Source organism: Klebsiella sp. K5-306, from assembly GCF_051835185.1.
GTDB classification, from domain to species: domain Bacteria; phylum Pseudomonadota; class Gammaproteobacteria; order Enterobacterales; family Enterobacteriaceae; genus Klebsiella; species Klebsiella oxytoca.
The window spans coordinates 171,963-351,243 of the sequence record NZ_JAIFJY010000004.1; the positions used below are offsets into that span (position 1 = coordinate 171,963).

The following is a 179,281-nucleotide window of genomic DNA, read 5'->3' on the forward strand; positions in this document are numbered from 1 at the left end:
GCATTCAGACCCTGGCGAAGGCCTTACGGGAATTCGCTGAGGTTCAGATAGTTGCACCCGATCGTAACCGCAGCGGGGCGTCGAATTCCCTGACGCTGGAGTCTTCGCTACGCACTTTCACTTTCGACAACGGCGATATCGCCGTGCAAATGGGCACGCCGACGGACTGTGTCTACCTCGGCGTCAACGCCCTGATGCGGCCGCGTCCGGATATTGTGGTCTCCGGCATTAACGCCGGGCCCAACCTTGGCGACGACGTCATCTATTCCGGCACCGTTGCCGCCGCCATGGAAGGCCGTCATCTGGGCTTTCCGGCGCTGGCCGTTTCGCTAAACGGCTACCAACACTATGAGACCGCCGCTGCGGTCACCAGCTCGATTCTCCGGGCATTAAGCCGCGAACCGCTGCGTACCGGGCGCATTCTCAATATCAACGTGCCGGATCTTCCGCTTGATCAGATAAAAGGTATTCGCGTTACCCGCTGCGGCAGCCGCCATCCTTCCGATCAGGTCATTCCGCAGAAAGATCCGCGCGGCAATACGCTGTACTGGATCGGTCCTCCGGGGGAAAAGTACGACGCCGGTCCGGATACCGACTTTGCCGCGGTGGATGAAGGCTATGTCTCGGTCACGCCGCTCCATGTCGATTTAACCGCCCACAGCGCGCATGAGGTGGTTAGCGGCTGGCTCGATCGCGTTGGGGTTGATACACAATGGTAAGCAAACGTGTTGAAAGTCTTCTCAATCAGCTTCGCACTCAGGGCATTGTCGACGAGCGCGTGCTGGACGCTATCGCGCAGGTGCCGCGAGAAAAGTTTGTTGATGAAGCCTTTGAACATAAGGCGTGGGAAAACACGGCATTGCCGATTGGCCAGGGGCAAACTATTTCGCAGCCCTATATGGTGGCGAGGATGACCGAGCTTCTGACGCTTACGCCGGAGTCAAGGGTGCTGGAAATCGGCACCGGCTCTGGTTATCAGACGGCAATTCTGGCGCACCTCGTGCACCACGTTTGCTCGGTCGAGCGTATTAAGAGCCTGCAGTGGCACGCGCGCCGTCGTCTGAAACAACTTGATTTACATAATGTTTCAACCCGTCACGGTGATGGATGGCAGGGTTGGCAGGCACGCGCGCCGTTTGACGCGATTATTGTGACCGCAGCGCCGCCGGAAATCCCGGCCGCACTGCTGGCGCAATTAGACGATGGCGGCGTGCTGGTGCTGCCGGTAGGCGAAGAGCACCAGTTTTTAAAGCGCATCCGTCGACGCGGCAATGAGTTTGTCATTGACACCGTCGAGGCCGTGCGCTTTGTTCCCCTCGTTAAAGGGGAGCTGGCCTGAACCGGATTATTCCAGGTTTTTTTGCCTGCATTTAGGCATAGGGTGGACGCATTTTTCGTGTCCTGGCCGGGCACCGTCCGGTGAGCAAGATATTGGTAGTTAACATATTCCTGGGGGATAAATGAGCGCGGGAAGCCCAAAATTTACCTTAAGCCGCATTGCGGCTTTGTCACTGGTGTCACTCTGGCTGGCAGGCTGCAGCAGTTCCAACAATCCGCCTGCGCCGGTCAGCACGGCTGGCGGGGCTTCGTCTTCGGGCACCAATTCCGGGATGCTGATCACGCCTCCGACCAATACCGCGCCGCAGGCTCGTCCGGTACAAACTCAGCCGGTACAGACGCAGCCTGTGCAGATCCAGCCGATGGCTCAGGAGCCTGTGCAAACGGTAAACGGCAAAATCGTCTACAACCGTAAGTATGGGGATATTCCGAAAGGTAGCTATACCGGCGGCAGCACCTATACTGTTAAACGCGGCGACACGCTATTCTACATTGCGTGGGTTACCGGGAACGATTTCCGCGACCTGGCGCAGCGCAATAATATCCCGGCACCGTACGCTTTGAACGTCGGTCAGACGTTACAGGTTGGCAATGCATCCGGCCAGCCGATTACCGGTGATAATCCTGTTGCCCAGGCGAGCGTGAAGGCCAGTAATGGTGGAATGTTGAGCGCAAATTCTGCACAAAAATCCACCGCGGTAGTTGCGTCACAACCAACTATTACGTATTCTGAATCTTCAGGTGAACAGAGTGCTAATAAGATGTTGCCGAACAACAAGCCCGCGACGACGACAACCGTCGCGCCAGTTACGGCTCCAGCTGTCAGCACCACCCAATCGACTGCAAGCAGTACGTCTACCAGTTCGCCGATCTCTTCATGGCGCTGGCCGACTGATGGCAAGGTTATCGAGAACTTTAGTGGGGCCGAAGGTGGCAATAAAGGTATTGATATTGCAGGCAGTAAAGGACAGGCTATTGTCGCGACCGCAGATGGGCGCGTCGTCTATGCCGGTAACGCACTGCGCGGTTACGGTAATCTTATTATCATCAAACATAACGATGATTACCTGAGCGCCTACGCCCATAACGATACGATGCTCGTAAAAGAGCAACAAGATATCAAGGCGGGGCAGAAGATCGCTACCATGGGTAGCACAGGTACTAGTTCGACACGATTGCATTTTGAAATTCGTTACAAGGGGAAATCCGTCAACCCGCTGCAGTATTTACCGCAGCGATAATTTGGCAAAGTACGGATAGCTCAGTATTGCTAAGAAAGGCGCCAGGGCGGCAACGATGTCTTCTTTAACGGGGCATAAAGGTTATCGTCCGGGCGTCCTTCGAGTGATATTTAGCCAAAGTGCTTTGCTCAGGGATCACGGGTAGGAGCCATCTTTATGAGTCAGAATACGCTGAAAGTTCATGATTTAAATGAAGACGCGGAATTTGATGAGAACGGAGTCGAGGTTTTTGACGAGAAAGCCTTAGTTGAAGAGGAACCCAGTGATAGCGATCTGGCTGAGGAAGAGCTTCTTTCGCAGGGAGCAACCCAACGGGTGCTTGATGCGACGCAGCTTTATCTCGGAGAGATTGGTTATTCCCCACTGCTGACTGCCGAAGAAGAGGTTTATTTTGCCCGTCGCGCGCTGCGTGGTGACGTTGCATCACGCCGCAGGATGATCGAAAGTAACCTGCGTCTGGTTGTCAAGATTGCCCGCCGTTACGGCAATCGTGGTCTGGCTCTGCTGGACCTGATTGAAGAAGGTAACCTGGGGCTGATTCGCGCAGTTGAGAAGTTTGACCCGGAACGTGGGTTCCGTTTTTCAACTTACGCGACCTGGTGGATTCGCCAAACGATTGAACGGGCAATTATGAACCAAACCCGTACCATTCGTTTACCTATCCACATCGTCAAAGAGCTGAACGTCTATCTGCGTACCGCGCGCGAGTTGTCCCACAAGCTGGACCACGAGCCGAGCGCCGAAGAGATAGCCGAACAGCTGGATAAGCCAGTTGATGACGTAAGCCGCATGCTGCGTCTGAACGAGCGCATTACCTCAGTGGATACTCCGCTGGGTGGCGACTCGGAAAAAGCGCTGCTGGACATCCTGGCCGATGAAAAAGACAACGGCCCGGAAGACACCACGCAGGACGATGATATGAAACAAAGCATCGTCAAATGGCTGTTCGAACTGAACGCCAAGCAGCGTGAAGTGCTGGCTCGTCGCTTTGGCCTGCTGGGCTATGAAGCCGCGACGCTTGAGGATGTTGGCCGTGAAATTGGCCTGACCCGCGAACGCGTGCGTCAGATCCAGGTTGAAGGTCTCCGCCGTCTGCGGGAGATTCTGCAAAGCCAGGGGCTGAACATCGAAGCGCTGTTCCGCGAGTAAGACACCTTTCGTTAAAAAGGCTCAATCGTTTTTCGATTGGGCCTTTTTCTTTTTCAGCGTCTGCTCTCTATATCCGGGCCGTTTCGTGGAGATGCAGCCAGCTTATCTCCCCCTCCTGCTGGCGGAAAAGCGCCGTTGACCAGCGCGCCGTATCCGCTTTGCCGGGTAAAACGTGCGTTTCCCGATATATCACCGCGGCCCCATCGTGCCATTCGGCAAGCATCGCGGCGCTATCAATGACGATTTTTAAGCCGGGGCGGCTGGCGCGAGCCCCTTGAAAAAAAGCGCTGACCGCCTGCTGGTCCATGCGTGTCCCGTTAATCGGGATCATGGTAAATTCCGCGCTGAAGCGCTGCATTAACCCTTCGATGCTGCCAGTTCCCTGATTCAGCCAGGCTTCAATGGCCACATGGGCGGCAATGACTTCTTCAATATAGCGACTCATTTGTTCTCCGTTTTACCGTGCAGGCGCATGATTATCGCCCGGTTATCAAATCTAAGGCAGCGCAGCAGCGGCAGCAGCGTAAAAATAGCGGCGGCGATAAACACGCCACGCCAGGCCTGCGGTGCTGGCCAGTAAAGCAAAAATGCGCTCAATAACCCCGCCAGCAGCGCAGCGCCAATCAGGAAACTCAGCTGACGATTGAGGTTCCACAGCGCGCTGGCGTCCGGCATATCGCAGTTAGCCACATTAAGAAACGCGCTGCTTTGGGCCGTACTGCTGCACAGACTGCCGCCTGCGCCCATTAAGACAAATGCCGCGATCAGCGTGCTGCTGGCGGTTGGTGAATTAACGCTGGCCAGCGCGACGATCCCGGCGGCCTGAAGCAGGCAGCCGGCCGCAATCAGAGGGCGGGGGCCGAGACGATTAAAATAGCGACCGGTCGTGACGATCGCCACGAAAGAGGCCAGTGACCAGGGCAGCATCAGGGCGCCGATAGCGGAGGGTGACAACCCCGTTACGCTTTGCAAATAAAACATCCCGACGACGTTAATTCCGATAAACGTCCCCGGCACGCAGAGATACACCAGCATAGAAAAACGCAGCAGCGGGTCACGCAGTAAAGCGAGCGGTAATAAACCTCCCGCACGCACAACGCTTCTCTCTTCTTTTAGCCACAACGCTGCCAGCGCTAACGTCAGAAGGGCTATCGGCAGGCTGGCAAGGAAGACCCAGCGCCAGCTAAGTGATTGCACCAGAAGACCTCCCAGCGCCGGGGAGCACGCCGGCGCCAGTAGCCCGACCAGCATCACCGCGGCAGAGAGCTTTGCCCGCTCGTGAGTCTTAAACTGCTGCCAGGTTAATGCCTGACCTATTGGAATCAACAGTCCACCGCCCATTCCCTGCAGGACGCGCCACAGAACCAGATTTAGCAATGAGTCGGCCATCCCTGTTGCCAGCGCGCCGATGCTAAACAGGCTGAGCGAAAGCAGAAACACCCGTCGGGCGCCAAACCGCTGGCTGAGCCTGGCGCTAAACGGCAGCACCAGGGTGAGTCCTGCAATATAGCCATTGCTGACCCACGCCAGTTCGCCTGGCGACGCGTGCAGCGTCCGGCTCATCGCCGGAAAAGCGACGCTGGCGATAAACATATTGATTAAGTCGAGAAAGAAACCCAGCAGAAAAAGGGTTGCGACCTTGTTGCGATACGTCATTGATTACTCTCCCCATGAAGGCCGCTACTGTAAACCTCAGCATCAGGGCGAATAAACGCGACATTCGGATATATACTGTCTGAAATTTTTTGACAATGAGCGATATGATGCTGAACCTGCAGCGGATGACCATGTTTGTGGCGGTGGTGGAGAGCGGCAGTTTTACCGCGGCGGCGGCGGCCCTCGGGCAAACCAAGGCCGTGGTCAGTTTTAACGTCAGGCAGCTGGAGAGCGAGCTGGGCGTTACGCTGCTGTTGCGATCGACCCGACGGCTTACGCTGACTGAAGCCGGGTCGCTGTTTTATCAGCGTGGCCTCGCGCTGCTGAAGGCAGCGGAAAATCTGCAGGACGACGTCCGGGGCAGCCATGTGGGATTGAGCGGCGAATTGCGGGTTGCGACCACGGCAGAATATGGTGCTCAGGTGATTGTTCCGGCGCTGGCGGCGTTCAGCCTGCGGCATCCAGCGCTCCGCGTGCGGCACGTTTCTTCTTCTCACCACGCAGATTTAATCTCAGATCGTGTTGATGTGGCGATTCGTCTCGGGACGCTGGCGGATTCACGTTACCGCGCGGCGCTGATCTCGCGCTTTGCTATCGTACCAGTCGCCTCTCCGGCGTGGCTGGCGCAGCATCCGGTGAAGACGCTAGAGGATCTGGCCCATTCCGCGTGGATTATTCATGAACGTTTGACGACGCCGCTGCGCTGGCAGCTCAGCGGGCCGCAGGAACGGTGTATCCCGTTTGAAATTAAAAAGGCGCCAAGGATATCGGCGGATAGCGCCAGCGCGCTGATGGCTTTTGCGTTGGCGGGGAGCGGCGTCGCGCTGCTCCCCGAATGGCTGGCGGCCGCTGCGCTGGCGGATAACGCCCTCGTGCGGATTATGCCAGAATTCCGCTTCCCGTCTCAGGGAGTGTATGCGGTTTATCCGGACGCGCAGCATGTTCCCGCCAGGGTTCGGGCGTTTATTGATTTTCTCCGCGAGCGTTTGGGTTAGCGCTCTTGCGCCATCAGCTTATGGATGAGTTGCGAAAACTGGCGGCGCTCTTCATCACTGAGACGGCCTAAAAACTCTTCATCAACGGCGTTACCCAACGGCATAGAGCTTGCCAGCAGCGCTTCGCCTTCGGCGGTTAAATAGACAAACCGCCGGCGTTTGTCCGCCGGATCGTGTTCGCGACGAACCAACCCCCGGCTTTCCATACGGCTCAGCATTTCCGCCAGCGTCGCTTTGGTGCTGACCGCCGCTTCCGTTAACGTCACCTGTTCGATGCCGGGATGCTCGGCAATTGAACGCATTACCGCATACTGCGGTTTGGTCAGGTCCGGCAGTTCGTGCTGCCAGCGAGCGGTGTGCTGCTGAAAAAGCTGGCGCAACAGGTGGAACGCCTCGTTTCTTAACTCCATGACAACTCCGTAATCAAACCGTCGATTCTATGATAGCCGTTCGCACGGGGATTTAGCATTTTTCCTTTTTTGATTAAAAATGCGGCCGTATACGAACGAACTTGCATGGATAGCCCTACAAGAGTAGCTTTAATAAAAACGTTCGTATACGAACAAAGTGTGAGGCGATGATGAAGCTAATTGTTGGGATGACCGGAGCGACAGGCGCTCCGTTGGGGGTTGCGCTGCTTAAAGCGCTGCGTGAGATGCCGGAAGTGGAAACGCATCTGGTGATGTCAAAGTGGGCCAAAACGACCATTGAGCTGGAAACGCCTTACAGCGCCCGTGAAGTCGCCGCACTGGCCGATTTCTCCCATAGCCCGGCGGATCAGGCCGCCGTCATCTCATCAGGTTCATTTCGCACCGACGGCATGATTGTTATTCCCTGCAGTATGAAAACGCTGGCGGGTATTCGTGCCGGTTATGCCGAGGGGCTGGTTGGCCGGGCCGCGGACGTGGTGCTGAAAGAGGGGCGTAAGCTGGTACTGGTACCGCGCGAAATGCCGTTAAGCACCATCCATCTGGAAAACATGCTGGCCCTGTCACGCATGGGGGTGGCAATGGTGCCGCCCATGCCCGCTTATTACAACCATCCTAAAACCATTGAGGACGTCACGGACCACGTTGTCACGCGAGTGCTGGATCAGTTCGGTCTGGAGTATCACAAAGCGCGCCGCTGGAGCGGGTTACGGGCGGTAGAGAATGTTTCACAGGAGAATGAATAATGGCTTTTGATGATTTGCGCAGCTTTTTGCAGGCGCTGGACGACCAGGGGCAACTGCTGAAAATTAGCGAAGAGGTTAACGCGGAACCGGATCTGGCCGCCGCGGCGAACGCCACCGGACGCATCGGCGATGGCGCGCCGGCGCTTTGGTTCGATAATATTCGCGGATTTACCGATGCTCGCGTAGCAATGAATACTATCGGTTCCTGGCAGAACCACGCTATCTCGCTGGGCTTGCCGCCGAATACGCCGGTGAAAAAGCAGATCGACGAGTTTATTCGCCGTTGGGATAAGTTTCCGGTAACGCCGGAGCGGCGGGCAAATCCGGCGTGGGCGGAAAATAGCGTCGACGGTGAAGACATTAATCTGTTTGATATTCTGCCCTTGTTCCGTCTTAACGACGGCGACGGTGGTTTTTATCTCGATAAAGCCTGCGTGGTTTCGCGCGATCCCCTCGACCCGGATAATTTTGGCAAGCAAAACGTCGGCATTTACCGTATGGAGGTGAAGGGTAAACGTAAGCTCGGCCTCCAGCCGGTGCCCATGCATGATATCGCCTTACATCTGCACAAAGCGGAAGAGCGCGGTGAAGATCTGCCGATCGCCATTACCCTGGGCAACGATCCGATTATTACTCTGATGGGCGCTACGCCATTGAAATACGATCAGTCGGAATATGAGATGGCGGGCGCGCTGCGGGAAAGCCCGTACCCTATCGCCACCGCGCCGCTGACCGGCTTTGACGTGCCGTGGGGCTCAGAGGTCATCCTCGAAGGGGTGATTGAGAGCCGCAAGCGTGAAATCGAAGGTCCGTTCGGTGAATTTACCGGCCACTATTCTGGCGGCCGTAATATGACGGTGGTGCGTATCGATAAGGTTTCATACCGTAGCAAGCCGATTTTCGAGTCTCTCTATCTTGGTATGCCGTGGACCGAAATTGACTACCTGATGGGCCCGGCCACCTGCGTGCCGCTGTATCAGCAACTGAAGGCCGAATTCCCCGAAGTGCAGGCGGTCAACGCAATGTACACCCACGGCCTGCTGGCGATTATCTCCACCAAAAAACGCTACGGCGGCTTTGCCCGCGCGGTTGGCCTGCGCGCGATGACCACCCCGCACGGCCTGGGCTACGTGAAGATGGTGATTATGGTTGATGAAGATGTGGATCCGTTCAACCTGCCGCAGGTGATGTGGGCGCTCTCTTCAAAGGTCAACCCGGCGGGGGACCTGGTGCAGTTGCCGAATATGTCGGTACTTGAGCTTGATCCCGGCTCCAGCCCGGCGGGAATTACCGACAAATTAATTATCGACGCCACCACGCCGGTTGCGCCGGATCTCCGCGGCCACTACAGCCAGCCGGTACAGGATCTTCCTGAAACCAAAGCCTGGGCTGAAAAACTGACCGCCATGCTGGCCAACCGTAAATAAGGAGGAAAAGATGATTTGTCCACGTTGCGCCGATGAACATATTGAAGTGCTGGCAAAATCGCCGGTAAAAGATGTCTGGACGGTATTTCAGTGCCAGCACTGTTTCTATACCTGGCGCGATACTGAACCGCTACGCCGCACCAGCCGCGAACATTATCCGGAAGCGTTTCGCATGACGCAGAAGGATATTGATGAATCGCCGATGGTGCCGAGTATTCCGCCGCTGCTGGCGGAAGATAAACGATAAAATAAACGGGCCCGCTCAGTCGGGCCTTTTTTATTTGTTTGGTTAATCAATGCAAAATATTTATTAATTAATCTTTCAAATGTCAAAATGGTTGATAGAGCAGATACGTTTGCGAGCCTTCTTCCAGTTTATAATAAAATCAACGGGTTTGATAAATTACCGATAAGTTTTGCGGCCGGGGAAATATAGAATAGCGGCGGGTGCTTGAGGCTATCTGGCTTTGAGCATTGACAAGGATTCAGATAGACGAAAGCCCCAGGAGATATTTCTATCAACTGAGGCTGACGGATGAACCTGAACAATTCAGATGTTAGTCTCTTCTTTGCAGGGAGGCAAGACATGCTGACAAAATATGCCCTTGTGGCAATCGTCGTACTGTGTATTACGGTACTGGGATTTACGCTTTTGGTGCGCAGCTCGCTGTGCGAACTCAGTATTAAAGAGCGTAGTATGGAGTTTAAAGCTGTTCTCGCTTACGAATCGAAGAAATAGCATCAGCGCGGGGGCAACCCCGCGTATTGGTTGTCAGGATGCATCCTCTCGCACCCAGTTTGCATTTGTTAAAACGGCAGCACCGCAAAGTGCTGCCGTTTTTTCACTTTAAAAGGAACTACACCAGGCTTTTCAGACGATAGAGCCACTCCAGCGCCTGGCGCGGAGTCAGCGAGTCCGGGTCAAGATTCTCCAGCGCTTCAACCGCGGGCGAGGTCTCTTCCGGAGCAGAAAGCAGCGACATCTGGGTACCGTCCACCTGCGTGGCGGCAGCGCTCGGCGCGATGCTCTCCAGTTCGCGCAGCTTCTGCCGCGCGCGTTTAATCACCTCTTTCGGCACACCGGCCAGCGCGGCAACCGCCAGGCCATAGCTCTTACTCGCCGCACCATCCTGCACGCTGTGCATAAAGGCAATGGTATCGCCGTGCTCCAGCGCATCAAGATGGACGTTGGCCACGCCTTCCATTTTCTCCGGCAGCTGGGTTAGCTCGAAGTAGTGGGTGGCAAACAGGGTCAAGGCCTTGATCTTATTCGCCAGATTTTCCGCGCAGGCCCACGCCAGCGACAGGCCATCGTAGGTCGAGGTGCCACGACCGATTTCATCCATCAGCACCAGACTATGCTCGGTGGCGTTATGCAGAATATTGGCGGTTTCGGTCATCTCTACCATAAAGGTTGAGCGGCCGCTGGCCAGGTCATCCGCCGCACCGACACGGGTGAAAATACGATCGATAGGGCCGATTTCGACTTTATCCGCCGGAACGTAGCTGCCGATATACGCCAGCAGGGCGATCAGCGCGGTCTGACGCATATAGGTACTTTTACCGCCCATATTCGGGCCGGTGATAATCAACATTCTCCGCTGCGGAGCGAGGTGCAGAGGGTTAGCGATAAAAGGCTCTTTCAGTACCTGCTCAACCACCGGATGGCGGCCTTCGCTAATACGAATGCCCGGTTTATCGCTGAAGGTCGGGCAGCAGTAGTTGAGGGTCTCGGCGCGCTCGGCAAGGTTCACCAGCACATCGAGCTCCGCCAGCGCGCTGGCGCTCTGCTGCAGGTCGCCAAGATGCGGTAGCAGTAAATCGAAAAGCTCATCGTACAGCTGCTTTTCCAGCGCCAGCGCTTTCCCTTTGGAGGTCAGAACCTTATCTTCATACTCCTTCAGCTCAGGAATAATATAGCGCTCGGCGTTCTTAAGGGTCTGGCGACGGACGTAATGGATCGGTGCATGCTGGCTCTGACCGCGGCTAATCTGGATGTAGTAGCCGTGAACGGCGTTGTAGCCGACCTTCAGCGTATCCAGCCCCAGACGCTCGCGCTCGCGAATTTCCAGCTTGTCGAGGTAATCGGTCGCGCCATCGGCCAGACCACGCCACTCATCCAGCTCCGCGTTGTAGCCGGGGGCGATAACGCCGCCGTCGCGAACCAGCACCGGCGGCGCATCGATAATCGCCCGTTCAAGCAGGTCGCGTAGTTCGTTAAACTCGCCCATTTTCTCGCGAAGCCGCTGTACCGGCGCGCAGTCGACGTCTGCCAGCATCGCACGCAGCGCAGGCAGCTGCTGGAATGCGTGACGCATACGGGCTAAATCTCGTGGACGAGCTGTGCGCAGCGCCAGGCGAGCCAGTATACGTTCAAGGTCGCCAACCTGACGGAGTATCGGCTGCAGTTCAGTGTAATGCTCCTGCAGCGCGCCAATGGTCTGCTGGCGCTCTACCAGTACTGCGGTGTCGCGCGCCGGCATATGCAGCCAGCGCTTAAGCATACGGCTGCCCATCGGAGTGACGGTGCAGTCGAGTACCGAAGCCAGAGTATTATCAAAGCCGCCGGCCAGGTTCTGGGTTATCTCCAGGTTGCGGCGAGTAGCGGCATCCATAATGATGCTGTCCTGCTGGCGTTCCATGGTGATGGAACGGATGTGCGGCAATGACGTACGCTGGGTGTCTTTGACGTATTGCAGCAGGCAGCCGGCGGCACACAGGCCGCGCGGGGCGTTTTCAACGCCGAATCCGACCAGATCGCGCGTACCGAACTGGAGATTGAGCTGCTGGCGCGCGGTGTCGATTTCGAATTCCCACAGCGGACGACGGCGCAAGCCTCGGCGCCCCTCAATCAACGAGGATTCGGCAAAGTCTTCCGCGTACAGCAGTTCGGCGGGATTGGTGCGCTGGAGCTCCGCCGCCATCGTCTCGCGGTCAGCGGGTTCGCTCAGGCGAAAACGTCCGGAGCTAATATCGAGGGTGGCGTAGCCAAAACCTTTACTATCCTGCCAGATGGCGGCCAGCAGATTATCCTGACGTTCCTGCAGCAGCGCTTCATCGCTGATAGTTCCGGGGGTCACAATGCGAACGACTTTGCGTTCAACCGGCCCTTTAGTGGTCGCCGGATCGCCAATCTGTTCGCAAATGGCCACCGACTCCCCCTGATTAACCAGCTTGGCGAGATAGTTCTCCACCGCATGATGCGGGATCCCGGCCATCGGAATCGGTTCGCCTGCGGAAGCGCCGCGTTTGGTCAGCGAGATATCAAGCAGCTGCGATGCGCGTTTCGCATCGTCATAGAAGAGTTCGTAAAAATCACCCATCCGGTAAAACAGCAGGATCTCCGGATGCTGGGCTTTCAGCTTGAGATACTGCTGCATCATCGGTGTGTGGCTAGAGAAGTCCTTATCAATGTCTTCATTCATATTGATTTTACTCATTTTTTAATTCTTTCAAGTGCTCATATGGCCCCAGGTAAAACCCCTTTAAACCCACATAAACCCATAAATTTGTAGCTCACTTGTAGCCCAAGGCGTGATAGATTGGTTGTACTCCTTCTTTGGGCTACAAATGGTGGTGATACTTTGAAAACAACTCTCAACCAGGCTTTTATTATCAACAAGTTAAGTATTAATGTTAAGCCTGAACTCAGTAGCTCTGGAAAAGTCGTTTTCGAAGCCAACCCTGACCAAAAGCCTTACATAGTTTTTGACGATCATCGAGATTCACCTGTTGGCTTCGGTGTGAAGGTCAGTTTGACGAAAAAAACCTATGTAATCCAGCGAAGAGTAGCCTCGTCAGATCGTAATGTCAGCGAGGGTAAGAAGCCAAGCTCTGTCTTGAAAGTAAAGGTTGGAAATGTGTCTGATTTTCCGAGTATCGATCAAGCCCGTGAGGTAGCTCGACAGTTGGTTCAGACCATGATCGCAACAAAGAGAAATCCCAACAAGATTAAGAGGGAACTCGATCTTGCTGAATTGACCGTGAGTGAAGCTTTTGCCCAATACAGGAGCCACTTACTTGGCAGAACCAAACCCGCTAAACCAAACACTCTCAATGTGTTAGACAAAGCTGAGAATCGGTTGAAAGAATGGCAAAACCTTCGGATAAAAGATCTTACGGGTACTGAAATCCTTAGTAAGTTTGATGAAATTGCTTCAAGAGCAAGAACGGCTGCTGAACAAACTTTCCGATGGGCTAATGTTGCAGTTAAACATGCGATTGAAATTGAAGCTGGCAATGCCCAGACACAACAACGACAACCTTCGCTGTCCTATAATCCTTTTTCAATTTTAAAGGTACAGAAGAAGTTCAGAACGCGATCTGAACTGGAGGATAGCTATCGTGCCAAGGGAGTACGAAACCCATTGTCTCCCAAAGATACCCTGGGACGTTTTCTAACTGCATTACACAATAAGCGAGGTTTTAATCGGTTGGGTTGTGATTATCTGTTGCTAACCGTTCTGATTGGAGCCCGGAAAGAAGAAACCGCTGCACTGTGCTGGCGAGAGACTCTGACAGAAGAGGAAGCCAGAACGACAAGCTACGTCGATCTTGAAAACCGAATGATTCGATTCTACGACACCAAAAACCGTAATGACCATGAGTTGCCAATCTGCGATGCTACAAAGCGAATTCTGGAAGATCGAAGAGATATCGTCAACGATAACGAAAAGCGAGCAGATAAACGCAAATGGGTTTTTCCGGCTCGTTCATCACGAAGTAAGGTTGGACACTATTCCGACAGTAAAAGCCTACGTGAGTATATCTGTCAGGAAGCAGGCATAACGAAGTTGGGTATGCATGATCTGCGCAGAACCTTTGGCCGTGTTGCAGAAGAGCTAACTTCATATGCAGTTGTGAAAAAGTTGCTTAACCACCGCAATACCACCGATCCTACGGAAAGGTATGCTGTGCCAGATAATCAGCGAGTTTTTGAGGCACTTCAAAGGATTGAGTTGCATATGCTAATGACTGCACCTAAATTGTATAATGCACTTTTAGCATCTGCGAAGTATCCGCCATTACCAGAAAGGAAAGAGGGATGAGTGTTGTTGAGACGTTAAGAGAGTTTTCAGAAGTATGGAAGCTTTTTAGTGAGATTCCTGATGACGCGACACTTAATGTTGAGTTGGCATCTCTGTATCTTGGTATTAGTGTAAAATCACTTGCTCGATATAGGCAAAATGGCGGGGGACCAGCATATATCCAGTACCAAGTAGAAAATAGCAAAGCGAGAAACCAGCGAGTAAATTACTTGCTAAAAGATCTTCGAGCGTGGCGTGATAATCATAAGGTCCAAAATACTATGCACGCAGCTCAAATCCGTGGATTAACATTTACGTCATTAACCGATTTATGTGAGCCACATCCATTTTGGCTGTCTAATTTTTCAGGACAAAAAATAATATCTCATGCTTTGACAACCTCTGATGATCTTTTTAGAAAGTTATTGACAGAGCCTAATGTTGATATAGTCTGGATTTCTGTTGAGCAGGCTATTTTCAAAGAGTGGGAAAATAAAAATGAACGAATTATTTGGCACAATATTTTCATAACAATTCTAAATAATTTGAGCTATGCTTCAGAAGCAGCGCAAGAAAGATATACAATGAATGATGTCTTGGGAAGTTAAATATAAAGACCCTTTTCTGGTTGAGTTAAAATATCAGTATGCAATATTGATTTATTTTCTGTGTGTGATAAGAATCTATAATAGAAGCAATAATTTCTTAGAGATTTAAAAAATAAAAAAATAAGTAAATACTAAATTAGCAAGAAAAAAATCACGGTCTTTACTTTTCTATTTTCTCTCATTTTATTCTGGATTGAAATTATTTATAGAGTTTTCTTTTTGTTATTTTAATATATCCATGGCTATTAAATGTTCTCTATTAATTCCTTTTGACACATTAAATTCCAACCAGAAACCATATAATATCTGATATGGTTAAAATAGACACTTGACAATGTTTTATATTGTATTATTTATAGAGTGTAAATAATTTAATATATAACACTCCTTTTTTAATTAGCGGTATTTAATGATATTCGGAGGGGTAATATGAGAGGGGGATGATAATGAGAAAAGAAATATATAATGAGGATAAATACAAGAGCCAAATACAAAAATATGCTCTATGCTGTGATGATTTTAATGATGGTGTATACAGGAAACCGAGAGAGAAAGCTACCTTAAAGAAATATATAGGATATAACAATAAATATTTTATAAATGGTTTTGTTTTTGATGTGGATCATGAATATGGGGCAATTGCGTGGGATATGGCTGGACTGCCTAAACCAAATGCGATCATACAAAATACAATAAATGGTCATGCTCATTTACTTTATGCTCTAAAAATACCAGTATTAAAAACAAACTCTGCAAAAATAAAACCACTAAGATTAGCTTCTGTTGTGCAGTGTGGATTTACAGAAAGATTAAAAGCAGATAAATCTTACGCTGATATTCTAATGAAGAACCCTCTTAACATCTTTGAATGGAGAACCACGTGGACAGATATTAAAGCGTATGATCTATACTATTTAGCTGATTTTGTTCCTGATGTAATTAGAAAGAATGATAGCAACAAAAGAAATATATATGGATTAGGGCGCAATGTTAATTTATTCGAAGATCTAAGAGTAATTGCATATAAAAATATACTAAAATATCAAGAGAGTAAAAATGAGCATGAATTTTATAATTATTTGTATTTAACGGCTGATATAATTAACAAACAGAGCAACTCTAACAACCCATTATCACATAATGAAATTAGGCAAATTTGCCAAAGCGTTTGTAAGTGGACGTGGAAAAATTTCTCAAAAAAACAGTTTTCAATTATTCAATCTAAACGAGGGATGAATAATGTTGGGAAAATAAAAAGTACTGATACCAAAGAAAAATTAGAAAAAGCATTGAGGATATTATTATGATTATAAACGGTAAAAAAATAAAAGCGAAAGATTTAGCGAAATTAGCAGAAGCATCACGTTCAACTGTTATTAAATACTATGGTATTTCTCGTGAGGATTACTTGAAAGAGGCATCTAAAAAAAGAAGTCTTTCATTTCAGTTGAGATCGTCCGGTTTGAAATGGAAAGAGGTGGCTCAAAAGATGAATACTACACAGCACAGTGCGATTGGGTATTATAGAAGATATTTAGCATCACATAAAACCGAATAATTCTTCTCTCATTAAATAAATAACTTTAGTGTTATGTGCAGCAGATAAAATCTCACTGTGTAATATTGTACGGATGATTAGTGTCTATTGACACTTGTAAAAAATGTGATAATTATATTAATAATTCAAGGTTTTTATCATAATAGGAAAGGTTAATATGAAAAATACAAAGCTTGATCTTATGGAGAGGTATTTAATTATTCTCGATAAGTTTGTGAGTAAAATATCAGAATCTGGAGTGCCGCAACAAAAAGTCATCGAACAATCATATCTATTTTGTTCTGGCTTTTATATTAAATATAAGCAAGAAATTGAAAAGATAAAATTCTCTAATAGTGATGTTGTTTTGACGTTTCTACTCTATTCATACTATAAATTTATTAATAAGATAGATGATGATTTAATTGATAAGAGACGTATAAGGAAAATATGCTCTTTGCTTATTAATTTTATTGTCGATAATGGTAGTCAATCAGAGAAGGTCTATGTTCAGGAAAAAAAGAAGTATGATGCTTTCCAGTTACAAAGAGATTTATCAATGAAAAATAAGAGAAAAAAATATGGGTTGTAATGATAGTAAAAGCCTGTAGATTTGATACAGGCTTTTGCTCTATTAGAAGTCTTATCTTTTAGTAGTTTCGTCTTCACACTGTCTTGCGTCTTATTTTTAAGGACTGATTTTCAACCGAGGAGCAGCCAACCAGAGCCAGAAATGTGAATGAGGAGATAATTATTCTTTCTTATATAAATCGACTATCCTTATGATGATGTTTTATTTTTAACTAACTTATAAATAATATTTCTGATTTCGTTATCAAACCTTGAACTTTTTCTTTTCATCCATTGGATGCAGATAAAAGTTGCTGAGCGAGATAGGATATATGTTAACCACTCATATTTGTGTTCATTGAAAACATACCCATCTTTATATCCTGCAAGTAAAATACAGAAGGCAATGAAAGAAGCTAAGCAAAGCAAAGTGAAAAGGATATAAAAAAGTTTGGGAACAGGCATCACTTTGTAGTGTGATGCCATTGATACATTATTTAATAACATTGTCATGAATGCAGGTATGACAATGAGTTTTCTGCTTAAATTTACTTTATACTCACCTGTATTCTCATTTACGATCAGAGCATCGTAATTTACACTACACCGCTTATATCCACTATATTGGCGCAACTCATATTTATGAATGCGGTGTGAATTCCTGAATGTAATACCGTAGTCAGAAATTTTTGTTTCCTCACCTGAATCATTCCTTACTAAGATCTGTTCATTAAATGATTCGATGACTTCGCCTGAAAAAGTTTCAACAAACTCGTAGGTTTCCCCTAAGAAAACGAATTTAGGAGCAACAGTTTCTGCTTGTTTACTGTTGCTCTTCATAGAGTAAATGCTCATACCGATTCCTTTTAAGTAAATGACGTTCATATTCGATGTATGAAGCAATTCAAGCTTTTGAATGTGCTGAAACTGGACATAAAAAATCTACTTTTCTCGGTTGTAAATAAATAGCCTAGATAAATCAGTCTGTTATGTCAGTTATTACAAATTTTCATTTTGACTGATTTTGAAAAGAAGGCAAATCACTTGTACCGATCGATTGAGCAATAATGATAGTTATAGACTATCGTGATTGATTTATTGATCGGTATAAACGATCGATTGTGATGCGCGTTCTATCCATCCAAAGACCGAAAAAGAAAAGTTATGCCTACAATGATGGTGATCGTTTGCGGTGTACCGAGACAGGCTCATCTGTTGTGGCGAGGCATAAAGGGGCTATCTTCGCAATCCTTATGTTGCTGATAATACTAGGGTTTTTTGGGCGTTTAAGTGTTAGTATTTTGATGTTTTTTAGTAGACTAATAACTGCATCAATATAGGGAATTGTTTCTAGCCATCTAAACTTAGGTATTTCTAAGCTTAATTTTGGAGCATCAGTTAACAGCCCTTCGCTATTACTAGGAATTGTCGAGATACATTCTTTGGTATAATCGGTATCGTATCTATCGTCATGAGAAGTTTTACAAAGTGCAAGCATTTCTATCGTGGGATTAACCTCTTCTATTACAATCCCAGAAGGAGGTATCATATCAAGAGTTTCACTGCAAGATGCTTTTAAATTGAAAAGAAAACCGTTGTCGCGATCTGGAATATAATTGATCCTGTTCTGTAGAGCAGACCATGAGTAGGTTTTTCCTAATTGCGATGCTTTGAAAGCCATATTTCCATATTTAAACGAGAAGCCATTCATACGACCAGTAGATGAGATGTTTGGAACAGCTACAATGTTCTTTTCTTTGAGTTGATGTACAAATTCTATAGTCGAAAGATTTTTGACAAGCAAGGTTTCAATGGCTTCCTGGATTATGACTTTAGAACATGGCTTACCAGTTCTTTTTTCCAACATATCCTCACTACGACTTTTTTTATTTTTCGACTTAGATGATTGCGCTCCAATAGCTGATGGCCCTCTAGTTCGGGTTAATTTATAATCTTCTTCCAGTTCTTGGATAATACGTGTACTGATGAGATTTTCATTTTTACCTAAGTAGACTCTGCCATCAATGAGATCAATACGACAGGCGATAATGTGGATATGTTGACCGCTAATATCATCATGTAGAACATAGCATTTTAGATGTGTTTCCGAGAAACCCATACGTGCCATGTAATCATCAGCGATATTAGACCACTGATAATCTGTAAGCGTATCATCTTTTGGTAATCGAAGTGAATTGTGCCACACCGGTTTTACTATATCTTCACGAAGCTTTTTGGCTGTATTAAATTCATCGATTAACTCAGTAGTAGAGCTTCCCAGCATGTTTCCACCGATTACTCTTGGTACAGTTTTATGATGAGATACTGATTTCAAAGCATAGTGAATAATTCCTGAGAAACATTTTCCTCTTTTAATCTTCTGCATTCCCTTCATCAGATATCCTCCAAAGATCAATATTTATGAGATGCAAACGAAGCTCAGAGATTTGACGTCTAACGGCAAAAAGTTCTGTATTTGTCAAACAGCTTCCATCACTCTTGTTGTCAAGATGGATATTGAGCTTATTTAGGTTTTGCGATATCTTCCCTAATTCTTTCCAGGCATCGAGATTGATTGGAGGAATGAGGGTGGGGGTTGTGTTCAGAAAGCTCTTTCGAAGCCATTCACCTTTTCTTATGTTTCCTCGTTTTTCATTTAAAAATTGTAATTCCTCTTTATTAAGTCTAACACTAACACAGTGTTGCCTTAGTTTATCTCTATATAAATTAGCGTTATTGGATTTTAAATCAATGTTTTTATTTTTGTAATTGTAGACGCCAGTATTATTTTCAAACATACAAACTCCTTTTTTATTTTTATAAATTTATTATTCTGTATTTGCTGTAATGTCAAGTGGTGTTTATTGATATATGTTTATTTATCAGCATTACTCTTGACATTTTATAATGATCAGATAACTTGTGGGAAATATAATAACAAAGCGGAGGGAATATGGAAAAATATATTTCAGCATTCAATGAGATTGATTTGCTTATGGAAGGATTATTCGAGAGATTAAATATAGGGATAGGCGAAATTAATGCATATCCAAGTGAAGATATGTTTAGAATTATCGTAAATAAGACAGAAGTTGAGAGTTTGAAATCAATAAATGAGATGTTTGCAAAGAATTATTTTTCGGAAGCTCATAGGCTTATGAGCCAGAATGTGTATATATTTGTGAATTGGTGGTGCGATAATTTAGATTTTATGTCGGTAGATATACCTTCGCTAATTGCTTCAAAAGAAAAAGAATTAATCATTTCAAATGCTGGAAAATTACGTTCTGGAAATTTTGATAAAAAAAGACTATGACCTGCATCTTTCAGTGTAATTTAATAAATGGTTATTTATAGTCTCTTTAAGAAGTGTGTGCGTATTTTTTCGACTGAAAGGAGAAAAAACAAGGGAAACTTTAATAAGCGTAGCTTCTTAAAGTTAGCCCTTGCTTATCTTACAAACAATTTGTTGATGGAGATCTTCACGGTTTTTAGCTATAATTGTCTTCCAATGATATGGCATATCACGAAAAGGTGATTTAATGAGTGAAACTAAAAATTTAAAAGAATCGAATAAAACTACTATATATGCAGTTATAACTGTACTCTGCGTTGTTATATTTTTAATTCAGTTAGGCATCGAAGGATATGTTAATATCAAGAATATTTATGCGGGGCTCGGTATCTCTGGAGGGGTATCCGTCATATCGTTGTTATTAGTTAATATCATTCCTCAAAACTTCAAACATATTCTGGTCTTTTGGCGGGTTAAACGAGTATTGCCAGGAAATAGAGTTATTGAACTTTGTCGTAAAGATGAACGTCTGAACATGAATGATTTACAAAACAAATGGCCTGAGCTTTTTCTGCATGATATGCCAGAGCAAGATAGGAATCCCTTTTGGTATAAAAATATTTATAAGAAAACTGATTCAAGTGCTCAGGTGATTGATGCTCATAAAAATTTTCTTTTATTTAGAGATTTATGTAGCGCAACCTTAGTTATGTTTTTATGTGCTGGTTTATTGAAATTTATTTCAATTGATGGCTTGCATATAAAATGGATTGTGCTTGCCTTTCTTTTCATAATGACCTTTATTTTCTCAGTTATTTCAAGACATTATGGTAATAGGATGGTTACAAGTGCAGTGGCTGTCGGTGCTGATAGTTAGTATTTAGTTCTTAGTAATAAGAGTATAGTTTGAAATTATACTCTTATTTTTTAAAAATAGAGATTAATATTGCATCTTGAATGTGAATCTATAACGTATATTCTTTTTCTACTGTAAGTGAGCCGATGTAGTACCCGAGAGATGCGTCATATACTTGTTCATCAATCAAAGAGTCTTTTTCATAGGCTGCATTCGATACGTAAAAATGAACTTTATCATCGATGCATTTCATTGTAATATCACCGGCTCTGTTTTGGGTTATTTTTTGGTATCCGGTATAGTAATTTAAATGTCGAGATGGGGCTTCTCCGATAATAATATATTGAGGATCTAACTTTTTCAGCCATGAATCTGGTATTTTTCCTGACTTTCTACCATGATGTGCTGCAAAAACAATTGTGGTTTTTTCTAAGTGTATGTCATTAGCAATATTTTCCATAAATTCAGTTTCAAGGTCTCCTAACCACATTATGCTGGCACCATTATTGAGGCTATATCTAATTACTGCTGAGGCATTGTTATAACTTTCACCTGTTTCGCAGGCACTTAACGCCTCAATAAAGAAAGGGTTATTTAGTTCAGGCCATAGAACACTTATTCCTGAGCTTGAACGGTTTTCATCACTTTTATTCATCCATTTACGTGTGCATCCCTTAGAAATATAAAAAGCTTTATCACAATCATCACGTAAGGAACAGTATCTCTCAAATGAAACTGTAATATCTTTTTTTATCGCTTTATTTTTTATTACATAAAAGTTATGGATTTTTATTTCATCATCAAGCAGATGAATACCCCCGAAATGATCTTCATCAGGATGAGTTGAAATAAATCGCATTATACTCTTTTGAGCTGATTGCTCTTTTATTTCTTCTATAATGCCTTTGGCATTTCCAGTATTAATGTTACAATCAATGATTGTGAAATTATCACTATTATGCTTTATATAACACATATCACCATTTCCTACTGAAAAACTTTTAATTATAGACACTTTGCTCTCCTTAATTTATAGTCTTTTCTAAATCGTTGTTGTTTGATTTTGATATTTAAATTGGTATATCTTTTTTCCATCTGCCGCTGCCAAATAACAATTAGATATTAGATTTTGATTAGGGATTATTAAAATTATAAAAAATGGTCTGTTATGTTTAGATTTGGTAAATAACTCATGAATGCTATTAATATCAGTAGGTGATGGGTTTGCAATAGTCTCGTTGTGTGTATGCCAGTCGCCTAAATAATGGAAACCATTTTCAAATTGTATTAGTACTTCTTGTTTCGCTTTTTTCTCATCTAATTTGAAATAGTTTCTTTTCCTTATATCAGATGAGCAAGGTATTGAGATTTTATTTATTTCTATTTCTGTGTTGTCAAGTTTATTTGTAAATAACATTCCTCCAGACTCTTTACTTAGGAAATTTTTCTGTCTATAAGAAAATAACTCTTCCATAATATCTTCACTGATGCATATATAAAAATTTAAATCATAACTATAAAATTTATGCATCGTTATTCATCCAGCTTGAGTTTTCATAAATCAAAGAAATGATTCGATCGCCTTTATTTGGATTGCCAAATTTATTTATCCAACAATTATTCCATTGACCACCAAGTTCTACCAGTTCTTCTTGTCTACCAAGATAGCTATATGCAAAGGAACTGTCAGGAAATCTATTCAATATTAAGTCAATTATTGTTCTTGCAGCAAGTGAATGTAAGTTTGCTAAAGGTATCGCTCCATAAGGCTGAAATTCTCCAGCACAAGCAGCAATTCTTTTTTTTGTATTTTCTTTCCAATATGTAGCAGGATATCTCAATGCACCTATTTTTTCACCTTGTGTGTAATGCCAGGCATTAAAGGCACCAGAATCTATTTGATTTACTATTACATGTCCAGCCATTGCATGGGCTTCAACAAAAGCAAAAACAAGAACTCCCAAATTACACTGAGATTGTTTACTTAACAGTTGTTGCTCGGTATTCCAATCGGCAGTGCAGCTTAGGATAAGGTCAGCCTCAGTAATTCTTGTACTTGATTCAGCGTTTTCGGACCATTCTTCATTAAAATACTCTATATTGGTGTTTGGAAATTCTAAACGAAGTTTGGATGCGAGAGCAGATGCTTTATTTTTGTTAACAGAATCGAACCCCAGGAGATGTCGTGAAGAATTTTCTGATTTCATAGAGTCTTCATCCCAGAGCATTATATTTGTAATGCCAGATTGTATTAACAGCCTCGATATAGATGAACCGACTGAGCCACATCCGATTATAGCTACTGTATGCTCAGATATTTTTTTATAAGTAGGATTATGATCTCTACCCATTATCCATGAGTTATCGTTACGTTCAACTAAGATGTTTTGTGCTTTTAACTCACCAATTCTATTCTTTAAAATGCGGCCATTGATATAATCTCTATGACCATCTAATAATGAATTAATGTGGAATCGACCGTTAGCGATAGCTCTTGTATCATATCTATCTGTATGACGATCACCTACATTCTCAGAAATTCGAATTCCTATAATATTCATTCCTGAGGGCGTAGGAAATGCTATTAAAACAGTTGGGTTGCGATTATATATATTTGCTATTGATTTTAAAATAAACTCATCAACTATATCTGGCTCATTATGATATTCATTGATTAAATTGAATAAATCTCTTATTGTTCTTGGATATTGTTCTGGATACCATGCATTTTCAAAAAATATTAATGGAATAGATATTATTCTGGAAAGTTGTCTTTGACGTAGGTGTTTATCTCTTGCATTAGAGTTATCTGAATTGGAAGATAGTAGTTTCTGATTATCTAACCAATTAATTAATTTTTGTTCACCATCAGAATATATCCATCCTAATGTTTTTGGTTTGTAGCCGTATACTAATCTTGTGTTCTTTATGTTCAAATCACATAGGCTAATAACACGTTCTATTTTATTGCAATGATAAATCCAGTAATTCTGAAACTCGTCAATAAAATCATCTCTAAGATCTCCTTTGATGCCTTTTTTCAACATCGAATAGGCATCACTTAATAATTCAAGAACATATGAATTATCACTCAAATCAATAATGTATGTATTTGGCCAAACACATAGTTTACCATTTTTTTCTATATGAGGTAATTGACATACATTTATTACTGGAGATGATACAAATACTTCTGGGATATCATGCTGTGTTAAACTTTTATACCTTATTTGTAATACAATTGAGTCGTCATTGAATACTAAATCTGTAGGTAATTCCCAGACACATGTATATTTTTCATCAAGAATAGATAATTCAGTATTGGACAGCTTCCTTGCACCATAAGGTGCAAGGATTTTATTTAACTGATCTATCTTGTTTTTAAGACAATCAGGCATAACCACCACCACCTTGTCTATTTACGACAGTATTAGATGATTCTGCCATACCTAATGTAGATGCCGCTATCTTCTTAATACCATTACTGGAAATTTCAATTTCCAAAGGAACATTTTTTCCATTTTTTTTATGATCAGATACGCACAGAAATTGACCGTTTTTATCATCTGTTATTTTTTCATACTCTTCTTTTGCTCGGTAAGCTGGAGGATCTTTTTCATCGTCTTCAATTGTTTTCGAACTTGATATAATGAAAGCATTTTGTTTTGCACGGTTAAATACCTCCATTGCTTTTTCAGAGGTTTTTGCATCATCGCCTTTTTGGCTTAGACTATCATGAGATATACTGTGCCAAGAACAATGATGTGGTGTTTGTAAGATATCATAATCTAACCATGACATTTCATTCTTGTCTGACAGACGATCTTTCACACCTTCCCAGCACACAACCTCAGCATCACCTCCACTTAAAAAATAAGCAGTTTTGTTATCACCTTTTAATTCAAAGTTTATGATAACACTCGAATGATTTTTACCTAATTTATCTTCTAACTCGTCGAGATCTTTCTTGGGTGATGGACCTAATAACCGGGCTTGAAAAACTGATGAAGATTCTCCGTTAATATAACTGGTTGTATTATCTAATTCTAAAAGAATATATGGTATATCATCAGTTTTACCATTCTCGTCTTTTCCTAAAACCAAGACTTGGTTTCCGACACCATCCAAATAGCCCTTCTCTTTGTAAAGATTAACTCTTCTCTTCACTTCTGTATTTAACGCTATTGCATCATCACATAATGGATGATTTTGAGCATGATGGCGTCTAAATACAATTGGGCTTGACCAAATTTCATTGATAAAAATTTTATCGCTCTTTTCACTCCAATTTTCAGGTTTCCCCAAGTGAAAGTGATCAGATACTCCATCACAATGATCTGAATCAGGATGCGTCCAAATAAAAAGATTGACGAAAAGACGCCCTTCGCTATCTCGAGAGAGTTTTTCTCTAAGTTGTGAGCGGACATCAGGATGTTCTTCTCCATCCCTAATACGGCAATCGATTAATATATTTTTTCCATCTTCAGTTTGAATAAGTGTCATATCCCCATTACCTACGGGGAAGAAACATAGTTTTGCAGCCATATTATTTCCTTTTTAACTGTTTCTTGATGGTACTATGTTGTCATTGCTGTGTAGGATTTTAAAATCCCAAAAAAGTAGTCATAACTACATCAACAATTTTGCCAACAGGCTTGTTTACATTCAACCCTCAAAAAATGGCAAATCATATGCTCATAGTTTCTACTACCGCATTTTTGTGATGGATTTAACATTTTGAAACTAGTTAAGAAATAGAGAAACCAAGAAAACACATACTTAACCCATAGCCCTCGACAGATACCATACGTGCCAACTACCATCCAAACAGTTTTTGACGTATTACCTAGAAACGCCATACGCAGCGGAGATGGCATCGGATTTCCTAAGACACAACAGTAAACCTGCTGTGAATTATGTTTTTGCCGATGAGTTTTTAGAGGAAAACTTACCTTTTAGAAATCCAGCTTATACAAGAGCAGCCAGATTGATTTCACTATTTGTAGCCTATAGGTAGCTTGTTGTGTTTGTTTTTATTTAAATATTCATACATATCAATTTACTATAATCTTATTTTCTATACTGCTGCATCATGGGCGTATGGGCGTCAAGATTCTCTAGTGTACTCATCAGTTTTGATGTCCATTTACTTAAGTTTTAATGAGTTAGCGGATTTTATTGTTTTCATGACGTCACGCTGCGGCTCATTGGTTCCCGTGAAATTGTGCTTTTCTTTTCATTGACTCATGAGCCGCATGATAACGGAGTCTTCTGGCCAGGAAAACAAGAAGCGGCAACGGCGTGGTGCGGAAAGATTCTCCGGTTGTGTCTACGTATGACCCGCAGAAAGAGCTGATAACTTCTTTGTTAAAAAATTGTGATCTATGTTAAAATTATTTTACGGTGAATTCATGGCATCTATAATTTATTAATTACCTGGCGTAATTTGTTTTTAGGATATATCTCAGTGTTCTGCGAGTTAAATTTCTGACGCGGGATTGTTCGCGAGGTTAAATCTTTTTTTAATTCCCTGCTAAATGTATTTCTTTTTACCCCAAAAATGATTTGTTAGTATTTTTGCCGACCAGGGGATCTGGATTTAATTAAATTATTAATATTAATTAATAGTCTAATTATTGAAACGGATTTTTCGGTGATGCGGAGGGCTGCAGATTGTTGTGAGAATATACCGCAGCAATTTTATAGCTCCTTACTCTTTAGGATAAAAATTTATAACGCAGGAATTTTCTATGAAACTGAATAAAGTTGCTATGGCTGTGGCATTAACTGCTGCTCTCGGCTCTATGTCTGCTCTGGCTGCTGATACAACCAACGGGGTTATCGAGCTTCAGGGTGAACTGGTGAACACTGCTTGTGGTTTGGCCCCGTCGTCCAGCCCGGTAACCGTTGATTTTGGTCAGGTTCCAGTTTCCCTGCTGCAGGGCGGTGGTCAGGCAACTGAAGCTAAAAGCATCGAACTGCAGTACTGCGACACCACCATCGCTAGCAGCGCCGTTGTTTCCTACACCCCGACTTCGGTTAACCCGAACGATCCTACTCTGGCTGCATTCACTTCTGGTACCGCATCCGGCGCGGGTATCGGCCTGAAAGACAGCGCTAGCCAGACTGTGACCTGGGGCGCGCAGACGACTCCGGTCACTCTGGTTGATGGCACCAACACCATTCCTTTCGTGGCCTTCCTGAAAGCGGAAGCTGCTGCGAGCGGTTCTACCACTACCGTTACCGCGGGTGCATTCCAGTCAACGATCAACTTCACTATCGATTATCAATAATCGATTTTGAATTATCGCTCGCGGGGAGACTTCTCCCCGCGATATTGGAATGGGTGCCAGATAATATGGAATTCTGAGTATGGTTAAGGATACAGAGAAAAAGAGACTGATGGCGTTATTCGTATCGGTATTACTCTTCTCCGGACATGCTTTGAGTACTAATTTTACGCCCGGACAGTTGGCGCTTTCGGGGGAGCTGGTTGCTGCCGCCTGCGATATCGATCCCAACTCGCGCGAACTGTGGGTGGATTTCGGTAATATCTCGGCTCGCGATATTAATATGGACCAGGAAGGTAAGCTGATCCGACCTTTTCTGGTGCGCTTAGTCGGCTGCGCCTCTTTCGGTAGCGAAAATCCATCAACGCCCGGTGCCTATGCCACCATCACCTTTACCGGAAATGCTTCGTCGCAAGACCCGACGGTATTAATTCCGGATGGCGAGGGAAAAGGCTTTGGGATACAGATTCGCGATCGCCACGGGGAGATTTTAACTTTTGGAGAACCCTCTTCCGGGTATCTTCTGAGTGATGAGAATAATACGCTGAAATTTACCGCTTCGTTGGTTCCGGTTCAGCAACATATTAAGGCTGGAGATTTTTACGCCGTCACTCGTTTCTTTATGGATTACAACTAGAAATAAGCCAGCTATTGCTGTTGTAGCTTGTTTGTCGCGCACGATATTTTACTGAATGATTCGGGATGAATAGTCATGTCAGCAGAACTAAAAATAAAAATAATCCTCTCTCAGATCCTTTTTTTCTGCTGTGCTTCTGTGGCTTGCGCCTCCACTGATGTGGAATTCAACACCGACGTCTTGGATGCCGCCGACCGCGACAATATCGATTTAACGCGTTTCGCCACCGACAACTATGTGCCACCGGGCGAGTACTTATTAGACATTAAAATAAATGGTCAGGCTGTAGGGCAGCAAAAGGTTCGCTATCTGTCTTCCAAAGACGAGAAGCATACTCAGGCCTGCATTAACGGCGAAATTCTTGCAAGATTGGCATTAAAAGAAGAAGCCCAGCAGAAGGTCGCGCAGCCGTTTGCCGATTGTTATGACCTCCTCAGCCTTCCGGGCGCCACGCTCAGTAACTACGCCGGGGTGCTGGATATCACCATTCCGCAAGCGTGGATGAAATATAACGATCCAAACTGGACGCCGCCTGAGCGCTGGGACCAGGGGATCGGCGGATTTTTGCTCGACTATAGCCTCACCGGCCAATATACCCGCCAGCTTGATATGCACAAGGATTACAGCACCCTGAGCGGATATGGCCAGACAGGCTTCAACCTCGGCGGCTGGCGCGTACGCGGCGAATATCAGACCAGCTACTACAGCGCGACGCATCAATTTGATTTCGATATGAATCAGTTCTACGCCTATCGTCCGCTGCCGATGATGGCGGCAAAACTGACGGCAGGGGAGATCTATCTTGATTCGCAGGTTTTCGACACCGTTCGTTTTACCGGGCTGAATCTCGCCAGCGATGAGCGTCAACTGCCGCCAAACCTGCAGGGCTACGCGCCGGAAATCCGCGGTCTGGCAAAGACCAACGCTAAGGTGACGGTGAAGCAGAGCGGACGCATCATTTATGAAACGACGGTGCCTGCCGGGCCGTTTAATATTCAGGATTTACGGAGCTCGGTGCGCGGTACGCTGGATGTTCAGGTGGAAGAGCAGGACGGCTCCATCTCCACATTCCAGGTTAACACTGCCAATATTCCTTATCTTACGCGTCCAGGCTACGTGCGCTACAACGTCGCTATCGGTGCGCCGTCCCGCTATAGCCATAAAATTCAGGGGCCAGGTTTCGCTTCCGGTGATTTCTCCTGGGGGATCACCAATGCCTGGTCGCTCTACGGCGGGTTGCAGAGCGCAGGGGCCGAATATACCGCGGTTTCCGCCGGTATCGGTCGCGATCTCAGCGTCTTCGGCGCGCTCTCGCTGGATGCCACGGAATCTTACAGTCAGCAGTCGAACCAAAAGCGACTGAAAGGAACCTCGTTTAAGCTGAGCTATGCGAAAACCTTCGACGAATATAACAGTTCAATTACCTTCGCCGGGTATCGCTTCTCGCAGGAGGACTTCCGTTCTTTCTCGCAGTATCTCAACGAGCGTTATGAGGGGTACGACAGTCTTGGCCGTGAAAAAGAAGTTTATACCATCACCGGTAATAAAACTTTCTGGGCCGATGAGCCAGGTAAGGCGACAACCGTCTTTCTGACCTATACCCACCAGAATTACTGGAACAGAAGCAGCCAGGATCGCTACGGCATCTCGTTAGGACGCTCGTTTAACGTCGGTAATATTCGCGGGATCACCACCAATATTTCGGCCTATCGTTCTGATTATGAAGGTCGGAAGGACGACTCTATTGCTCTCTCACTTTCTATTCCGGTTGGCGATAGTAAATGGAGCGGCCTGGATGTGCAGACCAATAACGGTAAAACCAGCCCGATGCTCTCGTATACCGATAGCAGCGACTATAACAACCTGTGGCGGCTGCGTGCGGGAGCGAGCCAGAGCGGTTATGCCAACGTCGACGGCTATTATCAGCGCCGCTCGCAGTATGCCGAAATCAACAGTAACGCCAGCTATCAGCAGGATAACTATCTCTCCCTGAGCAGCACGCTGCGCGGCGGATTCACCGCCACACGGCACGGCGCGGCGCTCCACAACAGCGGTGCGACGCTCAATACGGCCCGCGTTATGGTGAATACCAACGGTATCGGCGACGTTCCGCTTAATGACGGTAAATCAAGAACCAATAATTTCGGCATCGCCGTTATTCCGGACATCGTGAGCTACAACAGCTTTGACACCCGAGTCGACGTGGATGCGATGTCGGAATCCATCGAACCAGCAAAAGCTATCAGCACCGCCACGCTGACCGAAGGCGCCATTGGCTATCAGACCTTTGGCATGGCGAAGGGCGAAAAAATGATGGGCATTATTCGGCTGGCTGATGGCACCTATCCGCCGTTCGGCGCTGAGGTGATTAACGACGATGGCGTAAGCGTATCCATGATTATGGAAGGCGGGCAGGGATGGCTGGCAGGGGTTAATCCTCAGGAGCTGCTAAGCGTCGTTTGGGGCGGGAAGAAGCAGTGTCAGATCGCTATCCCGCCCACCATAGAGCGTCGTGCGACAGCCGCGCTATTGCCGTGTAAATGACAGTGACAGTAATAAAAGGTCAAAAATGAGCATAACAAGCAACAAACTCTGCTGGATGGGCGCTCTGATGCTGGCGGCGGTAAGCGGTACCGCTCAGGCAGGCGTTTCGCTGGACCGCACTCGCCTGATTATCACCGGTAAAGACAGCTCGGCGAGCGCCAATTTAACCAACACCAGTCCGGATATTCCGTTTCTGGCGCAATCCTGGGTCGAGGACAGCAAGGGCAATAAGATTACCTCTCCGCTGGTGGTGCTACCGCCTTTACAGCGTATCAACGGCGGACAAAAAGGGGTGGCGCGGGTCACCAAAACGGATGGCATTAACCAATTACCGCAGGATCGCGAAAGCCTGTTTTATTTAAGCGTGCGCGAAATTCCGCCCAAGCCGGATAAAGCTAATGTCCTGCAGTTAGCCATGCAGTCGCGGATTAAATTATTTTTCCGCCCGACCGCCATTATTCCCAAAAGCAAAAGCGAGATATGGCAGGACCAGGTCGTCTTCCAAAAGAGCGGAAATAAGATGACCGCGCAAAATCCGACGCCCTATTACATCACCATCATTGGCTTATCCCGCGTGAAGGGTGAAAAAATCACCAAATTCCCGGGGATCATGGTTGCGCCGAAGTCCAGCCTGGAATTCAGCGTCACCGATGGCGGCGTGCGAGAGTTTGCCATGATGTATGTGAATGACTATGGCGGCCATCCCGAGCTGAAATATCGCTGTGAAGGAAATACCTGTAAAGCTCTGCCGCCATCGCAGCAAGGGTAATTAAAGAGGAACCTGATGATGAAAACGCGTTTATCGCTTTTAGCACTGTTTGTATTCGGTATCAGTATGCCCGCGTTGGCCGAGGCTGATATTCCGCTACAGCCGCAGCACTATAACCGGGATCATCAGGGGGAAGATGGCGGTAACGTCATATTCAACGGCTCCGTCTATGCCTCACCTTGCGTGCTGGCGCCGCAGAGCCGTCTGCAGATAATTGAGATGGGTGAAATTAGCGCCCGTCGTTTTCATCAGGCAGGCGACCGCAGCCAGCCGGTGCTGGTTCGCGTCGAGCTCAGGGATTGTCTGAAGGGCGCATCGCAGGCGCGGGACAGCATCGCATCAAGAACGACGGGCAATAGCAAGCACCTCTACACCACCGGCGAGCAGGCGGTACAGCTGACCTTTATCGGCGAGTCCGATGAGCACAATCGCCAGCTGCTGCGCCTGACCGGCAGTATTTCTGGCGCCGGTATTCGCCTGCTGGATATCAAAGAGCGGGCGCTGGATATTAACCAAACGCAGCCGCCGTTTATTGTGAAAACCGGCGACAGCAGCCTGACGTTTATTGCCGTGCTGGAGTCGACCGCGCGTAACGTGACTGCGGGTAATTTTAGCGGACTGCTGCGTTTAAAAATGGAGTATCTGTGATGGCGACAATGCTTATCGGGCGGAAATCTTGCGTCACTATTTTACTCTGCGGCGGTTTATATTCCCTGAACGTCGGTGCGGCGGTTGAAGGGGAAATTACCCCGGTCGGCGGGCCTAAAATGTATAATATTGACGTGGCCAATCAGGATATTACCAATAATAGCCCCGGAGCAACCATTCCTTATGTCTTTTCCCTGGGGGGACAATATTCTGGGGTTGCCAGCTGTACGATTCCGATGGAAAATCAGGCTATATATTACTCGGCTACCGCATCAATACTGCAGCAGGGAAGTACACCAGGGTATTTAAAACTCAATGATTATATGGATGTAAAAATAGAGATTTATATCCGCGGTGAACGGATGGATTATTTTGCCGTTCCTTTTAATAATGAAACGAACGGAGCGTATCAGAACAAATGCGTTCCGCCAACCACCCAGTTTAATAACTTTGAGTCCGGCGCCCAGGGGCGGGTAACGTTTATGATTACCAAGCCGATTGTCAACGGCGTGAACCTGCTGGGTACAGAAATCGCAAAGCTTTATGGGCGTCTGGGGAATTACAGCGCAGGGATGGGCACTACGCCGATGTCGATTATCTCAATTAATTCCGGGGTGATTACCGTCCCGGATAAATGTGTTGTCAATTCGGGTTCACCGATCACCGTTGATTTCAATACTATCCCCAGCGCGGGTTCCCTGCTTAATGGCAACAACTACAGCCAGTCTGTGCCAATCCAGGTGAAATGCGAAGGAGGAAGCTTTGCAACCGGTAATCTGAATATTCGCCTGGGGATCCAGCAGGCCAATACCGCCAGCTTTAATAGCGATTATTTAGGCACGACTGGCGCCGTCGATCGCTCAAATCTTGGCATTATCCTCAAGGATTCGGGCGGCAATTTAGTTGCGGCGAATAGGTTTTATGACGTCCCGGGTTTTACCAATAACCAGGGAACCTGGAATCTGACGGCCGCGCCGATTGCGAATGCCGGGACCAACGTTCTCGAAGGGGATTTCCAGGCATCGGCCACCGTGGTCGCTGAGTTTCAGTAAGGGGACAGCATGCGTCAATTTATCGCATCAATGGTACTCATAGGTTCGCTATCGGCGGCCACCCCGGCACAGGCTATCGGGGAGCTGATCGGCGGCGATTTAAACTTCAAGGGAACCGTCGTTGCCCATGGTTGCAGTATCGTTCCCTCGTCAAAAAATATCGCCGTAGATTTTGGCGAAATTTCCACTCGTACGCTCTATGCGGAGAGAAAATCCCAACCTAAAGCTTTTGTGATTGAGCTTAAGGATTGCAGTACTGATGTGTTTAATTCCGTTACCGTAACCTTTAGCGGAACGGAAAATGCCAATATGAGCGACCGTCTGGCGATAACGCCGATAGCGCCTAACTCCGCCAGCGGTATTGGCATTGGTTTTGAAGAGAATGATGGTACGGCGATTTCACTAAATACGCCAACGACCGCGGTTGCCATTTCCAATGCCACCATGCAGTTAAATTTTAAAGCTTTTGTGGAAGGGGAACCGGATGCCTTGAGTAACAAAACTTTGCAAACCGGGGCCTTCCAGGCAACTGCGAATTACACCATAAATTACCAGTAGATTAGATCAAGGATGATTAACTATGAGCCGTCATTTCTTTCTCTACGATAAAAACATCTTTTTCGCGGAAGGCGTGCGTTCGGTGGTGGCCGATCTGGCCGCGCATGAAGACGACTGCGCTTTCTCAAGGCTTGACCAATTCTCACAATTGATCAACACCCTGCGTCAGCCAAAGCAAAAAGATGAACTGCGCTGGATCCTCTGCGATGTCGACAGTTTGCCGGATGAGCGTTTTAATGCGCTCTACACCATTAAAGAGTATTACTGCCGGGAAAATCAGCAGCTGGTAATTTTATTGGGAGAAAATAATATCTCTCTGTTTTTTGCGTTGCATTCTTTGCTGCCGGAAGCGAGTTGGCTATTAAAGAATGAATCGCTGGATAATTTTTTTAAATTTATCGAAAGCGCTGATGCCATGGTGGCGAAGAAAATTTTCTTCAGTCGATCCTTAATTAATTATACTCGACAGAAATGGCTCGCCAGGGATTTTAACAACAGCATCTCCAGCGATGACTGGTGGTTAATGGAAGAAATATTCAAAGGGAAAACGCTGTCACAAATTTCCTCTGAGCAAAAAATTGATGTTCGTCGATTGAGCCGCTGTAAACGCGGGCTGATGAAAAAATTAAACGTAAAAAATAACGTGGAACTGTTTAATATTTTCAAATGCATCGTGGCTACCCCCTGCGTTTAATAACGTACCAGCGATGACATCGCAAGAATTACTGGCAGGTATTTAAGCCAGTAGGTAAGTGTAAGAAAATACATTTCAATATAAATAGTTAAGGATCTAACAAATGAAAAAATTAAGCATGATTGAAGCATCAACAATCATTGGCGGGACCTGCAAGGAAACTTGCACCAGCTCTTACGAGACGGTGGTTGTTGGCGGTATCTCTACCTGTAAACAAGTGACTACCTGTACGGATAAGCACGGTAACTCAACCGTGACCTCCAAAGATGCGCCTGACGGTATGTGTGTTGTACCGAATAGCATCCGTCAGTAATTTCTGATGCGGTACATGGAGGGGGAACCCTCCATGTATTTCTCTGCCGTATTCGCGAGCCTGGTATCAAATGAAGATAAAACCTATTACCGCTGTTGGCTATACATTTCTGGTGGCGTTAATTTCGTCGCTAATTACCGTGCTGTGCTATCACATTTTTGTTTTTAATACGTTTTCGCTGGATAGCAGTCAGCCTTCGGCTCTGCGGGAAATTGACAGCGCCACCGTTGCCAGTAGCCCAATCAAGAATGAGAAAAGCATCATTGAAGTGATGTCCTACGGCTGTCACTACTGCGCGTCGAACGAAGAAGAGATTGAAAAATTCGCCGCCACGTTACCGGCGGATAGCGCCTTTGACGTTATCCATATTACGGCCGAAAGAAACGGCCTGGCCATTTATGCGCCGGTTTTCGCCACGCTGGAGGTGATGGGCCTTGAGCGCCAGATGCGCGATCGGGCTTTTAACGCCGTGCTGACCCGCGGTATTAATTTAGCGGATGATGACGCGCTTAATGGCTGGCTGAAAAAAAATGATATCGATGTCGAGAAATACCATCAGATACGCCAAAGTCAGGCCGTTGCCGAGCGCCTGGAATATATGGCGAAAATTACCGAACTCTACGACATTAACGCGACGCCGTTGTTTATTGTTAATAAAAAATACGTGGTTGCGAAGGATCGCCAGTTCCCTGAATTTGCCGACTATATGCGCCAGCTGTTAACGCAGGACAAGGAGTAAGCGTGACGCGTTTTCTCATCGTCTGGAGCGTTTTCAGCGTAAGAAAATGGTTCGCGCAGCTGAGCTGGCGCTACCGGCCTTTTACCGGCTATGGCCAAAAGGCGGTGCGCAGGATCATGCGTTTCACCCCCATGCCGCTGCTGTTGATAGCGGTTCGCGCGCTATGTCGGCTACGGTTATTGGGCCGACACTACCGCGGCCGTACCGCCGTGGCGACGCAAAACTACCGCTGCCTGACGGGCGCCGACGGGCGAATCGATGCCGCATGGATAGCCATGCGCCGTCAGTTGCTTGAAATGGGCGCGACCTGGGGACAGCATCCGGCTACGCTGGCCCAGATGCAGGCGTGCACGCGAGAGCTTGATGCCGTTGTCGCGCCTCTGGTGGCGCAAAAGACGCCGGTCGTCCTCGCGCCGCTGCACTGCGTTTCCGATATTTTAGCGGCGATGGTCGGGGCCGGCGTGACGCCGGGAAAAGCCAGCGTGGTGGTCTCCTCCAGCGCGGAAAGCTACACCGTCGCCAGCCGAAAAATGGGCGGCGTCGCGCTCTCTTACTGCTCAATCCACCAGGATAATACGTCGCTGGCCAGCGAGCTTATGGCGTTAATGACCAATGTATCGGAAGGGCGGGAAAATATGATTATTTTCCCCGACATTCCTGCCGATTACACCGTGCAGACCCATGAAGCGCAGTCCGGGAAAATAAGCTGCCGACTCTTTGGCCGCCCGGCGAAATTACATAGCGGCGTACAGCGATTTTCTCGCATCGTATCGGCGCAGGTGGTTTTTTATCACCTCTATTATCAGCAGGGGATAAAAATAAAGATCTATTCTCCGCTGAGACCAAAAGAGGTCGCGGCACAGCTACCGACGATGATTGAAAACACCCTGCGTGACTATCCGCAGGACTGGCTTTTGTGGCACAGCCATTCGCTCTATTTTATTAATCACTGATGCATCATCATGAAAAAGATTATCCCTGATATGGTTTTCCAGGAAGAGACCAATGAATGCGGCCTCTCCTGTATTGCGATGCTGGCGCAGACCCAGAATATTCCGTGTTCTCTCCCGGCATTGCGGGAAATTTTCCCCGCATCCGATCATGGGACATCGTTGAGCGATCTATCCGTTATCCTGCAACAGGTCGGCATTGCCACCGCGCCGGTGTTGTTTGACCACGATGAACTCCATGCGCTGCCGTTCCCGTCCATTCTGCACTATGGCGCCAGCCACTATGTCCTGCTGGCCTGGCGCAAAGGGGATTACGTTTGCGTGATGAATCCGGCGATTGGTCAGCAGTGGCTGCCTTTCTCGGCATTAAAAAAAGAGATTAGCGGCTATGCGCTGATCCTCGAAGAATCTCCCGGCGCGATCGCCAGTCCGGATCCGGTTATTGCCGGGGCGCAGCAGGAGATGCCGCGCGCGATGAGCCTGAAGGAGACTGCGGCGGTACCGGGTATTTATAAACTGATGCTATTAACCTTCCTGGTATCGCTAACGCTGTTTTTAATGCCGACGATGGTCAGTCGGGCGATAAACCAGGCCTTCTCAGACGTTCAGAATACGCAGTTTCCTTATTTATGGTTCATCCTCGCTTTTGTCATATCCACGCTGTTAGCGCTGGGGGTGAGGGTGATTAGCGAGCGCTTTATCCGCCGCTTTGTCCTCCTCAAGAGCGATATCGGTTTTTCCCGCTTGCTGAATAATCCGCTGCGTTTTTTTGAAAAACGCGCGCCGGGGGATGTTTTCAGCCGCTTTATTGCCTGGCAGGGAGGGATGCTGCAAAAAATCGAGCTGGATAACGGACTCCGCTCGGACTGGATAATCTGCGTTATCGCTATCGGCATTATGTTCTGGATCTCACCGGTGCTGGCGCTCATTTCCGCTGCGGGCATTGTCGTGATGGGGCTGATCAGCGTCTGGGCGATATTCCGCGACCGCTGGTATACGCAGCAGCTGCAGTTGAAAAGCGCGACGCTGAATGACTTTTTCATGGAAACCCTTCAGGGGGTGTTAACCATTAAAACTGCCGGGCTGGAAACGCAGCGCAAAGCGCAGTTTGCCCGTTTGTCACACGACCTTTTCACCTGCCTTCAGCGGCAGAAAGTTTACCAGCAGGTAAAAGAAGGTCTGTATCAGCTCACCGGCAGCCTCGAGATGGTGGTCTTTATGCTGGTGGTGCTGCCACTGGTGAGCGCAAAGCTTATCTCGCTGGGCGACTTTTTTGCCTATAGCTTTTTACGGCAGATTTTTACCTCTTACGTCACGCGGATATTCTATGCCGTGATCCGTAAATCGCAGCTACACGTGATTGATACCCGCGCGCAGGGCCTGTTTACCCGTGAGGAACCTGCAACTCCTCAGTTATCTCCGCTGCGTGGGGAGGCGGTTCCGCAGCTGGCGTTTGAGGCGGTGAGCTTTCATTACGCTCCGCAAAGCCCGGTGCTGAATGCCGTTGATCTCCGGCTGGAACCCGGCGATCGGGTGGCGATTGTCGGCGATTCCGGCGCCGGAAAAAGTACCCTGCTACGGCTGATGGCCGGGCTTTTTTCCGCACAGCATGGGCGCATTCTGCTGGACGGTGAAGAGGCGACCGCCCGCCAGCTGGCCTCGCAGGTATGGCTGCAGAGCCAGGAAGATATTTTGTTTAACGCCTCGGTGCTGCAAAACATCACCCTGTTTGACCCGTGGTACAGCGACAGCGATCGCGGGCGAGTGGAGGCGCTGGTCGATAAAATGGCGCTGGGGCCGGTCGTTCAGGCGCTGCCGGGAGGCATGGAGGCGCTGATCCGCGAGAGCCATTCGGCGCTCTCTTTAGGCCAGCGTCAGCGGCTGATGCTGGCGCGGGCGCTCTACAGCGCCCGGCCTATTTTGCTCTGCGATGAACCGACCGCCAATCTTGATGACGAAACCGCGGAAACGGTGATCGCCGCGCTGTGCCAGCACTGTCGTGAACAGGGCAAAACGCTGATCGTGGTAACCCACAGTGCGCCCATCCTGCATCACTTCACGCGGGTATATCGTCTGGATGAAGGCGAGCTGCGCGATATCGCACAGGGAGCGCCGGGCCAATGAGGCGACAATTTTTACGCCGCCGTAAAGCGTGGCTACTTGCGCTGGTCGCGATCCTGGCCATTATCGCCGCCGTTTTTTATCAGCGCTCGCTTCCGGCCCAGGCCGAGTCGCTCTACACCGTTGCGCTCGATCGCGGGGATATCGAAAAAGTAGTGCTGGCGAGCGGGACTATTAAACCTGCCGTCCAGGTGAGCGTCGGCGCGCAGGTCAGCGGCCAGCTACGTAAGCTGTACGTGCGCCAGGGCGAGCGGGTACGTAAGGGGCAGCTGTTAGCCGAAATTGACCCGACGCTGCAGCTTTCCGATTTACGCAACGCCACCGCGCAGCTGGCCAGCGCCAGGGCGCAAAAGCTGGCTTCCGAGGCCACGCTGGTACAGTACCGCAAAGCGCTGGCGCGCGAGCAGGCGATGCAGCGCGATGGCTCGGGAGTGAGTAGCGATCTTGAGCAGGCGCAGGCGCAGTATAGCGCGCAGGTCCAGCAGATTGCGGTTAACGAAGCGCAGATCGTACAGGCGGAAATGAGCGTGCAGACCGCCAACGCCAACCTCGGCTACACCCGCATCCTTGCTCCTGTGGATGGTGAAGTGCTGGGCATCGTCACCCGTGAGGGGCAAACCATCGTCTCCTCACAAATCGCGCCGACGATTCTGGTGCTTGCCGACCTCGATAAAATGCAGGTGCAAACGCGCATTTCCGAAGCCGATATTCAGAAAATCCATCCCGGTCAGCCGCTGTGGTTTTACGTCATCGCCGATCCGCAGACGCGCTATGAAGGGGAGCTGGGCTACGTCCAGCCCGCGCCGCAGGAGGCGCTGGAGGAACAAAACGGCGGAGCTTCTGCCGGTAATCAGCAGAGCAGCGCCATTTACTATAACGGTACCTTCGAAGTCGATAACCACCAGCGCTTGCTGAAAACCTCAATGACCGCCCAGGTGTTTATCCGCATCGCGCAGGTAAAAGACGCGCTGCGCGTGCCGGTCGCCGCGCTGGGGCGTTCGCTCGGTGATGAGCGTTACATTGTGATGGTGCAAACGGCGAACGGTAGCGAGGAGCGCACCGTCCGTATCGGGATTAACGATCGTCAGTACGCGCAGGTGCTGGAAGGATTACGGCCCGATGAGCGGGTGGTGATCCCGCAGGACGCGGGGTCTGTGTGATGGCTGAGCCGCTGATCGTGCTGAACAATGTCACGCGTCATTTTACCGCCGGGACGCAGATTATTCCGGTACTAAAATCCGTCTCTCTGACCATTATGCCCGGCGAAATGGTGGCGATTATGGGCGCTTCCGGCTCGGGTAAATCGACGTTGATGAACATTATTGGTTGCCTGGATAAGCCCAGCAGCGGCGAGGTTTATATCAACGGGATCGCCACTCACCGGGCGGATAGCGCGGCGCTGGCCGAGCTGCGCAGCCGCTGGCTGGGGTTTATTTTTCAGCGCTACCACCTGATGCCTTATCTGACGGCGGAAGAGAATATCGCCATCCCGGCGCTCTATACCGCGATGCCCGCCGCAGAACGCCAGGCGCGCATTGCGCTACTGGCTGAAAAGCTGGGCATTGATGCGCGGTTACAGCACAAACCCGCTCAGCTTTCCGGCGGCCAGCAGCAGCGGGTCAGCGTCTGCCGGGCGTTAATCAACGGCGCGCAGATTATTCTCGCCGATGAGCCCACCGGGGCGTTGGATAGCGTCAGCGGTCGGGCGCTGATGGATGTTCTGCACCAGCTGAACGCCGACGGGCACACGGTCATCATCGTGACTCACGATCGCGAGGTGGCGCGGCAGGCGCAGCGGATCGTCGAGATCAGCGACGGACAGGTGGTTGCCGACAGTACCCACAGCGCTCGAGATAATCGCGGCATTCAGCGCCTTCCCGCAGTACAGGATAATGGTCGGGCCTCGCTGTCGCGCAGTATCGGAGAGTCGGTGCGGATGGCCTGGCGTTCCTTACTGGGACATCGGATGCGCGCCTTTCTGTCGATGCTGGGGATAATCATCGGCATTTCGTCCGTGGTCTCCTCCATGGCGGTGGGGGAAGGCGCCCGGCAGAACATCATGAACGAGATTGGTAAGCTCGGAAATACCACGCTTGAAATCCGCCCGGGTACCGGCTGGGGCAGCAAGCGTCCGGATATGGAGCGGGCGCTGTCGCTGGATGATATCGCCAGCCTCGGCAGGCAGCCCTGGGTTCTGGGGGTATCGCCGATTGTTTCCAGCATGACCACCGCGGTGCGTCAGGGCTTTGATTCTTCGATAATTCTCTCCGGCGTTTCCGCAGACTACTTTTCGCTGCAGGGGATTCGTTTTATTCAGGGCAACGGTTTTACCCGCCGCGATGTCGAGGATCGCGAACCGGTGCTGGTACTGGATGAAACCAGCAGGGAGACGCTGTTTCCCGGCAATGAAGATCCGCTGGGTAAAATTGTGCAGATTGCCGGCGCGCCGTGGCGGGTAATCGGCATTGCCAGCAAGCCCGGGCCAAAGGTGGTCAGCGGGTTTATGTCGGCGTGGATCCCCTATAGTTCGCTATTGCAGCGGATTTCCGGCGATAAGCCGCTGGAGGCGCTGACGCTGCGCTTCCAGGAAACGCTGTCGCCGCAGGAAGCAGCGCGGCGCGCGGAAAGGCACCTTATCCGCGAGCACGGCAAAAAAGATTTCTTTGTCCAGACCGATGAGCAGCTCGCCAAAGCGCTGCAAAAAACCTCCGACTCCATGTCGCTGCTGATCACCGCTATTGCCGCCATCTCGCTGCTGGTCGGCGGCGTGGGGGTGATGAATATCATGCTGGTTTCCGTTACCGAACGCACTCATGAGATTGGCATTCGGCTATCGGTCGGCGCCCGCCCTACCGATATCATGCATCAGTTCTTAATTGAGGCGGTGATGATCTGCGCGCTCGGCGGCTTAACGGGAGTGCTGGGCTCATGGGCCGCCGGTAACCTGTTTGCCCTGCTGACGCAGGAGTTTTCCATGGTCTTTACCTGGCTGCCGGTGGCGATGGCCTGCGGCTTTTCCGCCCTGATAGGCCTGACGTTCGGCTATTTCCCGGCGCGTCGTGCGGCGCGGCTAAACCCGACGGAGGCGCTGGCCCGCGAATGAGATCGCTGACTTTATTATCGTTAATTGTATTGCTGACGGGCTGTGGAAATTTGACCCGCAGCGATTATCAGCGGCCGCTGCTGTCGGTGCCGGAGAACTGGCAGCGAACGGAAGGGCAAAGCGCCGCGCTTGCGTCGGAGAAAGCGGGTCGCTGGTGGGACCGTTTCGGCGATGAACGTCTGTCGCGGGTGATGGGGCAGGTTCTGGAAAGCAATAACGATCTGGCCGCTGCCGCCTTAACCCTTCGGCAGGCGCGCATTTCCGCCGGGCTGGCCCGAACCAATATCTCTCCCGACGCGACGCTTAACGGCGCCGGCAGTAACTCAAAGCCGCTCAATAGCGGAGGTTCGCAGGAGAGCTACAGCGCCTCGTTATCCCTGAGCTATGAGCTGGATCTGTGGGGCAAGCTGGCGCGGGTTCGTGAACAGAGCGAGTGGGAGGCGATTGCCAGCGAACAGGACTATCGGGCGACGATCTTGTCGACGATTGATACTACCGCGCAGCTCTACTGGAATATCGCGCTGCTGAATCAACAAATGGCTTATCAGGCCACCAGCCTGGATATCGCCAGGCAGACGCTGGCGCAGATTGAGTCCTGGCAGCGGGCGGGGAAAGTAGGGCTGCTTGACGTTCTGCAGTCCCGGCAGACGGTCATCAGTCGCCAGAATCAGTTGCTAAGCCTGAAACAGCAGCGGGCGATCTCCCGCAACGCGCTGGCGCTGCTGCTCAACAGGCCCCCCGCGCAGCATAGCGATGAAGCACCGGCGCTTGACGTCCATCAGCGTGTCGCCATTGCCAGCGCCACGCCGCTGGCCGCGCTCGCCAGCCGGCCCGATCTGCAGGCGGCGGAGTCGCGGCTGCGCGCGGCGCTGGCGGGTTCCGATGCGGCGCGGCTGAGCTTTTATCCCACGCTCTCGCTGCAGGGGACGCTGAGCGCCGGCAGCCAGATCTTTCACCAGTGGTTTAACGACCCGCTGCGTACCGTCGGAAGCAGCGTCGGCGCGCCCTTTATCCAGTGGAACACGGTACAGCTTACCGTGGAGCAGGCCAGCGTAAAGGTACAGCAGGAGGCGGTGAACTTCCGCCGTACGGCCTACACCGCGCTGTCGGAGGTGGACGATGCGATGGAGAAGCGGCTTAACGCCGACGAGCAGCGCGAGCGCCTGCTGCAATCGCTGCAGCTGGGCCAGCGGCGCCTGACGCTCACCGAAAGCCGCTATCGGGCGGGCGCGGTGGACTACCAGACCCTGCTGAACGCACAGGACGCGTTGCTCGACGTACAGAACAGCCTGGCGCAGAACCAGTACGACTATCTTTATGCCACTTTGCAGCTTTGGCTGGCGCAGGGAGGCAATAACCCGCAACAGAGGATTTCCCAGAATGAGTCACAGTAAACCCCCTTATCGCGTGGTGATAACCGGCTATGGCGCGGTGACTCCCCTTGGCGATAGCGCTGCCGAAAGCTGGCAGGCGATCATGGATTATCGACGCGGTTACCGCTATGTGGATCTCTCCGCTAACGGCATCCACACCCATTTTATCGGTCAGGTAGAGAATGAACCCAGCCTCAAGGGGGTTCCCGCCGCTATTCGTCGGCGTCTGCCGCGTCACGCTCGCCTGGCGCTGGCCGCCGCGCGGGAGGCGGTGGCGATGGCCTTTGCTGGCAAACCACCCACCGATGCTTATGACCCGCTGAGGTGTGGCGCCATTATCGGCTCCGGCTGGGCAGGGCTGGATGAAAGCTATCTGGCGGTACCGGAGTTTGAGAAAACGGGCGTCTCTTCGCCCTTCAGCTGCTTCTTTTCGATGCCGAACGTGACCACCGCGGCCTGTAGTCAGCTGTGGAATCTGCGCGGTTATCAAAATACTCCGGTCGCCGCCTGCGCCACCGGCACTATCGCCATTGGCGAGGCCTATGATGCGATTCGCTTTGGCCGGGCCAGCATGATGCTCGCCGGGGCCGGGGAGTCGTTAAACAGCGTTTGCGCTATCTGGAATATCGATGTGCTTGGCGCGTTGAGCCGGGAAGCGTCATCGCCGGAGCGGGCCAGCTGCCCGTTCAGCCTGCAGCGCAGCGGGTTTGTCCTTTCTGAAGGCGGCGCGGTGCTGTGCCTGGAAGAGCGCGAAAGCGCCCTGGCGCGGGGCGCGACAATCCTCGCGGAGGTCACCGGTTATGCCAATTTCTCCGATGCGGTGGATTTTACCTCACCGGCCGAAGACTGCGTGGCCCGTGAACAGACTATCCGCTGGGCGCTGCGCGACGCGGGCCTGCAGCCTGCCGATCTCGATTATATCAACGCTCACGGCACCTCCACGCCGCTCAACGATATGAATGAAACGCAGTCACTGAAAAAAGCGCTCGGCGACGAGGCGTACCGGATCCCGGTCTCCAGTACCAAAGCCTACTCCGGACATCTGATCGCCGCCGCGGGGAGCTTCGAGACCATTGTCTGCCTGCAGGCGATGGCGGCGGGGATCATGCCGGCGACAGCGCATCTGACGCAGCCCGATCCGCAGTGCGATCTCGACTATATCGCCGAAGGGCATCGTCAGGGAGAGATCCGTCGGGCGCTGAATCTGAGCTTTGGTTTCGGCGGCGCGAACGCCGCGCTGGTACTGGAGAAACACGCGTGACGCTGCTGCGCTACACCCTTGCCGATGCGCAGCAGTGGGCGGCGTTTTCCGGCGATGAAAACCCCATTCACTTCGACTACGCGGCAGCGCGCGCGATGGGGGCGGGGCAGCTGAGCGTCCACGGAATGCGCGCGCTTCTGGACGTGAAGCGCGATGTCCAGTCGCGGCTGTGCCGCCCGGAGGGATACGTAAAATGCCAGGTCCGCCTGCGCAGGCCGCTATGGTGCGATACCGACTGGCTGTTAACGCCCGGGACGGCGAAACAGCGGATTCTCTCCGCTGTATCGGTTAGCCACCCGCAGAATGGCGAAATCTGTTTGTCATGCCAGATGAGCCTGGCGGCTGAGCCGGAGTCGCTGGAGGGTAAGCAGCCCAGCAAACTGGCGTCCACGACGCTGCTCGCGCTGCAATCCCATTTCAATCGCGCCTGGCCCGACCTGGCGCAGTGGCAGTTCCTTGATGCGCTGCTGTTCCGTCAGCTGATTTGCGATGAGGCGCTGCTGCGCCAGGAGAATATTGCAGCCCTGCTCGGACCGGGGGAAACCTCGCTGCAGCAAATTTTTTCCCGCTACCCGGTGCTGCAAACCCATCAGGAAGTGGTTTTTGATGCTCATCTGGCAGGCAAAGGGACGCCGGTCCAACCCGGCTCGCTGTCGCTCTGGCTGTTGCCTTCATTGGTGGTCGGCCAGGCTGAGCAGGGCGCGCTGGTGCGTATTGCAGCGGCGGCGCAGCTGGATAATCAGGTCATAACGAATGTGGTTACGCTAAAAGTTGGACCAATTACTAATTGATAATTAAGGATAATTTATGATTCCCTATGATGAAGTTCTGCAAAAAGTGTGTGAAATGATTTGTGACGCCAAGGACCTGGAGCCGGATGAGGTGGATGAGAATACGCCGCTGGTTCGCTTAAAGTTAGATAGTCTGGACTACGTCGAGCTGATGGTGCTGGCAAAACGTGAATTCAATATTACCCTGGAAGCGGACTGGTTTATTCAAAATCCGGGGATCACGCTGGGTGAACTGTGTCAGCATATCAGCAAAGAGTCAGGCAGCTGATATGGCGCAAAAATGGGTGCTGATTACCGGCGGCAGCCGGGGGATAGGCCGGGCGCTGGTCGCCGGCCTGGCGCAAAACGGGAACGTGGTGTTTACCGGGCGCAATGAAGCGGCGATTAACGCCACTCTGGCGGAGTGTGAAAATTCATCGTATCAGGTGCAAGGATACGCCTGCGACGGCAACGACGAGTCGCGGGTTGAAGAACTTGCTCAGGCGCTGCTGGCCGAGCGGGGCGCACCGGAGGCAATTATTCACAATGCCGGAATGGCTCGCGATGGCCTGCATATTCACCAGAACGCCGCGCTATGGCGCGAGGTGCTGGACACCAATGTTATCTCAATGATGAACTGGAACCGGGTTCTGCTGCCGGCGATGTTGATGCAGCGGCGCGGCTCCATCGTGATGATGTCGTCGGTCAGCGCCTTCAAGGGTAACGTCGGGCAGACGGCGTATGCGGCGAGTAAAGCGGCGATGAGCGGCATTGCGCGTTCGCTGGCGCTGGAGATCGGGCGCTTCGGCATTCGGGTAAACTGCCTGGCGCCGGGCCTGATCCGCACGGAGATGCTGGAAGAGATACCCGCGCAAAAATTGAAAGAGATGCGCCAGTCGATACCTCTGCGCAGATTGGGCGAAACGGATGATGTACTGAAGGCCGTGGCGTTTTTAATCGGCGAGGGGAGTGAATATATGACCGGACAAACTCTGATTCTGGACGGCGGATTAAGCGCCTGAGGACGTTCAGGCGGGGTGGCTCTTTACGCGGAGCTGGTGAGTTGCTCAACGCGATTCACCAGCTCTTTTATTTCTCCCGCAGTTGCGCGATAGATCTGAATAATTTGTGAAGCGTGCTGCGCGATAGGCGACAGCATAAACGAGGGAATTTCATTTCCCGGGTTATTTTTAATTAACTGGGCCAGCGATTTTTCTTCTCCCTTCGGCCCGCTCAGGGCATGGACCAGCAGTCGACTAACCGTAATGAGCAGGGCTTCCGTTTGTAGCGATTCAGCGTGCCATTTAGAGGACGCATTACGATTTTGCATGGCTATCCATTCAGTAATATCATCAATTCCTTCAATACTATAGAGAGAGGCTTCTGCTCTGCCTGGCGAAGCGGATCGCGCTGGCGGCGGGCTATGATCCAGGCAGGAGATATTATGCAGCAATCCGCCAATCTCAACTTTTAGCGTTTGCGTCGCGCTCATTTCCATGGTGGTCGCCAGATAGCCGGCAATATGGCCGACGGCCGCGGAGTGCCACGGCGTCTGCTGGCTGAACTGATCGACAATAAAAGAGACCAGTTCAGCAATATCGCGGAGGTTATGTAAAGAGATGGTATCGTTATGCACGCCTGGAATCGCTTTGATGTAATCGCGATAGTCGGTGGAGGCCATGACTGACCAGAAATGTTCATCGGCGGAAAGCGTTCTGAACGCCTGGACGTACTCTTGTTTATAGAGAATATTCGCCCCGGCGGTGACGATGTCGACCAGCTTTTTGCTTAAAAATGCGATATGACCGGTACGGTGCTGGCAATAAAGTACATCCAGCCGGTCGGCGAAGAACAGCAGGTGACTCTCTTCGGGGACCAGTTCTCCTTCAATATAATGTCCAAGACCGTTGCGCCAGTGGGTGTGATGATAGCGAACAATCCTGTTAAGAGGACGAAACAACGGGATGCGGCTGAGCAATTCGCTGCCGATAAGCGCGTGGTTGTTATGCTCGTTATCGATGTAATTTAGCGGCTCAAGACGTGATTTTTCATTTAACCCACCGACATCGTGAATTAACGCCGCCAGAATGGTTTTACGCCGCTGGGCCGGAGAGAACGCCACTAAATTAGCCAGATGTGATGCGATAAACGCCGTTCTGACATGATGCAGGTTCAGCCGGGGGTTAATCATATCAATGATATTGGCGATGCTGGCTAATGTCGGAAGTAAATGTATCGTCATGATATCGTTTTAATTAAAATTAATGAGATGAATCTCAATCAATGATGGTTTGCTGACGGCGACAACCATATTGTGGAAACTTTTGGGTGCCTAACAAAATAGTATCATCATTGACGTGATTTATATAGATGATTTTATCATTAGTTTGGCTTCCAAAGAGATTTTTTTGCGCAATATCTTCTGGCGTATTATCAGCGTGGTGGCGAATGACTTGCGAGTCTTTTATATAAAAAAGATGGCTGGGAACGATGTTTCTTTTTAATGTGATGGCGATAGTGCGTGAGACGATATATTTATCGCCATTGCTGGTGAGTAAACCCTCCAGATTGATTAAAAGATGGTTTTTGAAAAGTTCTGCGGATAGCAACCCTTGGGAGCGAAGAATGTTCTCATTTATATTCTCCGTCAAATCGTAGCGTGATTCACAGGAAAATGAGTCCTCAGAACTGAGATAAAGGTACAGGGTTGAAAATAATACCAGCGCGAACGAACAGGCGGAAAATATCAAGGCATATTTACGCATTTTTTATTTCCTTATAGTAATAACTATGGCATTGCTGGTCTTTAATGTCGCACTCAAGCATGAAGATATCCATGTAAATACCTAATCCCTGCTCCTGATTCATTTGTCGGTTAAAGAAGTAGATTTTCTTTGGCGTGGAACAGTCCAGCCCCGAGGTAAAGAGCTTTTTATTCCTGAGTATTTCTGTCACCGGGATAGCTTCGGAACCATAAATAGTGCATTTATCTTGGGTGAACATGATCTTAGCTGTTTGTTTTTTATAGATAAAAAAATAAGAGAGCAGCATCGCGACTGCTGCGAACGCGATCAGTAACATCGCCGCTTTGCAATGTTGTTGCAGCAAGTTACGCTCAGGCAGCTGTGGAGAAAGGGTTGGCAGTGTGATAGAGGAAGAGTAATCATTGTCGGTAGTGATAATGACATCCTCAGAAATTTTAAAGCCAATTCGCGGTACCGTAATAATCACATTCTTTTCAATACCCAGATCCGCAAGGCTGCGACGCAGCGTTGAGATGTACTGATTAAGATTACTATTAGATGGCCTCGCACCATATTTTTCAAACACCGTCTGGAAAATATCAACCCGCGAAATAATATCCCCCCGGTATTGCAACAGACTAGTAAGAAGGCGAGTCGAAGTGGCGGAGAGTTCAATACAATCGCCGGTCAAGAGATTGACCAGAGAGGCCTCCTCAGTATCAAATGTAATAAATCCCTCTATATCGAACCGCATTTTTATCTCCACACGGAATTAAAAATTCACTCTTTATATCAGGTTTTTTATCATAAAAAAAAGTGAATTTCAGATAAATGTACTGTTTAAGTTGAAATTTAAAGTTAATGTTGCCGTTTTTATGGGGTCATCCCATACTCCCAAGCACTGAATGACAGAAGGAGCTGACTCATGAAGATTGCAATTTCACCCAGTACGCCAGATTCACATCATGGTTCGCTAACCGCAGTTGAGAGTTTAAGAACATTGATGACCACAATGGGCATCAATAAATTCTCCGGGGTGAACGTACCAGAGCAGGAGTATATTCTTTATGTATTGAAAGAACATGAGCCTGAGGGGTTACTTACTCGTGAGTTAGCGGACAGGTGCGAAATGTCAATATATAAGGTCAGACATTTACTACTGCCGTTAGAGAAGTATGGTCAGGTGATCAGAATAAAGGTTAACAAACATCATAAGTGGTATTTTTATAATAAACATATTGACTAAAGGTCATACTAACAAGAGGCTGTGATGTTTGCAATAAATATAGAAATCTTAGGCGTTTTTTGTTTTTTTTAAGGTTTTTTGAGAATCGATATCTCGCAAATAATAGAGAAAGTTCTTAATGCTGATATCTTTTTCTTACTCGTAACAAGTCATTTCGCTATTCAGAGGGTGATAAATTTTTATCAGCGATGATAGATAATTCTTAGAGGGTCATTTGAGCGAAGGACGATGATCGCAGGAGGGCTTTTTTTGTTGATGAAATGACACGCTTGTTTCTGATATGTTAAATTGGCGGCCGGGTTGTCAGATGAGCATAACGACAGAGCGCAATGAGCTAAGGATGCCGGTAGCAAAGGTAGAAAAATGAAAATCCCGATCCTGGCTCTTCTTTATGTACTTCGGTTGAGTGGCGTCCTCATTCCTGTTTTGGCACTTGCTGATAAAATATCTATTTTCCCGGGAAGCGATGTTGATCATAGAAAACAAAATAATGTGATCCAGTTCAATAATATTTATCTGAGAATAGTGGTTGGTTGCTGCTTATATTGAGGGGCGAAGCTTATCACTCGATTAAGCGCAGGGAGTCGCTGATGTCCAATATACTGGACTCACTTTGTTGTATATGACCGATACGTGAATTTACTGCGCCAACGTGCAGAGCAATTAGGGTGTTATTTGATATGAAATAATAAAATGGCTGCGTCAGTCACGTTACTGTAGGGCTAAATATTATGGTTATCAAACACTCGAATTGAGGGAGCACAAATGGCTTACAGAATGATTTTAAACGAAACCTCTTATTTTGGCCCAGGTTCGATTCGTTGTATCGTAGATGAAGTTAAAAAACGCGGCTTCAAAAAAGCGCTGGTGGTCACGGATAAGGATCTGATTCGTTTTGATGTAGCAACCAGGGTGTTCGCTATCCTCGACGGCGCCGGATTGCCCTACAGCGTCTTTGATGAAGTGGTCCCGAATCCCACGATTGAGGTTGTGCAGCAGGGCGTAGAGGCGTTTAAACAGTCAGGCGCCGACTACCTGATCGCGATCGGCGGCGGCTCGCCGCAGGATACCTGTAAGGCAATAGGCATTATCATTAATAACCCCGAATTTGCCGACGTTCGCAGTCTCGAAGGCGGGGCGGATACGAAAAACGCCGCCGTACCGATGATTGCCATCCCAACGACCGCCGGTACCGCGGCGGAAGTCACCATCAACTACGTAATAACCGACGTACAGAATCGCCGTAAGTTTGTTTGCTACGACCCGCATGATATCCCGGTGGTAGCGATCATCGACGCCGAAATGATGAGCAGCATGCCTGCCAGCCTGAAGGCGGCCACCGGCGTAGATGCCCTGACCCACGCCATTGAAGGCTATATCACTAAAGGCGCATGGGAATTAACCGACATGCTGCATCTGAAGGCCATCGAGGTGATTGGCCGCTCGCTGCGCGCTTCCGTACAGGGCGACGCGCAGGGCGCGGAAGGGATGGCGCTGGGGCAATATATTGCCGGGATGGGTTTCTCCAACGTCGGTCTGGGGCTGGTTCATGGTATGGCTCATCCGCTGGGCGCTTTTTACGGCACGCCGCACGGTGTGGCTAATGCGGTGCTGCTGCCGCATATTATGGCTTATAACGCCGAATTTACCGGCGAGAAGTATCGCGACATCGCGGTTGCGCTTGGTAACAAGTCGGCGGCAACCCTGCCGATTGCCGAAGCGCGTGCCGCGGCAATTGAGGCGGTGGCGCAGCTGAATCGCGACGTCAATATTCCGGCGCGCCTGCGCGACGTGGGAATGAAAGAAGAAGATATTGATGCTCTGGCCGCCGCGGCCCTGGCGGACGTGTGTACCGGCGGCAACCCGCGCGATACCAATCTGGAAGAGATTAAAGCGCTCTATCGGCAGATCTTCTAATTTGCCAATCACAACGAAGCCGGTAAAGGTATCGGCTTCGTTGTTTATCAAGGAACGTTTTCACAGGACGGGCAGAGCGTTAGCCTACGCCCGGCACAATCATTTCCTCAGCTCACGGCGCCAGATACACCTGCGGAACGGCCGCATCGGGATGTTTGCCCGTGCTGACCTCCGCGCCGTACCAGCGGCTGATAATCGGCTGCTGGATCACCTCCTGCGGCGTGCCCTGAGCCACCAGTTTCCCCTGATGCAGCAGCAGAATCCGATCGGCCCATAGCGCTGCGAGGTTCAGATCGTGCAGTACCACGCAGACGTGCAGGCGGCGGCTGCGGGTCAGGCGTTTGAGCAGGCGCAGCAGGTGCTGCTGGTAATAGAGATCCAGCGCCGAAGTGGGTTCATCAAGGAACAGCCAGCCCTCGGGGGCGCCCTCGCACCAAAGCTGCGCCAGGCAGCGGGCCAGCTGCACCCGCTGCTGCTCGCCGCCGGAGAGGGTAGGGTAGCGTCTTCCGGCCAGATGATCGCACCCGGTCTCTTTCATTACCTGGCAGATCATCTCCTGGTTTATCGCGCCGCCCCACGGCGAGCGCCCCATAGCGATAATCGTTTCTATCGGCCAGTCTGCGTGCAACTGGGTGCGTTGCAGCATCACCGCCCGGCGGCGCGAAAGCGTTTCTGCCGACCAGCTCTCCAGCGGTCGGCCTTCCACCACCCGTTGGCCCTCGTCGGGCGTTAAATAACCGGTCAACAGGCGCAGCAGGGTCGATTTACCGGCGCCGTTGGGGCCAATCAATGCCGTCATCTCGCCGCCGCAAAGCTGGAGCGAAACATCATGAATAATCTGCCGGTTACTCAGACGCAGCGAAAGCGAACGCGCGCTATAGCGGTTATCCATGAGCCCCTTTCTCCCGACGAAAAATCAGCCACAGAAACCACGGCGCGCCGAGTACGCTGGTCAACAGCCCGACCGGCATCTCGGCGGGAGCGGCAACGGTGCGCGCCAGCGTGTCGGCCAGCAGCAGCAACATTGCGCCGCACAGTAGCGAACCGGGGACCAGGCCGCGGTGGTCCGGCCCCAGCCACATCCGCATCAAATGCGGCACCACCAGTCCGATAAACCCGATAATGCCGCTGATGGCCACCGCTGACGCCACCAGCAATGCGCTGCACAGCAGCAGCAGCCGCTGCAGGGCGCGAACGTTGACGCCGAGATAGTGCGCCTCTTCATCGCCCAGCTGCAGCAGGTTGAGCCGCGAAGCCATCGCCCACACCACCAGCGAGGCCGGGATCATCAGCGTGGCGGCCACCAGCAGCGTCGACCATTCCGCTTGCCCGAGGCTGCCCATCCCCCAGAGGGAAAGCTGGCGCAGCTGGGTATCATTGCTGATCCACGAAAGTACCCCGACCAGCGCGCCGCACAGGGCATTAATGGCGATGCCGACCAGCAGCAGGCGCGAAAGCGAGGCGTCGCCCGCCCGGCTGAGAATAAAAATTACCACCATCACCGCCATGCTGCCGATAAACGCCGCCAGCATCGGGGCGTACAGCGCCACGAGCGCCGGCACCGACAGGGGCAGTACCAGCCAGCAGGCGACCGCCAGCGCCGCGCCGCTACTAATGCCTAGCAGCCCGGGGTCGGCGAGAGGGTTGCGAAACAACCCCTGCATCACGCAGCCGGAAAGCGCCAGCGCGGCGCCGACCAGCAGCGCCAGCAGCACTCGCGGCAAACGAATGGTCAGCCAGATACTCCTCAGGATTTCATCGCCGGAGGGCAACAGGCTGGCTAATGGCAGGCGCATTGCGCCCAGGGTCGTGGCGAGCAGCGTCAGGACAATCAGCAGCAGCGTCATTAACCACAGATGACGGGCAGGGTGGGTGCGCATCAGGGCAGATGCTCCGCTTTTTGCCGTAACGCGAGCACCGCCTGCGGGGTACGCGGGCCAAAGCCGAGCAGGGCCATATCATCTATCACCAGCACCTGCTTATTGCGCCCCGCTGGCGTCTGCGCCAGTCCCGGCAGTTTCCAGAGCCCGGCTTCGCCGCCCATGCCTTTCAGCCCATCGGCGGAGATCACCACCAGGTCCGGTTTACTGGCAATAACGCCCTCCTGCGACATGCTGCGATAATGGTCGAAGCTTTGCATGGCATTCTCTAACCCGGCCGCCCTGATTGCCCCATCCGCTGCGGTTTGTTTCCCGGCCACCATGGTATTCATGCCGCCGTGGCTGAGGATAAACAGCACCCGCTTGTTTACAGGCTGGGAAGGAATTTGCGCGATCTGCTGAAGAAGCTTGTGGCGCAGAGCTTTTCCTTCGCTCTGCTTACCGAGGGCGTCGGCAATCACGTCAATTTTTGCTTCGATTGCCGGAAGGTCGTAGCCGCCCGGCACGTTGACGACCTTAACCTTATTCTCTGCCACCTTTTTCAGCACCAGCGAGGGCTGCGCCTGGGCGCTGGCCAGCACCAGCGTCGGGCGCAGGGAGAGGATCCCCTCGGCATTCAGCTGGCGGATATAACCCACATCCGGCAGGCTCTGCGCGGCGGCAGGCCAGGTGCTGGTGCTGTCTTTCGCCACCAGCTGCCGCTGGGCGTTGAGGGCGTAAACCACCTCCGTGACGTCGCCGCCGAGTGACACAATGCGCTCGGCGGCGGCGCTGGCCAACAGCGGGAGCGCCGCAAGCAATATCAGCCAGCGCTTCATGCGATGAGTCCTTCGGTAGTCAAACGATCGACCTGCGCACGCCACTGCGTCTGCTCCGGATGGCCTTCGCTGCGTTGACCGAACAGCTGTGCGATCTGCGTGCCGTCTTTGGCGAACAGCTCGACGCTGGTGACGTGGCCGTCAGAGGTCGGTTTGCGGGTCACCCAGATTTCATCCACGCTCTCCTCGCGCAGATGCAGGGTAAAAGCGGTGTTGAAGATATTCAGCCAGCCGCGCATCGGAGCGACTTTTTCCAGCGCGCCGGTGAAGATCTGCACGCAGCCGCGGTTGCCGACAAAAATCATGATCTCGTTGCCGTCCTGGCGGATGGTTTCCAGCAGGCCCGGCAGCGTCTGGTTGTCAATGCGGCAGGCGAGGTCGTCGCTGACCAGGCGGAAAGCCTGCTGGCGCGACAGGTTATATTTTCTCAGCAGGCCGAAGAACTGGTGGACGTCGGTCATGGCGCGCCATTCGTTTTCCAGCGCCTCGCCGTCGGCGGAGTCGGCAAATTTCAGCGGATCGGCCGGGCGAATCGCCAGCGGGGCAGGCGATTGCTGCGTCTGCGCGACAATCAGCGCATCCCAGGCCGCCATGTCGGTATTTTCAGTGGTGTAAACCTTGAGCAGCGCGTCGCCGTGCGGATCAAAGAACTGGATGCTCTGGCGGCCGTTGTCGTTCAGGCGAAAAGCGCTGGCCCACTGGCTCAGAAACAGGCGCAGGTCGAGGGCGCGCGGATTTAGCACCAGTCCGGCGTGGCCGCTTAAATGCTGATGGGTAAATTCGCCGACCTGTTCATGCACCGCGTATTCGTTGCGACAGATGCATTTGGTTTCCCCCACGGCTTCCAGTGCCGTCAGGATGGCGCGGGCGTCGTTCTGCAGACGTACGGCGTCGTAGCCCAGGCGGGCTTCGGTTAGCTCCGCTTCGCTAATCCCCATTTCGGCGGCGATATCGCGGGCGTATTTCGCGGAAGATTGCGCTTTCGTGGTCAGGTAGCGTTGCCACAGCGGGGCATGTTGCGGTTGGGTGTTTTGCATAATTCACATCCTTCTCTACGATGAGTTTCCCCGGCGCGCGGCCGGGGAGCAGGTTTCTTATTATTGGCCGGTCAGAAATCGACGTTCACGCCCAACTGCCAGGTACGGCCAGGCATCACCGCCAGCGCTCTGTCGTTGGCGTCCTGATTCGTCGCCGTTTCGATATTGCGGCTGCTCAGATAATCCCAGTATTTACGATCGGTAATGTTGTAAACGCCGCCGTTCAGGCGCACGTTCTTCGCGACCTGCCAGTACGCGGTCCAGTCCAGCATGCCGTAGCCCGGAACGCGCATATATTCGTTGGTCGAATCGGTAATGGCGGAACCGGTGTTGGTATAGCTTTCACGGTTGGTGGCGGTGGCGCGCTTGCCCTTAACAAAGGTGGCGGTCAGCGCGGTGCCGTACACTTTTGCCGGATCGTCCCACGCCACGCCGACGATAGCCTTCATTGGCGCGACGCTATCGAGGTCAACGTACTTGTCGCCGCTGTAGCTGGATTTCGATTGCCCCTCGCTATAACCGTAAGCGAGGGTGGCGCTCAGGCCGTTAACCTCTTCAAACCAGGTGCCAAAGTTGAATTTAGCGCTGATTTCGCCGCCGTAGATATAGGCTTTATCGCGGTTTTCCGCCTGGTAAATGGTGTAGATGTTCGACGGAACGCTGGCGAACTGCAGCGGATTATTGGCGCGGGTGTAGCGGGTATAGGCGATAAAGTTCTTATAGGTGTTGTAGAACAGCGCGGTGCGCATGGTGATGCCTTCCGTCACTTCGCCTTTCATCCCCCACTCAACGTTATCGCTGGTTTCGGTTTTCAAATCGGTGTTGCCGATCAGCGCATACTGGGCGCGTCCGGCGTAGCTGGAGCCGAGGTTCCAGGAACCGTACAGCTGGCTGGCGTTAGGGAACTGCGCGCCGCGCTGATACTGCAGATAAGTCATCAGGCGCGGAGTGATATCGTACTGCAAGACCAGCGACGGCAGCGCCTGGGTATCAGCGTTCTTACCGTACAGATTTGACACGTCGGAACCGGTCAGTACGCTGCTGTTGTTGGCCAAATCGGAGACGTTTTCCGGTTTGGTCGACTGATGCATCACACGAATGCCCGGGATCACCGCGAAGTTATGGCCGTCGAGATCGAAGTTAATTTTGTCCTGCAGGAAGCCCGCAACGATATAGCCGCGGCTATCGGCGTCCGGCTGCATAATCTGGCTATAAGCGCTTGGGGTTGGCGACTGGGTTAACGGCCGCTGGGTTTTCGTCGTGCTGGCGTTAAAACCGGCGCTCAGATCGTGGCGGCCTATCGATTTCGCCAGCGCGCTCTGAATACCCCAGGTGTCGGTGTCATAGTCGGAGCTCACCGTTTGCATCGCGCGGGTGATGCTGTCGGGCATATAGGTCCAGTCGTGGGCCTCGGTATGCTGGTAGTAGACTTTAGTCGATACGCTGTCGATATAATCATTCATCGGCGTCCAGTCATCTTTCAGGCTCAGGCCCCAGCGACGGGTCTGACTGGTCTGGTTTGACGTGCCGATAACGCTGTTGCCGCTGGAGTCCCAGGCGTCGTAATGGGTGTGGTTCGTTTTATGGTAATAATCGAAGGTGCTGGTGAACTTATGCTCGTCATTGGGCTGCCAGATCCCGGAGGCCATAAAGGCGTCCGAGTGCCAGTTTGCCGGATAGGAATCAACGGTCCCGCTGTTATTTTCCGTCTCCTGACCGTCGCGACGGCTGTAGACGAAGATCCCGCGCAGGGTCTCGTCGCCGCCGGCAACGGTGACGCCGTTGTGCCAGCTGCGATCGGATGAGTCGTAGCCGCTGCGGTAGCCGAAGGCGCTGGTTTTGCCCGGATGCAGATAGTCATCCGCAGATTTCGGACGGAAAGAGACGTTGCCGCCGATGGCGCTGTTGGCGGTTTCTGTTGATGTCGCCCCGGACTGAATATCAATGCTGCCGTACATATAGGGGTCAATATAGTCGCGACCCATACCGAAGGTATTGAGGCCCGCGCGGCTGGCGTAGCTGCGTCCGGTGGCGTTCGGCTGGGCGATGCCGTCGACGTCGATCCCGACGCGGTTGCTCTCCATGCCGCGAATATTGTAGCCGGTATAGCCGCCGCGATCGAAGCCGCTTTTGCCGTTTCCGGAACCGCCGCTGGCGCCGGTGGCGCTAATCAGCGGCTCGTAGCGCATGATCGAGCCAAAGTCGTTGGCCCCTTTATCCTGCAGCTCCTGAGCGCTGATCGAATGTTCGCTGCCCGCTTTTAGCAACGGCGCCGGCGCGGTAACGGTCATCCGTTCCGAGCTTTCATCAGTCGATGCGCTGCTGGTGGTTTTCGCGGTGGTATCAGCCGCACCGGCGGAAGTCTGATAAATTGCTGTAAGCAAAGAAGTCACCAGCAGGCTTTTCTTGAACCATGCTGTTGATTGAGTGGAGTTATACATAGTAGCCACGCCTTAATCATTATTAGTATTGGCTCACGCGTTACTTCCAGAGTGCAGGTGTGTCCCGTTATTCCGTTACTGGACGTTTTTTCTCCATGCTTGTTGATTGCGAATGGTAATGATAGGTATTATCGTTTGCAACAAAATAATCATGTATTCTTCAATTAATCTGCAAGTTGTTTACAATTTGCCCTTTTACTGACAGCGAGAAGCCGATGAGCCACAAAGCCGCGATTACCATCACCTACTGTTCGCAGTGCAACTGGATGCTGCGCGCCAGCTGGATGGCCCAGGAGCTGCTGCACAGCTTTAGCACCGACATCGCTTCGGTCACGCTGGTGCCGGGGACCGGCGGGATCTTCGTGGTCGCCGTTGATGATGTGCAAATCTGGGAGCGCAAGCAGGACGGAGGTTTCCCCGATGCGGCGGAGCTCAAGCGCCGGGTACGCGATGTATGCTTCCCGGAAAAACCGCTGGGGCACCTGGACAAGCCGGCATAATCCTCAGGGAGTATGGGGCTGCATCGCCCTCTCTGAATGTGTATTATGAATACATCTTTTTCGGGAGGAACAGGCGATGGCGGGCAAACGTATTGCGCGGGAAAAAAAGACCATTAGCAGCATGATCGCGCTCTACCAGCGCCGCTGCCCGGAGGCCCGTGACGATACCGAACACTATCAGGCGCTCAACGCCTATGCCGACAAGCGGCTGGATAGGTGCGTATTTGGCGAAGAAAAGCCGGCCTGCAAGCAGTGCCCGGTGCACTGCTATCAGCCCGCGAAACGCGAAGAGATGAAGCAGATTATGCGCTGGGCGGGGCCGAGGATGCTCTGGCGGCATCCGATCCTGACGATTCGCCACCTGATCGATGATAAACGCCCGGTGCCGGAGTTACCGGAAAAGTATCGACCCAAAAAGCCGCAATAAACTCCCCGGCTTGCGCTGCGCTTAGCCGGGCTACAATTCGTGCGGTCTGTAGCCCGGATAAGGCGTCAGCCGCGACCCGAGGCCTCGCCGGAACGGGCTGTGGTCTGACTATCGCGAACCGACGTCCAGACAAACGCGATAACGAACAGGACGGTAAACAGCACCACAATGGTCGGCGCCGGGGCGCTGTCGAGATAAAACGACAGCCACACGCCGCCCAGCGAACAGCTTAACGCTATCGCCACCGCCAGCAGCAGGGCGCTGACAAAACGTCGCGTCAGCAGCAGAGCGATCGCCCCCGGCGCTATCAGCAGCGAAATCGACAAAATGATCCCCACCGCTTTCAGCGTCGCCACGATGGTCAGCGCAATCATGCACAGTAGCCCATAATGCAGCAGCCCGCAGTGCAATCCGCTGGCCTTCGCTTGCTGCGGGTCAAAGGCGTGCAGCAGAAAGTCACGCCACTTAAACCCGATAATCAGTGCTATTCCCAGTGCGATCAGCGACGTTTGCGCAATATCGCCGGCGGAAATTCCCAGCATATCGCCAAACAGAATATGATCGAGATGCACCTCCGACTGAATCGACACGTACAGCACCAGGCCCGCGCCAAACATCCCGGAAAACACGATGCCCATGATCGTATCGCGTTTAATGCGGCTGTTATCGTCGAGATAGCCGGTGGCGATGGCGCAGAATAACCCGGCGATAAACGCGCCGATGGCGAAGGGGATACCGAGGATATACGCTACCACTACCCCCGGAAAAATCGCGTGGCTCATGGCATCGCCCATCAGCGCCCAGCCTTTGAGCACCAAAAAGACCGACAGCAGCGCGCAGGGAACGGCAACGATCGTCGACACCAGCATGGCGTTGACCATAAAGGAGAACTGAAAAGGTTCAAGCAGCGCGCTCAGCATGAGGCCTCCCTGGCGCGGCGACGGCTGGCGAGCAGGCCGTGCTTCGGCGCGAAAACAAAAGCGGCTAAAAACAGCAGCGTCTGGGCGACGACGATAATCCCGCCGGTCGCCCCGTCCAGATAGTAGCTCAGCCAGGCGCCGAAAAAGCTGGTCAGGCTGCCAATCGCAACGGCAATCGCCAGCAAGCGCGGGAAGCGATCGGTCAACAGCCAGGCGGTGGCACCGGGCGTCACTACCAGACAAATCACCAGAAACGCGCCGACGGTTTGCAGCGCCGCCACGGTACAGGCCGCCAGCAGGGTAAAGAACAGCAGCTTTAACCCGCTGGTGTTGAGGCCAATCGAACGAGCGTGGCTTTCATCGAAAAAGGTCACCATCAGGTCTTTCCACTTCAGCAGCAGAATCGCCATCGAAATAAAGCCAATCGCCGCCAGCTGAATAATATCCTCCGGGGCAATTGCCAGAATATTGCCGAGAATAATGGTCTGGATATTCACCGAGGTCGGATTCAGCGACACCATAAACAGGCCAATACCGAAAAAAGAGGAGAAGATCAGGCCGATAATCGCGTCTTCCTTCAGCTTCGAGCGCTGGTTAAGAAACAGCATGCTGCCCGCGGCCAGCCCGCCGGAAAGAAACGCCCCCAGCGCAAAGGGCAGACCGAGCATATAAGCGCCCGCCACGCCGGGGACAATGGAGTGGGAGAGGGCGTCGCCAATCAGCGACCAGCCTTTGAGCATCAAGTAGCAAGAGAGAAATGCGCACACCCCGCCTACCAGGGCCGAAACCCACATCGCATTCAGCATATAGTGATAACTAAACGGCTCCAGCAGCCAGCTCATCTTTCGCCCCCCGCCGCCCGGCGGCTGATAAATGGCCGCTCATCGTCGGTAATAATCCGCTCTTCCGCGCCGCTCAGCACCACGTGGCGCAGCACGCCGCTAAATGCCAGCTCGAGGTTTTCAGCGGTAAAGGTGCTTTCCGTCGGGCCGCTGGCCAGCACGGTACCTTTGACCATCACCGTGTAGTCGCAGAATTCGCTTACCGAACCGAGGTTGTGAGTGGAAACCAGCATGGTGCAGCCTTCGTCGCGCAGTTCCCGCAGCAGCTCGATGATGCGCGCTTCGGTCTGCACGTCGACGCCGGTGAAGGGTTCGTCCAGCAGGATGACTTTTCCCTGCTGAGCGATAGCGCGGGCCAGAAAGACGCGTTTTTTCTGGCCGCCGGAGAGTTCGCCGATCTGACGATGGCGGTACTCGCTCATGCCGACCCGCGCCAGGGCGGCGTCGACAATCTCATGGTCACGCGGTTTGGCCCGCCGTAGCCAGCCCATATGGCCGTAGCGCCCCATCATTACCACATCCTCCACCAGTACCGGGAAGGACCAGTCCACCTCTTCCGCCTGCGGAACGTAGGCGACGAGATTCTGCCGCAGAGCGCGATTAACCGGCTGACCGAGAATCGCAATATCGCCCTTTCCGACGCGCACAAAGCCCATCAGCGCTTTAAACAGCGTCGATTTTCCCGAGCCGTTCACGCCGACCAGCGCGGCGATAGAGCTGCGCGGGACGCAGAACGAGGCATCGCGCAGCGCGGTGTGGCCGTTGCGGTAGGTGACGCTGACGTTGTTGACCGCGAGGCCCGGCTGCTCATGGCTCATGCCTGTTTCCTTAGTCCGTCGTTGATGCCCTGGACGATGGTTTGGGTCGTAACGCGCAGCAGGTCGAGGTAGGTCGGCACCGGGCCATCGGCGGTACTCAGGGAGTCGACGTACAGGACGCCGCCATAGTGGGCGTCGGCTTCCCGGGCCACCTGACGCGCCGGTTTATCGGAAATGGTGCTTTCGCTAAAAATGGTCGGGATGCGCTCTTTCTTCATGGTGTCGATGGTTTTGCGCACCTGCTGCGGGGTACCCTGCTGGTCGGCGTTGATCGGCCACAGATAGAGCTCCTGCAGGCCGTTATCGCGGGCCAGGTAAGAAAACGCGCCCTCGCTGGTCACCAGCCAGCGCTTATCCTGCGGCAGCTTCGCCAGTTCCGCCTTCAGCGGCGCCATGGTCTGACGGATCTTCTCTTTGTAGGCTTCGGCGTTGTGGCGATAGGCGTTGGCGTTTGCAGGATCGTATTTCACCAGCGCGTCGCGAATATTATCGACATAGATCAGCGCGTTGTCCGCCGACATCCACGCGTGCGGGTTGGGTTTGCCGTTATACGGCCCTTCGCTGATGCCCATCGGCTGAATGCCGTTACTGACCACCACTTCCGGTACGCCGTTTAAGTGCTGATAAAAGCGCGCAAACCACAGTTCAAGATTCAGGCCGTTGGCGAGGATGAGCTGCGCGCCCTGCGCGCGTTTGATATCCCCGGGCGTCGGCTGATATTCGTGGATTTCAGCCCCCGGTTTAGTAATGGAGCTGACGTCGGCGGCGTCGCCCGCGACGTTTTGCGCCATGTCGGCGATCACCGTGAAGGTGGTAATCACTTTAAATTTCTCTTTGGCCTGGACGGGGGCGACGGCCAGCAGCGCCAGAGTCGCGGCAAACATCAGATGCTTCAAAGGTGGCAGGTGCAGCATAAGGTCCCTCACAACGTTGCGGTTAATTAATCAGCATTTATAGCCATTGCTATGTTATATAGCATAAGCTATTTATAAATGAAAATAATTCTTATTTAGATGTGAGGCGAATGATTAGCGTGGAAACCAGCGGTGCGTGCGGAAAAGGCCCGGCCAAAGGGAGGTCGGGCGCTAAAATCAGGAGAGATCGGCCACCGACTGGCGGGGGATCAGGCGGCCCGCCAGCGTGCGCCCTTCGGGAGAGAAGGCGGGGCGCTCGTCAATCAGGTTGCGGATACGCTGCAGGCAGTTCTCCATCAGCTGCTCCAGCGGCCAGGAGATACAGGTCAGCGGCGGATTCAGCAGCGAGGCGAGGGGAGAATCCTCCAGGCTCAGCAGCGAAACCTCCTGCGGTACGGCGATGTTGAATTCGCGCAGCAGGCGCATCGCTTCGGCGGCGTAGCGGTCGCGTTTCACGATAATCACCGAGTATTTGCTGAAGCTGTTGATCAGCGTCAGCAGCGCCTGTTCAACGTTGTCGTTGGCCGCCAGCATCAGCTGCCGGTTAAAAGGGATGGAGTAGTTTTGCAGGACGTTGCGATAGCCTTCGAGCATCTGGCGGCTGGCGTCATCGCTGTCGCTATCAATAAGCAGAGCGATATTGCGATGGCCTTTGCCGATCACGTAGCGGCAGGCGCTTTCGGTAGCAAAAGCGTAGTCATAGCCCTGATTATTGACCCCGGCAATGCTGAAACGGTCAAAAGAGATCACGTTGCGCGGCGCATCCGCCGGGACGGCGCCGAGTACCACTACCGCCACGCACTGACGCTGTAGATCATCGACGACCGCCGCCTGTTCCGCCGCATCCGTGACGTACTGAACAATCAGGTTCTTATTCAGCCCCTTCAGCGCTAATGAAAGCATCGGCAGCAGGCGCGCGCCGCTGCTTTCATCGTTTGCCGGGATCACCAGCCCCACGTGATTGGATGTTTGACTGGCGAGGTTTTGCGCGGCAAAGCTCGGGCGGTAGTTAAGTTCTTCTACCGCGCGCAGCACCGCTTCCCGGCTCTCTTCGCGCACGCCCCGGGTGCCGGTCAGCACGCGGGATACCGTCGCTCGGGAGACATTCGCTAATCTTGAAACATCATCAATGGTTGGCATGGCTTTTTCTGTGTGAATATTTTCGCCTAGCTTAGCATACCTGCTGAAAAAAGTGTCTACCGGCGGGGGCCTTCAGCAGCGGCCAGAACCGGCAGCCAGGCCGCGCCGCGCACGCCGCTGGCGTCGCCAAAGCACGCCTTTTTGATCTGCGTTCGGCAGCTGTCGGAAAAGAGATACGGGACGATGGCCGACGGCAGCTGCTCGTAGATTTGCCCGACGTTGGAGAGCCCGCCGCCCAGCACAATCACCTGTGGATCGAGGATATTGATTACCGAGGCCAGGCTACGGGCGAAGGCGTCAATAAAATGCCGCCAGTGGGCCTGCGCCTGGGGATCGCCGTTTTGCGCGGCGGCGATAATCGCTTCCGCAGGCGCCTGTTCGCCGTAGCGGCGGGCAAAGCCGGTACCGGAGATAAAGCTTTCGATGCAGTTCTCTTTGCCACAGTAGCAGGGCTGCGCCGGACCGTCGCGCTCGGGGCAATAGCCCGGCAGAGGATTGTGTCCCCACTCGCCAACGATGGCGTTAGGCCCGCTGAGTAGCCGTTGGTTCACCGCGATGCCGCCGCCGCAGCCGGTACCGATAATAACGCCGAATACGGTCGTTGCCCCCGCGCCCGCGCCGTCCACCGCTTCAGAGAGGGTGAAGCAGTCGGCATCGTTCGCCATCCATACCGGTTGACCAAGTTCCCGCATCAGGTCATGACGCAGGTCGTGGCCGTTGAGCACCAGACAGTTACAGTTTTTAATCAGGCCGCTTTGCGGGTCGATAGCCCCCGGCAGGCCGATGCCGATAGTAAACGGCCGTTCGCTCCAGTCGCTGACGGTCGCAATCAGCCCGAGCAGTTGCTGCATAAACGCCTGATAGCTCTCTTTATGCGTCGGACGGCGCTGGCGATAGACGCATTCGCCCGCCGCGTTGAGCAGGACGGCTTCCATTTTGGTGCCGCCAATGTCTAAACCCAGATGTAGCATAGTTATCCTTAATCGTGGTCGACGGTTTCCCGGGCCGCGACGTTATCCGCGATGCCAGCCGGTTTTCTCCGGGAGGGCGCTACGCGTGCAGTCCGGGTAACCCGGCTAAGCGCAGCGCGAGCCGGGAAGTCAGCCAGGTGACATGAGCATTTACCGTTTTCCCGGGTTGCGGCGTCAACGCCTTACCCGGGCTACGTCATCCGCGATGCAGGCCGGTTTTCTTCTCTCCCCTGGAGAGGGGAGCCCTACGCGTGCAGCGGCCGCGAGCGGTAAATGGCGATCAGTTCGCCGATCAGCTCTTTCGCCAGAATCGAGGTCATCAGATGATCCTGAGCGTGAACCATCACCAGGGTCATTTTGGTTTTACCCTCGCCTTCGTCGGCTTCAATCAGCTGGGTCTGTACCCGATGCGCTTCGCGGGCAAAATGCGCCGCTTCTTTCATTTTTTCATCGGCGGCGGCGAAGTCTCCCGCTTTAGCGCAGCTCAGCGCTTCGTAGCACAGGCTGCGCGACTGCCCGGCGTTGATGATAATACCCATCACCTGTTCTTCTAATTCCATGACAAACCTCTGAATAGTATGAATTATGCGGACTGCGGCGCGCCTTCAGCCTGGGCGGCGGCGTTAGCGTGCTCCTGCTCCAGCAGCTGTTTTTCGTAGGCTTTGAGGAAGGGCAGATACATCACCATCGCCGTCGCCATACAAATCAGGCACATGATCACCGGGCTAAAGCTCCAGTTTGCCGCCCAGGAGGCGCCGATAGGGGCCGGCGTCGTCCACGGCGTCATCGACACCACGCGGCTGACCAGGTCCAGCTTCAGCGCAAAGTAGGCCAGGGTCGCGTTGACCATCGGCACCAGCACGAACGGCAGGAAGAACAGCGGGTTCATGATGATCGGCGCGCCGAACAGAATCGGTTCGTTGATGTTAAATACGCCCGGCACCACGCCCATCCGGCCAATCGTCCGCAGATGCACGGCCTTGCTGCGCAGCAGCATCAGCGCCAGCGGCAGGGTGGAGCCGACGCCGCCGATCAGCAGATAGTGATCCCAGAAGCCCTGGACATAGATATGTGGAATCGCGGTGCCTGCGGCCATCGCCGCCTGGTTGATCGACAGATTCGCCATCCAGAACGGATTCATAATCCCGGTGACGATCAGCGCCCCGTGAATGCCGGCAAACCACAGCACCTGGCACACCAGTACCGACAGCAGGATCGCCGGTAGGGTATCGGACGCCGCCACCAGCGGTTTCACCAGCGACATGATCGCTTCCGGGATGATCATGCCCAGCTGCGCTTCGATAAACAGGTTCAGCGGATGCAGCGTCAGCACGATCGCCAGCACCGGGATCAGGATCTCGAACGAGCGCGCCACGCCCGCCGGAACTTCAGGCGGTAGACGGATCGTAATGTTGTGGCGTTTGAGAAAGGCGTACAGCTCGGTAGAGTAAATCGCCACCAGAATTGCGGTAAAGATCCCCTGGCCGGAGAAGTAGGCGGTAGAGATCTGGCCATCTTTCAGCGGCGCGGCCACCAGCAGAAACGACATCAGCGACAGCATCCCGGCGGTCAGCGAGTCCAGGTTATGGTGCTTCGCCAGGCTGGCGGCGATCCCGACGGCGATAAACAGCGTCATCACCCCCATGCTGAAGTTAAACGGCAGCATCAGCGCATCGCGATGATCGAGCGAAAATTGCAGCCAGGCGCGGGCAAAGCCCCACGTCGTATCCGGGGAGAACGGCGGGAAGATAAACACCAGCAAAAACGAGCCAACGATCATAAAGGGCAGGGCGGTAATGAAACCGTCGCGGATGGAGGTGACGTATTTTTGCTGGCCGATCGCCCCCGCCATAGGCGTGATCTTCTGTTCAATCACGGCGATCAGCTTCGCGTACAGAGAGCTCATGATCTTTCCTTAGTTTTTGTTATCGATAAGGGAAAGCGCGAAATCCAGCACGGCGCCGCCTTTCTGCATGCCGTAATCCATCATGTTGATGGGTTCCACGCGGATCCCGTATTTATCAGCCTGTTTTTGCAGATCTTTCTGCATGTATTTCACCTGCGGCCCCAGCAGGACCACCTGGTAATGGCCGACCTGTTGATCGAACTCCGCGACGCCAAAGGCGTTGATCTCTACGGGCAACCCGCGCTGCTCGGCCTCGGCGATCATTTTTTTCACCAGCAGGCTGGTGGACATGCCCGCGGAACAGCACAACATTATCTTTTTCATATATCGCTCCTGATGAGTGGGATGCGCCGACTATAGTCACAACGGATATAAAACGGAAAGCGCTTTCCGTTTGTGGATTTATTTATTGTGACCACGATCACCTATGACGGGCTTTTACTTTACACAGGAGTGCGCGATCATCCTGGCGACTACTCTCTTCTGAAAGGCAGGATTATGAACATTCAGTTAATGAATGTTGCCGTCGATATCATCGAGCAGCGGCTGGCGCCGCTGGCCAACGTTCTGACGCGCAATAACCACATTACGGCGATGCGCGACAGCTTTGCGCTGGCGATGCCGTTTGTGATCGTCGGAAGTTTGCTGGTGCCGATTTTGTTTCCGCCCGTTTCCATCGACGGCGCATCGGCCTTTGGCCAGTTCTATTTCCAGCTGCGGCCTATTCTGCTGCCGACTTTTGAACTGACTATCGGGCTGGTAGCGCTGATTGTGGCCTTCGGCGCCAGCGCCAGTCTTGCCAAGCAGTACCGGCTACCGGAGCGGCTCTGCGGGCTGACCGGCTGCCTGGCGTTTTTGCTGTTTATCGGCTTTCGCGACAACGGCGCGACCAATATTTTTCTTGGCGGAATGGGGATTTTTACCGCGCTGATATCGAGTACTTACGCCATTGAAATTGTACGCTTTTTCTATAAGAAAGGCTGGTGCATCCGCCTGCCGGAAGAGGTACCGGTGATGACCCGTAACGGCTTTCAGCTACTGATTCCGCTGCTGGTGGTGATGCTCTCTATTAGCGTCATTAACGCGCTGCTGTTGCAAAGCACCGGGCGCATTTTACCGGAGCTGATTAGCGAAGCGGTACGGCCGCTGGTGGTGGCCTCCGATACCCTAACCGCGGTTTTAATATCGTTATTTATCTGCAACCTGCTTTGGTTTGTCGGTATTCACGGCGCGCTAATTATCACCGGGATTATGAACCCGTTCTGGATGACCTATCTGTTTGAAAACCAACAGGCGCTGGCCGCCGGTTCCGCCACGTTACCGCATATTTACCTGCAGGGATTCTGGGATTTCTACCTGCTAATCGGCGGTATCGGCTCGACGCTGCCGCTGGTTTTTATGGCGATGCGCAGCCGTTCCCGGCAGTTGAAAAGCGTCGGGAAAATTGGCCTGCTTCCCTCGCTGTTTAACATTAATGAGCCGATATTGTTCGGCTTTCCGATTATCATGAACCCGGTTTTTCTGCTGCCGTTTATTTTTGTGCCGCTGATAAATGCCTGTATCGCCTGGTATTTAACCCATTTGGGGATTCTCGACCGGGCGGTGGCGATGCTGCCGTGGTCGATGCCGGCGCCGCTCGGCGCGGCGTGGTCAGCCAACGGTAGCTGGAAAAACTTATGCATGTGCCTGTTCGCTATTTTTAACGCCTGGATGCTCTATCGCCCGTTCTTTAAGGTCTACGAACGCCAGCTTGCCGACGCTGAACGCTAAGCTTTTCGCCTGTCTGCCCCAGCCCGCCCTGCGCGGGCTTTTTTATTTCTGCCAGAATATGTGAACTCCATCACGAATATTTGCCCGCTATCGTTAAATTTGTGAACTCATCCGGCAATTACGGAAAGCGCTTTCCGTTTGTGGATGTACATTTCCTTTTTTGATCCGTAAATTTCCTCCCGTTCTCAGGCAGTGTTAATAAAAAAATAACCAAGGATAAAAAATGATCAGGCTAAATCATTCAATACCTCTGTCTTTACTTGCCCTTGCGGTGATGAGCGACTGCGCCAGCGCCGATCCGAAGTACGATTTTATGCTGCATGGCTATATCCGTTCAGGGATCCTTGCCAACGCCGACGGCAATCGCGCTGACTCCGTTGGCCTGATGCCGGACGGCAAGTGGCGTCTGGGCAACGAAGAAGATACCAAGATCGAACTGATCCCAACGGTGACGTTAACCTCGGACAGCGGCGTGGTGGCAAAAGTCCAGGCCAACATCACCCATCAGTCAAAATGTACCTCTGACTGGAACTGTCAGGACGACGACGGGCATGATGTGCAGTTCCGCGAAGGTTTTGCCGAACTGTCCAACCTCGACTTTGCCCCGGAGATGACCTTCTGGGCCGGTAAGCGCTACAGCAGCTCCAACACCTCCAGCCATCAGTTTGACTGGGAGTACATTCAGTACAACGGCACCGGCGGCGGCTTCGACAATATGGATCTTGGCTTCGCGCGCTTCGATGCCGGGGTTTACGCCTTCTCGCCGACGGACGAAACCAAAGCCTACCCGGTCGACAAAGGCGATCAGGGCTATCCGGATGACTACTCGCTCAACCTGTGGCTGAAAAAGATCGGCGGCACCGGCTTCGATCTTGAGCTGATTGGCCACCACATGAACCGCAACGAGAAGCACCCGACCTCGGCGGAAAAAGGCTACGGCGTGACCGGCGTTTACAACTTTGACGGCTTCTACGGCCTGACCGGCGGCTACTCTCGCGTGGTCTTCCAGTACGGACGCGGCCTGGCGGCGGGAGACTCGCTGGGTAAAAACGGCTGGGGCTGGGCAAACCTCGACGATACCCAATCCTGGCGCGTGGTGCTGGATAACATGGCCTCGCTCGGCGACTGGGAAATCTCCACGTTTGCCTACTATCAGAAAGACAAAAACTACCGCTGGTGGACGGAAGACGCCGAAGGCTGGGGACGCACCAGCTGGGTGGCGGGGATCCGCCCGTATCAGCAGATCACCAAAAACTTCGCCATGCAGTACGAGCTGGGCTACGAATATCTCGACGATAAAAACTACAAAGGCGTGGACGGCAAGGGCAAAGGCGGCCTGACTAAAGTGACCATCGCGCCGACCCTGACCTTTGATTCCGGCTTCTGGACGCGCCCGCAGTTGCGCTTCTTCGTCACTTACGCGAAGTGGGATAAGGGGGTGTCCGACGCGCTGGACGGCAACTACGACTGGAGCACCAATACCCTTTCCGCCGGTAGCTACTCGCGCAGCGGCGATACCGACACGCTGAACTTCGGCGTGCAGGCCGAAGTCTGGTTCTGAGGAGAGATAACGATGATTAAGCCGGTGAAAAAACTGATGCTCGTCGCGCTGCTTTCGGCGCTGGGAAGCGCAGGCGCGATGGCCGCGGAGCAGTCGCACTTTGAACACTTTATTACCCGCGACGGCGCGACGTTAAAAGATGGCGACAAGGTGTTCCGCTTTGCGGGCATTCATGCGCCGGAGCTGCATCGTATTGAAGACGACGCGCGCGGCACCTGTAAAGCCGACTCGCGCGGCTGGGGGCAATACTTCCGCTGGCCGACGGCGGAGGAACAGGAAAACTGGATTAAAGCGCTGGTGCAAACCGGCGCCAGGGCGCAGCGGGTATACGTGCTCTCGGTGCAGCAGACGTTTGACGAGGCCTGCGGTCGCGAAACCCATATTCTGGCTCCGGAAACCGCCGACGGCATGCCGCGCCTGAACGAAAAGGCGATGCGGGTGTACGACAACATGATCGCCGAGGCGGACAAACAGGGGCTGCGCCTGATTCTACCGTTTATCGATCACTGGTGGTGGTGGGGCGGTCGCGAGCAGCTGGCGGCGTTCTACCACGAAAAGCCGGAGGATTTTTACCGTACCGATAGTAAAACCTTCAAGGCCTATCTGGACGTGATTCGTCAGGTTATCACCCGTACCAACAGCGTGACCGGGCGCCCTTACTATGACGAAAAAGCGATTATGGCCTGGGAGACCGGCAACGAGCTGGAAGACACCAACGCGGCGTTCCTTCAGCAGACCGCCGCATGGATCAAAAAGTGGGCGCCGCATCAGCTGGTGGTGGATGGCACCTATAAGAAAATTAATGCGTTTGCGCTTAACGATCCCCATGTCGATATCGTCAGCAACCACTACTACACCAATGCCGATAACAACCATCCCGATCAGGTGAAAAAAGACCTGACGGCGGCCGCGGGTAAGAAAGTCTACATGGTGGGCGAATTTGGCCTGCTGGATGCGCAGCAGCTTAACGCCATTATGCAGTCGATCGTCCATAGCGAAGTCAACGGCGCGCAGGCGGCGGGCGGTTTAATCTGGGGCTTCCGCGGTCATCGTCACGATGGCGGTTTCTACTGGCATAAAGAGTCCACCGGCCACTACAGCTACCATTTGCCGGGCTTTCCGGTCGACGGTAAAGCCAATCAGGAGATGGAGGTGGTCGATCTGGTGCGGACCGCCGCGGCGCAGATGAACGGGCAGGAGAAAGCGCCGCCGCTGCCGAAGCCGGATGCGCCGACGCTGCGGGCGACGGACTCACCGTTTGCGATCAACTGGCTGGGGGCGGCGGTAGGGCGCGCTTATGATGTCGAGCGCGCCGATTCGGCATCCGGACCGTGGAAGGTCGTGGGGCGCGATATTTCGGACGGAGTTAACGAGTGGAACCCGCAGACGATGGATCTGTTCCGCGATGACTATCGCAGTCTGCAACTGGGGAATACGTACTATTACCGCGTCATTGCTAAAAACGAGAGCGGCAATTCATCGCCTTCGAACGTGATTAGCGTGAAGCACACCCAGGCGAATCAGACGCCGGAAGTCACGCTGGTGGAAACGCTCACCACCAGCCAGGACCAGGGCGTGCAGCTCAGCGCGAGCTGGCGCGATGACGGGCTGCCGGATCGCAACGTTAAGGTGAGCTGGAGCAACGGCGGCAACGCGCAGGCCCATATCTGCGCGACGGATAAAGCCGAAACTCGCGCCTGGTTTAGCGCCCCCGGTGAATACGCGCTGACCTTTAGCGCCGATGATGGTCTGCTCAAAAGCAGTAAAACCGTAAAGGTCACGGTGACGGAAGCCGTCGGGAAAGCGCCCGCTGATTACTGCCGTTTTAGCGGCGGGGTTGTGAACGTGACCGATGGCAAGATCGAGGCGGCGAAAAGCGAGAAAGACGCGCTGACGATTGACGAAGACGGTTTCCTCGGGCCGTTCGCCAACGATGGCGATAAGGTGAGCTGGCAGGTTGCCGCGCCGTGGGCCGGCAAGTATCAGCTGCAGGTGACGTTCAGCGGCAAATGGGGCGGCAAGAAAAACTCGTTTATCGTCAACGGCGGCGCGCCAATCGCGGTTGAATTCCCGCAAACCGATGAACAGGGCCAGCAGCTGCGGGTGCCGGTGGAGCTGAAGGCCGGCGATAACCGCATCGACTTCGGTAAATTTGCCGGCGACTGGGGCTACATGTTTATCAAATCGATTGAAGTGGTTGCAGAGTAGTGCTTATTGGCTGCGCCCGTTGGGCGCGGCCTTTTTTTAACTTACAGGAGGCGTTATGACCCGGTATCAGTTTCCGGAAGGTTTTTTTTGGGGCGCGGCGGCATCCGGTCCGCAAACGGAAGGGATAAGCAACAAGCCGCATCGTTCTATTTGGGATAGCTGGTTTGCCGAACAGCCGGAACGTTTTTATCAGCAGATTGGGCCGCAAACGGTTTGCGACACTTACCATCAGTATCCCCAGGACGTGGCGTTGATGAAGCGGACCGGGTTCAACTCTTTTCGCACCTCGATACAGTGGTCGCGGCTGATTGACGACTTCGAAACCGGCGCGCCCAATGCGGACGCGGTACGTTTTTATCATGCCTACCTGGATGAGATGATTGAAAACGGCATCGAGCCGATGATCAACCTCTATCACTTTGACATGCCGGAAGCGCTGCAAAAGCAGTACGGCGGCTTTGAGTCGGCGCACGTGACCGATCTTTTCGCGCGTTTTGCCCGTACCGCTTTTGAGCTGTTTGGGCACAAAGTGAAATACTGGATCACCTTCAACGAGCCGATTGTGCCGGTTGAGGGCGGCTATCTGTATGACTTCCACTATCCCTGCAAGAAAGACGGCAGTCTGGCGGCGCAGGTGGCGTTTAACATTATGCTGGCCCACGCCAAAGCGGTGCGCGAGTTTCGCGCGCTGGCGCTGGAAAGCGAGATTGGCGTGGTGCTGAATCTGACGCCGTCCTATACCCGCAACGACAGCGCGGAAGACCAAAAAGCGGCGTGGTATGCGGATCTGTTCTTCAACCGCAGCTTCCTCGACCCGCTGGTGAAACATCAGTTCCCGAAAGCGCTGTGCGAAATTCTGGCCGCGCACGACTGTTTGCCGGAGGTGACAAAAGCCGACGTTGAGCTGATTACCGGATCGCGCGTCGATTTTCTCGGCGTTAACTATTACGTTCCGCGGCGGGTGAAAGCGCGCGAAAGCGACTATACGCTGGACTATTTCACCCCGGAGTTCTATTTCGAAAACTATGTGAATCCGCAAGGGCGTTTTAATCCTTATCGCGATAATAATGAGATTCTGCCGCAGGCGATTTATGACATTGCCGCCAATATTCGCGATAACTACGGCAATATAAAGTGGTTCCTCGCGGAAATTGGTATTGCGATGGATATCGAGTCGGAAGGCGAGCCGGGCGAGGATGGGGTGATTGACGATTCGTTCCGAATCGGCCTGATGGAAGAGCATCTGGTGCAGCTGCATCGCGCCATTGCCGACGGCGCGAACTGCTTTGGCGTGCATCAGTGGACCTTTATCGATAACTGGTCGTGGATTAACTCGTTCAAGCGCCGCTACGGCTTCTGGCGGCTCGACTTGCAAACCGGAGAGCGGCTGATAAAGCGCAACGCGCTGTGGTTTGCCGAACTGGCGACCAGCAACGGCTTCAGTTCTGATAAATAGCCCGGCAAAATCCCCCCGGAGGCGGCGCTTGACGCGCCTGTCCGGGCTACCAAACCGCACGAACTTGTAGCCCGGACAGATGCGCAGCATCGCCTCCACGAAGTCATCCCCACCGGGGATTATTGGCGCGATTTGTTCATTTCCGCCAGCGAAGCTATCCAGTTCATCGCCAGCTGCGGCCATTCGGCGGCGGGCAGGCCCCGGGTCCCGCGAATACCAAATCCGTGTTTCCCCTCGGCGAACAGATGCAGCTCGGTCGGCACCTGCTGCGCGCGCAGGGCGTTAAACATCACCAGCGCGTTATCCACCGGCACGGAAGGATCGTCTACCGCGTGGAAAATAAAGGTTGGCGGCGTCTGCGGCGTGACGTGCTGCTCCGGTGAATAGCGATGCTGCCGCTCCGCCGTCGGCGTTTCGCCAATCAATGCCTTGCGCGATCCGGGATGGGCAATCGCCGGATCCATCGAAATCACCGGATAGCCGAGCACCGCGAAGTCCGGCCGTGCGCTCTGCCGATCAACCGCGTCCACGGCGGCGTAAGCCGGTTCGCTATACCGGGTCTCCAGGCTGGCCGCCACGTGCCCCCCGGCGGAAAAGCCCATAATGCCGATTTTATGCGGGTCGATATGCCACTCGGCGGCCCGCGCCCGCAGGGTACGCAGCGCGCGCTGCGCATCGGCCAACGGCGCCTCGCTGCTTTCCGCGTGACCGTCCGCCGGCATTCGGTAGGTCATGACAAACAGGGTATAGCCACGGGCGTTAAATACCGGGGCGAGATCGCTGCCCTCTTTATCCAATACCACTCGCTGGTAAGAGCCGCCCGGCGTCACCAGCAGCGCAATACCGTTGGGCTTCTCCGGTGCGTAAACGGTAATTGTCGGAGCACGAATCCCGGTGACCGCGCGATCGGGCAGCGAGGGATCTTTGCTGCGCTCTACCAGCGATTCGCTCGCCGGACTGTTTTTCGCGCCGGGGGCTTCACCGCCGGGCCAGACAGAAAAGGTGGGGAGAGAGGAAAATGCCGCCGGAGAAGCCAAAAGCAAAGCGATGGCGGCGGCCAGAGGTAAACGCGTCATAAGCATCTCCATTAAGGAAAAAGCTTATTTATCATTCATCAGGAACGGGTAAAGCGAGTTGTCTCACAGAACGCTGTTTCATTAAAAATAAAATGAAACAGCGTTTTAAGGTTATGCCTACTGCAGCTGGTCTTTATTAATGCCCAACCGTTTCATGCGCGAAAGCAGCGTCGTGCGCTTTAATCCCAGACGCTGGGCCGCGCCCTTCGGTCCGGCGACCACCCCGTTACTCTCTTTCAGCACCCGGACAATGAGCTGGTATTCGTCTTCGCCCTCTTCCGGCAGCACTTCTGCCGGCAGCGGCTCAGTCTCGAGGCTCATTTCCGGCAGTGAAAGCTGCAGCACGCTGCCGCGGGTCAGCAGCACCGCGCGTTCAATGACGTTCTCCAGTTCGCGCACGTTACCCGGCCACTCCATGCGGCTAAGCAGGCGCAGCGTCTCCGCCGGAATGCTGTCGATATTGCGTCCGAGGCGGCGGGCGATTTTAAAGGTGAAGGCTTTCACCAGCAGAGGAATATCCTCCGGTCGTTCGCGCAGGGGCGGCAGATGGATCGGGAAGACGTTCAGCCGGTAGTAGAGATCGCTGCGAAACTCGCGATCGGCGACCATCTGTTTAAGATCGCGGTTGGTGGCGGCGATCAGGCGCACGTCGGTGTGAATCAGCTTATTGCTGCCGAGACGCTCGAACTCCTGCTCCTGCAACACGCGCAGCAGTTTCGGCTGTAGTTCAATCGGCATATCGCCCACTTCATCGAGAAACAGCGAGCTTTTGTCCGCCAGTTCGAAACGGCCGATACGCTGGGCGCTGGCGCCGGTGAAAGCGCCGCGCTCGTGGCCAAACAGGTCGCTTTCCAGCAGCCCGGCTGGCATCGCCGCGCAGTTCATTTTGACCATCCTGCGGCTATTGCGGCCGCTCAGGTTATGAATAGCGCGGGCAATCAGCTCCTTACCGGTGCCGGTTTCGCCTAGGATCAGCACCGTACTGTCGCTCTGCGCCACCATCTCCACCTGCTTGAGCACGCTGTTCATGGCCTCGCTGCGGCCAATGATTTCGCCAAACTCGCTCTCAACGTTGTTGAGCTGTTCGGTCAGGGCGAGGTTCTCATCGACCAGCCGCTCTTTCAGCCGCTGAATCTCGCGGTAGGCGAGGGCGTTGTCGATGGCGATCGAGACGCGCTCGGCGATTTGCCGCAGCAGCTTGAGGTTGGTGGTGGTGAAGACTTTTTCATCGCACTGCGCCAGCTTCAGCACCCCAAGCAGAGTATTACCGGACATCAACGGCAGCAGGCACAGGGTCTGGATTTTGTTATCCCACATCTCGAAAAGCATTTTTTCGTACGGCGCCAGCGGGTCGTGCTCGTGGAGATTGAGCAGCAGCATCTCTTTGCTTTTGAATACCCGCTCGGTCAGGGTACCGGCTTCGTCCACTTCGCTCTGGTCATGTACCGGATGGCTGGCGTCGAGGTAGTGGGTGGAGTAGATATTGAGCTTACCTTTGCGGTTGCTGCGCAGTACCACGCTGATGGCGTCGATGCGGAAGTAGCGGTGGATCTCTTTGGCCACTTCGCTGACCAGCTCATCGATATCCAGCCGCGAGAGCACCGCGTTGGTGATCGCCACCAGGATGCGGAAGTTATCGCGTTCCCGGCACAGCAGGTCGTAATCGACGTTGTTGCTGACCCGGCTTTGGATCTGTTCGGTGACCACGGCAACGATTTGCGTAAAGGTGTGCAGCCGCTGGTACTCTTTTTCAGTCCACGGCCGGTTGTCGTCGCGAATAAATTCGCAGCCGCCGAAGATACGCCCTTCCGCCGCCAGCGGCAGCAGGCAGTAATAGCCAAAGTTGGGGTAGAGTCCGCTTACGGCGAGCTGCGGCCAGGTTTCGGCAAAGGTGGCGCTATCGCAATGCAGTGCATCCGGACGCGATAGCAGGCGTCGAACCGGGCCGTTGGCGAGGACGGTTTCATCTTCGTAGCTCACCGGCTGCCCCGCGTCGTCGCAGGCGTGCCGAATAGCGCGATGATTGCCGGAATGCCACAGAATAATCGCCGCCCGGTCGGCGAGCGCGGACTGCTGCACCAGGCCGGTCAGCGTCTCGCTCAGCGCGGCCAGGTCCGGCTGCTGTAATAAAATGCGGGTGATATCAAACAGACCCTGCTGCCCAAGATCGCCCATCGGTGTATACGACATTGCTTAAGTCCAAAAGCGCCGCAAAGCGGCGCAGAAGAAAGTGATGACACAAATAATAGTCTGTTAATAAAGCGGTTGTGACCGCCATTAACCCATCCGTGGGTGCCCGCTGGTTTGGGCTGGATAATCATGCTGGCTTTTCCCGGCTCGCGCTGCGCTTAGCCGGGCTACAGGTGTGCGCAGTTTTGTAGCCCGGATAAGGCGTTAGCCGCAATCCGGGGGCCCGCACCGTTAACAAATTCTCGGCAGCGGCTCGGCGTGAGGAAGATCCAGCGTGCGTTTGACGCCGTACAGACCGACAGAGCGCACGCCCGCGCGCGGCACAACGTCGCCGATTATCGCCGCATCGCGGCCTAATGGATGAGACCGTAAATGCGCAAGTACGCTTTCCGCCGCCTCGCGGGCAACGGCGATCAACAGCTTACCCTCGTTGGCGAAATTAAGCGCGTCCAGCCCCAGCAGCTCGCACACGCCGCGTACGGTATCGTTAACCGGCAGCTTTTGTTCATGCAGCTCTATTCCGCAGCCGCTGGCGGCGGCGAATTCATGGGCCACCGCGTTAACGCCGCCGCGGGTGGCATCGCGCAGGGCTTTCACGCCAGCTACGTCGCGCAGCGTCTGAATCAAGGGCGTCAGCACCGCGCAGTCGCTGGACAGCGCGCCGTCCAGCCCCATCTGTTCGCGCAGGTTGAGGATCGTTGCCCCGTGATCGCCAAGCGTGCCGCTGACCAGCAGCACGTCTCCCGCGCTAATCTGCTGCGCTCCCCAGCGAATACCGGTGGGGATGACGCCGATCCCGGCGGTATTGATAAACAGCTTATCCGCCGCTCCGCGCGGCACCACTTTGGTATCGCCGGTCACAATGGCGATACCGGCTTCCCGCGCGGTCTGCGCCATGCTGCTCACCACCGCTTCGAGGGTGGCCATCTCCAGCCCCTCTTCGAGAATAAACCCGCAGGAGAGATAGCGCGGCAGCGCGCCGCTCACCGCCACATCGTTCGCCGTGCCGCAGACCGCCAGCTTGCCGATATTACCGCCGGGGAAAAACAGCGGATCGATAACGTAGCTGTCGGTGGAGAAGGCGAGCCTGTCGCCCTGCGCGCTAAGCTGAGCGAGATCGAGACGCGCCTGATCTTCCTGCTCCGCCAGCCAGGGGTTGGCGAAAGCCTGCATAAACAGGTCGCCGATCAGCTGCTGCATCGCCTGACCGCCGCTACCATGGGCTAACTGAACGCTTTTCATGCTTCGATTTCCTGACTGCGATATTGATACCAGGCGGCGCAGGCGCCTTCCGATGAGACCATCAGCGCGCCGAATGCGCTCTGCGGGTTGCAGGTATTGCCGAATAGCGGGCACTGGTGCGGTTTACAGCGGCCGGTCAGCACCTCGCCGCAGCGGGCGCGCGGGTCGTCGCAGACCCGCTGCGGCGCCGGGCGGAAATGCGCTTCTGCGTCGAAACGCTGATACGCGGCCGTCAGGTGCACGCCGGAGTCGTTAATCACCCCCAGACCGCGCCACTCGCTATCGCCGCTGAGGCAAAACACGTCGGCGATGGCCGACTGCGCCAGCGGGTTGCCCTCATCGGGCACCACCCGGCGATACTGGTTCTCCACTTCGCTGTGCTGCGCTATTGTCTGCTCAACCAGCATCATCGCGCCTTGCAGTAGATCAAGCGGTTCGAATCCGGCCACCACTAATGGACGGTGATAGTCGCTGGCGATAAACCCGTAAGCATCGGTGCCAATCACCATGCTGACGTGACCGGGGGCGAGAAAAGCGTCGATACCGTTATCCGGCTGGTCGAGCAGGCTGCGCAGGGTCGGCAGCAGGGTGATGTGCTGGCAGAAAAAGTAAAAGTTCCCGACGCCGCGCTCGCGGGCCTGACGCAGGGTCAGGGCGGTGGCGGGCATCGTCGTTTCAAAGCCGAGACCGAAGAATACCACTTCTCGCTCGGGGTGCTGCTGCGCCAGCTTCAGGGCGTCCATCGGCGAATAGACGATGCGGACGTCGGCGCCGCGCGATTTTGCCTGCAGCAGCGAGCCGTTTTTTCCCGGTACGCGCATGGCGTCGCCAAAGGTGCAGAAAATCACCCCCGGACGGCTGGCGATATCGATACAGGCGTCGATACGCCCCATCGGCAGCACGCACACCGGGCAGCCGGGGCCGTGGATAAATTCAATATTTTCCGGCAACAGCTGATCGAGGCCAAATTTAAAAATAGCGTGGGTATGGCCGCCGCACACTTCCATTATGCGCAGCGGACGTTCGGCGGTATGCGGCAGCAGGCGCGCGCGCAGCCGGAGATGTTCCACCAGCTGCATCACCTGTTCCGGAGCGCGGTATTCATCAACAAAACGCATTTATCGCTCCTCGCCGTACAGCAGCGCGCCGACGTCAGGCTCGACTTCAAACATATTTTGCAGCGCCTCGAGGGTGTCGCGGGCTTCGGCTTCGTTAATCACGCTCATGGCAAAACCCACGTGGACCAGCACCCACTGGCCGAGACGCGGCTGACCGCGATCGTCAACCGCGCCCACCAGGGTCAGGTCGACTTCGCGTTGAATGCCGCACACTTCGACCTTCGCCAGATTGCCGTCAATAGCGCAGATTTGTCCGGGTATGCCTATGCACATTGCTGCGCCTCCAGCCAGCGAAGCCACTGGTCCATGCCTTCGCCGCTGGTGGCGGAAAGCAGAATAATGTCAATATCCGGGTTCACCTCGCGGGCGCAGGCCAGGCACTTCTCTACGTCAAAGTTGAGATACGGCAGCAGGTCAACCTTGTTAAGCAGCATCAGGCTGGCGGCGGCGAACATATGCGGATACTTCAGCGGTTTGTCTTCGCCTTCGGTTACCGACAGCACCGCCACTTTATGACGTTCGCCGAGGTCGAAACTTGCCGGACACACCAGGTTGCCGACGTTTTCGATAAACAGAATGCCGTGGTCCGCCAGCGGCAGGCGCGGCGCGGCGTCGGCTATCATCTGCGCGTCGAGATGGCAGCCTTTGCCGGTGTTGACCTGAATCGCCGGAGTGCCGGTGGCGCGGATGCGCGCGGCGTCGTTCACCGTTTGCTGATCGCCTTCAATGACCGCGCAGGCGGTTTTCTCTTTCAGCCGCAGCAGGGTTTCCGTCAGCAGGGTGGTTTTGCCGGAGCCGGGGCTGGAGACCAGGTTCAGCACCAGCTGGCTCCTGGCGGCGAAACGCGCGCGGTTGCGGGCGGCCAGACGGTTGTTTTTATCCAGGACGTCGATTTCCACTTCCAGCATCCGCCGCTGGCTCTGGCCCGGCGCATGGGTACCCGCTTCGCCATGACCGTAGTGCAGGTCGCCAGTCTCCGAGCGGGTGGGGGAAAAGTTATCGGTTTTCACGCCGGTAATGGTCATCATCTGGCGCGGGGCGGGCGCGAAGGGGGCGCTGCGAAACGCCGAATGCGGGTTATGCTCGTCGCCTTCTATATAAAGGTTGCCTTCACCGCAGCCGCAGGTTGTACACATAATCTTATTACTCCACTTCTAGTCGCTGAATCTGTAAGCCGTCATCCGCCACAATTTGCAGCCGGTCGCTCTGACACTGCGGGCAGCGGCGCACGTGCTGTGAGATGAGATGCACGTACTGCTGGCAGGATTCACACCAGCATTCAGCCTGTTGTTCGGCGATATGCAGCTCACAGCCTTCCGCCAGCGTGCCGCGGCACACCAGCTCAAAGCAGAAGGTCAGCGCGCTGGCTTCCACGCAGGAAAATGCCCCCACTTTCAGCCACACGCCGGTGACCCGACGCGCGCCGGCCTGCAGCGCCTGCTGTTCGATAATTTCCAGCGCCCGCTGGCTAAGGGTGATTTCGTGCATGGTGCCTCCGTATCGCGATGGCCCATTAATGCAATAACGATGCCAGGTCATAAGTAATGTCATAAAAATGTCGATGACACCGCTCAGACATCGTCATCGACATGTCTTTCTTATAGGGTGAATTTATTAAAATCGTTAAAAATCAATTAATTAATTTTTGGCATGAAAAATGCTTAACCGGTGCATCTCATACAACGGGGGATCCGGGATGACTATTTGGGAATTAAGTGAAAAGGCGGACTACATCGCCGATCGTCACCGCCAGCATCAGGAGCAGTGGCATACCTACTGCAACTCGCTGGTACAGGGGATAACCCTGTCGAAAGCGCGTTTGCATCATGCGATGAGCTGCGCGCCGGATAAAGAGCTGTGCTTCGTATTGTTTGGCCATTTTCAGGTTTACGTGGCGCTGGCGGAGGGCTTTAACAGCCACACCATCGAGTATTACGTAGAGAGTAAAGACGGCGGCGACAGACGGCTGATTGCCCAGGCCACGCTGGGCTCAGACGGCACCATTGATGGCCGGATCAGCAACCGCGATCGCGAGCAGGTTCTGGAGCACTATCTGGCGACTATCGCCAGCGTTTATGACCGTCTCTACGAGGCTATCGAACAAGACCAGCCGGTGGATTTAAACCACCTGACGCTGGCCCGTTAATCGTCAGGTGTCGACAAGTGTCGAAGCTGACACCTGCGCAACCTGTTTTCGTCAAAAATGACTTTCACCTGAGGATGACCCGGTGAACCGTTTTGTAATTGCTGACTCCACCGTCTGTATCGGCTGTCGCACCTGCGAAGCCGCCTGCGCTGAGACTCACCGCCAGCAGGGCCTGCAAGCCATGCCCCGGCTACGGCTGATGCGCAATGAAAAAGAATCCGCGCCGCAGATGTGCCACCACTGTGAAGATGCGCCCTGCGCCGCCGTCTGCCCGGTTAACGCCATTAATCGCGTCGATGGCGCGGTGCAGCTCAATGAGAGCCTGTGCGTAAGCTGCAAGCTGTGCGGCATCGCCTGTCCGTTCGGCGCCATTGAGTTTTCCGGCAGCCGCCCGCTGGATATTCCGGCTAACGCCAATACGCCGATGGCGCCCGCCGCGCCGCCGGCCCCGGCGCGCGTCAGCTCGCTGCTCGACTGGGTGCCGGGCGTACGCGCTATCGCCGTCAAATGCGACCTGTGCCACTTCGATGAGGAAGGCCCGGCGTGCGTGCGCACCTGCCCGACCAAAGCGCTGCTGCTGGTGGATATCCGCGATATCGCCCAGGCCAGCAAGCGTAAGCGGCAGCTGACTTTTAATACCGACCTCGGCGATCTGTCGCTGTTCCAGGCGCAACAAGGGGACGTGAAATGAGTGTGATTTCCTTAGTGAATCAGGCGGTGGCCTGGTACGCCGCCAGCGCGGTGCTGGCGTTTTTGTTCGCTCTGCGCAAACCGCTGAGCGGGGCGATCGCCGGGATTGGCGGCGCGATCGCCAGCGCGATGCTGGTGCTGGCGGGCGGAACGGCGCTGCTGATGCCGGATCGCGTCAGCGCCGGCATGCTGCAAATGGTGCACCTGCCCCTGCGCGTTGGCGGCGTCAATGCGCTGTGGCTGCTGGCAATCGGCCTGTCGGCGCTGCCGATTTCGCTGTTCAATATCGCCTGGCATCGTCATCCGCAGGTTAAAGCCAACGGTCTGCTGGTGAATCTCCTGCTGGCCGCCGCCGTCTGCGCCGTGATGGTGACGAACTTCGGCGCGCTGGTGGTGATGGCGGAGATTATGGCCCTTTGCGCCGCGTTTCTTACCGGCTGCGCGCAGTCCGGCAAGCTGTGGTTTGCGCTGGGACGCCTCGGTACGCTGCTGATGGCGTGGAGCTGCTGGCTGGTGTGGTCGACCTACGGCACCCTTGAGCTAGGGCAGATTACCCAGCTGGCGGTGGCGGCGCCGCAAAACGCGCTATTGTGGCTGCCGGGCCTGATCGGCTTTGCGCTGCTGGCCGGGGTCATTCCGCTGCACGGCTGGGCGCCGCAGGCCCACGCTGGCGCCAGCGCTCCGGCTGCCGCGCTGTTTTCTACGGTAGTGATGAAGGTCGGTCTGTACGGCATCCTGACGGTCTCGCTGGCCGGCAGCGTTCCGCCGCTGTGGTGGGGCGTGATGCTGCTGGTGCTGGGGATGATCACCGCCTTCGTCGGCGGGCTGTACGCCCTGATGGAGCACAATATTCAGCGCCTGCTGGCGTACCACACCCTGGAAAACATCGGCATTATCCTGCTCGGCCTCGGGGCATTCGTCACTGGCGTGGCGACCCATAACCCAACCCTGATGGTGCTGGGCTTTATCGGCGGCATGTATCACCTGATCAACCATAGCCTGTTTAAAACTACCCTGTTCCTCGGCGCGGGAGCGGTGTGGTTCCGCACCGGCCATCGCGATATCGAAAAGCTTGGCGGGATCGGCAAGAAAATGCCGCTGATTTCCCTTTCGATGCTGGTGGGTCTGATGGCGATGGCCGCGCTGCCGCCGCTGAACGGCTTCGCCGGAGAGTGGGTTATCTATCAGTCCTTCTTTAAGTTGAGCACCGGCGACGCGTTTGTTGGCCGCCTGCTTGGGCCGCTGCTGGCGGTGGGCCTGGCGATCACCGGCGCGCTGGCGGTGATGTGTATGGCGAAAGTCTATGGCGTCACCTTCCTCGGCGCGCCGCGAAGCAAAGAGGCGGAAAACGCCACCTGCGCGCCGGGGCTGATGACCTTTAGCGTGGTGCTGGCCGCTGTCTGCTGCGTGATTGGCGGGGTTGCCGCGCCGTGGCTGCTGCCGCTGGTGAGCGGGGCGTTTCCGGTGCAGGCGGAGGTCTCCAGCGTGGTGTCTCAGCCGCTGATCGCCATTCTGCTGATTGCCTGCCCGCTGCTGCCGCTGCTGCTGATGATCTTCTTTAAGGGCGATCGCCTGCCGGCGCGCTCGCGCGGCGCGGCCTGGGTCTGCGGCTATGACCATGAAAAATCCATGGTGGTGACCGCCCACGGTTTCGCCATGCCGGTGAAAGAGGCTTTTGCGCCAATTCTCAAGCTGCGCCACTGGCTGAACCCGGTGCGCCTGGTGCCCGGCTGGCAGAACGCTTCTGCGCCCGCGCTGTTTCGCGGCGTGGCGCTGGTGGAGCTGGCGGTACTGGTGGTGATTGTGATTTCCCGAGGAGCCTGAGAATGAGCGTATTAATTGCATTGTTGCAGGCGCTGGTGCTGTTCGCCGTCGCGCCGCTGTTGTCCGGGGTGACCCGCGTCGCCCGCGCGCGTCTGCATAATCGCCGCGGTCCGGGTGTACTGCAGGAGTACCGGGATATCCTGAAACTGCTGGGGCGCCAGAGCGTTGGCCCGGATGCCTCCGGCTGGGTCTTCCGCCTGACGCCGTACGTGATGGTCGGCGTGATGCTGACCATCGCTACCGCGCTGCCGGTGGTGACCGTTGATTCGCCGATGGCGGGGCTGGGCGACCTGATTACCCTGATCTACCTGTTCGCCATCGCCCGTTTCTTCTTCGCTATCTCCGGCCTCGATACCGGCAGCCCGTTTACCGCTATCGGGGCGAGCCGCGAAGCGATGCTCGGCGTGCTGGTGGAGCCTATCCTGCTGCTCGGCCTGTGGGTCGCGGCTCAGGTCGCCGGGTCCACCCATATCAGCAGTATCACCGACACCATTTATCACTGGCCTGTCGCCCGCACTCTTCCGCTGATTCTGGCGCTGTGCGCTTGCGCCTTCGCCACCTTTATCGAAATGGGCAAGCTGCCGTTCGACCTGGCGGAAGCGGAGCAGGAGCTTCAGGAAGGCCCGCTCTCGGAATACAGCGGTAGCGGCTTCGGCGTGCTGAAGTGGGGCATCAGCCTCAAGCAGCTGGTGGTCCTGCAAATGTTCGTCGGCGTATTTATCCCGTGGGGACAGATGACCAGCTTTAGCGTCGGCGGTCTGCTGCTGGCGCTGGTAGTTGCCGTCGTCAAGCTGGTGCTTGGCGTGCTGGTGATTGCGCTGTTCGAAAACAGCATGGCGCGTCTGCGCTTTTGCGCCACCTCCCGCGTCACCTGGGCCGGGTTTGGTTTTGCCTTTTTAGCCTTCGTCTCCTTGCTGGTGGCGTGATTTAAGAGAGTTTGAGCATGTCTGAAGAAAAAATCGGTCAACACTATCTCGCCGCGCTGCATCAGGCCTTTCCGGGCGTGGTGCTGGATGAAGCCTGGCAGACCAAAGACCAGTTGACGGTCACGGTAAAGGTCAACTATCTGCCGGAAGTGGTCGAGTTCCTGTACTACAAGCAGGGCGGCTGGCTGTCTGTGCTGTTTGGCAACGACGAACGCAAGCTCAACGGCCACTACGCCGTCTACTACGTGCTGTCGATGGAGCAGGGCACGAAATGCTGGATCACCGTGCGCGTGGAAGTGGACGCCAATAAACCGGAATATCCGTCGGTGACGCCGCGCGTGCCGGCGGCTGTGTGGGGCGAGCGCGAAGTGCGCGATATGTACGGCCTGGTGCCGGTGGGGCTGCCGGACGAGCGCCGGCTGGTGCTGCCGGACGACTGGCCGGATGAACTCTATCCGCTGCGAAAAGACAGCATGGACTACCGTCAACGCCCGGCGCCGACCACCGATGCCGAAACCTACGAGTTTATCAACGAGCTGGGCAGCAAGAAAAACAACGTGGTGCCGATTGGCCCGCTGCACGTCACCTCCGACGAACCGGGCCACTTCCGCCTGTTCGTTGACGGCGAGAATATTATCGACGCCGACTACCGCCTGTTCTACGTCCATCGCGGGATGGAAAAGCTGGCGGAAACCCGGATGGGCTACAACGAAGTGACCTTCCTGTCGGACCGCGTGTGCGGTATCTGTGGTTTCGCCCACAGCACCGCCTACACCACTTCGGTAGAGAACGCGATGGGCATCGTAGTGCCGGAGCGCGCGCAGATGATCCGCGCCATTCTGCTGGAGGTGGAGCGCCTGCACTCGCACCTGCTGAACCTCGGCCTCGCCTGCCACTTTACCGGCTTCGACTCCGGGTTTATGCAGTTCTTCCGCGTGCGCGAAACCTCGATGAAGATGGCGGAAATTCTTACCGGGGCGCGTAAAACCTACGGTCTGAACCTGATTGGCGGCATTCGTCGCGATCTGCTGAAAGAGGACATGATCCAGACCCGCCAGCTGGCGCAGCAGATGCGTCGCGACGTGCAGGAGCTGGTGGATATGCTGCTCAGCACGCCGAATATGGAGCAGCGTACCGTGGGCATTGGTCGTCTCGACCCGCAAATCGCCCGCGACTTCAGCAACGTTGGCCCGATGGTGCGCGCCAGCGGGCACGCCCGCGATACCCGCGCCGATCACCCGTTTGTCGGCTACGGCCTGCTGCCGATGGAAGTGCACAGCGAACAGGGCTGCGACGTCATCTCGCGCCTGAAGGTGCGCATCAACGAGGTCTACACCGCGCTGAACATGATCGACTTCGGCCTCGATAACCTGCCGGGCGGCCCGCTGATGGTCGAAGGGTTCACCTATATTCCGCACCGCTTCGCGCTGGGCTTCTCGGAAGCGCCGCGCGGGGACGATATCCACTGGAGCATGACCGGCGACAACCAGAAGCTGTACCGCTGGCGCTGCCGGGCGGCGACCTACGCCAACTGGCCGACTCTGCGCTATATGCTGCGCGGCAATACCGTCTCCGACGCGCCGCTGATCATCGGCAGCCTTGACCCGTGCTACTCCTGTACCGACCGCATGACGGTGGTCGACGTGCGCAAGAAGAAGAGCAAAGTGGTGCCGTACAAAGAGCTGGAGCGCTACAGCATCGAGCGTAAGAACTCGCCGCTGAAATAAGGAATCGCCATGTTTACCTTTATTAAAAAAGTCATCAAAACCGGCACCGCGACGCACTCATACCCGCTGGAGCCGATGCCGGTGGATAAAAATTTCCGCGGCAAACCGGAGCATAATCCGCAGCAGTGTATCGGCTGCGCCGCCTGCGTTAACGCCTGTCCGTCGAACGCCCTGACGGTAGAAACCGATCTCGCCACCAACCAGCTGGCGTGGCAGTTCAACCTCGGGCGCTGCATTTTCTGCGGACGCTGCGAAGAGGTCTGCCCGACGGCGGCGATTAAGCTCTCTCAGGAGTACGAGCTGGCGGTATGGAAGAAAGAGGATTTTCTCCAGCAATCGCGTTTTGCCATTTGCCACTGCCGGGTGTGTGAACGCCCATTCGCCGTACAGAAAGAGATCGACTATGCCATCGCGCTGCTCAAACACAACGGCGATAGCCGCGCCGAGCTGCATCGCGAAAGCTTCGAGACCTGCCCGGAGTGCAAACGCCAGAAGTGCCTGGTGCCGTCCGACCGTATTGAACTGACTCGCCATATGAGAGAGGCCAGCTGATGAGCAACTTATTAGGCCCGCGCGATGACAACGGCATTCCGGTGCCGATGACGGTGGATGAGTCCATCGCCAGCATGAAGGCATCGCTGCTGAAGAAAATTAAGCGTTCCGCCTACGTTTATAGAGTGGACTGCGGCGGCTGCAACGGCTGCGAGATCGAGATTTTCGCCACCCTGTCGCCGCTGTTCGACGCCGAGCGCTTTGGGATCAAAGTGGTGCCGTCGCCGCGTCACGCCGATATTCTGCTGTTTACCGGGGCGGTGACCCGGGCGATGCGTTCTCCCGCGCTGCGCGCGTGGCAGTCCGCGCCGGATCCGAAAATCTGCATCTCCTATGGCGCCTGCGGCAACAGCGGCGGCATCTTCCACGACCTTTATTGCGTGTGGGGCGGAACCGATAAAATCGTGCCGGTGGATGTCTATATTCCCGGCTGCCCGCCCACCCCGGCCGCGACGCTGTACGGATTCGCGATGGCGCTGGGCCTGCTGGAACAGAAAATCCACGCCCGCGTGCCGGGCGAGCAGGACGAGCAGCCGACCGAACTCCTGCACCCGGATATGGTACAGCCGCTGCGGGTGCGCATCGATCGCGAAGCGCGCCGGCTGGCGGGCTATCGCTACGGCCGGCAGATTGCCGATGACTATATGCGCCTGCTGGGGCAGGGCGATAGCCAGGTGATGCGCTGGCTGGAGGCGGAAAAAGATCCGCGTCTGACCGAGATCGTCACCCATCTGAACCAGGTCGTAGAAGGAGCGCGTATCCGATGAGCGAGACGGTGGTGTTCAGTCAGCTGAGCCGTAAATTTATTGATGAGAACGACGCGACGCCTGACCAGGCGCAGCAGGTGGTCTATTACAGCCTGGCGATTGGCCACCACCTCGGCGTCATCGACTGCCTCGAGGCGGCGCTGAGCTGCCCGTGGCAGGCGTATCTGGCGTGGATTGCGACCCTCGAAGAGGGCAGCACCGCGCGGCGTAAAATGGAAGGCGTGCCGAAGTACGGCGAGATTGTTATCGACAGCAATCATGTGACGATGCTGGCTAACGCTTTTGATAAAGCGCTGGCGCGACAGACGCCCGAGCAGCAGGCGTGGAGCAAAACTATGCTCAGTATGCTGCATGATATTCACCAGGAAAGCGCCATCTATCTGATGGTGAGGAGACTCCGTGACTGACGTTTTACTCTGTGTCGGCAATAGCATGATGGGCGACGACGGCGCAGGCCCGCTGCTGGCGGAGATGTGCGCGGCTAATCCCGTCGGCGAGTGGGTGGTGATTGACGGCGGCAGCGCGCCGGAAAACGATATCGTCGCCATTCGCGAGCTGCGCCCCGAGCGCCTGCTGATCGTCGATGCCACCGATATGGGCATGAACCCCGGCGAGATCCGCATCGTCGATCCGGACGATATCGCCGAGATGTTTATGATGACTACCCACAATATGCCGCTCAACTATCTGATCGATCAGCTAAAAGAGGATATCGGCGAGGTGATTTTCTTGGGTATTCAGCCGGATATCGTCGGCTTTTATTACCCGATGACCCAGCCGATTAAGGACGCGGTCGAAGCGGTGTACGCGCGGCTTGATGGGTGGCAGGGGCAGGGGGGGTTTGCGGCACTTGAAGCCGCAGAGGAGCCGGCGTTCCCCGGCTAAGCGCAGCGCAAGCCTGGAGTTCGATCAGGGGGAGCAGGTTTACTTTTTTCCCGGGGCGCGGCGTAAACGCCTTACCCGGGCTACGACGACTTTTGTCACCCTGGCGTTTGCCATTCCCGGAGGCGATGCTGCGCATCTGTCCGGGCTACGACGACTTTTGTCACCCTGGCGTTTGCCAGTCCCGGAGGCGATGCTGCGCATCTCTCCGGGCTACCGGTCCGCGGGCGTTGATGAACCTGTAGCCCGGCTAAGCGCAGCGCGAGCCGGGAAAATTTCCTTGTTGCAGGTGTTTGTCAGGCTGAGTATCCCTCAGCCTGCGGGGCGCACTACGCCAAATCTTCCCCGTTGCTGGCAATCACCTTCTTATACCACCAGAACGACTTTTTGCGCTTTCGCGCCAGCGTGCCGCGGCCGGCATCGTCGCGGTCAACGTAGACAAAGCCGTAGCGCTTGCTCATCTCACCGGTGGAGGCGGATACCAGGTCGATACAGCCCCAGCTGGTGTAGCCCATCAGCGGAATGCCGTCCTCGATAGCGTCACCCATCGCTTTAATATGCTCGCGCAGATAGCTGATGCGATAGTCGTCGTTAATCTCGCCGTTAGCCTCCACCTCATCGCGCGCGCCGAGACCGTTCTCCACCAGAAATAGCGGTTTCTGGTAGCGGTCATACATCATATTCATGGTGATGCGCAGGCCGAGCGGGTCGATGCCCCAGCCCCATTCGCTGGCCTTGATGTGCGGGTTCTTCAGCGACTTAACGATATTGGCGGCGCTGGTGTTGCCGGCATTCATCTCCGCCGATGCGCAGCGCGAAGCGTAGTAGCTGAAGGAGACGAAATCGATGGTATGGCGCAGGATCTCATCATCGCCGGACTCTTTGGCGATAGTCACGCCTTTCTCGCGGAATACCCGCGCCGCCCACACCGGATACGCGCCGCGCGCCTGGACATCGATAAAGAACAGGTTCTCGCGATCTTTTTCCAGCGCCATCCACACGTCTTCCGGTTTACAGGAGTAAGGGTAGAAATTGCCGCCCGCCAGCATACAGCCGATCTGATTTTGCGGATTCACCTCGTGGGCGATTTTGGTCGCTAAGGCGCTGGCGACCAGTTCATGATGGGCGGCCTGGTATTTCACCTGCTCCTGATTTTCCCCCTCTTCAAACACCAGACCGGCGCCGGAGAACGGGCTATGCAGCATAATGTTGATTTCATTGAAGGTAAGCCAGTATTTCACCAAACCATCAAAAGCTTCAAAACAGGTACGGGCGTAGCGGGTGAAGAACTCCACCATTTTTCGATTGCGCCAGGAGCCGTATTCGGTAACCAGGTGCATCGGCACGTCGAAATGGCACAGCGTCACCAGCGGCTCGATGCGGTGCTTTTTGCACTCCTCGAACAGCGAGCGATAAAAGGCGATCCCTTCCGGGTTCGGTTCCAGCTCATCGCCCTCAGGAAAGAGGCGGCTCCAGGCGATAGAGGTGCGGAAGACGCTAAAGCCCATCTCGGCCATCAGGGCGATATCTTCTTTATAACGATGATAAAAATCGATCGCCTCGTGGCTCGGGTAGAACTCATCTTCGCGTAGCGCGAAGCGTTTCTCCTGCCCCAGCTTGACCGCGAGGCGGTGAGCCCCGTGAGGAATCATATCGACGGTAGTCAGCCCTTTGCCGCCCTCCAGATATGCCCCTTCGGACTGGTTGGCGGCCAGCGCGCCGCCCCATAAAAATCCCTGTGGAAAAGTCGCCATGCGTTACCTCGTTAACAAAATGGTGTTCAGGCGTGAGAAGCCTGGGTGCCGGCCTGACGCTGTCTGGCGTCGGCGGCGGCTTCTTCTTGCGGAATATCTTCAAAGCCGAGCATCAGCGTCAGGACAAACGACAGCACCACCGCCAGCGCCATGACGCCAAACACCCAGACGATGGTCATCGGATTGGCCGGGTCGAAAAACTGGACGCTGGTGAACAGGCCCGGCGCCGCCATCGAGTGGCTGGCGAGCCCGGCAATGCCGGCCACCGCGCCGCAGATAAAGCCGCTAATCAGGCTGGCGATCAGCGGTCGCTTCAGCCGCACCGCCACGCCGTACAGCGCCGGTTCGGAAATCCCCGCCAGAATCGCAGAAGCCGCGGCCGCCAGCGCCGTCTGGCGCAGCTCCGGGTTTTTGGTTTTCCACGCCACCGCCAGCGACGAGCCGCCCAGCGACAGATTAGCGCCGATTTCCGACGGCATCACCATGCCCTCTTTGCCGGTTTCGGCGATGGTCTGAATGATCGTTGGGGTAAAGACCCGGTGCATCCCGGTCATTACCAGCAGCGGCCACAGGGCGCCCATGATCGCCACCGACAGCCAGCCGAGATAGCTGTGGATCGTATAGACCAGCGCGGAAATGGCGCTACCGATCCAGATGCCGAGCGGGCCGATCAGCAGAATCGACAGCGGAGCGGCGATCAGTACGATCAGCATCGGTTTAAGGAAGTTTTTTGTCACCGCCGGGGTGATACGGTCGACCCAGCGTTCGATATAAGAGAGGCACCAGGTCATCACCAGCGCCGGGATCACGGTATAGGTGTATTTCACCGCCGTCACCGGAATAAAGGCAAACTCCACGTGCTCGCCCTGGGCGGCTTTGGCCATCAGTTCGATAAAGCTCGGGTGCACCAGCACCCCGGCAATGGCAATCGCCAGCGACATATTGGTTTTGAACTTCACCGCTGCGGAAGCGGCGACCATCAGCGGCAGGAAGAAGAACGCGCCGTCGCCGATCACCGTCAGAATAGTCAGCGTTGGCGCGCCTTTGGGCAGCGCGCCGGTCATCTCGAGGATCATTGCCAGCAGCTTAACCATCGATCCACCGATAATCGCCGGGATCAGCGGCGACATGGTGCCGATCAGCGCGTCGAGGATCCCGGCGCCGATGCGTTTCAGGGTAATAGGCGGTTTCCCCTGCGGTTCGGCCGGGCGCAGATCCCCCGGCAGCAGCGCGACCACTTCGCGATACGCCTGGGAGACGGTATTGCCCACGATCACCTGGCACTGGTTATCGCTACGCACCACGCCGAGCACGCCTTTCAGCCCTTTGAGGGTGGCGCTGTCGACCCGCTCGTTGTCTTTGACCACGAAACGCAGGCGGGTCATGCAGTGGGTGACGGCGGCAACGTTATCTGCGCCACCGATTGCCGCGATAATCTGCTGCGCCAGAGCTGCATAATTTTTAGACATCGGATTTTATCCTGTTTATCAATGGGGTACTGGCTTATCACCGCGCCGGAAAGCGGTGCGGCATCATGCATACATAGGAAACCGGTTCCACAAAATCATGATTAGTTTCATGAATGCATACAAGAAATAAAAAAATAAGATCTCGATTTTGTGATTTTGATCGCTGTGTGCGCATCCGCGCGGGCGACGCGCAAATGCTGAAAAAGCGCAGCGTGTGCAGTACACTGCGGGCAACATTGGCAACAGGAATAACCACATGGCAACGATGCTGGAGGTAGCGAAGCGCGCGGGGGTGTCAAAGGCCACCGTTTCGCGGGTGCTGTCGGGGAACGGCTATGTCAGCCAGGAGACCAAAGATCGCGTCTTCCAGGCGGTGGCCGAAAGCGGCTACCGGCCGAATCTGCTGGCGCGCAACCTGGCGACGAAAAAGACGCAGACCCTCGGGCTGGTGGTGACCAACACCCTTTATCACGGCGTCTATTTCAGCGAACTGCTCTACCACGTCGCGCGGATGACCGAAGACAAAGGGCGGCAGCTGATCCTCGCCGACGGCAAGCACAGCGCGGAGGAGGAGCGCGAGGCGATTGAGTATCTGCTCGATCTGCGCTGCGATGCGATAATTATCTATCCGCGCTTTCTCAGCGTTGATGAGATGGATGAGATTATCGAAAATCATGAGCGGCCCATCATGGTGCTCAACCGCCGCCTGCGCCGCAACGCCAGCCACTGCGTCTGGTCCGATCAAAAAGCTTCGGCGATGATGGCGGTGGAAAAGCTTATCGCGCTGGGCCATCGGGAAATCGCGTTTATTACCGGTTCGCTGGATTCGCCAACCGGCGTTGAGCGTCTCTCGGGCTATAAAGACGCGCTGGCCCGCCACGGGATTGCCCTGAATAACGATCTGATCGTCGAAGGCCGCTGGACGCCGGAAACCGGCGCGGCGGGGGTTGAAACGCTGCGCCAGCGCCGCGTCGGCTACAGCGCGCTGGTGGCGAGCAACGACGACATGGCGGTTGGCGCGATGAAACAGCTGCATCAGATCGGCGTCAAGGTTCCGGAGCAGGTCTCGGTCGTGGGGTTTGACGATATCGTGCTGGCGCCGTATATGGTTCCGGCGCTCTCCAGCGTCAAAGTTCCGGTGACGGAGATGATCAAAGAGAGCATCAACCGGCTGATCTTTATGCTCGACGGCGGCGATTTTAAATTTCAGCAACTCTTCCCCGGCGAGCTGATTGAACGCGACTCGGTGGTCCCCGGCCCGCATGCCTGACGTCGTCAGCTGTCATCGTCACAACTGACGATGACAGTATCTTCCGTATTTATCTTGTTTAATATCAATTAGATAAAAGTTGGAACGTATTATGCATACTCCGGCGCGTAACCTTTTTACTGCTGGAGAAATGGATGAACCGTTTCATTATCGCCGACGCAAGCAAATGCATCGGCTGCCGCACCTGTGAAGTGGCCTGCGTGGTCTCTCATCAGGAAAATCAGGACTGCGCCGCGCTGACGCCAAAAAGCTTTTTACCGCGTATTCACGTGATCAAAGGCGTTAACGTGTCGACGGCCACCGCCTGTCGTCAGTGCGAAGACGCGCCGTGCGCCAACGTCTGTCCGAACGGCGCGATCAGCCGCGACCAGGGCTTCGTCCACGTGATGCAGGAGCGCTGTATTGGCTGTAAAACCTGCGTGGTGGCCTGTCCGTACGGCGCCATGGAAGTGGTGGTGCGCCCGGTTATCCGCCACAGCGGCGCGGGGCTGAACGTGATGGCGGAAAAAGCCGAAGCCAACAAATGCGACCTTTGCCACCACCGTGAGGAAGGCCCGGCCTGTATGGATGCCTGTCCGACCCACGCGCTGATTTGCGTCGACCGCAACAAGCTCGAACAGATGAATATCGAAAAACGCCGCCGTACCGCGCTGGCCTGGTAGGCCGGTCGCGCAATGAACGGGGTGCAGATCCGCATTCGCGGTAAAGTGCAGGGGGTGGGATTCCGCCCCTTCGTCTGGCAGCTGGCGCAGCAGCTGGGGCTGCGCGGCGACGTGTGCAACGACGGCGACGGCGTGCTGGTGCGCCTTGTCGGCGGTGATGCGCCATTTCTCGCCGCGTTAACCCGGCGCTGCCCGCCGCTGGCGCGTATCGACAGCGCGGCAGCGGCGCCTTTTGTCTGGGACGCCGCGCCGCCAGGCTTTACCATTCGCCAAAGCGGGGCCGGAAGCATGCGCACGCAGATTGTGCCCGATGCCGCTACCTGCCCGGCATGCCTGGCGGAAATGAACAACCCGCAGGAGCGCCGCTACCGCTATCCGTTTATCAACTGCACCCACTGCGGGCCGCGCTTTACCATTATTCGCGCCATGCCCTACGACCGTCCACTGACCTCTATGTCGCCGTTTCCACTCTGCACCTCCTGTGCGGCGGAGTATGGCGACCCCGCCGATCGCCGTTTCCACGCGCAGCCGGTAGCCTGCGCCGAGTGCGGGCCACGGCTGGAGTGGCGCGGGCCGCAGGCGCATTCATTTGGCGAGGCGGCTCTTGAAGCGGCGACGGCTCGCCTGATGGCGGGCGATATAGTGGCGGTGAAAGGGCTGGGTGGTTTCCATCTGTTGTGCGATGCCGGAAATCCTGAGGCCGTCGCGAGGCTACGGACGCGTAAGCATCGGCCGGCGAAACCGCTGGCGGTGATGCTGGCGACAACGGCGGGGCTCGATGAACCGGCGGTGACGCTGCTCACGTCCCCCGCCGCACCGATCGTGCTGCTGGATAAAACGCAGGTGGCCGGGCTGTGCGACCAGATTGCGCCAGGGCTTGCGGAAGTAGGGGGGATGCTGCCGTCTAATCCACTGCAGCATTTACTTGCGCAGGCGCTGGCGCGCCCATTAGTGATGACCTCCGGCAACCTTAGCGGTCGCCCGCCGGCGTTAACCAACGCAGAGGCGCTGGCGGATTTAGCCGGGATTGCCGACGGTTTTCTGCTGCATAACCGCGAGATTGTGCAGAGGATGGATGATTCCGTAGTGCGGCAAAGCGGCGAGATGCTGCGTCGCGCCCGCGGCTACGTGCCGGACGCGCTGGCGCTGCCGCCGGGGTTTCACGATGCGCCGCCCCTGCTGGCCCTCGGCGCGGATATGAAAAATACGTTCTGCCTGCTGCGCGGCGACGAAGCGGTGCTCAGCCAGCATTTTGGCGATCTCGACGAGGAGGGCGTTGAGACGCAGTGGCGGCAGGCGCTGCGCCTGATGCAGGAGATCTACGCTTTTACGCCGCAGCGGGTGGTTGCCGACGCCCATCCCGGCTACCGCGCTTCGCGGTGGGCGGCGTCGCTTATGCTGCCGGTGGAGCGGGTATTGCATCATCATGCCCACGCTGCCGCGTGCCTGGCCGAGCATCGCTGGCCGCTGGAGGGCGGCGACGTGATTGCCCTGACGCTCGACGGCATCGGGATGGGGGAGAATGGCGAACTGTGGGGCGGCGAGTGCCTGCGGGTCAACTATCGCGAGTGTGAGCATCTCGGCGGTCTGCCGTCGGTGGCGCTGCCCGGCGGCGACCTCGCGGCGCGTCAGCCGTGGCGCAATCTGCTCGCCCACTGCCTGGCGTTTGTCCCTGAATGGCAGAATTATGCCGACACAGCCGCGCTGCGCCAGCAAAACTGGCCGCTGCTGGCGCGAGCAATCGAGCGTGGTATTAATGCGCCGCAGGCATCGTCGTGCGGCCGTCTGTTTGACGCCGTCGCCTGCGCGCTGGGCTGTGCGCCGCTAGCCCTGAGCTATGAGGGGGAGGCGGCATGCCGTCTGGAAGCGCTGGCGGCGACCTGCGAAGGCGTGGATCATCCGGTGACCCTGACGTGGCGCGAAGGTAAACTGGACCTGGCGACGTTCTGGCGGCAGTGGCTGAGCTGGCAGGCGGGCCCGGCGCAAAAAGCCTGGGCCTTTCATGATGCGCTGGCCCGCGGGCTGGCGGCGATGATGCGCGATTGCGCGAGCGCGCGCAATATTCGCACGCTGGCCTTCGGCGGCGGAGTGCTGCACAACCGGCTGCTGACGGCGCGATTGACCTTTTATCTGGCCGATTTTACTCTGCTCTTTCCGCAGCAGCTGCCCGCCGGCGATGGCGCCATTGCCCTCGGCCAGGCGATCGTCGCTGCGGCCCGCCTGCAGGCTTAAAGGATACCCATATGATAGTGACGATTTTGCGTCAGCAGCCGCGCGCAGCGGCGCTGGTGCTGGCATTAATTGCCGCCAATTTGCTGGCCTGGGGCTGGGCGTTTGCGGCGTTCGGCGGCAGCGGCGCGCTGATGGCTGCCAGCCTGCTGGCCTGGGGATATGGTCTGCGCCACGCGGTGGACGCCGACCATATCGCGGCGATCGACAACGTGACCCGCAAAATGATGCAGCAGGGGAAGCGGCCTTTTGCCGTTGGCGCGTGGTTTTCTCTGGGACACTCGTCGATTGTGGTGCTGGCTTCGGCGGCGATTGCCGCGACCGCCACCGCGTTTGGCCAGCAGATGAGCTGGTTTCACGAGACCGGCAGCGTTATCGGCACCGCCGTATCGGCGCTGTTCCTGCTGGTGATGGCTCTTATCAACCTGGTCATTTTGCGCAGCGTCTGGCGCAGCTTTCAGGCGTGGAAGCAGGGCGAAAAGGTGAGCGATGAGATTATGACCGGCGGCGGTATGATGAGCTGGCTATTCGCGAAAACATTCCGCCTGATTAGCCGCAGCTGGCAGATGTATCTGGTGGGTTTTCTGTTTGGCCTCGGCTTTGATACGGCGACGGAGGTCGGCGTGCTGGGGATCTCCGCCGCCAGCGCGTCGAGCGGGGTATCGATTTGGTCGATTATGGTTTTTCCGGCGCTGTTCGCCAGCGGAATGGCGCTGGTGGATACGCTTGATAACGTGCTGATGGTCGGCGCCTACGGCTGGGCGTTCAGCAAGCCGCAGCGCAAGCTCTATTACAATATGACTATTACCGGTACCTCGGTGGTGGTGGCGCTATTTATCGGCGGCCTGGAGGCGCTGGGGCTGTTGATGGATAAGTTCTCTCTGAGCGGCGGCGTCTGGCGCTGGGTCGGCGCATTGAACGACCATCTCGGCGACGCCGGTTTTGCAGTGGTCGGGCTGTTCGTGGCCTGCTGGGTGCTGTCGGTGCTCAACTACCGCTGGCGCGGGTACGATAATCTGGCGCGGTAGGTTGGGCTTTCCCCGGCTTGCGCTGCGCTTAGCTGGGCTACAGGTTAACAGCCGTCTGCTGGCGGTAGCCCGGACAGATGCGCAAGCATCGCCTCCGGGAAATTATGCCACTCTGCGCGCTGCTCCCGGGGACGGCGCAAGGCGCCTGCCCGGGCTACTGCCGTCTGAGATCCGGTAGCCCGGGTAAGGCGTTTACGCCGCGACCCGGGAATAACCTCATTTCATCGAGGTTAACTCACCAGCTGCCTGAGCAGGGCAAAAGCATCTTTCATGCGATCTTCGCTAACCACAAACGCGCGCAGCCGGTTTTCGGCGTCAACGCCTTTCGCGACCAGGCCATCTTTGGCGGCAACGATATTCCACGTCAGATCCTCACGCCGGGTATCGCCCGCCAGATGCAGCGGTAAATCCGGCGTTTTGACCTTCACCAGCATCGGCGGCAGCTTGAGCTCGCCCTGCTGGGCCAACAGGTTTTTACCCAGACACATGGCGCTTAGCAGAATCGGCTGCAGAAAAGGCAGGACCATGCCGTTGATTTCCGCGCAATCGCCGAGGGCGTAAATCGCCGGATGGCTGGTTTGCAGCTGGCTGTTCACCACCACGCCACGGTGAGTTTTCAACCCCGCATGCCGCGCCAGCGCCGTTTCCGGGCGCAAACCGGCGGCCGCCACTACCGCATCCACCATCACCGTACGCTGGCGGTCGAGGGTGACGCGAATCCCGTCGGCGCTCTGCTCCAGGCTTTCCAGCTGAGTCTTCAGCATCAGATGCACGCCCATGTCGGTCAGACGATGCTGCAGTCGACTGCTGGCTTCCGGCGGCATCAGCGCCGACAGCACGCTGGCGGAGTTATCCACGACCGTCACCGCTTTGCCGGCGCGGCAGAAATCCATCGCCAGCTCGCAGCCAATCAGACCGCCGCCAACGATCAGCACCCTTTTTGCATCGCGCAGCTGGCTTTGCGCCGCGCCGTATTCTCGCTGGCTATTCAGTGTCAGCATCAGCTCGCGGCCCGGCACCGGAGGGATAAACGGCGTCGCGCCGGTGGCCAGTACCAGTTTGTCATAGCGCCATTCGCGGTCCTGGCTCTTCACCCGCTGATTATCAGCGTCGATATCGCTGACCCAGGTATGCGGAAACAGGCGCAGATTGTACTGCTCGGCAAACTCACCCGCCGTTTGCAGGGTCAGGTCGTCGGCGTTCTGCCCGCGGCTGACCACATGGCTGAGATCCGGTTTGTTGTACTCATCCATGCTGTCGGCGGCGATCAGGGTCAGCGGGATGTTCGGGTCCTGCTTGCGAATATTTTTCACCAGCTGACGGGCTGCGAAGCCCGAGCCGATGATGACGATGCCATCACTCATTTTGCCTCCGATGCCAGTACGTCAAATACATCTTTACCCAGAGAACATTCAGGACAGAGGAAGTTATCCGGGACTTCGCTCCACGGCGTACCCGGCTGGACGTCCTGGTTCGGTTCGCCCTGTTCGGGGTCGTAAATCCACTGGCAAACGCTGCACTGCATTTTCGGGCCGAGATCGGCTGCCGCTGGCGCTGCGCAGGGCGTTACCTCAGTCGCGGCGTGTTTGGCCTGGCTCGCCGGCAGCGGGGAGAGGGCCCACTGGCGGGCGATTTCGCGACCGTGTTCACGGCACAGCTCCAGCGCGTCGAGATCCGGACGCCATTTGGCCTTCAGGCTCAGGGACATTTCAAAGCCCGCATCCTGTAAACGCGTGGACAGGCGATCAACCGCGCCGCCGCTCCAGCCGTGGGAACCGAAGGCGCTGGCGTGCTTATTGCGAAAACGCAGGCCGGTCATCTCCTCCACCAGCCCGGCGATTTTCGGCATCATCACGTTATTCATGGTTGAGGTGCCGACCAGCACGCCTTTCGAGCGGAACACGTTGGTCAGAATGTCGTTTTTATCGCTGCGGGCGACGTTGAAGATTTTCACCGCCACGCGCGGATCCACGTCGGTAATGCCCTGAGCGATCGCATCGGCCATCATGCGGGTATTGTTGGACATGGTGTCGTAGAAAATCGTGATGCGGTCTTCCTGATAATCCGCCGCCCACTCGAGATATTTTTCGACGATTTGCGTCGGATTATCGTGCCAGACCACGCCGTGGGAGGTGGCAATCATATCTACCGGCAGGTTAAAGCCGAGGATTTCGGTAATTTTCGGCGTCACCAGACGGCTGAACGGGGTCAGAATGTTGGCGTAGTAGCGCTGGCACTGCTCATAAAGCTCAACCTGGTCAACTTCATCATTAAACAGATGTTCATCGCAGTAGTGCTGGCCGAAGGCGTCGTTGCTGAACAGCACCGCGTCGCCGGTCATGTAGGTCATCATGCTATCCGGCCAGTGCAGCATCGGGGTTTCAACGAAAATCAGCTGCTTGCCGTTGCCGATATCCAGGCTGTCGCCGGTTTTCACCACGTTGAAATTCCACTCCGGGTGATGATGGTGTCCGGTGATGGAGTCGATGGCGTTGGCGGTGCAGTAAATCGGCGTGTCCGGAATTTGCGTCATCAGTTCGGTGAGCGCGCCGGCATGGTCCTCTTCCGCGTGGTTGATAATGATGTAATCGATATCGGCGAGATCGATTTCGCCGCGCAGATTTTGCACGAATTCACGGCTGAATTTATGATCGACGGTATCGATCAGCACATTTTTTTCTTCCCGGATAAGATAGCTGTTGTAGCTGCTGCCGCGCAGCGTTTTGTATTCCGTCCCGTGGAAATCACGCACTTCCCAGTCGCGTTGGCCAACCCAATGAATGTTATTTTTAACCAGAATAGACATAGCAACCTCAATTAATTCAGCATTGTTCAAATAGGATGTTTTGCTTATATCAAGTTGCGTGCCAACTTTTTAATTTATTGAATTTAATGGTTTTTATATTTTTATTAAAATTCATTGATGTCAAAATGACAATGGTTAAAATAGTCGATATGACTATGTTAAATGTCAAAATGACTATGAGGCGAACATGAGTTTCTCCGTCGAGGCCCTGGCGAAAATCGCCATTGATTTACAAAGCGATCTCGGCCATGCCGACCGTTTCTCGCGTTTGATTACCACCCTGCGGCAGATACTCGGCTGCGATGCCTCGGCGCTGCTGCGCTATGAGGCGCACCAGTTTGTGCCGCTGGCGATTGATGGCCTGGCCCAGGACGTGCTTGGCCGGCGCTTTGCCCTTGAAGGCCACCCGCGGCTGGAGGCGATTGCCCGGGCGGGGGACGTGGTGCGGTTCCCGGCGGACAGCGATTTGCCGGACCCTTACGATGGGCTGATCCCCGGTCAGGAGAGCCTGAAGGTGCACGCCTGCGTCGGCCTGCCGCTGTTTGCCGGACAAACCCTGATCGGCGCGCTCACCCTCGACGGGATGGATGCGGACCGTTTTGACAGCTTTAGCGACGAGGAGCTGCGCCTGATAGCCGCTCTGGTCGCCGGAGCGCTCAATAACGCGCTGCTGATCGCCAGGCTGGAGAATCAAAACGTGCTGCCGGAACAGGCTATCGCGTATCCGGTATCCGAACGTCAGGAGATCATTGGCCTGTCGGCGCCGATGCTGCAGTTGAAGAAGGAGATCGACATCGTCGCGGCCTCTGACTTAAACGTGCTGATTAGCGGCGAGACCGGCACCGGCAAAGAGCTGGTGGCGAAAGCGGTGCATCAGGGGTCGCCGAGGGCGGCCAATCCGCTGGTCTATCTCAACTGCGCGGCCCTGCCGGAGAGCGTGGCGGAGAGCGAACTGTTTGGCCACGTCAAAGGGGCATTTACCGGGGCGATCAGCAACCGCAGCGGTAAGTTTGAAATGGCAGATAACGGAACGCTATTTCTCGATGAAATTGGCGAGCTTTCGCTGGCGCTCCAGGCCAAGCTGCTACGGGTACTGCAGTATGGCGATATTCAGCGCGTCGGCGACGACCGCAGCCTGCGGGTCGATGTGCGGGTGCTGGCGGCCACTAATCGCGATCTGCGTCAGGAGGTCGTGGAGGGGCGTTTTCGCGCCGATTTGTATCATCGGCTGAGCGTGTTTCCGCTGTCGGTTCCGGCGCTGCGCGAGCGGGACAATGACGTGGTGCTGCTGGCCGGTTATTTTTGCGAACAGTGCCGTGTGCGCATGGGGCTGGCGCAGGTGATTTTAAGCGAGGCGACGCGCGGCAGGCTGCTTGCGTGGTCATGGCCGGGCAACGTGCGCGAGCTGGAGCACGCTATTCATCGGGCGGTGGTGCTGGCGCGGGCGACGCAGGCGGGTAATGAAGTGGTGCTGGAGCCGCAGCATTTCCAGTTTGCCGAGGAAACGCCGGCCTTGCCGACCGTTACCCCGCAGCCGTCGGTGGGAGCGGTAAGCCTGCGCGAGGCGACAGAGGCGTTTCAGCGCGAAGCGATCGCCAGAGCGCTGGCGGATAACCGTCGAAACTGGGCCGCAGCCGCCCGCGCGCTGGAGCTCGACGTCGCCAACCTGCACCGGCTGGCGAAACGTCTGGGGCTTAAAGGATCCCGGCCTGATAAAAGTTCTGCAGGTTAATCGCGCCGACCAACTGGCCGTTTTCATCCACTACCGGAGCGGCGCTGATTTTGTGCTTCATCAGGCGCTCCTTGGCTTCTATCGCGCGGCTTTCCGCTTGCAGAGTGACGCCGTTGCGGGTCATTGCCTGGCTGACGATATCCTGTAAGCTGCCGCCGCCCACCAGCCAGCGGCGCAGGTCGCCATCGGTAAAGACGCCCTGCACGTGATTGCGTTCATCGCAAACCGCCACCAGCCCCAGGCCGGTGCGGCTGAGTTCGAGCATCGCGTCCATGACGCTGGTGTCGTTAGCGACGCGCGGCACGTCGCCATCGCGGCGCATCAGATGATGGACTTTGTTCAGCAGCCGCGCGCCCAGCGCGCCCGCCGGGTGCGAACGGGCGAAATCTTCTTCGTTAAAGCCGCGGGCCTGCATGACCGCCATGGCCAGCGCGTCGCCGAGCATCAGGGTATTGACGGTGCTGGAGGTGGGCGCGAGGTGCATCGGGCAGGCTTCGCGCTCTACGGCGATATCGAGCACCGCTTTGGCCGCCAGCGCCAGCGGTGAAGTGGATTTACCGGTCATCGCCAGCAGCGGAATGGATTTTTCTTCCAGGCGCGGAACGATAAGATCCAGCTCTTTGGCGCTGCCGGAGTAAGAGATAAACAGCATCACGTCGCGGCTGTCGAGCATTCCGAGGTCGCCGTGCAGCGCTTCCGCCGGGTGAACAAAAAATGCCGGGGTGCCGGTGCTGGCGAAGGTGGCGGCCAGCTTTTTACCAATATGACCCGATTTACCGATACCGGAGACGACCAGTTTGCCCTCGCAGTGGATGATGGTTTCCGCCGCGCGGATGAAGTCGTCGCCCAGGCGTTCAGGCAGGCGGCTCGCCTCCTGAAGCTCCAGCATCAGGGTCTGGCGTCCGGCTTCTAACAGAAAGTTACTCATGATGTTCTCCAGTAATAATGACTTCGATGCCTTTGTCTTCCAGCGCCCGCTTAAATTCCGGGCTGATATCGGCATCGGTAATCAGTTTGTCCACGCTCTCCAGGCCGCAGACGATATTGGGACTTTTGCGGCCAAACTTCGACGAGTCGGCCATCAGGATAACTTCGCGGGCGGCATTGCACATCGCTTTGCTGACCGTATAAACCTCATTAAAGGTGGTGACGCCGGCGATTAAATCAATGCCGTCGGTGCCCATAAACAGTCGATCGAAGCTGAAGTGTTCGAAGGCGTTTTCCGCCAACTGGCCGTGAAAGGAGGCCGATTTTTTGCGAAACGTGCCGCCCGGCATCAGGATGGTTTGTTCGTTATCCAGTTCAGAGAGGGCGTTGACGATATGCAGGCTGTTGGTCATCACGGTAATGTTATTGAAGCGGCTGAGCATCGGTACCATTTGCAGCACCGTACTGCCGGCGTCAAGAATGATCGAGTCGCCATCGTGAATGAAGCTGACGGCGGCTTCGGCAATCCGCTCTTTTTTATGGGTGTTAATCAGCGTTTTGTGGTCGATGGGCGGATCGGCCTCGTCTTTATTTAACACCACGCCGCCGTAAGTACGGATAACGGTACCGGCATTCTCAAGGATCACCAGATCCTTACGGATGGTGGTGCCGGTGGTGTCGAAGTGTTGCGCCAGCTCTTCGACCGAGCATTTGCCCTGCGATTGCAGGTGCTCGAGAATGGCTGCCTGGCGCTGACGTGGTTTCATAAGCGTTGTATCCTGCGTTTAAAGTTTCGAAATGATAATTTCGCAAGATATAAACGTTCACAACGAAATTATCCATGTTTCGGATTAAGCGCTAATAATAGTGCATTCTGACAAAGCGGATCATTGGGAAAGATCACATCAGGCTGCAATTCCTTAAGATGTTTACCGGTCAGGACGGGGATTTTTTGCGGCCTGGCGAAGACGGTGAGGCCTTTCATTAGCAGCGTATCGCAAATGCGGTCGTTTTCGTCGACGGCGATGGCGACGACGGCGCGCGGCTTGAACCGCCCCGAGGAACGGCCGACGCCGACGCGTCCCTGCTGGCACAGCCGATCGAATGCGCGATTGAACTGCCTGATTTGCCAGCCGCCAAAGGCGAGTTGGGTTATCCAGGCGATGGCGGCGACGGTGATAAGTGCGGTAACCATAAAGTCTCCTTAAGGCGTGTGCGATATTTCCCCGGAGGCGGCGCGTTGCGCCTGTCCGGGCTACCAGACAGCCGCATAATCGGTAGCCCGGACAGATGCGCAGCATCGCCTCCGGGGAAACAGTGCGCAACGTTTTAAAACATCACCTGCCCGCCGGTGACGTTGATGGACTGCCCGGTACAGTATGAAGCCTGCGGGCTGGCGTAAAACATCAGCACGTTAAGTACGTCCTGGTAATCGCAGCCGCGCTTTAGCGGGACTTTATCGATGTAATACTGCTCGACCTGCTCTTCGGGGATCCCCAGCTTGGTGGCGTACTGCGGCAGCAGAGACTGGAACATCGGCGACTTCAGCAGGTTGCCGAGCATCAGGGAGTGCACGGTAATACCGTACTCCGCGAGGTCCAGCGCCAGCGACTGCGTCAGACCCACGCCGCCGAACTTCGCCGCGCTATAGCCGGAGTTATGCTTGCTGCCCACTTTGCCGGATTTAGAGTTGATCTGGATGATGCGACCTTTAATGCCGTCGCGGATCATCAGGCGGGAAAACTCGCGGGCGCAGAGGAAGTAGCCCACCAGATTCACCTGCAGAGAACGGTCGAAATCCCCCAGCGCGAAATCGCTAATAAAGGCCGCTTTAGCGATCCCGGCGCTATAGACCAGCAGATCGACGCGGGAAAATATTTCATCCACTCCGCGAGCAAGGGCGACCACGCTGGCTTCGCTGGTGGCGTCCGCGCCGAAGCCCCACGCCGTGCCTTCGCCATACTCCGCGTTGATGGCCTGGGCGACGCGGGTCGCTTTATCGCTCTGAATATCGACTACCGCCACGCGATAGCCTTCTGCGGCAAGCCCGCGGCACAAAAACTCTCCTAAGGTTTGTCCCCCACCGATGACAACAGCAACCTGATTCATAATTTTCTCCTTACAACTTAAGCAACAAATTTCAGTACGCAGCCGGTGGCGATGCCTTCCGGCACCGGGCCCGCCACGTGTACGGTCCCGGGGAATTCCGCTTCGCGGTGACCATCAAAGCGCAGCGTGATATGGCCCAGCTCGCGCAGGTTCTGTTCGGCAACGTCGCCGACGGCGGTGACCGGGTAGCGCTGCTCGCCAAGCTGTAGCTCCGCGCCCGGCGCCAGCGCGCCGGACAGCTCGCCGTGATTGTGAATAAAGCAGTACTCTTCGATATCGGCCGGGGCGCCTTCGCGGAAGGTGATCAGCATCTGCTCCTCCAGCGCCATCGTCGCGCTGGCGCCGATATGGGTAATGGTGGTCTGGTAAATCACGGTCATCTTCAGGCACCTCTTATTGATAAATAAATCCGGAAACGAACCAGGCGATCAGCACCGTTGGCGCGCCGGTCAGGAAGCGGCTCACCAGAACCGACGGTACGCCAACGCGCACCGTATCCTGGCGAGCTTCCGCCAGCGACAGGCCAACCGGGATAAAGTCGCAGGCGGCCTGGGCGTTGATGGCGAACAGCGCGGGCAGGGCGAGATGCGGCGGAATATTGCCGAGACCAATCTGCACGCCAATCAGCACGCCGATAACCTGGGCGATGACCGCGCCGGGGCCGAGAAACGGCGACAGCAGCGGGAAAGAGCAGATCAGCGCCAGGGTGACGAGGCCCAGCGGATGGCTGGCGAGCGGCGCCAGGCCATGGGCTACCCAATCGCCGATGCCGGAGGCCATGATGATGCCGATCAGCGCCGCGACGAAGGCCATAAACGGCAGAATGGTTTTCAACACCGTATCGATGGTGTCGCGCCCGGCCTGGAACAGCACCGCCACGACGGAACCCATACCCATACCGACTTTGGCCAGCAGGCCGTCGCTCTGCTCGGTGATTTTCTTGCTGGTGTCATAGTCGCGGACCGCCGGCTGGGCTGGCGCGGCCTGCGGGGCCGGGGAGGGGCCATCTTCCAGGGCGAAAATGTTCTCTTCTTTGACGCCGGAAACGTAAATATCTTCGACGATATACTGCGCCAGCGGACCCGATTTGCCGGTCGCGTGAATATTAATGGTCGGGATGCGGCGCTTCGGGTAGATACCGCAGCGCAGGGTGCCGCCGCAGTCGATAATCGCCACGCCGATTTCCGCTTCCGGCGGCTCACCCTCTTTGAAACCATCGACCGCCTGCCAGCCGGTGAGGTGGGCAATTTTATCGACGATCGCCGGACGGGTGCCCGCGGTGATATAGACAATTTTTTTACCGGCAACGGCGTCCAGTTCGAGCGGTCCGCCCCAGCCGCCGGTGCCTTTTTCAATGCGAATACGGGTCATGATGTCGCTCCTGACAGGTGGACTTTCTGCTCAAGCTGGATGGCCATTTTTTTCTCAAAAATCGACGTGGTCAGATCGGTTACCCAGCCGCGGAAGAAGTTCGTCACCAGACCCACCAGCAAATAGCTCACCGCCAGCGGCCCTAACGGCAGGCCGAGGGTGGTCAGCCCGTTGGCGATCCCCAGATAGACGAATAGTTCGCCGGGGTTGATATGCGGAAACAGGCCGTTCATTGAGTGGCAGCTGTAGGAGGCCGCCGCGTAGTAGCTCGGTTTGTATTTCTCGGGCATAAAGCGCCCAAGGCTCAGGGTCATCGGGTTACAGAAAACGAAGGTGCCGATGCAGGGCAGCAGCAGGTAGCGCGAGATCGGATTACCGGCGCAGCGCTGCGCCAGCTTTTCGATCCGCTGCTGACCGATAAAGTTGATCAGCGCATTCATGATCACCAGCAGGCTGATCAGCAAAGGCAGGATCCCGGTGACCATTCCGGTGAATACCTCGCCTCCCTTCTGAAACAGGCCGATAAACCACTCGGCGCCGTGGGTAACGACTTCAATCATTGTTCTCTCCTTCAGCGTGTTATTTTTCTTGCTAACTGGCGGCTAATTTTAATCATTTTAAAAGGTTTAAAAGTGTTAAACTGATCGCAAAATGAAAGATAAATATTTTATTTTGAAAGTTTATAGCTGAAGTGAAAGAAAGATCCGGCGAGGCATAAGCAAAAACGGCAAGAAAAAAGAATTTACATCGTCGCCGCTTCCTTGTGAGCGGGCGCATGCTTTACCATAATTATCCCTTGCCGATTTGTTGAATGGATGTCCCATGTTGAAGCGTCGTTATCTGGCTTTACTCCCTCTTTGCGTTCTACTCGCTGCCTGCAGCAGCAAACCTCAAACCCCCGCGGAAAAGGAAATGGCGGGCGGCACGGGCGGTTTTTTACTTGAGCCGCAGCATAACGTGATGCAGATGAGCGGTGATTTCGCGAATAACCCGGCGGCGGAGCAGTTCATCGACAAGATGGTGAGCAAGCACGGCTTTGACCGACAGCAGCTGCATGAGATCCTCTCGCAGGCTAAACGTCTGGACTATGTTCTGCGTCTGATGGACCGCCAGGCGCCGACCGGGCTGCCGCCGTCAGGGCCAAACGGCGCCTGGCTGCGCTATAAAAAACAGTTTATTACCCCGGATAACGTGCAGAACGGCGTGGCGTTCTGGAACCAGTATCAGGATGCGCTCAACCGCGCGTACCAGGTTTACGGCGTGCCGCCGGAAATTATCGTCGGGATTATTGGCGTTGAGACCCGCTGGGGCAGGGTGATGGGTAAAACCCGTATCCTCGATGCGCTGGCGACGCTGTCGTTTAACTATCCGCGCCGCGCCGAATACTTCTCCGGCGAGCTGGAAACGTTCCTGCTGATGGCGCGCAGCGAACAGGATGACCCGCTCGATCTGAAAGGCTCCTTCGCCGGGGCAATGGGCTATGGTCAGTTTATGCCCTCTTCTTATAAGCAGTATGCCGTGGACTTTAACGGCGACGGGCATATCAATCTGTGGGATCCGGTCGATGCCATCGGCAGCGTGGCGAATTACTTCAAGCAGCACGGTTGGGTGAGCGGCGATCTGGTCGCGGTACAGGCGCTGGGCCAGGCGCCTGGCCTGAACAATGGGTTTAAAACTAAATACAGCGTCTCGCAGCTGGCGGCGGCAGGATTAACCCCGACCCAGCCGCTGGGTAACCATCAGCAGGCGAGCCTGCTGCGTCTGGATGTCGGTACCGGCTATCAGTACTGGTACGGCCTGCCGAACTTCTACACTATCACCCGCTATAACCACAGCACCCATTACGCGATGGCCGTCTGGCAGCTGGGCCTGGCGGTTTCTCAGGCCCGGATGCAGTAATCCCGCCTTCTGCGCTCCTCTCCGTCCGGAGAGGAGTCTGTAACATTTTGCAGCATTTCCTTTTGTTGACGCCAATTTACAATCTACGCTTCTTTTAATATTGTTATGTTATAACGTTTTATTGAGGCGTAAACATTGACTTCCTTATTGATGACTTCAGGCATCGCCCGGCTGACGATGGCCTGCGTAGTGCTGGCCGCGCTGTGGCTGGCAACCTGGTGGGCGGTATCCCTGCCATGATTAAGCTCGATCACCTGGTGGCTGGCTATGAAGGGCTGGCGATCACGCCGTCCCTTAGCGGTACGATTGCAACGGGGAGTATGACGGCGATTGTCGGCCTTAATGGCTGTGGGAAGTCGACGCTGCTCAAGACGCTGGCCGGCTTTATTCCACCGGTTAGCGGCCGTCTGAACTGGCGCGGTGAACGACCCGTTATCGGCTGGCTGGCGCAGCGTCATGCCCTGGAGTCGCAGTTTCCGTTGACGGTGCAGGATGTGGTCAGCCAGGGGGCCTGGCCCCGGGTATCGCTATTGCGCGGGCTCAGGGGAGAGGGGCGTCAGCGTATCGTCGCATCCTTAGAGCGGGTGGGACTGTTAACGATGGCGAAAACGCCGATTGAGGCGCTCTCCGGCGGCCAGTTTCAGCGCATGCTCTTCGCAAGGGTCATGGTGCAACGCGCGCCGCTGGTAATGCTTGACGAACCGTTTACCGGCATCGACGAAGCGACCTGTCGTGAGCTGATGGCGCTGATCCTCGAAATGCACCAGCAGGGACAGACGATTCTGGCGGTGCTGCACGATAACCAACGGGTCGCCGACTATTTCCCGGAAACGCTGCTGCTAACGTCGCAGCACGCCCGCTGGGGCTGTACGCCTGATGTACTGCCCGCCTTTCACTCCGCGAGGCTGGCATGATCTGGCACACCTTTATTCAACCCTTTATCGAGTTTGGCTTTATGCGCCGCGCGCTGGTTGTGTGCCTGGCGCTCTCCCTGAGCACTACGATGCTCGGCGTTTTCTTACTTTTACGTCGCATGAGCCTGATGGGCGATGCGCTCTCGCATGCGATTTTGCCCGGCGTGGCGGCGGGCTACCTGCTTAACGGGATGTCGCTGCTGGCGATGACCGTCGGTGGTTTTATTGCCGGCATTGCGGTGGCGCTGGTGGCGGGATGGGTCAGCCGACGCACGCCTTTAAAAGAGGATGCCAGCTTCGCCGGGTTTTATCTCGGCTCCCTGGCGCTGGGCGTTACGCTGGTCTCGCTGCGCGGTTCTAACGTCGACCTGCTGCATCTGCTGTTTGGCTCGATTCTGGCGGTAGACCGCGATTCGGCGCTGTTTGTCTCCGCCGTTGCCAGCCTGACCCTGATTTGCATCGCGTTGTTTTATCGCGGCCTGGTCAGTGAAGCCTTCGATAGCGTCTGGCTTCAGGTGAACTCGCGAAGATTGCCGGCGCTGCTCCACGGCCTGTTTCTCGCCCTGCTGGTGCTCAACCTGGTGGCCGGGTTTCAGGTTCTCGGCACGCTGATGGCGGTAGGCGTCATGATGCTGCCTGCCGTCGCGGCGCGCTGCTGGGCGCGAACGCTGCCGGGCATTCTGCTGCTGGCGGCGTCGATTGGCAGTTTTTGCGCGTGGATGGGGCTGAGCCTGTCGTGGGCGGCGAATTTGCCTGCCGGACCCGCGATCGTGCTGACCGCCAGCGGCATCTTTTTTGTATCGGTATTTTTTGGCACGCGCAGCCGGCTGGTTGTCGGCTGGCGTAAATTAATGGGGTAAGGAAAATGAAGCAACGTACCGGGATATGGCTGGCGCTGGCGCTGGGGCTCGCATCGCACGGGGTGATGGCGAAAACGCTGAATGTCGTGAGTAGTTTTTCCGTTTTAGGCGATATGGTGCAGCAGATTGGCGGCGAACACGTGCATGTCAACACGCTGGTGGGGCCGGATGGCGATCCGCATACCTTTGAGCCTTCGCCGAAAGATAGCGCGCTGCTGAGTAAAGCGGATGTCGTGGTGGTCAACGGTCTGGGGCTGGAAGGCTGGCTGGACCGCTTAATTAAGGCATCCGGTTTCAAAGGTGAGCTGGTGGTAGCTTCCCGCGGAGTCAAAACTCACACGCTTGAAGAAGATGGCGCAACGGTAACCGATCCGCATGCGTGGAACAGCGCCGCCAACGGCGCCCTGTATGCGAAGAATATCCTTAACGGCCTGGTAAAAGCGGACCCGGATGATAAGGCTGCGCTGGAGATTTCCGGTCAGCGCTATATCAGCCAGCTCAACGATATCGATCGCTGGGCAAAAAGCCAGTTCAGCGCCATTGCGCTGGAGAAACGCAAAGTGCTCACCAGCCATGACGCTTTCGGCTATTTTGGCCGCGCCTATGGTGTGACCTTCCTCGCGCCGCAGGGATTATCGTCGGAGAGTGAAGCCAGCGCGGCGCAGGTAGCGGCTTTAATTCAACAAATTAAAGCCGACGGCGTGCATACCTGGTTTATGGAAAACCAGCTCGACCCAAGGCTGGTCAAGCAGATCGCCAGCGCAACGGGCGCGCAGCCGGGCGGTGAACTCTATCCTGAAGCGCTCTCTAAACCCGGCGGCGTGGCGGACAGTTATGTGAAAATGCTGCGTCACAACGTCGAGCTGATTGCGGCCAGTATGCAATAGTTTCTGCCGGCCCGCAGGGGGCCGGTTTTTATCCGGGCTGCCCGTTAAGTATCTGCTTGATTCTTTTGCTTAAAGTAAATCCATAGATCACGCAGCCGACGCCCAATAAGAGCTGCACGCCTTCACACAGGGGATTGAAGGAGCGGGTGAAAATATGCAGAAGCGCGGTGAACAGTGAAAATAAGCCGCATAAGAACAGGCAAAGGCGCACCTGACGGATTTTTTGCAGACTCTGCTCTGCGGTAAAGGGGGCTTTGGCCATTCCAGATAACCTCGAATTTAACTCTTCCTTTAATGTGCGGTGAATTGTGACACCGGTGACATCAGGCTGCTATCCGAAAGTGCTGCGACAGCGTGGGCGATGATTTTCGCAAGCCTCCTCGTAAATTCGCCACCCCGTCCCCATATCTTCGCTGGAAGTGCTATCTTTGATGGCCTGTTTATAGAGCTTACGTGGGGCGACGAATGACAGATTCGGAATTAATGCAGCTGAGCGAGCAGGTGGGGCAGGCGCTGAAAGCGCGCGGCGCGACGGTGACCACGGCGGAGTCCTGCACTGGCGGCTGGGTCGCCAAAACCCTGACCGATATTGCCGGCAGCTCGGCGTGGTTTGAGCGCGGTTTTGTGACTTACAGTAATGAAGCCAAGTCGCAGATGATTGGCGTCAGCGAAGCGACGCTGCTTGACCATGGCGCGGTGAGCGAACCGGTGGTCGTGGAGATGGCGATTGGCGCCCTGCGCGCGGCTCGCGCGGACTACGCGATTTCGGTCAGCGGCATCGCCGGGCCGGATGGCGGCAGCGCGGAAAAGCCGGTGGGCACCGTCTGGTTTGGCGTGGCGAGCGCCAGCGGACAGGGCGTAACCCAGCGCGAATGCTTTGCCGGAGACCGGGAGGCGGTGCGCCGCCAGGCCACGGCCTATGCGCTAAATCTCCTCTGGCAACAATTTCTACAAAATACTTGATACTGTATGACTATACAGTATAATTGCTTCAACAGAACAGAATTGACTACCCGGTTACACCCGGCATGAGAGGAGTAATAATGGCTATCGACGAAAACAAACAGAAAGCGTTGGCGGCAGCACTGGGCCAGATCGAAAAACAATTCGGTAAAGGCTCCATCATGCGCCTGGGTGAAGACCGCTCCATGGATGTGGAAACAATCTCCACCGGCTCGCTTTCCCTGGATATCGCCCTGGGCGCAGGCGGCCTGCCGATGGGCCGTATCGTCGAGATTTACGGGCCTGAATCTTCCGGTAAAACCACGCTGACGCTGCAGGTTATCGCCGCCGCGCAGCGTGAAGGTAAAACCTGTGCGTTTATCGATGCGGAACACGCGCTGGATCCGGTTTATGCTCGCAAGCTGGGCGTCGATATCGACAACCTGCTGTGCTCCCAGCCGGACACCGGCGAGCAGGCTCTGGAAATCTGTGACGCGCTGGCGCGTTCCGGTGCGGTAGACGTTATCGTCGTCGACTCCGTTGCGGCGCTGACGCCGAAAGCGGAAATCGAAGGTGAAATCGGCGACTCTCACATGGGCCTCGCGGCGCGTATGATGAGCCAGGCGATGCGTAAACTGGCGGGTAACCTGAAGCAGTCCAACACGCTGCTGATCTTTATCAACCAGATTCGTATGAAAATTGGCGTCATGTTCGGTAACCCGGAAACCACTACCGGTGGTAACGCGCTGAAATTCTACGCCTCCGTGCGTCTGGATATCCGCCGTATCGGTGCGGTGAAAGAGGGTGACAACGTTGTCGGCAGCGAAACCCGCGTTAAAGTGGTGAAAAACAAAATTGCCGCGCCGTTTAAACAGGCCGAATTCCAGATTCTCTACGGCGAAGGTATCAACTTCTTCGGTGAGCTGGTCGATCTCGGCGTGAAAGAGAAGCTGATTGAGAAAGCGGGCGCCTGGTACAGCTACAACGGCGATAAAATTGGTCAGGGTAAAGCGAACGCGATCTCCTGGCTGAAAGAGAACCCGGCTGCAGCAAAAGAGATCGAGAAGAAAGTTCGTGAACTGCTGCTGAGCAATCAGGACTCCACGCCGGACTTCGCGGTTGATGGCAACAGCGAAGCAGAAACCGAACAAGATTTCTGATATCGTCTGAACAGACTAACAAGGGGCCGCTTATGCGGCCCTTTTGCTTTTTTGATTAGCGAGGTTGCCCGTGACTGAAACTTCATCCCGCCGCTCTGACTATGCCCGTCTGCTGGATCGCGCGATTCGCATTCTGGCAATGCGCGACCATAGCGAACAGGAGCTCAGGCGCAAACTGGCTGCGCCGGTGATGAGCAAGAACGGCCCTGAAGCGCTAAACGTAACGCCGGAAGAGGTCGATAACGTTGTCGAATGGTGTATTGAGAACCGCTATCTGGACGACGATCGCTTTGTCGCCCAGTTTATTGCCAGCCGCAGCCGCAAGGGATACGGCCCGGCGCGCGTCCGCCAGGAGCTAAAGCAGAAGGGGATTTCCCGCGAGACGATAGAGTCAGCCATGCGTGACTGCGAAATCGACTGGGCACAGCTTGCTAAAGAGCAGGCGCAGAGAAAATATGGCGAACCCTTGCCCACCGTATTTGCAGAAAAAGTCAAAATTCAGCGCTTTTTGCTCTACCGCGGCTATCTGATGGAAGATATCCAGGAAATCTGGCGAAATTTTGCAGATTGACCCATCCGGGATTTTACTTCCCCGTAAAGAAAACTTATCTTATTCCCACTTTATTTTCGTGAGTAGCCTGCCGGTCGATACTGGGTAGTGGCTGCCAGCGACATTTCGTTAGCTTGATTTCAGGATAATTATGAGCAAGAGCACCGCTGAGATCCGTCAGGCGTTTCTCGACTTTTTCCATAGTAAAGGACATCAGGTAGTTGCGAGCAGCTCCCTGGTGCCGCATAACGACCCGACCCTGCTGTTTACCAACGCCGGGATGAACCAGTTCAAGGATGTTTTCCTTGGTCTCGACAAACGTAATTATTCGCGCGCAACCACCGCGCAGCGTTGCGTTCGTGCGGGTGGTAAGCACAACGATCTGGAAAACGTCGGTTACACCGCGCGTCACCACACCTTCTTTGAAATGCTGGGTAACTTCAGCTTCGGCGACTACTTCAAACAGGACGCTATCAAATACGCATGGGAACTGCTGACCGGTGAGAACTGGTTCGCCCTGCCGAAAGAAAAACTGTGGGTGACCGTCTACGAAACCGATGACGAGGCGTTCGACATCTGGGCAAATGAAGTTGGCGTACCGCGCGAGCGTATTATTCGCATCGGCGACAATAAAGGCGCGCCTTTTGCTTCCGATAACTTCTGGCAGATGGGCGACACCGGGCCGTGCGGTCCATGCACCGAAATCTTCTTCGACCATGGCGACCATATCTGGGGCGGCCCTCCGGGAACGCCGGAAGAAGACGGCGATCGCTATATTGAGATCTGGAATATCGTCTTTATGCAGTTCAACCGTCAGGCTGACGGGACAATGGAGCCGCTGCCTAAGCCGTCCGTGGATACCGGTATGGGCCTCGAACGTATTGCCGCCGTACTGCAACACGTTAACTCCAACTACGATATCGATCTGTTCCGCGATCTGATTAAGAGCGTGGCTGACGTCACCGGCGCGACCGATCTCTCTAACAAGTCCCTGCGCGTTATCGCTGACCACATTCGTTCCTGCGCTTTCCTGATTGCTGATGGCGTTATCCCGTCGAATGAAAACCGCGGCTACGTGCTGCGCCGCATCATTCGTCGCGCAATCCGTCATGGCAACATGCTGGGTGCGAAGGAGACCTTCTTCTGGAAACTGGTCGCCCCGCTGATTGACGTGATGGGCTCCGCCGGCGAAGAGCTGAAACAGCAGCAGGCTCAGGTTGAGCAGGTGCTGAAAACCGAAGAAGAGCAGTTTGCCCGTACTCTCGAGCGCGGACTGGCGCTGCTGGATGAAGAGCTGGCTAAACTACAGGGCGACACGCTGGACGGCGAAACCGCTTTCCGCCTGTACGATACTTACGGTTTCCCGGTTGACCTGACCGCCGACGTTTGCCGCGAACGCAACATCAAGGTTGACGAAGCCGGCTTTGAAGCCGCAATGGAAGAGCAGCGCCGTCGCGCGCGCGAATCCAGCGGTTTTGGCGCGGACTACAACGCGATGATCCGCGTTGACGGCGCCTCTGAGTTTAAAGGCTATGACAGCCTGGAACTGAACGGCAAAGTGACTGCCCTGTTTATCGATGGTAAAGCGGTAAATGCGGTGAACGTCGGTCAGGAAGCCGTAGTGATCCTCGACCAGACGCCGTTCTACGCTGAATCCGGCGGCCAGGTGGGGGATAAAGGCGAGCTGAAGGGCGCCGGTTTCTCCTTCCAGGTCAGCGATACACAGAAATACGGTCAGGCAATTGGTCATATTGGTAAACTGAATGGCGGTTCGCTGAAGGTCGGCGACGCCGTACAGGCAGATGTCGATCAGGCTCGCCGCCAGCGTATCCGTCTGAACCACTCCGCGACGCACCTGATGCACGCGGCGCTGCGTCAGGTTCTCGGTACGCACGTTGCGCAGAAAGGCTCCCTGGTCAACGACAAAGCGCTGCGCTTCGACTTCTCGCATTTTGAGGCGATGAAGCCGGAGGAGATCCGCGCGGTTGAAGATCTGGTGAACGCGCAAATCCGTCGCAACCTGCCAATCGAAACCAATATCATGGATATTGACGCTGCTCGTGAATCAGGCGCAATGGCGCTGTTTGGCGAGAAGTATGACGATCGCGTTCGCGTGCTGCGAATGGGCGATTTTTCCACCGAGCTGTGCGGCGGAACTCACGCCTCGCGTACCGGTGATATCGGCCTGTTCCGCATCACCTCTGAGTCTGGCACCGCCGCAGGCGTGCGCCGTATCGAAGCGGTCACCGGCGAAGGCGCGATGGCGCTACTGCATGCGCAAAGCGATCTGCTGGGCGATATTGCGCAGCTGCTGAAAGGGGATACCCACAGCCTCGGCGAGAAGGTACGCGCCGCGCTGGAGCGTAGCCGTCAGCTGGAAAAAGAGCTGCAGCAGCTGAAAGAGCAGGCTGCCGCGCAGGAGAGCGCAAACCTCTCCAGCAAAGCAGAAGAGATTAACGGCGTTAAGCTGCTGGTCAGCGAGCTGGCCGGCGTTGAGCCGAAAATGCTGCGTACTATGGTTGACGATCTGAAAAATCAGCTGGGTTCAACGGTTGTTGTGTTAGCTACGGTCGCAGAAGGTAAGGTTTCTCTGATTGCGGGTGTGTCTAAGGATGTGACAGACCGCGTGAAAGCAGGGGAACTGGTTGGTATGGTCGCCCAGCAGGTGGGCGGTAAAGGGGGCGGTCGTCCGGATATGGCGCAGGCCGGCGGTACCGATGCGTCTGCTCTCCCTGCTGCGTTGGCCAGTGTGAAAGGCTGGGTAAGCGCAAAACTGTAATAACTATAATCGCATAGATGCTGTGGTTCTCGGACTACAGCATCTTGCGCGAGAAGCACTGATAACGATAAAGTCGGGTTGAAGTTGTGTATATCGGCTAAACTTAGGTTTAACAGAATGTGATGCCGTGACTGCTTACACCGTAGGGTGTTTGTCATCGCTTACTTTTTGGCGTTATATGATGGATAATGCCGGGATACGAGAGACCCGACTCTTTTAATCTTTCAAGGAGCAAAGAATGCTGATTCTGACTCGTCGAGTTGGTGAGACCCTCATGATTGGAGATGAGGTCACTGTGACAGTTTTAGGGGTGAAGGGTAACCAGGTTCGTATTGGCGTAAATGCCCCTAAAGAAGTCTCTGTGCATCGTGAAGAGATCTACCAGCGTATCCAGGCTGAAAAATCCCAGCAGTCCAGTTACTAAGGTTTTCGCGCCTCGCTGTTTGGTGAGGCGCATCCCTCCCTGGTTCGTTTTTTCCACTTTTCTTCTCCGACAGCCTCTCTTTTTTGTCGTTTACGCGGCTTCCGCTCCCGTTATCTTTTGCGTTAGCAGCAGCAAAATCAGCAATTTCTTGTTGATAAAATACTCTTTTTGCCGTTTTCACAGGCTAATTGCGCGGGAAGTGTGCAAACGAAAAAAAGGTCTCGAAAAAAGGTTTGACTTATAAGTACCAGAAAGTAATATGTGCGCCATCGCAGCGACGAAGAGCAGAAACAAGTTCTTCGAAGCACTCGTAAGAGGCGTGTGGTGAGGTGGCCGAGAGGCTGAAGGCGCTCCCCTGCTAAGGGAGTATGCGGTCAAAAGCTGCATCCGGGGTTCGAATCCCCGCCTCACCGCCATTTTGCATCCGTAGCTCAGCTGGATAGAGTACTCGGCTACGAACCGAGCGGTCGGAGGTTCGAATCCTCCCGGATGCACCATATTCTCCATATCTTCAGCAACGAAGGTGTGGATGAGGTGGCGGTATTAGCCGCAAGCACCAGGGGGGATAACGTTGCTTTAGCAACGGCCCGAAGGGCGAGCCGCAAGGCAAGTCATCCTCCCGGATGCACCATCTTAGTTGATACAGCTTTAGCAGCAGTATCAAAATCTGCAGTAAAGTAAGTTTCCCGATGCATCCGTAGCTCAGCTGGATAGAGTACTCGGCTACGAACCGAGCGGTCGGAGGTTCGAATCCTCCCGGATGCACCATATTCTCCGAGATAACAGCTACGCTGTTGTTTCATGGTCTGCGAGTGAATCGCCGGCACCAGGGAGGATAACGTTGCTTTAGCAACGGCCCGAAGGGCGAACCGAGTGAGTCATCCTCCCGGATGCACCATCTCTTACTTGATACGGCTTTAGCAGCGGTATCAATATCGGCAGTAAAGCAAGTTTCCCGATGCATCCGTAGCTCAGCTGGATAGAGTACTCGGCTACGAACCGAGCGGTCGGAGGTTCGAATCCTCCCGGATGCACCATATTCTCCGAGATAGCAGCCACGCTGTTGTTTCACGGTCTGCGAGATAATCGCCAGCACCAGGGAGGATAACGTTGCTTTAGCAACGGCCCGAAGGGCGAACCGAGTGAGTCATCCTCCCGGATGCACCCTCTCTTACTTGATACGGCTTTAGCAGCGGTATCAATATCGGCAGTAAAGCAAGTTTCCCGATGCATCCGTAGCTCAGCTGGATAGAGTACTCGGCTACGAACCGAGCGGTCGGAGGTTCGAATCCTCCCGGATGCACCATATTCTCCGAGATAACAGCCACGCGGTTGTTTCATGGTCTGCGAGATGATCGCCAGCACCAGGGAGGATAACGTTGCTTTAGCAACGGCCCGCAGGGCGAACCGAGTGAGTCATGCTCCCGGATGCACCTATTCTCTTCATAATAAATATTCTTCAGTTCCTCCTCCTTATCTCAAGCATGTTAAGCGCAATAATTCACCTTATTCTTCAGCACTTTTTTCATTGGCAACTCCCTCTTTCCACTATAATTTATTCCTGTATATCGATCTGATTTTGGGTGAGATAAGTGCAAGGAGAGAAATCCATGAAATGGTTCAAAGCAATAACTGCGTTTTGCGCGACGCTGCTGGTGGCCGTATCGCTGGCGGGCTGTGCCGGTTCGTCCACAAAGGAGAGTACCGGTGGTTACATTGACGATACCGTCATTACGACTAAAGTAAAAACCGCGCTCTTCAATGACAAAGAGATAAAGTCTTCAGAAATTAGCGTCCAGACCTTTAAAGGTCGCGTACAGCTCAGCGGCTTTGTCTCATCCGCAGACAGCGCTAAACGTGCGGTCGAAGTCACGAGAAAAGTGCAGGGCGTTCGCGTGGTTGAGAACGATTTAAGAATCAAATAATCGCAGCAGACTGCACTGTTATTAGCAAGGGCGCCACAGAGCGCCCTTGTTGCATCTACCGCTGGCAGCGACAAACCTGACCTTTTGCGTTACAGTAACACCTCCTTAACCGGTTGATGAGAAGACGATGTACGAACGTTATGCAGGACTGATTTTTGATATGGATGGCACGATCCTCGATACCGAGCCGACGCATCGTAAGGCATGGGACGAGGTTCTGGGACGTTACGGCATGCGTTTCGATATGCAGGCCATGGTCGCGCTTAACGGATCTCCAACCTGGCGGATTGCTCAGGCCATTATTGAATTAAATCAGGCTGATTTAGATCCTCATCTTCTGGCGCAGGAAAAAACTGCCGCTGTGAAAGCGATGCTGCTTGATAGCGTCCGTCCTTTACCGCTTATTGAGGTGGTCAAAGAGTGGCACGGTCGTCGTCCGATGTCAGTCGGTACCGGCAGCGAGAGCGCCGTTGCTGAAGCGCTGCTGGCTCATCTGGGTCTGCGTCACTACTTCTCGGCGGTGGTTGCCGCGGATCATGTCGCCAACCATAAACCCGCACCTGATACTTTCTTACTTTGCGCAGAGCGCATGGGCGTTGCGGCGGAGAAGTGCGTGGTCTTTGAAGATGCGGACTTCGGGCTGCAGGCGGCGAAGCGCGCCGGAATGGATGCCGTGGACGTGCGATTGCTGTGAGCGACTCGCTGTCGCTGATATCGCTGTTTGCCAGTAGCTTTCTAAGCGCAACGCTGCTTCCCGGCAACTCGGAAGTGGTGTTGATCGCCATGCTGCTGGCGGGGGTTAGCCAGCCGTGGTTACTGGTTTTAATAGCAATAATCGGTAATAGCCTTGGAGGGGTAACTAACGTTATTCTGGGGCGCCTGTTTCCGCTGCGCAAGACATCGCGCTGGCAGGAGAAGGCGACCGGCTGGCTGAGGCGCTACGGCGCGGTCACGCTATTATTAAGCTGGGCGCCTGTTATAGGCGATTTGCTGTGTTTACTGGCGGGATGGATGCGCATTTCCTGGGGACCAGTGCTCTTTTTTTTATGCCTTGGCAAAGCATTACGCTATATCGTCGTTGCGGCGATAACGCTTCAGGGCATGACGTGGTGGCACTAATTGGACTGATTGTTCAACCATTACAATTATGCTAATTCAAACGATTTCGACAGGCGGGAGGTCAAATTGATCCCGGACGTATCACAGGCGCTGGCCTGGCTGGAAAAAAATCCGCAGGCGCTGCAGGGTATTCAACGCGGTCTAGAGCGCGAAACGCTGCGCGTCAACGCTGATGGCACGCTGGCCACTACCGGCCATCCGGAAGCACTGGGTTCAGCGCTGACTCATAAATGGATTACCACCGATTTTGCCGAAGCTTTGCTGGAGTTTATTACGCCGGTTGATGGCGATATTCAGCATATGCTCACCTTCATGCGCGATGTTCATCGCTATACCGCGCGCCATATTGGCGACGAGCGGATGTGGCCGCTGAGCATGCCGTGCTATATCGCGCCCGGCCAGGATATTGAGCTGGCGCAGTACGGCAGCTCAAATATCGGCCGTCTGAAAACGCTGTATCGCGAAGGATTGAAGAATCGCTACGGCGCGCTTATGCAAACGATCTCCGGCGTGCACTATAACTTCTCTCTGCCGATGGCTTTCTGGCAGGCCAGGTGCGGCGTCGAGGATGCTGAAAGCGGGAAAGAGGCCATTTCTGCCGGCTATTTCCGATCTATTCGCAACTACTATCGTTTTGGGTGGGTCATCCCGTACCTGTTCGGCGCTTCCCCGGCTATTTGTTCGTCGTTCCTGCAAGGGAAGCCGACCACGCTGCCGTTTGAGAAAGCCAGCAACGGCATGTACTACCTGCCTTATGCGACCTCATTGCGCCTGAGCGATCTCGGCTATACCAATAAGTCGCAAAGCAATCTCGGAATTACGTTTAACGATCTGCATGAGTATGTGGCAGGATTGAAGCGGGCGATTAAAACGCCATCCGAAGAGTATGAGAATATCGGGCTGGAGAAAGACGGCAAGCGTCTGCAAATTAACAGCAACGTGCTGCAGATCGAAAACGAGCTGTACGCGCCGATTCGGCCGAAACGCGTGACCCGCAGCGGTGAAACGCCTTCCGACGCGCTGCTGCGCGGCGGCATTGAATATATCGAAGTCCGCTCCCTGGATATCAACCCGTTCTCACCGATTGGCGTTGACGAACAGCAGGTACGTTTCCTCGATCTGTTTATGGTCTGGTGCGTGCTGGCCGATGCGCCGGAAATGAGCAGCGACGAGCTGCTGTGCACGCGCACTAACTGGAATCGGGTGATTCTGGAAGGCCGCAAGCCGGGCCTGACGTTGGGTATTGGCTGCGAAACCGCCCAGTACCCGCTGGCTCAGGTCGGCAAAGATCTGTTCCGCGATTTACGCCGCGTGGCGCAAACGCTGGATAGCATCCACGGATGCCAGGCTTATCAGCAGGCCTGCGATGAGCTGGTCGCCTGCTTTGACAACCCGGAATTAACCTTCTCGGCGCGCGTTCTGCGTTCTATGCTTGAAGAGGGGATTGGCGGTACCGGCAGAGAGCTGGCCGATCGGTATCGGACGATGCTGCGCGAAGAGCCGCTGGAAATTTTAAGCGAAGCGGATTTTGCTGCCGAACGCGAAGCGTCGGTACAGCGTCAGAAGAAGGTGGAAGCGGCGGACAGCGAGTCGTTTGAAGCGCTACTGGCGAGGCATGCGTAGTTTTACGAGCCGTAAAAAAGAAAACGGCCACATCACTGTGGCCAAACTTTCATCTCTGATTCAGGGATGATGATGATAATAAATGCGCGTCTTTCATATACTCAGACTCGCTGCCTCAAAAAGAGTTCATTTTATTTTTAAAAAAATCACTATCGGAGGTGAAGAATGCCGTTGTTAGATAGTTTCACAGTCGACCATACCCGAATGGAAGCGCCTGCGGTGCGCGTGGCGAAGAAAATGAACACGCCTCACGGCGATGAAATCACCGTTTTCGATCTGCGATTCTGCGTACCAAACCAGGAAGTGATGCCGGAAAGAGGTATTCACACCCTTGAGCACCTGTTTGCCGGCTTTATGCGCGATCACCTGAACGGCAATGGTGTGGAAATTATCGACATCTCTCCGATGGGCTGCCGTACCGGGTTCTATATGAGCCTGATCGGTACGCCGGACGAGCAGCGCGTCGCGGATGCCTGGAAAGCGGCGATGGCCGACGTGCTGAAGGTGAAAGATCAGAACCAGATCCCGGAGCTGAACGTTTACCAGTGCGGAACCTACACCATGCACTCGCTGGAAGAAGCCCAGGAAATCGCTCGCCATATCATTGAGCGTGATGTCCGCGTCAACAGCAACGACGAGCTGGCGCTGCCGAAAGAAAAACTGCAAGAGCTGCACATCTAGTGCTATCGCTACGGCCCGGCGAACGCTGCCGGGCCGCAATTCATCAACGCCGCAATGTCGACAACTTTAACCCTCAACTTCCAGCATCGTTCACTGGTGCCCTTTGCCCATGATTATGCCCATGGCGATAGCGAACCCTGGCATCAGCACGATTGCGCTCAGCTGTTACATATCCTCAGCGGCGTAGTACGGGTGGAAACCGCGCAGGGTTATTGGGTTGTGCCGCCGGGGCGAGGCGTCTGGCTTCCCGCCGGTACGCCGCATACGCTACGGATTACCGGCGCGGCGGCTGCGCGAACCCTGTTTATCGATCCCCTTGCCCGCGCCGATCTCCCTTCAACCTGCCAGATAGTACAGATCACTCCGCTGCTGCGTGAACTGATTGTCGCGTCGCTGACGCTGGCGGAATCTTACGCGCCGGGCAGCCGCGATGAACGAATCTACGAACTGATCCTCGATGAGATTCGCGGTATGGCGGTGCTGCCGTTTGGCCTGCCGGAGCCGCAAAGCGAAGCGCTGCGCCGTTTATGCCAGAAGGTACGAGAAGCGCCAGGAGAGCCGTGGGGCAGCGCCGCGGCGGCGAAAGAGAGCAGCATGAGCGAGCGCACGCTGAATCGCCATTTTCAGCAGCAGACCACGCTCACCTGGAGCGAGTGGGTGCGCCGGGCGAAGCTGATGGAAGCGCTGGTTCGCCTGGCGCAGGGGCATTCGGTACTGCGGGTGGCGCTGGATCTCGGCTACGGCAGCCACAGCGCTTTTAGCGCCATGTTTCGCCGGGTGTTAGGCGTGACCCCCAGCGATTACTTCCGCTCGCCGGAGTGATGGTTTTCGCTCATCGCGTTGCACAGCGCCTGCAGCGAGGCGCGCGCCACGTCGTTATCAATTCCGACCCCCCAACGGCTCTCGCCATTCGGGAAGACGCAGCGAATATAGGCCACTGAACGGCTGTCGCTGCGTTCACCCAGGGTGTGCTCATGATAATCTTTAATCACGGAGTTTTGCCTTAACAGGACGCTCAGCCCGGCGGCGGCGGCGGACAGCAGGCCGTTGCCGCGGCTCTGCAGTCGTCGCGTTTCACCGGCGATGCGCAGGGTAGCCTGCAGAGAAAGCTGGCCGTCCTGCTGGCTATCGCTTTGGTAATCCAGCAGCGCAAGCGGCGGCTGGGGGAGCAGTCCGTAGCGCGCGCGAAACAGCTGCCATAGCGCATTCTGGGTCATCTCTTTCCCGTGAGCGTCGGTTTCGTGCTGGACGTGCAGGCTAAAATCCTGCTGCAGCGCACGCGGAAGCTTGAGGCCATGATTCTGTTCAATCAGCCATGCGCTCCCGCTTTTGCCGGACTGGCTGTTAACGCGGATCACCGCCTCGTAGCTGCAGCCGATATCCTGCGGATCGATAGGCAGATAGGGCATTTCCCAGCGTTCGCCGGGCCGGCGGGCATCGAATCCCTTTTTAATGGCATCCTGATGCGAGCCGGAAAAGGCGGTGTAGGCCAGACTGCCCGCCCAGGGATGGCGCGGATGAACCGGGATCTGATTGCAGCTTTCGACGATTTCGACCACCCGCTTCATCCCGGAGAATTTGAGCCGGGGATTGACGCCCTGGCTGTAGAGATTCATCGCCAGCGTCACCAGGCAGACGTTACCGGTGCGCTCGCCGTTGCCGAACAGGCAGCCTTCGACGCGGTCGGCGCCTGCCATCACCGCCAGCTCCGCGCTGGCAACGCCGGTACCCCGATCGTTATGCGGATGGACGCTGATGCATACATCGGCGCGGCGCGAAAAGTGACGGCAAAAATGCTCAATTTGATCGGCATATACGTTGGGCGTGCTCACCTCTACCGTCGCGGGCAGATTGATAATCATCGGCCGTTCGGCGCAGGGCTGCCATATTTCCGCCACCGCCTCGCAAATCTCCAGCGCGAATTCCGGCTCGGTGAAGCAAAAGGTTTCCGGAGAGTACTCGTATTGCCAGCGGGTCAGCGGCTGCTGCTCGCACTGCTGACGGATAAGCCGGGTCGCGCGGGTCGCCAGGTCGATCACCTGCGCTTTGTCCATTCCAAAAACCAGCTCGCGAAACAGCGGCGCGGTGGCGTTATAGAGGTGTACGGTAGCGCGGTGGGCATCGCGCAGAGCGGCAAACGTACGCAGGATCAAATCCTCCCGCGCCTGGGTCAGTACCTGAATCGTCACATCCTGCGGAATGCGCTGCTCTTCAATCAGTTGACGTACAAAGTTGAAGTCGGTTTGTGAGGCGGAGGGAAAGGCGACCTCAATCTCTTTAAAACCACACTCCAGCAGTAAATCCCAGAACTGCAGCTTGCGCGCGCTATCCATCGGCTCGGCCAGCGCCTGGTTGCCGTCGCGCAGATCGGTAGAGAGCCAGCGAGGGGCGCGGGTTATTTGCTGCTCTGGCCAGCGGCGGTCAGGCAGGGCGATCGGCGGATAGGGGCGGTATTTTTCACCGGGTTGAGTCAGCATGATTTTCTCCTTCTTAGCGGATCTTCATCGTGCATGAGGTGGGCAAAAGCGATCTCCAGCAAACCGGACATCGACTAGCGCAAACTGGACAATCTGCGTTTTGGGCAATAAAAAAGGGATCCGCAGATCCCTTCAGGGTAAATCTTAATGCGCGCCGCCGCCGCCGCCCCCGGCGCTAAACGGCGGTCTGGCAAACCATACCAGCCCGAGCAGAAGGATAAACACCGCCGCCGAGAACCAGAAAATTTCGTTGGCGGAGATAATCAGCCCCTGGTTGGTAATCTGCTGCGCTATCCAGCCGGATGCCTGCTGTTGCGTCATTCCTAATCCCTGCAGCTGGTCGTACATCTGCTGGGCGTTGGGATTGTATGGCGTCACCGACTCGGTAAGCTGCGCATGGTGCAGCGCCTCGCGGTTCGTCCACATGGTGGTGGTAATCGAGGTGCCGATAGACCCCGCCAGCGTACGCGTGAAGTTCGACAGGCTCGACGCCGCCGCCAGCCTTTCCGGCGGCAGGCCGGACAGGGTGATGGTGGTCAACGGCATAAAGAAGCAGGCCACCGCGAAGCCCTGGATAAACTGCGGCCACGCCGAGGCGCCAAAGTCCATTCCCGGTTCGAAGGTCCATGCGCGCCAGTAGAAACAGACCGCGTACATGATAAAGCTAAATGTGACCAGCCGACGCATATCCAGCTTATGCGCAAAGCGGCCGATAATCGGCGACAGGATAACCGGGATCACCCCGACCGGCGCCGAAGCCAGACCGGCCCAGGTAGCGGTATAGCCGTACACCTCCTGCAATAGCTGCGGCAACAGCACGATAGCGCCGAAGTAGAGCATATAGGCGAGGCTGATGCACAGGCAGCCGATGGTAAAGTTTCGCGACTTGAAGAGCGACAGATCGACGATGGGGTTGTCGTCGGTTAGCTCCCAGACGATCAGGAAACTTATCGCCACCACCGCGACAATCGTCAGGATGATGATCTCGTTGGAGGCGAACCAGTCCAGCTCTTTACCCCGGTCGAGCATTACCTGCAGGCTACCGATACCGATAATCAGCAGCGCCAGGCCCACGCCGTCGATCCGCCGCTGTTCGGTGCGGGTTTCCCGGTTGCGCAGCGTTTGCAGCGTCATCACCACCACGGCGATGCCAATCGGCACGTTGATGAAGAAGATCCAGCCCCAGTGGTAATTGTCGCTGATATAGCCGCCGAGAATCGGGCCGCAAATCGGCGCGACGATCACCGTCATTGACCACAGCGCCAGCGCGATTGACCGCTTGGCGGGCGGGTAGTTGCTGAGCAGCAGACTTTGCGACAGCGGAATCAGCGGACCGGCGACGATCCCCTGTATCACGCGAAAGAAAATCAGCATCGTCAGGCTGTTGGAGACGCCGCAGGCCCAGGAGGCGATAGCGAACGCCACCGTCGACCAGAGGAATAGCTTCACTTCGCCAACGCGCTTTGCCAGCCAGCCGGTAATCGGAATGGAGATAGCGTTCGCCACCCCAAACGAGGTGATAACCCAGGTCCCCTGGCTCAACGATGAGCCAAGGTTACCGGCGATGGTGGGGATGGCCACGTTGGCGATGGTGGAGTCCAGCACCTGCATAAAGGTCGCGAGCGACAGCGCAATGGTCATAATGACCAGCTGCGCGCCTTCCAGCGGTTTTTGCTGTTGCATTACGCTCACCCCGAATTATCCGGCGTTGGCCTGGATGATGTCGTTTATCAGCTTATTGACCGGCTCAAGGCCGATTTCACGGGCATTGCTTTCGTAAACCGGAGCGCTACGTACCTGGCTTGCCAGCATCTCGCCGCCGCGGTCGGTGGTGTTCACTTCAACCAGCGTCGAAAGGCCGATGCGCAGCGGGTGCTCTGCCAGCTGTTTTTCATCCAGCTCGATACGTACCGGCAGGCGCTGAACCACTTTGATCCAGTTGCCGGTAGCGTTCTGCGCAGGCAGCAGCGAGAAGGCGCTCCCGGTCCCCATATCGAGACCGACGACTTTACCGGTGTATTTCACATCATCACCATAAATGTCGCTGATCACGGTGGCAGGCTGACCAATACGCATGTGCGCCAGCTGCGTTTCTTTGAAGTTGGCGTCAATCCACAGGTTGGTCGCCGGAACGACGGCCATCAGCGGGGTAGTGGTGGTGATTTGCGCGCCGGGCTGAACGGAACGGCGAGAAACGTAGCCGCTAATTGGGCTGACGATCTTCGTCCGCTGCAGGGCCAGCCAGGCGTTACGCACTTCGGTGGCCGCTTGCAGGACCGCAGGCTGTTGTTCCAGCTTCGTGCCCAGAACGATCGCCTGGTTGGCGTTGTATTGCTGAATCGCCACGTCCAGTTCGGCCTGCGCGCTGGCAACCGTGTCGCGCGCATGCTGCAGCTCTTCGCGGCCAATCAGGTTGGCCGCGCCCAGCGGAATACGACGGTTAAGGTCGGTTTGCGCCTGGGAAAGCGCGGTTTTTTTCACTTCGATGCTGGCCTGCAGCTGCTTGCTGTTGATCATCTGCTGGCGCGTTTGACGTACGCTGGCGGCCAGCTGGGTTTGCGCTTTTTCAAACGCCTGCTGGGCATCGGTCTGGTCGAGGGTGACCAGCGGATCGCCTTTTTGCACGTAGTCGGTGTTGTCGGCCCAGACTTTCGTCACGCTGCCGGACACCTGGGCCATAATCTGTACCTGATTCCCTGCCACGTACGCGTCGTCGGTCTCTTCGTAGTGACGCAGTACCAAAAACCAATAAATCCCGTATGCCACGGCAACAATAATAAAGAGCAAGGTCAGCAGCAGGAGGGCGCCTTTACGCTTCCCTTTTTTGCTGCCCGGTTGCTGCGGGGTTTGGCTCTCCGCATTTGCGCTCATGTTATTCTCCACGATCTTATTATTTCACATCGGCTGAGCCGACCTGTTTATCAGAAAGGCCAGCAGAAAGATCTGCTGGCCTGTCCGTTTTCCTTGTCAATCCAGAAAAATTGGTGAGCGGTTGGTTCCGCGCTTAGCGCAGAGACTCCGCAAGCACGCCATCCTCTTCCATTTGGTCAAGGCGACCAAGCAGCTTACGGGTGATATGCTCAAGCTGATCCTTTTCGCTGGTGCTTAAAGAGGACCAGAGCTGATGCAGGCAGTTGTGCTGCGGCGGTAAGACTTCGCGCAGGAACTGATGCCCTTTTTCGGTAAGCTGTAGATGCAGGCAGCGACGATCGTTATCGCTTTCGCGGCGCTCGATCCAGCCGCGTTTTTCCAGCTCGTCGGCAATGCGCGTGGCGTTGGTTCGCGAAGAGCCCAGCGCGCAGCTCAGCTCGGAAGGCTGAATGCTGTGGTTTTCCTGAGACTCAAGCGTGATCAGCGCCATAAACAATGTCTCGTTAATCCCTTGCGCTTTCAGCATCTTGTTACGGTTTTCCAGCAGTTTTCCCTGCATATGCATGCAAAGACGAGTAAGCAGAATTTCCTGAAAAGGGAAGTCTTCATGACGGCTGGCGCGGAACTTGAGCATTTGCTCAATGGGAGTAAACGAACTATCCATTTTGGTTATGACCTCATTAATTACAGCCGATATAATAACTATTGTGACAAATAAATCAAATCAATTATTGACAAAAACTTATACTTTAAGCTTATAGCCATACGCTGATTTTCCAGACAACACCGTAGGTTAGCGCGCTCAAAAGCGTAGGCGTAATTATGCTGCGTGTTTTCCAAAACGCCAGGCCCAACGCGGCGAAGCCTGCTAATGTGGGCAGCAGGCGGCGGGCGTCATGGAGGATTTCCGGCACGCTGGAGACAACCAGCAGCGCGCAAATGGAGGCGATGCCGATGGTATCGAGCAGGACGCTGACCGGGCCGCGGCGAGTCGGACGCGCGTTTCCGGCGCGCAGGCGCAGCGGCAGATAGCGAAAGAGATAGTTCACGCAGCCGACCACGACGCCGAGAATGAAGACATCACTGTTCATCGGGCATCCCCTGAATGCTGGCCTGCACCAGAGCAGTCAGGCAGCCGCAGACAATCCCGGCAAGGATCGCCGCGGGTATGGAAAACAGAATCATGCCAGCCAGCGCGCCTGCCAGCGCGGCGGTAACGCTCAGCGACTGCTTGCGCTGGAATGAGGCGAGTAAAAAGCTCATAAACAGCGCCGGCAGCATAAAGCCCAGCGCCGCTTCCACTGCCGGAAAGTTAGTCAGCAGGCCGCTGCCCGAATAAGCGCCGATCAGCGTGCCGAAGACCCATGACGCCCAGGACATAAAAGCGATGCCGATCATCCAGTTATCGCTCCAGCGTCGATTGTCGCGGACCAGCTTAGCGGTGGCAGCGGCAAAAACTTCATCGGTCAGGCCGAATGCCCAGAGCGCGGTTTTTTTCTTGCTCATCGCGCGCTGAATGCGGCTGCGCAGGGACGGGCCATACAGCACATGGCGAACGTCCATCGCCATGACGGTGAGCGCGGCGACCCATAGCGAGCTTCCTGCGGCCAGCATGGCGGTGATCACGAACTGGCTGGCGCCGGCGTAAATAATGCAGGAGAAGAACAGGCTTTCCAGCGGAGTAAAGCCAAGCTTAGTGGCGTTGAGACCGAAGGCGAAGGCGACGGGAATATAGCTGATGACGATCGGCAGGCTGTCCTTAATGCCTTCAGCCAGCGTCGCCTCGTCAGCGGGGGGAGTGTGCATCAATGCGTCAGGGTTTTCCATAGGAGTTGCTTATTAATAACTCACGTGAAAATCACATGATTAATCAGGTGGATTTACCTTAGCAGAGAGCGGCGCGGCTTAACAGTAACGAAAACGTTGATGGCTAAAGTTATGCAGTTTATTTGCATATCAATCCATCATTTAGAACAGGAGATGTCGTGTTGTGCAGGAGGCCGACTTCCCCGGGGGCGGCGCAAAGCGCCTTGCCCGGGCTACGGGTTTTGTAGCCCGGACAGATGTGTAGTATCGCCTCCGGGAATTGGCTATAAATTGGGAGACTATTTCTGCGCGGCCAGCGCTTCTTCCACCCAGCCGTCAAACTGCTGCTGGTGGGCTTTGATCCAGCCATCGACGTGGCCCTGGATATCTGCCTCAGAACCATGTCCCGCGTGCATCATGGCATTTTCGGCGTTGATATCGGCAATCGGCAGCTTCATGATGCTGAACAGTTTCGCCGCCGCCGGGTTTTTCTCGGCCCAGGCTTTGTTGGCGACAATATGCATTGTGTTCACCGGGAAGCCATAGTTCATGCCGTTTGGCAGTTTGGTATCAATATCTTTCTGTTCGCCCGGCAGGGAAGAGAACGGCACCTGCAGCCAGACGACATCTTTACCCGGCTTCAGCACGTCGCTGACCCAGTAAGGCGTCCAGGTGTAGTAGATCACCGGTTTGCCCTCCTTATAGCGGGCGATGGTATCGGCCATCATCGCCGCATAATTGCCCTGATTATGCACTACCGTATTGCTCAGGCCGTAGGCATCAAGCTGATGGTTGATGACCGCTTCACAGCCCCAGCCTGGCGTACAGCCGGTCAGATCGGCTTTGCCGTCGCCGTTGGTGTCAAAAAGTTTGGCGATTTTCGGATCTTTTAGCTGGTCGATAGATTTGATGTGGTACTGCTCGGCCGTTTTCTTATCAATCAGGTAGCCCTGCGCCGCCCCATTCACAAACACGCCTTCGCGGTAGAATTTTTTATCACCGCCGGCGGCTGCGTACATATCGTCATGCAGCGGCTGCCAGTTGGTGGCGATGTAGGTGGTATCACCTGCGGCGATCGAGGTGTAGGCGACGTTATAGTCAACTTCGCTCGGCTTATCGACGGTATAACCGAGCTTTTCCAGCGCGCGGCTGACCAGCAGGGTCTGGAAGGTCTCTTCCGAAATTGTGCTCTGTGCTGGTTTTACGGTAATGCCTTTACCAGGCAGATCCGCCGCGAAGGCGGTGGTGGAAATGAGGGCGGTAAACGCTGTGGCAAGGATCGCTGTATGTCGCATCGTTGTTCCTTTATTTGTCAGAAGGGAAGTCCATCCCCCCGGCAGCGGGGGGATGTGCTCTTATTTACAGAAAGGGCGAGTAATCAGCCCCAGAGGGCCGGTTGCGTACCAGCGGCGGTTGCCGCGGCTGCGCGAGTCCCGTCCTACGGCCTGAGTCAGACGGTCAAGAATAATGGCGAGGATAACAATCCCGACGCCGCCAACGGTGGCCAGACCCATATCAAGGCGACCGATGCCGCGTAGTACCATCTGGCCGAGACCGCCAACGGCAATCATTGAGGCAATCACCACCATCGACAGGGCCAGCATTAGCGTCTGGTTAACCCCGGCCATAATGGTCGGCATGGCCAGCGGCAGCTGAACCTTAAACAGCATCTGACGCGGGCTGGCGCCGAAGGAGCGCGAAGCTTCAATCAGATCCGCCGGCACCTGGTTAATCCCCAGAATAGTCAGACGAACAATCGGCGGTAGGGCGAAGATAATGGTCACTACCACGCCCGGAACGTTACCGATACCGAACAGCATGACGATGGGCACGAGATAAACGAACGCCGGGGTGGTTTGCATCGCATCCAACAGCGGACGGATAATCTTCGCCGCCCGCGGGCTCCGCGCCAGCCATATCCCAAGCGGCAGGCCGATCAGCATACAAAACAGCAGCGCGGTCAGCACCAGCGCCAGGGTTACCATCGCCTGCGACCAGGCGCCGATAGCGCCGATGGCGATCAGCGAAATCAGCGTCGCCGCGCCCATGCCGATGCTGGAAATCTGCCAGGCAATCAGCGAGAAAATAATAATCGCCACCGGCGCCGGCATGCCCAGCAGCAGCTGCTGGAAGGCGCTCAGGATGTAATCCACCGGTACGCGGATCCCCTGGAAAATCGGACGGAAATGCATCACTACCCAGTCGATGCCATGCGTGACCCAGCTATCGAGCGGAATCAGCGTTTTATGGAACGGATCCATTATATTGAAGTGTTCCGGCTGCGGCGCAGGCGCGCTGCTTAGCCAGTCGGCACCGCCGCCATCGGCCGGTGCTGGCGTAGAAGTGCCCCACGCATCGGCGGATTGCGCGGTGCTATCCGCCGCCGGTGCGGTGTCCCACGGGTTAGATTGATCAGCCATTGTTTGCCCCCTCGCGATCTAAAGCCTGCAGCAGCATGCGTTTTGAAATGATGCCGATGTACTGGTGCCCTTCATCGACAACCGGCACCGCGCACGGTGCATGGCCGACGTGAGAGAGCAGCTCGCTGAGCGGCGTTTGCGCATCCACCGCCTGTGGGGAGTCGATTAACGCCGCATCAATTCCCTGACCCTCGCTCAGCGCGGCTTTCAGGGAATCGATGGAAACAATGCCAACAAACTTATTCCCGCGTTCAATGACGTAGCCATATTCGCGGTCTTCATCCTGCAGTAATTTCAGCGCGGAACGCGGGCCGAAACCTGGCGTTTTACGAATCAGGCCAACCGGACTACGGCGGGCAATATCTTTGGCACTGAATACCTGGCTAATATCGACGCCGCGGAAGAAGGTTCGAACATAATCATTGGCAGGATTATTGAGTATTTCATCCGGCGTACCGACCTGAACCACTTCACCATTTTGCATAATGGCAATGCGATCGCCAATTCGCATGGCTTCATCAAGGTCGTGGGAAATAAATACCACGGTGCGCTGATGTCTGGCCTGTAATTTAGTTAGCTCATCCTGCATTTCCGTACGAATTAAGGGATCGAGCGCCGAGAAGGCTTCATCCATTAACAGAATATCGGGGTTGATCGCCAGCGCGCGGGCGAGACCAACGCGCTGACGCATGCCGCCGGAGAGCTCGTCCGGCCAGGCGTGAGCGTAGTTTTCCAGACCTACCTGACGCAGCGCCTCCAGCGCTTTCTCCTGGCGTTCCTGAGTCGGCACGCCGGCCAGCTCCATGCCGAAAGCGGCATTATCCAGTACGGTCATGTGCGGCATAAGGGCAAATGATTGAAAAACCATTGCAATCTTTTTCCTGCGCACTTCGCGAAGCTCGGCCTCAGAGATTTTAGCGATATCGACACCGTCGATCAGAACCTGGCCGCGGGTGGGTTCAATCAGGCGATTGAGAAGGCGAACCATGGTCGATTTCCCCGATCCGGAGAGCCCCATGATGACGAATATCTCGCCTTCTTCAATGGTCAGACTGGCGTTCTTTACGCCAAGCGACAACCCCGTCTTTTCCAGTATTTGTTCTTTCGATAGTCCTTTTTCGATATATTTGAAAGCCCGCTGCGGGTGCTCGCCAAATATCTTATAGAGATTCTTGATTTCTAATTTAATTGCCATGCAATAGAGCGTTTCCTGTTATTTATTAATATCGATATGGTACCCGGTGGTGATAATTGCTTTTTTACACCCTAACATACTGAGAATCTGTGACAACCCTTTATGGCGAATTACTGCGGGAATGCACAAGGGACAATTCCGGTACATCCCCCGTGATATAAGGGCTGAGCGGGAATTGCTCATGGTTGATATTTTTTAGTTATGTTAGCTTAATTCGGGCGGAAATCGATGGCATTCTGTTGAATATGACGCAGTGATGACCGAAAGATATTGAGTGGGATGAAAATGAATAATGTGAAATAAATCACCAGGAAATATGCAGATATATTCCTGGTGAAAGTAAGGCTAAAAGTCCCAATCGCTATCGACGGTTTCTTCCGCTTTTCCCATGACATACGACGAACCCGAGCCGGAGAAGAAGTCGTGGTTTTCGTCGGCATTCGGCGAAAGCGCAGCGAGGATCGCCGGGTTGACGGCAGCCATTTCCGCCGGGAACAGCGCCTCGTAGCCGAGATTCATCAGCGCCTTGTTGGCGTTATAGCACAGGAAGGCGTTAACCTCTTCAACCCAGCCGCTATCGCCATACAGCTCGCGGGTATAGGCCAGCTCGTTGTCATACAGATCCATCAGCAGATCGAGGGCGAAGTTTTTCATCTCTTCACGCTTCTCGGCGCTGACTATTTCCAGCCCTTTCTGGAATTTGTAGCCAATGTAATAACCGTGTACCGCTTCATCGCGGATGATCAGGCGAATCAGATCGGCGGTGTTGGTCATCTTCCCCCGGCTGGAGAAGTACATCGGCAGCCAGAAGCCGGAATAGAAAAGGAATGATTCGAGAAAAACGCTGGCGATTTTTTTCTTCAGCGGTTCATCAGCCTGGTAGTACTCCAGCATCAGCTGCGCTTTACGCTGCAGCGGCGCGTTTTGTTCGCTCCAGGCGTAAGCGGCATCGACGTCTTTAGTCTGGCAGAGAGTAGAGAAAATGGAGCTGTAGGAGCGAGCGTGTACCGCCTCCATAAAGCTGACGTTCGACAGTACCGCCTCCTCGTGCGGGGTGAGGGCGTCGGCCATCAGCGCCGGGGCGCCAACGGTATTCTGGATGGTATCAAGCAGCGTCAGGCCGGTGAAGACGCGAATTGTCAGCTGTTGCTCCGCCGGGGAAAGCGTTTGCCAGGCGGGGATATCGTTAGACAGCGGCACCTTCTCCGGTAGCCAGAAGTTGCTGGTCAGCCGATTCCAGACCTCTAGATCCTTATCGTCTTCAATTTTGTTCCAGTTGATGGCGCTGACGCGCGATAAATGGGTCATCCTGTTCTCCTTACAGCGCGCAGGACACGCAGCCTTCGATTTCGGTACCTTCCAGCGCCAGCTGGCGCAGACGGATGTAATAGAGCGTTTTGATGCCTTTCTTCCACGCGTAAATTTGCGCTTTATTGATATCGCGCGTGGTCGCGGTATCGGGGAAGAACAGAGTCAGCGACAGCCCCTGATCGACATGACGCGTCGCCTCGGCGTAGGTGTCGATGATCTTCTGCGGGCCGATTTCGTAAGCATCCTGATACAGCGCCAGGTTGTCGTTGGTCATAAACGGCGCCGGATAATAGACGCGTCCGGTTTTCCCCTCCTTGCGGATCTCTATCTTCGACACGATCGGATGGATGCTGGAGGTCGCGTGGTTGATGTACGAAATAGATCCGGTGGGCGGCACCGCCTGTAGGTTGCGGTTATAGATGCCGTAGCGCATCACGTCATCGCGCAGCTGCCGCCACATATCGCGGTCGGGCAGGGTTATCGCGGAGCGGGCAAACAGCGCGCGGACTTTTGCCGTTTTCGGCTGCCAGTCGCCTTCCAGGTAGGGCCGGAAATAGTCGCCGCTGGCGTACCGCGACTGCTCGAATCCGGCAAAACGGGTCCCTCTTTCACGTGCTATCAGCATTGAAGTGCGCAGCGCGTGCCAGGTAATGGTATAGAAATAGAAATTGGTGAAATCCAGCCCTTCCTCGCTACCGTAGGCGATGCCCTCGCGCGCCAGATAGCCGTGCAGATTCATCTGTCCGAGGCCGATGGCGTGTGAAGCGGCATTACCCGCCGCGACCGACGGCACCGAACGGATATCGCTCATATCGGACACCGCCGTCAGACCGCGCACGGCAACTTCGACCGTGCGGGCAAAGTCGGGAGAGTCCATGGTGTGGGCGATATTCAGCGAGCCGAGGTTGCAGGAGATATCCTGGCCGATGCTGGCGTAATCCAGGTTTTCATCAAAGGTGGAAGGCGCGTTGACCTGCAGGATCTCCGAACACAGGTTGCTCATATTGATGCGCCCGGCAATTGGGTTCGCGCGGTTAACCGTGTCTTCAAACATGATGTACGGGTAGCCGGATTCAAATTGAATTTCCGCCAGCCGCTGGAACAGATCGCGGGCGCGGATCCAGCGCTTGCATACCCGCTCGTCGGCCACCAGTTGCGCATACATTTCGCTTACCGCGATATCGCCGAACGGTTTACCGTACAGACGTTCGACGTCGTAGGGCGAGAACAGCGCCATCTGCGCGTCTTCCTTCGCTAGCTGAAAGGTAATATCCGGAATGACGACTCCGAGCGAGAGCGTTTTTATGCGGATTTTTTCATCGGCATTCTCGCGTTTGGTATCGAGGAAACGCAGGATATCGGGATGATGGGCATGCAGATAGACCGCGCCGGCCCCCTGACGCGCGCCGAGCTGGTTGGCGTAGGAGAAGGCATCTTCGAGCATTTTCATCACCGGTACGACGCCGGAGGACTGATTTTCGATACGCTTGATCGGCGCCCCGGCTTCGCGAAGATTAGAGAGCAGAAACGCCACGCCGCCACCGCGTTTCGATAGCTGTAGCGCCGAATTCACCGCCCGGCCAATCGATTCCATATTATCTTCGATACGCAGCAGGAAACAGGAGACCAGTTCGCCGCGCTGCTGTTTACCGGCGTTGAGGAACGTCGGCGTAGCGGGCTGGAAACGCCCGGAGAGGATCTCATCGGTTAGCTGGTGGGCCAGCGCCTCGTTACCCTGCGCCAGGCTCAGGGCCACCATACAGGTGCGGTCGGCAAAGCCTTCAAGGTAGCGCTTACCATCAAAGGTTTTCAGCGCGTAGCTGGTATAAAACTTCCATGCGCCGAGAAAGGTCTGGAAGCGAAAACCGCCGTTTTGCGCATAGGTAAACAGCTCAAGAATAAACTGGCGATCGTAGCGCGCCAGGACCCTGGCATCGTAATAGCCTTCGGCGACCAGCCACGTCAGCTTGTCGTCCTGGCTGGCGAAGGGCACGGTATTCGGCTCAACGTGGTTGGCCATAAACGCCGCCACTGCCTGGCGATCTTTGTCAAACGGGATGCGACCATTGCTGTCGTAGAGATTCAGCATCGCGTTGAGGGCATGGAAATCCGGCGCCTCGGTGGTTATACGTTCTGCGGTTGTCGTTGCCAAAATTCGCTTACTCCTTTACGCACGTTGTCGACATCTTGCGGGGTGCCCATCAGCTCAAAGCGATAGAGGTACGGTACGCCGCATTTCTGCTTGATGACGTCACCCGCCCGACCGTAGGCCTCGCCGAAATTGCGGTTGCCCGCAGCGATGACGCCGCGAATGCGCTGGCGGTTATGCGGATCGTTGAGAAAACGGATCGCCTGGCGGGGGACTGCGCCCGCCGTGCCGCCGCCGCCATAGCTGGGGACGATAAGAATGTAGGGTTCGTCTACCTGAATGCGCTCGCGTTCGTTAAGCGGTATACGCACGGCGGGCAGCCCCAGACGCTGGACGAACCGATGCGTGTTTTCGGAACTGCTGGAGAAGTAGACGATCAGGCTCATAGGCTGGCCGCTGAGGCTGTTGGACGCAGGCGGTTAATCATATCGGGACGGAAGCCAGACCAGCGGGTCTCCCCGGCAATCACCACCGGTAGCTGGCGGAAGCCTTGCTCGCGCAGCATATCGACGGCTTCAGGATGATGGTCAATATTGACCATGTCGAACTCAAACCCGCGGGTTTCCATGGCCCGTTTCGTGGCATGGCATTGCACGCAGTCATTTTTAGTGTAAATAGTAATGCGCATGATTCGTATTTCCATTTAAGATAGCAGCACGACGCAAAAACTGGCGCCGCGTGCTATGGGTTATCGTTGAAGGAAATACTAGATGTAGTTATTTAAAAGTTCAACAACTCAATATATATGGTTTTTGTAAAGACTGGCCCCCGAGGAAAGATCCGCCGGGGGACGGGATTTCTTACCGAAAAATTACAGACGCATGCTTACCGCCAGGCGGTTAAAGGCGTTCATCAGGCTGATGGCGAAAGTCAGATCGCTAATCTGCCGGGCGTTAAAATGATCGAGGAGTGGTAGATAAACAGCGTCTTCCGCATGGCTTTCGGCGATATGGGTGACCGATTCAGCCCACGCCAGCGCCGCGCGTTCCGCATCGCTGAAATGGGCGCTCACCCGCCAGCCTGCCAGGGCGTCCAGTTTGTTTTGCGCCACGCCGGATTGACGCAGGGCTTTGCTGTGCATCTCCAGGCAGAAGGCGCAGCCGTTGATTTGCGATACCCGCAAATACACCAGTTCTATCAGCGCGCCGTCCAGCTCGCTTTTTTCCAGCGCAATCTTGGCCTTAACCAGAGCGTTATAGACTTCCGGGCTCAGTTCATTGTACGGCTGACGTAGTGTGTTCATTTTACTCTCCTCATTAAGACGCGAGGAAAATAGCACTATAATGGACTGCATAAGATAGCCATATTGTGATGAAAAAAGCAGACCATGATGGATGCCAAAAAAATCCCGCATTACCAGCGTATCGCCCGACAGCTCAAGCAGGCAATTGAGCGCGGCGAGCTGGCGCCGGGCAGCAGGCTGCCGGCGAGTCGGGTCTATGCTCAGGAGCTTGGCGTATCGCGAGCAACGATTGAAAACGCCTGGGGAGAGCTGGTAGCGCAGGGCTGGCTGGAGCGGCGCGGGCAGGCGGGAACCTTTGTCAGCGATCGCCTCAGCCCACAGCAAAGCGTGCCTGAACGCTCTGTTACCGGCGATGAACCGACAGCGCCGCTGCCGCTTCAGCTTGGGCTGCCCGCGCTGGATCTGTTTCCACGCGGTCTGTGGACGCGGATCATGGGGCGCCGGCTGCGTACGCAAACGCGTTTCGATCTCGCGCCCGGCGATCCCTGCGGGGACCCGACGCTTCGGCAGGCGATCGTCGATTATTTGCGCCTGTCGCGCAGTATAGAGTGTCGTCCTGAGCAGGTGCTGGTGACGGGTAGCTACCCGGCGTCGATGAGCCTCATTCTGCGAACCCTGTCCCGGCCGGGCCAGCAAATGTGGATGGAGGATCCGGGATTTCCGCTTATCCGGCCGATCGTGAGCGGCGAAGGGGTGGCGATCTGCCCGGTTCCGGTTGACGAAGACGGAATGGATATTGGCTGGGCGCAGCGGCATTACCCAAACGCGAATTTTGCGCTGCTGACGCCGGCTCATCAAAGCCCGCTCGGCGTTGCGCTCTCATTGACCCGGCGCAGACAGTTACTGCTATGGGCGGCGCAGAATAACGCGTGGATTATCGAAGATGATTACGATAGCGAATTCCGCTATCGCGGCAAGCCGCTGCCGCCGTTAAAAAGCCTCGACGCCCCGCAGCGCGTCATCTACGCCGGTGCGTTCAGTAAAACGTTTTTCCCGGCATTACGCGCAGCGTGGCTGGTGGTGCCGGAACCGCTGGTGGCGCAGTTTCGCCAACAGGCGGCGCTGATGAGCTGTAGCGTGCCGACGTTGTGGCAGCAGACGCTGGCTGATTTTATCCGCGAAGGCCATTTCTGGCGCCATCTGAAGAAAATGCGCGCCAGCTATGCTCAGCGTCGTCAGTGGCTTGAATCGGCGCTGCGGGAGCACGGTATCGCGGTGGTTCCGCAAGCGGGCGGCATTCAGATGGTCGTCAGGGTAAGCGGCGACGATCGTCAACTGGCCCTGCGCGGCAGACAGGCCGGTCTGGCCATCCAGGCGTTAAGCGACTGGCGAATGGATAGCCGGGGAGAAGGGGCGCTGCTGATGAGCTTCACCAATTTAACCTCAGCGGAGATGGCGGGCGAGGTGGTACGAAAGCTGACTCGGGCTCTCGCTTCTCAGGACAAATAAAAACCCCTGCATACCGGAGTAGGCAGGGGTGGACGCGTATTTGTTATCTTCATTGGTCTGGCAGTTTTATTATCGACGTAAATTCAACAATACGCCAATAAATACCCCAACGGCTGCTGCAGCGCCAACGCTTTGCCACGGTTTGTCGCGCACGTAGCTGTCAGCGCAGCCCATGGCGTCGCATGCCGCCTGCTGAACGCGGTTGTTGCCGTTAAGGCGCGCGCGGGTCTCTTTTAGCAGCGCCTGCGCTTTTTTACGCGCGGCATCCGCTTCGTCTTTGGCGTCGCTGCCCCATGATTTCAGCACCTCTTCCAGCGTATCCGCTAATTGGCTGACATCGTTATGGATATCTTCAGCGCTCTCTTCTACGTTGTTGCGGTTTGCTCGGTTAGCCATTGGTTTCTCCCTTTATTCCATTGAGTCTATAAGTGTAGGACAAGATTTTGCTTTATGCTGTAAATCGCCCTTTATGGAATATTCCGAAAGCGTTGGCTTTAATGAATAAGGTAAGGTTAACGTGCGGTAAAAGATAATGAGGAATTAGTATGTATTTAAGACCCGATGAGGTGGCGCGAGTTCTTGAAAAAGCCGGCTTCACCATGGATGTTGTGACGCAAAAAGCCTATGGCTATCGCCGTGGCGATAATTATGTTTACGTGAACCGTGAAGCTCGTATGGGGCGTACCGCGTTAATTATTCATCCGGCTTTAAAAGAACGCAGCACTACGCTTGCGGAGCCCGCGTCGGATATCAAAACCTGCGATCATTACGAGCAGTTTCCGCTGTATTTAGCGGGAGACGCTCAGCAGCATTATGGTATTCCACACGGGTTCAGTTCGCGCATGGCGCTTGAGCGTTTTCTGAGTGGCCTGTTTGGCGAAGCGCAATACAGCTGACAAAAAGCGGCTGGCGGAACCAGTCGCTTTTTCGCATTAACTCAGGCTTTGGCCTGCTGGTAGGGACTGACGCGGAAAAGGCGTCGGCAGTAGTCGAGGAAGTAGCCGTACGCTGCGCCCATCATCATCGACACCACGATATTTGAACTTACCGCCGCGGCAATCTGATGCCAGTCAGCGCCGACAACCAGCAAAATCGCCACGTAGACCGGCGACTGGAAAGTCACATAGGCCACCACATCCGCAATGTTCTTCATCCAGCCTGATGTGCTGACGCGGCGCGCCTGGCGCATCGCAAAATCGCGATAAAAACCGTAGGGGACGGCAATAATAATGTTCACCGGAATCGCCACCAGTCTTGAAGATAACGACTGCTCGAAGCTCATTCCGGAGAGAAAGATTTCGATCATCATGTTCACAACGGTGCAGTAAACCACCATCGCAAAGGTGTCTGCTACCGCATGACGCAAGCGGGACTGCGCAGAGAACATCGGTGTGCTCCTCGAAAATGAAGTCGATAATGCCAAAAGATTCGCTTTTGTTTAGCGTTTTGGGTTGCCTGTTTTGATGTGCGTAGAGTATATCTCTGCATTAAAAGTGGCAACTAGCTATAAATTTTTATTTAAAGGCTTTTTGTCGATAAAATACTCTGCAGCTGGCTGTTTTTTGTTCATTACGCTACTTTTGTTGTCATTGCTTCATTTTTTATTATTTATCAATGATTTGATTTTATTATGCGCAGAATGGACGATACCTCTGGCAATGGGTAACAGCGTCGTTTCGCGACAGAATCGGGTTCTGATGTGAACGGGGTCACTTTTGGAGTTTTTTACGTATCAAAGAGCATAAAACCAGCATGATATGCTGTATAACTCTCTGGGTGGCTATTCATAACTCATGCATGAATATTCCGTACAGACGCCTGCCGCATTTTGCCTGGCTAAGCGGAATATTCTGATAACTCGCTGAGCCTACAGGTATTACATCAAAGAATGGCCGCTATTCATATTGACCTATCTTTCAGCGCTTATTCATTGCTAATAATTACCCTGTTATCGGTTTGTTTATCATATTTGTTGTCGCTAAGTGAGGATGGATATACAGAATTATCCAGGGCTGGAAATAAATAATCGAATCAATTAAACTATTGCCGTCACTTTTGTTTTATTTGCTATTTGGGAATTTTTTGAAATATATGTCATTACTATTAGAGAAACTGAATAATATTCGTTCACTCCGCGCCATGTCTCGTGAATTCTCCATTGACGTGCTTGAAGATATGCTGGCAAAGCTAAGGACCGTCACTGAAGAAAAACGCGCTGAAGAGCAGGCTGCTCAGGCACAGCAGGCGGAATATCAGGAAAAAATAAACACCTGGCTGGAATTAATGACCGCTGACGGTATCACCCCAGAGGAATTAGTGGGCCACGCGACCGCGACTTCAAAAGGCGGCAAAAAGCGCCAGCCGCGTCCGGCTAAATATCGTTTTACCGATCATACCGGCGCCGAGAAAACCTGGACCGGGCAGGGACGTATGCCGAAGCCGCTCGCTAAAGCCGTCGCTGAGGGTAAATCCCTTGAGAGCTTCCTGATCTAATATTCAGAACGGTGGGGAAACCCACCGTTATTTTTACCCGGCTTAATCAGCACACGCCAAAATCGCCGTCTTCTTTATAAGCCGTTACCTCGGTTGCTTTCAGCGTATATTTCTCCCCCTGCTCGTTACCGGCCTGAACGGCAATAATGCTGTCGCCCTGGACTTCAACGACTTTGAGTTTTGGTCCGCCTGCGCGCGGCTGTACCAGGTCACCGACTGTAAACATACTTCTTCTCCTGTGTGCTGATAAAAATTATCGCTGACAATAACCATAGCTCAGCAAAAGCGTTATCAACAGCTGACCGAAAGAGGTAGAGGTCAACGACGATTCCAGGGCATCAGCGCCAAAAGCCGCGCCATGCCGCAAAAGCCGGTGATACCGGCGAAGGCGAGTCCGGCGCCGACGAATGCGCTAAGCAAAAAAAAGCCGCTGTTAACCGTATAACCTAAAGCGACGCCAAGCAAAATCAGGACGCCTGCGGCGATTTGAACCTGACGCATCAGCGGTAGCGGCTGTGATTTATCCTCTTCCACCGGCAGACCTGCCGCTTTCCAGGCCTGTATTCCACCAGCCAGCAGCCTGGCCTGCGCCGGCGCGGCGGAGGCGGCCAGACGGGCGGCGTTATTCTGAGTGCGCGAACCTGCCTGACAGTGAAAAACAATCGTCTCCTCGGGGCTGGCGTGCAGCGCTGCGCCTTTGTTCAAGGTTTCCAGTGGGACGAGTTGTGCGCCGGGAATATGCTCACGGGCGTATTCATCGGCATCGCGGATATCGACCAGCCGGGCGCCTCTGTCGATGAGCGCCCGGGCTTCGGCGGGAGAAAGCGTAGCGATAGTCATAGACGCTCCTTAAGGACAGTAAATTGACTTTAGCGCGGTGACGATTTGCTGCACCGCTGGCCGGGTAATGAAGTAGTGGATCCGCTGCGCCTGACGCTCGCAGCCGATCAGCCCTTCATCGCGCATTCGCGCCAGATGTTGAGATGTGGCGGAGGAGCTTAATCCGGTGATCCGCGCCAGCTCGCCGGCGCTGGTGCCCGGCGAATCGCACAGCATGCACAGAATCAAAAGCCTGCTGGGATGGCTCATGGCTTTCAGCAGCGCGGCGGCTTCGCCCGCGCTGGCCTGTAGCTGTTCTGGTGTATTCATTTATTTTAGTCTTTTCTAAATTTAGTAAATACTAAAATAAAAAAGCGCATTACGCCAGTCATGAATGTTGTGAGGCTAAATAGCCTGGCTGAATCCACGACGATTTATTTCAGCCTGTGGCGTCGGTAGCGCGCAGCTTGTCTGGCAGGGCGTCGGGCGACGATTAACCTCCCTGTGCGAAACGATAAGTAAACGCCTGTTCGCCTGGCTACCGCCGCGCTTCATGCCCTGACGTAATCTCCATGGCTGGCTCACTGGCCTCCGCGGCGGGCGGCGCGGCGATAGAGCGTACTGCGTGCGACGCCTAAAGCCTGCGCGGCCTTACTGATATTGCCGTTATAGCTTGCCAGGGTGTCGGCAATCAGCTGCGCATCGTGCTGCTGTAGCCCACCCGGCGCGGCGGTCGGGGTTCGGTACTCATGAGGCAAATCATCGACCCCCAGCGTTTCGCCATCTTCGGCAAGCGCCAGCAATACTCTCATCAGGCTTTGCAACTGGCGCACATTGCCTGGCCAGGGCTGAGCCGCCAGCCGTTGTATAACCTCCGGGGCCAGCGTGATGCGACGTTTCTCTCCGCCCTGCTCGCGCCACAGCCGCTGAATAAACGCAGGCAGTTCAGGCCACTTGCGCAGCGGCGGCAGCGTCAGGGCAAACTCACGCAGGCGGTAGAGCAGGTCTTCGCGGAAGACGCCTTCGGCCACCCGCTGCGCCAGGTTGCGATGGGTCGCGCAAATGACCGCGAAGTTCACCGGCGAGCTCCGGCTGGCGCCTAGCGGCGTGACCTCTTTCTCCTGCAAGACCCGCAGCAGCCGGGTCTGTAGCGCTAACGGCATATCGCCAATTTCATCAAGAAAAAGAATGCCGCCATCGGCCTCGCGGATCTTGCCGATATAGCCGTTTTTGTTTGCCCCGGTAAACGCGCCGGGCTGGTAGCCAAACAGTTCTGATTCAATTAGCGATTCCGGAATAGCGGCGCAGTTGATGGCGACGAATTTGCCGCTGCTCCAGCGGCTGTGCCGGTGCAGCATGCGGCTGACGTACTCTTTGCCGCAGCCGGTCTCTCCTTCGATACATAAGCCAATCCCGGCATTAAGCAGACGCAGCAGCTTTTCTGATTCATGCGGGCTGGAGAACGGCAGATCGAGTGCCGGGCGCGCGGTCGTCGCCACGCTGGCGGTCGCGGGAGCACGCAGACGGTAATAGTAGTTGTGCCCTCCGACGGCGACCGGCAGCGGGATACTAACGGCGGTTTGCCGCAGCTGCGAAAAAAGCTGCTGGAAAGTGAGATGACCAAACCGGGCGGCGTCGAGGTCGAATTCGCGCATCGCCAGCCGGTTAGCCGCCGTCAGCACGTTATCGGTAAAGACCAGCAGCCGTTCGTCTACGCTGTCGAGTTTTTCCGCCCGGGGATGCAGGCTCATCAGCCACTGCTGCGGGTGCAGACTCTGTTTCACCCATAGATATTCTATTTGCTTCGCGGCGCCTTTTACCCACGCCAGCGTCCGGGCGTGCGGATAGTGGGCCGGGCCGGAGATATCCAGCACCCCGGCTATTTTCCCCTCGGGATTTTGCAGCGGTACGGCGGCGCAATACAGGCCCTGGTTGCTGGTGAGGAAATGCTGACGGCCATCAATTTCGCAGCTGTCGTCTATCGCCAGCGCGGTGCCGATGGCGTTGGTTCCGCGTCCGCTTTCGCTCCACAGGTTGCCCGGGGCTAAAGCGAAGCGCTGCGCTTTCTGCATGGCCTGCGTCTCACCAAAGGTTTGCAAAACCAGTCCGCTGGCGTCAGAGAGGATCACCACCGATTGCAGATCGTTGACCTTGCTGGACAAGGCATTAACCACCGGCTGGGCCAGCTTTTGCAGACGACTATGGCTGGCGAGCCTGTCGGCCAGCTCGCTGGCGTGCAGGCGAGGGAAGTCGTCAGTAGCGGGGTCGATGCCATAGCGCTGGCTGCGGCACCAGGAGTCGCTCAGCAGCGGGCTCGCTTTGATCTCTGGCGTCAGGGCAAATGGATTTCCTGGCACGGGACACCTCGTCATCTCACTAGTGTTGCAATATTGTAGCTACAAGGTTTTGTTAGTGTTGCGATTTGCAACACATAAGGAACATTCAGTGCAACAGAAAGCGAGGTTTATAGGCTATCAATATGAAAAATAGGAATATTTTTGGTGGCGAAAAAGGTGGCACGCCCCCTGCAATGGTATGAAGACGCAGCGAGCCGCCGGACAAAACTAATACGCCGCTGCGCTTCAACCCTACATGAAGGAGATTCGCGATGCGTTATGCACATCCTGGCACGCCGGGCGCTTTGGTTTCACTGAAGTCTGCTTACGGTAACTTTATTGATGGTAAATTTGTCGAGCCGATTGGCGGCGAATTCTTTATGAACACCTCCCCGGTCGACGGTAGCAACATTGGTCAGTTTCCACGATCGGATGCCAAAGATATCGACTTCGCCCTGGATGCGGCGCATCGGGCCGCCGACGCCTGGGGCAAAACGTCGGCTCAGCAGCGCGCCAATCTGCTGCTGCAGGTTGCCGACCGTATTGAGGCCAACCTCGAGTATCTGGCGGTGGCGGAGAGCTGGGATAACGGCAAACCGATCCGCGAAACGCTCAACGCCGACCTGCCGCTGGCGGTCGATCACTTCCGCTACTTCGCCGGCTGCCTGCGCGCGCAGGAAGGGAGCACGGCGGAGATTGATGAAACGACGGTGGCTTACCATTTCCATGAGCCTCTTGGCGTGGTCGGACAAATTATCCCGTGGAACTTTCCGCTGTTAATGGCCGCCTGGAAACTGGCGCCGGCGCTGGCGGCAGGTAACTGCGTGGTACTAAAACCGGCGGAGCAGACGCCGCTCAGCATCACGCTGCTGCTGGAGATTATTGGCGATCTGTTCCCGGCGGGCGTCCTTAACGTGGTTCAGGGTTTTGGCAAGGAGGCGGGCGAAGCGCTGGCCACCAGTAAACGTATTGCCAAAATCGCCTTTACCGGCTCGACGCCGGTTGGCCGCCATATTATGGCCTGCGCGGCGGAAAACATTATCCCTTGCACCGTTGAGCTGGGCGGTAAATCGCCGAACATCTACTTTGCCGACGTGATGGAGGGGGAAGAAGAGTATATCGAGAAGGCGGTGGAAGGCCTGGTGCTGGGCTTCTTTAACCAAGGGGAGGTTTGTACCTGCCCGTCCCGCGCGCTGATTCAGGAGTCTATTTACGAACCCTTTATGGCGCGGGTCATGGACAAAGTGGCGCAAATTCGCCGCGGCGACCCCTTTGACACCGGTACGATGATCGGCGCGCAGGCGTCACATCAGCAGTTCGATAAAATACTCTCGTATATCAAGATCGCTCGCGATGAAGGCGGTACCATCCTGACCGGCGGCGAACGCGCCAGCATCTCTGCCGAACTGGATAACGGCTACTATATTCAGCCGACGCTGATTCAGGGACGCAACGATATGCGCAGCTTCCAGGAAGAGATTTTCGGCCCGGTGATTGGCGTGACCACCTTTAAGGATGAAGCTGAGGCGCTGTCTATCGCTAATCAGACCCAGTTCGGCCTTGGGGCTGGGGTGTGGACGAGGGATACCAATCTTGCCTATCGCATGGGGCGCGGCATTAAAGCCGGCCGGGTGTGGACCAACTGTTATCACATCTATCCTGCGCACGCCGCATTCGGCGGTTACAAACAGTCCGGCGTAGGGCGTGAAACGCATAAAATGGCCCTCAACGCCTACCAGCAGACGAAAAACCTGCTGGTCAGCTACGGTACCGCGCCGCTGGGCCTGTTCTGATCGAAGCCTGCTATTTATTCATTTTTCAATACCGCCCGCAATCTTGTTTGATTGCGGGTTTTTATTCCATAAAAAAAGTACTGTTATTGCTTTTGCGTCCAGCCGCTTGCCGCTTAAAAAAGCTTCTTCCATATTGATTATTAATAATTACTCACGTGATTATTGATTATTCGTTTACGAAAATAAGATTGAACGCAACCTAAGATTAATCCTAATATTTAATAAATGCCGCGCGTGCTCACGGATTTATTGCCGCAAAATAGCGGCTAAATTCGTTGTTTTTGTTAAATTGTGCAATCCAATGTTGCGATTTGATGTTGTTGTATCGTGATTTTTGGTTGCGTTAATTAACAAAATGCGCAATGTCTTTAATATTATTTTTATATGTGAAATAAAACAGCATTTCATTAACATAACAAAATATTGCGATTTGTAATGGGTAGGGATAGTATTTATTTGTTCCCTGAATAAATGGTTAGTCAATTTCGCTAAAAGCACTTTTTATTTTATTACGCATGATCAATTGAGCGGCACGGGTTTTTTCCTGATGGCCAGCGGACGGAACGCCAATACTATTAACATGGAGGATCTGTATGCAGATTTGCGCGGCCTTAAGCCTTAGCGCGGAATCTGTAAAAATATAAGTTAGAGATGAGATAAATAATGAAAAAGCAATTTCGTATTATGGCAATGTTTGTCGGTGCTCTGGTGTCTGGCAGCGCATTATCCACGCCTTCACAGCCGGCCAGTTCGGCAATGACCGTGAATCCCGGCTCGAATGCGGGCACGCAAGGAACGGGCGGTCAGGTGGAATTTACCGGCTCCATTACCGACTCCTCCTGTAATGTTGATAGCACCAGCGCGAATCAAAGCGTCGATCTGGGAAAATGGGCGAGCAGCTATTTTACCGGCACGGGTTCAGAAACCACCAAAACCTCCTTTCATATCAAAGTCAAAGATTGTCCTTCCACCGTCACCACCGTCTCGGTGCTGTTTGACGGTACCCGCGATAGCAACAATAGCGATCTACTGGCGATTAACGGTACCGCAAAAGGGGTAGCGATTAAGCTGTATGAAGATGACAAATCGACGCCGGTTGAGCTTGGCGACGTTTCTCGCGGCCATAGCGTTACCGCCGGTGCCAGCGGCACCACTACCGGAACCGCCGATCTCGAATTCTTTGCTGACTATGTCTCGACCAGTGCGGTTACCGCGGGTTCTGCCAACGGTACAGCTAACTTCAATATGGTTTACAACTAATAAAATAAAAGCGGGTAACGCTACGGTTATTAAAGCTTGCCCGGGCCGGGCAAGGCGTTAGCTTCTGCCTGGCTGAAAGACGGGCGCCTTGGTTTATCCATATTTATTATCAGGCTTTGTTACTGATACCCGCTTTTATTATTCCCGGACGGTAATGATTATGAAACGAACGATCGCCGCGCTAGCCTTGTTAATATTATCCACCGCGGCCCACGCCGGTATTGTCATGGGAGGAACCCGGGTAATCTATCAGGAAGGGAAGCGAGAGGCCGCAATATCAGTTACTAATGCAGATAGCCATTCGCCTTATCTGGTGCAATCGTGGGTGGAAAATTATGCGGAGAATAATAAGAGCCGGGTGCCGTTTATCGTTACGCCGCCGTTATTCCGGCTCGATCCAGAACAGCAGAACGTGTTGCGTATTAATTTCATTGGCGCAACGCTGCCCGCGGATCGGGAATCGGTATTTTGGCTCAATGTAAAAAGTATTGCGCCAACGAAAAAAGATGAAGTGAATAAGCTACAGGTCAATATTAAATCAAAATTTAAGATCTTCTATCGCCCGAATGGCCTGACGGGTGACCCAGCCGATGCATGGCGCAAGCTGACATTTAAAATTGACGGCTCACGGCTGGTAGCGCAAAACCCGACGCCCTATTTTGTTTCATTTTTTACCCTTTCGGTGGGCGGCAAGGAGATTACTGAACCCGGCATGATTGGACCCTTTAGCCAGCAAGAGTGGCCGATTCATCGCACCGGCATTATTAAGTGGCGCGCCATTAATGATTTCGGCGGGATGACGGATTTCGCGCAACAGTAATTTTGCTTCGTCTGGTCAGGATATTGTGAAAAATAACCCCTCTGGTATGACTTCCGGTTATACGGCGATCGCTGCGCCAACCGGCGGGATTTCATTATTAGCGACGGTGCCGACGGCGCTTTTCCTGCTTTGTCAAAGCGGCATCGCGCGGGCGGATGAGTACTTCGATCCGGCGGCCTTAGAATTTGCCAATCCGCAGCAAAAGACCGCTGACTTACGCTATTTTGCAAAATCAGGCGGCCAGCAGCCGGGGACTTATTCAGTCAGCATTTGGGTGAATAATCAGGAAATAACCCGGGGCGAGGTGACGTTTATCGACAGCAACGGCGCGCTGCAGCCGCAGTTAACCCCGGCGCAGCTGGCGGAATATGGCGTGAACGTCAGCGCTTTTTCTGCCTTTCAATCGCTGCATGAGGGGCAAGCGTTCACCCACATCGAGCGCTACATTCCTGATGCCAGTAGCCGTTTCGATTTTGCCGATCAGCGCCTGATCTTAAGCATTCCCCAGGCGGCCATGAACGTCCAGAGCCGCGGATACGTGGATCCAGCGCGCTGGGACGACGGTATCCCGGCGGCGTTTGTTAACTACAACCTGACCGGGTCGCAAACCCGGCAGCCGGATGACAATAGCCAATCCAGCTATCTGAACCTACGCAGCGGGGTTAACCTTGGGGCCTGGCGCCTGCGCAACGTATCGTCGATGGAGTACGATCGCACCCGGCGCTGGAATTCGCAGAGCACCTGGCTACAGCGCGATGTGAAATCCCTCAAAAGCCTGCTGCGAATGGGCGATACCTTTACGACCGGCGACGTTTTTGACAGCGTGCAGTTTCGCGGTATTCAGCTAATGTCCGATGATGAAATGCTGCCGGACAGCCAGCGCGGCTTCGCTCCAACGATCCGCGGGATGGCGCATAGTAATGCGAAGGTGACGATATCCCAGCATGGCTACGTGATCTATGAAACGTTCGTCTCGCCGGGGGCGTTTGCAATAAACGATCTCTATCCGACGGCGCAAAGCGGCGACCTCGAAGTCCAGGTGAAAGAGAGCGACGGTTCGGTGCGAACCTTTACGCAACCTTTTTCAGCCGTACCCTTTATGCTGCGCGAAGGGCGGGTTAAATACAACCTGAGCGCCGGGCGCTTCCGTTCAGCGCAGCGCCAGGGGCAGTCGCCGACGTTTTTACAGGGCACGCTGTTTTATGGGCTACCGGCTGAATTCACGCTCTACGGCGGTAGCCAGCTGGCGCAGGATTACCAGTCGTGGGCGCTTGGCATCGGGCGCGGTTTGGGCGAACTGGGGTCGATCGGAGGCGATGCGACGTGGGCAAACACCACAGCGCCGTCGGGAAAGCGCTCGGCAGGTCATTCGGTGCGCGTGCAGTATCAGAAGGATTTTGCCGGCACGGGGACTTCATTCAGTCTCGCCAGCTATCGCTACTCCTCCAGTGGCTACTATGACTTCAGCGAAGCGAATGCGCTTGAAAGCCGCAACGGGCTGCTCGACAACAAGCGCAGCCGCGAAGAAATATCGCTTTCTCAGGCCTTTGGCGGTATCAGCAGCCTGGCGATATCCGCCTGGTCGCAGGAGTACTGGCACAGTCATAGCCGCGATGAAACGCTGCATCTCGGATTTTACAGCGCCTGGCGAGGCGTGACGTGGGGCGTGGGTTATTACTACACCCATTCATCCGATCGACAAAAAGCCGATCGTTCGTGGTCCTTTAATCTGAGCGTTCCGCTTTTCGGCCCGCTATCCGAGAGCGCGATCAGCTACAGCATGACCTCCGACAATAGCGGACGTACTTCGCAGCAGGCGTCGCTGTTCGGTTCGCTTCCGCATCATCCCAATCTCTACTACTCCCTCCAGCAGGGCTACGTTAACGGCGGCCAGGGCAGTAACAGCAGCGCCGCGCTGGATTACCACGGCGGCTACGGAACCGCGCAGCTCGGCTATCGCCACGATAGCGCCAGTCAGCAGCTTACCTGGGGCGCATCGGGCTCCGTTGTCGCCCATCCTCATGGCGTGACGCTCGGGCAGACCGTCGGCGAAAGCTTTGCCATCGTGCGTGCGCCGGGCGCTGCTGAGGTGGCGATTCAGAACGGCAGCAATGTGCATACCGACTGGCGAGGCTATGCGGTGGTGCCTTCGCTGACGGCCTATCGCAAAAACACCATTACGCTTGATACCGAATCGCTGGCCGACGATGCCGATGTCGAACTTGAAGGACAGACGGTGATCCCCGGCGGCGGGGCGGTGGTGCAGGCGAACTACCAGACCCATATCGGCAGCCGCGTGCTGTTTACCCTCAGCGATAGTCACGGGCCGCTGCCGTTCGGCGCCAGCGTTCGCTTGCGGAAAGCTGAAGGCGATCCTGGCGGGGCCCCGGGCGGCATGGTGGCCGACGGCGGGCAGGTCTATCTGAGCGGCATTCCGCAGGAAGGGACGCTGGATGTCGCCTGGAATGCCGACAACATCTCACGGAGATGCGCGCTGCATTTCCATCTTACCGATACCGTACAGCAGAGGCAGAGTCCGGTTAAAACCGTCTCTGGCTTCTGCCAGTAGGTCTGCACAGAGGTGATTTTGCGCATAGTATCGTTTTTATTCCTGCTGATAGCGGGCATCTATAGCCACAGCGGCTGGGCGGAAACCTGCAAAGGGGATATCGGCCAGATGACCGTGAACGTCCAGAATATCAAGTACCTGCCCACGCTGCCGCTGAATACGCAGATGACCGGCGTGATGGCGGATAACGGCAGCGGGATTCATTTCTCCTGCGATCTTCAGGTGCCGAAAGCGGCGGCAAAGCGTCTGGTTTATCGGCAGCTAAAAACGGCCTCATCGCCGCTTTCCATCGGCGGTCAGCATGTGTTCCCCTCGGCGCTGGAGGGTATCGGATACTCACTGGGCTTCCAGTGCGGCGGCGGCGCGGTTCGCTTTATTGATGGCAGCCACGCGGCCGATAGTGCGGAATCCGTGACGGTGTGTGACAGCCAGGAGATGGCTAACCTGCTGAACCAGCAGCAGATTGTGGTGAAAGTCTTTGTGACGTTTTATAAGACCGGGGACGTCGCCCTGGTCAGCGGTAACCACGCTAACGTTCCGGCGCAGCCGCAGATTGGCGAACTGACGATCCAGCAGCAGGCCGACAGCCGCGCCGGTTTTGTCGCCAGCTCGCCGGTCACGCTCGATATGGCGGCGCTGAACGTCGATATCGGCAGCAGCGGCAGCTGTCAGGTTTCAACCACGAATATTCACGTTAGCCTGGGGACGGTGAATAAAGCGGAGTTCAAGGGCAAAAGCACCACCGGCGGCAGCGCGAAAAGCTTCTCCATACCGGTCTTTTGCTCCACGCCAACCGATATCCGCATAGGCTTTTTTGGCGTCACCTCACCAGGCGGCGGTACGGATACCCTCGCGTTAAGCACAGCCAACGCCTCTGCGAGCGGGGTGGGCGTCAGGCTCACGTACGGCAATAACAGCGCCCCGGCGCCTGCGGCAGGGACCAGCGTCAAAATCAACGAGGCCAGCAATCTCCCGGTGCTAAAGCGGATTAACGCCAGCAGCGCCGGCAGCGCGGAGAATATCAACTTCAACGCCCAGTACGTTCAGACCGATGATGCGGTGACCGCCGGCACCGCCAATAGCATGGTGACCTTTGCGCTGGAGTATAACTGACGATCGCAGGCGATTACGGCCCAACGCTTTCGCGTTGTAGCTCACAAAAAAGAGATGTCATAGTGATTTTTCGCGCGGCGAGCGGATCGGTACGCTATCAATGATCGAGAGATGAAGCGGCTGACCGGGAATACTTTGGTGCGGGAAATCGATCATGAAAATCACCTTTGGGGAGCTTAAACCCCTGTTGCAGGCGCAGCGAATTTTTGTCGGCGGGCAGAAGCTGGTCTGCGCCCACGCCTTTTACCGTGACGATCTGCCGATCGAGATACCGGAAAATTTAACCACCGAGGCGTATACCACCTACTGGGGGCGCTGCGGCGAACGGCTGGCATCATTGGGCGCTTTTAGCTATACGCGAACCCTGCTGCCGGCGCTGATTAAAGTGGGGCGCTACACATCGATTGCCGACCGGTTACAGGTACTTGGCGATCGGCATCCCCTGGAGTGGGCCAGCGCCAGCCCGGTTTTTTATGCCCATCACTCCGGCGTGATGGCGACGCTGGCTGCCGATAGCGGCAGGCCCAACCAGTTTTATCCTTTTGAAAAAACTCCCCGACCGATAACCATCGGCAACGATGTCTGGATTGGCCAGAACGTCACTCTGGCGCAGGGCATCACTATTGGCGATGGCGCAGTTGTCGCCGCCAACGCGCTGGTGGTCAAAGATGTCGCGCCTTACGCCATAGTCGGCGGTAACCCGGCGAAAGTTATCCGCATGCGCTTTAGCGAGGCGATTATCGAGCAGCTGCTGGCGCTACGGTGGTGGCGTTTTTCCGCCCAGGATATTGCCGGCTGTCCGGTTAATCAGGTTGAGCGCTTTTGCGAGCAGCTCGCCGGGCAAGCGGCCGACGGAACGATCTCGCGTTTTTCGCCGCCGGTATTGACCGCATCCATGATTAAAGATTTTATGAACGATAAACAGAATCCGCTGCGCAGCGCAGGATAATCATAAAACGGTTCACATTTGAACAAGGATATAAAGATGAAGTTGAAGTCAGGTATTGCTTTCGTCATCGCTGCTGTCGCCTTCGGCGCCCAGGCGCGCGACATGAACAGCATTCAACAAAGCGGCGAACTTAAAGTCGGCGTACCGGGAGATTACGCGCCGCTGGCGTTTCATAATAAAGCCGGAGAATTGCTGGGATACGATGTCGATATGGCGAAGGATCTCGGCAAGCGGCTTGGGCTAAAGGTAAGCTTTGTGCCGACCAGCTGGCCAACGCTCTCTGCGGACCTGAAAGCGGATAAGTTTGATATTGCTATGGGCGGGGTGACGGAAACTGCGGCCCGGGCGAAGGAATTCGCCTTAAGCCAGCCGGTCGTGCCGAACGGCAAAATTGCGCTGGCTAACTGCGCGGCGGCGCCCGCTCTCGGCAGCCTGGAAAAAATCGACCAGCCAAACGTGAAGGTGGTAGTGAACCCGGGCGGCACCAATCAAAGCTTTGTGGATGAACATCTCAAGCAGGCGCAGATTATTCGGGTGAAAAATAACGTGGATAACCTTGAAGCGCTGCGGCAGAAAACGGCGGATATGATGGTAACCGACCTGATCGAAGGCGTGTATTACCAAAGCAATGAACCGGGCGTGTTTTGCGTGGCCAATGAGCAACCCTTCCCGGGCACCGCCAGCTTCAAAGTCTATATGATGAATAAAGATAACCCGCAGCTGCTGGAAAAGGTAAATCAGTGGCTGGATAGCCAGGACAAAAATGTGCTCAAACAGAAGTGGCGCATCCATGACCAGGTCAACCCATAAAACAACAAAGGTTTTCTATGGCGGAGCCAGCGGCAGAAAATCAGCGTTCCCGCTCTCCGCCAGCACATCGTGAAGCAGCCAGTCATGAAATACCTTCACTTCCGGGCGCATGGCCGCATGTCGGGGCGTCACGATATAGTAGGACCAGCTGAGCGGCCAGCGGTAGGCCGGATGTAGCTGAACGAGCTGACCGGTGGCGAGAAGCTGTTTTACCAGCGCCCGGCGGACAATGGCGACGCCGCGCCCGCTGAGCGCGGCCAGAATGACCGCCGACGTTGAGTTGATATGCAGCCCGCTATCGCGCGCCGCTGGGGCCTGAGCGGCCTGCAGAACCTCCTCCCAGGAAGGAAAACGGGCTCCCGGGTGCGGCGTATCATCGTGGATCAGCTTTTGCTGTGCCAGCCAGTCGCCGCAGGCGGATTTGCCCGCTGGAACGATCAGCGGGCTGCACACCAGCACCGCTTCTTCATCCATTAGCCAGGTTTTATCCACACCGGGCCAGTCGCCGCGACCGCAGCGGATGCCTAAATCCGCTTCGCCGTGGGCAACATCCATCAGCTTTTCCGTAACGTTGAGGCGCAGGTCGATGTTTTCATAGGCTTCGGAAAAGCGGTTTAACCGCTCCATCAGCCAGTTCATCATCAGCACCTGTGAGGCGGTGATCACTACCACGGAACGCGCCCGGCGACCGCGTAGTTTATTCAGCCCGCTTTCCAGCTTATCCAGCCCCTGAGTAATATCCTGCAGCGCCTCCTGCGCCTCGTTCACCAGAGTGAGACGCTCTTTACCGCTGCGGGTGCGGTGCAGCAGCGGATGGCCAACCCAATCCTCCAGCGCCCTGACCAGTTGCCCGACGGCGGCAGGCGTCACGCCCAGCTCTCGGGCCGCGCCGGTAAAGCTGCCGTGGCGGGCGGCGGCTTCAAAAGCGTGAAGCCATTTCAGTCGGTTAAGCGAGCGCATGCTGAATATCCATCAATGAATTTTGGCATGAGTATAATCCATCAAGATAGATTTTCTTTATTGTGACGCGATTTCTTCTCATTCGTCAGCGCGGCTCTGCAAAGGCATGCTTAGGCCATCCAAATCAAGCATAAAGAGGTTAATGATGAACACAGCGTTTGCCGGTAAAAAATTGTTAGTGGTTGGCGGAACCAGCGGTATGGGGCTGGCAACGGCCAGACGGGTTGTTGAACAGGGCGGTCAGGTCGTGCTGGTGGGCAATCGCCAGCAGAAGGCTGAGCAGGCCCGTCAGGCGCTGGCGGCTGAGGGTAACGTGGAGATCATCGTCGCTGACCTGATGAGCGAAGCGGGTATGGCGCGGGTTATGGAGAGCATCAACGCGAAACATCAGGATATCAGCCTGCTGGTTAACGCCGCTGGCGTCTTCTTCCCGAAGCCGTTCATCGAACATGAAATGGCCGATTACGATCGGTATATGAATCTCAACCGCGCGACCTTTTTTATCACCCGCGACGTGGTGCGCAATATGCTGGCCAATAATATCAAAGGCTCAATTGTGAATATTGGATCGATGTGGGCGCAGCAGGCGATTGGCGCAACGCCGTCGTCAGCCTACTCAATGGCAAAAGCAGGTCTGCATGCGTTGACCAAAAATCTGGCAGTTGAGCTGGGCAGCAGCGGGATTCGCGTCAATGCGGTATCTCCGGCGGTAGTGCATACACCGATATATGAAGCCTTTCTACCTGAAGATGCTGTGAAGGATGTGATGAATAGCTTCGACGGCTTCCATCCTATTGGCCGCGTCGGTACGCCTGACGATATCGCGCAAACCGTAGCGTTTCTGCTTAGCGATAGCACCCTCTGGGTGACCGGCGCGGTATGGGATATTGATGGCGGCGTGATGGCTGGTCGAAATGCCTGATTACGTTCATTATGTCATCCTGGGCGTTGGCATAACGAAAAATGAATTCAGGATAATGAGAATCTATGAGCGCTGAAATGACGTTGCCCGTCAGGCAGCAAAACCAGAATATTGTTCGCCTGGCGACGGCGCAGGCGCTGGCTGGGGCAAACTCGGTGGTGTTCTACGCTACCGGGGCGATTGTTGGCAACGCCATCGCGCCCTCTCCAACCCTGGCCACGCTGCCGATTACCATTTTTGTGCTGGGCATGGCGGCCTGTATTTTGCCGTTTGGCGCGCTGGCCAGAAGGCGCGGACGCAAAACGGTGTTTATGGTCGGGACCGGCGCCGGTATGTTGACGGGACTGCTGGCGGCGACGGCGGTGGTCATAAGTTCGTTCTGGCTATTCTGCATCGCGGCCTTTTTCGGCGGCGCCTATGCGGCGGTGGCGGTTTCCTTTCGCTTTGCCGCTACTGACGGCGTCAGCGGCGAACGGCGCGCGCGTGCGCTCTCCCTGGTGATGGGGGGCGGAGTGGCGGCAGGGGTCATCGGTCCGATGCTGGTGACCGGCACCATGAATCTTTGGCCGCCGCACACCTTTGCCATGACCTTTATTGCTCAGGGGCTGGTGGCAGCGGTATCGGCGTGGGTATTACTGGGAGTAAAAACCGCCGAACCGGCGGCGCAGGCGAAGTCCGGCGGGCGTCCGCTGGGCGAAATTGTGCGCCAGCCCGGGTTTTCCCGAACGGTATTTAGCGGCGCAATCGCCTACATGGTAATGAACTTCCTGATGACCGCCGCACCGCTTTCCATGCATATGCACGGCCTGTCGCAGCAGGCGTCGAATCTGGGTATCCAGTGGCACGTAATCGCCATGTACGGCCCCGGATTTTTCACCGGCAAATTGATCGCTCGTTTCGGCGCCCGGCGTATTAACGCTGCCGGGTTGATTCTGCTGGCGCTCTCGGTGATGGTTGGCCTGGCCGGTATTGATGTTATGCACTACTGGCTGTTGCTGATCCTGCTGGGCATCGGCTGGAATTTTGGTTTTACCGGCGCGTCGACGCAGATTATGGATTTCCACCGACCGGAAGAGAAAAACCAGGTGCAATCGCTGAACGATTTTATCGTTTTCGGCGTCATGATGATTGGCTCATTTTCCTCGGGCGCGTTGATGAACCTCTTCGGCTGGAACGCCGTATTGTGGGGATCGCTGGTGCCGGTTGTGGTTGCGCTGGCGCTGCTGCTGGTCGGCGAAAGGGCAGCGCGCAGGCGCTAACTTTGCTCAAGATAAACGCCTGCGCGCTGAACGTTTTGTTATCCGCGCGCAGCGCGTCAGACGATATCATCCACTACGCCGCCATCCACGCGCAGCGCCGCGCCTGACGTCGCCGAAGCCTGAGTCGAACAGACGTAAACCACCATGCTGGCGACCTCTTCTACCGTGGCCGCGCGCTGAATCACCGAACTGGGGCGGTTTGCCATCACAAACTCTTTGGCCAACTGCTCCAGCGATTTGCCGGTTTTAGCGACTTCGTCTTTCATCATCTCGGCAAAGCCATCCGAAAGGGTCGGTCCCGGCAGGACGCTGTTCACGGTGACGCCGCTGCCGGCAACATATTTCGCCAGCCCGCGGGCCAGCGATAGCTGAGCGGTTTTAGTGACCCCGTAGTGAATCATATCCGCCGGGATGTTGCGTGCCGATTCCGAAGCGATAAAAACCACCCGACCCCAGCCTTTCTGTACCATGGCCGGTAGCAGCGCGCGCGAAAGACGAACCCCGGACATCACGTTGGTTTGCCAGTATCTTTCCCAGGTTGCATCGTCGGTGGCATAGAAATCCTGCGGGCCGTAAATACCCGCATTATTCACCAGTATGTCGATGCCGTTTACTGCTTGTATCAGCTGATTCACGCCTTCTGCGTCGCTCAGATCGGCTATCGCCGGTCGGGTCTTCGCGCCGGGAACCTCGCTCTGCAGGCGGGCAATGGCCGCATTCACGCTACGCTCGCTGCGGCCATTCACGATCGCTTCCGCACCGCTTGCCGCCAGACCTTTGGCGATGGCGAAACCAATGCCGCCGGTGGAGGCGGTAACCAGTGCAACTTTCCCCGATAGATCAATATTCATGCTGCCAGCCTTATTTTTTATTGGACAGACCATTAAGCGTAGCAGCGGATATTATGCTTTTGACGTTTTCGGGCTTAATAACCACTCTGTTTGTTCACCCGGTTTTTCAGCGGCAGCGCCCGATGTAGCCGCTGGATGTTATCCAGCAGCTGGCGGGCGATCGCCTCCGTCTGGGCGATGGAGGCCATATGCGGCGTAATTGCTACCTGCGGGTGTTGCCACAGCGGGTCTTCCTGGGGAAGAGGCTCGACGGGGAAGACGTCGAGCACCGCGCCGGATAACTTGCCGCTATCCAGCGCCCGGATCACGTCCTGGTTCACCATATGCTCGCCGCGGCCGCAGTTTATCAACGCCGCGCCGTTGGGGAGCCGATCCAGTAAAGGGTGGGCGAGGATACCTCGCGTCTGCTCGGTTAACGGCAGGACGTTGATAAGCACATCCAGCTGACCAAGAAATTCACCGGCCTGCGCATCGCGGTGAAAGCAGCGCACGCCGGCAAGGGATTTCTCGCTACGCGCCCAGCCGGAAACCCGATACCCCATCCCGGCGAGCTGCGAGGCGATATAGCCGCCAATTTCACCGAGGCCCATGACGCCAACGTGATAATCGGCCGCCGCGCGCTGCGGATACATCTTCCAGATGCGCTTGCGCTGGTGCGCCAGCGCCCGGTCAAAGCGGCGCTGAAACCACAGCACGCCCCACAGCGCGTATTCAAACATGCCGTGGCGAAAATCATCGTCAACCACCCGGCAGAGCGGAACATCGCTGGCGAAAATGCTGGCCGGGAGATGATCGACGCCGGCGGACGCTGCCTGGATCAGCTTTAGCTGCGGCGATCGCGCCAGGATCTGCGGATCGGGAAACCAGCAGCAGGCGTATTGCGCCTCGCGAGCGGCGGGGTGGTCAGGCAGGACCGCTTTTGCCTGCGGAAATGGCGCGAAAGCGGCGCAAATCTCCTGGGCATATTGAGGATCGTTACAATCCACGACGATAGTGAACGGAGTCATAGGCGTTAACTCTTATAAGAAGTATCAAGACGGTCGAGGCGACGCAGCCACGCCTGCCACACCAGCTGGCGTTCATGTTCGACTCCCTTCAGCTGCTCGCAGGCGTGCTGGCTCAGGCGATCGGGGATCGTATGAATGGAGCCGAGCGAAGCCAGCTGCGCGGCGGCCATCTGGATTTCACAGGCGCGGTTCAGGTAATACATGATGTAAAACGCGTCGGCGACGGTGCGGCCGACCGACAGCAGGCCGTGGCTTTGCAGGATCAGGGCGATATTCTCGCCGAGCGAGCGCTGGATCCTCACGCGTTCATCGAGATCGAAGGCCACGCCTTCATAAGGATGATAACCGACGCGTTGATAAAACTCGGTGCTGATCTGGTTGATCTGCAGCAGCCCTTCCGCACAGGCGGCGACAGCCATCCCCGGCAGCGTGTGGGTGTGGATCACGCAGTGGGCGTCTTCGCGAGCCATATGGACCGCGCTGTGGATTGTAAAGCCCGCCGAGTTTGCCGGTGCGCTGCCTTCGACGACTTTGCCCTGCATGTCGACCACGATTAAGTTGCTGGCCGTCACTTCATCAAACATCATGCCGAAGGGGTTAATCAAAAATCGCGGCTCGCCGTCGCCGGGCAGGCGAACGGAGAAGTGGGTATAGAGCGTGTCTTCCCAGCCGAACAGCGCCGCCAGACGATAGGCGCCCGCCAGCTGCTGGCGTAATTCCAGTTCAGTTGTCATTTATTACACTCCCATAAATTCACGAATGCGGGCCAGGGACGGTTCGGCGGCATCGCTGCGAATACGCTGCGGCGGCACATCGCTCTGCACGACGCCGTTTTCCATCATCACCACCCGATCAGAAATCGATAAGGCGAAGTCCATCTCGTGGGTCACGATCAGCATCGTCATGCCTTCACGGGCGAGGGACTGAATGACCTTGAGTACTTCGCCAACCAGCTCCGGGTCCAGCGCCGAGGTGGGTTCATCAAACAGCATGATGTCCGGTTTCAGCGCCAGGGCGCGGGCGATGGCCACGCGCTGCTGCTGACCGCCGGAGAGCTGGTACGGGTATTTTTCGGCGTGCGCCAGCAGACCGACGCGATCCAGCAGCCAGAGCGCCTGCTCTCTGGCGGCGGGGCGGTCAAGGAGCTTGTGATAGAGCGGGGCGAGCATCACGTTATCCAGCACCGTACGGTGAGGAAAGAGGTTGAAGCCCTGAAAGACCATGCCGATGCGGCGCACGCCCGCGCGCATTTGCTGTTTATCGATAATGGAGGCGCCCTTCAGATAATCCTCGCCGTAAAGAATGATCTCGCCGCCATCAATGCTTTCCAGAGCGTTGATGGTACGGATCAGGGTGGTTTTGCCGGAGCCGGACGGGCCGATGATGCTGATCACCTCGCCGTTTTCTACTTTCAGGTCAATCCCCTTCAGGACGTGGTGCTGGCCCCAGGATTTTTCGATACCCTGCAAATCGAGCGCCGGCGGGTTGCCGCGGGCGGACTGCGCTTTTGTTGTCTGCACCGGCGGCTTCAGGTTTTGACGCAGGGTTTCGCATTCCGTTTCATTGAGCGTTTGCGGACGTTTGCGCTGAATATCCAGCAGGTTTTCCAGCGCCCGGAAGAGCCAGGTAAAGGCCGTGACCACCATGACGTAATAGACCGCGACCGCCAGCAGCGTCTCCATTACGAGAAAATTCTGCGCGTACAGGCGCTGGCCGGTCAGCAGCAGTTCCGGCAGCGAAATAACCGACAGAATCGAGCTGAGCTTAATGATAGTGATATATTCGTTGATCAGCGTGGGCAGGGAGATACGAAACGCCTGCGGAATAATAATTAAGCGCTGAATTCCGATAAAGCTAAAGCTTAAGGCATGCCCGGCTTCGCTTTGCCCTTTAGCGACCGAAAGCAGGCCGCCGCGATGGATTTCCGCCATATAAGCCGCTTCGGTCACCGTCATCGATACCAGCCCGGCGATAAACGGAATGCCGAGCAGCGGCTGGGTGGCCGGAAACAGCTGCGGCAGGTTATAGACAAAGACCAGCAGCACCATCAGCGGTACGCTGCGAAAAAACCAAATATAGAGTTCGACGGGAACCTTCAGCCAGCGCGGGCCGGAGAGCTTAGCGCAGGCTAAAAGAAAACCTAATATCAGGCCAATAAACCAGGACAATGAACTGACGACAATGACGGTAATGCACGCCTGCCAGAATGCCCCAACGCTAAATAATGAGAAAAAATATCCCCAATCGAACTCCATAGCGACTCCCGTTTAATTATTGTATTAATTGATACTTTCTAAGCTGTATTTCTTGATGATGGCGTCATATTTGCCGTTGGCTTTAAGGGTGGCTAACGTTGATTTAATGGCCTCGGCCAGCTCGGTATTGCCTTTGGCGACGTAGATCCCCAGCGGCAGCGGATAGACCAGACGATTTGAGCTAATGGCCAGGCGGCCGCGGCTTTTCTCGACGATAATTTGCGCCGCCGGGGCGATTTCTAACTGGGCGTTGATATTTTTCGACAGCAGGGCCTGGGAGGCTTCCGGCGCGGTGGGGAACTCCTGAACGCTAATCGCCGGTTTACCCTTTTTCAGGCAGTACTCGTCGGAGTGTTTTTTGAGACTGGAAACCCAGGCGGTACCCGCCTGCAGACCGACCTTCACGCCGCACAGTTCATCTTCGGTTTTGGGCTGAATGGTGCTGTTTTTCAGGGCAATAATGGATGCGCCGGACAGGGCGTAAGGAATCGCATCCGCCTGCTTCTGACGCTCGGGAGTCACGTACATTCCGGAAATCACCGCATCGTATTTTTTACCGATACCTAAAATCAGGCTGGTGAATTTCGTGTCGATAAGCTGCGGTTTGGCTTTCAGCTGTTCGGCGATCAGCGCTGCAAATTCCGGGTCGATGCCGACGATATTATTATTGCTGTCGTAGGACTCAAACGGCGGATAGGTCACCTCCATCCCGACCTTAAATACGCCCTCGGTCAGCAGCTCTGCGGCCTGAGTCAGCGGTGAAAAACAAGCGGTGACGGCGATGGTCAAAGCCACACGGCGCGAGAGTTTTTTTAGCGTTCTTTTCATCATTTATCCTCACGGGTTATTAACGGTTTTTTGCTGGGCTTGTTTTTTCAGATGGCCAAAGGTGTTGGTGCCGCGGGCGCGTTCGGGGAGCTGGAGCTCGCCGCGGGTGACTTTCTCGCGCAGGTAGCGATAGGTCTGTAACGCCTGGCTCCACATATGTTCACCAATGCTCAGTTCTTGATACTCGCTGGCTTCGCCCGCCTTAAGGAAGCCCGGCAGGGGGCGGATCAGCGTGTGGTAGTCGCAGGCGAAAAACAGCGGGAAGGAGTAACGTTCCTGCGGCACCTTACGTACGCGGTGTGCTGTTGCAACAAATGTGCCAGCGCTCAGCACTTCCAGCATGTCGCCGATATTAATCACGAAAGCCTCTTCTCCGGTCGCGTTCTTCAGCGGTGGGGCGTCGATCCAGGCGCTATCTTCGTTCAACACTTCAAGGCCCGGCTGGTCGGCGAGCAGCAGAGTGAAGCACTCATAGTCGGTATGTGCACCAATACCGGGAACATCTTCGGCGCTGGCGTCAAAGGGGTAGTGGATCAGGCGCAGCTTTGACGGTGGGCAGGTGACCATCGACCTGAAATAACCTTCCGGCAGGCCAAGCGCCAGAGCGAAGGCGTCAAACAGGCGATGTCCAAGGGAGAAGACCGCGTCATACCAGGCCAGTACCCGGGATTGAAATTCGGGTATATCCGGCCATTCGTTGGCGCCAATCAGCGGCGTGTTAGCCACGACCAACGGGTGGTCGTCGGCGGCCTGGAAGCCGATATCAAACGCCTCTTTGCGATCCGGCTTGCCGGAGCCGTAAATCTCTTCGCCTTCGGGAACGTAGCCCTTATGGCTTTTCGACTGTCCGATGTAGTACGCCATCTTGCGCTCCATCGGCAGGGCAAAAATCTCTTTCGCCGCCGCGCGGATGCCGGCAATCAGCTCGGGCGCAATGCCGTGCCCGGTGATATAGAAAAAGCCGACCTCGCGGGCCGCCTGACCGATGGCGTCGGCTACCGCCTGGCGTCGGGTGAGATCGGCGCAGGTCAGGTCGCTGATGTCGATGGTCGGTAATTCAGTAAAAGAACTTTTTGCAGCGGTCATCTCTTCCGTTCCTTATGCAGTTAGCGAGGTGAATTCGACAAAATGTTGCTGTTCACGCCGGGCCATCCAGGCGTTCAGCGACCAGAGATCGGCGACCGGAACGTTGGTAAACGGCAGGTGATGCAGATAGCCATCGGGGCCAAACTCCGGGGTCAGCGTGGTGTGCTGGTAGCCGCGCCGGCGCTGCGATTGCCAGATTTGCTCCCAGAAGCGCTGTTGAAACCGCAGGGCCGCCTGATATTCCGGCGCGGCCGGGTGTGGCACCTGCGGCCCCTGGTCGTATCCGGCGCGGGCCTGAATATGGTGGACCCGTTCGATAAAGGCGCTGAAGTCATCGCAAGGGTCATCCAGCAGGCGTTCGCTGACCACGATCCAGTGGCTGATATCGGCGGTAAAGCGCAGCTGCGGCAGCTGTTGAATAATCTCCAGCGTCAGCCACGGGCTATACAGCGAGGTGGCGCGATGGGTTTCAAAGCTACAGAGCAGCTCATACTCGGCGGCCAGTTCATGCGCTCTGCCGAGAAAATCCACCTGCTGCGCCAGCGGCCAGCGGTCGTTACCGGCCAGTAGATTGACGAAGCGCGGATTAAGCGCTTTTGCCGCCGCAAAACGTTCTTTTAAGCGCTCCAGATGCTGCGCGGGCGTCTCGGCCTGGGCCGGAATGACGCCGCCGCCGCTGAAGACAATGGCGATATACTGAAGCGCGGACGCTTCGAGGCGCCGGGCCAGCGTTCGCTGCTCTTCTGTCGTCAGCGGCACTCGCGCTTCGATACCGCAGCAGCCGACGCTCTGGAGTTCGCTAACCGTTTGCTGCCACGGGGTGGTGACGCCCCACAGCGTGCGAAAGACGTTAAGCTGCATGGTTTTTCCTCTATGGATATTTCACGCCCGGGAGAACGCAGAGCATTTCATACAGCAGGTTGGCGGCCAGCTGGGACGTGTTGCCGCTGACGTCATAGGGGGGCGAGACCTCGACCAGGTCGCAGCCAATCAGGTTCAGACCGCGGCAGCCGCGCACAATTTCCAGCGCCTGTATTGACGTCAGGCCGCCTACTTCCGGGGTTCCGGTGCCGGGGGCCCAGATCGGATCGAGGCTATCGATATCAAAACTGAGATAAACCGGGCCATCTCCCATTTGTTGACGCACTTCGGCCATCAGCGGGGCCAGGGATTTGTGCCAGCACTGCTCCGCCTGAACCAGACGAAAGCCCCGATCGACGCCCCACTGGAAGTCGCCGGCGGCGTAGCCCTGCGCGCGCTGGCCAATCTGGACGACGCGTTTAAGATCCAGCAGCCCCTCTTCGACGGCGCGGCGGAAGGTGGTGCCGTGGGCAATCTTTTCGCCGAACATCTCATCGTTGGTATCGGTGTGGGCGTCGACGTGAATCAGACCTACCGGACCGTGCTTTTTGGTTAACGCGCGCAGAATCGGCAGGGTAATGGTGTGATCGCCTCCGAGCGTCAGGGGGATGAGCGAAAAACTATTCAAACTGGTGTAGTAATCCTCGATAATCTGCACCGATTTGAGCAGGCTATAGGTGTTAATCGGTACGTCGCCGATATCCGCCACCGACAGTGAATCAAAAGGCGCGGCGCCGGTAGCCATGTTGTACGGGCGAATCATCACCGATTCGGTACGAATATAGCGCGGTCCGTAGCGCGTTCCGGAACGCTGCGAGGTCCCGATATCCAGAGGGATGCCGACAAATGCGGCATCAAGCCACTGTAAATCCTCAATAAATGGCAGGCGCATCATCGTGGCGCGGCCGCCAAAACGCGGCATCTCATTGCCACCCTGCGGTTGATGAAAGACGTTATCCATTTCTGCTCCTGAATCTGATATTCAAAACTCAACAGCAGGGATAGTGCGCAAGATGTGCTGGACTTTAAATCGTCCGCCGCAAATACTTAGTTCATTTATCAGTGAAGTAAACGCCATGCTTAACGACGCGACGCTAAACATTCGACAGCTCCAGGTTTTTGAGGCGGTGGCCCGCCTTGAGAGCTATGGCCGGGCCCAGCAGGAGCTGGGGATTTCCGTTTCCGCGATCAGCAACGCGATGTCGCAGCTGGAGGGCCAGCTGGGCTTTAGCCTGTGCCAGCGCGGACGCGGCGGCTTTGTGTTAACGGAGAAAGGGCAGCATTTTTTACAGCAGGCGATCCGCGTGCTGAGTGAACTGAACGAGCTGGAGCGCCAGTCGGCGCTGCTGAAAGGCGAGCATAGCGGCACGATTTGCATCTCAACGCTTGACTCCATCGAAACGGAAACCGCGCTGTCGCTGCCGGTGGTGCTGCGCAGCTTTAGCGATAAGTTTCCTAACGTACACATCAAGCTGATTATTCGCACCCCGGCGGAACAGCTGAACGGCGTACTGAATAACCATATCGATCTCGCCATCGGTAGCTACAATTCGCGGGTGCATAACATCATCAGCGAACCGCTCTACCGCGAGCAGCACTGGCTCTACTGCAGCGACCTGCATCCGATGTTCTTTAGTCGCCAGCTCGATAAAGATCTCATCAGCCAGTGTCCACTGGTGACGCGCAGCTACTGGAATACCAGCGATCTGCGGCGGCGCGGGTTCAGCAAGGGCAGCGCCACGGTTGAAACCGTCGATGCGCAGCTGCTGTTGATCCTGTCCGGGAAATACATCGGCTATCTTCCAGAACACTACGCCTGGCCGTGGATTAAAGAGAATCGCCTGCGCGTGCTGCTACCCAATGAGTTTGGCTTTCAATCTCCCTTCTCGGCGATCTGCAAGCGCGGGCGCAGCAATGAACCTTATCTCAAGGAGTTTCGCAATCTTCTGAAGAAGAATACCGTAGCCAGGCCGAAGTGGAGTGCATGAGTTTAGTAATGAATGAGAAACAGCTTATGCCTGATTTTATTGGGAAGTAGACCGCTTAATATCAGGCATATAGCAGACGGCACATCATTAACTATATGTTTTTAAGAAAAAACTCAGATAAAAATATCGCCTGGTTCCAGGATAATTCCCACTCTGTAATTGGTCAAAAAATAACCTTTTTATGTGTTTTTTCTGAATTACGAGTAAATCCAACCTGTAACGTTGTTTGTTAATTTTTTTTCTGCTGGAATCGAGAAATATATTTTTTGTGCACTATTTTTCTAATGGATGGGAAAATGATAAGAAATAGCTTATTGGCATTGGTGTGTATTTCTGTGGGTGTATTGCAGGGGTGTACTAATATTAAAAAAACAGATAGCGCACTAATAAAGAAAGATGTGAGTCAAACCGAACAGCCTGCACAAGTTCCTGCTTTACAGCAGTGTATCCAGGATGCGGATGCTTTAGTTAAGCTGGATAACAAGTTCCAGAAAGATTCAAGTGAACTCTATGGCTTAATTAACGACGCTAAGTTTTATGCCTCTGTTTCGGGGCAAACCTCAGCCAGCGTAAAATCAACCATTACCCCGCTTTTTGAATATAAGATAAATGATAAGTGTAATAGTATTTCTCAGAAATTAATCAAGGAGTTCGAAACCCGCGCCCGGAAAGCCGATGTTAAAGATGGGCTGACCAGATGATGAGCCTTAAGGGGAAACTGAAATTATACGATCTCAGAGGTCTTGCGATTGTATTTGCTCTCTCTACCCTTTTTGTCATGCTCCCTGCTCGTTCCGAGGGGGGAGACTTCCTTGATAATATCAAGAAACTTGAAATTAAGGATCCGCCGGCCTCAGGCGCCGCTAGCGCGGAGTCGGCCTCGTCTAATCAGAATAACGAGAGCCGTGATAAAAAAATGCCGCCGAAGCAGGATGGCGTCAGCAAAAGAATAAATCAGAGCAATAAAACGCAAAGTACGATTAACGCTCTGCGCAAACAGAATGCGGAGCTGAGCGCGGCAGCCAAAGCGGCGGAGAAAAAACTCGCTGAAACAACGCGCGAACTATCGGCGCAAATCGCCGCGCTGAAGGCGCAGAGTAGCCAGGGTGTACAGAAAGAGGGGGGCGATCCTGCCGCGGTGAGCGCGCTGACTAAAAAGAACCTCGAACTGGCCGCCACTGCTGAAGCGGCGCAGCAAAAGCTGGATGAGACCACCCGCACGCTGTCGGCGCAGATTGCGGCGTTAAAGGCGCAGCGTGCACAGGACGAAAACGGGCATAAGAGTACTCTTGAAGCACTGCGCAAAAAGAACGCTGAACTGAACTCCGCTGCCGAAGCGGCGCAGAAAAAGCTGGATGATACGACCCGCACGCTGTCGGTGCAGATCGCCGCGTTGAAAACTCAGAAAGGGCAAAGTGAGAACGCTCAGAAATCAACGATAGACACGCTGATGGGCAAGAACCTTGAACTGAGCGCTGCCGCCGCAATGGCGCAGAAAAAGTTGGATGAGACCACTGGCACACTATCAGCGCAGATTGCCGCGCTGCAAAAGCAGAACGCCCAGGGCGAAAGCCAGCAGAAATCCGCGCTCGACGCGCTGAACAAAAAGAATGCTGAGCTGAGCGCCGCTGCCGAAGCGGCGCAGAAAAAGCTGGATGAGACCACCCGCACGCTGTCGGCGCAGATTGCCGCGCTGCAAAAGCAGAACGCCCAGGATAAAAGCCAGCAGAAATCCGCGCTCGACGCGCTGAACAAAAAGAATGGCGAGCTGAGCGCCGCAGCCGAAGCGGCGCAGAAAAAGCTGGATGAGACCACCCGCACGCTGTCGGCGCAGATCGCCGCGCTGCAAAAGCAGAACACCCAGGGCGAAAGTCAGCACAAATCCGCGCTCGACGCGCTGAGCAAAAAAAATGCTGAGCTGAGCGCCGCAGCCGAAGCGGCGCAGAAAAAATATGCTGAGTCAGTTGCTGCTTTGAACAATCAAAATCAGAAATTACAGTCTGCCCTTGATAGCCAGGCCATAAAGGAAAGTGAGTTAAAGCTTACTGATAAAAGCATTAAAAATGCCTACGCACTCGGCGTTTTCTATCTGACTCAGGCGCTATCGGATGTGAATAAAATGGCTGACAATGATGTGAAGCTGTCGCCTTCGGCGCTGGTTTCAGGCTTTAACGATGCTTACCATAAAAAGCTGAAAATCAAAGAAGGTGAAATAGAAACCATCGTTAACACCCTTAATGAACAAATGTCATCTAAGTACGTTGATATTGAAAAAAGAATCATGGCCAAAATTAAAAATAAAAAATATGAGGTTTTGCCTAATGGTGTCTATTTCGTGATTGATAAACAAGGGAAGCAAGCTTACAAGCAGAATGAGTCCTTATCCCTGAATATACTGGAGAAAAAGCTTGATGGTACCCCGATACTCAATACGATGAATTCCAGGATGATATACGACAAACAAATCGATCCCCTGATGGCCAAAGTTTTAACTGCGGGCTTAAAAGGCGGCGCGGTCACGCTATATGGTCAGGCTGGTTCGCTGTACAGCACGACGCCCGCTGACATAAATCCTGATACGTTAATCTCAATTACCTTTGAACTCATTCCCTGATCGTCGATAGCGGGCACCGGCAGATTGGCGCATTCGCAGGGTGGCAGGCCGAATACGTAAGATTCATACCCGTAACCGATATAAGACTGTAGCCCGAAAGCGCGCCGGTGAGGATCCCGGCGAAGACCCCCATCTTAAGCACCTGGCCGCCCAGCACCATGCTCTGGCCGGCTGCTTTCATCTGTTCCGGCGCCGCGAGCTGGCCCTGCAGCTGCAGTGTGATATTCATGGCGTTGATAAAGACGATAAACGTCACCAGGCCAATGAGCGCCGCGTAGCCTTTATCGCGGGCGGCCAGGCCTACGGGGATCCCAACGGCGAAGATCAGCGCCAGGTTCACCAGTACCGATACCGCTGATTTAGCAATGAGCTGGCCGATATTCTGAATAAAAGGATGGCCGAGCAAGGGCAGATATTTCGCAAGGTTGCCGTCGCCCAACACGTTGCCAAAAGCGATAAACAGACCCACTATCGGCAAGATAAGTACCGGCCCATAGAGGGATTTTCCAAAGTTTTGTAGGGCGTTCACAGCTTATTTCATGGTTATCTCTCTTATAGAACTGCGCACAGGGTGCGTCACAGGCATAAAACTAGCGGGATGAAGGGGCGGTAAGCTATTTATCTTATTGTTTTAAAAACAAATGATGCGGAAAGTAGCATGTGACCTTCCGCGGTGTGAACAAGGTAACAGCAGATTAATCAGAGAAATTTTTGTCGGGATAGAGGTATGTGAGTATGACAAGCTGAAAGTAGGGGGAATTAATGAGCGGATTGTATGTTTAAAACAAAAATCTGCTCATCATCCTCCGTGCAGGAACAGGAAAATCCGAGTTTGTTCAGTAAATTTATTGAGGGAAGATTATCTGCCACAACGCCGGCTTTTACGGCTAAAAAACCTTGCTGCTTACACCAGTCAATGACCGCCATCGCAGTTTCAAGGGCGTAACCCTGACCTGCATACCGTGGGCTAACGGTGTAGCCAAGCCAGATGGTCTCGTTTTCTTGTTTTAAGTAGAGATCGCCAATCAAAGTCCCGGTCGCGGTATCGATCGCCGCGAGCTGCATGCCCTGCGTAAGAGAAGCGTTTCCCAGCAACGCCTCGGCATAAGCTTCCTTTGTCAGGCCCTTAAACCCCTGGTACTGCATCCATTCGGCATCGTTGCGATATGCCATAAAAGGCTCGATATCATCGGCGTTAAACGGTCGTATCACGCAGCGTTTTGAGTAAATATTCAAAATTGATCCTGTGAAAATGGGGCGTGTAACGTCTTTTTCGCCATCCTGCGACGTCAAGCCCGTGCAATGCCGATGAGTGCCAGAGAGCATAATCGAATCTCAACTCATGATTGTCTTTTATTTGCGTCAATAAATGCAATGTGAAGCCATCCCTTTTCATCCGGAAACGGAAGGTAGACGAATACAGGATTGAGAAGCAGGCCGCCACCAGGCTACTCATCAGGGGCGGATCAATGTGGTCTCCGGTCCGGAGCATGCTGAACCGCTGCAGTAACGAGTGTCGCGGCCACTTGTGGTGCGGAAACAGGCAGGATGAACAGCGGGGAAGTATGCAACCAGCGTTACTGGTAAGGATTTCGAAATAAAAGAGCGAATGTGGCGAACGGCCAGAGCATAAACCCGCTGAATTTGATGATTAGCTCAAGGCCATCCCCAACAGGAAAACGTAGTGCGCTTTAATGAGAATGTCTGATTTTATCTCATTGAATAAAAAGTGTTTTTTTTCTGACGCACAGGCTTAGTTTTAGGTTCCACAAAAACACTAAAGCTTTATGAGGTGCCTGACAAGGTGCCTAAAAGGTTCAGATTTGATTAGTTGGCATCTGACTTCGCGGGACAAATTGAGGGCACAAAAAAGCCCGCAGGGCTTGCGCCGTGCGGGCTCTTAGGACTTCATCGGATGACTCTGGTAATCACCGATGGAGAATTTTGGTGGGCTGGCGTCCCTGTGTTTTATTTCGCATTATTATGATTTTTATTGTTATTTTTGTAATTCATTTCGTTCAGGGTTCAATAAAGGGTCCTAAAAAGACGTAAGCACTGATTTTACTTTCTCCAGAGTTAAAATCTTCAACATTGTGGACGGTGAGGAGTTGAACCCAAGCAACAAAATCCATCAGGTTCAGCGGTTTTTTACCACAAACACAATGGTAAACATTTTACCACGAACCAAGTGTTCTCTAAGTGCCAAGCAAGAAGGATAGAGTGAAATCCTGCAGAATTATACGTAGGTTTGGTTAACTAATTGATAAACATATTGTTATTAAAAAAACACTTATGGAGTGTAATATTAGCACTTTTTGCAAAAGCCCTTCAAAGCCTACGCTGGCTTGCTTTCAAAATCCCTCTTACAAACCTGCCTAAAAATACACCACATTTTGATCAATTCGTGCTTTTTGAGAGTTGATCGTCATAAGCGATCTGAAGATACTGCATCTATCAAAACAACGAAGGAAAAAAACATGAAAAAAACAAAAAGATTTATGCGATTACCCGAGGTTCTTGAAAGAACTGGATTAAGTAAACCTTGGATTTATCGGCTGATCGGTAGAGGTGAATTCCCTTCTCCTATAAAGTTGGGTGGAAGAGCAATAGGCTTTATTGAAAGTGAAATAGATGAATGGATTGACCATATGATTTACTTATCCAGAAGTAAAGCGGCATAACTAACGTAAATAAAAGAGAGGCTATATATGAAAACAAATATTGAAAAATGCACAAAGAAAATGGATTCATTTGATTGGGGAACTTTAGATATTCTTGAAGAATATTTATACAATGATTGGTTGCTTGAATGCTATGATAAAGGTCCTTTTTATATCATACTTAATACGTACAAAAAAAGTAATCACGAAACGCAGGAAGCATTAAAGCATTACGCTCTTTTTAGAAAGAGAAAGATACAAGCAGAAGAGTGGTAAGTTAGTATCTTGATAGCGAATGATATTTGGAATAAGCTTACGAGCATTTAGGATTATGTATGGAAAAAATACTAAATGAAAAACAATATAACCCACTAGCGCGGCTTATATTGTTTCTTCTGTAATGATAAATATCTTCTATAATAAGCTATCGCACTATATTCGGTTGTATTCATTCTTTCAGCTACTTCTTTCCATTTCAAACCGGATGTTCTTAGATTAAATGCAATAAGGCGTTTTTCTTCTGCTTCTTTTAAATAGTCTTCACGAGGAAGGGATATATAGTTTTTCACAGTAGAAACAGATACGCCAAACTTTTCTGCCATTGCTTTTTGTGTCATTGGTCTTTTCATTCTTTTCTTTATAATCATAAATTCTCCAAAAATTTTATTAATGATTTTGATTTTCTTGTTTTTTTGGCTCTTGCTGATTGGATTGAAGAAAATCTTTCAGCCGTAAAGTTTCTCCACGTCCATTTACAAATACTGGTATTAATCTGTTTTATTTCACTGTATGTCAATGGATTATTATTATTACTGTAATCATTCAGTATTGTAGCTTTTGAAAACATATCAAGATAAAAATCATTATATGTTTTATTTGCTTTATATTTCAAAACTTCTTTATAAGCTATTATTCTTAGATCTTCAAATAAATTAACGTTGCGACCTAAACCATATATTTCACTTTTGCTTTTAATATTTTTCGTCGTAAGAACTTCAGGCACAAACTCAGACAAGTAAGTTAAATCATAGGTTTCATTGACAGCCCACGTTGTGCGCCATTCAGCTTCATTTAACGGGTTTTTTATTAATATATCAGCATAAGCCTTATCAGCATCTAATCTTTCTATAAAACCACATTGAACAATGGACGCAAGTTTCAAGGGTTTTATTCTTGCCGAGTCTGTTTTAAGAACTGGATTTTTTAAAGCATACAGCAAGTGTGCATGGCCATTTCTGGTATTCTGTATGATTATATTAGGTTTCGGCAAATCAGCTAGATCCCAAGCAATAGCGCCGTATTCGTGGTCTACATCGAATACAAGACCGTTAATGAAAGAACGATTATTAAATCCAATATATTTCTTTAGCAATGCCTTTTCTTTAGGGTTTCGATACACACCATTATTAAAATCATCTGTGCTTAATGCGTATTTTTGAATTTGACTTTTAAATTTATCTGCATTATATATATCTTGTTTTAAATACATTTGGCTTTCCTTAATAAAGTAGACGCTCCTTTTTATAAGTTTCTCTGACTGGTAAAATAGGGGCTTTATTTTTTTTCGTTCACAACCAACATAGTTAGTCATAACTTTTATATTTTCTTGTAATATACAAAATCAATAATATATTTTAATACTTTGTCAAGTAGATATTAACCATATCAGATAGTATTTGTTATTAGGTTATTAATATTACTCAGTGAAGCTATATTTATAGTCTAATGGTGCCTTATGATTTTATGGGACTAATAAAATATAAAGTAGAACTAGATCTAAAAAGTCTACAGGGCGAAGCCCAATAAATTAAAGAGCAAAACCATGCCTATAAGGTATTAAAATATTTTCTGTGCCTTATAGCCCTTCATAGACCTTTGCCTGTTGTTGCCCATCGTCAAGATTCGAATCTTTAACAGATGGTGATTGGTTATAAAGATCTATAATAGATTATTGATAGATATTAGCAATCAATAGCCATTGAATCGATCGGTTTTAATTGGTTTTATCGATCGATTTCATGCGTGTGATAGCTTTAGGCTATTGCATTTTGCTTTTCGATCGGTACAAACGATATGACGAACAATGAAAATAATTGAATTCTAGGGCGTTTGCAGGCCAAGCGGTGGTCTGTGTCTCATCAGTGAAGGAAAAAGTATGCGTAAACTTATGATGGTGGCAGTTTTAGTGACGCTATTGTCTGGTTGTGGCGATGATGGCATCTATGGCAACTACGTTAATCAACAATACGGTGTCAGGCTTGATGTTCAGAAAGATGTGATCAAGTTCAGAAATGGCGTTTTTACTGTTAAAAGCTGGGATGAAAGCAAGAAACCCATCTATATAGCCAAAACGCAAAACAAAGATCTTGGCTCTTGGACTTTTAAAATCGAAAAAGTCAAAGATGGCGTCGTCTATCAAGGTGCTGTTTTTAAAAGGAACTGAAAAATGGAAAACAACACAATCAAATGCCCTTTTTGCCTAAAAGAAAGCCAAAAAGGTGTTCAGGTATGCACAGGCTGCCAAGCGTCAGTTCTGTATGGAACATATCCCGGTTGGTATGCGGCGGTGATCATCCTGTTAGCTTTTGGTCTGTCAGTGCTGATTGGAATGTCTACTGGCATGGCAGGAGCTACAATTAGCTTACCAATAATAGCTATTGTCGGTTTTGTCGCGGGTAAGGCAATTTTCTCAGACAACATTATCTTCAGAAGAAGAATGTAAATCAGTCTCGTTTTTCAGGGTGATGCTCCACTACGTGAACCATCACCCATATAAATTTTATTTCCTCCCCCTATGTCATCAAGCACTAAATCGGAACCCGTAAACGGGACCCCACGATTTAGCACTTGACGATTTGTCCCCGCTGCTACGCATAGCTACCAGAAAGACAATATATTATTTACCCTATCTTTTATTTGCTTTTTATTCGTCGTGCAGTGTATTTATTATGTAGCCGCTATTGACAAGTATTTTATATCGGTTATTTATTTAAATATAAGTGTAGTTCAGCTTTTTTTGTTTTTCGGAAACTGAGGCAAGGTGTAATAGCGTATCCGCTATTTACCCAATCCTTCGGATTGCCCTATCTCGCTTTGCTCGTAGGGTTGAAAAAGATCTACCCTTCCGCCTGTTCCCCTTATCAAATGGGAGGCGGTAAATCAAACCCCAAAGATTTACTTTGGATATTATAAATAATATTAGGAGTTATACATATGTCGCACGATTTTAGTATTGAAAGAAAAAAAGATAAAAAAGTAGCTTTCTTTTTTGGTTATGCTGACGCTGTTTTTTATAAGAGTTTTCATTGTGAAAAGTATAATAATCATTTTTCAGGTAGCAATGAAGGTAAAACAATAAGTAAAAAAGGAGCAGAAAGCGCATTAAATAAAATAATAAATAGCGAAGAAGTAAAGAACTATCCAGATCCTGAGCGTATCAATGACATTAAAGATTTTTATAATAATGTTGTTTTAAAATCAAAAGAAGAAGATAAGTTTTATATTCATTTTAGTTGAGGGGGGTAATATATGATTATAGCAATAGCAATGATGCTTCTTTGTATTCTTTTAGGTGTGTTTATGATCCGTAGTTGTATGGGTAAAACAAACACTTCAAGCGAAGCAACGCAAGCAATATCAGATGTTAGAAAAATAATAGATAAAAAAGAACTTATAAAATACAAAAAGAGGCATCAACAATGATTATGGAATATGAAATGAAACTTAACATATTAGCGCGTTTTTTCTATTATCTTGAACAAGATAAAGATGTATATTTTGATTACTCAAGCTATGACGAACAATGCTTATGTTATTTTGTTGCTAATAGATACATTAACGAAAATAAAGCTGATGAGCTTATACAAGCATTGATAGATACTAATGACGATGATTATATTAAAGCTATAAGAGATTATGTTCAGTATACAGCTTTGAATGAAATGAGAAAGAAATATGAAAACAGATAGAAGAAGAGGACGTATAGAATTAAATCACGAAGAACGCAGAGATATATCTATACAGTTTAGAGTAAACAAAGCAGAGTTTGAATATTTAAAAGAACTTGTTGAGGCATCTGGCCTTGAAAGAGGCCATTACATTAGAAAAGAGATTTTAAACTCTGAACCTATTGTTAAAAGAAAAATGCCGGATTTTGAACAATCATTGTATAGAGAAATACAGCATCAAGGTAATAATATAAATCAGATTGCTAAAAGACTACATACTAATGAAGACTTTAAACAATCGGTAGCTTCAGAAGCTAACTTTGCTATAAAGCAACTTATGAGAAGAATATTAAAAGCTTGCGAGGTTTATACAGTATGAAAGGGAATGTGGCTAAAACAGGGAGAACATTTAAAAATAGGGTCTATTATATATTAAAAGATGATCACAGTTTTATTTGTAGCAATATGTCAAGTGATTATAATAATGTTAGTGATTTAACTGATGAATTTAAAAGTGTAAGCAGCTTTAGACAGGATATAAAAAAACCTGTTTTTCATGCGTTTTTATCTCTTCCAAAAGGTGATCATTTAACAGATGAACAATGGCAAGAGATAGCAAAAGACTATTTGAAAGAAATGAATATTGATATAGAAAAACATCAATATATTTGTGTGCGTCATAATGATACAGATCAAGACCATATCCATATAGTAGCCAACCGCATCGGTTTAGGCGGTTCCGTATGGCATGGTCAGCACTCAGCATTTAAAACAATAGCCGCTTGTGAACGTTTAGAGAAGAAGCACGGCTTAACTATTACGAATGGCTTAAAAGGGCAGAAATCAGACGTATCGGCCCCAACCAAAGCAGAAATTGAAATGGCATTGAGTACAGGTGAGAAACCAGCCCGTTTAGTGCTTCAAGCCTCTCTACAAGCGGCTATGGCAGGAAAACCAGATTTAGGTACTTTTGTAGAAAGTCTGCAGGCTGTAGGCATAGAGCCGGCTTTTAACGTCGCTTCTACTGGCAACGTCGCCGGAGTGTCATTTGGTATCAAAAATAATGAAAAAAACATTTTCTTCAAGGGATCATCTCTTGGTAAAAAATTCAGTTGGAACACAATTAAGGCAAAGGTGAAATATGACAAAAATAGAGATGATGAACTCATTAGAAGATTCGCAGCAAGAAAAACAGATGACGAAAATAGTATTGGACGATTACCTATTGAACCAAATATCAATGACGATAGAACCATTATCAGAATCGATGATGATTCTTTCGGAGTCAGTCAGCATAGCATTAATTCAGACGCAGGAAGTATTAGAGAAGACAGAGAAAACGGCTTCAAAGATATCATCATTACTAAATCTGTCAAGGAATATGATAGACAAACAAATAGACGATTTAGAAATACAAAACAGAAAAATACACAAATACTCAACGGAGTTAAAAAACAATACAATCAAAAATCAAACAAAATTAATAATCAAGGTGGCTTCAGTCGTTGGTGTAATAAATATGATGGTAGTTATATTAATAGGATACTTGATCATGCAGAAACAGCTACCACAGCCACAAATAACTTTAGACTCAAAAAACGTAGCAACATCAATAGTGGAGCAACTAAGATCGAAGAAATGAGAAAACGATTAGGAATAAGTAAAACCAATATAGTCCCTAAAAATAAAGGAATAGTCATTCATGAGGATATTAAAAAACAGCTAGTTCGTATAACTGAATATGAAAGTATATTTAAAATGAAATTGAAATCAAGCTTGAAAAAAGGCACGTTAAAACTACAACAAGAAGACGCAGAGCAGGTTGCTAAACATAAAATCTCTAAACCAAAATAAAAGAGGCCTAAAGCCTCTTTTATTTATGAAACTGAAGGCTAGTTATTTTTTCTTATTGTAATTGCTTCTTCAACAGCATTTGCTAGATGCTCTTTTATCCAATTGTACTTTTCTTGGCTTGTAGAGCCCGTGGGATTATAGCATTTCACGATAGTAGAAAGCTTTTTCCCTGTATTACCATACCCAATATAATCAAAAGGATTATCACCTTTAGTAGAGGTATTTCCACCGCTATCTTTTAGGCCATGAATATAAATGCCTACGACACCTTTTCCGTCATCCCACCCTTTAATGATTTCATGATTGATCCATTTGCGATTGGCTGTATCGCTACCAACAAGCACAACAATGCATGATTTACCATACATTTCGTCTGCAATCCATTTTTTTATCGCAGCCTCTCCGCCTTTTTTAACTGTTTCCCAGTTATTATCTGAAGTAGGGCTATTACCCTCAATGGCTCCGATACTACGAACTGTGGCAGCACGCCAATTATCTGGTATATAATGAAAACTGTAGAAGCAATTACGTTTAGTCATGATTTAGTCCTTATTTCAATGCTCTAAGTAAGTCGATTAAAACACCCTTAATCGTTTCCAGATCTGAGTTTTGATCAGAAATTTTATTTATGTGTTCTTTAAACTCTTTAGGGAATTCAGCACTATCAAAGTATCCATCCCGAGAAAGTTTATTATAAATTTCTCTTGTCGCATATTCAGTTGCGCCTACAGGTATTAACAAAAGTCCGTTATTTTTTGCTATTTCAAACTCTTTAATTAAACCATCAGCGATAACAACATTGCCATCTTTTATTTTATTACCAAAAACAAAAATCGCTATCCCAGCATGCGAAATCATATCTGTACGATATTCATTCCATATTTCTGAAATAGGTCGTTTACCAACTTCATACTGTGGAAAAGGTCTTAATATTAACTGATCAGAGTCTAAACGCCTACCGCTCATATATACATTTTCTAATACACCGGTAATAACGGAGCTACCAACGCCTAACCCAAATCCAGATACTATTCGGAATCCTAAAGCAGCTATATCTTTCGACAAAGAGTAAATAAAGTGTTGGGCTTCATCTGATTTCCATCGACTATACTCATGTGCCGATCCAGATAAAAAAATTGTTTTTCTTCTATATGCCCATTCCAGTTTATGAAGAATATCTGTTATTTCTGAATAGTCAGATACAAGTATTGTTTTTATTCCAAATCGAAGCAAGTCTTGAATAAAGAGCTCTTGTTTACGTTTTCTATATTCTGTGTCGGCTTGAGATTCCCCGGCAGCTGAGGCCACAAGTTTCTGAATGCAATAATGCTGCCTTTGATCATTTGAGTAAGCAATCCGTACTCTGCTAAGAATATAATCAAGGTTCGGATCTGTAAAACTGAATCCTAAAAATAAAAATGTCTTTGAGACGAGATCACCGCTTAAAGCATTAATAAACGGCTGCATCTTGACATGATAACTCTCGTAATCATCTTTCGTGAGCACTGCTTCATCTGGATTCTCAATATCTCCGTGCATTTTGTAAACAACAGCATCTCGGCCCCGTTTTGTAAAGCTCAGTTGTTTGACACGATATTTTGTATCAGGTATTTTCCCTGCTTCAGTTAATGATTTCTCAATAAGTTTATCGTAGTTAGTTGTCCAATATGTAGATATTGGAAGTCTTGCAAGAATTTTATGGTTTGCAGTTATTTCAACATCATCAGATAGCTTATTTATCAGGAGCTGATTGAGTTTACCTCGGTTTGCTGAGTTTGAATTGCAGTGATATTGAGCTAAAGCAACTAAATCTGTTTCTTTTTCAATTTCAAGTTCAAGATCTTCAGCTATAGGACGGAGTAATTCAGTCCAGCTTACAAAGCCTGCGGGGGCGGACAGGCCCGCACCTGCAAAAATAGCCAAATTATCTTCTGCTAAATCACTAAGCAATGTAGCAATTAATCGTTGTTTTTGAGGCTCCGTAGTTGCTTTCAATTTTTCCACTCCATAATTTACAATTGGTATTTCGTGATTTTTATCTGCTACACAATGTAAACCAAGCTTAAAACTACAACATAATTAACCATTACAATAAGTAGGTCAACAGTTAAATTGCTAAGTCAAAGCTTGTTTTTTTATCTAATATCGAGGTGTGAAAATTTATATATAATACAGATAGTTATCGCTTTAAGGGGATTTTGGAAGGTATGAATGTGGGCAAGAATTCTGACTGTTCGTAGAAGCGTTGTGATCCGTAAAGGGTATGTAAGTCAATCGTTAGCTTATGCATAAGAATCTTGGTGTTTAAAAAAAATCAGTGATATTAAAGGCATCAATAGTATTAGTTAAGTGATGATTGATAATTATGATTTAAATCATAGAGTTGCACTTTAGATGTAGATCCTGTCTTTCCACGGCGGAAAATTAATAGAAATAACAAACATGCCAATCTTGATAAGCAGAGTGGCTGTCCCATACAGACCACTCAAATTGGAACTAATTGTATGTAATTAGAATCTATACTTCTTAAGAAGAGTTTTATGATGTTCAACTTCTTTTAAATACCATTTGAGACTCCATGCCCAACTCTCCTTTCTTGGTTTACAATCCGCGCATTTATCACAATTTGATTGTTTGAAGCTATTACCAAAATCATAACTGCCAGTACTGTCATATAATTGACTTAATAAATTTCCTGTTCCTTGAGCATGTCCGTGTTTTAAGCAGATTAAGAGATGCATCCCGCCGAGAGAGTGCATTCTCAATGATTGGGCAAATATTCCTCCGGGGCGATAATGAACGAATAAATGCTCACAGTTTTTCATTATATTTGTGGGATCATAATTAGCAAATCCAATTTTAAGGAACTCATGATGTTCTCCTTGTGGGTCATCAGGGTCCATTCCTAGATTTTTGGCCATACTCAAGAAGTATTCTTTTTGCTCTTCAGTTGTAAGATCATAAAAATCTTTTTGACTGTCAAGACTGATAACATGATTTTCTATTTCTGTTAGGGCTTTCTCAAAATCTGGAAAAGTTGAAAGAATCATTTTCCGATGGGGTTGGGTTGCTTTAGGATTTTGTTTTAGTAAGGTGGCAGTAAGGAAGTATAATTTTTCAATTTTTTCAATATCTTTTGATAATACACAATATGTCATTACTAATAATGACATTCTTTCATACCAATCATCTAGAAAATCAATGGATTCCTTAGAACCTCGTGCTTCATGGATTCCTTTGAATATTAAAATTGATGCATAGATATCAACAAAAAAATCTGAGAGTATGTGATACTGCTGATCTCTTGTCATACGATTACATAACTCAATGATCTTTTGTAGGGAGATACAACAATCTCTATACATTATTTGAGTTTGATCATTGAAAATATAACGTTCTAAAGATTTTTCTTCGAAGTGATTGACTGAATGATGACTTGCATGAAGCTGATCCAGCTGAGCCTTAAATTTTGCTTTCCTTGATTTTCCTAAAGCAATTAATCTGTGAATCCGACTTTTTTGCTCTCTGGCTAATAGTATCAAATGCTGGCAAATATGAAAATTTTCTCTGTAAACTTCTCTCTTGATATTAGTATAAGGAGAAATTGGCTTTGTTGAATAAATCGAACTTTTGCTGAGTTGAAGGATCCGATCACGCATCTTCCCGACAACGCAGACCGTTCCGTGGCAAAGCAAAAGTTCAAAATCTCCAACTGGCCCACCTACAATAAAGCCCTCATCAACCGTGGCTCCATAACTTTCTGGCTGGATGATGAAGCTATTCAGGCCTGGTATGAGTCAGCAACACCTTCTTCACGAGGCAGACCTCAGCGCTA

Annotated in this window: 179 protein-coding genes, 5 tRNA genes and 2 pseudogenes (1 of these 186 running past the window's edge); 102 read left to right on the plus strand and 84 right to left on the minus strand. The window is 53.8% G+C overall.

The annotated features are described in order from the left end of the window. Positions 1-719: the 3' portion of a 5'/3'-nucleotidase SurE gene (gene surE / locus K2184_RS08440; RefSeq protein WP_004114878.1), read on the plus strand. The gene continues 43 nt to the left of window position 1, outside the view; the window shows 719 of its 762 coding nt (coding positions 44-762); the start codon falls outside the window, past its left edge; it ends in the stop codon at positions 717-719. Beyond that, on the plus strand, positions 713-1,339 hold the full coding sequence (locus tag K2184_RS08445; protein ID WP_004104966.1) for a protein-L-isoaspartate(D-aspartate) O-methyltransferase: 627 nt from the start codon (positions 713-715) through the stop codon (positions 1,337-1,339). The genes surE and K2184_RS08445 overlap by 7 nt, the downstream gene beginning before the upstream one ends. Before the next feature lie 99 nt (positions 1,340-1,438). Here the strand turns inward: K2184_RS08445 and K2184_RS08450 are convergent, their stop codons facing one another. Continuing rightward, the gene (locus K2184_RS08450; RefSeq protein WP_224226457.1) at positions 1,439-1,573 is read right to left on the minus strand and encodes a peptidase; all 135 of its coding nucleotides are present in this window, start codon (positions 1,571-1,573) and stop codon (positions 1,439-1,441) included. On the opposite strand from K2184_RS08450, the gene nlpD reads away from it, so the two are divergent. Further along, positions 1,515-2,579: a murein hydrolase activator NlpD gene (gene nlpD, locus K2184_RS08455; RefSeq protein WP_230133338.1), complete on the plus strand. Its 1,065-nt coding sequence runs from the start codon at positions 1,515-1,517 to the stop codon at positions 2,577-2,579. The genes K2184_RS08450 and nlpD overlap by 59 nt on opposite strands. Before the next feature lie 156 nt (positions 2,580-2,735). After that, complete coding sequence (gene rpoS, locus K2184_RS08460; protein ID WP_004104962.1) at positions 2,736-3,728, plus strand: RNA polymerase sigma factor RpoS; 993 nt, start codon at positions 2,736-2,738, stop codon at positions 3,726-3,728. A gap of 67 nt (positions 3,729-3,795) precedes the next feature. On the opposite strand, the gene K2184_RS08465 is transcribed toward rpoS, so the two are convergent. Then, entirely contained in the window at positions 3,796-4,173 is a 378-nt protein-coding gene (locus K2184_RS08465) for a DUF4440 domain-containing protein (protein WP_004114875.1), read from the minus strand. Then, complete coding sequence (locus K2184_RS08470; RefSeq protein WP_017145487.1) at positions 4,170-5,384, minus strand: MFS transporter; 1,215 nt, start codon at positions 5,382-5,384, stop codon at positions 4,170-4,172. The genes K2184_RS08465 and K2184_RS08470 overlap by 4 nt, the downstream gene beginning before the upstream one ends. A gap of 107 nt (positions 5,385-5,491) precedes the next feature. Between K2184_RS08470 and K2184_RS08475 the strand changes: the two genes are divergently transcribed. Beyond that, a complete protein-coding gene (locus K2184_RS08475) occupies positions 5,492-6,379 on the plus strand; it encodes a LysR family transcriptional regulator (protein ID WP_024274624.1) in 888 nt (295 codons plus the stop codon). Here the strand turns inward: K2184_RS08475 and K2184_RS08480 are convergent. Next, complete coding sequence (locus tag K2184_RS08480) at positions 6,376-6,789, minus strand: MarR family winged helix-turn-helix transcriptional regulator (RefSeq protein ID WP_004104957.1); 414 nt, start codon at positions 6,787-6,789, stop codon at positions 6,376-6,378. The two genes, K2184_RS08475 and K2184_RS08480, sit on opposite strands and share 4 nt — an antisense overlap. A gap of 170 nt (positions 6,790-6,959) precedes the next feature. Here K2184_RS08480 and K2184_RS08485 point away from each other — a divergent pair, with 170 nt between their 5' ends. From K2184_RS08485 to K2184_RS08500, 4 genes are all read left to right on the plus strand, one after another. Then, positions 6,960-7,553, plus strand: coding sequence for a non-oxidative hydroxyarylic acid decarboxylases subunit B (locus K2184_RS08485; RefSeq protein WP_004104955.1), 594 nt, complete (start codon positions 6,960-6,962; stop codon positions 7,551-7,553). Next, a complete protein-coding gene (locus K2184_RS08490; protein ID WP_004114871.1) occupies positions 7,553-8,980 on the plus strand; it encodes a non-oxidative hydroxyarylic acid decarboxylases subunit C in 1,428 nt (475 codons plus the stop codon). The genes K2184_RS08485 and K2184_RS08490 overlap by 1 nt, the downstream gene beginning before the upstream one ends. A gap of 10 nt (positions 8,981-8,990) precedes the next feature. After that, positions 8,991-9,227 (plus strand): non-oxidative hydroxyarylic acid decarboxylases subunit D, encoded by a 237-nt coding sequence (locus tag K2184_RS08495; RefSeq protein WP_004104951.1) that lies wholly within the window; start codon positions 8,991-8,993, stop codon positions 9,225-9,227. Between the two features lie 339 nt (positions 9,228-9,566). Then, complete coding sequence (locus K2184_RS08500) at positions 9,567-9,719, plus strand: Hok/Gef family protein (RefSeq protein ID WP_009651623.1); 153 nt, start codon at positions 9,567-9,569, stop codon at positions 9,717-9,719. A 118-nt stretch (positions 9,720-9,837) separates the two neighbouring features. On the opposite strand, the gene mutS is transcribed toward K2184_RS08500, so the two are convergent. Next, complete coding sequence (gene mutS / locus K2184_RS08505) at positions 9,838-12,405, minus strand: DNA mismatch repair protein MutS (RefSeq protein WP_064365490.1); 2,568 nt, start codon at positions 12,403-12,405, stop codon at positions 9,838-9,840. Between the two features lie 159 nt (positions 12,406-12,564). On the opposite strand from mutS, the gene K2184_RS08510 reads away from it, so the two are divergent. The 5 genes from K2184_RS08510 to K2184_RS08530 all read left to right on the plus strand — a co-directional run bounded on the left by K2184_RS08510 (position 12,565) and on the right by K2184_RS08530 (position 16,744). Beyond that, on the plus strand, positions 12,565-14,028 hold the full coding sequence (locus K2184_RS08510; protein WP_024195068.1) for a tyrosine-type recombinase/integrase: 1,464 nt from the start codon (positions 12,565-12,567) through the stop codon (positions 14,026-14,028). Continuing rightward, entirely contained in the window at positions 14,025-14,615 is a 591-nt protein-coding gene (locus tag K2184_RS08515) for a hypothetical protein (RefSeq protein WP_163525306.1), read from the plus strand. Before K2184_RS08510 ends, K2184_RS08515 begins: the two co-directional genes overlap by 4 nt. Positions 14,616-15,061: 446 nt before the next feature. Further along, a complete protein-coding gene (locus K2184_RS08520) occupies positions 15,062-15,922 on the plus strand; it encodes a replication initiation protein (RefSeq protein ID WP_163525308.1) in 861 nt (286 codons plus the stop codon). Then, entirely contained in the window at positions 15,919-16,173 is a 255-nt protein-coding gene (locus K2184_RS08525; protein WP_163525309.1) for a plasmid replication protein, read from the plus strand. Before K2184_RS08520 ends, K2184_RS08525 begins: the two co-directional genes overlap by 4 nt. Before the next feature lie 157 nt (positions 16,174-16,330). Next, the gene (locus K2184_RS08530) at positions 16,331-16,744 is read left to right on the plus strand and encodes a hypothetical protein (RefSeq protein WP_048962675.1); all 414 of its coding nucleotides are present in this window, start codon (positions 16,331-16,333) and stop codon (positions 16,742-16,744) included. Positions 16,745-16,932: 188 nt separating this feature from the next. On the opposite strand, the gene K2184_RS08535 is transcribed toward K2184_RS08530, so the two are convergent. From K2184_RS08535 to K2184_RS08545, 3 genes are all read right to left on the minus strand, one after another. Continuing rightward, complete coding sequence (locus tag K2184_RS08535; protein ID WP_163525311.1) at positions 16,933-17,577, minus strand: hypothetical protein; 645 nt, start codon at positions 17,575-17,577, stop codon at positions 16,933-16,935. Positions 17,578-17,890: 313 nt separating this feature from the next. Continuing rightward, complete coding sequence (locus tag K2184_RS08540) at positions 17,891-19,117, minus strand: relaxase/mobilization nuclease domain-containing protein (RefSeq protein ID WP_163525313.1); 1,227 nt, start codon at positions 19,115-19,117, stop codon at positions 17,891-17,893. After that, positions 19,095-19,520 (minus strand): hypothetical protein, encoded by a 426-nt coding sequence (locus K2184_RS08545; RefSeq protein ID WP_042945965.1) that lies wholly within the window; start codon positions 19,518-19,520, stop codon positions 19,095-19,097. The genes K2184_RS08540 and K2184_RS08545 overlap by 23 nt, the downstream gene beginning before the upstream one ends. Positions 19,521-19,675: 155 nt before the next feature. On the opposite strand from K2184_RS08545, the gene K2184_RS08550 reads away from it, so the two are divergent. Further along, positions 19,676-20,038 carry a hypothetical protein gene (locus K2184_RS08550; RefSeq protein WP_047716720.1) on the plus strand — a complete coding sequence of 121 codons (363 nt, stop codon included), beginning with the start codon at positions 19,676-19,678 and terminating at the stop codon, positions 20,036-20,038. A gap of 226 nt (positions 20,039-20,264) precedes the next feature. Next, positions 20,265-20,894 (plus strand): hypothetical protein, encoded by a 630-nt coding sequence (locus K2184_RS08555; protein WP_001513936.1) that lies wholly within the window; start codon positions 20,265-20,267, stop codon positions 20,892-20,894. An 88-nt stretch (positions 20,895-20,982) separates the two neighbouring features. Here K2184_RS08555 and K2184_RS08560 read toward each other — a convergent pair whose 3' ends face one another. From K2184_RS08560 to K2184_RS08575, 4 genes are read right to left on the minus strand one after another with little or no spacing between them, the layout of a single operon-like run. Then, positions 20,983-21,888, minus strand: coding sequence for a hypothetical protein (locus K2184_RS08560; protein ID WP_029701605.1), 906 nt, complete (start codon positions 21,886-21,888; stop codon positions 20,983-20,985). A gap of 27 nt (positions 21,889-21,915) precedes the next feature. Next, the gene (locus K2184_RS08565; RefSeq protein ID WP_227629025.1) at positions 21,916-22,347 is read right to left on the minus strand and encodes a Mov34/MPN/PAD-1 family protein; all 432 of its coding nucleotides are present in this window, start codon (positions 22,345-22,347) and stop codon (positions 21,916-21,918) included. A 49-nt stretch (positions 22,348-22,396) separates the two neighbouring features. Continuing rightward, complete coding sequence (locus K2184_RS08570; protein ID WP_163525318.1) at positions 22,397-24,271, minus strand: ThiF family adenylyltransferase; 1,875 nt, start codon at positions 24,269-24,271, stop codon at positions 22,397-22,399. Further along, a complete protein-coding gene (locus tag K2184_RS08575) occupies positions 24,264-25,418 on the minus strand; it encodes a hypothetical protein (RefSeq protein WP_029701610.1) in 1,155 nt (384 codons plus the stop codon). Before K2184_RS08575 ends, K2184_RS08570 begins: the two co-directional genes overlap by 8 nt. A gap of 1,205 nt (positions 25,419-26,623) precedes the next feature. Here K2184_RS08575 and K2184_RS08580 point away from each other — a divergent pair. The 19 genes from K2184_RS08580 (at position 26,624) to K2184_RS08670 (ending at position 45,717) form a co-directional block, all read left to right on the plus strand. Next, positions 26,624-27,166 carry a fimbrial protein gene (locus K2184_RS08580; RefSeq protein ID WP_004104944.1) on the plus strand — a complete coding sequence of 181 codons (543 nt, stop codon included), beginning with the start codon at positions 26,624-26,626 and terminating at the stop codon, positions 27,164-27,166. A gap of 79 nt (positions 27,167-27,245) precedes the next feature. After that, on the plus strand, positions 27,246-27,800 hold the full coding sequence (locus K2184_RS08585) for a fimbrial protein (RefSeq protein ID WP_004104942.1): 555 nt from the start codon (positions 27,246-27,248) through the stop codon (positions 27,798-27,800). 75 nt (positions 27,801-27,875) lie between these two features. Next, entirely contained in the window at positions 27,876-30,344 is a 2,469-nt protein-coding gene (locus K2184_RS08590; RefSeq protein WP_023321515.1) for a fimbria/pilus outer membrane usher protein, read from the plus strand. Positions 30,345-30,369: 25 nt separating this feature from the next. Continuing rightward, a complete protein-coding gene (locus K2184_RS08595; RefSeq protein WP_004104938.1) occupies positions 30,370-31,113 on the plus strand; it encodes a fimbrial biogenesis chaperone in 744 nt (247 codons plus the stop codon). Between the two features lie 18 nt (positions 31,114-31,131). Beyond that, positions 31,132-31,761, plus strand: a complete 630-nt coding sequence (locus tag K2184_RS08600; protein ID WP_004104936.1) for a fimbrial protein — start codon at positions 31,132-31,134, stop codon at positions 31,759-31,761. Beyond that, positions 31,761-32,813 carry a fimbrial protein gene (locus K2184_RS08605; protein ID WP_004114806.1) on the plus strand — a complete coding sequence of 351 codons (1,053 nt, stop codon included), beginning with the start codon at positions 31,761-31,763 and terminating at the stop codon, positions 32,811-32,813. Before K2184_RS08600 ends, K2184_RS08605 begins: the two co-directional genes overlap by 1 nt. A gap of 9 nt (positions 32,814-32,822) precedes the next feature. Further along, a complete protein-coding gene (locus K2184_RS08610; protein ID WP_004114804.1) occupies positions 32,823-33,371 on the plus strand; it encodes a fimbrial protein in 549 nt (182 codons plus the stop codon). Between the two features lie 22 nt (positions 33,372-33,393). Further along, complete coding sequence (locus K2184_RS08615; protein WP_004104924.1) at positions 33,394-34,065, plus strand: hypothetical protein; 672 nt, start codon at positions 33,394-33,396, stop codon at positions 34,063-34,065. A gap of 103 nt (positions 34,066-34,168) precedes the next feature. Then, positions 34,169-34,378: a DUF4762 family protein gene (locus K2184_RS08620; RefSeq protein ID WP_004104922.1), complete on the plus strand. Its 210-nt coding sequence runs from the start codon at positions 34,169-34,171 to the stop codon at positions 34,376-34,378. Positions 34,379-34,448: 70 nt separating this feature from the next. Further along, entirely contained in the window at positions 34,449-35,117 is a 669-nt protein-coding gene (locus K2184_RS08625; RefSeq protein ID WP_004104920.1) for a DsbA family protein, read from the plus strand. A 2-nt stretch (positions 35,118-35,119) separates the two neighbouring features. Further along, positions 35,120-36,070: a hypothetical protein gene (locus tag K2184_RS08630; RefSeq protein ID WP_064370253.1), complete on the plus strand. Its 951-nt coding sequence runs from the start codon at positions 35,120-35,122 to the stop codon at positions 36,068-36,070. A gap of 9 nt (positions 36,071-36,079) precedes the next feature. Beyond that, positions 36,080-38,191 carry a peptidase domain-containing ABC transporter gene (locus K2184_RS08635; protein WP_023321512.1) on the plus strand — a complete coding sequence of 704 codons (2,112 nt, stop codon included), beginning with the start codon at positions 36,080-36,082 and terminating at the stop codon, positions 38,189-38,191. After that, the gene (locus K2184_RS08640) at positions 38,188-39,348 is read left to right on the plus strand and encodes an efflux RND transporter periplasmic adaptor subunit (RefSeq protein WP_004104907.1); all 1,161 of its coding nucleotides are present in this window, start codon (positions 38,188-38,190) and stop codon (positions 39,346-39,348) included. Before K2184_RS08635 ends, K2184_RS08640 begins: the two co-directional genes overlap by 4 nt. Further along, on the plus strand, positions 39,348-41,291 hold the full coding sequence (locus K2184_RS08645; protein WP_163525321.1) for an ABC transporter permease: 1,944 nt from the start codon (positions 39,348-39,350) through the stop codon (positions 41,289-41,291). Before K2184_RS08640 ends, K2184_RS08645 begins: the two co-directional genes overlap by 1 nt. Then, positions 41,288-42,685 carry a TolC family protein gene (locus K2184_RS08650; RefSeq protein WP_163525323.1) on the plus strand — a complete coding sequence of 466 codons (1,398 nt, stop codon included), beginning with the start codon at positions 41,288-41,290 and terminating at the stop codon, positions 42,683-42,685. The genes K2184_RS08645 and K2184_RS08650 overlap by 4 nt, the downstream gene beginning before the upstream one ends. Then, positions 42,672-43,925: a beta-ketoacyl-[acyl-carrier-protein] synthase family protein gene (locus K2184_RS08655; protein WP_004104902.1), complete on the plus strand. Its 1,254-nt coding sequence runs from the start codon at positions 42,672-42,674 to the stop codon at positions 43,923-43,925. The genes K2184_RS08650 and K2184_RS08655 overlap by 14 nt, the downstream gene beginning before the upstream one ends. Further along, positions 43,922-44,716, plus strand: coding sequence for a MaoC/PaaZ C-terminal domain-containing protein (locus K2184_RS08660; RefSeq protein ID WP_163525325.1), 795 nt, complete (start codon positions 43,922-43,924; stop codon positions 44,714-44,716). The genes K2184_RS08655 and K2184_RS08660 overlap by 4 nt, the downstream gene beginning before the upstream one ends. A 16-nt stretch (positions 44,717-44,732) precedes the next feature. After that, positions 44,733-44,984 carry an acyl carrier protein gene (locus K2184_RS08665; protein WP_004104899.1) on the plus strand — a complete coding sequence of 84 codons (252 nt, stop codon included), beginning with the start codon at positions 44,733-44,735 and terminating at the stop codon, positions 44,982-44,984. 1 nt (position 44,985) lies between these two features. Continuing rightward, positions 44,986-45,717 (plus strand): SDR family NAD(P)-dependent oxidoreductase, encoded by a 732-nt coding sequence (locus K2184_RS08670; protein WP_004114789.1) that lies wholly within the window; start codon positions 44,986-44,988, stop codon positions 45,715-45,717. 23 nt (positions 45,718-45,740) lie between these two features. Here the strand turns inward: K2184_RS08670 and K2184_RS08675 are convergent, their stop codons facing one another. Genes K2184_RS08675 through K2184_RS08685 form a run of 3 tightly spaced genes read right to left on the minus strand, consistent with a single transcriptional unit; the run spans position 45,741 to position 48,193 of the window. Next, entirely contained in the window at positions 45,741-46,937 is a 1,197-nt protein-coding gene (locus K2184_RS08675) for an HD domain-containing protein (RefSeq protein WP_163525327.1), read from the minus strand. A 34-nt stretch (positions 46,938-46,971) separates the two neighbouring features. Then, entirely contained in the window at positions 46,972-47,460 is a 489-nt protein-coding gene (locus tag K2184_RS08680) for a hypothetical protein (protein WP_163525329.1), read from the minus strand. Then, a complete protein-coding gene (locus tag K2184_RS08685; protein ID WP_163525330.1) occupies positions 47,453-48,193 on the minus strand; it encodes a winged helix-turn-helix domain-containing protein in 741 nt (246 codons plus the stop codon). The genes K2184_RS08680 and K2184_RS08685 overlap by 8 nt, the downstream gene beginning before the upstream one ends. A gap of 171 nt (positions 48,194-48,364) precedes the next feature. On the opposite strand from K2184_RS08685, the gene K2184_RS08690 reads away from it, so the two are divergent. Both K2184_RS08690 and fucO read left to right on the plus strand, forming a co-directional pair. Then, entirely contained in the window at positions 48,365-48,685 is a 321-nt protein-coding gene (locus K2184_RS08690) for a FaeA/PapI family transcriptional regulator (RefSeq protein ID WP_004104889.1), read from the plus strand. 765 nt (positions 48,686-49,450) lie between these two features. Beyond that, positions 49,451-50,602 carry a lactaldehyde reductase gene (gene fucO / locus K2184_RS08695; protein WP_004104888.1) on the plus strand — a complete coding sequence of 384 codons (1,152 nt, stop codon included), beginning with the start codon at positions 49,451-49,453 and terminating at the stop codon, positions 50,600-50,602. A gap of 112 nt (positions 50,603-50,714) precedes the next feature. Here fucO and K2184_RS08700 read toward each other — a convergent pair whose 3' ends face one another. The 5 genes from K2184_RS08700 to K2184_RS08720 form a co-directional block, all read right to left on the minus strand. After that, the gene (locus K2184_RS08700) at positions 50,715-51,494 is read right to left on the minus strand and encodes a heme ABC transporter ATP-binding protein (protein WP_017145499.1); all 780 of its coding nucleotides are present in this window, start codon (positions 51,492-51,494) and stop codon (positions 50,715-50,717) included. Beyond that, positions 51,487-52,482 (minus strand): FecCD family ABC transporter permease, encoded by a 996-nt coding sequence (locus K2184_RS08705; RefSeq protein WP_004104885.1) that lies wholly within the window; start codon positions 52,480-52,482, stop codon positions 51,487-51,489. The genes K2184_RS08700 and K2184_RS08705 overlap by 8 nt, the downstream gene beginning before the upstream one ends. After that, complete coding sequence (locus K2184_RS08710; protein WP_004114781.1) at positions 52,482-53,300, minus strand: heme/hemin ABC transporter substrate-binding protein; 819 nt, start codon at positions 53,298-53,300, stop codon at positions 52,482-52,484. Before K2184_RS08710 ends, K2184_RS08705 begins: the two co-directional genes overlap by 1 nt. Next, positions 53,297-54,337, minus strand: coding sequence for a hemin-degrading factor (locus tag K2184_RS08715; RefSeq protein WP_004104883.1), 1,041 nt, complete (start codon positions 54,335-54,337; stop codon positions 53,297-53,299). Before K2184_RS08715 ends, K2184_RS08710 begins: the two co-directional genes overlap by 4 nt. Positions 54,338-54,408: 71 nt before the next feature. After that, entirely contained in the window at positions 54,409-56,778 is a 2,370-nt protein-coding gene (locus K2184_RS08720; RefSeq protein ID WP_004104882.1) for a TonB-dependent receptor domain-containing protein, read from the minus strand. A 215-nt stretch (positions 56,779-56,993) separates the two neighbouring features. Between K2184_RS08720 and K2184_RS08725 the strand changes: the two genes are divergently transcribed. Both K2184_RS08725 and K2184_RS08730 read left to right on the plus strand, forming a co-directional pair. After that, complete coding sequence (locus K2184_RS08725) at positions 56,994-57,278, plus strand: SelT/SelW/SelH family protein (RefSeq protein ID WP_004104881.1); 285 nt, start codon at positions 56,994-56,996, stop codon at positions 57,276-57,278. Positions 57,279-57,354: 76 nt separating this feature from the next. Continuing rightward, positions 57,355-57,705: a nitrous oxide-stimulated promoter family protein gene (locus tag K2184_RS08730; RefSeq protein ID WP_004104880.1), complete on the plus strand. Its 351-nt coding sequence runs from the start codon at positions 57,355-57,357 to the stop codon at positions 57,703-57,705. Between the two features lie 65 nt (positions 57,706-57,770). Here K2184_RS08730 and sitD read toward each other — a convergent pair whose 3' ends face one another. The 9 genes from sitD to K2184_RS08775 form a co-directional block, all read right to left on the minus strand. Beyond that, complete coding sequence (gene sitD, locus K2184_RS08735) at positions 57,771-58,625, minus strand: iron/manganese ABC transporter permease subunit SitD (RefSeq protein ID WP_163525332.1); 855 nt, start codon at positions 58,623-58,625, stop codon at positions 57,771-57,773. Beyond that, on the minus strand, positions 58,619-59,467 hold the full coding sequence (gene sitC, locus K2184_RS08740) for an iron/manganese ABC transporter permease subunit SitC (protein ID WP_004104878.1): 849 nt from the start codon (positions 59,465-59,467) through the stop codon (positions 58,619-58,621). Before sitC ends, sitD begins: the two co-directional genes overlap by 7 nt. Next, the gene (locus K2184_RS08745; RefSeq protein WP_004104877.1) at positions 59,464-60,285 is read right to left on the minus strand and encodes a manganese/iron ABC transporter ATP-binding protein; all 822 of its coding nucleotides are present in this window, start codon (positions 60,283-60,285) and stop codon (positions 59,464-59,466) included. The genes sitC and K2184_RS08745 overlap by 4 nt, the downstream gene beginning before the upstream one ends. After that, positions 60,282-61,199, minus strand: coding sequence for a metal ABC transporter substrate-binding protein (locus K2184_RS08750; RefSeq protein WP_032728988.1), 918 nt, complete (start codon positions 61,197-61,199; stop codon positions 60,282-60,284). Before K2184_RS08750 ends, K2184_RS08745 begins: the two co-directional genes overlap by 4 nt. A 177-nt stretch (positions 61,200-61,376) precedes the next feature. Beyond that, the gene (locus tag K2184_RS08755; RefSeq protein WP_004104875.1) at positions 61,377-62,339 is read right to left on the minus strand and encodes a LacI family DNA-binding transcriptional regulator; all 963 of its coding nucleotides are present in this window, start codon (positions 62,337-62,339) and stop codon (positions 61,377-61,379) included. Between the two features lie 56 nt (positions 62,340-62,395). After that, on the minus strand, positions 62,396-63,310 hold the full coding sequence (locus K2184_RS08760) for an ROK family protein (protein ID WP_142447858.1): 915 nt from the start codon (positions 63,308-63,310) through the stop codon (positions 62,396-62,398). Between the two features lie 245 nt (positions 63,311-63,555). Further along, complete coding sequence (locus K2184_RS08765) at positions 63,556-63,870, minus strand: PTS lactose/cellobiose transporter subunit IIA (protein WP_004104873.1); 315 nt, start codon at positions 63,868-63,870, stop codon at positions 63,556-63,558. A 23-nt stretch (positions 63,871-63,893) separates the two neighbouring features. After that, entirely contained in the window at positions 63,894-65,216 is a 1,323-nt protein-coding gene (locus K2184_RS08770) for a PTS cellobiose transporter subunit IIC (protein WP_004104872.1), read from the minus strand. Between the two features lie 9 nt (positions 65,217-65,225). Beyond that, positions 65,226-65,540, minus strand: a complete 315-nt coding sequence (locus K2184_RS08775) for a PTS sugar transporter subunit IIB (protein WP_004104871.1) — start codon at positions 65,538-65,540, stop codon at positions 65,226-65,228. 174 nt (positions 65,541-65,714) lie between these two features. On the opposite strand from K2184_RS08775, the gene K2184_RS08780 reads away from it, so the two are divergent. From K2184_RS08780 to K2184_RS08795, 4 genes are all read left to right on the plus strand, one after another. Next, positions 65,715-66,986, plus strand: coding sequence for a PTS sugar transporter subunit IIC (locus tag K2184_RS08780; RefSeq protein WP_032726579.1), 1,272 nt, complete (start codon positions 65,715-65,717; stop codon positions 66,984-66,986). Positions 66,987-67,209: 223 nt separating this feature from the next. Beyond that, on the plus strand, positions 67,210-68,547 hold the full coding sequence (locus K2184_RS08785) for a maltoporin (RefSeq protein WP_004104869.1): 1,338 nt from the start codon (positions 67,210-67,212) through the stop codon (positions 68,545-68,547). A gap of 15 nt (positions 68,548-68,562) precedes the next feature. Further along, the gene (locus K2184_RS08790; RefSeq protein WP_163525336.1) at positions 68,563-70,755 is read left to right on the plus strand and encodes a CBM35 domain-containing protein; all 2,193 of its coding nucleotides are present in this window, start codon (positions 68,563-68,565) and stop codon (positions 70,753-70,755) included. A 55-nt stretch (positions 70,756-70,810) separates the two neighbouring features. After that, entirely contained in the window at positions 70,811-72,211 is a 1,401-nt protein-coding gene (locus K2184_RS08795; protein ID WP_004104867.1) for a glycoside hydrolase family 1 protein, read from the plus strand. A gap of 119 nt (positions 72,212-72,330) precedes the next feature. Here the strand turns inward: K2184_RS08795 and K2184_RS08800 are convergent, their stop codons facing one another. From K2184_RS08800 to hypA, 7 genes are all read right to left on the minus strand, one after another. Then, complete coding sequence (locus K2184_RS08800) at positions 72,331-73,287, minus strand: alpha/beta hydrolase (protein ID WP_023321499.1); 957 nt, start codon at positions 73,285-73,287, stop codon at positions 72,331-72,333. Positions 73,288-73,404: 117 nt separating this feature from the next. Continuing rightward, positions 73,405-75,477: a formate hydrogenlyase transcriptional activator FlhA gene (gene flhA, locus K2184_RS08805; protein ID WP_004104864.1), complete on the minus strand. Its 2,073-nt coding sequence runs from the start codon at positions 75,475-75,477 to the stop codon at positions 73,405-73,407. 231 nt (positions 75,478-75,708) lie between these two features. Next, positions 75,709-76,719 (minus strand): hydrogenase expression/formation protein HypE, encoded by a 1,011-nt coding sequence (gene hypE / locus K2184_RS08810; protein ID WP_016809470.1) that lies wholly within the window; start codon positions 76,717-76,719, stop codon positions 75,709-75,711. Continuing rightward, complete coding sequence (hypD, locus tag K2184_RS08815; protein ID WP_004104862.1) at positions 76,716-77,837, minus strand: hydrogenase formation protein HypD; 1,122 nt, start codon at positions 77,835-77,837, stop codon at positions 76,716-76,718. The genes hypE and hypD overlap by 4 nt, the downstream gene beginning before the upstream one ends. Then, positions 77,838-78,110, minus strand: a complete 273-nt coding sequence (locus K2184_RS08820) for a HypC/HybG/HupF family hydrogenase formation chaperone (protein ID WP_004104861.1) — start codon at positions 78,108-78,110, stop codon at positions 77,838-77,840. Beyond that, the gene (gene hypB / locus K2184_RS08825) at positions 78,101-78,973 is read right to left on the minus strand and encodes a hydrogenase nickel incorporation protein HypB (RefSeq protein ID WP_004104860.1); all 873 of its coding nucleotides are present in this window, start codon (positions 78,971-78,973) and stop codon (positions 78,101-78,103) included. The genes K2184_RS08820 and hypB overlap by 10 nt, the downstream gene beginning before the upstream one ends. Before the next feature lie 7 nt (positions 78,974-78,980). Next, positions 78,981-79,325 (minus strand): hydrogenase maturation nickel metallochaperone HypA, encoded by a 345-nt coding sequence (gene hypA / locus K2184_RS08830; protein WP_004114752.1) that lies wholly within the window; start codon positions 79,323-79,325, stop codon positions 78,981-78,983. A gap of 208 nt (positions 79,326-79,533) precedes the next feature. Here hypA and hycA point away from each other — a divergent pair, with 208 nt between their 5' ends. From hycA to hycI, 9 genes are all read left to right on the plus strand, one after another. After that, complete coding sequence (gene hycA, locus K2184_RS08835) at positions 79,534-79,983, plus strand: formate hydrogenlyase regulator HycA (protein ID WP_004104858.1); 450 nt, start codon at positions 79,534-79,536, stop codon at positions 79,981-79,983. A gap of 82 nt (positions 79,984-80,065) precedes the next feature. Beyond that, on the plus strand, positions 80,066-80,674 hold the full coding sequence (locus tag K2184_RS08840) for a 4Fe-4S dicluster domain-containing protein (protein ID WP_023321498.1): 609 nt from the start codon (positions 80,066-80,068) through the stop codon (positions 80,672-80,674). After that, positions 80,671-82,497, plus strand: a complete 1,827-nt coding sequence (gene hycC / locus K2184_RS08845) for a formate hydrogenlyase subunit 3 (RefSeq protein WP_163525334.1) — start codon at positions 80,671-80,673, stop codon at positions 82,495-82,497. The genes K2184_RS08840 and hycC overlap by 4 nt, the downstream gene beginning before the upstream one ends. 2 nt (positions 82,498-82,499) lie before the next feature. Next, positions 82,500-83,423: a respiratory chain complex I subunit 1 family protein gene (locus K2184_RS08850; protein WP_004104852.1), complete on the plus strand. Its 924-nt coding sequence runs from the start codon at positions 82,500-82,502 to the stop codon at positions 83,421-83,423. Between the two features lie 17 nt (positions 83,424-83,440). Next, positions 83,441-85,150, plus strand: coding sequence for a formate hydrogenlyase subunit HycE (gene hycE / locus K2184_RS08855; protein WP_014839316.1), 1,710 nt, complete (start codon positions 83,441-83,443; stop codon positions 85,148-85,150). A 9-nt stretch (positions 85,151-85,159) separates the two neighbouring features. Further along, positions 85,160-85,702 (plus strand): formate hydrogenlyase complex iron-sulfur subunit, encoded by a 543-nt coding sequence (locus K2184_RS08860; protein ID WP_004104848.1) that lies wholly within the window; start codon positions 85,160-85,162, stop codon positions 85,700-85,702. Continuing rightward, positions 85,702-86,469 carry an NADH-quinone oxidoreductase subunit B family protein gene (locus K2184_RS08865; RefSeq protein WP_004104846.1) on the plus strand — a complete coding sequence of 256 codons (768 nt, stop codon included), beginning with the start codon at positions 85,702-85,704 and terminating at the stop codon, positions 86,467-86,469. The genes K2184_RS08860 and K2184_RS08865 overlap by 1 nt, the downstream gene beginning before the upstream one ends. Beyond that, positions 86,466-86,876, plus strand: a complete 411-nt coding sequence (locus K2184_RS08870; protein WP_004104844.1) for a formate hydrogenlyase maturation HycH family protein — start codon at positions 86,466-86,468, stop codon at positions 86,874-86,876. The genes K2184_RS08865 and K2184_RS08870 overlap by 4 nt, the downstream gene beginning before the upstream one ends. After that, complete coding sequence (gene hycI / locus K2184_RS08875) at positions 86,869-87,354, plus strand: hydrogenase maturation peptidase HycI (protein ID WP_023321496.1); 486 nt, start codon at positions 86,869-86,871, stop codon at positions 87,352-87,354. The genes K2184_RS08870 and hycI overlap by 8 nt, the downstream gene beginning before the upstream one ends. 326 nt (positions 87,355-87,680) lie before the next feature. Here the strand turns inward: hycI and K2184_RS08880 are convergent, their stop codons facing one another. Both K2184_RS08880 and ascF read right to left on the minus strand, forming a co-directional pair. Next, positions 87,681-89,105 (minus strand): 6-phospho-beta-glucosidase, encoded by a 1,425-nt coding sequence (locus K2184_RS08880; protein ID WP_123829895.1) that lies wholly within the window; start codon positions 89,103-89,105, stop codon positions 87,681-87,683. Between the two features lie 26 nt (positions 89,106-89,131). After that, positions 89,132-90,574, minus strand: coding sequence for a PTS cellobiose/arbutin/salicin transporter subunit IIBC (gene ascF, locus K2184_RS08885; protein WP_004104835.1), 1,443 nt, complete (start codon positions 90,572-90,574; stop codon positions 89,132-89,134). 256 nt (positions 90,575-90,830) lie between these two features. On the opposite strand from ascF, the gene K2184_RS08890 reads away from it, so the two are divergent. The 4 genes from K2184_RS08890 (at position 90,831) to K2184_RS08905 (ending at position 95,763) form a co-directional block, all read left to right on the plus strand. Then, on the plus strand, positions 90,831-91,844 hold the full coding sequence (locus K2184_RS08890; protein WP_004114738.1) for a LacI family DNA-binding transcriptional regulator: 1,014 nt from the start codon (positions 90,831-90,833) through the stop codon (positions 91,842-91,844). Between the two features lie 134 nt (positions 91,845-91,978). Continuing rightward, positions 91,979-92,506: an electron transport protein HydN gene (hydN, locus tag K2184_RS08895; RefSeq protein ID WP_004104833.1), complete on the plus strand. Its 528-nt coding sequence runs from the start codon at positions 91,979-91,981 to the stop codon at positions 92,504-92,506. A gap of 12 nt (positions 92,507-92,518) precedes the next feature. Next, on the plus strand, positions 92,519-94,738 hold the full coding sequence (gene hypF, locus K2184_RS08900) for a carbamoyltransferase HypF (RefSeq protein ID WP_163525840.1): 2,220 nt from the start codon (positions 92,519-92,521) through the stop codon (positions 94,736-94,738). A gap of 11 nt (positions 94,739-94,749) precedes the next feature. After that, positions 94,750-95,763: a HoxN/HupN/NixA family nickel/cobalt transporter gene (locus tag K2184_RS08905; protein WP_004104831.1), complete on the plus strand. Its 1,014-nt coding sequence runs from the start codon at positions 94,750-94,752 to the stop codon at positions 95,761-95,763. Positions 95,764-95,993: 230 nt separating this feature from the next. Here K2184_RS08905 and norW read toward each other — a convergent pair whose 3' ends face one another. Then, entirely contained in the window at positions 95,994-97,127 is a 1,134-nt protein-coding gene (norW, locus tag K2184_RS08910; RefSeq protein ID WP_023321494.1) for an NADH:flavorubredoxin reductase NorW, read from the minus strand. Continuing rightward, positions 97,124-98,569, minus strand: a complete 1,446-nt coding sequence (gene norV / locus K2184_RS08915) for an anaerobic nitric oxide reductase flavorubredoxin (protein WP_163525839.1) — start codon at positions 98,567-98,569, stop codon at positions 97,124-97,126. Before norV ends, norW begins: the two co-directional genes overlap by 4 nt. Positions 98,570-98,756: 187 nt before the next feature. Between norV and norR the strand changes: the two genes are divergently transcribed. After that, entirely contained in the window at positions 98,757-100,301 is a 1,545-nt protein-coding gene (gene norR / locus K2184_RS08920) for a nitric oxide reductase transcriptional regulator NorR (RefSeq protein ID WP_004114728.1), read from the plus strand. Here norR and gutQ read toward each other — a convergent pair. The 7 genes from gutQ to srlA form a co-directional block, all read right to left on the minus strand. Continuing rightward, the gene (gutQ, locus tag K2184_RS08925; RefSeq protein ID WP_004104827.1) at positions 100,264-101,229 is read right to left on the minus strand and encodes an arabinose-5-phosphate isomerase GutQ; all 966 of its coding nucleotides are present in this window, start codon (positions 101,227-101,229) and stop codon (positions 100,264-100,266) included. The two genes, norR and gutQ, sit on opposite strands and share 38 nt — an antisense overlap. Then, positions 101,222-101,995: a glucitol operon DNA-binding transcriptional repressor SrlR gene (gene srlR / locus K2184_RS08930; RefSeq protein ID WP_004104826.1), complete on the minus strand. Its 774-nt coding sequence runs from the start codon at positions 101,993-101,995 to the stop codon at positions 101,222-101,224. Before srlR ends, gutQ begins: the two co-directional genes overlap by 8 nt. 68 nt (positions 101,996-102,063) lie before the next feature. Next, on the minus strand, positions 102,064-102,423 hold the full coding sequence (gene gutM, locus K2184_RS08935; RefSeq protein WP_046877494.1) for a transcriptional regulator GutM: 360 nt from the start codon (positions 102,421-102,423) through the stop codon (positions 102,064-102,066). A gap of 134 nt (positions 102,424-102,557) precedes the next feature. After that, the gene (gene srlD, locus K2184_RS08940; RefSeq protein WP_004104822.1) at positions 102,558-103,337 is read right to left on the minus strand and encodes a sorbitol-6-phosphate dehydrogenase; all 780 of its coding nucleotides are present in this window, start codon (positions 103,335-103,337) and stop codon (positions 102,558-102,560) included. Positions 103,338-103,354: 17 nt separating this feature from the next. Continuing rightward, entirely contained in the window at positions 103,355-103,717 is a 363-nt protein-coding gene (srlB, locus tag K2184_RS08945) for a PTS glucitol/sorbitol transporter subunit IIA (RefSeq protein WP_064356261.1), read from the minus strand. 13 nt (positions 103,718-103,730) lie between these two features. Further along, positions 103,731-104,708 carry a PTS glucitol/sorbitol transporter subunit IIB gene (srlE, locus tag K2184_RS08950; protein WP_064356260.1) on the minus strand — a complete coding sequence of 326 codons (978 nt, stop codon included), beginning with the start codon at positions 104,706-104,708 and terminating at the stop codon, positions 103,731-103,733. Continuing rightward, positions 104,705-105,268: a PTS glucitol/sorbitol transporter subunit IIC gene (gene srlA / locus K2184_RS08955; protein ID WP_004104818.1), complete on the minus strand. Its 564-nt coding sequence runs from the start codon at positions 105,266-105,268 to the stop codon at positions 104,705-104,707. Before srlA ends, srlE begins: the two co-directional genes overlap by 4 nt. A 262-nt stretch (positions 105,269-105,530) precedes the next feature. Between srlA and mltB the strand changes: the two genes are divergently transcribed. The 4 genes from mltB (at position 105,531) to K2184_RS08975 (ending at position 109,268) form a co-directional block, all read left to right on the plus strand. Next, complete coding sequence (mltB, locus tag K2184_RS08960; protein ID WP_004104816.1) at positions 105,531-106,607, plus strand: lytic murein transglycosylase B; 1,077 nt, start codon at positions 105,531-105,533, stop codon at positions 106,605-106,607. Positions 106,608-106,810: 203 nt separating this feature from the next. Then, entirely contained in the window at positions 106,811-107,521 is a 711-nt protein-coding gene (locus tag K2184_RS08965) for a metal ABC transporter ATP-binding protein (protein WP_160886661.1), read from the plus strand. Continuing rightward, positions 107,518-108,381 carry a metal ABC transporter permease gene (locus K2184_RS08970; protein WP_004104814.1) on the plus strand — a complete coding sequence of 288 codons (864 nt, stop codon included), beginning with the start codon at positions 107,518-107,520 and terminating at the stop codon, positions 108,379-108,381. The genes K2184_RS08965 and K2184_RS08970 overlap by 4 nt, the downstream gene beginning before the upstream one ends. Positions 108,382-108,386: 5 nt before the next feature. Beyond that, positions 108,387-109,268, plus strand: a complete 882-nt coding sequence (locus tag K2184_RS08975; protein WP_024274602.1) for a metal ABC transporter substrate-binding protein — start codon at positions 108,387-108,389, stop codon at positions 109,266-109,268. Between the two features lie 28 nt (positions 109,269-109,296). Here K2184_RS08975 and K2184_RS08980 read toward each other — a convergent pair whose 3' ends face one another. Next, on the minus strand, positions 109,297-109,530 hold the full coding sequence (locus K2184_RS08980) for a hypothetical protein (RefSeq protein ID WP_004114722.1): 234 nt from the start codon (positions 109,528-109,530) through the stop codon (positions 109,297-109,299). 203 nt (positions 109,531-109,733) lie between these two features. On the opposite strand from K2184_RS08980, the gene pncC reads away from it, so the two are divergent. From pncC to K2184_RS09060, 16 genes are all read left to right on the plus strand, one after another. After that, the gene (pncC, locus tag K2184_RS08985; RefSeq protein ID WP_016809455.1) at positions 109,734-110,231 is read left to right on the plus strand and encodes a nicotinamide-nucleotide amidase; all 498 of its coding nucleotides are present in this window, start codon (positions 109,734-109,736) and stop codon (positions 110,229-110,231) included. Between the two features lie 80 nt (positions 110,232-110,311). Next, entirely contained in the window at positions 110,312-111,370 is a 1,059-nt protein-coding gene (recA, locus tag K2184_RS08990) for a recombinase RecA (protein ID WP_004104808.1), read from the plus strand. 70 nt (positions 111,371-111,440) lie between these two features. Next, positions 111,441-111,941, plus strand: coding sequence for a recombination regulator RecX (recX, locus tag K2184_RS08995; RefSeq protein WP_004114721.1), 501 nt, complete (start codon positions 111,441-111,443; stop codon positions 111,939-111,941). A gap of 130 nt (positions 111,942-112,071) precedes the next feature. Then, positions 112,072-114,699, plus strand: coding sequence for an alanine--tRNA ligase (gene alaS / locus K2184_RS09000; RefSeq protein WP_163525838.1), 2,628 nt, complete (start codon positions 112,072-112,074; stop codon positions 114,697-114,699). A gap of 238 nt (positions 114,700-114,937) precedes the next feature. Beyond that, positions 114,938-115,123 (plus strand): carbon storage regulator CsrA, encoded by a 186-nt coding sequence (gene csrA, locus K2184_RS09005; protein ID WP_000906486.1) that lies wholly within the window; start codon positions 114,938-114,940, stop codon positions 115,121-115,123. Between the two features lie 323 nt (positions 115,124-115,446). Continuing rightward, positions 115,447-115,539 (plus strand) — tRNA-Ser (locus K2184_RS09010). Between the two features lie 4 nt (positions 115,540-115,543). After that, positions 115,544-115,620 (plus strand) — tRNA-Arg (locus K2184_RS09015). 194 nt (positions 115,621-115,814) lie between these two features. Beyond that, positions 115,815-115,891, plus strand: a tRNA-Arg gene (locus tag K2184_RS09020). Positions 115,892-116,083: 192 nt separating this feature from the next. Beyond that, positions 116,084-116,160, plus strand: a tRNA-Arg gene (locus tag K2184_RS09025). Between the two features lie 192 nt (positions 116,161-116,352). After that, a tRNA-Arg gene (locus K2184_RS09030) sits at positions 116,353-116,429 on the plus strand. Between the two features lie 304 nt (positions 116,430-116,733). Then, positions 116,734-117,048, plus strand: a complete 315-nt coding sequence (locus K2184_RS09035) for a BON domain-containing protein (protein ID WP_004104803.1) — start codon at positions 116,734-116,736, stop codon at positions 117,046-117,048. Positions 117,049-117,175: 127 nt separating this feature from the next. Continuing rightward, complete coding sequence (gene yqaB, locus K2184_RS09040; protein ID WP_004104801.1) at positions 117,176-117,742, plus strand: fructose-1-phosphate/6-phosphogluconate phosphatase; 567 nt, start codon at positions 117,176-117,178, stop codon at positions 117,740-117,742. After that, positions 117,739-118,167, plus strand: a complete 429-nt coding sequence (locus K2184_RS09045; protein ID WP_004104799.1) for a YqaA family protein — start codon at positions 117,739-117,741, stop codon at positions 118,165-118,167. The genes yqaB and K2184_RS09045 overlap by 4 nt, the downstream gene beginning before the upstream one ends. Before the next feature lie 66 nt (positions 118,168-118,233). Continuing rightward, positions 118,234-119,790, plus strand: coding sequence for a glutamate--cysteine ligase (gene gshA / locus K2184_RS09050; protein ID WP_017145511.1), 1,557 nt, complete (start codon positions 118,234-118,236; stop codon positions 119,788-119,790). A 165-nt stretch (positions 119,791-119,955) separates the two neighbouring features. Then, positions 119,956-120,471, plus strand: a complete 516-nt coding sequence (gene luxS / locus K2184_RS09055; protein WP_004104795.1) for an S-ribosylhomocysteine lyase — start codon at positions 119,956-119,958, stop codon at positions 120,469-120,471. Positions 120,472-120,525: 54 nt separating this feature from the next. After that, complete coding sequence (locus tag K2184_RS09060; protein ID WP_004104793.1) at positions 120,526-121,293, plus strand: AraC family transcriptional regulator; 768 nt, start codon at positions 120,526-120,528, stop codon at positions 121,291-121,293. On the opposite strand, the gene leuA is transcribed toward K2184_RS09060, so the two are convergent. The 14 genes from leuA to K2184_RS09130 form a co-directional block, all read right to left on the minus strand. Continuing rightward, entirely contained in the window at positions 121,272-122,948 is a 1,677-nt protein-coding gene (leuA, locus tag K2184_RS09065) for a 2-isopropylmalate synthase (RefSeq protein WP_017145512.1), read from the minus strand. The genes K2184_RS09060 and leuA overlap by 22 nt on opposite strands. A 144-nt stretch (positions 122,949-123,092) precedes the next feature. Continuing rightward, positions 123,093-124,631: a multidrug efflux MFS transporter permease subunit EmrB gene (gene emrB, locus K2184_RS09070; RefSeq protein WP_004104788.1), complete on the minus strand. Its 1,539-nt coding sequence runs from the start codon at positions 124,629-124,631 to the stop codon at positions 123,093-123,095. A gap of 15 nt (positions 124,632-124,646) precedes the next feature. Further along, on the minus strand, positions 124,647-125,819 hold the full coding sequence (gene emrA / locus K2184_RS09075) for a multidrug efflux MFS transporter periplasmic adaptor subunit EmrA (RefSeq protein ID WP_004104787.1): 1,173 nt from the start codon (positions 125,817-125,819) through the stop codon (positions 124,647-124,649). A gap of 133 nt (positions 125,820-125,952) precedes the next feature. Continuing rightward, positions 125,953-126,483 (minus strand): transcriptional repressor MprA, encoded by a 531-nt coding sequence (gene mprA / locus K2184_RS09080; RefSeq protein ID WP_004104785.1) that lies wholly within the window; start codon positions 126,481-126,483, stop codon positions 125,953-125,955. A 91-nt stretch (positions 126,484-126,574) separates the two neighbouring features. Next, a complete protein-coding gene (ygaH, locus tag K2184_RS09085; protein ID WP_004114708.1) occupies positions 126,575-126,910 on the minus strand; it encodes an L-valine transporter subunit YgaH in 336 nt (111 codons plus the stop codon). Beyond that, a complete protein-coding gene (locus K2184_RS09090) occupies positions 126,900-127,646 on the minus strand; it encodes an AzlC family ABC transporter permease (RefSeq protein WP_004104780.1) in 747 nt (248 codons plus the stop codon). Before K2184_RS09090 ends, ygaH begins: the two co-directional genes overlap by 11 nt. 278 nt (positions 127,647-127,924) lie before the next feature. Next, positions 127,925-128,920, minus strand: a complete 996-nt coding sequence (proX, locus tag K2184_RS09095; protein WP_004114704.1) for a glycine betaine/L-proline ABC transporter substrate-binding protein ProX — start codon at positions 128,918-128,920, stop codon at positions 127,925-127,927. Between the two features lie 60 nt (positions 128,921-128,980). Next, the gene (gene proW / locus K2184_RS09100; protein ID WP_016810037.1) at positions 128,981-130,045 is read right to left on the minus strand and encodes a glycine betaine/L-proline ABC transporter permease ProW; all 1,065 of its coding nucleotides are present in this window, start codon (positions 130,043-130,045) and stop codon (positions 128,981-128,983) included. After that, positions 130,038-131,240: a glycine betaine/L-proline ABC transporter ATP-binding protein ProV gene (gene proV, locus K2184_RS09105; protein ID WP_004104775.1), complete on the minus strand. Its 1,203-nt coding sequence runs from the start codon at positions 131,238-131,240 to the stop codon at positions 130,038-130,040. Before proV ends, proW begins: the two co-directional genes overlap by 8 nt. 345 nt (positions 131,241-131,585) lie before the next feature. Next, positions 131,586-132,548: a class 1b ribonucleoside-diphosphate reductase subunit beta gene (gene nrdF / locus K2184_RS09110; protein WP_004104773.1), complete on the minus strand. Its 963-nt coding sequence runs from the start codon at positions 132,546-132,548 to the stop codon at positions 131,586-131,588. A gap of 10 nt (positions 132,549-132,558) precedes the next feature. Continuing rightward, positions 132,559-134,703, minus strand: a complete 2,145-nt coding sequence (gene nrdE, locus K2184_RS09115) for a class 1b ribonucleoside-diphosphate reductase subunit alpha (RefSeq protein WP_004114699.1) — start codon at positions 134,701-134,703, stop codon at positions 132,559-132,561. Further along, entirely contained in the window at positions 134,676-135,086 is a 411-nt protein-coding gene (gene nrdI / locus K2184_RS09120; protein ID WP_016810039.1) for a class Ib ribonucleoside-diphosphate reductase assembly flavoprotein NrdI, read from the minus strand. Before nrdI ends, nrdE begins: the two co-directional genes overlap by 28 nt. Beyond that, on the minus strand, positions 135,083-135,328 hold the full coding sequence (gene nrdH, locus K2184_RS09125; RefSeq protein WP_004104766.1) for a glutaredoxin-like protein NrdH: 246 nt from the start codon (positions 135,326-135,328) through the stop codon (positions 135,083-135,085). The genes nrdI and nrdH overlap by 4 nt, the downstream gene beginning before the upstream one ends. Before the next feature lie 183 nt (positions 135,329-135,511). Further along, complete coding sequence (locus K2184_RS09130) at positions 135,512-135,943, minus strand: carboxymuconolactone decarboxylase family protein (RefSeq protein ID WP_064370233.1); 432 nt, start codon at positions 135,941-135,943, stop codon at positions 135,512-135,514. 87 nt (positions 135,944-136,030) lie between these two features. Between K2184_RS09130 and K2184_RS09135 the strand changes: the two genes are divergently transcribed. Then, positions 136,031-137,392, plus strand: coding sequence for a PLP-dependent aminotransferase family protein (locus K2184_RS09135; protein ID WP_024274599.1), 1,362 nt, complete (start codon positions 136,031-136,033; stop codon positions 137,390-137,392). A gap of 69 nt (positions 137,393-137,461) precedes the next feature. On the opposite strand, the gene K2184_RS09140 is transcribed toward K2184_RS09135, so the two are convergent. Next, a complete protein-coding gene (locus K2184_RS09140) occupies positions 137,462-137,788 on the minus strand; it encodes a DUF883 family protein (protein WP_004104759.1) in 327 nt (108 codons plus the stop codon). A 149-nt stretch (positions 137,789-137,937) separates the two neighbouring features. Between K2184_RS09140 and K2184_RS09145 the strand changes: the two genes are divergently transcribed. After that, complete coding sequence (locus K2184_RS09145) at positions 137,938-138,288, plus strand: DUF2002 family protein (protein ID WP_004104757.1); 351 nt, start codon at positions 137,938-137,940, stop codon at positions 138,286-138,288. Positions 138,289-138,329: 41 nt separating this feature from the next. Here K2184_RS09145 and alaE read toward each other — a convergent pair whose 3' ends face one another. After that, positions 138,330-138,779: an L-alanine exporter AlaE gene (alaE, locus tag K2184_RS09150; RefSeq protein WP_004104747.1), complete on the minus strand. Its 450-nt coding sequence runs from the start codon at positions 138,777-138,779 to the stop codon at positions 138,330-138,332. A gap of 704 nt (positions 138,780-139,483) precedes the next feature. On the opposite strand from alaE, the gene stpA reads away from it, so the two are divergent. Next, complete coding sequence (stpA, locus tag K2184_RS09155) at positions 139,484-139,885, plus strand: DNA-binding protein StpA (protein ID WP_004104745.1); 402 nt, start codon at positions 139,484-139,486, stop codon at positions 139,883-139,885. Between the two features lie 46 nt (positions 139,886-139,931). Here the strand turns inward: stpA and K2184_RS09160 are convergent, their stop codons facing one another. From K2184_RS09160 to K2184_RS09175, 4 genes are all read right to left on the minus strand, one after another. Further along, entirely contained in the window at positions 139,932-140,111 is a 180-nt protein-coding gene (locus K2184_RS09160; RefSeq protein ID WP_004104744.1) for a hypothetical protein, read from the minus strand. 92 nt (positions 140,112-140,203) lie between these two features. Continuing rightward, positions 140,204-140,725 (minus strand): rhodanese family protein, encoded by a 522-nt coding sequence (locus K2184_RS09165; RefSeq protein ID WP_004114690.1) that lies wholly within the window; start codon positions 140,723-140,725, stop codon positions 140,204-140,206. A gap of 9 nt (positions 140,726-140,734) precedes the next feature. Then, positions 140,735-141,034 (minus strand): ArsR/SmtB family transcription factor, encoded by a 300-nt coding sequence (locus K2184_RS09170; protein WP_064370232.1) that lies wholly within the window; start codon positions 141,032-141,034, stop codon positions 140,735-140,737. Between the two features lie 251 nt (positions 141,035-141,285). Next, complete coding sequence (locus K2184_RS09175) at positions 141,286-143,061, minus strand: sigma-54-dependent Fis family transcriptional regulator (RefSeq protein WP_064370231.1); 1,776 nt, start codon at positions 143,059-143,061, stop codon at positions 141,286-141,288. Positions 143,062-143,312: 251 nt separating this feature from the next. Between K2184_RS09175 and exaC the strand changes: the two genes are divergently transcribed. From exaC to K2184_RS09210, 7 genes are all read left to right on the plus strand, one after another. Next, the gene (gene exaC / locus K2184_RS09180) at positions 143,313-144,833 is read left to right on the plus strand and encodes an acetaldehyde dehydrogenase ExaC (protein WP_064370230.1); all 1,521 of its coding nucleotides are present in this window, start codon (positions 143,313-143,315) and stop codon (positions 144,831-144,833) included. 663 nt (positions 144,834-145,496) lie between these two features. Continuing rightward, positions 145,497-146,093, plus strand: coding sequence for a fimbrial protein (locus K2184_RS09185; protein ID WP_004104732.1), 597 nt, complete (start codon positions 145,497-145,499; stop codon positions 146,091-146,093). A 160-nt stretch (positions 146,094-146,253) separates the two neighbouring features. Next, positions 146,254-146,913, plus strand: a complete 660-nt coding sequence (locus tag K2184_RS09190; RefSeq protein WP_032692342.1) for a fimbrial biogenesis chaperone — start codon at positions 146,254-146,256, stop codon at positions 146,911-146,913. 25 nt (positions 146,914-146,938) lie between these two features. After that, a complete protein-coding gene (locus K2184_RS09195) occupies positions 146,939-149,482 on the plus strand; it encodes a fimbria/pilus outer membrane usher protein (protein WP_064383643.1) in 2,544 nt (847 codons plus the stop codon). Positions 149,483-149,500: 18 nt separating this feature from the next. Next, entirely contained in the window at positions 149,501-150,595 is a 1,095-nt protein-coding gene (locus K2184_RS09200) for a fimbrial protein (protein WP_064370228.1), read from the plus strand. Between the two features lie 154 nt (positions 150,596-150,749). After that, complete coding sequence (locus tag K2184_RS09205) at positions 150,750-151,544, plus strand: CatB-related O-acetyltransferase (RefSeq protein WP_004104728.1); 795 nt, start codon at positions 150,750-150,752, stop codon at positions 151,542-151,544. A 36-nt stretch (positions 151,545-151,580) separates the two neighbouring features. After that, a complete protein-coding gene (locus K2184_RS09210) occupies positions 151,581-152,354 on the plus strand; it encodes a transporter substrate-binding domain-containing protein (protein ID WP_004104727.1) in 774 nt (257 codons plus the stop codon). Between the two features lie 15 nt (positions 152,355-152,369). Here K2184_RS09210 and K2184_RS09215 read toward each other — a convergent pair whose 3' ends face one another. Next, a complete protein-coding gene (locus K2184_RS09215) occupies positions 152,370-153,314 on the minus strand; it encodes a LysR substrate-binding domain-containing protein (protein ID WP_064370227.1) in 945 nt (314 codons plus the stop codon). 145 nt (positions 153,315-153,459) lie between these two features. Between K2184_RS09215 and K2184_RS09220 the strand changes: the two genes are divergently transcribed. Together K2184_RS09220 and K2184_RS09225 are read left to right on the plus strand one after the other, a co-directional pair. Then, positions 153,460-154,236 (plus strand): SDR family NAD(P)-dependent oxidoreductase, encoded by a 777-nt coding sequence (locus K2184_RS09220; protein WP_064370226.1) that lies wholly within the window; start codon positions 153,460-153,462, stop codon positions 154,234-154,236. Positions 154,237-154,301: 65 nt separating this feature from the next. Next, entirely contained in the window at positions 154,302-155,495 is a 1,194-nt protein-coding gene (locus K2184_RS09225) for an MFS transporter (RefSeq protein WP_004104724.1), read from the plus strand. Between the two features lie 56 nt (positions 155,496-155,551). Here K2184_RS09225 and K2184_RS09230 read toward each other — a convergent pair whose 3' ends face one another. The 8 genes from K2184_RS09230 to speB form a co-directional block, all read right to left on the minus strand. Then, a complete protein-coding gene (locus K2184_RS09230; protein ID WP_023321477.1) occupies positions 155,552-156,346 on the minus strand; it encodes an SDR family NAD(P)-dependent oxidoreductase in 795 nt (264 codons plus the stop codon). Between the two features lie 74 nt (positions 156,347-156,420). Continuing rightward, a complete protein-coding gene (locus K2184_RS09235) occupies positions 156,421-157,353 on the minus strand; it encodes a 2-hydroxyacid dehydrogenase (protein ID WP_064370225.1) in 933 nt (310 codons plus the stop codon). 5 nt (positions 157,354-157,358) lie between these two features. Next, positions 157,359-158,087 carry a class II aldolase/adducin family protein gene (locus K2184_RS09240; RefSeq protein ID WP_004114670.1) on the minus strand — a complete coding sequence of 243 codons (729 nt, stop codon included), beginning with the start codon at positions 158,085-158,087 and terminating at the stop codon, positions 157,359-157,361. A gap of 3 nt (positions 158,088-158,090) precedes the next feature. Continuing rightward, entirely contained in the window at positions 158,091-159,608 is a 1,518-nt protein-coding gene (locus K2184_RS09245) for an amino acid ABC transporter permease/ATP-binding protein (RefSeq protein ID WP_004104714.1), read from the minus strand. Between the two features lie 24 nt (positions 159,609-159,632). Further along, complete coding sequence (locus K2184_RS09250; RefSeq protein WP_004104712.1) at positions 159,633-160,436, minus strand: ABC transporter substrate-binding protein; 804 nt, start codon at positions 160,434-160,436, stop codon at positions 159,633-159,635. Between the two features lie 9 nt (positions 160,437-160,445). After that, complete coding sequence (locus tag K2184_RS09255) at positions 160,446-161,522, minus strand: isopenicillin N synthase family dioxygenase (RefSeq protein WP_023321475.1); 1,077 nt, start codon at positions 161,520-161,522, stop codon at positions 160,446-160,448. A 12-nt stretch (positions 161,523-161,534) separates the two neighbouring features. Beyond that, positions 161,535-162,383: a sugar phosphate isomerase/epimerase family protein gene (locus K2184_RS09260; RefSeq protein WP_004114665.1), complete on the minus strand. Its 849-nt coding sequence runs from the start codon at positions 162,381-162,383 to the stop codon at positions 161,535-161,537. Positions 162,384-162,393: 10 nt separating this feature from the next. Continuing rightward, entirely contained in the window at positions 162,394-163,344 is a 951-nt protein-coding gene (speB, locus tag K2184_RS09265; RefSeq protein ID WP_064370224.1) for an agmatinase, read from the minus strand. A gap of 115 nt (positions 163,345-163,459) precedes the next feature. On the opposite strand from speB, the gene K2184_RS09270 reads away from it, so the two are divergent. From K2184_RS09270 to K2184_RS09280, 3 genes are all read left to right on the plus strand, one after another. Further along, entirely contained in the window at positions 163,460-164,371 is a 912-nt protein-coding gene (locus K2184_RS09270) for a LysR family transcriptional regulator (RefSeq protein WP_163525684.1), read from the plus strand. 296 nt (positions 164,372-164,667) lie between these two features. Further along, positions 164,668-165,072, plus strand: a complete 405-nt coding sequence (locus tag K2184_RS09275; RefSeq protein ID WP_004114661.1) for a hypothetical protein — start codon at positions 164,668-164,670, stop codon at positions 165,070-165,072. Beyond that, positions 165,069-166,985, plus strand: a complete 1,917-nt coding sequence (locus K2184_RS09280; protein ID WP_196557188.1) for an FKBP-type peptidyl-prolyl cis-trans isomerase N-terminal domain-containing protein — start codon at positions 165,069-165,071, stop codon at positions 166,983-166,985. The genes K2184_RS09275 and K2184_RS09280 overlap by 4 nt, the downstream gene beginning before the upstream one ends. A 64-nt stretch (positions 166,986-167,049) precedes the next feature. Here the strand turns inward: K2184_RS09280 and K2184_RS09285 are convergent. Both K2184_RS09285 and K2184_RS09290 read right to left on the minus strand, forming a co-directional pair. Further along, positions 167,050-167,514, minus strand: a pseudogene (locus K2184_RS09285) (PTS transporter subunit EIIC); the annotation flags it as partial. 230 nt (positions 167,515-167,744) lie between these two features. Further along, positions 167,745-168,221, minus strand: a complete 477-nt coding sequence (locus K2184_RS09290) for a GNAT family N-acetyltransferase (protein ID WP_029779368.1) — start codon at positions 168,219-168,221, stop codon at positions 167,745-167,747. A 1,241-nt stretch (positions 168,222-169,462) separates the two neighbouring features. On the opposite strand from K2184_RS09290, the gene K2184_RS09295 reads away from it, so the two are divergent. Together K2184_RS09295 and K2184_RS09300 are read left to right on the plus strand one after the other, a co-directional pair. Further along, on the plus strand, positions 169,463-169,666 hold the full coding sequence (locus K2184_RS09295; RefSeq protein ID WP_163525682.1) for a helix-turn-helix transcriptional regulator: 204 nt from the start codon (positions 169,463-169,465) through the stop codon (positions 169,664-169,666). Positions 169,667-169,693: 27 nt separating this feature from the next. Then, on the plus strand, positions 169,694-169,921 hold the full coding sequence (locus K2184_RS09300; protein ID WP_097736840.1) for a hypothetical protein: 228 nt from the start codon (positions 169,694-169,696) through the stop codon (positions 169,919-169,921). A gap of 95 nt (positions 169,922-170,016) precedes the next feature. Here K2184_RS09300 and K2184_RS09305 read toward each other — a convergent pair whose 3' ends face one another. Both K2184_RS09305 and K2184_RS09310 read right to left on the minus strand, forming a co-directional pair. Further along, the gene (locus K2184_RS09305) at positions 170,017-170,292 is read right to left on the minus strand and encodes a helix-turn-helix domain-containing protein (protein ID WP_163525681.1); all 276 of its coding nucleotides are present in this window, start codon (positions 170,290-170,292) and stop codon (positions 170,017-170,019) included. After that, the gene (locus K2184_RS09310) at positions 170,289-171,134 is read right to left on the minus strand and encodes a replication initiation protein (protein ID WP_163525680.1); all 846 of its coding nucleotides are present in this window, start codon (positions 171,132-171,134) and stop codon (positions 170,289-170,291) included. Before K2184_RS09310 ends, K2184_RS09305 begins: the two co-directional genes overlap by 4 nt. A gap of 666 nt (positions 171,135-171,800) precedes the next feature. On the opposite strand from K2184_RS09310, the gene K2184_RS09315 reads away from it, so the two are divergent. The 7 genes from K2184_RS09315 (at position 171,801) to K2184_RS09345 (ending at position 175,446) form a co-directional block, all read left to right on the plus strand. Next, positions 171,801-172,088, plus strand: a complete 288-nt coding sequence (locus K2184_RS09315) for a hypothetical protein (RefSeq protein ID WP_163525679.1) — start codon at positions 171,801-171,803, stop codon at positions 172,086-172,088. Positions 172,089-172,091: 3 nt separating this feature from the next. Further along, a complete protein-coding gene (locus K2184_RS09320; protein ID WP_063407905.1) occupies positions 172,092-172,367 on the plus strand; it encodes a hypothetical protein in 276 nt (91 codons plus the stop codon). A gap of 491 nt (positions 172,368-172,858) precedes the next feature. Continuing rightward, positions 172,859-173,161, plus strand: coding sequence for a hypothetical protein (locus tag K2184_RS09325; protein ID WP_163525678.1), 303 nt, complete (start codon positions 172,859-172,861; stop codon positions 173,159-173,161). A 12-nt stretch (positions 173,162-173,173) separates the two neighbouring features. Continuing rightward, on the plus strand, positions 173,174-173,347 hold the full coding sequence (locus tag K2184_RS09330; protein ID WP_196552894.1) for a hypothetical protein: 174 nt from the start codon (positions 173,174-173,176) through the stop codon (positions 173,345-173,347). 14 nt (positions 173,348-173,361) lie between these two features. Continuing rightward, positions 173,362-173,613: a hypothetical protein gene (locus tag K2184_RS09335; RefSeq protein WP_227629000.1), complete on the plus strand. Its 252-nt coding sequence runs from the start codon at positions 173,362-173,364 to the stop codon at positions 173,611-173,613. Then, positions 173,600-173,971, plus strand: a complete 372-nt coding sequence (locus K2184_RS09340; protein ID WP_163525676.1) for a plasmid mobilization protein — start codon at positions 173,600-173,602, stop codon at positions 173,969-173,971. The genes K2184_RS09335 and K2184_RS09340 overlap by 14 nt, the downstream gene beginning before the upstream one ends. After that, the gene (locus tag K2184_RS09345) at positions 173,968-175,446 is read left to right on the plus strand and encodes a relaxase/mobilization nuclease domain-containing protein (protein ID WP_163525675.1); all 1,479 of its coding nucleotides are present in this window, start codon (positions 173,968-173,970) and stop codon (positions 175,444-175,446) included. The genes K2184_RS09340 and K2184_RS09345 overlap by 4 nt, the downstream gene beginning before the upstream one ends. A gap of 38 nt (positions 175,447-175,484) precedes the next feature. Here the strand turns inward: K2184_RS09345 and K2184_RS09350 are convergent, their stop codons facing one another. From K2184_RS09350 to K2184_RS09360, 3 genes are all read right to left on the minus strand, one after another. Continuing rightward, positions 175,485-175,985, minus strand: a complete 501-nt coding sequence (locus K2184_RS09350) for a TIR domain-containing protein (RefSeq protein WP_163525674.1) — start codon at positions 175,983-175,985, stop codon at positions 175,485-175,487. Positions 175,986-175,995: 10 nt separating this feature from the next. Beyond that, the gene (locus K2184_RS09355) at positions 175,996-177,441 is read right to left on the minus strand and encodes an SIR2 family protein (RefSeq protein WP_163525673.1); all 1,446 of its coding nucleotides are present in this window, start codon (positions 177,439-177,441) and stop codon (positions 175,996-175,998) included. Positions 177,442-177,956: 515 nt separating this feature from the next. Further along, positions 177,957-179,105 (minus strand): hypothetical protein, encoded by a 1,149-nt coding sequence (locus K2184_RS09360; protein WP_439237751.1) that lies wholly within the window; start codon positions 179,103-179,105, stop codon positions 177,957-177,959. On the opposite strand from K2184_RS09360, the pseudogene K2184_RS09365 reads away from it, so the two are divergent. Beyond that, positions 179,085-179,281: pseudogene (locus tag K2184_RS09365) on the plus strand (IS5/IS1182 family transposase); the annotation flags it as partial. The gene K2184_RS09360 and the pseudogene K2184_RS09365 overlap by 21 nt on opposite strands.

Bases quoted from the DNA above. Each gene is read 5' to 3' on its own strand.
- srlE (WP_064356260.1), bottom strand. From the start codon at position 104,708: ATGACCCGTATTCGCATTGAAAAAGGCACCGGCGGCTGGGGCGGACCG.
- K2184_RS08760 (WP_142447858.1), bottom strand. From the start codon at position 63,310: ATGCTACATCTGGGTTTAGACATTGGCGGCACCAAAATGGAAGCCGTC.
- K2184_RS09250 (WP_004104712.1), bottom strand. From the start codon at position 160,436: ATGAAAAGAACGCTAAAAAAACTCTCGCGCCGTGTGGCTTTGACCATC.
- K2184_RS08570 (WP_163525318.1), bottom strand. From the start codon at position 24,271: ATGCCTGATTGTCTTAAAAACAAGATAGATCAGTTAAATAAAATCCTT.
- K2184_RS08655 (WP_004104902.1), top strand. From the start codon at position 42,672: ATGAGTCACAGTAAACCCCCTTATCGCGTGGTGATAACCGGCTATGGC.
- K2184_RS08765 (WP_004104873.1), bottom strand. From the start codon at position 63,870: ATGGAATTAGAAGAACAGGTGATGGGTATTATCATCAACGCCGGGCAG.
- K2184_RS09275 (WP_004114661.1), top strand. From the start codon at position 164,668: ATGATAAGAAATAGCTTATTGGCATTGGTGTGTATTTCTGTGGGTGTA.
- mutS (WP_064365490.1), bottom strand. From the start codon at position 12,405: ATGAATGAAGACATTGATAAGGACTTCTCTAGCCACACACCGATGATG.
- alaE (WP_004104747.1), bottom strand. From the start codon at position 138,779: ATGTTCTCTGCGCAGTCCCGCTTGCGTCATGCGGTAGCAGACACCTTT.
- K2184_RS09165 (WP_004114690.1), bottom strand. From the start codon at position 140,725: ATGACTATCGCTACGCTTTCTCCCGCCGAAGCCCGGGCGCTCATCGAC.
- srlR (WP_004104826.1), bottom strand. From the start codon at position 101,995: ATGAAACCACGTCAGCGCCAGGCAGCCATTCTCGAGCACCTGCAATCG.
- alaS (WP_163525838.1), top strand. From the start codon at position 112,072: ATGAGCAAGAGCACCGCTGAGATCCGTCAGGCGTTTCTCGACTTTTTC.
- hycA (WP_004104858.1), top strand. From the start codon at position 79,534: ATGACTATTTGGGAATTAAGTGAAAAGGCGGACTACATCGCCGATCGT.
- K2184_RS08500 (WP_009651623.1), top strand. From the start codon at position 9,567: ATGCTGACAAAATATGCCCTTGTGGCAATCGTCGTACTGTGTATTACG.
- K2184_RS08690 (WP_004104889.1), top strand. From the start codon at position 48,365: ATGAAGATTGCAATTTCACCCAGTACGCCAGATTCACATCATGGTTCG.
- K2184_RS09360 (WP_439237751.1), bottom strand. From the start codon at position 179,105: ATGCGTGATCGGATCCTTCAACTCAGCAAAAGTTCGATTTATTCAACA.
- K2184_RS08865 (WP_004104846.1), top strand. From the start codon at position 85,702: ATGAGCAACTTATTAGGCCCGCGCGATGACAACGGCATTCCGGTGCCG.
- K2184_RS09240 (WP_004114670.1), bottom strand. From the start codon at position 158,087: ATGACAACTGAACTGGAATTACGCCAGCAGCTGGCGGGCGCCTATCGT.
- K2184_RS08600 (WP_004104936.1), top strand. From the start codon at position 31,132: ATGAAAACGCGTTTATCGCTTTTAGCACTGTTTGTATTCGGTATCAGT.
- K2184_RS09190 (WP_032692342.1), top strand. From the start codon at position 146,254: ATGAAACGAACGATCGCCGCGCTAGCCTTGTTAATATTATCCACCGCG.
- K2184_RS08860 (WP_004104848.1), top strand. From the start codon at position 85,160: ATGTTTACCTTTATTAAAAAAGTCATCAAAACCGGCACCGCGACGCAC.
- pncC (WP_016809455.1), top strand. From the start codon at position 109,734: ATGACAGATTCGGAATTAATGCAGCTGAGCGAGCAGGTGGGGCAGGCG.
- K2184_RS08470 (WP_017145487.1), bottom strand. From the start codon at position 5,384: ATGACGTATCGCAACAAGGTCGCAACCCTTTTTCTGCTGGGTTTCTTT.
- K2184_RS08540 (WP_163525313.1), bottom strand. From the start codon at position 19,117: ATGAAGGGAATGCAGAAGATTAAAAGAGGAAAATGTTTCTCAGGAATT.
- K2184_RS08720 (WP_004104882.1), bottom strand. From the start codon at position 56,778: ATGTATAACTCCACTCAATCAACAGCATGGTTCAAGAAAAGCCTGCTG.
- K2184_RS08615 (WP_004104924.1), top strand. From the start codon at position 33,394: ATGAGCCGTCATTTCTTTCTCTACGATAAAAACATCTTTTTCGCGGAA.
- srlD (WP_004104822.1), bottom strand. From the start codon at position 103,337: ATGAATCAGGTTGCTGTTGTCATCGGTGGGGGACAAACCTTAGGAGAG.
- proX (WP_004114704.1), bottom strand. From the start codon at position 128,920: ATGCGACATACAGCGATCCTTGCCACAGCGTTTACCGCCCTCATTTCC.
- K2184_RS08670 (WP_004114789.1), top strand. From the start codon at position 44,986: ATGGCGCAAAAATGGGTGCTGATTACCGGCGGCAGCCGGGGGATAGGC.
- K2184_RS08555 (WP_001513936.1), top strand. From the start codon at position 20,265: ATGAGTGAAACTAAAAATTTAAAAGAATCGAATAAAACTACTATATAT.
- sitD (WP_163525332.1), bottom strand. From the start codon at position 58,625: ATGCTGAGCGCGCTGCTTGAACCTTTTCAGTTCTCCTTTATGGTCAAC.
- K2184_RS08485 (WP_004104955.1), top strand. From the start codon at position 6,960: ATGAAGCTAATTGTTGGGATGACCGGAGCGACAGGCGCTCCGTTGGGG.
- K2184_RS09215 (WP_064370227.1), bottom strand. From the start codon at position 153,314: ATGCGCTCGCTTAACCGACTGAAATGGCTTCACGCTTTTGAAGCCGCC.
- K2184_RS09255 (WP_023321475.1), bottom strand. From the start codon at position 161,522: ATGACCGCTGCAAAAAGTTCTTTTACTGAATTACCGACCATCGACATC.
- K2184_RS09170 (WP_064370232.1), bottom strand. From the start codon at position 141,034: ATGAATACACCAGAACAGCTACAGGCCAGCGCGGGCGAAGCCGCCGCG.
- norR (WP_004114728.1), top strand. From the start codon at position 98,757: ATGAGTTTCTCCGTCGAGGCCCTGGCGAAAATCGCCATTGATTTACAA.
- K2184_RS08480 (WP_004104957.1), bottom strand. From the start codon at position 6,789: ATGGAGTTAAGAAACGAGGCGTTCCACCTGTTGCGCCAGCTTTTTCAG.
- K2184_RS08880 (WP_123829895.1), bottom strand. From the start codon at position 89,105: ATGGCGACTTTTCCACAGGGATTTTTATGGGGCGGCGCGCTGGCCGCC.
- K2184_RS09060 (WP_004104793.1), top strand. From the start codon at position 120,526: ATGTCGACAACTTTAACCCTCAACTTCCAGCATCGTTCACTGGTGCCC.
- K2184_RS08605 (WP_004114806.1), top strand. From the start codon at position 31,761: ATGGCGACAATGCTTATCGGGCGGAAATCTTGCGTCACTATTTTACTC.
- K2184_RS08725 (WP_004104881.1), top strand. From the start codon at position 56,994: ATGAGCCACAAAGCCGCGATTACCATCACCTACTGTTCGCAGTGCAAC.
- K2184_RS09090 (WP_004104780.1), bottom strand. From the start codon at position 127,646: ATGGAAAACCCTGACGCATTGATGCACACTCCCCCCGCTGACGAGGCG.
- K2184_RS09210 (WP_004104727.1), top strand. From the start codon at position 151,581: ATGAAGTTGAAGTCAGGTATTGCTTTCGTCATCGCTGCTGTCGCCTTC.
- K2184_RS08770 (WP_004104872.1), bottom strand. From the start codon at position 65,216: ATGAGCTCTCTGTACGCGAAGCTGATCGCCGTGATTGAACAGAAGATC.
- K2184_RS08590 (WP_023321515.1), top strand. From the start codon at position 27,876: ATGTCAGCAGAACTAAAAATAAAAATAATCCTCTCTCAGATCCTTTTT.
- K2184_RS08520 (WP_163525308.1), top strand. From the start codon at position 15,062: ATGAGAAAAGAAATATATAATGAGGATAAATACAAGAGCCAAATACAA.
- K2184_RS09270 (WP_163525684.1), top strand. From the start codon at position 163,460: ATGCTTAACGACGCGACGCTAAACATTCGACAGCTCCAGGTTTTTGAG.
- ygaH (WP_004114708.1), bottom strand. From the start codon at position 126,910: ATGAACAGTGATGTCTTCATTCTCGGCGTCGTGGTCGGCTGCGTGAAC.
- mprA (WP_004104785.1), bottom strand. From the start codon at position 126,483: ATGGATAGTTCGTTTACTCCCATTGAGCAAATGCTCAAGTTCCGCGCC.
- K2184_RS08715 (WP_004104883.1), bottom strand. From the start codon at position 54,337: ATGCAAAACACCCAACCGCAACATGCCCCGCTGTGGCAACGCTACCTG.
- K2184_RS08490 (WP_004114871.1), top strand. From the start codon at position 7,553: ATGGCTTTTGATGATTTGCGCAGCTTTTTGCAGGCGCTGGACGACCAG.
- K2184_RS09135 (WP_024274599.1), top strand. From the start codon at position 136,031: ATGGATGCCAAAAAAATCCCGCATTACCAGCGTATCGCCCGACAGCTC.
- K2184_RS09145 (WP_004104757.1), top strand. From the start codon at position 137,938: ATGTATTTAAGACCCGATGAGGTGGCGCGAGTTCTTGAAAAAGCCGGC.
- K2184_RS08675 (WP_163525327.1), bottom strand. From the start codon at position 46,937: ATGACGATACATTTACTTCCGACATTAGCCAGCATCGCCAATATCATT.
- K2184_RS08445 (WP_004104966.1), top strand. From the start codon at position 713: ATGGTAAGCAAACGTGTTGAAAGTCTTCTCAATCAGCTTCGCACTCAG.
- K2184_RS08685 (WP_163525330.1), bottom strand. From the start codon at position 48,193: ATGCGGTTCGATATAGAGGGATTTATTACATTTGATACTGAGGAGGCC.
- K2184_RS08595 (WP_004104938.1), top strand. From the start codon at position 30,370: ATGAGCATAACAAGCAACAAACTCTGCTGGATGGGCGCTCTGATGCTG.
- K2184_RS09315 (WP_163525679.1), top strand. From the start codon at position 171,801: ATGCGTAAACTTATGATGGTGGCAGTTTTAGTGACGCTATTGTCTGGT.
- K2184_RS09035 (WP_004104803.1), top strand. From the start codon at position 116,734: ATGAAATGGTTCAAAGCAATAACTGCGTTTTGCGCGACGCTGCTGGTG.
- proV (WP_004104775.1), bottom strand. From the start codon at position 131,240: ATGGCAATTAAATTAGAAATCAAGAATCTCTATAAGATATTTGGCGAG.
- hypF (WP_163525840.1), top strand. From the start codon at position 92,519: ATGAACGGGGTGCAGATCCGCATTCGCGGTAAAGTGCAGGGGGTGGGA.
- K2184_RS08780 (WP_032726579.1), top strand. From the start codon at position 65,715: ATGAACATTCAGTTAATGAATGTTGCCGTCGATATCATCGAGCAGCGG.
- srlB (WP_064356261.1), bottom strand. From the start codon at position 103,717: ATGACCGTGATTTACCAGACCACCATTACCCATATCGGCGCCAGCGCG.
- K2184_RS08800 (WP_023321499.1), bottom strand. From the start codon at position 73,287: ATGACGCGTTTACCTCTGGCCGCCGCCATCGCTTTGCTTTTGGCTTCT.
- K2184_RS09230 (WP_023321477.1), bottom strand. From the start codon at position 156,346: ATGAATATTGATCTATCGGGGAAAGTTGCACTGGTTACCGCCTCCACC.
- K2184_RS08575 (WP_029701610.1), bottom strand. From the start codon at position 25,418: ATGGCTGCAAAACTATGTTTCTTCCCCGTAGGTAATGGGGATATGACA.
- K2184_RS08495 (WP_004104951.1), top strand. From the start codon at position 8,991: ATGATTTGTCCACGTTGCGCCGATGAACATATTGAAGTGCTGGCAAAA.
- K2184_RS08745 (WP_004104877.1), bottom strand. From the start codon at position 60,285: ATGAGCCATGAGCAGCCGGGCCTCGCGGTCAACAACGTCAGCGTCACC.
- nrdF (WP_004104773.1), bottom strand. From the start codon at position 132,548: ATGACCCATTTATCGCGCGTCAGCGCCATCAACTGGAACAAAATTGAA.
- gutQ (WP_004104827.1), bottom strand. From the start codon at position 101,229: ATGAGTAACTTTCTGTTAGAAGCCGGACGCCAGACCCTGATGCTGGAG.
- K2184_RS08580 (WP_004104944.1), top strand. From the start codon at position 26,624: ATGAAACTGAATAAAGTTGCTATGGCTGTGGCATTAACTGCTGCTCTC.
- gutM (WP_046877494.1), bottom strand. From the start codon at position 102,423: ATGGTTACCGCACTTATCACCGTCGCCGCCATCGCCTGGATAACCCAA.
- K2184_RS09295 (WP_163525682.1), top strand. From the start codon at position 169,463: ATGAAAAAAACAAAAAGATTTATGCGATTACCCGAGGTTCTTGAAAGA.
- K2184_RS08750 (WP_032728988.1), bottom strand. From the start codon at position 61,199: ATGCTGCACCTGCCACCTTTGAAGCATCTGATGTTTGCCGCGACTCTG.
- K2184_RS08820 (WP_004104861.1), bottom strand. From the start codon at position 78,110: ATGTGCATAGGCATACCCGGACAAATCTGCGCTATTGACGGCAATCTG.
- K2184_RS09310 (WP_163525680.1), bottom strand. From the start codon at position 171,134: ATGTATTTAAAACAAGATATATATAATGCAGATAAATTTAAAAGTCAA.
- K2184_RS09205 (WP_004104728.1), top strand. From the start codon at position 150,750: ATGAAAATCACCTTTGGGGAGCTTAAACCCCTGTTGCAGGCGCAGCGA.
- K2184_RS09260 (WP_004114665.1), bottom strand. From the start codon at position 162,383: ATGCAGCTTAACGTCTTTCGCACGCTGTGGGGCGTCACCACCCCGTGG.
- K2184_RS09280 (WP_196557188.1), top strand. From the start codon at position 165,069: ATGATGAGCCTTAAGGGGAAACTGAAATTATACGATCTCAGAGGTCTT.
- sitC (WP_004104878.1), bottom strand. From the start codon at position 59,467: ATGAGCTGGCTGCTGGAGCCGTTTAGTTATCACTATATGCTGAATGCG.
- K2184_RS08755 (WP_004104875.1), bottom strand. From the start codon at position 62,339: ATGCCAACCATTGATGATGTTTCAAGATTAGCGAATGTCTCCCGAGCG.
- srlA (WP_004104818.1), bottom strand. From the start codon at position 105,268: ATGATTGAAGTCGTTACCCACGGCGCCGAGTGGTTTATCGGCCTGTTT.
- K2184_RS09185 (WP_004104732.1), top strand. From the start codon at position 145,497: ATGAAAAAGCAATTTCGTATTATGGCAATGTTTGTCGGTGCTCTGGTG.
- rpoS (WP_004104962.1), top strand. From the start codon at position 2,736: ATGAGTCAGAATACGCTGAAAGTTCATGATTTAAATGAAGACGCGGAA.
- K2184_RS08795 (WP_004104867.1), top strand. From the start codon at position 70,811: ATGACCCGGTATCAGTTTCCGGAAGGTTTTTTTTGGGGCGCGGCGGCA.
- K2184_RS08550 (WP_047716720.1), top strand. From the start codon at position 19,676: ATGGAAAAATATATTTCAGCATTCAATGAGATTGATTTGCTTATGGAA.
- K2184_RS09345 (WP_163525675.1), top strand. From the start codon at position 173,968: ATGAAAGGGAATGTGGCTAAAACAGGGAGAACATTTAAAAATAGGGTC.
- K2184_RS09235 (WP_064370225.1), bottom strand. From the start codon at position 157,353: ATGACTCCGTTCACTATCGTCGTGGATTGTAACGATCCTCAATATGCC.
- K2184_RS08680 (WP_163525329.1), bottom strand. From the start codon at position 47,460: ATGCGTAAATATGCCTTGATATTTTCCGCCTGTTCGTTCGCGCTGGTA.
- yqaB (WP_004104801.1), top strand. From the start codon at position 117,176: ATGTACGAACGTTATGCAGGACTGATTTTTGATATGGATGGCACGATC.
- K2184_RS08545 (WP_042945965.1), bottom strand. From the start codon at position 19,520: ATGTTTGAAAATAATACTGGCGTCTACAATTACAAAAATAAAAACATT.
- K2184_RS09325 (WP_163525678.1), top strand. From the start codon at position 172,859: ATGTCGCACGATTTTAGTATTGAAAGAAAAAAAGATAAAAAAGTAGCT.
- K2184_RS08730 (WP_004104880.1), top strand. From the start codon at position 57,355: ATGGCGGGCAAACGTATTGCGCGGGAAAAAAAGACCATTAGCAGCATG.
- K2184_RS08625 (WP_004104920.1), top strand. From the start codon at position 34,449: ATGAAGATAAAACCTATTACCGCTGTTGGCTATACATTTCTGGTGGCG.
- K2184_RS08515 (WP_163525306.1), top strand. From the start codon at position 14,025: ATGAGTGTTGTTGAGACGTTAAGAGAGTTTTCAGAAGTATGGAAGCTT.
- K2184_RS08890 (WP_004114738.1), top strand. From the start codon at position 90,831: ATGGCAACGATGCTGGAGGTAGCGAAGCGCGCGGGGGTGTCAAAGGCC.
- K2184_RS08700 (WP_017145499.1), bottom strand. From the start codon at position 51,494: ATGGATAACCGCTATAGCGCGCGTTCGCTTTCGCTGCGTCTGAGTAAC.
- K2184_RS08525 (WP_163525309.1), top strand. From the start codon at position 15,919: ATGATTATAAACGGTAAAAAAATAAAAGCGAAAGATTTAGCGAAATTA.
- fucO (WP_004104888.1), top strand. From the start codon at position 49,451: ATGGCTTACAGAATGATTTTAAACGAAACCTCTTATTTTGGCCCAGGT.
- K2184_RS08665 (WP_004104899.1), top strand. From the start codon at position 44,733: ATGATTCCCTATGATGAAGTTCTGCAAAAAGTGTGTGAAATGATTTGT.
- K2184_RS09330 (WP_196552894.1), top strand. From the start codon at position 173,174: ATGATTATAGCAATAGCAATGATGCTTCTTTGTATTCTTTTAGGTGTG.
- K2184_RS08975 (WP_024274602.1), top strand. From the start codon at position 108,387: ATGAAGCAACGTACCGGGATATGGCTGGCGCTGGCGCTGGGGCTCGCA.
- norW (WP_023321494.1), bottom strand. From the start codon at position 97,127: ATGAGTGATGGCATCGTCATCATCGGCTCGGGCTTCGCAGCCCGTCAG.
- K2184_RS08645 (WP_163525321.1), top strand. From the start codon at position 39,348: ATGGCTGAGCCGCTGATCGTGCTGAACAATGTCACGCGTCATTTTACC.
- hycE (WP_014839316.1), top strand. From the start codon at position 83,441: ATGTCTGAAGAAAAAATCGGTCAACACTATCTCGCCGCGCTGCATCAG.
- hydN (WP_004104833.1), top strand. From the start codon at position 91,979: ATGAACCGTTTCATTATCGCCGACGCAAGCAAATGCATCGGCTGCCGC.
- K2184_RS08475 (WP_024274624.1), top strand. From the start codon at position 5,492: ATGCTGAACCTGCAGCGGATGACCATGTTTGTGGCGGTGGTGGAGAGC.
- K2184_RS09130 (WP_064370233.1), bottom strand. From the start codon at position 135,943: ATGAACACACTACGTCAGCCGTACAATGAACTGAGCCCGGAAGTCTAT.
- K2184_RS08535 (WP_163525311.1), bottom strand. From the start codon at position 17,577: ATGAGCATTTACTCTATGAAGAGCAACAGTAAACAAGCAGAAACTGTT.
- K2184_RS08585 (WP_004104942.1), top strand. From the start codon at position 27,246: ATGGTTAAGGATACAGAGAAAAAGAGACTGATGGCGTTATTCGTATCG.
- norV (WP_163525839.1), bottom strand. From the start codon at position 98,569: ATGTCTATTCTGGTTAAAAATAACATTCATTGGGTTGGCCAACGCGAC.
- K2184_RS08870 (WP_004104844.1), top strand. From the start codon at position 86,466: ATGAGCGAGACGGTGGTGTTCAGTCAGCTGAGCCGTAAATTTATTGAT.
- K2184_RS09335 (WP_227629000.1), top strand. From the start codon at position 173,362: ATGAAACTTAACATATTAGCGCGTTTTTTCTATTATCTTGAACAAGAT.
- mltB (WP_004104816.1), top strand. From the start codon at position 105,531: ATGTTGAAGCGTCGTTATCTGGCTTTACTCCCTCTTTGCGTTCTACTC.
- ascF (WP_004104835.1), bottom strand. From the start codon at position 90,574: ATGTCTAAAAATTATGCAGCTCTGGCGCAGCAGATTATCGCGGCAATC.
- hycC (WP_163525334.1), top strand. From the start codon at position 80,671: ATGAGTGTGATTTCCTTAGTGAATCAGGCGGTGGCCTGGTACGCCGCC.
- hypE (WP_016809470.1), bottom strand. From the start codon at position 76,719: ATGAAAAGCGTTCAGTTAGCCCATGGTAGCGGCGGTCAGGCGATGCAG.
- K2184_RS08620 (WP_004104922.1), top strand. From the start codon at position 34,169: ATGAAAAAATTAAGCATGATTGAAGCATCAACAATCATTGGCGGGACC.
- K2184_RS08530 (WP_048962675.1), top strand. From the start codon at position 16,331: ATGAAAAATACAAAGCTTGATCTTATGGAGAGGTATTTAATTATTCTC.
- K2184_RS08775 (WP_004104871.1), bottom strand. From the start codon at position 65,540: ATGAAAAAGATAATGTTGTGCTGTTCCGCGGGCATGTCCACCAGCCTG.
- K2184_RS09245 (WP_004104714.1), bottom strand. From the start codon at position 159,608: ATGGAGTTCGATTGGGGATATTTTTTCTCATTATTTAGCGTTGGGGCA.
- K2184_RS08640 (WP_004104907.1), top strand. From the start codon at position 38,188: ATGAGGCGACAATTTTTACGCCGCCGTAAAGCGTGGCTACTTGCGCTG.
- K2184_RS08850 (WP_004104852.1), top strand. From the start codon at position 82,500: ATGAGCGTATTAATTGCATTGTTGCAGGCGCTGGTGCTGTTCGCCGTC.
- csrA (WP_000906486.1), top strand. From the start codon at position 114,938: ATGCTGATTCTGACTCGTCGAGTTGGTGAGACCCTCATGATTGGAGAT.
- K2184_RS09300 (WP_097736840.1), top strand. From the start codon at position 169,694: ATGAAAACAAATATTGAAAAATGCACAAAGAAAATGGATTCATTTGAT.
- hypA (WP_004114752.1), bottom strand. From the start codon at position 79,325: ATGCACGAAATCACCCTTAGCCAGCGGGCGCTGGAAATTATCGAACAG.
- K2184_RS08970 (WP_004104814.1), top strand. From the start codon at position 107,518: ATGATCTGGCACACCTTTATTCAACCCTTTATCGAGTTTGGCTTTATG.
- K2184_RS08635 (WP_023321512.1), top strand. From the start codon at position 36,080: ATGAAAAAGATTATCCCTGATATGGTTTTCCAGGAAGAGACCAATGAA.
- K2184_RS09225 (WP_004104724.1), top strand. From the start codon at position 154,302: ATGAGCGCTGAAATGACGTTGCCCGTCAGGCAGCAAAACCAGAATATT.
- K2184_RS09305 (WP_163525681.1), bottom strand. From the start codon at position 170,292: ATGATTATAAAGAAAAGAATGAAAAGACCAATGACACAAAAAGCAATG.
- K2184_RS08650 (WP_163525323.1), top strand. From the start codon at position 41,288: ATGAGATCGCTGACTTTATTATCGTTAATTGTATTGCTGACGGGCTGT.
- K2184_RS08465 (WP_004114875.1), bottom strand. From the start codon at position 4,173: ATGAGTCGCTATATTGAAGAAGTCATTGCCGCCCATGTGGCCATTGAA.
- leuA (WP_017145512.1), bottom strand. From the start codon at position 122,948: ATGCTGACTCAACCCGGTGAAAAATACCGCCCCTATCCGCCGATCGCC.
- emrB (WP_004104788.1), bottom strand. From the start codon at position 124,631: ATGCAACAGCAAAAACCGCTGGAAGGCGCGCAGCTGGTCATTATGACC.
- hypD (WP_004104862.1), bottom strand. From the start codon at position 77,837: ATGCGTTTTGTTGATGAATACCGCGCTCCGGAACAGGTGATGCAGCTG.
- K2184_RS08610 (WP_004114804.1), top strand. From the start codon at position 32,823: ATGCGTCAATTTATCGCATCAATGGTACTCATAGGTTCGCTATCGGCG.
- hypB (WP_004104860.1), bottom strand. From the start codon at position 78,973: ATGTGTACAACCTGCGGCTGCGGTGAAGGCAACCTTTATATAGAAGGC.
- K2184_RS09340 (WP_163525676.1), top strand. From the start codon at position 173,600: ATGAAAACAGATAGAAGAAGAGGACGTATAGAATTAAATCACGAAGAA.
- luxS (WP_004104795.1), top strand. From the start codon at position 119,956: ATGCCGTTGTTAGATAGTTTCACAGTCGACCATACCCGAATGGAAGCG.
- speB (WP_064370224.1), bottom strand. From the start codon at position 163,344: ATGGATAACGTCTTTCATCAACCGCAGGGTGGCAATGAGATGCCGCGT.
- K2184_RS09350 (WP_163525674.1), bottom strand. From the start codon at position 175,985: ATGACTAAACGTAATTGCTTCTACAGTTTTCATTATATACCAGATAAT.
- nrdI (WP_016810039.1), bottom strand. From the start codon at position 135,086: ATGAGCCTGATCGTCTACTTCTCCAGCAGTTCCGAAAACACGCATCGG.
- recA (WP_004104808.1), top strand. From the start codon at position 110,312: ATGGCTATCGACGAAAACAAACAGAAAGCGTTGGCGGCAGCACTGGGC.
- proW (WP_016810037.1), bottom strand. From the start codon at position 130,045: ATGGCTGATCAATCTAACCCGTGGGACACCGCACCGGCGGCGGATAGC.
- stpA (WP_004104745.1), top strand. From the start codon at position 139,484: ATGTCATTACTATTAGAGAAACTGAATAATATTCGTTCACTCCGCGCC.
- K2184_RS09140 (WP_004104759.1), bottom strand. From the start codon at position 137,788: ATGGCTAACCGAGCAAACCGCAACAACGTAGAAGAGAGCGCTGAAGAT.
- K2184_RS08785 (WP_004104869.1), top strand. From the start codon at position 67,210: ATGATCAGGCTAAATCATTCAATACCTCTGTCTTTACTTGCCCTTGCG.
- nrdH (WP_004104766.1), bottom strand. From the start codon at position 135,328: ATGCGCATTACTATTTACACTAAAAATGACTGCGTGCAATGCCATGCC.
- K2184_RS09220 (WP_064370226.1), top strand. From the start codon at position 153,460: ATGAACACAGCGTTTGCCGGTAAAAAATTGTTAGTGGTTGGCGGAACC.
- K2184_RS08980 (WP_004114722.1), bottom strand. From the start codon at position 109,530: ATGGCCAAAGCCCCCTTTACCGCAGAGCAGAGTCTGCAAAAAATCCGT.
- K2184_RS08905 (WP_004104831.1), top strand. From the start codon at position 94,750: ATGATAGTGACGATTTTGCGTCAGCAGCCGCGCGCAGCGGCGCTGGTG.
- K2184_RS08565 (WP_227629025.1), bottom strand. From the start codon at position 22,347: ATGGAAGAGTTATTTTCTTATAGACAGAAAAATTTCCTAAGTAAAGAG.
- K2184_RS09320 (WP_063407905.1), top strand. From the start codon at position 172,092: ATGGAAAACAACACAATCAAATGCCCTTTTTGCCTAAAAGAAAGCCAA.
- K2184_RS08710 (WP_004114781.1), bottom strand. From the start codon at position 53,300: ATGAAGCGCTGGCTGATATTGCTTGCGGCGCTCCCGCTGTTGGCCAGC.
- K2184_RS08705 (WP_004104885.1), bottom strand. From the start codon at position 52,482: ATGCGCACCCACCCTGCCCGTCATCTGTGGTTAATGACGCTGCTGCTG.
- flhA (WP_004104864.1), bottom strand. From the start codon at position 75,477: ATGTCGTATACACCGATGGGCGATCTTGGGCAGCAGGGTCTGTTTGAT.
- K2184_RS09160 (WP_004104744.1), bottom strand. From the start codon at position 140,111: ATGTTTACAGTCGGTGACCTGGTACAGCCGCGCGCAGGCGGACCAAAA.
- emrA (WP_004104787.1), bottom strand. From the start codon at position 125,819: ATGAGCGCAAATGCGGAGAGCCAAACCCCGCAGCAACCGGGCAGCAAA.
- exaC (WP_064370230.1), top strand. From the start codon at position 143,313: ATGCGTTATGCACATCCTGGCACGCCGGGCGCTTTGGTTTCACTGAAG.